This window comes from Pedobacter sp. GW821-FHT01D05, assembly GCF_059422505.1.
Genome location: NZ_JBWKXA010000005.1, coordinates 57,672 through 288,357, shown reverse-complemented (window position 1 = coordinate 288,357; position 230,686 = coordinate 57,672). Strand labels below are relative to the sequence as shown.

Sequence of the window (230,686 nt, the reverse complement as noted above, 5' to 3'; positions counted from 1 at the left end):
GAAAGTACAATGGATTAAAGGCGAGTTTAATAAAACATTTAGTACGGCGATAGACAATAAAAAAGAGCCTAGAGAATAGCACTATTATTGTTATCACAGGAGATCGTCATTTCGAGCGGACCCCGAGCTATCGGGTGCAAAGCAGTCGAATCCATGGTCTGTGTCTCACAGACCATCTTTGTTTTCTTTCCATAGGAAATTCTCATGAGCTTGTCATCCTCAACGGAGTCGAAGGATCTTCTTGCAATTAACTAAAGATGATGAAGAATAGTTTACTTCACACTTATCCGTTCCACTACTGGTTTACCAGTCGATTCTTCAGTGCCTTCCACTTCCGCATATTTTACATTCGGAAGCCAGAAACTGCCACCCTGAATCCTGATAAACAATCGTGTAACCCTGATTATCCGGTTGTTTATGGTTACCGAAACGCGATAGCTTTTATCACTATACCTTTGTAGGTAAAATGGTAATTTTTTATGCGATACAAACCTAAATTCATACTTGTCAGCCCCCAGTTCCTTCGTATCGATGCCATATGCAAACTTACGTTGGATATAGCCCAAGTCTTTTTTCTGTCCTTTTTCACCATAGCGGATCCAATAAACCTGAATAGGATCATTAGCATTGATGCTGCCATTTTCTTTTAGGTTTAACGCATAAATCAGGGTGTTGGTATTCGGATCGCGTTGAAGATAAAAAAGCATGTGATCTACATTTTTAGGCGTAGGAAAACTGATAGGGGATGGATCTTTCGATTGTGCCCATGTTTGGGGTGAAAACAGGAAGAAGGTTAATACTATAATGAAGAAGGTTTTGAATATAATGGGTAGTCTAGGTGGTGTTGGATACATTTTAAGCTTGTTATTTAAAAGAGCGTTTAGGCAAAGGATTAGAATAATTTTTAAGTATCGGTTTTGGCTTGATCATGCGGGGTTTCTTTATTGACCTCATTTAGCTGCTCATTATAAAGCCGGTCTGATTCGGCCTTACAATGTTCGTAATCATCTAATTTTTCGCAAGATGTGTTTCCGTGGATCTCGAAAAAATCCCTGATGGATGGATAATCAAAATAAACTGACATATTATTAAATTTAGGTTACCAATTTTGGAAGGGATAGCCATTGATCGTTCGCCGAAAACAGTAAAGGGATCTGTTTTCAAACTCATCTTTTCTGCCATTGCAGAAGGAATTAGCACCTTGTTAATCAACAGGTTGCTTAGACATCAAAGGGCCATTCCCTACGTCTTTCTTGATAAGTATTAGACGTCATGGACGGAATCGAACCGCCGTACTAGGTTTTGCAGACCTTTACCTAACCACTCGGCCACATGACTATATGATCTTTTCAAGTAGCTTTAGATTCACTTTTTGAAGAAGACTCAGCAAAAGTAAAAATTAATTACTATAAATTCTATAGAAATAGTAGTTTTTTTTATGAAATTTGTGATTGTTTAACTTGTTTTGTTGTTTAATTTGTTGATTTTTAGTTGTTTGTGTCTGTGAGATAAATTGCAGATAGATCCTGAAACAAATCCGATAGCTATCGGATCAGGATGGCGATCGCATTCTCAAAATTTGTCATCCTGAGTGCAACGAAGGATCTTACAGTTGACTTTATATTCTTAAATAATTAAAGATTCTTCACTACATTTAGAATGACAAACGCCCTGCTTAAATCAATAATTGTAAATTATTTAGCTGTAAATCAGTTATTTATGAATAAAGTCTATAAAATCTATAGGAATACTTGTTTAAATTGAACGAAGTTTATACTTTTACAAAAAAATAATAGTTCACTAGCAAATTTACGTTCAATATGAAACTCCGCAGACAACCTCAGCCATATTCCCTGATCAATTATTCGGATCAGTATAACTGCTGTTGCCGCTAATATAAACTAAGATACAGATCACCTGCTAAAGGTTTTCATTCAGATATTCTTATTTAAAAATCCTGGTACCCCGGGGCCTTTTGATAGAATATTATGGTGGTCATGTATTTCAGTCAATAAGTTGCCGGGGTATCAGGAACGGCCTAACTAATCACCACCACTAGTTTAGGTTAGTACTCTAATTAATTCACCACCATTAATTAGTTGATTTATACAGAAGAAGGGAGAGTCAGTACTCGTTGAACTTCTAGCAACTTTCCATAGGAAAAAGTGCTCAAACTGATCTAGCAATAGATTATAAATTAACCAATAACAAGTAAACTCACTGTTTCTCGTTAGGATTTCGTTAAAGAATTGCAACTGTAAACGGTTTGTAGCCGTGCTATATGGTTTTAGGTAGGCTAGTGTTAATACGCATCATTAACATCATCAAAGATATATAAAGAAATTCCTGGTTCATAACAGGTTTATATTTGGTTAGAAAAAGGGGCATGTCTGGATAGAATGCCCCTTTGTTTTAGCGGTTGGTGTCCCACCGACCGATATAAAATGGTAAACGATGGTACTCGTTGCAACGAGGATCAGTGAAATCTGCATTTGCAGTGCAGGATGAAGATTTTATGGCGATAATCGCCTTTCTCATGCATCCCCGTTACAAATGGGGGCGATATTAGGATATTTGATCATTTTTTCAACCATAACACATTTAATGGAATATAAGCTCAAATGGCCTTATATTTCTTAAATGGTAACAATTTGAAATTGGAGCTGTCATCCTGAACATAGTGAATGATCTTTCCTTCAAAATTGACCCTGAAATAAATTCAGGGTGACGATCGCATTGAGAAAACTCTACCCCAATTTCCTTCCCGTATTAATCACATTAACGCCGTTAAAACGGGTAGTGGCACTTCCATGTGAAACGGCACTTGCTTGCCCTGGCTGACCTTTTCCATCCGAAAATGTCCCGCCCAACCTGTAGTCGCTTTTATCGCAGCGTTGTACACAGGAGTTCCAAAATTCTTGTGTATTGGCTTGGTAGGCAGCATCTTTAAACATGCCTGCAATTTTGCCATCCTTAATTTCGTAGGCCAGCTGTGCGCTGAATTGGAAATTATAACGCTGTTGATCGATAGAATACGAGTTACGGCCAAACATATAAATACCTTTCTCTACATTTTTAACCATATCGGCAGCACTTAGGGCTGCATTTCCAGGGGCTAATGAAACATTTGGCATCCTTTGGAACTGAATACTGTCCCAGCTATCTGCATAACAACAACCCTGTGATTCTTTTAAACCTAAAATATGTGCCTGATCTCTTATGGTTTGGTAATTCACCAAAATCCCATCTTTAATAATATCCCATTGGCCACATTTTACACCTTCATCATCATAACCCACGGCGCCTAATGAACCCACTTCCAGTTTATCGCCAGTAATGTTTACCTCTTTACTCCCGAAGTTGAATTTTTTGCTTTCCCATTTATCCAGCGTTAAGAAACTGGTTCCTGCATAATTCGCCTCATAACCTAAAACGCGGTCTAACTCTGTAGGGTGACCGACAGATTCGTGAATGGTTAGGAATAGGTGAGAAGGATCTAAAACCAGGTCGTATTTGCCAGGGGCAATGGGTTTGGCTTTCAGTTTTTCATCAACATGTACTGCGGCTTCACGTACGTCTTCCAAAATATCGTAACGCTTTTTGTACATCGTAACTGGCCCACCTTTAATTTTTTCTTCGTCTTTTGTTTTCAGGTATTCAAAGCCCATACCCATTGGTGCACTTAAGGCATTTCTGGTTTCGAACTTACCACTGGCTGCATCTGTTTTGGTTAGGGTAAAGGTTGGCCATATCCTGTGGATATCCTGATCGATATAAGAACCATCGGTTGACGCAAAATATTTCTGCTCATTGATCATAAACAGGTTAGAGCTGATGTATTTTGCACCGCCTTTCATGGCCTCACTATTTACCTTTAAAAGCAAATCAACTTTGTCTGCGATGGGTACCTCAAAGGCATTGATTTCGATAGGTGTTTTCCAGCTTACTTCCCCATATCCTTTTTGTGCCGCCAATTGAACAGGTTCTTCCATGAGTTTAGAATTTCCTTTGGCAATAGCTACAGCAGCTTCTGCAGCTTTGGCGATGCTGGCATTGTCCATGTTGTTGGTTGCTGCAAAACCCCAGCTTCCGTTGGCAATCACACGCACACCTAAACCATATGATTCTGAATTGGAAATGTTTTCTACCCTTGTTTCTCTAGTAGCCACTACCTGATTTAAATACCGTCCTATACGTACATCGGCATAAGTTGCACCTTTGCTTTTTGCAGCGTTGAGGGCAACATCGGCCATTTTTTTCTTTAGGGCAATATCAACAGGCGTTAAAGATTCTTCAACAGAAATAATTTTGCCAAAGGCAGGTATATTGGGCATCATGCTGGCACCAAGGCCAACACCTGTCATGTATAAAAAATCTCTTCTTCTCAATTTTTTGATTTTTATTAATAAAAAAAGGGTCGTCATCTCGACTGGAATGGAGAGATCTATCTAGGCAGATCTCTCGACTTCGCTGCACTTCGCTCGAGATGACGATTGAATGATGCCCTTCGACTCCGCTCAGGGTGACCTTCGGAGGGAATAGGTGTTAAATATATTATTCTTAAAAAAGATCGTCATTTCGACTGTAGCTGCCGATTTTTCATCGGTAGCGAAATGGAGAAATCTATTTAAAGAGGTTACCATTGTCTTACACTTCAGTCGAGATGACGATTCAATTAAATCGCATCCGATAGTGAAGTAAAGGTAAAATCGCGGATTTTCATTGGAGGAATCAATCCACTCCCTGTTCTCACCGGCTTACCTAAAGCCTCTACATTGTTGAGCATAATTACCGGACTTTCGTTGAACCTGAAATTCTTGATCGGGAATTTAATCTCACCATTTTCGATGTAAAAAGTGCCGTCGCGCGTTAAACCAGTGAGTAATAATGTTTGAGGATCTACCGAACGGATGTACCAGAAACGGGTAACCAATATGCCTTTTTCAGTACTTTTGATAAGATCTTCCAATGATTGTGTTCCACCTTCGATGATCATGCTGCGGCTAAAAGGAAGCGGTTGAACATTTTTTTGTGCAGCCCAATATCTTGAATAAGACAGGTTTTTAACTACTCCTTTTTCAACCCATTGTGTTCTTTTTACCGGTAAACCTTCGCCCGTGAATGTTGAAGACGGGATTTCAGTATTCATTGGATCAGAGTAGATATTTACGTTTTCTGAGAACAATTGCTCTCCTAAACGGGTACCACCACCCTTTTTGCTCATAAAGCTCCGGCCTTCATCAGCACTTCTGGCATCAAAACCCCTGAACATATTACCGATAATATCACTGGCTGCAAGTGGTTCTAAAATAACAGTATATTTTCCTGGTTCGATGGCTTTTGCACCTGCAGAGCCATTGGCTTTACTTGCTGCAATTTTGCTAAGTGCCAGGGTATCCATTTTGTCGAGATCATTAAAGCCTTGCTCAACGTAGCCCGATCCCGTTCCTTGTTTGTTTCTAACGGTTACCGAAAAAGAAACATCGGTACCTTTATTGTAGGCAAATAAACCTTTAGAGTTCATGATCGCGTTAAAACGGGTTGAGTTTTCCAAGAAACCGGCTGCATCTAAACCAGCTGCCTTTGATACACTTAAACTTTTTCCTACCATTTCGGCTCTGGTATCAGGCGTCATGGCGGCAGTTTTAGCATTATATGTATTCGATTCCGCAAAAGTCTGTGGACCTAATGGAGGCATAAATTCAGGGTTTTCCGGTGCCAGCATGGCCAGTTCTTCTGCTCTTTTTACCACCTTTTGTAAGGAAGCATCATCAAATTCATTTATCGTTGCCGAACCCGTTTTTTTACCAAAAGTGGAGCTAACCCCTAAACTCATGGTACTGATCTGCCCTGCGGTAGAAACCGCATTGCGGGCATAACGGATGTTCCCACCATCAGAACCGTTTAAACCTACTTCGCAGAAATCGGCTTTCGAATAACCGATTACTTTTTTTAATATCGCCTGGGCTTCTTCTTTACTTAATATGGCCATAATTATATTTTTCTTGCTGTATTGATAACATTAACTCCATTAAACCGGGTAGTGGCACTGCCATGCGATACGGCACTGCTTTGAGAAGGCTGCCCTTTTCCATCATTAAATGAACCTCCTAAACGGTAATCACTTTCATCGCAGATGGCATTACACGAATTCCAGAATTCCTGTGTATTGGCCTGGTAAGCTACATCGTTCAGCATACCTGCAATTTTACCATCCTTAATTTCGTAGAATATCTGTCCGCCGAACTGGAAATTGTAACGTTGCTGATCGATAGAAAAACTTCCATCGCCAATGATGTAAATGCCTTTTTCAACATTTTTGATCATATCATCAACACTCAGTTTTTCTTTACCTGGCTGCAGCGATACATTTGGCATACGCTGAAACTGAACATCATCCCAGCCTTGCGAATAACAGCAACCATTTGATTCTGTTAAGCCGATAATATGTGCCTGATCGCGGATGGCCTGATAGCTTGTGAGTATCCCATTCTTGATCAGATCCCACTTTTTGCATTTTACGCCTTCATCATCGTAGCCAACAGCACCTAACGAACCTACCTGGGTTTTATCGGCCACAATATTTACTTTATCACTGCCAAATTTGAAATTTTTTGATTCCCATTTATCTAAAGTAAGGAAACTGGTGCCTGCGTAATTGGCTTCGTAGCCTAAAACACGGTCTAATTCCGTCGGGTGGCCAACAGATTCATGTATGGTTAGCCAAAGGTGTGAGGGATCTAAAACCAGATCGTATTTACCTGGCTCAACCGATTTTGCTTTTACTTTTTCTGTTGCTACACGGGCTGCTTCTTTTACATCTTCCAGCATGTCGTAACGGCCTTTATAGCGGGTTACAACACCGGTAACCTTATCTTCCGGACGGGCATGCATATATTCATAACCCTTTCCTGAAGGCGCACTTAGGGCATTACGCGTTTTAAATTTACCCGATTCGCGGTCAACTTTGGTTACGTTAAAAGTTGGGTAAATGCGGTGAACATCCTGATCGATGTAAGAACCGTCAGTAGAAGCAAAATATTTTTGTTCATTAACTGCGAAAATAACAGAATTTACAAAATTGGCTCCATTTTGCATGGCCACGTCGTTTACATTCAAAAGCAGGTCTACTTTCTCCTTAACCGGAACTTCGAAGGCATTAATTTCGATTGATGTTTTCCAGCTTACCTCACCGTAACCTTTTTGCGGAGCCAGTTGAACTGGTTCGCCCTGTATTTTAGCATTGGCTTTTGCAACGGCAACCGCTTGTTCGGCTGCTTTGGCAATGGCATCTTTGGTTACATTGTTTGTTGCCGCGAAGCCCCAACATCCGTTAGCTAAAACACGGATACCTACACCATAGGATTCGGTATTGGCTACGCCTTGAACACGTTTTTCGCGGGTGGCTACAAACTGGTTTAAATAACGCCCGATGCGGATATCTGCGTAAGTGGCACCTTTAGATTTTGCCGCATTTAGTGCAACATCAGCAAGTTCCTTTTTAATTTTTACATCAACTCCGTCTAAGGCCTGTAAAGGGTCTATGGGAGTTCCGAATGCAGAAAGGTCGGGAAGGAGTAGGGCACCCATACCCATTCCGGATAAGTAGAGGAAGTCTTTTCTTTTCAATTGTTTGAATTTAGTTAGTTTACGCTTTCAATATAGCCAATTATGAGGCTAAAACTGGAAATCGATTATAACATTTTAGTTTCAAAGCTGAAAAAGGAGCTGTTTTTTGTGAAAAGGTGTTTTTAGTAAAGTTAATTTCGTCATTTCGACTGAAGCTGCTGATTTTTCATCAGTAGCGAAATGGAGAAATCTGTTTTGAGAGGTTTTATTATTAGATCTCTCCATTTCGCTTTGCTTCAGTCGAGATGACGAATCGATTTTAAAAAGCCAATATCCTCGATTCGTACCATAAAAAGCCAGCAGCAAGCAGAAACCCTGCAAAAAACCACCAGAGTGATACTTCTTCCTCTAGAATGGTATCTGTTAACTTGTTTTTGGCTTCCGTAGTATTCAGGTTTTTGATAAACTGATGGGTTCCATCAAGCTTTTGTTGGTTTTTGAGTGCTTTCCAATCGGTTTTTTTGTAAATATATACTGGCTCAACGGCTTGATTTACTTCTAAATTAGCCCAGCCTGATTTTTGAGGCCAGTAGAAAGCATCCCATTGGAAAAGAAGCTCCATGTTTTGCCGTGGACTAAGTAAAATACTATCGATTTTTAATTGTGGGACCCTGTCTGATGCTGCCAGATCTGCAATAATCCTCGTTTTTTGGTGAATAACGGGGAATTGAGGAATGATGTTTACAGACTGAATATCATTTCTTTTTCTCGCTGCATTGGCCAAAAGTTTAGACCAATAGGTTGCATAATCAGTTTTTTGCCCTGAAAGTAACCAATTGTAGGTGGCGGAAAGTGTAGAGACTAATACTTTGCCATAACCGCTGATGCTGCTATTGACAACTATTTTACCGCTGGCATCGGCAACAATGGGCTGATCAGTTTGATTAGCCCTTAAAAATACAGCTTGTTCAAGTGGTAAGGGATTAAATTTATGATGATCTTCTATCACGATTAAATTTAATGGGTTGCCTTTTAAAACAGGAGATTCAAAACGGCCAAATTTACCACTGAGTGTTGTCAAAGCTTTTGTATTTGCAGCCCTGATCAATAATCCCATTCCATTATTAACCGCAAGATTTATTGATGACCTTTCACTTGGGCTGATGGCCGTTAATTCTTCTTCATCAATGATCAGGATATCGAATTTTTTTAAGGATGATGTATTGATCTGATTAAGGTTGATGCTATCTATGTTAAGGAAATCGAAAGCAAATTTATTTTTACTGATCTGAGTTCTAAAAGCCAATGGATATTGATTTTCGTAAAGCCAATTTTTTAAAAATTTATATTCGAAGTCGGGAAAAGAGGCTAAAATCAGCACTTTCATCGGCGCTTGGTCGCCCACTTGTACCGGAACAGGTTCTTTAGCCACCGTATCCTTTTTCTGTAGCGCAATTAATTCGTAAATGGCTTTTCCTATTTGTTTAGGATTCGTTTTAAATGAAAAAGATTTATTCGATTTTGCCTCGATAACGATCGAATCTACTGCTTTACCTAAACCTTTGAACAAAAGTTTAACCGTTTCGCTCCCTGAGTTTTGATAAGTTCCCTGAACCTGAAGTGGTTCGCTGGTTTTTAATTTGGCTGGCCAGTTGGCAGAAATGATCCCGCCAGGATTTGCCGAAGGATGAAAAGTAATCTGGTATCCTTTGAGCTGCTCCAATTCGGTTGCATTTAAACCGTAACCATAAATATTCAGTTTTCGGATATTGGGATTGGATTTTAAGAAATAGGAGAGATCTGGAAGATTTATAGCCTTCGTATTTTTTAACCCTATCGGGGAGAGCGCATATTTTTTCCCCTTTAGTTTTGCAATAGAATCGAGATTTGCACCATCGGTGAGTAAAATAATTTCATCAGGATTTTGTTTTACATGTGATTTGTATCTAATCGGTACAATTAATAGAATAAAACAGCCCACGGCAACGATATTCGCTAAAATTCGCCATACTAATCTAGCCCGATTTGTTCGGTTTACCTCTTTGTAGAGAAAAAAGGCCATTAACAATACCCCAAGCAGAATAGCGATGTATTTAAATTCCATATCTATTTGCCGGTTTTGTTGAGGTTATTAAAATAGTTTTGGTACAAGGCCGAGGCTGGACTAGCGCTTTGTGTCTGCGGTTTTGCTGTTTCGGTATTGATCATTTTTTGTATAGCCTGTTGAACCTGATCAATCTCTTTAAGCATCAATTTATTTCCTGTACTTAGCTTTCTTAAACTGGTTAGGGCAATTAAATAGGTCGAAGGATTGTCGGCTGCGGCACCGATCATATATTTTTCTGTTTCGCTTAGTAAAAAGCGATCTTGATCACTGAATTTTTTATCTGTTTTTCTGCTTTCTAATATTGCAAGCGCTATTTTTAGCGAGGCTGTCCTTTTTTCTTTTTGCTCGAAGGACATTTTTTGCACAGGCTGCGTGATTTTATCTAGCTCGCCACTTAAACGTTTCTCGGGTTTTAACGCTGCCGTTTTTACGGTGGTTTTGGCTACATAAGCCCGCGATTTCTGTTGTAGATCTTTCAGTAATCTGAGCGCTTTATATTCGTAGGGTAATGCTTCCTGGGGTTTATAGGTTCTTAAACGGAGTTCTGCATTCCACATTTCAGTTAAAACGGCCTTTAGCTGTGCTTTCATTTCTGGTTCGAAGAAGGTGGCATCTTCTGCGATATCATGTTTGTGCGCATATTTGTCCATAATGGTGCTCACATCACCAAACTTCTCCTCTCCACCCTTATGTTCCGCATGCTCATCGTGGTCATCATGATCACCGCCGATTTCAGTTTCATTTTCTTCTCCCAAAAACTGTCCGTAACGCAACCGCAACAGCTTCTGGTCGATACCCAGATCGTTGCTTCGGGTTTTAAAAGTTGCAAGAGGCAATGTCGATTGTTCTTTCAACAGTTTCTCGGTATCGATAATAATCTGTCTTTCGCTCCTGAAATATTCTGGAACCAGGTTAACGCCATTGGTCATTCCTGCTAAACTCATTAATTCTGTAGTATCTACAATCGAAACAAAATAAACATCCGAACGGCTCGATTGACCGTGGTTATCCATCGCTTTGATGAAAAAGTAAAGTTCATCGCCTGGTTTCATGCCAAGGCTTTTTAAATCAATCAGTTTACTTAGCGTGAGGTTCTTTTTGTTGTCAAACCTTGTATTAAACAATAGTTTTTTCTCGGTGAAACTCACACCTTCACCTTTACCACTGGCCATGGTTGCCGATATATAGGCGTCGTTGATGCCATAGTCATCTGTAAGTGATACGTTCAGGTTAATCTTTTGCGGCTGACCGATATCAATAGTAGTGTGCTGTTTGGGTTGTGTAATTTTAATCGTAACGGGTAAATCAGGAATGAGCTCGATCTGGTACAGATCTGATTTTTTGCCATCCAAGTCCAGTTGGTAAAAGCCTGATTTGTTGACGGTTTTGCTATAGTTCCATTGTGTATGTGATGCATTTAAGGCTTTTAACGAAACAATTTCGTTGTCGTTAAAGATGATTTTCAGGTTTTTAGTACCAATGTTCGTTTCGATTTTCCAGTCGATTCTGGCACCTGTTTCGGCAGCAATTGTAAACTGTTTTTGTTTACGTTCTCCTTTTCCGGTATAGGCTGGCGGAATAATGGTGGCGCTGAAATCGGAAATTTCTGCCGGAATATTTTCTTTAACCTTAGGAACAGATGTTTTGGTTTCCTGAATAGGTAGACCGTCTTTTTTGGTCTGAGGGATTTTGGTTATTCCAAAACTGATCAATAAAGCTGCAAGTAATATTACCAAGCCTAAATATAATTTCTTCACAGGTTCTTTTGGCTGCGACAGGTTGGGGATTATATTTTCGATTTTGCTGCGTTGCAATTGTTGCAACATCGATAATTCAGCCTGATTTTGCAGTAGGAGATCGGCACTTTCTTCCAGTTCGGGATATTGGTTGTTTACAAAACGCGAAACATCCTGATCGGTGGTTTTCCAAATGGGTTTTATGGATAAGAAAATGCCCAGAATAACAGGAAAAATAACTGCAGAAAGCCATGGAGAAAAATGCAGCAGGTAAACGCCAATAACCGATAAAACCAAAGCAATGGCCAAAGCAATTGCAACGGTGCTAATCAGATAATAGCTAACCCACTTTATCCTTAAGTTACGGATCCAATTTTGTCCTTCAGTTTTTAACATAATTCGGTTTTTTTCTGAATGATAAAATACGTTCGGCGGTAAAAATCAATAAAGCTGCTATCCAGAATGTAATTCCAAGCGACTCGTTTTGGGTGGTTTTTGTGGCTTCTGTTTTAGAAATCTCGGTAACTTCTTTTTGCTGAACTGATAATCTCCGCTGATCGGCAGGGTTGTCTTCAAAGCCAAAGTCTGTTGAATTTTTTGCGCCGATCACAATCGGCATCAATGCTTTTACAAATGCACCATCCCAAACCAGTTCGTTCCACTGCGGGTTAAAGCGGCTATAAAAATGGAATGTATTTAGATTGTTTACCTTTTCGTTTGCTAAGATTGCATTTCCGAAACCATCGGTCCAAATTTTTTCGGATTGATTGTTCGAAACAATCCTTTTATTCAATTTAATTTGGCGCCCATAAATGTTTATAGTAGATGGTGTAGTAACTACTTTCCCTTTTTCATATTGAAATAGGGTTCCATTCTGTGCAATTAATGATCTGAAGGCTGATGTAACCGCATCATCTGCTAACCAAAAGCCGATGTCTACCTTCGCAGAAGCAGGGTTAATAATTATTTTTCGCTTCGTAAAGCTCCCAATAGCCTTTAATGCAGCAATGACGTATTTGCCATCTGCAATTCCAGAAGCTTCATGTATGGCGATGTTTATTGGTGCATCGCCTCCTGAATTTAAAGCTTTATAAGTAGTATTGGATGGATTCGATTTTGCTTCATATTTCTTTCCTGCATATCCGGCAATCCAGCTGCTAAGCGTATCGGTTTGGTTTAGCGGAATGTACTTTAGTTTATAGCCAAGGGTTGGCAGTGCATTGCCAAAACGGTTTAAGCGCCGATCGGCAAAAAGATAAACTTCAGCTCCCGGTAGAACAATTTGATTAGCCGCATTCAGCAAAGCTGTATAATTTAGGCTATTGGCCTGTGTTGTTCGATTATCAGCGGTATCTTTTAAGGTTAACGGCGTAAAACCCACATTAAAATCATGGATTTCGTAACCTTTTTTGAGCAATGAATCAATCGTCTTTTTATTCGAAATGAAAACCTGTTGAAAAGTTGCTTTGTCAATCAAAATCCATCCTTTTTTACTATTGCCTGAAGTATTTTTTTTTAAGTAAGGCTGTGCCAGAAGAAACACCAGTAGTACCAAAAGCAAGCAGCGTAGCAACAATAATAGCCAGTCGTTAATTTTAAAGCTTTTTGAGCTTGCCCTCGAGCTTTCGCCAAGCAGTGCAATGCTACCAATCTTAAGGGTTTTGCCCTGTTTGACATTCCATAAGTGGATAATGAGCGGAATAATTAATCCTGCCAGCGCCAGTAAACCTATGGGATATAAAAATTGCACGGTTTAAATTCTAAGTTTACTTCTTTGTTTTAAAAAATCTCTTAAAGCCTGATCTAAAGGCTCGTCCGTACAAATGGTTCGGTAGAAAATTCTTCTGTCGAGCATTTTAACTCTGGTTTCTTCTAAATAAGAAGCTAGTTTACTTTTATAGTCCTGTCTGGCTTTTTCCTGATCAATCTGAACGGTTTCCCCTGTTTCCAGGTCTTCGAAAGTGTTATAACCTTTAAAATCAAGATCCTGTTCGTTTCTTGATAATAGGTGAAAAACTACAATTTCGTGTCGAAGCGTATTTAAAGTGTCCAACAATTTAATAATCTCTTCATCGCTTTGATAAAGATCTGTCACGAAAATGAGCAGTTCACGTTTTTGGGCACCAGCAAATAATTCTTTATAATGAATGGGTTTGGTGAATTTTCCTTTAGGATTAATCTGCTCCAACTGGTAAAACAACCTGGCCAAATGCTGGTAATCCTGCTTTGGGGCCATAGAAAAGATCTCCGAATCTTTCAGTACATATAAACCAATGGCATCGCCCTGTAAATTTGCAAGATAGGCCAGTGAGGCACCAAGATATTTTGCATAATCTATTTTGGTAAAATCGCCGTCACGATGGTTCATCGAGGCACTGGCATCTACTAATATGCGCACGGCAATATTGGTTTCCACTTCCGATTCGCGTATGTAATAACGATCGGAGCGGGCAAACATTTTCCAATCGAGCGAGCGAAGGTCATCGCCAGGCTGGTAACTTCTATATTGACTAAACTCCAATCCCGGTCCCTTTACGGTACTTTTATTAATGCCGTTCATAAAACCGTCAATCGTCATTTTAGCCGATAAGGAGAGGTCTTTAATGGCCATCAATATTTTCGGATCGAGCAGTTTTTGCATTAAATATTCGCTTTTGGTTTCGAAATCGCTTTAATCAATTCGTCGGTTACTTTGTCTGATGAAACATTTTCAGCCTCGGCTTTAAAGTTCATTAATACCCGGTGTCGCAATACCGGATAAGCCATGGCCTGTAAATCCTCCATGATCACAGCATACCTGCCTTTAAATAAGGCTCTTGCTTTTGCTGTTAAAATCAATGCCTGCCCGGCTCTTGGGCCTGCGCCCCAACGTACCCATTCTTTTACAAAATTTACAGTCGTAGTATCAGGGCGTGTGGCGCGGATGATTTCACTTACATAAGTAATTAAATCATCGCTGATGCTTACTTCGCGGGTAATGGCCTGCAGTTCTTTGATTTCTTCTGCACCGATAATCGGGTTGATCACCGCTTTTTTACTTCCGGTGGTGCTGCTTAAAATCTGTTTTTCTTCGGCTGCCGTTGGGTAACCGATTTTGATGTACAAAAGAAAACGGTCTAATTGTGCTTCTGGCAAGGGGTAGGTTCCGGCCTGTTCAATCGGGTTTTGTGTAGCCAGAATAAAAAATGGCCGGTCTAAAGGATAAGTTTGTCCGCCATAAGTTACTTCAAATTCCTGCATGGCCTCTAATAGTGCCGATTGGGTTTTTGGAGGCGTTCTGTTCACCTCATCTGCCAGGATAATGTTGGCAAACAATGGGCCTTTGTTAAATTTAAAAAAACGTTTTCCCGTTACATGGTCTTCTTCCAGTATTTCGGTGCCCACAATATCGGTAGGCATTAAATCGGGGGTAAACTGGATTCTCCTAAAAGAAAGATCTAAAGCCTGCGACATGGTCCTTACCATTAAAGTTTTTGCTAAACCTGGTACACCTTCCAGTAAACAATGTCCGCCAGCCATTAAAGCAATCAGCATTTCCTCAATGATCACATCCTGACCCACAATTACTTTTTGTATTTCGCTTTTTAAAAGGGAGATCTTATCGATCAATATTTTTAGGTTGCTTTCTGAACGCTCCAAAACGGTTGATTTTTTAGTATAACGATATTGTGCTTCAATATAGGGCATATTGATAGATAGTTTTAGCCCAATGGAAAAGAATATCAAAAAATTTACACGATAATTAGGATAAAAAAGCAGAATAATAAAAAATGGAGGTAATTTTAGGGTGATGCAGAGAGCTAAATTTACATTTGCGAGATTAAAATATAATTCGGGCGATTGGGATACCGATCAGCGCATGCCATCCAACCTCTTAAATTCTCTTCTCGAGTATACAACCATTCCTTTGGATGAAGAAGAGAAAATTGTAGAGCTGAGCAGCCGCGATTTATTTAAATATCCTTTCTGTTATTTAAGTGGGCATAAACTCGTTCAATTTAGTCAGCAGGAAGCTGTAAATTTTAAAACCTATGTGCATAACGGCGGTTTCGTTTTTGTGGATGACTGCAACCATGATATTGATGGTTTATTTGCCCGCTCGTTCGAAACACAGATGAGCAACCTTTTTGGTTCTCAGGCTTTGAAGAAAATCCCTAATAACCATGGTATCTACAACGCTTTCTTCAAGTTTGAGAAAGGCCCGCCAACCACTTCTTTCGAGTTAAACGGCTGGGGTGATGATCTGGTGCACGATTACCTGAAAGCGATTACCATTAACAATAGGATAGGGGTATTGTACAGCAATAAAGATTACGGCTGCGAGTGGGATTACGATTTTAGGAACAAACGTTTTTTAGCTGAAGACAATACCAAGTTCGGGGTAAATATTATCCTTTACGCCATGGGGATCAACAGTTAACAGTTGACAATTTCCATTTGGCTGTTTTTTCGTGCTGTCAGATGTTGCCACTTGACAGGTTTATGCGATTCATTAATTAAATCCGGAAGCAGCAGATGGTAACGTCTGCCGCCACGCTTAATTGAACCAATACACCTACAGTGCATACGCGGTTTCGGCCTTCGATTGATTCAGCACCAAAAAACTCTGGATATTTCCTACATAAGCCAGTGCGCCTATATTGTCTCTCAGGAAATTGTTGTAAGAAACCATATCGGGCATGGCTACCTTGAGCATAAAATCGAAATGTCCGGTAAGGTGATAACATTCCATCACTTCAGGGTATTTTTCCATTTCGGCCTTAAACGCCCTTACAATATCTTCTGAATGTATGGTAAGTTGAATGTGAGGAAAGGCGATAAAATGCGACCTCAGTTTATCGATGTCTACAATGGCAACTGTTGATTTGATATAGCCATTTGACCGCAGTTTTTTAATGCGATCTACAATGTGGGTCATGCTTTTTCTAAGCTTTCCCGAAACTTCTTTATAGGTTAATAATCCATCACGTTGTAAAAGATTTAGGATTTCGATATCAGTCTGATCAACTTTTTGAGGTTGCATGTAAATACTTAGTGTATAATTGTTTCTTTTTTGTTCGCTTTTGTGCAGCCTAAAAATAGTTAAAATAAGGTATATTTATATAATTTATTGTCGTTATTTAAAAACATACTTAGTGTATAAATTACAATAATAGTGAAAATTATGGAGTGCAAATAAAAATTATATTCTGCCAGCTTATTTTTCTGGTATACTAAACCAAATTTTAGGATGTTTAGTGTTCCATAAAAAATAATTTTTACCAAAAAATTAAGTTGTTGCGGTATAATTTGCTTAACTACTGATCTTTACGCTATAATTAATTTAACCGCATATTATTTTTCTCATGCATAAAAAACACAATTTCGGTGCCGGCCCGTGCATATTGCCGTCATCTGTAATGGAACAAGCTGCTCAGGCCGTAATCAATTGGGGAGGGATGGGTTTATCTATTTTAGAAGTTTCTCATCGATCACCAGAATTTGAAGATGTAGTACTTAAAACCCAGCTTTTGGTGCGCGAGTTATTATCTGTTCCCGATCATTATGCTGTACTTTTTTTGCAGGGTGGGGCCAGTACACAATTTGCTATGGTTCCGATGAATTTTTTGAGTGAAGGGAAAAAAGCCGCTTATCTTGATACCGGTTATTTTGCACAAAAAGCCATTAAAGAGGCCAAATTGTTTGGCGAAGTAGAACTAGTTGCATCTTCGAAAGATAAAGATTATGCTTATATCCCAGTTGATTTTAATAACGATAAACAAGCTGCATACCTACATTGTACTTCAAATAATACGATTGAGGGGACAGAAATATTCGATTTTTCTACTGCCGGTGCGCCGTTGATATGCGATATGTCATCAGATATTTTTTCCAGAAAAATTAACATCACCGATTTTGATCTTATTTATGCAGGTGCCCAAAAGAATATGGGCCCAGCAGGAATGACGCTGGTTATCGCTAAAAATGAATTTCTTGATCAGGCAAAAAAAGAAATCCCATCAATGTTGGATTATCGGGTATTCCGCGATAATATGAGCATGTACAATACACCACCGGTTTTTTCTATTTATGTGGCCATGCTTAATTTATTGTGGCTGAAAGATCAGGGTGGTGTTAATGGAATAGAACAAAAAAATATAGAAAAGGCAAAATTATTATATGCTGAAATAGATCGGAATCCGCTTTTTTATGGTACAGCCGATGTTAAGCACCGCTCTCGAATGAACGTTACTTTCTTAGCCATTAATAAAGAAGTAGAAACTGAGTTCTTAAAATTTGCGGCAGATCAGGGGATTGTAGGCATAAAAGGCTATAGAACTGTTGGTGGATTTAGGGCCTCACTTTACAATGCACTCCCATTATCGAGTGTTGAAGTATTGGTAAATGCCATGACCAGTTTTGAAAAAATATACAGTGATAAAACAGTTCTTGAACTCGGATAATCAGTTAAACGATGATAAAAATCTCTCCATTAAAGGCATTACAGCCAGGTAAAGACATCTTTGATCTGATGATTTCTGATCAGGTACACGGTAAGGTGCACAAAAATGAGCAGCTTTCGTTTGAAGACTTGCTTAATCTGTTCGGATGTCCTTTGGATGATCGGCCTGCTATTTATGTTTATGAGTTCCGTAGCGAATTTGGTGTAATGAGGGGCATTTGGGCCGCTACCGATCTTTCTCAAACACCAGTTGATGCAATTAAAAGGCACGAAGAAACGGTATCGTCGAAAGTAGAATCGCTTAAAATAGACCGTAAAAATAAAGCAACGCAAAAATCGCCAATCTTATTGGTCTATAAAAAAGACAAAGCCTTAGATGCGCTTATTGATTTTGTGGTACATACGCGTAAACCTTTGGCAAGTGAATGGTCGCAGATGGAACATTTTCTTTATCAGGTATTGGAAGAAGATGTTATTGAAAAATTTGTTACGGAATTTATGAAACTTGATACGGTTTACCTTGCCGATGGTCATCATCGTTTGGAAGCAGCCTGTTCGCTACAGAAAAACACGTCTCAGCAAATCAGTTCGCTTTTTGTTTCTGCCGATGTAATTTCTATAGGTGCCTTTCATAGAGTGGTTTCGGGGGCAGATATTTCTTATTCACTGTTGATGGAAAAACTGAAAGCATATTATTATATCTCAAAAATCCCCAATAACAAAGCTTATAAACCCGATCAGAAAAATAGGTTAGGCCTTTGTTTTAAAGGCGAATGGTATCAATTGGATTTAAATCAGGCTTCTATGGCATTGTCAGCAGTGCCTGATACAGTGATTTTACAAGATAAAATCCTCTCAGCTGCGCTTGGTATCAATAACCCTAAGGAAGACGGAAGATTAACTTGTTTTCCAGATTGCAAGTGGTCTCAATTTCTTGCAGCGCTGAATCAGGATGAAACGTCAATTGGTTTTTCTCTTTTTCCGATGACAGCGGATGCATTTATAACTGCTGCAGAAATGGGTGAGTTTTTGCCGCCCAAATCTACATGGATAGAACCCAAGATCCCGCAGGGGTTTATGGCGAGTAGCCCGGTGGCCATAACGGCGAAAGGAGAACCTGTAAGGGTAAATTAGTAGTTAAATCTCTAAAACAAACGATATGTTCGATCTCGATTTAGAAAGTATAGCGCAGATAGGGGCTACCTTTCTGATCATTGCTTTCTTTTTAGTGGCTTTGTACAAAAAGCGCCTTAAGGTAAACAAGAAAAAAAATGATGGAGAGCAAGATTACCTGCATTGGCTCTAACCTGTTATATTGATTTTAACGGCGGCACGGTATTTTTTTTGTTGCGGTAAATCAATTTAGCTTTACGTTGAGTAAGTTTTGCAGTTAATTATACCCATAGCAGTTGATTATAGCAATTTGATTATGGTTAAATTTTATACTTTTGGGTTATTGATATTTACAATTTAACCCGATATATTTTATGAAAATGCTTTTTAGAGTTTGCACACTTTCTATTTTAATCTGCTCATCTGTTCTGGCAAGTGCACAAACCGTTACCTTAGATTATTTTTTTAATCGCGAAACCCGAAAGAATAAAGCGGGGGAGGTAGAGCGTTTTCATTATTTATGGGGCAAAAGCGATTATGGAAATTTCTTTATTTTAGGGAATATCTTTAAGAAACAAGGCTTTAAGTTAGACTCTTTAGAAACGGCTCCAACTGCAGCCAAGCTCAAAGGAACTGATGTATATATAATTGTAGATCCTGACCGGCCAAAAGAAAACCCAAAACCAAATTATATACAGGCGGCAGATATTACTGAAATTTCTGCATGGGTAAAACAAGGAGGCGTATTGGTGATGTTTGCTAATGATAGTGCAAACGTAGAATTGCCTCACTTTAATAAACTAGCCAATGTATTTGGTATGCACTTTAGCAATGAAATGCAAAATCATGTTATTGATGATAAACATTTTGAAGACGGTGCTATTTCTACCAAAAATAACCCTGTATTTAAAACTGCACAAAAAATATTTATGAAAGATGTTTGCGCTATTGAAACCAAGAATAGTGCAAAACCAGTTTTAAAAAATGCAGCTAATGCAACAGTAATCGCCTCGGCTAAATATGGTAAAGGAACCGTAATTGCTATTGCCGACCCATGGTTGTATGACGAATATGTTAACGGACGTTTACCAAAAGAAATGGGTTTCGAAAATGATAAAGCGGCTGCTGATGTAGTGGCGTGGTTAAAAAAACTGTCGAAAAAATAACGGCATTAAAGTTTATCTAGTTTAAGATAACCCAAATGAATTTCATCTTCAGGTAGATCGCCTGAAGATGTTTTTATTTCGATATGGTATTTTTGTTTCGATTCTTCGCTTAAAATATCTTCAATTTTATAAATATCGTCTACATCAATGCCATACTTTTCATCGATGTGGGCATTGGCACCTTTTATTGAATTGGTTTTAAAAAATGCCGTTTTCTTGGCCTCCTGTATCGCCTTGGCCCGTTCACGATGCACAGATAAAACAATATAATGTTGTTCGTATAATTGGTTGGATTGGTAACCACCAAGGTTAATGAAAAACAATTTATCAGTAGAATTGGGCGTTTTACTATCTCTTAATTTAATGTTGATTTCATAATTGTCGACCTTCTTCACTTCCCGCCAGCCGTCTATATGGATACTGCTTCCTGCTTCGGGCCAAAATGCTTTAATTTCGGGAACAAGTGCTTTAAGCGAATGGGCAATGCCGAAGAAATAATCGTGCTGTTCTACATTTCTTTTCGGTGCTTTCGATCCTAATAAAAGCATATATAATTTTGGTTGCGGTGTATCCATATTTAATTTGTTGACTTTTCTTTTAACAGTAATAAGCAGAATTGGTTCTTAATATTTGTGATTTTCTCTTAACTACAAAGGGCACGGAGAGGAAGGCACAGAGATTAAAGGGTTGAACAATCTTCCTGTAATATGATCTCTGAATTCGATTTAAAAAAGATTCTTCGCTGCGCTGCCAATGACAGATTCTAAAAACCGGTCGTCATCTCGACGGGAGCAACGCGCAGTGGAGAAATCTTTTTACTATATTAAAAGATCTCTCCACTGCGGTCGAGATGACGATTTATCTTAATCTATCATCCCAACTCCTTTATTTTTTTCTAAAACTGACCCCTCAGGATGACAAATTAAAATGATTAACAGTGCATCTGTCTTTCCGTGGCAAAAAAACAAAACAATTTCCCTTTTTTAAGATTGTATGAATTATAAATGGATACTAAAACAGCAAAACAAAGAATTGCCATTATTGGTGGTGGGCCGAGCGGTCTTTTTATGTATAAAAGATTAACAGAATCAAAAGCGGCCAATTTTGAGATAGACATTTTCGAGCGTAAAGATTATTTAGGTGCGGGTATGCCTTATAGTGCCGAAGGTGCTAATGTAGAACATATCACCAATGTATCAGATAATGAAATTCCGATCATTTTTAATTCTATAGAAGATTGGGTTAAAATAGCACCTAAAGCGGTTTTAAAAAAGTTTAACATCAACGAAGCGAAATTTAATGAATATAAAGTATTGCCCAGATTGTTTTTTGGAGAATACTTATCTGCGCAGTTTAATCTGCTTAAAGATGCAGCGGCGAAAAAAGGGATAAAAACCAATGTACATTTAAAATGTGTGGTAGAGGATATTATCGATTCTTCTAAAGATAATCAAGTGACTGTGTGCGTTAAAGATCATCACAAGGCCTATTTCGATCATATTATTATCTGTACTGGGCACAATTGGCCTAAAAAATATGAGGGCAGGATTCCCAATTATTTTGATTCTCCATACCCACCTAAAAAAATAGCATTAAAACTTAACCACGCTGTTGGTATCATGGGATCATCGTTAACTGCTATTGATGCCTTAAGAACACTGGCCAGACAAAATGGTAAGTTTGAAGACAATGAGGACGGAACCTATCGTTATCATTTAGAAAGCAAAGGCTTTAAAATTGTAATGCACTCCCGTAGCGGTTTGTTACCCGCTATTCGTTTTCATCTGGAAGATTCTCATTTAGGAAAGGAAGAAACGCTAAGCAAAGCCGAAATTCAGGCGAGCATAGCTGAAAACGGAGGCTTTTTACCCTTGGATTTTGTATTCGAAAAGAATTTTAAAGAGATGTTTATCGAAAAAGATCCGGCATTTTATAAGCAGATCAAAAACATGAATCTCGAGGAATTTGTAGCGGCCATGATGGGCTATAGAGAAAAAATGGAACCATTTGATCTCTTTAAGAAAGAATACGATGAAGCCGAAAAATCTATAGAAAAGCGAAAATCTATTTATTGGAAAGAAGCTTTAGCCGTTTTAAGCTTTGCCATGAATTATCCTGCCAAATACCTTTCTGCTGAAGATATGGAGCGGCTCCAAAAGGTATTAATGCCCTTAATTTCTATTGTAATTGCATTTGTACCCCAAAGCTCGTGCAGAGAATTATTGGCACTGAACGAGGCTGGTGTGTTAAGCATTGTTGCTGTTGGAGATGATGCAGAACTTAAACCCTTAGAAACAGGTGGTGCGGATTATCATTACACGGTAGATGAAAAGAAGGTTACTGTTCACTTCGATACTTTTATCGATTGTGTTGGCCAACCACACCTTTCTTTCGATGATTTTCCGTTTAAAAGTTTAATCAAGAATGGAACAGTTAGTCCAGCCATGTTGCAGTTCGAGTCTGCTGATAATGGAAAAGAAGAAATGAAGCATAATGATTTAGTGATAAAGAAAGGTAATACTTACTTTTTAACTGTTCCTGGCATTACCATCAACGATCATTTTCAGGTGGTTAATGAAGCGGGACAGGCGAATGAAAGAATTTATATTATGGCTGTTCCGTACATTGGGGGATACAACCCCGATTATTCTGGAATCGATTTCTGTGAAGCCGCATCTGAGGCGGTGTTGAAGCATGTTTTAAGGGAGAATAACTTTAGTTAATAAGATTCTCTATATATAAAATGTTGTTTCATGTATTTTGATTACACGAATACTGCAGCAAAGTAAGCTTAACTTGTGAAGTAAATTAGTGTGTTTATAGAAAAATATGGCTAGTAAAACGGTTTATGATTTGCTTTTTACAGGATTATAAACAATTGTTTTTTTGAAAGTTAGTCTATTATGCTGGTGTTTGGTTTATTTCGTGATTCAGAACAGAAATTACTTAAAAATAATATGTTTGATTTAATTGTTTTTAAAAGAAAAAATTGCCTAACGTAGTATTGGACCCTGTTTTGGGTGAAAAAACAAACGTTTGCGCTTAATTTGTGTTATGTCTTTTTTGAATTACAAAATTTGCAAAAATGGTATCGCATATTTGGGTTTAAGCCAACCTGAATATGATTCTATAGCCATAATTTTAGGCGCTAACCAAACTATCATTTAAAGCTTTTTCCTTAACAGTTATTCGTTATTAGAATATCGTTTAATAAAAATATAAAAATTAGTTAATTTATAGCACTTCCCAAAGCGTGCAACGGTTTAAAGCTTTACTTCTCACGCATTTTTTAAGCAAACGTTTGCGTTAAGAAAAAAAAAAAAACACCTTTCTTAATATATACCTTGCATTAACAAATCATAACTAGCCGATATTTTATTTTACTATTACGAGCAAAAAAGAATCTTGTCAACTAGCAAGAAAACAAAGAATAAATAAAATAACCAAAGAACCTCTAACCAAGGTATATAACAAACAAGCAAACAAAAACTAATCATTCTTATGCAAGTTAGGTTGCATTAAGAATTAATATTAATCAATTCTAAACCATATCCGATGATCAAAAATTTTACTTTTTGTCTTAAGGCATTGCTTTGCCCAAAATCTCAAATCGAGATAGTTTCTTAACTATATTTTACCAATCGAGTTTCTTCTTTAAACACTTAAACTTTTAATTAAACTAATAAAATGGTTAAAATTTATACAAGCGTTTGTATTGCCTTGTTTTTATCTGTTTTTGGATCGCAATCTTTATATGCCCACGGGGCATGGCTTAAAACGGCTAATGGTGGTTATTTTGTTTTTCAGCAAGATACAACTAAAGTTAAAAAAGATTCGTCCGCTTATTCCATTAAAACCGATACAATTGGTCAAATGGTTAAAGCACTACAGAAATTTAAAACAGTACGCGATACGATCAACATTCGTTCTTCAACACCTGTTCCGAATTTATCGTTACAGCAAATTATTAAAGGTAATTTGACTGGAGTGTATGTGCAGGAGCCAAATGGTGAACCCGGAACCGAGCAAAGCATTATTGTACAAGGTGCATCAGGTGTATTGTTTACTAAAAAGGATATTTATGCATTGCAGCCGGCAGTATACTTAAACGGTGTTCCACTGGTTCAAGATAATCCTTTTGCTTTTGACGTACAGAAATACGATTTTAATAGGATTGGCCCTGCTACTAATTTACTTTCACAGATCAGTATAGATAATATACAGTCTATCTCAGTAATTAAAGATCCGTTTGAATTGGCTAAACTTGGACCAAATGCGGCAAATGGTGCTATTTATATTACTACCAAAAATGCGAGGGCAGCTGGACTAAGAGATATTAGTACAAATGCCTATTTTGGGTTTGTTACCGCACCAAAAGTAAATACTGTTAACGGTGTTTATGAAAATAACTTCAGAAAACCGTTTTACCAGAAATATGCAACTGCAGAAAATTATGCAGGTTATGCCTCTTACTTAAGAGACTCAACCAATACTGCATATTATGGTCCATCAAACTGGAATGATTTGTACTATCAGAATACGCCAACCTTTTCTGCCGATTTAGGTATTACAGGTGGTGGTGATCGGGCAAACTTTAGATTTTTTGGTTCGGGCACCAAAAATGCTGGTAATGCCGATGATACCAATATCAATAAATACAATTTGTTTTTTGGTATTAATATGGCCCCATTTAAATGGCTTACTGTTTCAAGTAGTGTAAATGCGGCCCGTTTAGATCGGACCAGAAACAAAAGCTTGCGCGATCGTTTTGCTGAAACCAGGTATATCCCGGATTTAACTAGTCCGTTATCTCCTAATTCTTCTATTTATGGAAGCTTTCTGGATGAGAATAATAAAAATGTAGATAATAACCGCAATACCATTTTAAATGGCAATCTGATATTAAGTGCCAGGGTTAATAAGTTTGTTATTTCATCTAGTCTGATTTTTGATTATAACGAAGGGATCAGGGATTACTTTACACCTTCTACTTTAATGGATGGTGTAAGTTACGTTTCAAATTATTTTGGTTATAGCCAACGTTTATTGCAGAGTAATACCATTTCGTATAAATATGAAATTAACAAAGCAAATACAGTTGATTTTGAAATAGGAGAGAGCTTTCAGGGCGATACTTACAAATATAATTATGCCAGAGCATATAATGGCCCCAATGATTATGTAAAACTAAACTTTGTGGATGGCCGTGAAAAAATTAATGGTGCAGATAATCCTGATTACCTAAATACTTTAGCCAGAGGCGATTTCTACGTTTTTAGATACATCGATAAAGAAAGAAATAATTTAATGTCTTTTTATGGTTCTGCCAAGTATAGCTATAAAAACCTGTTAAATGTAAGTGCCTTGCTAAGAAGAGATGGAGCATCAAACGGCCAGCCTGATAGCAGATGGGTTACTACGCCAGCTTTTAATGCCACTTTTAATTTAAAAGAACAGTTTTTAAAGAACAATACTTTTTTTGATAACCTACATCTTAGTGCCGGATGGGGTAGAAACCTGAGGATTTTTCTTGATGACAGATATGCTGCCGGCCCTCAGTACCGCTCAGAAAACGGATGGTTTGAAGAACCAACAATCCCTGGTTATGGTGGTAGGTTAGGAATTAACAGGCCATATGAGAGTGGATTTATCGGATATGGTATCAGCTTACCTTATTCTGATCGTACTAACATCACCGTGGATGGATCTTTCTTGAAAAATAGAATCAATGCAGCAATTTCATTATACAATCGAAACGATAACAATAATATTATTGGGGTTCCTGTTCCTTTTGAAACGGGTTATAGTGTTAACTACCAATCAGGATTGGACATTAATAATAAAGGTTTAGAATTGATGTTGAATGGTGTGATTATTAGCAAACCAAAAGGATTAAACTGGAATACAACGTTAAACCTTAATTACAATAAAAATGAAGTTAAAGCATTACCTGATGGTTTAACAGCGGTAATTAGCGGAGATAATAAATTGGCCGTTGGTAAACCCGTTGGGAGTTTTTGGTTATATAGTAATAATGGAATTTACAATACCAATGCCGATATACCAGCTGGCAGAACTTTTAATGGTATCCCGATGAAAGCTGGAGATCCAAATTGGGCAGATTACAATGGCGACAACCGCATAGATAATAAGGACAAGGTTTTAACCGGAGATAGGTTACCGAAATTTTTAGGGGGTTGGAACAATACATTGGCTTACAAAAACTTCGATCTTAATTTCAATTTCATATTTGCACTGGGGCAGAAAGCAATTAACCAATATGAAGCTACCCGTTATGGTTTTATCAACCGCGAAGCTGGTAACGACATCAACTCGGTAAAAGAGGTTTCTTCTTGGCAGATATTCGATAACGAGAAAACATACCCCATTTATAACCCATGGAGTGATGTTGATGCTTACCGTGCAGATCAGGATTTATTCTTAGAAGATGCATCATACCTTAAGCTAAGGTCGGTAACACTTGGTTACGATTTTGGTAAAACAGCAATCTTTAAACAATCAGGAAAAACTGTTAGAAGAGCATATTTATATGCAACAGCTATGAACCTGTTTACCATTACTAAATTTTCGGGTGTAGATCCTGAGTTGGTGAACTACAATGGGTATTATGATGGTGCCAACTTAACCATCCCAAGAACATTTGTATTGGGCTTTAAATTGGATTTATAAAATAATTATACAATTAATATGAATTATATAATGAACAAAGAAAATAGGTTTTGCAAAACTGCTATCGCAATTTTTGTATTACTGATCGGCTTGGGTAACTTTTCTTGTAAAAAAATAGATGATGTACAATCTACAAGATTATCTACAGAAGAAACGAACTGGAAAACCTTAGAAGATGCAAAAGCCAACCTTTTATCTGTTTATGGCCTGCTTCGTTCTGCAACCGTGGCGGATAACGGACATTGGTTAATGGGCGATTTAAGACAGGGCGATTTTACCATTACTACACGTGCAGATTTAAAGGCCATTGTAAATGGGCAGCTTAATGCCTCATATCCGGTAATTAACAGGATTACCAACTGGAGAAGGTTTTATGCAGCGATAAATTCTGCAAGTCTTTTTGTAGAACGCGCTAAAGAGATTAAACAATTAGACCCACGTTATACCCAGTTAAACCTTGATGTAGATGTAGCGCAAGCCAGAATGTTAAGAGCCTTTGCTTATTTTTACATGAGCAGAATTTGGGGCGATGTGCCTTTGCTAACTTCCTCTCATGATGGTGAGTTTATAAAACTTGGCAGAACTCCGCAACAAAAAGTTTTAGCATTTGCAACCAATGAGTTGTTGGCAGCAGCTAAGGTGGTACCTTTTCGGTATGGTGGTACCGATCCTATTATGCCAGGTTTATATTATGGTGCTAACTGGCCATCATGGAATGGTATTGTTTTTACCCGCTTATCTGCATATATACTTTTAGCACATATCGCTGCTTGGCAGGGTAATTATATCGATGCAGCCATCTATTCGAAATTCGTTTTAGATAATCAATCTACCCAATATTTTGTAGATGGTGCCAACCCGTTGGATTATATTGATATGAATGCACTAACGGAAAATCAGAACAACTATAGTCCGTTTGCATACAAAAGGGCAAACTTGATGGTTGGTTTTCCTTTCGAAGCGGGCAACGGTTTATCAACCGCTAACGGACACTTAGAGCAATTAACATTGGCTTCGCCGTTTATTCCAAAATCACAGCCAGAAATGTTTGTGTCAAAGGACAGTATTATTCGCGCCTTTAATGCCCCAAATGATCTTCGTTTTGGCGTTGATCCTGTAACGAACTTATACAGGACAAATTATTTCTATGGTTTTGAATCTGAGCGCCCGATTTTTAATAAAGTAAAAGTTATCTATCCATCTAATACTTCGGGTAATGTAACCTTATTCAGTTCGTCGATGGTGTTTAGCCGAATGGAGGAAATTACCTTATTAAGAGCTGAGGCGCTAGCTGTTTTAGGTTTAAGAGATGAGGCACTTAACGCATTGAATAGGGCTTGTGCACTAAGGGGTTTCAGCTTTACAACAGCTACACCAGATTTGGTTGCGGCAATTTTTCAGGAGCGGAGGAGAGAATTAATGGGCGAGGGTTGGAGATGGTATGATATTATAAGATATAATAGAATTAAAAACCCTCAAACTGTTTTTGCCACTAAAAACGGTACGCCGATGACATTTAAGCAGTTTGAAAATGCTGGTGGTATTTACTGGCCGGTATCACAAGATGTAATTAATGCAAATTCATCAATTACTCAAAATCCATATTGGCAATAACCTACCTAACTAGTTATAAAATGAAAAATTTATCATACAATAGAATTACATTTTTTCTCTTGGGGCTTATTTGCTTGTGCTTTACCGCCTGCAAAAAAGATGATTCGCCTTATCATGATTATGTAAATACACAGCAGACTTTTAATGGTTCTGCCATGGATTACCTCAAGGCACAGCCTAAAGGTACATTCGATTCTTTGCTCTTGGTTTTAGACCGTTATCCTTTTTTGAAAGATTCGCTAACGAACCAAAAAGTAACACTTTTTGCGCCGGTGAACAAAAATTTTGAAGCCGCTGAGAAGTATTTAAACATGGTACGTAAAAACCAGGGTAAGAAACCAGTCTATTTGTCAAATGCAGATCCTAACGAATTGGGGTATATGCTTTGTAAATACATCATCAGAGGAGACAGAACTACCGATGCCTACATCAACAATGTAGATGGTATGTTATTGAAAAACATTGTAATCGACTACCAGATGCACATTAAATATGTGAAACTGAGCTCTGCAGGTTATATTGGCGGTGGGCCAGCAACATTAAATTTTAGTGATACTTATGGTTCCATTTTTACTACCTATTGGGTAACAACTACAACCAATGCAGTTAATGTTAAAACCAATAATGCCATTATCAATATACTCACACCAATACACAACTTTGGTTTTGATGAATTCACCAACAGATTGAACAATTAAAAAGTGATGATGAAAAAAAATATAAATCTAGTGCGAATATTCTTAACCATTTTAATTAGTGGCATAGTCTTATCGTCATGCAAAAAGAATTTACCTGAAGAGCGTTTGTCCATAGCCAACGATTCTCAGTACATACAATACTTATATCAACCTGTTCTTGGTAGAAATACCCTGTTTGCCAATAATTTCCAATATGGAAATTCGAGCAGGCCATTAGATTTTAAGATTGTAAATATGCGCAGTTTTACTGGAGAGCCGGCACCAGAACTAACTAATAATTACCCTGTGTTAGTTTGGAAAACGGCTTATGATGGTACAGAGAAATCGCTAAATGAGATCAATGCAAAACGAGTGGTAGAAAACCATCCGTTATTTGAGGTAAGACCCCATTCAGGAGAATTTTTAATGTGGGCAGCGGCTAACTCTAACATGATAAAAGCACAACCAGATTCTGGTTATGTTTTCGATGTAGAAATGTCTAACTCGGGGGGAAGAAAGTATTATCAGAATTTTCGTCTGCGCCCACTACGCGAAAGACCTTACGAGCCATCTAATTTAGATCCTGTTACAGGTCAGGGCACCTCGGTTTCTGTGAACCCTACCAGTGTAAATATTACGGGCGAACGCGGTCAGCCTTTGAATACCAGAGATGATGTTCAGGTATTATTCAAAAAGGCTGGTAATGGTAATAGTATCACATTCAAATTTGTAGATACCCTATCCAATCCTATTAATCCAGATAAGTTTGCCACAACCGATTGGGCAAATCTCGTACATGGTTTTAACATGGTTAAGGATGCCACCAAGGTGAAGTATGATGTTGCATACCCTATACCCTTAAGTACGTACCCAACCAAATACACCACACTTTCCGGAGATCAGGCCCGAATAGTTTTCAGGTTTAACAGGCAGGCTTTTGGTAACGTGCTTCAACAATGCTACCTGGCATTCAATTTTAATATTTACGAGAAGGGAGACTGGGAGATAACTTTCTGGTTTAAGCGGGACAAACCAAAATTTGATAATGATTAATGGAACAGTATAAACTAAAACAAAACATATTTCCGATGAAGTATTTTTACACCATAGTTATTTTATTGATTTTTGGTTTCCAAAATTTAGCTATTGCCCAACAACGTATTGTTGTAACCGGAGTAGTTATAGATGGATCATCAAAATCAAAAGAAACAATACCCGGCGTTAGTGTTACCAGTGGAGGAAGTTCATTAGGTATTACAGACAATAATGGTAAATTCAGGGTAACAGTAGCTGGAAACTCTTCTTTAACATTTAGTTATGTGGGTTACGAATCTACTACCGTAAAAGTAAACAACCGAACCAATATTTCGGTTACTTTGGGTACTGATAACAAAACCTTGAAAGAGGTAACCGTTACAGCTGGTTACCAAACTAAAACGAAAACGTTAATGACGGGTTCTGCGGTAACCATATCTGGTAAGGACATTCAAGGACAGCCAGCAAGTGATGTGATGTCGCTATTACAAGGTAAGGTAGCTGGTTTAAATATCCAGAACAATACTGGTGCTCCAGGCTTTAGGGGTAACGTAACCATTCGTGGTATTTCGAATATTAACGTTTCTGGTTCTGGTAATGGATCATTTTTAACACCAACTTCTCCATTATTTGTAATAGACGGGGTACCAGTTGATGATAATACTGATTATTCTTATGGCTTTCAACAAGCAGGTCCTGGCGTTTCACCAGCCTCACAAATTCCACCAGAAGATATAGAAGATATTACAGTTTTAAAAGATGCAGCAGCTACGGCGCTTTATGGCTCAAGAGGTGCATATGGTGTAATTTTAATTACCACAAAGCGTGGTAATTCGAAAGTACCAGTGGTACGTTATAATGGCTCGGCATTTATGTCAACTGTTCCGCAATTGCGTTCGGTAATTGGCGGTAAGGGCGAGCGGTTGTTAAGAATCGATCAGATTTTGCGTTATGATACAACTTATAACCATGCTATCGATTTAATCAACTCTACTCCGTTTTTATCCGATAGTTTAAATGCTTATTACAATAACTCAACAGATTGGCAGTCTTATTTTTATCGCCAAACTTTTAACCAAACCCATAATTTAAATATTTCTGGGGGAGATGTGAAGTTTAACTATAAGGTAGCATTAGGCGCTTATGATGAAAAGGGTATTCAAGAAAATACTGGATACTCTCGTTATAATTTGAATATGAATATGAGTTATGCCCCAAGCCGAAAGTTTAAGCTAGAAGGGCAGTTGAACAACTCCATACAGAAGCAGCAAACGGGAAGTGGTAACGGACTCCAGAATTCGGGAGTCGCCAGTGGCGGAAGTTCGTCATCCTTGCTGCCCGCGCCCTCGCTATACTCTTCAGTTAATTCAGTGCTAGGGGCGCTAACTACGGATAATGATAATAAGGTATTAAATACTTCAGCACAATTAAATGCAGAGTACGAGATTGTACCAAATCTGAAATTGGGTTCATATTTAAACTATACTGCAAAATCGAGTACGAAGGATAACTTTTCTCCGGCGGCACTAAATTCAAACCAGGCAGAATATTATACTTACAATGATCGGGCTACTACCTTGTATAACCGTAATCAACTTTCGTATGTATACTCATTAAAAGAAGCTGGTGAAGATGCACACAACTTTACTGTATTTGCCTTCTCAGAACTAAGAGCCTCATTCTTTAAATCTGATGCCATATTAAATGACAGGGTCGTAAACGATCAGCTGAGAGGCCCGTTAACCAATATGACAGATTATTTAACTTCTAAAGGTGGAACAATTGGATATACTGATTTAAGAACAATAGCCTTTGCTGGTGCATTTTCTTATAACTATAAACAAAAATATGTAATCGATTTGAACTACCGTGTGGACGGACTTTCTACCAATGGGCCGAACGCAGGTTACAAGAAAAATCCTGCTATAGCGGTAAAATGGAATTTTGACAGGGAAGAATTTTTAGGAACTCCAAGATGGTTAGATTATGGAGATTTCCGTTTAAGTTATGGTTCTAACATTACACCTAATGGAAGTATCTATCAGGCTTATGGTAAATATTCTGGAGGTAACCGTTATAATAACAGTAACACAGTAATATCCAACTTAGATTTCTTGCCAAATTTAAGCTTAGAGCCAACTAAGGCCACCACTTACAATGCAGGTTTTGATATCGGTATTTTTAATGGCAAATTCACCTTAGCTTTTGACACATATTATAAACAGACCGATAATATTTTCCAGGAAAAGGCACTTTCTACAGCTAATTCATTTAATCAGATTGCTTCTACAGAAATTAGTAACGTTAACTATGGCTGGGAGTTTCAGGCTACTAGCAGACCATTAAATGCAACTAGCCCTTTTAAATTGACTTTAAGCGCAAACTTAGCGATTAACAGAGAGATACTTGCGGCCTTACCTGATGGGTTAAGGGAGAAAATTCGCTTTGATACAGATTTAGGACAAGATATTTATTACCGTTTGGGTATTAACTCTTTGTCTAACTATTTGTATAATACGAAAGGTGTTTACAGTACAAATGCTCAGGTTCCTGTAGACCCACTTACCGGTTTGCCTTATCGTGTCGGTTCAAACGGTCTTTTGAACTATTTCCGGGCAGGCGATCCAATATTTACCGATTTAGATGGTAACTATGTTTTAAACGAGTACGATAGGGTTATTGCAGGAAATTCACAACCTCAAATTACTGGAGGGTTTTTCACATTGGTTCAATACAAAAACTGGAGTTTAGAGGTTAATACTTCATTTACCTTACAAAGAGATATTTTAAACAACAGTTTGGCATCGCAATTTGCACGTTTCGGCAATCCAAACCTTTTGGGCAATCTGGTGCCGTTATCTGAGTACAGTTACTGGGCATCGGCTGGCGATATGGCTACTTATGGTAACCCATTGGATTTTGTTAGAGCGCAATACCTGGGCCCATTCAGGTATAACCAAACCTTGTTCCAGGAAGACGGATCGTACTTTAAATTAAACTCTGTAAAGGTATACTATATGTTTAATCAAAAATTCACGCAACGCTTTGGGATGAACAGGGTAAGCATTAATGCTACGGCTTCTAACCTAGGTTTTATTACGCGTTACAGAGGGCCAAATCCAGAAAACGTAACTGCTTTAGGTAGAGATGATTCTGGAGGTTATCCTGCCTCTAAACAATTTGCATTGGGCTTAAATATTGAATTTTAAATCGGACATGATGAAAGCGAAAAATATAAAATATTTACTGGTTGCTACCTTACTATTATTCGTAGCGCCTGGATGTAAGAAATTTCTTAACGTTGAACCTATAGATGCACTCTCTGGAAACAATTTTTGGCAGACCAGAAACGACGTTGAAGGATTTACCAACGGAATTTATTCTAGATTAAGAGATAAAATAGGTTTTAGTGTAATAATGCCTGCACTTGAAGTGAGAGGGAACTTTGTAAAAGTTGTTGGTACAATTGATAATAGTGGGAATAACGTGTTTAACAATTTAATTGTTAATAATTTAAAATCTCCAATAACTGGTTCAACAACATACGACGGTAGATTAAGAGCTATTATGGATTGGAAGGCCTGGTACGATATTATTGCCGCGAGCAATATATTGTATTACGAAGTAGATAATGTTCCTTCATCCGCCTTGTCAGATGCAGACAGAAAAAGATACAAGGCAGAAGCCGTATTTACACGTAATTTAAGTTACATGTTTATCTGTAAATTATTTGGTGATGCCATTTACTATACAGAAGCTTACAATAGCAAAGCACTACCGCGTACGCCACAGGTAGAAGTAATGAAAAAGTGTATTGCAGATATGAATGCTGCAAAAAATGATCTTCCAGAAGCTTATACCGATGCATCGTTAATTGGATTGAGACCTACAAAAGCCAGTGCAGTTGCGCTGTTAATGCATTTAAACATGTGGGCAGCAGCTTGGGATACCGGAGATAAAACTGGGTATTATAAATCGGTTTTAGCACTGGGAGAAGAGATGGCTGGCTATAAAAATTATTCATTGTTGCCAATTACTGTTGAAAATACCCAAAAGATTTTTAAAGGCCGCTCTAGCGAAAACTTATTTGGTGTTTTGCAGGATTATAATTACGGTGAAACATTCTCAACCTTTTCTAATTATTCTTATTTCTTTTCTCATTTTCCAATTCGTGGCGGTATAACTAAAACCACCAGTTTTATGGCCTATGATAAAGATTACATCAACAAACTTTTTCCTGCTGGTACACCTGATGCCAGGGTATCCGTATGGTTTGAAAACTATAATGCTGATAACAACACTTTCCAGTTTAAGAAATACATTAATGTATATGCAACCGGATCGGGTGCAAGTTTGAGTATAAACAGTGATGATAGTGCGGTGATTTTTCGATTACCTGACGTTTTGTTACTTGCCGCAGAAGCTGCTGCAGAACTTGCTGATGATGCTCTTGCACGTACCTATGCCAATCAGGTAAGAGCTGCTGCCGCAGCACCGGCACTTACCACAAGTGGTGAAGAATTGAAAAACGACATTTATAAGGAACGCTGTAGAGAATTAATTGGCGAAGGACAATTCTTTTTTGATCTGGTACGTACAAAAAGAGCCGTAAACACGGAATATTCAAAGGCAGTAATCAGTGTTGGTAATTTTAACAATGGCGCATGGACCTGGCCTTTAATCATTAGTGGCACTGAGCGTTCTGCTAATCCATATTTAGTAGGTAATAATTTTTGGAATTAAGACGATGAAAAAACAAAACAAAAATAAAGCATTTTTACTGGTATTGATCGGTACTGTGCTCATGTTTGCGAGTTGCAAAAAATACTATTTCGATACTGGTGTGCATGATCCAAAATACAATGGAAGTGTATTACAGTATATGAAAGACAAAAAGCCCTTTTTCGATAGCACACTTACTGTTGTAAACCTTGCTGGTTTAACTGAAGTGCTGGATAAAGAAAATGTAACCTTTTTTGCGCCACCCAGTGGCTCTGTTTTCAAAAGTATTAAAAGACTTAACCAGTATTTAAGAAGTAATGGTAAAGATACCGTATCGAAACTTAGCCAAATAAAACCAGAGGTATGGAGAAACACCCTTTCTCAATATATTTTTAAAGGTGCTAACTTGTTAAAGGATTATCCACAAAGAGATACGCTTTCTTATCTTGCATATCCAGGTCAAAATTATACTTCTTATGGGGGACGTATAATGAATGTTGGTGCAATTTTTAGCGATGCAGGTGGTGTTAGTTATGCTGGTTACCGTCAGTTATTCCTCGCTTATATACCAGATCTGTCAAATCCACAAGTGGCCTTGCAGAATAATCCTGTTGCTACTTCAGATATACAGACTACAAATGGTGTATTGCATGTACTAACAAAAATTAAGCATAATCTTGGCTTTAATACCGATACGTTTATAGATCAGGTAGTTGCAGCTGGCATATTACCACCTACACCATAGCTAATTATTTATTAATTTAAATTAACAGATAAATGTTAACAAACATAAAATATAGAACAGGCATATTGGTAGCAATGGTGGTTTGCCTTGCTGGCCTAATGGTTTCTTGCGAAAAAAGTAAGGGACTGGCTGATGATCCATACGCTGGAGGAAAACAGGTTTTAGGGATTACTTTTATCTCTAAAACTACCGACCCTGATATTGTAAATGCAGGAACAACTTTAAATCTTCAGGTTAAAGGCTTAATGAAATATAAAGATAATTTTAAGCTGTACGTAAATGAGATCGAAGCTGAAGTGCTAAATTATACTGATAGTACCATTCAATTTAAGGTGCCACTAACGGCCAGTACTGGAAGTGTTTGGATTACTTCTCAAGGTCAAAGCTTTTTTGGACCAATTGTTAAGGTTGGGGGGAAAGTGGCTGTAGATCCTACTTTTAAAATTATAAATGGGGCCGGAACTGTTGCTGCCGCTGGTATAACAACAGTTTTTGATGCCGAAAAACTACCTTCAGGAAGGTTTTGGCTTGGCGGCGGATTTACAAGTTTTGAACAAAGGGGTACGCTACTATCTCCTAATGGTGGCATAGCTCAAATAGATGCTGATGGTGGGTACATTACCTCAGATATTAATTTTGGGAAAGGTGTAATGGGAGGACTTGGAATTATTACTTCGATCAATAGAATATCGAGTGGTTCACAGAACGGCAAATTTATTATAGCAGGTAGCTTTTCTTCTTTTAACTCTTGGCGTCTAAACAGACAAACCCTTAACAATATTACCAGGTTAAATGCTAATGGTACTTTAGATACCGTTAAAACTGCCGATAAAGATGCCTTTGGTAATTCTTTAGTGCCCATTGTTAATCCTAAACCCGGAGAAACCTGGAAAAATGGCGATACTGTTGCCGCATTTAATGCCGGGGTAGATGGTTATGTGAAAAAAACCTTTGTTTTTGGAGAGCAGATTTATATTGTCGGTAATTTCCAGAACTTTAAAAGGATATACTATCCAAATTCCAGTTATGATGAGAAAGTTTATGATGTAACCCGGATGAAACAGATTGTGCGTGTAAATGCCGATGGATCGATGGATTCTACTTTTCATTATAATAAAAACACACGCCAAAGTGCTGCTGCAGGAAACGGTGGTATTTTCGATGCTACGATGCAGAGCGATGGTAAACTTATTTTAGTAGGAGGTTTTAGCTCCTTTAACGGGGTAACTGCCAACCGGATTGTTCGCTTAAATTTAGATGGTTCTGTTGATCAGGGCTTTAGCGTAGGTAGTGGCGCTGATGGAGACATTTATTCTATAAGATATAATAGTGTAACCGATAAAATTGTGGTGTGTGGTAATTTTACCACTTTCAATGGAAAAGCATCTCCTGGTATTGCCTTGTTAAATTCTAACGGATCGGTAGTAAGTACATTTATTGGTGCCGCTATTACTGGTGGTATAGCAACTTTCGCAGGCCAGCTCAATAGTGGTAAAATAATAGTTTCCGGTTCATTCAATAGATATGGTGATTACCTGCGTCAGGGCTTTATGATTTTAGAACCTAATGGCCAGCTGGCTGTAGGCTATAATAATACCGGAGGTTTTCAGGGTAGAGTATATGATATGATTGAAACGCCAATATCAAATGGTTCGCAGGTGATTTTGGTAGGTGATATTACCAGGTTTAATTCCATATTGCCACGTAACGTACTTAGATTAATCATTTCTAATTAACTGTACACTTTAATTATATAGATATGAAAAAAAATATAATATCAGTTTTTAATGTAAAAACTATAGGTACTGCACTCGTTTTGGGCTTTGTTTTACTCCAATCGGCCTGCAATAAAAATTTTGATAGTGTACTTCCTAAATCGTTCAGAAATGATACGCTTGGTTTAGGTACCAATGCTAAAAAAGTATTGTACATTATATTGGATGGGGTAAAAGGTTCGGTTGTTAGCAGCCTGGCACCAAGTAACCTGACACAAATTACTACAAATTCGATTTATTCTTATGATGGCGTAGCCGATTACCAGAGAAATGTAATAACTAACGCGGCATCCTGGACTACCATGCTTACGGGAGTAGATTATACTAAACATAATGTTACCACAGAGGCTTTCACAGGTTTAAATTTGCAACCAACCCCAACATTATTTAGCGGAATTAAATCAACTATCCCAACTGCCAGAACAGTTTCTTTCGGTGCAACAGCTGCATTTAACGATAACCTGGCAACTGATGCAACCGTTAAACAAACCCTGTCTGATGATGCAGCTGTTAAAACTGCAGTTATTACTGAATTAACAACTAGCAATCCATCATTATTGGTAGCGCAATTTCACAGCGCTGAAACTGCTGGTGCGGCTAATGGATATACTGCATCTACTGCAGCATATACTACAGCCATTAATACATTAGATAGTTATGTTGGAGAGATCCTGGCAGCTTTAAGGGCGAGAAAAACTTATGCCCAGGAAAATTGGTTAGTGGTAATCGCATCTAATAAAGGAGGAGGCCCTACTTCGGGTGGTGGTGCAGGTTCAAACATCTATGCCGACGATTCCCGTAATACTTTTGTGGCTTTTTATAACCCTAAATTTAAACCGAATCCTGTAACAAAACCCGATGTAAGTAACCTGCCTTATGCAGGAATTGGCCCGAAGTTTAATGCAACCAATGGTGCTGTACAAAGCGATCCTAATTTTTTAAATTTAGGTACAAATGTTGAGGCTACTATCCGTTTTAACATCCGTTGGGATGGAAGTGCGGGAAATTCGGGCTACTGTGCAATTCTCCAAAAAAGAGGCCTTACTAGTGGAATAACCGGAGGTGTACCGGGTTGGGCCTTTATAAAAGACGATGGTGGCATTATTACTTTTAATGCGAGCTTCACTGGGACTACTGGTAACAGCCAGACAAAAGGGCCGGCATCTCAAAAGATAGATGACGGGAAATGGCACTCCGTTGCAGTAAGGTTCTTTAACAATGGTACTACCCATACAGCCAGTATGTTTGTTGATGGTATAGCTGCGCAAACCGCTAATTTACCCCTAAATGCAGGTAGTGGAAATTTAAATACCACAGCGCCTCTACAGTTTGGAAAATATACTAGTGTAGATTGTTTTATTACCGAATTTGCGGTTTACAATGTAGCTATTCCAAATGCCGATATCATAGCGGCAAGTAAAAAAACACCATTAACTGCGATATCAGATCCATATTACAATAATTTAATAGCCTATTTTAGAGGTAACGAAGGTGTTGGAAATGTAATAAATGATGTGACTGGAAAAGCACCTCAAATGAATTTAGTAGGGACACCTAATTGGACTAATTTTGCTGATATTTCACCAAATCTGTCTCCGGCAATATCCGAAGCAGCTTTTAAAGCTGTGCCTAATGGCGTTGATATTCCGGTACTAATCTACAATTGGATGAATATTTCCATCCCAGCCCAATGGAGTTTGATGGGTAAATTTTATAACCCTTCAGTTACTTTACAAACAAACTAATTAAATATTAGAAATATGAAACTCAATCATTTCACAATATTATGCGCCGTTGCCTTAGTGTTAGGCGTAACAGCTTGTAAAAAATACGGTTACAACATTCCGGATGGTTACCCTGACGATTCTCAGAATGTTGTTGAAGGCAAGATTGATACCAATATGAAGGTGATCGATAAGTCTATGTATGCAAAAGCGAGGGTATTTCCAGGCTTAGTAGATCAATCGGAACCGCGTGTACAAAATGCTAAATTTACCTTAGATTTAAACTTTACCGATCAAACAGCTGAGAATCTACGTATATCAGTTGCTCCAGAGCCGCAGTACAGCACTGGTTATTACGCTGCTCCAGGTGAACTGGTTAAAATAGAGGTTCCGGCAGGTATTGAAGGTTTAACTGTTCAGGTTGGTGGCCATACCGATAACCTTGCAGGTAAAAGCCCATTATTGCGCGACCCAGTTATTTATATGCGTCAGCAACTTTATGCAGGCGCAAACTATGTCCGTAATTTATATGGTGGTACCATTTATATCCGTGCAGGCAGAGCCTATCCAAACCCTGTAGAGTTTACCATAACCAATGCTTGTGTTTCTCCTGATTTTATTCTAGGCCAAACAGTAGATGCAGACTGGGTAAATAAAGTAAAAGCTTCTCAGGTACCTTGGCTAGAGTTACGTAGCAAAAGGGTGATTTTCCTGGTGCCAAGAGATAAAATTATAGCTACATTTTCATCATCCGAGCCTTATACTAACCCAACTGTTGCTTTGGGCAAATGGAACGATGTATTCGATCTTGATTACAACGCCTGGATGGGATTATCAGATAATGCAGCAGATGCAAGAGATAAAAGCCCGCAGGGACCCTGGAGAGGGATATTGGATATTCAGTTATCAGCAGGTTATGGCCACAGTGGTTTCCCTTTTGTAGGTTTGAACGATAGTGAGTGGTTTAAAGGTTTTACAAGTCTGAAAAACATTACGACCAGTAATGGTATGTGGGGGTCTTACCATGAGTTCGGCCACAATTGTCAACAGGGAAGAGTTTGGAGCTGGAGCACTTTAGGCGAAACAACCAATAACTTATTTAGCTTTAAAGTAGCCAACAGAATTGGTGCCGATTATAATATTTTGCACCCTTCAGTTTCAAGTGGTTTTCCTCAGGCCATAACCTATGCTTCTGGTACAGGTGCAAAAAATTTCGATACCGATGGTGCAATGAACGATCCGTTCAAACGAATGACACCTTTTGTGCAGATTTTTGAGAAATATGGCTATGGTGCCATGACTCACTTGTATACTGAAGCAAGACATGCGGCGCGTTTAAACTCTAGCGATATTACCATGCATAACTTTGTATACGAAAAATTATCTGACTATACTCAAACTGATTTAGCCCCATTTTTTGATGCCTGGGGAATTAATTATAGCGATGCTGTAGCGGTTAAAATGTCTAATAAATATCCTTTGTTGACGAAACAGCTCTGGACTTATAATCCTTTAAATAAAACAGGAGGAACTGGTACTATTACTTATACTACCACTGTTGTATCAGCAAGTTCTCCTGCACAAGAGGGATCAATTGCTGCTTTGGTAGATAATAATTTAACTACTTACTATCATTCTCAGTATTCAAGCCCAACACCTGCACAATCATACCCTTTTACCTTCATATTTAATGCAGGTGCCAATATTCCTATTAAGGGTATGTATTTTAATGGCAGAGCCGGTACCAATAGGGCCGGAGATGCTAAAGAGGTAGAGATTTTTAGCAGTAGAGATAATATTAATTACACCAGCATTGGTACTACCACTTTACCAAATACTGCCAATAGGTTCGAATATATATTTCCCAATGGAAATATAAATGCCAAATTTTTCAAAGTAATTGTTAAAAACGGATATACCACTAATCCTTATGTGGTATTTGCTGAAATGAATTTAATAAAGCCATAATTTAAGAGATCATGAGATTAGATAATAAAATTTTTAAAGTCCTTTCATTGGGCCTTCTAAGCGTCTTAATTTATTCTGGCTGTAAAAAGTACGATAACCCGCCACCAGTATACGAAGACCTAAAAAGATCAACAGGTTTACAGCGTAAGGTATTAATTATCAGTATTGATGGATTAACTGGGTCTGAGTTGCAAGCCGTAGCACCTACTAATATTACCGAATTACAAAAAAACTCAAAGTACACCTATAATACCTTAAAAACAGCATCTGATGCTGCAGGTTGGGTTTCTTTGCTAACAGGCACAGGTTTTTCAAAACACCAAATCAGTGGCGATAATTTCGAACGGGTTGCAGATCCAAATGGAGATGATCATGCGCCGATTGTATCTTACCGTAATGTATTTGATTATGTAACACAGTACAAAGCGGTTAAAACAGCCTTAGTTACACCTTGGGCTAATTTGCGCAATTATATGCGTAATGCCGATTTTTCTCCAGTGGTAACCACCGACCTTGCGGTTAAAGACAGCACGATAAGCATCTTGAATAGCCAAACAAATTTAGGTACAATGGCGGTTAATTTAAGAGAAGTAGAGGCTGCCGGAGCTAACGGTGGATACCTCGCCACTAATGCGAATTACAAAAATGCCATAATAAAGGCTGATGAATATGTTGGTAATATTATGACTGCACTGAAAGCCAGAAAAAATTATTCAAATGAAGATTGGCTTGTCATTATAACCAGCAATCACGGTGGTAGTAGCGACAACCCTACTAATGGTTTTACATTAGTGTATAATCCTGCATTTAAACCTTATGAACTAAAGAAAACAGGTTTTAACCCAGTTTTATTCAACAATGCTACTGGAAGAGCTACTTTAACTAATGACAATAACCTTTACGATGCTGGCGAAACAAAAAGTTTTACGGTGCAGATGGATGTGAAATTTAATTCAGTTCCAAGTGGCTACTCGAGCTTTTTTAGTAAGAGTACTAATCTAAGTGGTCAGTCAATTACAGGTTGGCAGTGGGCACTTTATCCTGGAGGCAAGTGGGTAATTACTACTGGAGGAACTTTGAATGGAGGTGGCGGAAAACAAGATGTATCATCGACAGATTCTCCCGGAACAGATTGGCATACCTTAACCATGACGGTTGAATACATCAATTCAACAACAAGAAACTTAATTATGTACATAGATGATAAGCGTCAAAATGCAACCGCATTAAATATTACTGGCAGAAAAAGTTTAAGCACAACAGAAGGATTTAGAGTAGGCCATAGAACTGGTGATAATGATACGCCTACATCTTTTTATGGTGCTAATTTAGCTTATTTTAATTCAGCTTTAAGTGAGGCAACTATTAAAAGCAATTTAGGCTTAAAAGATATTACCAAACATACTAATTACGCAAATCTAATTGGTTTTTGGCCAATGGATGAGGGTGCAGAGGGTAGTTTCTTTAATAAGGCTCCTGGTGGTTATAATATGGCCCTTTCAGGTTTGTATAGTTGGGCAAATTTAGGGGCTTTGTATCCTCCTGGTACAGCTGTAGAACCTGTAACATCAACATTATCCATTCCATCAACAGTGAGTGACGTTTCTGCACTTACTTTATATTGGATGAAAATAAATATTCTTTCTGATTTTGGTTTTGATGGTAAAACTTACCTTAAAAACTTTGAAATAGAATTTTTAAAATAGTAGTTAGTTTTGTTAGTGAGCCCCTTGCCGCCTTACGGAGGCAAAGGGTTTTTTCTGTTTTAGGGGGTAACTATATGCAGTAAACTTCATCTTAGCCCGTAGAACTTAATTTACTTAACTGCTTAATGGTGAAAAATTGCTGCTAACTACCCCAACATAAAAATTGTAATTCAATTTGCTTACAAATTAACTCCTCGGTAACATATTTAAAACTCAAACGTTTGCGCTAAAACATTTTCATCATTATCAGTTAATCATCAGTAATTTGGAGCAACAAACAAAATTATACACACAGCATGAAGCGAAAATTAACCATTTTATTAACATCATTATTTATTGCCGGGCAAATCAGCGCACAAGAGCTGCCCTCCGAACTGCAAACCCCCGAAGTGGTTTCGGTAAACCGTTTGCCTATGCGGGCATCGGCTTTTGCATTCGAAAACCAGGATTTGGCAACTAAAAGAGCTAAAGAAAAATCAGCATATTTTTTATCATTAAATGGTAGCTGGAAGTTTAACTGGGTAAAGGATCCGCGCAAAAGACCTACAGATTTTTATAAGGTAGATTTTGATGATAAAGGCTGGGATAATTTTAAAGTACCTGCCAACTGGGAAGTGAATGGTTACGGGCTTCCAATTTATGTAAACCAGCCTTACGAATTTGCTGGCCGACAATTAACCGGAGCCAGAATGAATCCTCCATTTGATATTCCTGCTGATAATAATCCGGTAGGTTCGTACCGGAAGAAAATCAATATACCGGCTAACTGGAGCGGCAGACAGGTGTTTATTAACCTGGGCGCTGTTAAATCAGCTTTTTATATCTGGGTAAATGGTAAAAAAGTAGGTTATAGCGAAGATAGTAAACTGGCTGCGGAGTTCGATATTACCAAATATGTTAAACCTGGAGAAAATACTATTGCATTACAGGTATACAGATGGAGTGATGGTACCTATTTAGAATGCCAGGATATGTGGCGCATATCGGGAATAGAGCGTGAGGTTTATTTATATTCTACGCCAAAATTAGATATCCGCGATTTCAAAGTTATTGGAAATTTGGATGCCACTTACACCCATGGATTGCTAAATATAGATTTAGCGGTAGAAAATTATAAAATCGATCAGCGCACCAACCACAGCCGCCCAGATAGTTTTTACGTAGCACTTGATTTAGTTGATGCCAAAGGAACTCATGTTTGGAAAGATGCCACCACAATCCAAAAAGTGCTGGGCAATTATAAAACCAGTCTTTCTTTTAAAACACAGATCAGTAATGTAAAAAACTGGTCGGCAGAAATTCCTTATTTATATACGCTTTACATCACTTTAAAAGATAAAGACAATAAAATAATTGAGGTAATTCCACAGCGCGTGGGCTTCCGTTCGGTAGAAATTAAAGGGAGCGATTTATTGGTTAATGGTAAACGTGTATTTTTAAAAGGAGTAAACAGACACGAACACAATGCCACGCAGGGCCATACTTTAACCCATGCCGATATGGAGAAAGATATGGAAATGATGAAGAAACTGAATGTGAATGCAGTTCGTCATTCTCATTATCCGCCAGATCCTTATTGGATGGAACTTTGCGATGAATATGGTTTGTACGTAATAGACGAAGCCAATATCGAATCGCATGGTCGTTATTACAGTTTGGAAACTACTTTTGCCAACGATAAACAATGGCGTATTCCTCATCTTGAGCGCATTACCAGAATGTACGAGCGTGATAAAAACCATGCATCAGTAATTACCTGGTCGTTAGGTAACGAAGCCGGTAATGGTGTTAACTTTTACGAGGCTTATCAATGGCTTAAAGGAAAAGATTTCCGTCCGGTACAGTACGAAAGGGCAGAGAGCGATTTCAATACCGATATGATTGTTCCGCAATATCCTTCTCCAAATTATCTGCCACGTTATTCGAAACAGGATAAAGAAACACGCCCGTTTATCATGAGCGAGTATGCCCACATTATGGGTAACAGTTTGGGTAATTTTAAAGAATATTGGGATGCCATTGAGAACAACCCCAAACTGCAGGGCGGTTTTGTTTGGGAGTGGATAGATCAGGCGATTGATACCGTTAAAAATGGTAAACGCATCATGGCTTATGGTGGCGATTTTCCGCTAAGTGGCCCGGTTGACGAAAACTTTAGCGATAACGATTTTTGCGTAAAGGGTGTGGTTACCGCCTACCGCGGCATGACGCCAATGGCCGTAGAATTGAAAAAAGTACATCAATATATTAAAACTACTTTTAACGGCACCAACCAGATCAATATAAACAACAGCTATTTCTTTAAAGATATTAGCAACGTACAATTAAACTGGGAATTGGTTGAAGATGGAAAAGTGATTCAAAGTGGTGTGGTAAGTAACCTGAATATTGGTCCGCGCCAAACACAGCTATTAAGCATACCATTTAAAACGAATTATGCTGCAGGCAAGGAATATTTCTTAAATGTGCATTACCGCTTAAAAACAGCTGAACCATTTTTAGAAAAAGGTTATGAAATTGCTTACGAGCAGATCGCATTGGCGGGAGCGCCTAAGGCCAATGTTTATACCAACAACAAGAAAACTTTAAAAGTTGAGCAAACAGCAGAAAAAGCAGTAGTTAAAGGAAGCGATTTTACCATTACTTTCGATTTAACTAAAGGAATGTTAATAAGCTATATTTCTAAAGGGCAAGAATTATTGGCTTCAGGTTTACAACCAGGCTTTTACCGTGCACCAACCGACAATGATATTGGTGCAGGTTTAAATACCAAATTACGTATGTGGCGTAATGTTTATCAGGATAACAGTACAAGTAACATTAAATCAACTGTAAATTCAACCGCTGATGGCTTTACCCTAACCGTTAAATCGTCCCTACTTAAAGGTGATGCAGAAACCACACAAGAATTTAATGTATTAACCGATGGAACAGTTAAAGTGAATAACCAGTTTAAAGCCGTAACAGGCAACTACAAAAGTTTAATGCGTATTGGTAACGATCTGCAGCTGAAAAATGATTACAGCAATATCCAATGGTATGGTCGTGGACCAGGTGAAAATTATGTAGATAGAAAAACAGCATCATTAATTGGAATTTATAAATCAACAGTTGCTGATCAGTATTTTCCTTATGCACGTCCACAAGAAAGTGGTAATAAAACCGACGTACGTTGGGTAACTTTTACCAATAAAGCTGGTAAAGGTTTACGCTTCGAATTTGCAGATCAGTTATTGAGTTTTAATGCGTTGCCATATTCGGTAGAAGATTTAGATCCGGAGGCTGAGAAAAAACAATATCACTCTGGCGAATTGGTAAAACGCAACCAGATTTATATACACATGGATATGCAGCAATTAGGTGTTCAAGGGATCGATAGTTGGGGCGCTATGCCATTAATCCAATACCAAATCCCGTTTAAAGATTACCAGTACAGCTATTATATCAAACCGATTAAATAAGCTGTCAAAGGCTATTAAAAAAATATAGGCGACTCGTCATTCCCAACTTGATTGGGAATCTTAAACCAAAAGCATTAAGATTCCCACCTTCGTGAGAATGACGACCGTTCTTTTTTAATCAAACTAACATTACCTAACCAAAATAAAATGAAACTTATCAAAATCTGCTTTAGCTTGTTGCTGTTTTCTCAACTTAGCTTTGCACAAGAATCAAAACTAGCTGCTACACCTCCAATGGGCTGGATGAGCTGGAATATTATGTCCGAAAACCCGAACGAAAAAGATATTAAAGAAATGGCCGATGCAATGGTTGCCAGTGGAATGGTGAAAGCAGGTTATCAGTATATTTTTTTAGATGACTGTTGGCAAGGTGGCCGCGATAATAAAAACAAAATCATTGCCGACCCAAAGAAATTTCCTTCAGGCATTAAAGCCCTGGCCGATTACCTGCACAGCAAAGGAATGAAATTGGGTATTTATTCTGATGCTGCCCCTTTAACCTGTGCTGGTTATACCGCAAGTTTAAACTTCGAAGATCAGGATGCCAAAACTTTTGCTTCGTGGGGAATCGATTATTTAAAATACGACTATTGCAATGCTCCAGAGGATGTTGAAACTGCTAAAGCCCGTTATGGTAAAATAGCCCAGGCGCTTCGCAAATCGGGTAGAGATATTGTATTGGGAATCTGCGAATGGGGTCCACGAGAACCCTGGAACTGGGGTGCAGAGGTTGGTGGACAAAGCTGGCGTACTACTTACGATATCAGAGACAAGTGGAATGATGTAGAAGGTAAAGGTGGAGTAGGTATTTATAACGTTGTTGATAAAACAGCCGCATTGGCAAGTTTTTCTGGTCCAGGTAAATGGAACGACGGAGATATGTTAGTGGCAGGCTTACACGGTACAAAAGGTCCTTCGTCGGCTTTTAATGGCAATGGTTGTACCCAAGCTGAATATCAAAGCCAAATGAGTTTGTACAGTATGCTTAATTCGCCATTATATGCAAGTTGCGATATCCGTAAAATGGATAATGAGGCAAAGACCATTTTTACAAACGAAGAAATAATTGCATTAAACCAGGATGTTTTGGGAAAACAGGCCGAAAGAAAAATCAAAACCGATATCTGGGATGTTTTTGTTCGCCCTTTGGCCAATGGCGATTTCGCCATAGCGATTTTGAATAAATCGGTATCTGCCCAAAATGCAAAAATAAACTTTGCCGAGTTAGGGCTGACCAATAAATACGAAATCAGGGATTTATGGAAACATAAATTAATTGGCAAAAATAACAAGTGGAATGGTAAAGTAACTGCTCACGAAACGAAGGTTTTCCGCCTAAAAAAAATATAACACCTAAATAACAACAAACCAAACACAAATGAAATCATTATTATCTCTTGCATTAGTAGCTACTGGCTTAACCTCCTTTGCTCAAGATGCAGTAAAAGACCCCGCAACAATTGTCATTACACCACAGCACACACTTTCAAAAAACGACACGGTTTTTAGAAAGGCCATTGCCAAATGGAGCGATGAAACCTTAAAAAGTAGCGATTATAAGCGTATCAAAGCCCAACCTTCAGCTGAGGTTTTTCCAGGAACAGTAAAGACAGGTTTTCAGTTTGTAAATAAAACGGTCAGCATCGAGCATAAAAAAATGGCCGATAGCTTAGTCTCAATTGTATCTACCCTAGGTTACTCTGGTTACGATAACGCGACCATGTACAGTACAGGTTTATATGCGAAAGCTGGTGAGTACATTGAGATCGATGTACCCAAAAACACCAATGTAAACGAACTTGAAGTGCAGATCGGTGCGCATAGTGATCGCTTAAACTATTGGGTAGCAGGCAAGGAAGATTGGCGCAGGATGCCCATTATCACCAAAAAACAGCAATTGGTAATTGGTAAAAACAGATTAGCATCACCTTTCGGTGGATTGATTTACATTAATATTAAACCTAAGGCCGAAAGTAGAAAAATTGATTTCAAAATCAGCCATGCTGTTGCAGCTCCACTTTTTGTATTGGGCAAAAGCACGCAAAGCGATTGGGAGAGTCAATTAAAAAACAATAAAGCACCTTGGGGCGAAATGGCCACTGAAAATGTAATTTTGACCTTACCTGATAGTGTATTGCAAACCATCAAAAATCCTGAAGAAGTATTAAAGCTATGGGATTTAGTTGTACTTGGAGAGCTGGATCTGGCCAATATGCCAGCACCGTTTTATAGGGCCCAACGGATGGTGCCAGATGAACATATTGGCGGAGGGTATATGCACAGTGGCTATCCGATCATGATCCACCATTCACCATCGAGAAAAATGCTCTCGAACGAAATTATGGCCAACCCTGAGTTATTGATGAAACCAAGTAAGGGAGGTGCAAATTGGGGCTTTTTTCACGAAATTGGTCACAATATGCAAAACTTGAACTGGGTTTTTGGTGGCACTACCGAGGTGAGCAATAACTTCTTTTCAATTTATATGTTCGATAGGTTAATGGGCGGACGGGATGATTCGCATACAGGAGTATCAAGTGCAAATACGCAAAAAATGATGAAAAAATATTTTGCCGAAGGTGCGGGTTATGAAAAATGGAAAAGTGATGCCTTTTTAGGATTGATCATGTTCCGCCAGATGCAGGAAGGCTTTGGCTGGGAAAGTTTTAAAGCGTTTTTTAAAGAATACCAAAAAATCGGACCAAGCATAGGCAGGTTAAACGATCAGCAAAAACGCGATTTATGGGTAAAAACGTATTCTAATGTGGTGAAAAGAAATTTAGCCCCGTTTTTTAATACCTGGGGTGTAGGCATAAGTGAAGAAACACAGAAAGAACTGAGCGTGCTTCGTACATGGAAGCCTTATAATTTTCCACCAGTAAACTAACTGTAAGCCATTTTTAATTAACTCAAACTAAATTGTAATGGCAGTAAGTAGAAAAATTGCTTTAAACACAAACGAACAAAGTGGAAATCAACTTCATATTTATGAGGTTAACCCGATTATTTTTTATTCTGGTGAAGCAGACGAACTCAATATCGAGCTTTTAGAATTCAATCATGGCGAACTGATCATTAAATCGCTGTCAACCGCCATTTTAAAAGTGAAAGCGTTGACAATGGAAGACAAAGCATTTACCATTAAATGGAAACAGAACGCTAAAGGTTTAAGAATTACCCTCCCTGATGGACTGATTAATGATGAAACCAGAGAAAAGTGCACGTTAAAAATTAAGTTTTAAACTTTCCAGACTTCCGAAGTTTAATCGAAATTTGGCGGTAAAACTCCGGAAGTCTTTGGTTTTTAAACCGCATAGGTCTTAAGGGATGTAGCGTTTCTGTCTTATTTTGCGTTTTAGTTTAAATTAAACAAATGAAACGGACGGTATTTATTTTAACTTCAATTGTGCTGGTAATGAGTTTGATATGGGCTTGTACTGATCGCAATGAACCCATGCAGGATGTTGATCAGGCGGAATTAGAAAGGCTTTATAAGGACATTGAAAAATCGGCTCAGCAATTTACCTGTGAAAATGCCGGCGAATGGAAATTCACCGCTATCGGAGCTAAAGCCTGCGGAGGCGCATCAGCTTATATTGCTTATTCTGTAAAAATAGATGAAAGTACTTTTCTGAAAAAGGTTGAACAATTTACCAAACTACAAGCCGATTACAATCAAAAATATGGTGTATATTCTGATTGTGCATTGGTAATACAGCCGAAAGGGGTAACCTGCGATAATGGGAAACCTAAATTTACGTATTAAGATTAAATGCTGCGTCGGATATTTCTGTTCTGACGTTACAATATTTATAACCACTTATTTTAATTGTCTCGTAGCGCATTTTCGAAGTATTCGGAAATGCGCGTTTTTAAGGTAACAACAGTAGTTCCCTTGTGCTCAGGATCAGTTTTGCCATCCACTACAGTTTGGGTCATGTCAATAAAATTTTGGCTGGCATCTGGTGTGAAACCCATTTTTCGCAAGGTTGTGTTCCATTCCTTCGGTGGAATTTGTTTTGCTTTAACCTCTTTATTTAATACTTTTTCAAAAGCTGCAGCTACATCGTCAGAACTTAGTTTTTCGGGTCCAACAATTTCATAGATTTTAGATTGACTATCTTCAATTAAAACATCAGCTACAAATGAAGCTACATCCATCGGTGAGGCCATCCGTAAAGTTAAGTCGGTAGGGTAAAAAGTAGGTAGTATTCCGTTCTTTTTAACTTCGGGCAGCTGAGCTAACCAATTGCTGTAATAATATGCAGGACGAATAAAAATCTGGGGAATGATCAGATCTGTAAAAGCATGTTCTAGCATGTACGACATTAATAAATTACCTGTTCCTTTATTATATTGCGCACCAATTGAAGATAATCCGACAACTTTTTTAATTGAAGACTGGTTAATGGCTTTATTGTAATTTTGGAGAATAGTTTTTGTTTCACCTAACACATCTTCTGTTTTTCCAGTTTCAGGTGTTAAAGCAAAAAGGGTATCACCACCTTTAAAAGCTTCGATTAATGAATTTAAATCCATAACATCGGCAATAGCTACTTCGGCACCTTTTTCTTTAATTAATGAAGCTTTATCGGGATGATGAACAACTGCTTTAACGTTTAGTTTTTTAGCCAATAAATGATCTACAATCGCTGAACCAACCTGCCCGGAAGCACCTAAAATTACGTACATAACAAGATAATTTAGTTACGAGCGTTTTCTTAATCAACAAGAAAAAAGAGGCTTAGTTTGTATTTTTTGAATTTGTTATTATTTGATGTGTTCTTTTATAAATACCTGAGGGTTGTAAAACCGTTCGTTCAGTTGTTTATTATTAAAAGTTAGCCAGCTTGCACAGCCATAATCATCAAATTTTTTTCTGATTTCTAAATGAAGATGATGATAATCGCCACCATATTTTTTACTTTCCTGAGGGGTGAATAACCTGGCCAATTTGGTGTTTTGATCAACATTTTGGCCATTGCTTACATACACTTCTTTAAGATGTTTGTAAGTAGTAAACATGGTTAGTCCACTAGGTAGTTTATGCCTTACAACAATTGTGCGTTGGTTTTCGCCCAAATGCACAGAGCAGACTACTCCATTGGCCATGGCGTAAACATTAACCAGTTTTGCTTTAGGCTGTGTCGGGTTAATATCAATAGCTGTGTGGATATGCCCTTTAACATAACTATCTCTATGATCGCCAAAAATGCTGATGATTTTGATGTTATTTATTTTTTTACGGTTAGCTACATCAAAAGGAAGAAACCAGTTGTCGGCTGTTTTTGCTGGAGCAGTATCGGTATAATAAGGTTTCCAGCGATCGCGATCTTTTTCAATCGTAGGGGTTTCGAATAAAAGTGTCGATAAAAAGATAAATACTAATGTTTTCATGCTAAAGATTTATAAAGCAAGATAATGATTTTATCGGTATAAACTATTTTTATAGTTTAAAAAGAGTTGTCAACTTTTATAGGCTTTCGTTAGAAAGTTGACAACTCTGATTTATTTTTTTTCCGTGGTGTCAGACGTTACCATCTGACACTATCGAAATAATTTTAGAATCGTAATTTATTAGCGTTTATTAACCTAACAGTCAGATGGTAACATCTGACTGCACATTAAAACTATCGCTGTTAGCGAGCGCATTAAGATTGCTTTTCCGAAGGTCGGGACAGGCTGTCGGCTAAAAAGGCCTTCTGGCAATTGACGATTTATCTTTTCGTGGTGTCAGATGTTGCCATCTGACACTATTTTATTTTTGGTAAACATTTTGATTTGTCGAAAGTCAGATGGTAACATCTGACTGCACCTTTGGAAAGCGAACTAAGCCAAAACGTCTTCTTTCAAAGCCTCTGCTGCTGGATTAACCAGGGTACCAATTAGCTCTGGAACCGGAACATCAGTGCTTTCGCTATAACCGTGGGTTAACAACCTTACCCGATTAATGCATACCCTGATAAATTCTGGCACAAACAGATCAAATTTCTGGAATTTAGGAGCCAATTCTGGATTTTCCTGTTGAAATTCTAAAATCACATCTGCCACCTGACGCCAGAATTGTTTTTCATCCAAGCCCACATAACTATGGAAAATGTTACTGAGGTATCTGCAAACGGCATCAAATATCCCTGAAAGGATAAATAAAGGCGCCAGCTCATCATTAATTTCCCTTAAAACATCTACCAGATCATTCGGTAATTTTGCTTTCGATTCTTCTGTTAGTACAATTTCTTCCACAAAATCTTTAATAATAATGCGCTCGGGTACGCCGTTTTTCATCACCAAAATGGTGTTTTCGCCATGCGGACTAAAGAAAAAGGCATGTTTATAAAAAATCCTTAACACTGGCTTTAAATAAGCAGACAGATAGGCATTTAACCAGCTTTCAGCATCCAGGCCAGATTTTTCGATTAACGCCTGTACCATACTTTTACCATTGTCATCTACATAAAGCAGACTCGCCATGGTCATGATGTTTTCACCTTCTAACAGATAATTTTCAGCACTTTCGCGCCAAATGGCCCCTAAAAATTCCTGATATTGATATGGAGAATCCGGAATTTCAATGTATTGTGGGTGGGTATAGGCTACTGTTGCCACTTCGCCCAAAAGCACCACACGTGTCTGTTTTAAATACTCATCGCCTTGAAGCATGTCTTTTGCCCATTGCGTCACTTTCGGTGCAATAGCCAGTTTTTTAGGCGATAAGCCCCTGAAAATCGAGGTATTTAGGATCGAAATAGCCGTTTTTACATAATGTTTTTTAGGCTCACTTACATTAAAGAAAGTACGGATGCTGTTTTGACACATGTATTCATCATTGCCTAAACCAACAGGTACAATTAAATTATGGGCAATATCGTGTGCCAGTTGTAATACGATTTTATTGTTCCACTGCCACTCGTGTACTGGGATAAAAAAATAATCTTCAGGTGGTAACTGTTGTTGGATTAATACCTGATTAAAATCGTAAACCTGCTTTAAGCTGAGTTCTTCATTATAAAAAGAAAATGGAGAAATACTTTCGATACTTTTAAATTCTGCTCTTGTTTTATGTACCGCTAACCAAGCCAATTGTGTTCTTTGAGCAGCTTCTGGAGCATATTTACCTTGATCGCTATGGTTAAAACCGATACGTCCTTTGTTGATGGTGGCCCAGGGATGCCCATCCATTTGATGTTCGATGGTTTGGTAATCAGCATTGGCTAATTCATCAGCGGTTAACCTGCCTTTTTGATGAATGTAAGCATCGGCATATAAGGTATTTAGGGTTTCTTCAACAAAATGTGCCAAAGTAAATGGTTTAATGCCAAAAGTTTGCTGTAGTTCGGTATAAAAAGCAGGTGCATTGTTCACGGCTACACTTTCACCATTTACAAATTTTTTGACGCTCTGTTTATCGATATGCAGGTAATCTAAAGCACGTTGCTGACCTGAAAAAGTATAATAAATCTCATCAGAATCGGTAGTGAGGCGGAAATCAGAATTTCCTTGTTCATCTGTATTGATCAGCATTGGTTCGGCTAATTTTTCGTGCATCAACTCTACGATCGATTTTGCGATGTAGTTGCGGTTTACTTTATCCCAGATTTCTTTATTTAAGGGTTTTATGTGATTGAAGTTGTTGTAATTCATAGTATTAATTTTTTATTTGTGTTATTTCAGAGTTGATTGTGATCTCTGTGAAATACTGTCATGTTGGGCCTGTCGAAACACATTCAAAAGTATTTAACTAAGTTCTTCGACAAGCTCTGGATGACAAATCTTTGGTTTGGTCTGGATTTTAAATCCCGACCAACATGTTCAATTTAATCTTCAGATAATTGCAGCGCTGCGTTAGATAATTCATTTTCCTGTATTTCATCTGCTATGCTAAACTGCTGGAAAGCAATCCGTTTTTCTACATTATAGATTTCGAAGCCTAAAATGGCATTGATAATGGATGCATTGCGATAGGCACCCATGCCCAGATCAGGTGTTACGAAACCGTGGGTATGCAGTTCAGCATTTTGAACAAAGATTTCGTTTCCGTTTACATCAATAGCATAGTTGCGGTGTACCTGAAAAAGCCCATCGGCATTACGTGCGACACGGTCGTTTATCCCTGATAAGAAACCAGGCTCATTATATTTGTAACCGGTTGCCAATACCACAAAATCAGTATCAACGGCAAAATCTTTTTCGCTTTCGATATGAAAAAAATCAAGCTCGTATGTGCCGTCTGTTTTTACCGTTAAATTGTTCAGTTGACAGTTGGGCATCAATTCAGCATTAATTTTTTCTCCATCAACACTCAATTCGTAAAGTTTATCGAAAATCTGGTTGATCAGTTCGAAGTTTATGCCTTTAAACAGTGAATTTTGTTTTCCTAAAAGCTGTTTGCGTTTGGCATCACTCAGATTATAAAAGTGGTCTACATATTCTGGAGAAGTAAGCTCAAGTGTCAACTTAGAATACTCCATCGGGAAAAAGCGATCAGGTCGGGTAAACCATTTTAATTTTAAACCATTCTCCGTTTCAGGCAATAAATCGTAGAAAATTTCGGCTGCACTCTGTCCAGAGCCAATTATCGATACCTTTTTTTGCTCTAGTAAAGTAGATTTAAACTTTAAATACGCTGAAGAGTGTATCGCGTTTTTATGAACGGGTGTAATAAAGCTGGGGACTTTTGGGGCTGTTCCTGTTCCGAGTACGATTTTCTTGGTGAAAATAGTTTCGCTTGCTTGCGTTACCTGATCAACTTTTTCTACCTGATAAACACCATCAATATAATTTACACTGGTTACTTTCTGTCCGAAATGGCAGTTTTGCAGGTGATTAATCGCCCATTTGCAATAAGCATTATATTCCTTTCGTAATACAAAAAAATCTTCCCTGATATAGAATTTATACAGGCGGTCTGTTTGTTTAAGATAGTTTAAAAAGCTGTACGGACTGGTTGGATCGGCCATGGTAACCAGATCGGCCATAAAGGGAACCTGTAGGGTGGCATCGCTTAACATCATGCCGGGGTGCCAGTTAAATTCGCTCGCCTGATCTAAAAATAAAGTTGTTAAGCTACTAATAGGGGCACATAGTGCCGCTAAACCCAGGTTGAATGGACCTATACCGATCCCTACAATGTCGTATATTTTTTGATTCTGCATTTAAATTTCCTCCGTTTCAAATTCTGATGATTTAGCCATGGCATATGCCTTCGCCTCAGGGAATTTTTCCCAATACCATTGGCGGTGACAGAAGGTAAGATTGGCCATTTTGTAAGGCATCTGGATCACTTTTTCTAATTTAAATCCTAGTCTGGTTACAAAAATGTGCATCGCGCGACTTTCAACAGCTGCTTCGCCAATGCATTTACCTACTTCGGGCTGTTCAAAAATGAAATCCATTAAGGCCTGACCGGTTTCGAAGCTGAACTTTTTATCTTTATCTGTTGGTGCAATCAGTAAATGCGCACCATAATCGGTCGTTAAAGCTTCGTAGCAGGCACCTACACCATCGCGCATAGGCCAGTAGGGCTCTATGGTAAATGTGGGTTCGCCATTTATTTCGCCGATAAAACTGTGCGATGAATCGTTTGGTAATAAAGTTCTATAGAATAGCTCTAAACCCCTAATCGGTCCATCCATCTTCCAAATGGGTTTGGCATGTTCCTGGTTAAACCAATCATGAACCATTTCCAGATCGCGGTCGATATTAAACGGACGGATATTGATTGTTACATTTTCTTTAGGGAAAAACCTGCTGTAGAGCACCTCTTTGGTTTTCGGTTTGATCAGGTTTTCGGAGAAGAAATATTTAGATAAAGGATTCGGAAATTCACGGTAAATAGCCGGATTATCGATAGGTGCACTGGCCTCGTCGATATTACATAAATTGGTAAGAAGGTTACCTTTTACCTCCCAACTGCGGCGGTTAATAATGTAATCTACCAGGCCTGTTGTATCGCTGTTTTCGAACTGTTTAAACTCCAGGTAAACGAGATCGATCAAGGTTTTTTCGTCGGCCAAATTGTTGCTGGCGATGGCATTTAAAACACCTAATATGTTATTGATGAGTAAGTAATAGGTGAGTTTAGGGATAATGTATTTGTTCGGTACAATCGAACCACTTTCTGCAGCAATGCCAGGCAATACCTTTTCTAATATCTCGGCTTTGGCATCACTAAAGAAAAAGCCCTGATTATCCCTAAAATAAAGTTTTGCGGGATAATAATCATTATCCAGTTCTACCATCACATTTTGCTGGTGGAACTCAAAAGCCATCCCAAAATTATTGTAAAGCCCAACAATCGGTGCAACACAAAGGTGCAGGTATTGTTTAAACCAGTTAACAGCAGTGTGCGCAACCGTTTTGTTTTTGCTGATCGCTGCTTCTTCAATGATGTTTACAATTCTTGGTTTTTGGCCTAACAAAGCATCCTGACAAAGTGCGGCTAACAAGGTTACATTTTTTTCGGCCCCTTCTCCCTTAAAAGGATTGTGCCTGATACTGATGTTGAAACCATCAATGGTTTCGCCTTTATAATTTACGGTGATAAATGCAGGGTCGGTAATGAATTCAATTTCAGGGAATTCAGCTTTGGCCGCTTTGCCGTATTCGGTTTTTAGAAGTTTACTTACATCATAGCCACGGTGAAGCTCTCTAACTAGGTTTACCCTTTGCGAGTTGGTTATTTTTACGTGTAACGAAAATTTAAGCATCCAATCGCTCGATGCATGGTAAACTGTCCTTACCGAAGATGTTGGTGTATATAATTCTCCAAAATGCCCGAGATAAAATAAGAGCTTTTCTTCCTGCATCGCTTTTACGCTAGGGAGGGTAAGCAGGTATTCGGCCTCCCATGGGTGCATGGGTACCACCTTATGGCCAGGGTGTTGATCGATTAAATGAATGATTTCAGCATGGTTACTATCTAACAATTCAATTCTGAAAAGATCGGTCATGTCAAAACCTTCCGCATTTTTCTCCACAATATTTTCGGCAGAAATTAGGAAATAGGCCAGCTGGAAACGACCCTGTGTTTCTGGTGAATATTTAAAAAGCTCTTCTTTACCGTTAAAGCCAGATCTCCCTTTAGGAAGAGGATGTGCATTGTGACCTAAAAACAAGGATTGCTCAGCCTCAATAAAATTCATTTTAACAAAATTTGCAGGCCTGCCATTCTGTTTGAAGAACGATAAAAATGCTTCAAGATTTTCTACACTGTTGGCTAAACGTTGTTTTACCAGGTTGGCATCAACATTCGGAAATTCTTCAGCACTGAACTGGATGGCCAGTTCCATAAACCTGTAAATGTTAATCGGACTGATTGCATCTGTAGCAACATTACGTTCGATTATAGGGAAATTAAACACATGCCTGCCACTATCAGCATAAAATTTTAAAGGTGCATATACTTCGAAACCAATGTCCGTAAAATCGAACCGGATACGCAGGCGATCGGTAGTGTCAACCAAATAATTGGCTAAAGCCTCATCATATTTAGGTATACCTAGATAACGGCTCCAGTTGTTGAATTCTCTGCAATAACTGTTTAAAAGTGCATTAAAATTAGTTTCTTCTGAAATCTGCTGAAGCCTGATTGAGTCTAACGTATTCGTTTCCATGTTTTTTAATGATTTTAATAATGTTTTCAATATCGCTGATGGTAGTAAGCGGGTTTAGTAGTGTAAATTTGAGGTAGAATTGATGGTTAATCTTGGTGCCGGCAACTAAAGCCTTCCCTTGATTAAACATGGCTTTTTTGATGTACTGGTTCATGGCACAGACATCTAGCTGCACATTTTTTGGACGATAACGGAACACCAGGGCGCTGATGTCTGATTCGTTCATCAGCTCAAAATCATTGTCTGCGTGCAAGAGATCGGCAATTTTGGCTGCGGTTTCGATAATGGTATCAAAATAACCACCCAATTTGTTCCTACCCATCATCCGTAGTGTAAACCATAGCTTTAAAGCATCAAAGCGTCGGGTGGTTTGTATTGATTTGTTTACCTGATTGGGTAAGCCATCCTCATCATGATCTTTTGGATTTAAATAATCGGCATGGTGCGTAATCAGGTTGAAAAAGTTTTTGTCGCGTACGAGGAAACCGCTGCTGCTTACCGGCTGGAAGAAAGATTTATGGTAATCGACCGTAACCGAGTGGGCCATTTCGATACCGTTCAACAAACTGCGGTATTTATCCGTTAGCAGTAGGCCACAACCATAAGCGGCATCGATGTGGAACCAGGTGTTGTATTTTTTGCTGATAGAAGCAAGTTCTTTCAGTGGATCAACATTTCCGAAATCGGTAGTTCCCGCTGTACCTACAATGGCAATAGGAATGTTGCCCTGATTAATTTCCCGCTTAATGGCATCTTCCAGTAAAACGGTATTCATTCTAAAGCTGCGGTCCGTTTTGATCTTGATTACCGATTTTTCGCCCAAACCTAAAAGGGAAGCATTTTTCTGAATACTGAAGTGCGCTTTTTCGGAAACAAAAATCCTGAAACGAGCCGCTTCCCGGGGCAATCCCTCTACTTTAATGTTGTGGTTTAGTGCCGTGATGGAATAATAATCGCGGGCCAATAACAGCCCCATTAAATTGCTCTGGGTGCCACCGCTGGTAAAAATACCGTCTGCTTTTTTGCTGTAACCAATCTGGTCGCAAGTCCATTCGATCAGCTTTTGTTCAATTAATGTACCCCCGGCACTTTGGTCCCAGGTATCGATTGAAGAATTGATGGCCGAAATCATGACCTCGGCAGCTACCGCTGGAATCACGATAGGGCAGTTTAAGTGTGCAATATAGGCAGGATGGTGAAAGGCAACCGCATGGCTGGTGTAAAGCTGTTCAACTTCTTTAAGCAAAGCATCGTAATTGTCGTGCGTTTTTTCAAATTCAATCGAATCAAACAGCGGTCTTAATTCCGACGGCGATACACCACTAAAAGGCTGTTGATTGTTGTTGAGGAATTTTTTTACCGCCTGGGTAACTTTTCCTACTGCATGCAGGTACTCTGCTTCATTTTCGTGGTGAAAGATTTCCTTGGTCGGACTTTCCGTAAGGAAATCAATAAGTTCATGTTTTTCGAGGTCTGATGTGAACATTAGTTTTTCAATTTTTCAAAGGATTAGGGTTTAAAAGGCAATAAAATTACAGGGGCATAACACGCTATATTTTTCAAATAACATTTGGTTTTGAGCGGTTCAAATAGGTGAGCGGTTTCAACAGTAATTCTAGTTGCTAAGGTATATTTTTATTTAGATTGATTAAAAATAATAATTAAAATATTTTTAACACATTGTTAGTAAGTTGTTTAATTGCTAATACTTAACCGTTTTAGTATAACGTTGAATAAAAAAATAAAATATTTATTTGGATTTAATCTAAATAAATGATTGCTTTGCGCAAAAAAAAAGTCATACCATTAATGAAACCAAATAATTAAAAATGAAAAATCTATACTTAATAGCGATCTTGATCTGTGGATTTATCTTAACTGGTAGAGCACAAACTGTTACCGGGAAGGTAATTGGAGAAACCGCGCCGCTTGCGGGGGCAAATATTAAAGTTGAAGGCAAAAATGCTTCGGCTACAACAGCTGCCGATGGTAGCTTTGAATTGAAATTAACCGAAGGTGCTTACAAATTGCAGGTAAGTTATGTAGGCTATACGACCATACTGCAAAAAGTGAGCTTGGCTAAAGATCAGACCGTTAATCTGACCCTTTATTTAAGTCCAACGTCGAATATGCAAGAAGTTGTGGTGGTTTCATCGCGTAAACCGACCAAAATTAGCGAGATACCGGGTACCGTTTGGGTAGTAGACGGTGCGAAAATTCAGGAACAGGCAAGGGCAGGAATACCACTTAAACAAACCTTAGCACAATTGATCCCGAGTTTGGATGCCGGGCCGGAAGGACGTACCAATTACGGACAGAACCAGCGTGGCAGAGATGCATTGGTGATGATTGATGGTGTATCGTTAAACAGTACACGTGGTGTAAGCCGTCAGTTCGAATCGATAGATCCTTTCAACATCGAGCGTATCGAGGTTTTATCTGGAGCAAGTGCAGTTTATGGCGGTGGTGCAACAGGTGGTATTATCAACATCATTACTAAAAAAGGACAGGACAGTCAACCAAGTTTTACTACGCAAGTTGGTGTACGTAGTGGTTTAAAAGAAAAAAGTGATCATGATGTACGTGTAGCACAGGCTATTTCTGGTGGGAGCAAAGATTGGAACGGACGCATTGGTATGGCTTTCCAAAAAAACAATGCAGCTTATGGTGCAGATGGAAAACAGATTTTTACCGATATTACACAAACCGATTTACAGTATAACCAATCGTTCGATTTTTTCGGAAGTACTGAATTTAAATTGACTGAGTATCAAAAACTATCCGTGAATGCTCAATATTACAATTCGGGTTACCGTGGCGATAAAGACCTTTTCTTAGGCGCAAATTATGGTGGATTATTATCAAATCCTGCACTTTTAGAAATGAGAAATGGATACTCATCAGATGTTGATCCAAAAACAAGCAGGGCCAATATCAATGTCAATTATCAGGCTAGCGATATTTTGGGCGGGCAAACACTTTATGTACAGGCGGCAGCAAGAAACGAACAATTTAGCTTTCACCCATTCCCAGGGCAAGCGGCAATACCACAAAGACTTTACAGTGGTTCATCCATCCAAAATACAAATTACAGTGCTTTAAAACTGGTATTAAACAAAGACTGGAACAGATTGAACCTTACTTATGGTATTGATGCAGATAACGAAAACTTTAACGCACAGCAAGCCCTGTTCGATAGGACAAAAGCCTTTGCATCTGGTGGTTTAAACAATAGCACAATAGCCACTATTGCCCGCTATCCTAATTTCAGGGTAAATGGTTTATCAGGCTTTTTACAGGCACAGGTTAAAGTAACCGATTTTTTAAGCCTGTCGGGAGGTGTGCGTCAGCAACGTATGTTTGTTAAAGTTGGCGATTTTGTAGGCACCACTGCTTCTGTACCTTTAGCTTATGGTGTAGGCAGAACAGCTACGGCTATTGCTGGTGGTGAAAACCATTACGATGTAAACTTGCTAAACGGTGGTTTGGTATTTAAAATTAATGCAGCTCAACAAGCATGGCTTAATTTCTCGCAAGGCTTTAACTTGGCAGATCCGGCAAAATATTACGGACAGGGCAGTTACACCTTGGTAGGTACCAACTATAATTTAGGTAGTTCGATCAATGTTGGAAGTTCTCCTTTAACCGGTATCAAGACAGAACAGTACGAAGCAGGTTACCGTTACCGCACGGGTGTTTTTAATGCGCAGGTAGCTGGTTTTTATGCCTTATCTGATAAAAATGTAAAAACCAATAGCACATTTAATATCGAAGTTTTCGATGAAAATGTAAGGAATTTAGGAGTTGAAGGTTCACTATCATTAAATCTGAAAAATGGTTTCGAAGCTGGTGTAAATGGTTTGTACATTAAAACACAGAAACAAAATGCTGATGGTACCTGGTCATTACAGGATGTAACTGTTGCAAGTCCATCAAAAATTGCGGGTTATCTGGGGTATAACGGAAAAGTTTTTGGAATAAAGGCACAGGCTTTCCACTCATTTGATTCGAAAGGTTATGCTGCAGTCGGAAATGTGGTGGTGCAAAATGAATTAAAAGGCTTCACCACTGTTGATTTATTGGGTTCGGTGAAATTATTTACCGGAAGTTTATCATTTGGTGTACAAAACCTGTTGAACAAAAATTACCAAACCATTTGGAGCCAACGTTCGGTATTGTTGTATCAAGCTTTGGCAAAACCAGAAACCTTTTATTATGCAGGCCGCGGCCGTACGTATAATTTAACTTATACGCTTAATTACTAAGCTAAATTTATCGGTCGTCATCTCGACTGGAGCGTAGCGGAATGGAGAGATCTATCTTAATAGATTTCTCGGCTTCGTTGCACTTCGCTCGAAATGACGACCTTTTTAAGGAAATTATTAGTAATGGCGATTTCCTTACTTCTTCTTCAATTCTATCACCGTAATTTCCGGCCAGATCCCAATCCGGCCCGAAAAGCCCAGAAAGCCAAAGCCTCTGTTTACGTTCAGGTATCTTCCGTTTTCGGTTTTAATGCCCGCCCAATGTTTATAACGGTATTTTACCGGACTCCACTTAATCCCAAATGCTTCGATGCCAAACTGCATACCGTGTGTATGACCAGCCAATGAAAGTTGGATTTTTGAAGGATAATTTTTTACCTGCGCATCCCAATGCGAAGGATCGTGCGATAACAGGATTTTAAAATCGTTAACTGAAGTATTCTGAAGCGCTTTGTTTAAGTCTCCACGTTCTCCAAAACCAATCCCCCAATTTTCTATTCCGGCGAGTATAATTTTATCGCCGTTTTTATGCAATTCTACATGTTCATCCAATAAAAGTTTAAAACCAAGTTCTTGATGGTAAGCTTTTAACTGATTCAGATTCTGTATTTTATCTGCTTCCGTAGGCCATTTAATATAATCGCCATAATCATGGTTACCCAGAACAGAAAATTGTCCGAAAGGGGCTTTAATCTGCGAAAAATGTCCAATATAGGGCACAATCTCAGAAGAAGCATTATTCACCAAATCTCCGGTAAAAACAAACAGATCGTTCTTTTGGGCATTAATCATATCAATGCCTTTTTGTACCGCTTTAGGGTTCGTAAAACTTCCGGCATGTACATCCGAGATCTGTGTTAGGGTAAAACCATCAAAACTGGCAGGCAGATCATCAAAATATAAAGTGTGTTTAATTACGCGGTAAGCATATTTCCCTTGCGTAATGCCATAAGCGAATAAGGCGATGGTTAAACAGAACATTACAAATGCAAAATCGACCCAGTAATTACTACGGCCCAAAATGTGAAAACCTTCGGGTTGGAAATTGGTCGACAAACCTAACAGCAAGCGGTAAACATCACCGAGCAGGAGGAAAAAAGCGAACACGAGTTCTGCGACAAAGATAATCAGAAAAGCATGACTGATGATCTGGAAAAACCTGTTCATGCCCTGAATCCGCATTTGCTGTATGGCATATAGCAAAGCAAAAGTTAGCCCCACAATAAAAACCCAGAAAATAGGACTAAGCCAGGTAGACTGATTAATGGTACCCAGGCCAGACAAAACATAAGCATTAAGGGCAAAAAATATGATTGCAACTATGATGAGCGGCAATAGATTGAGTTTTCTTTTCATTGTTAAAATCTGTAAATCAGAATATGGGGTAAAAACAGAATTTAAACGCTGGTAATTAGCTACTGTTACGGTTACTGGTTATTTTTACGCTGGTTTGATTAAAGCATTATCGTTATTATGCCTTATATTTATAAATATCATAGTATGTTGAATTAAAATCAACTTCCTGTTGCGTATTTTATAATTTACTTTCTTTTATTAGCTTTGTGCGAATATGCTGTCCAAAAAAACAAAGTATGCCATTAAAGCGCTTGTTGCGCTTGGTAAAAATTTAGATAAACCACCAATGCAGATTTCGAAAATTGCAGAGGAGGAGCATATCCCGAAAAAATTCCTGGAGCAAATTCTGCTCGATCTGCGCAACGCTGGCTTTTTATACAGTAAAAAAGGTGCAGGCGGTGGTTATAGCCTAAACAAAAAACCTGAGGAGATTTTATTGGTACATGTAATGCGTGTAACGGATGGGCCTATTGCCATGGTTCCCTGTGCAAGTTTAAACTTTTATCACAAATGTGACGAATGTGTAGATGAGAAAACATGCGGAATCAGAAGTGCCTTTATCGATGTTAGAGATGCTACCCTTAAGGTTTTAACCGAAACCAGTATTGCTGACGTAATCGGTAGAGAGGATAATCTGAAAATCGGTATCGTTAATTTATAATATTCATTTTCACGAAGCCCAATCCGTCATGCTGACCTTGTTTCGGCATCTATTAGGACATGTCTTAAACCTCGCAAGTTTTAAAATATTAATCCCAAATTCATTCATTGAGTTTGGGATTTTTTTTGGAAATGAAAGTTCGGTTTTTCATAGGGGTTTTCAGTCCCGCTTTCCGTTGTAGTGCCAGCGTGAAGCCGGCAGCTACCACTGCAATCGGGTTTATTTAACAGCGATAGTAGCACGATCGGGAGTCCAGACCTCGCAGGTTTTCGAAACCTGCGAGGTCTTGTTTCCGCGTTAGGGATTGTAAGGGTTCAGTACCGATTAAGTATCGGCCCAAATCAGTTGGCAGTTAGCAGTTTTAAGCTAATAATTAAAGAATTTAAGTTATAGATTTCTCCATTTCGCTACGCTCCAGTCGAAATGACGTTTTATTTATGTAAATTTTTTCATAATAAATTACGACTATTCCTATATACTTTATATATTTGGCATATGAATTTCAATTTTATACCTAACAAATTAATCGCTATGCAAATAATGTGTTGTTGTAAAACGCAGTAATAGGAGCCTACAGATAATTTTAAGTATAAAATATGGAATGCTTCTCGGTAATAGGGAAGCATTTTTTGAATAAAGCTAACAACACATATGCAAAGTTTCAGAACAGAACTCGAAAATCCGATTGTCGAGCAGGACATTATCGATTTAGAGAATAAGATTAAAGCTTTTAGAGATGGAACCATCCACGACGAAAAGTTTAGAAGCCTCCGTTTAGCACGCGGTGTTTACGGTCAAAGACAACCTGGCGTACAAATGGTGCGTATTAAATTGCCTTTTGGTAAGGTAACTTTTAAACAGTTGTTACGTATTGCAGATATTGCTGATGAGTATGGAAGTGGAAATTTACACTTAACTACCCGTCAGGATATTCAGATTCACTATGTGAGTTTAGACCGTACTCCAGAACTTTGGGCTAAATTAGAACAGGATGATATTACGCTCCGCGAGGCTTGTGGAAATACGGTACGTAACGTAACGGCTTCTCCAAATGCTGGAATCGATGCTGAAGAACCTTTTGATGTTTCGCCTTATGCGCAGGCGGTATTTGCTTACTTTTTGCGTAACCCGATCTGTCAGGAAATGGGAAGAAAGATTAAAATTTCATTTTCTTCGAGCGATAGAGATACTGCGTTTAGCTACATTCACGATTTAGGCTTTATTCCTAAAATTAACGAAAATGGCGAACGTGGATTTAAAGTTTTGTTTGCAGGTGGTTTAGGAGCACAACCATTTTTGGCCAATGCAGTACACGAATTTTTGCCTGAAGATCAATTGATTCCTTTTACAGAATCTGTTCTTCGTGTGTTCGACCGTTATGGCGAACGTACCAACCGTAATAAAGCACGTTTAAAATACCTGGTTCAAAAATTAGGTTTAGAAGAAGTTTTACGTTTGGTTGCCGAAGAGCGTATTGCCAACAAAGTAAAAACGTTTAAAATAGATATTAATACTGTACCCCAGCCAACTTTGCCATTAGCGCAAGAATACCCTGCGGTAGAAATATTAAACGAAGCCCATTACAAACATTGGTTAGCCACTAACGTAATTGAGCAAAAACAAGCCGGATTTTATGGCGTTTATGTAAAAGTTCAGGTAGGGGATATCAAAACTGATAAAGCAAGGGCTTTTGTTGATGCCATCAGGTTGTATGTGGCTGATGAAATCAGGATTACCCAAAACCAGGGCTTGTTGTTAAAGTTTGTCCGCAAAGAAGCATTACCTTCCTTATATGCGGCTTTAAATAAAATTGGTTTTACTACAGCAGGTTTTGATAGTTTGGCTGATATTACCACTTGTCCTGGTACCGATACCTGTAATCTGGGTATTTCGAACTCAATGACCTTGGCCGAAGTTTTGGAAGAGGTAATTTATACCGATTTCCCTGAGTTTATCTATGAGAAAAACATCAAGATCAAAATCAGTGGATGTATGAACTCTTGCGGTCAGCATGGTTTGGCTGAGATTGGTTTCCATGGAAGTTCGGTAAAAGCTGAAGGAAAAGTTGTTCCGGCAGTTCAAGTGATGTTGGGCGGTGGTACTGTAGGTAATGGTGTGGGTAGAGTAGCAGAACGTGTAATTAAAGTACCTTCTAAACGTGCAACAAGTGTTTTACATTTCATCTTGAATGATTTTAAAGCCAATAACCTGGAGGATGAGAACTTCCATCAATATTATGATAGAAAAGGTAAAGATCATTTCTATCAGTTGTTAAAACCGCTGGCTGATTTAACTAACCTTAAAACAGAAGAATTTGTAGATTGGGGACATGTAGAAGAGTTTGTGACAGCAATTGGTGTAGGTGAGTGTGCCGGCGTAGTGATCGATTTAGTTGCTACTTTATTGTTAGAAGCTGATGAAAAATTTGATTGGGCAAAGCAAAACCTGGATAAAGGTGCTTATGCCGATGCCATTTATCACACTTACAGCACTTTCGTAAGCGCTGCAAAATCTTTACTGTTAGATAAAGGCGTAAACAGCAGCACACAGGTAGGTGTAATCCGCGAATTTGATAACCATTATGTAGAAACTGGAGAATTTAATTTATCGACCAATTTCTCTGACCTGGTGTTACAGATCAATAAAAATGAACCAACAGCTGAGTTTGCTCAGAAATATTTCGAAGAAGCAAAACAATTTTTAAATCAGATTAAAGCGAAAAGGAGCTTAGTAAACGCATAACATGGGAGAGCAGAGATTAAACGTGGAATCAAGGATAACCCTTTTAGGTGCAGGTCCTGGAGATCCTGATTTATTGACATTGAAAGGGGTTAAAGCGTTGCAAACTGCAGATGTGGTTTTGTACGATGCCTTAACTAACGAAGCTTTATTGGAGCATGCTCCGGCAGAAGCCATTAAAGTTTATGTAGGAAAACGTTCAGGTGAGCATTCTTATCCTCAGGATACCATTAATAAATTAATGATTGATTACGCTTTAAATTATGGTCATGTAGTGCGTTTGAAAGGTGGTGATCCATTTGTTTTTGGCAGAGGTTACGAAGAATTGGATTATGCAGCTTCATACAGCATTCCGGTGAGTGTTATCCCTGGTATTTCGAGTTCTATTGGTGTACCAGGCTTGCAGCAGATTCCGGTTACACACCGTGGTATGAGCGAAAGCTTTTGGGTAATTACCGGAACAACCACTTCGGGAGAAGTTTCGGCTGATATTTACCAGGCTGCAAATTCTAATGCAACTGTTGTCGTACTTATGGGGCTTAAAAAATTACCTAAAATTGTAGAGATTTTTAAAGCTGCAGGTAAACACCATTTACCAACCGCAGTGGTTCAGAACGGATCTGCAGAAGATGAAAGATTAGTTGTTGGCGTGGTTGAAACTATAGAAAGTTTAGTACAGCAAGAAAATATTAAAGCACCTGCTTTATTAATTTTTGGAGAAGTTGTATCATTACATCCATCATTTAAGAAATTAATTAAACAATATGCAAGTATTGCCTAACCAACCTGATAATGCAGCATCTTTTTCTGAAGAAGAAAAAGGTAACCAGCTCTTTCCAGTTTTTGTAAAGCTGAACAAGCTGCGTACATTATTAATTGGTGCAGGAAATATTGGGCTCGAGAAATTAACGGCGATCGTGAATAATAGCCATAGTGCTACCATTACGATTGTTGCAGAGCTAGTATCGCCAGAAGTTTATGCGCTTATCGCAAATTATCCGCTGATAAAAGTTAAACAGAAAAGTTTTGATGTAGATGATCTGAATGACATTGATATTGTTTTCGCGGCAACCAATAACAATATTTTAAATGAAGAGATCAGAAAGGTGACGCATGAGCGTGGCCTGTTGATCAACGTGGCTGATAAGCCAGAACTTTGCGATTTCTACTTGGGATCAATTGTTCAAAAAGGTGATTTAAAGATTGCCATTTCTACAAACGGCAAATCGCCAACTATTGCCAAACGTTTAAAGCAGATTTTAAACGAAGGTTTGCCTGCCGAACTTGATGAAACGCTACAGAATATGAGTGCTTTGCGTCAGACTTTAAATGGCGATTTTTCGGCAAAGGTTAAAAAATTGAATAAGGTTACCCAAAGTTTAATTAACCCTAAAAAAAGTTTTGCCGAGCAAAATATTAAATGGTTAATCTGGGCCGCCTCAGTTTTACTAATTGGTGCTATCGGGTTTTCTTTGTGGAATACCGAGCCAGAATTTCAGGCTTTCCTGATCAATATTGATCCTTTATTCTATTGGTTTTTAGGTGCCGGGTTTTTATTCGCATTAATTGACGGAGCAATTGGCATGTCGTATGGTGTTACTACTGCATCGTTCTCATTAGCGATGGGTTTACCTCCTGCATCGGCAAGTATGGCCATTCATATTTCTGAGGTAATGAGCAACGGAATTGCAGGTTGGATGCATTACCGTATGGGTAACGTAAACTGGAAATTATTCAAAATTTTAATCCTTCCTGCTATAATCGGTGCTGTTTTAGGTGCCTATATCCTTTCTTCGTTAGAACATTATAGTGCTTATGTGAAGCCTATTGTGGCGGTTTACACCTTGTTTTTAGGCGGAATCATTTTAATGAAAGCTTTCAATGTGAAAAGAAAAAAAGCCGATCAAAAAATTAAAAAAATTGGTTTATTGGGCTTTGTTGGTGGTTTTATCGATGCAGCCTTTGGTGGTGGCTGGGGCTCGATCGTGTTATCGAGCTTAATTGCAGGCGGGCGTCACCCATTATTTTCTTTAGGTACCGTAAAAATCAGCCGCTTTTTTATAGCCACCTTAAGTTCCCTTACATTTTTTACCATGTTAGGTGGCAAACACTGGGAAGCCGTTGTAGGTTTAATTATCGGTAGTGCAATTGCATCACCAATAGCTGCAAAAGTATCGAATAAAATTTCTGCGAAAACCATTATGGTTGCCGTGGGGATTATTGTAATGATTGTAAGTTTGCGCAGTGTAATTATGTTTATTTTAAAATTAATATAGTGATGGAGAACCTAGAGGAGATAAAAGCAGCACTGGCAGGTTTAAGTACAATTGATAAACTGAAATTTTTAGCAGATAAATATGCCGGCCATATTATATTTTCGACCAGTTTTGGCTGGGAAGATCAGGCGATTACACATTTAATTTTTTCAAATAATATTCCGATCAAGGTTTTTACTTTAGAAACCGGACGTCTGTTTCCAGAAACCTATTACGTTTGGAACCGCACCTTAGAAATTTATAATAAACCCATTCATGCCTATTATCCGCAAAATGAGCTGTTGCAGGATATGGTGAATACAAAAGGCCCGAGCAGCTTCTACGAGTCGGTAGAGAATAGGAAAGAGTGCTGTTATATCCGTAAAATCGAACCTTTAAAAAGAGCATTAAAAGGTAATGAAATCTGGATAACAGGAATCAGAGCCGATCAAAGTGCCAACCGTGAAGATATGCACGATTTAGAATGGGACGAAGGCAATCAATTGGTTAAATTCCACCCTATTTTCGATTGGACTTTAGATGATGTGAAAACCTACATTAAAGAAAATAATATTGTTTACAATACCTTGCATGATAAAGGTTTTCCGAGTATTGGTTGCGCCCCATGTACAAGAGCAGTACAGCCAGGCGAAGATTTTAGGGCCGGTAGATGGTGGTGGGAAGACCAGAGTAAAAAAGAATGCGGCTTGCATGCTACTTAAGGTATAAGGCTGAAGGCTAAAAGGTAGAAGGTTTATATTCCTTATTGGATGAAACGTTGGAATATCCCAACACTCAAACCTTCCAAACATTTTTAACAACAACGACAACAACAAATATAACAAGTTGAATAATTGAGCAATTTAACATTCAATCATTCAACATTTAAACATTCCAACAATTGAAATGAGTACATATAATTTTGATTATTTAGATGAACTAGAGGCCGAAGCCATTCACATTTTACGTGAAGTAGCAGGTCAGTTTGAAAAACCAGCCTTGTTATTTTCGGGTGGAAAAGATTCAATTACTTTAGTTCGTTTGGCAGAAAAAGCTTTCCGTCCGGGGAAATTTCCTTTTCCTTTGGTACATATTGATACAGGCCATAATTTTGAAGAAACCATCACTTACCGCGACCAGATGGTAGAGCGGATTGGCGAGAAATTAATCATTGGATCAGTACAAGAATCAATAGATCAAGGTAAAGTTGTAGAGCAAACAGGCAAAAATGCCAGTAGAAATGCTTTGCAAACCGTAACCTTACTCGATACCATTGCAAAATACCAGTTTGATGCCTGCATCGGCGGAGCGCGTAGAGATGAAGAAAAAGCAAGGGCTAAAGAACGTATTTTCTCTGTTCGTGATGAATTTGGCCAATGGGATCCAAAACGCCAACGTCCTGAACTTTGGAACATTTACAACGGTAAAATCCATAAAGGAGAAAATATCCGTGTATTCCCGATCAGTAACTGGACAGAATTAGATGTTTGGAATTATATCCGCAGAGAGAAAATAGATCTTCCAAGTATTTATTTCTCGCACGAACGTGATTGTATCACCAGAAATGGTCAGCTGATGGCTGCATCACCTTTTTTAAATATGGATGATGAAGATGTGGTAGAACGCAAACAGGTGCGTTTCCGTACTGTGGGCGATATGTCATGTACTGCTGCGGTAGAATCGGATGCGACTTTGATTGATGATATTATTTCTGAAATCAGCGCTTCGAAAATTTCAGAGCGTGGTGCCCGTATGGATGATAAAGTTTCTGAAGCCGCAATGGAAGACAGAAAAAAGGGGGGATATTTTTAAAGGAGTATTAAGATTAAAAGTATCGAGTAGCAAGATTAATAACCGTCTTGATACTTGATACCAATTACTTAATACTAATGTCTTAATACTACAATAAAATGAACATATTAAAATTTTTCACAGCAGGCAGTGTAGATGATGGTAAAAGCACCTTAATCGGCCGTTTGTTATACGATACAGATTCTATTTTAGCTGATCAATTAGAAGCTTTACAGAGCTCTAACCGCAAAAATGATGACGGAACAATAGATTTAGCCATTTTAACCGATGGTTTAAGGGCAGAGCGCGAGCAAGGTATTACCATTGATGTAGCTTATAAATACTTTCAGACCGAAAAACGTAAATTTATTATTGCCGACACACCTGGCCACATTCAATATACAAGAAATATGGTTACAGGTGCTTCTACAGCCAACCTCGCCATTATCTTAATCGACGCCCGTAACGGCGTGGTAGAACAGACCATCCGTCACTCCTATATAGTTTCCTTATTGGGCATTAAACATGTAGTGGTTTGTATCAACAAAATGGATATGGTTGACTATAGCGAAACCGTTTATAGCGCAATTATAGAAAAATACAAAGTTTTGGCTCAGCAATTAAAGCTTGCCGATGTAACCTATATTCCGGTTAGTGCCTTAAAAGGCGATAACATCGTGCAAAATTCAGGTAACATGGATTGGTATGAAGGAGAGAGTTTGTTACATTTCTTAGAGAAGGTAGATACCGACAATTTAGATAAATCGCAATTGGCCCGTATGCCGGTGCAGTGGGTAATACGTCCACAAACAGAAGCATTGCACGATTACCGCGGTTATGCAGGTAGGGTATTAAGTGGTACCTTTAACTTAAATGATAAAGTTACCGTATTGCCTAGTGGTGCGAGTTCTACAGTTGAAAAAATTGAATTTTTTGATCAGACACCAGATGCAGCTCACGCTGGCCAGTCGGTGATTATTCACTTGAAAGATGATGTAGATATTAGCCGTGGCGATACCATTGTAAATGCTTCGGCATTACCACAGGAATCGAAGCTGATTGAAGCGGATCTTTGCTGGATGGATGGCCGTGCATTAGATACTTCTATCATGTACAATATTCAGCACAACAGTAAAATCACCCGTTGTAAAATCAGCGAGATTCTGCATAAGGTTGATATCAATACACTTGAAAAACATGCTGCTGACGAATTTAAATTGAACGATATTGGCCGTGTGATTATTAAAACAGCTGATGCTTTGGCATTTGATTTATATGATGATAACCGGGCAAACGGTTCAGCAATTTTGGTCGATACACGTACAAATTTAACCGTTGGCGCCTTAATGTTCAGGGCAGCAGTAGAATAAATTGTAAAATGGATAATGGAAATTGATCAATGACCAATAGTGAAAGCTTCAAGGAATATAGATAAAATCTTAATCTTCTTAATTCCTTAATGGTGGAAAATGGATGATGAAAATTGTGAAACGATGAGATCTTTATTTCAGCTTATTGATCCGGAAATCATACAATCCTGAAAATCTTACAGTAGAGAACCACAACCAAATATAATAATGAAGACTTTAGTTTTTAATCTAAAGTGAAAGCAATTTCAGCGGGGCGCCAAATAGGTTAGCCCCGTTTTTCGTTTGACGATTTTTTAAACATTTTAAATATAGACGCTTTAAATTTTTTATATCTTAGTTTAAGTCCCTCAGATAATTTTCCGAATAAACCAAAAACTATGCACGCTGGAAAGAAATATACCTTTTTTGAATTTATTGTATGGACCCGACGGGATATTTACCGTTTAACCGTTCTTGCCATTATCCCTACTGTACTTTATCATTTTTGTAAGTTCACCTTTCTCTCCATTTCATGGGTTCCGGTAGCACTTTTAGGTACCGCTGTTTCCTTTATTATTAGTTTTAAAAACAATGCCAGTTATTCGCGGCTTTGGGAAGCCAGGCAGATTTATGGCGGAATTATAAATGCGAGCCGTGCCTTTGGGGTAATGGTACGCGATTATCTAGCAGCTCAGGATAAAACAACAGATGTTCAGATCATTTTTTACCGTCATTTTGCCTGGTTAACCGCCCTTCGGTTTCAGTTAAGAGAGCCAAGGGCATGGGAAAACGCGAACGACCCCCGCAATATTGAGTACGCCAGATTGTACCATGTTTCCGAAAAAACTGATAAGTTAGAGGATACACTATCAAAATATCTTTCAGCAGATGAATTGAAGTACATTTTAAGCAAGAAGAATAAGGCCACCCAATTAATGGCTTTGCAATCGAGCCACATTAATAAATTGGCATCTGCCGGAAACTTATCCGATTTACAATTACAATCCTTGCAAAACTCAGTTACCAGTTTTTACGATAACCAGGGTAAAGCCGAAAGAATTAAAAACTTTCCATATCCGCGCCATTTTTCATCGATAGCCACCATTATGTTAAACCTGTTTGTGTTTTTGGTGCCCTATGGTCTTTTAAATGAATTTAACAAATTAGGCAATGGTACTTTGATTGAGGGTTATTCCATTTGGTTAAACGTTCCGTTTGCGATTTTACTCACCTGGGTTTTTAACTCTTTGGATATTGTTGGCGAAAGTTCTACAAATCCTTTTGAGGGAAGCGCCAATGATGTACCCATTACCAATATCTCGCGGACAATAGAAATCGACATGAGGGATATGCTTGATGAAACTGACCTGCCTCCTGTGCTAACACCAGAAAATAGTATACTGATGTAAATTTCCATTATGGAAATGATGGAAAATAGTCATCGTATTTATATATTGATTAGAAGACAATAAATCACAGTTACCATGAAAAGAAATATCCTTTACCTTGTTTTGGCTGCAATCCCATTTGCTTATGCCTGTACCCAAAATAATAAAACAGCTACTGGCGCTAAAACTAAAACCGATTCTTTGGTTAATGAGAACTGTTATGCAGCAGGTTTTGAGAAAGACAGTGCAGCCATGAATGTGAAAATACTGGCCTCAGGTAAAGTTACTGGTTCATTATTGGTTAATTATGCCGATAAACCGCATAATAATGGTACCATAAACGGAAAATTTAATGGCGATACCTTATTGGTAGATTACCGCTTTAAAACTGGCGAAGATACTGTAAAAGTTTACACCAATCCATTGGCTTTTTTAAAGAAAGATGGAAAACTAATTATGGGGGTAGGACAAATAGAAACCACACTTGGTAGATCTTATTTTGTTAAAGGGAAACCCATTAATTTTGAAGCAGGCAAGTTTGTTTTTCAAGAGCTGGATTGTAAGTAAAACTAGATTTTTTGAGATAAAATGAAATCTTTAAGCTTAAAAATTTTCGTCAGCATAGTGGTTATTTTGATTTTCATTAAAGTAATCTATTCCTTCAATATTGATTATAAACGAGGACTTCACTTTGACCATACTATAGGAAATATAATAATAACGATTTTGGCCGTATTGGTTTTTATAGCCTTGTTTAAATGGTTTAAAAAGTAAGAATTATTTGTACCACTACTGGTCTTAGCGTCTCGCTAAGACCATGTTCGTTTTGCCACGAGGCACAGCACACATAGAATCTCCAATCAGTTGGTCATCCTGTCCAAAGGACTCCTGTGGAGAGCGGAGTCGAAGGATTTTTTGATTAGATCCTATGTGTCAGAATAAAGATTCTCCACCGCGTTCAGGAAGATATGTCCCTCATTAACCCTAAAATCCCCTAAATCAACACCCGCTAAAAAGCTAAATAAAATTATTTTAAAATAAATTACTACAATTCCCATAGGCTTTATATATTTGTATTATTAACAAACGTATAACAAGCTTAAATTATCTGTTATGATTTTGAATAAAGTAGAAAAAGCGAACATTGAACCAAGAATTACTTTAATAGGTGCAGGTCCTGGCGACCCGGATTTATTTAGTTTAAAAGGTGTTAAGGCATTAAAAACAGCTGATGTTGTTTTATATGATGCAAATGTGAACGAGGCTTTATTGTGTCATGCGCCAGATGGTATTCCGAAAGTTTACGTGGGCAAACGTTCAGATGATGAATCGTTTTCTCAGGATGCGGTAAACAAATTGATTGTTGATTACGCTTTAAACTACGGTCACGTGGTACGTTTAAAAAGCGGCGATCCGTTTTTCTTTGCAAAAGGGTACGAAGAAATAGATGCTGCAGAATCTTACAGTATTCCTACCGAAATTATTCCGGGCATTTCGAGTGCAACCGGTGCGCCAAGTTTGCAAAAGATCCCGATGATTTATAAAGATTTGAGTGAAAGTTTTTGGGCAGTAACCGGAACAAATTCAAAAGGTGAAATTTCTGAAGATTTGTACATCGCAGCAAAAACCAAAGCAACTATAGTTGTTTTAAACGGAATTGAAAAAGTAAAAGAAATTGCTGCAATATTTCAGGGGGAAAATAAAAACCTTTTGCCAGTAGCGGTAATTCAAAATGGTTCTACACCAGAAGAAAAAATTGCAGTGGGTATTGTTGATACGATTGCTGAAATTGTTGAAGATAAAAGAATAACGGCCCCAGCTTTATTAGTTTTTGGAGATGTAGTATCATTACACCCACAGTTTCAGCCAATCCGCGATTTTTACGAAATTATCGCTGAAGAGTACTAGATATTTTTAAACCAAAAATATATTTGTTTTGTTGTTAAAAACCGCTTATGGATTTAAGCGGTTTTTTTACATTTGGTAGAAGCAGTCCTTTGTTTTTAAGCCTGATTGGAGCGGAAAGCCCGGAACAAAGTGAGGACTTGTAGCGGAAAGCAGGACTGTAGCCTGCCACAAAGAACTAAACCATTCACTTTCAAAAAGCGCTGCGTATATCTGCGAAATCAGCGGGAAACCATTGGCAGAATTCTCCCGCAGATTTAAGATGATTACCGCTGATGGAATTTGAACTGTTGATTGGAACCAACTTTGTTTTTAAGCCTGATCCGATAGCTATCGGATGAAGCGGAAGCCCGGAGCGTAGTGAGGACTTATAACGTAAAGCAGGTCTGCAGTCCGCCACAAAGAACTGAACATTCACTTACTAATGAAAAACTAAAGTAAATTTATACAAATTGGATCTCTCCGTTTCGCTTTGCTCCAGTCGAGATGACGATTTTTCCCTTAAAATAATCAACTAAAAATATAATTTTCATTATTTGCAAAACTCAAAACAATTAGTAACTTACTTAGGTTATCTACACCAAATATTTGATGGAAATTATACATATAAGCGCCGAGTGTTACCCAGTTGCAAAGGTTGGTGGTTTAGCCGATGTAGTAGGGGCCTTACCAAAATATCAAAATAAATTAGGCCACATTGCCAAGGTGGTTGTTCCTGCGTACGATACCAAATTTATCCGCGAAAGCGAATTTGAAGTAACTTACGATGCATGGGCAAACTATGGTAATCACCACTTTCAGTACCGCATTTTAAAAGAAAGAACCAATAAATTGGGCTTTGATTTATACGTGATCCATATTCAGGGCTTAACGGACCGCCCAAATGTATATGGTTATAGCGATGATACAGAAAGATTTGTGGCTTTCCAGATTGCTACGCTTGATTGGATTGTACAGTGGGAGCATCGTCCGGATGTACTTCATTGCCACGATCACCATACCGGTTTAATTCCGTTTATGGTTTCAAATTGCATAAAATATAAAGCAATTAGCAGTGTCCCGACGGTTTTAACTATTCATAATGCACAATACCAAGGTCAGTTTGGGTGGGATAAATTATATTACATACCCGCATTCGATTTATGGAAAGGTGGTTTACTGGGCTGGGAAGATGCCATTAATCCTTTAGCATCGGCCATTAAATGTGCATGGAAAGTAACAACGGTTTCGCCAAGTTACCTGGACGAAATGATGAACAATGCCCGTGGCTTGGAAAGTTTGTTGAGACAAGAGCGTTGGAAATCGGTAGGAATATTAAACGGAATTGATAGCGAGGTTTGGGATCCGGAAACAGACCCGATGCTGAGCAAAGGTTACAATTTAAAAACAGTTGAAGCTGGTAAACTGGCAAACAAAACAGCACTCTGCGATGTTTTTCAATTAGATCCATCTAAACCCCTGTTTACTTTTATTGGTAGATTGGTTGATGAAAAAGGTGCCGATTTATTGCCAGATATTTTTTACACAGCTTTACAACAGCATGGCGACAATATCAATATCCTGGTTTTAGGATCAGGCGATAACTGGGTAGAGGGCCGTTTAAATCAATTAAAAGACATTTTTACTGGTAAGTACAATGCCTATATTGGTTATAATGAGCAGGTTTCGCACGAAATGTATGCTGGTGCAGACTTTCTGATCATGCCATCGAGAGTGGAGCCCTGTGGTTTAAATCAGCTTTATGCATTAAGGTACGGAACTGTTCCCATTGTGCGCAGGATTGGTGGATTGAAGGATACTGTAATTGATATTGGCGACGGAGGTTTTGGAATTTGCCATGATCAAACGAGTATTTGGGATGTTACCCATGCCATTAACCGTGCTGTTGAGTTATATAACGATAAGAAGACTTTTAAAGCAGTAAGAAAAACAATGATGAAAATAGACCATTCGTGGGATAACGCAGCATTAAATTATATAGAATTATACCAAATATTAAAATAAGCTTAAAGATGACTGACAAAGTTTTAGGCGTTATCCTTGGCGGTGGCCAGGGCTCTAGATTATCGCCGCTAACACAAACACGTTCTAAACCGGCAGTTCCAATTGCTGGTAAATACCGATTGGTAGATATTCCGATTTCGAATTGCTTAAATTCTGGAATTCATCGAATGTTTGTGTTAACCCAGTTTAATTCGGCATCCCTAAACAAACACATTAAAAACACCTATCACTTTAGCCATTTTAGTACGGCCTTTGTTGATATTTTGGCTGCTGAACAAACTGTACAAAACTCAGGTTGGTTCCAAGGTACAGCAGATGCCGTTCGTCAGTGTATGCATCACATTGTTTCGCACGAATTCGATTACATCTTAATTTTATCCGGAGATCAATTGTACCAGATGGATTTTAAAGATATGATCGAGAAACATATCGAAGCCAATGCAGAAATTACCATTGCCACTATTCCGGTAACGGCAAAAGATGCAACCGATTTTGGTATTTTAAAGGCCGATGAGGAAAACATGATCACCTCTTTTATCGAAAAGCCTAAAACGGGTTTAGAAGACTGGGTTTCGGACACTGGTGAAGAAATGCAGGGTGAGGGACGTAATTTCTTAGCTTCGATGGGTATTTACGTTTTCAACCGCGAATACCTGATCAATATTTTAAATGAGAATGAAGAGGAAAAAGATTTCGGCAAAGAGATTTTGCCAAGAGCAATTTCTCAGAGCAGGGTTTTAAGTTACCAGTATGAAGGTTATTGGACTGATATTGGAAATATTTCATCTTTCTTTGAAGCCAATTTAGGCCTAACAGATGAAATTCCTAAATTTAATATGTTCGATAGTAACCATGCTATTTTTACCAGGGCACGGATGCTGCCTCCTTCAAAAATTTCGGGTACCACTTTGGATAAAACAATTATTGCCGAAGGCTGTATCATTCAGGCGAGCAAAGTAGAACATGCTGTTTTGGGAATCAGATCAAGGATTGGAAAGGATACGGTTATTACGAATGCTTACATTATGGGCAGCGATAGGTACCAAACCTTAGAAGAGATACAGGATGAAACGGGCAAAGGAAATTCTTTAATAGGGATCGGCGATCGTTGTTTTATTAATAATGCCATCATCGATAAAAACTGTCGCATTGGCAATGATGTAAAAATTAATGGCGGCGATCATTTGGAAGATGGGGACTTTGAGCTTTATGCCGTTAAAGATGGTATCGTGGTAATTAAAAAAGGTGCTGTTGTGCCTAGTGGAACAGTAATTTAGAAAAAATACGAATTTTCATAAAGCCAGTTTGGAGTAATCTAAACTGGCTTTTTTGTTTTTAGATTTCACAGGTTTAATCCATACGTCACCCTGAATTTATTTCAGGGTCTATCGTGCAAGGAAGATGCTGAAATGAATTCAGCATGACGTTTTGGTAGAAAATAAATTGAAAAATATTTACACAATCTCTTTTTGACATTTCTTCCTAACATTTTTCCGATCGGCTTGTTAGTAAATAAACAAAATTATATTCTATGGCCGAACAGCACCTTTATCAAACAGGAATTATAGGAAATTGCGCTTTCATTGCACATGTAAACAAAAACACTGATATATCTTGGCTTTGCTGGCCCCGTTTTGATAGCCCTTTTGTATTTGGCAGTTTATTGGATAAGAAAAAAGGTGGTGAATTTTCAATTCTACCTCAGGGTGAGTTCAGTTCTAATCAATATTACATCGAGAATACCAATGTTTTAAGAACAGAGATCACTGCCGAAGACGGGAAATACCGGATTACCGATTTTGCACCACGATTTCACCTATACGATCGCTATTTTAAACCGTTAATGCTCATCAGAAAGATCGAACCTTTGGAAGGTAACCCACGTATTACCATCAAATGCGAGCCGGTTTGCGATTATGGTAAAGGTAAAATGAAATCGAGCAGGGGCAGTAATCACATTGATTATCTAGGCTGCGATGAAAACATCCGTTTAAGCACCAATGTATCGCTTACCTATATTTTTGACGAGAAAGCATTTGTACTAAATGAGGCTAAATACCTTATTATGACTTATGGCCAAAATTTAGAGGCCCCGGTAGTAAGCACCGCCGAAAATTTTTTGCGTGAAACCATCGCCTATTGGCGATTGTGGATTAAACATTCATCAATCGCTGGTTTTTACCAACCTTTTGTAATCCGATCGGCCCTAGTGCTGAAAATCCATCAATATGAAGATACGGGGGCAATTATAGCAGCCAGTACAACTAGTTTACCAGAATCGCCCGGCAGTACCCGAAACTGGGATTATAGATATTGCTGGTTAAGAGATTCGCACTATGTATTAACTTCACTTAACCATATTGGTCATTTTGAAGAAATGGAGAAGTATTTTAATTACCTTTCTGATATTTCACACGCAGAAGATACACGCTATCAACCCTTGTACGGTATTGCAGGAGAAAGGGAAATTACCGAGCATACGTTAAGTCATTTGGAAGGTTATAAAGGCGAGCAGCCCATTAGAATAGGAAATCAGGCCTATGAACACATTCAGAATGATATTTACGGTCAGGTTTTAATTTCGATGTTGCCACTTTATACCGACCACCGTTTTGTTTTTTCCGAACGTAGCGATTCGGTAAGGTGGATTGAAAGCGTGCTTTCTAAAATTGAGCGCACAATCGATGAAAAGGATGCCGGAATTTGGGAATTCAGGAATATTGCCAACGTACATTGTTACAGTAACCTATTTCAATGGGCAGGCGCACAGGCTGCTTTAAAAATGGCTAAAACGATTGGTAACGAGGATTTTGAGCAGCGTGCAAAGGTTTTAATCGATAAGGCTGCGGCACATATAGAGGCCTGCTACGATCCAGAAAGAAAAGTGTACACCAATGCTGTAGGAAGCACACATTTAGATGCCAGTACGCTACAGTTGATCATGATGAATTACTTGGATCCGGCCTCAGATCGGGCGAAAGATCATTTAATAGCTTTAGAAAAGGAGTTGAAAACGGAAGATGGACTATTTTACCGTTACTTACATGCTGACGACTTTGGTAAACCAAAAACAACATTTTTAATCTGTGCCTTTTGGTATGTGGAAGCTTTGGCCTGTGTTGGCCGGACCGATGAAGCGATTAAAGAATTTGAGAATATTATTAAATATTGTAATCACCTTTTGCTGTTCAGTGAGGATGTTGATGCTAAAACGGGTAGCCAATGGGGTAATTTCCCACAAGCGTATAGCCACGTGGGTTTAATGAATGCGGCTTATCGTATTGCAATTAAACTGGATAGACCGATATTTTTGTAAGGTGATAAGTGGATTACAAGTCCAAAGTTCATAGCATTGGTCGGGATTGCAAATCCCGACCAACTAGTTGTTCTTTTAGCTATTTAAATTATGAATCGTCACCCTGAATTCATTTCAGGGTCCATCCTGCGGGAAGATGCTGAAATAAATTCAGCATGATGACTTGAGTTGGGAAAGGGCAGCTAAAAATTGATTATTTTTCAATCAGTTGTCTTTTCACCAGCCGAAATATTAAATAATTAACTCCGCCCTACAAACGCCTCTTTTACTAAACTCCAAAGCAGTTTTCGCACTTCATTAAAATCATTTAGGTAATATTTTGCTTCCGAAATGTTGTTGCCAACTTTAATGGTGAAAGCATCATCTGGTAATGCCCTAAAAATATCTTCATCAGTATGGTCATCACCAAGGGCCAAAATAAAATCAGGGTGTTTATCGTAAAGCCAGTTTAAAGCAGCTTTTCCTTTATTCACTTCCATATTCTTAAATTCTATCACTTTATTGCCAGGCATGAGTTGCAAACCTTTATCGGCAGCTAAAATTTTCATATGGCTGATAATTTCATTTGCCCTTAAATCGCCAAGTCCTTCTTCTGCTTTGCGGTAGTGCCAAACCAGAGAGTAACTTTTCTCCTCAATAAATGATCCTGGAGTGCGGTCTGTATAAGTTTCTAATAGCGTTTTTATTTCTTGTTTCCACTGGTCGGTTAAAAGTGGCAGGCTGTTCCATTTATCTCCGTTCGATTTTTGCCAGGCACCATGTTCTGCAATCAGATCTACCTTTAGGTGTCCAAACCACTTTTCGAGGGTTTCGTTCCTTCTCCCACTAATAATCACAACTTTATTTGCCTTATCAAGGGTTAGGTTTTCAATTAAATCATACAATTCGGCATCTGGCGAAGCGTCGTCAATATTTCCGGTAAAATCTACAAGGGTACCATCATAATCTAAAAATAGCACACGATTTTGTGTTTGCGCATATTTAGCTACAATCACTTCATTAATAGCATTTACTGCATGTTTTGTTAATAACGATTTTTGAGAATCTTTCACTTCGTTTAATCTTAAAATAAAATTGTTAACCCAATGTTTAACATTGAATTTTTGTACAATTGCACGCATGGCTTTCATACGTATTTGTTGTTCTGAAGGCAACATTTTCAGCGCTGCTACAATAGCCTCCATAATATCACCAATGTTATTAGGATTTACGATTATGGCATCAGTTAATTCTTTGGAAGCTCCCGCCATTTCGCTTAAAATTAATACACCATCATTACCGTTCCTGCTGGCCACATATTCCTTACTTACCAGGTTCATTCCATCGCGCATAGGCGTAACCAAACAGATATCTGCTGTGGAGTAAAGGGCTGATAGCACTTCAATAGGGAAGGAGCGATAAAAATAATTTACCGGAATCCAGTTCATTGAACGGTACCTCGCATTTAAATTTCCAACAAACTGATCAATCTGATCTCTGAGTTCGCTATATTTTGGAACGGTGTCCCGAGAGGGCACAACGATCATAAAAAGCTCGATTTTGCCGATGTATTCAGGATGGTGCTGGAGCAGTAATTCTAAAGCCTTTAATCTTTCTAATATGCCTTTGCTGTAATCGAGCCGATCTATAGACAAGATTACTTTCATATCTTCTTTACCTGCTCTGAAATAGTCGATCTCTTGTTGCACCCGATCAGTTGCTGGTAAACCTGAAAATTTATCGAAATCAATTCCCATTGGAAAAGCTTCCACAACAATTTGCCTTTCGTTGCTATTGAGTATGTTTGATGATGAATTTACAGGGAGCAAGCGTGTTGCCGTGCTAATAAAATGGCGAACATCGTCATAGGTATGAAAACCGATTAAATCGGCACCAATTAAGCCGTTCAATAGTTCTTCGCGCCAGGGGATTAAACGGAATATTTCGTAGGATGGGAAAGGAATATGCTGGAAAAAACCGATGGTAGCATTTGGCAGTTTTTCTCTTAAAATACCCGGCAAAAGCAGCAACTGATAGTCTTGGATCCAAATTTTATCTTTTCTGTTGAGGACTTGCATAGCACTTTTTGCAAATTTCTCATTAACCGATCGGTAGCAGTCCCAGTAACTTTGTTCGTAATGCGCATAAGTAACAAGGTAGTGAAATACTGGCCATAATATTTCGTTTGAAAAGCCTTCGTAATATAGATTAATTTCGCCTTGAGTAAGGTAAACTGGATAAAGGTTTAATGCGGCAAGTTTTTGAGTAATTTCTTCCTGACGTTCTTCCGGTACTTCTATACCGGGCCAGCCGATCCAAATGGAATTGCCTGATTTATAAACGTCTCCTAATCCTGTGGCAAGGCCGCCCTCGCTCGGAATAAGGGTGTATTCGTTGTTTTCTTCGATGATTTTAACGGGTAGTCTGTTCGATATTATAACTGTCTTCATGCTTGTATTTGATGTATCCACATTATTAAAAGCATATCAAAACTGTTTTGTTTGATTTTTTAGGTCGAAAAAACATTCAAATGATTAAACGTAATTAAATACCAAAGAAAAAGTGGCGCCATTATCAGGCATTGAAACAACTTCTATGCTGCCTCTATGCATTTTCATAATGTTGCGGCTAATCGTTAATCCTATTCCAGATCCATTTTTCCTGGTGGTGTAAAATGGAACAAAAATCTTTTCGAGATTACTGGCATCGATGCCTTTCCCGTTATCGGTAACATCAATGTATAGCTTGGTGTTTTCCAACCGGTAATTTACATTGATGTGCGGGTGTTCTCTGTTCTCTACAGCGTAAATACTATTGGTAATGAGGTTGATCAGCACTTGTTCAATTAATTTCAGGTCGAGCTGAATGGTGATTTTTGAAGAGGTTTGTTCTACATCCAATACCACATTTTTAACTTTGGCAAATGGCTGCATCAATACCTTAATGTGTTTCAGTATTTCACCAATGGTATGCGATTCGAGGTTTGGTGTAGGCAGCTCGGCAATTAGCCGATAATCCTTTACAAAATCTAATAGACCAGAAGATCTTCTTTGTATGGTTTGCAGGGCCGTTTTCAGATCGTCCATTTCATCTTCTGTGAGGTTCTTTTTATCGGTTACCATCCGGTTGATCGTATCCGATAATGAACTTATAGGGGTAATTGAGTTTAAGATCTCGTGGGAGATTACACCAATTAACCTATTCCATGCTTCCGTTTCTTTTTGCTCAATCTCATCTTTAATGTTTTGGAAACTGATAATGGTGTAATTATTCCCATAAAGATTTAATGGAATAACTTCGGTAGATAATTGAATCAGTTTATCCTGGATTTTCAATTCCAGAAACCTTTTCCCCCCAGTTAAGATCTGCTCTATTTCTGTTGCAAAGGTTGGGAGGTGTTGCTTTACCCTGTGCCAATACTTATACGCTGGAATACCTAAAAGATTTGAAGCGGCCTGATTAAAAAATGCAACCTCTTCATGCTCTTTCTGAATGGTATTATTTACCACGATTACACCAACGGGAACCTGCTCCAAAATGGTTTTAATCAATTGAAACATGGCTTCTTGTTCCAATCTGATCTGTTTATGAACCTGTAAAATATCGCTGAAGGATTCGTATAGCTCAGGGAAACTGCCTTTAGTTACTTTGTTTTTAAAATTTAGGGTATGATCTCTCGTTTTAACGGCTAAAACGAAACGGTTAATATCTGATCTGATCTGATTGATATAATAATAAAGGGAAATAATCGTACCCAATAAAATTAAAGCTACGCCGATGATGGTAAACCAAAGCTGGGTGTTTTTAATCAGGTAAAATAAGAGATAGCCCAGCAGATTGATCATCAGCAGGCGAAATATTAAACGGAAAGTAAAACGTTGGTAAAACATGTTTTAGGGTTGAAGGTAAAGGGTTAAAAGGTGGAGGGTTTAAGGTGATGCGGAAATTTTAACCTTTCGCCCTCAGCCTTCCTGCCTTCAACCTTTCTTAGATTCCAAATTTCTCAATTCTTCTGTACAGTGCAGCTCTGGTTAAACCGAGTTCTGCCGCGGCTTTTGATATATTTCCTTTGTGTTTGTCAATTGCTTTCTGCACCATCATTTTTTCCATATCCTCAAGCGCCATTTCATCTGGTATAGCGTTGTTCTGTGCGTAGCGCTGCGGACTTAACTGCAAATCTTCTTCTGCAATATCAGCACCGTCGCTCATAATAACCGCTCTTTCTAAAACGTGCTGTAACTCGCGCACGTTTCCCGGCCATTTATACTGTAAAAGTGCTTCTTGGGCCTTATTACTCAATTTTCGGATGTCTTTATGGTATTTCGAGCTAAAAACCTGCATAAAATGATTGGCCAGGAGTAGAATATCTGTTCCACGTTTACGTAAGGCTGGTAGCAAAAGCTCGACAGTGTTAATGCGGAACAATAAATCTTGTCTAAATGTATTTTTAGCTACCATTTCATTCAGGGGCATATTGGTAGCGGTTATTAAGCGGACATTCACCTTCCGCGCTTTACTTTCACCTAAACGGGTAACTGTACGGTTTTGCAAAACGCTTAAGAGTTTAGCCTGAAGCGGTAATGTTAAATTTCCAATCTCGTCTAAAAAGATCGTTCCTCCATCGGCCAGCTCAAAGCGACCTGGTTTATCTTCTTTGGCATCTGTAAAGGCACCCTTAGCATAACCGAATAATTCGCTTTCAAATAAATTTTCGTTTAACGAGCCTAAATCGACATGCATAAACACCTGGTTTTTCCTTTGCGAATTACCATGTATTTCATAAGCAAAAACCTGTTTTCCTGTTCCATTTTCGCCCAGAATAAGCACATTAGCATCAGTAGGGGCTACTTTTAAGAGCGTATGCTGTAAATGCTTTATTTCATCTGCCTGCCCAACAATATTCTCGAAACCTCGGGTAAGGTCTTTTTGGAGCGATGAATGTATTTTTTCTAATTTCTTTACCTTTTTGGTCGATTCGCGGAGTTTAGATGCCGAAGAAATGGTGGCAAATAACTTTTCATTTTCCCAGGGCTTAAGAATAAAATCGGTAGCTCCTTTTTTAATCGCCTTTACTGCCAGTTCAACATTACCAAAAGCAGTCATTAATATGACTACATAATCTTTATCAACCGATAAAATATGTTCTAGCCAATAAAGACCTTCACGGCCATCACTGGCTCCTTTTTGGTAGTTCATATCCAGCAAGATGATATCAATTTCATTTTTGCTCAATAAAACATTGATCTCTTTAGGCGATTTACATGTTATTACCTGCTTTACCTGCTGCTTTAAAAACAAACGGGCACTAAGCAGAATATCGTCGTCATCATCGATAATTAAAACTGTGGCGTCAAGCATAATCTCTCGCTATTAAAGTTAGTATATATTTATTCTTTTGCCGTCCCTCGCTTTCAAGAGAGGGATGAAGGGGTGAGGCAAAAATACCAAAACTGTCCGCTCCCGCACATCAACTGTCCGATAATGAACATATAAAAAATAAGATAACTATTAATTTGTTGATTATTAGTGTTTTAAATGTGTTTTATGCTTTTGGCATAAGCTTGGTTATTGATGAAACCAAACCGTACAACCGAACACATGGATAAGAAAATAGAGAAAAAAAGATTTAGCACTAAAACCCTTTTAATAATAGGTGGAGCAATTGCTTTTGCAGCGGTTGTAATTTATGGCTATACTTTATCCCTCAAAAAAGTTTACAGCGCAGATGCCGATAAATTAACCATCAGCAAAGTAGAATATGGTGATTTTGAAGATGTAGTGTTATTAAATGCCAGCGTAGTTCCATTAACTTCGGTAATCGTAAGTTCATCAGAAGGTGGAACAGTTGCCGAAATTTTTACTGAAAATGGTGCTTCGGTAGTTAAAGGAACCCCATTATTGAGAATTTCCAACTCAAATGCCATGTTGAGTTATACCTCAAGTCAAACAGCAGCAACCGAGCAGATTAACCAATTGCGGAAATCGCGGTTGGATTTAGAGCAAAACCAAAGGGTGTTAAATCAGGATGTTTTAGATGTAGAAAATAGCTTAAGAACAGCAACCCGTCAGTATAGATTAGATAGCTCACTATTTGCTAAAAAAGTAATCACACTACAGGAATTTAATAAATCGAATCAGGATTACGAATATTACCAGGGTAAATTGAAGATTGTGCGTCAAGCGATTAAACAAGAAAACCAAAGCAGAAAGATGCAGTTGGCTCAGATCGATCAATCGATGGGGCAAATGAACGAAAGTTTGGAGATGATCCGTAAGAACATCGAAAATATGACCATTAAAGCGCCTGTATCTGGTAAGCTGTCTTCTTACGATCCAGTTATCGGAAAATCTTATAACTCTAACGAAATGATTGGAAAGATTGACGTACTGCAAGGTTATAAACTTCAGGCAGGAGTTGACGAATATTATATCAATCGGGTAAAAGAAGGACAAACCGCTAACTGTGAGTTTAATGGTAAAACTTATAATTTAACCGTGAGTAAAGTAATCCCTGAAGTTACAGCTGGTCAGTTTCAGGTTGAAATGGTTTTTAAGGGGGCTGCACCTGAAGGTTTACGTCGCGGATTATCGTTACAAACAAAATTAACCTTGTCTGACAATAGTAAATCGCTGCTTCTTGCCCAGGGACAGTTTTTTCAGAGTACAGGCGGCTCTTGGGTATTTGTAGTAAATAATGGTAAAGCCACCAAGAAAAACGTTAAAATCGGGCGAAAAAATTATTTGTACTATGAAATATTGGATGGTTTGCAGAAAGGCGACGAAGTAATTACTTCATCTTACGATCAGTTTAACCAGTACGATCAGGTGGAGATCAATAAATAAGTTTGGAGTTTGTTGAAAAAGGACTAAACAATTAGAAATAAAATAACACTCAGGTCTTGATACCTGATACTGAATACTTGATACTAGAACAACTAGAATTATGATTAAAATAGAAAATCTGGAAAAAGTTTACAAAACTGAGGAGATAGAAACCACTGCACTTAATGGTATTAATCTCCATGTTGCAGCAGGAGAATTTGTTTCCATTATGGGGCCATCGGGCTGTGGGAAATCTACCCTGTTAAATGTAATGGGTTTATTGGATAAGCCCGAAAGCGGAAGTTATAAGTTTATCGATACCGAGCTTTTAACGCTTAACGATAGAGAACGGTCTAATTTCCGTAAAAGAAATATGGGATTCGTTTTCCAGAATTTTAATCTGATTGATGAATTAACTGTTTTCGAAAACATTGAGCTACCACTAATTTATAACAAAATTCCTGCTGGAGAACGCAAGAAACTGGTAAATGAAATTATCGAAAGAATGAATATTGTAAACCGTAGCGGTCACTTTCCTCAACAGTTATCAGGCGGACAGCAGCAACGGGTAGCAGTGGCAAGGGCTTTGGTTACCAAACCGAAGTTGGTTTTGGCCGATGAGCCTACCGGAAACCTGGATAGCTCGCACGGTAATGAAGTAATGGAGTTGCTTTGCGAACTGAATGAAACCGGTACTACCATCGTGATGGTAACCCACTCCAGTCACGATGCCAGTTTTTCGAACAGAATCATCAACCTGAAAGATGGTCACGTGATTTCTGAAAAGATCAATAAAAGCAGAAACGAAGAACTAATATAAGGTTAAAGGCTGAAGGTTTAGAGGTGGAAGGTTATTTATCGTAACCTTTAACCCTGCACCTTCCTACCTTCAACCTCTAAAAAGATTTTAGTTTAGTTAATGATAGCCGCCCAGTAATCTTCCCGGATGGGGAGATTAGGGAGTGGCATAAGAAAGGTAAAAGGTAAAGCGTATGGTTTATGCGCCCTAGACCTTAAGCCTTACACCTCAAACCCTAAACCTCAAAAATATGTTCAAATTAAACTTAAAAATCGCTTTGCGAAACCTCTGGAAAAACAAGGGATTCTCTTTGATCAACATTGGGGGGTTAGCCATTGGCTTGGCCAGTTGCATGATTTTGCTATTGTATGTGAACTACGAATGGAGCTACGATAAGCAATTTAACAACAGCGATAAAACTTATGTAGTTTATCAAAATATGAAGGCAAGTGGTAAAACTTTTAGCTGGGCATGGACACCAAATGTGATGGCTAAAGAAGTGCAAGAAAAAATCCCTGGCGTTAAATATGCTTCTCACACTACTTATCCGAGGAAACAATTAATTACCGTTGGTGATAATAAAATAAATAGCACTGCAATATTTGCCGACCAAAATTTTATTAAAATATTGGATTATAAATTTCTTGAAGGTAATTCAGCAAAAGTTTTAAAAGATGTAAATACCATCATCCTTACCAAATCTTTTGCAACAAAATTATTTGGAAATGAAGATCCTATTAATAAAATGGTAAAGCTGGAAAATCAGGAAGTATTAAAAGTGGAAGCCGTAATAGAAGATGCACCTGCAAATAGTAGCTTAGCTTTTGAGTGCATCATGCCCTGGGCATTGTTCGAAAAACGGGAAGCCTGGGTGAAGGAAGTCAATTGGGGAAATAATATGTGTTTAACGCTTGTTCAATTACAGGATAATAACTTTTTCTCTGCGGCAAATGGTTTAATGCATGGTATCTACAAGCGGAATCAAAAAGATAATTTGTCGGTGGCTTTATTACATCCTTTAACCAAATGGCATTTATATGATGAATTTGTAAACGGTAAATCGGTAGGAGGTAAAATAGACCAACTTAAAATATTTTTATTGCTGGCCTTTTGCATATTGCTAATTGCCTGTGTAAATTTTATGAATTTATCTACGGCACGCTCAGAGCGTAGGGCAAAAGAAGTTGGCGTTCGTAAGGCAATCGGATCAACGCGTAGATCGTTAATTAATCAGTTTTTTTTAGAATCTCTGCTCATCACATTTATTGCCACAGTTTTAGCTTTTATTTTAATTGAGGTTAGTTTGCCATATTTTAATAGTTTGTTAGATATTAAATTAACAATCGATTATTATAATGGCCCATTTTGGTTAACATTATTGGGTTTAATGATTTTAACCGGATTTATTGCGGGTAGTTATCCAGCGTTGTATCTATCTTCTTTTGAGCCTATAAAAGTTTTAAAAGGTTTCACACTTAAAGCAGATTCATCCGCTTCGGTGAGGAAAGTATTAGTGGTTGGCCAATTCGTTTTTGCTGCAAGTTTAATTATTTGTACAGCAGTAATTTATCAGCAACTTAATTATGTTAAAAATAAGCCTATTGGTTACGATAAGTCCAATTTAATTCAAATAGCAGTAGTCGGTAAAATGAATGATGCTGTTAAATTAGAATTGCTTAAAACGCAACTATTAGAATCAGGCGCTGCAAGCGGTGTTACTTTTTTTAGTACAGATTTTACTGAAGGTGGAGATAATACTACAGGTGTAAACTGGGAAGGTAAAAACCCGAACGAGGCTATTTCTTTTAACCATAGATCAATAGGATATGATTTTGTAGAAACTATTGGAACGAGGATGGTTAATGGTAGGGAGTTTTCTGCGAAATTTCCTAATGATACAAGCAGTGTATTGCTAAATGAAGCGGCCGTGAAAATGATGGGATTAAAGAATCCGATCGGTAAGGTTATTACTTTCTGGGATAAAAAACTAACTACAGTTGGGATAGTAAAAGATTTTGTGGTAGAAAGTGCTTATCAAAGAGTGGCCCCAATGATTTTTAGAGTAAATCAAAGGGAAGACGCGAGGGTTATCATTGTACGGTTAAATCCAAATCAAAACATCAGTTCATCACTGGCTAAAATTGATGATTTAGTAAAGCAAATGGAACCAAATTATCCTGTTAACCGCAAATTTGTGAACGAATCTTTTGAAGTGAAATTTAAAAATGAAAAACTTTTAGGTTCACTCTCAAACTGGTTTGGTGGTTTCGCAATTTTCATTTCTTGTTTAGGATTATTAGGTCTGGCGCTTTTTATGGCAGAGCAACGCAAAAAGGAAATCAGTATCCGTAAGGTTTTAGGTGCCAGTACCGGCAATATCCTCGTGTTGTTAAATAAAGATTTTATAAAATTGGTGGCCATTGCCAATCTTATAGCGTTCCCGTTAGCCTATATTATTGTAAATAAATGGCTTTCAGCCTTCGAGTATCGCATCTCTATATCTGCATTGCCGTTTATTGTGGCTATTGCTTTATCTGTAGTCATTGCCATACTTACGGTTAGCGTCCAGTCCGTTAAAGTGGCCAAAGCAAATCCTATTGATGCGTTAAAATATGAATAAAGGAGGGAAGGCAGAAGGTTTTAAGGTAGAAGGCTAAAGCGCCCAAAGCCTTCCATCCTTTAACCTTCCAACCCTCAACCTTAAAACTATGTTTAGACTTAACTTAAAAATCGCTTTGCGAAACCTTTGGAGAAATAAAGGATTTACCTTGATTAATTTGGGCGGATTGGCCATTGGCTTGGCCAGCTGTATGGTTTTGTTGCTTTATGTTGCTTACGAGTACGGTTATGATAAACAATTTACCGATTATGATAAAACCTACCTGGTTTATAATAATCAGAAAACAGCAAAAGAAACTTTCAGCTTTCTTGCGGTGCCGGGTTTAATGGAAAACGAGGTACGTTCTAAAGTTTCGGGTGTTTCAAAGGTTGGTCGATTATCTTATCCTGAATATAAAATGCTTTCTTATCATCAGAATAACTTTAAGAAAAGTGCCGTATTTGCTGATCCAGACTTTTTAAAAATGTTTGATTACAAGGTTTTGAAAGGTAATCCAAATACTTTTTTAAAAAATCCTGATGGCGTAATTTTAAGCGAAACCCTAGCGAAAAACCTTTTTGGTAATGAAGATCCTTTAAATAAGGTTGTAAAACTCGAAAATAATCTGAGTTTAAAAGTAGAGGGTGTAGTTGAAGACAGACCGAAAAACAGTAGCCTGGAAATAGATTACCTAATGTCGTGGAAATTATACGAAACATTAAATCCCTGGACAAAAACCAGTGGCTGGACTTCTAATTACTGCGTGTTATTTGTTCAGTTGCAAGATAATTCTTTTTTCGAACAAGCTAACAATCAAATGCATGGTATGATTAAGGCCAATGACAAAAATTCGAATGGAGAACCTTTTCTGCATCCACTATCTAAATGGCATTTATATGAAAAATTCGAAAATGGCAAAAATGTAGGCGGTAGGATAGACCAGTTAAAGATATTTTTTCTTTTAGCTTTCTGTATTCTATTGATTGCATGCGTTAATTTTATGAATCTTTCTACAGCAAAATCAGAAAAAAGAGCCCGTGAAGTCGGCGTCCGTAAAGCCATTGGTTCGTCTAGGAATAATCTGGTTAGCCAGTTTATGTTCGAATCGATTTTACTTACCACACTAAGTATGCTGGTTGCTTTTGTGTTAATAGAGGTAAGTTTGCCATATTTCAATAACCTGTTGCGAATCTCGTTGGAAATAGATTATGCAGATTGGAAATTCTGGGCTGTATTTTTAGGGCTCGCATTATTAACCGGCATTATTGCAGGCAGTTATCCAGCTTTTTACCTTTCATCATTCGACCCGGTTAAAGTATTAAAAGGATTTAAGCTTTCTGGTGGCTCATCGTTATCTATTCGTAAGTATTTAGTTGTTTTTCAGTTTGTATTTGCTGCATGTTTGATTGTTTGTACAGCGGTTATCTATCAGCAACTGAACTTTATAAAGAATAAACCGATCGGTTATAACATCGGTAATCTTGTTCAGATCTCTGCTGAGGGCGAATTGGCCAACCCAGGTAAACGTAATATTCTAAAAGATGAAATTCTAAAATCTGGTGCTGCAACTGCAGTTACAGAATACAGTCAATCGTTAACCGCTGGCGGTAATAATACGTACGCAGTAAGCTGGCCTGGTAAAGATGAGAATGAAAAAATACTGGTAAACTATAGATTTACAACGGTTGATCTGACTAAAACCACAGGAATGGAAATTCTTGCTGGTCGCGATTTTTCGAAAGACCGGGTAGATACTGCAAATGTTTTAGTTAATGAGGCTTTAGTTAAAGTGATGGGTATGAAAAACCCTGTTGGTAAAGTGATTAGCTGGGACCAACCCTTAACCATTGTTGGGGTAGTGAAGGATTATGTAATGGAGTCGCCTTATCAAAGTCCGAAACCGTTAATTATTGCACAAAATAAGCAGGCTACAAGTACAATAATTATGAGATTAAATGATCAAAGCAATGTTACCTCATCTATTAATAAAATAAATGAAATTGTAAAGAGACTGAATCCTGCATTTCCAGCTGAAGTTAAATTTGTGAATGAAAATTTCGAATCGAAGTTCCAAAATGAAAAGCTTTTAGGCACATTATCAAACTGGTTCGGTGGTTTTGCCATTTTTATCTCCTGCCTGGGTTTACTTGGTTTAGCCTTATTTATGGCAGAACAACGTAAAAAAGAAATCAGTATCCGCAAAGTTTTGGGCGCCAGTACAGCCAACATCCTTACTTTGCTCAACAAAGATTTCATCAAACTGGTTGCAATAGCCAATGTAATTGCATTTCCATTGGCCTACATTATTATTAACAAATGGCTTTCCGGATACGAATACCGTATTTCTGTTTCTGCCTTACCATTTATAGCCGCAATTAGTCTTTCGGTAATCATTGCTATACTCACTGTAAGTATTCAATCGGTTAAAGTGGCAAAGGCAAACCCGGTAGATGCTTTAAAATACGAATAACGGCGTAAGGTTTATACGTCAAAACCCTAAACCTTATGCCCTAAACCTTACACCTTATGTTTAGATTAAACTTAAAAATTGCACTACGTAACCTTTGGCGAAACAAGGTAAGCTCGTTTATTAACGTAATTGGGCTGGCCATTGGTTTGGCTGCCTGTTTAATGCTGCTCTTGTATGTTACCTACGAATGGAACTTTGATAAGCAGGCTAAAGAATCGGCTAACGTTTTTACCACAATGACCAATATTCCGGGCGACAACGGTAAGATTTTAGTAACATTTGAAGGCTCAACCACTGCTTTCGGTCCGATAATTAAACAAAGTTTGCCCGAACTGAGGTATATGGCGAGGATGGACTATGGAGGCAGGAATTTAATAGCTAACGGACAAAATGCATTCAAGCGTCAATCTAAATTCGCAGAGCCTGATATCTTAAAAATGTACGATTATGAATTTACTTATGGCAATGCAGGAACAGCTTTAAATAATCCAAATTCTGTTATTTTAACGGAATCTACCGCTAAAATACTGTTTGGAACTACTGATGTGTTAAATAAATCGGTGCGTTTTAAAGATCGTTTAGATTTGAATATAACCGGGGTAATTAAAGATCAACCTGATAATAGCTCTAATAAATTTGATTATTTAATGCCTTGGTCCTTATACGAAACAATTGATCAAAGTGCTAAAGATTTAAACTGGAGCAATTATAGTTTTGTAACGCTGGTGATGTTAAAAAGTGGAGCAAATTTAGATTTGGTTAACCAAAAAATCAATCAGATAGAGAAAAAAAATAATACAAATAATCAGCAATCGCAGGTATTGTTCCCTTTGGCTAAGCTACATTTATATGGCAAGTTCGAAGATGGCAAAAGTATCGGTGGCGCAATAGAACAGATTTATTTATTCGTTGGCTTAGCTTTTGGCATCCTGTTGATCGCCTGCATCAATTTTATGAACATGGCTACAGCCAAATCCGAAAAACGTGCAAAAGAAGTAGGCATAAAAAAGACTATTGGTGCCAACCGTAGTTCGCTGATTGTACAGTTCTTAACAGAATCGATGATGCTAACTTTTATTGCAGTGATCGTTTCGATTGCTATCCTCGAGATCTTTTTGCCAACCTTTAACAATCTCTTGAATATTAAACTGAACATATCTTATTTCAATAGCAGCAGCTGGGTGGGGATTTTGGGCATTGTTTTCACTACAGGCCTAATCGCTGGGAGTTATCCTGCATTTTACCTGTCTTCTTTTAACCCGATCCAGACGCTTAAAAGAAAAATTAAATCTGGTGGTTTCTTTTCAGTTAGTTTAAGGCAGGTATTGGTGGTGGCGCAATTCTGTTTTGCCATTATCCTGATCATTTCTACGCTGGTTATCTACAAACAGATTCAGTATATTAAAAACAGGCCGGTAGGATTTGATGTAAACGCTTTAGTAGAAATGCCGCAGGATGGCGAACTGAAAACAAAATATGAACTGCTGCGCACCGAACTGCTAAAATCAGGTGCGGTTACTTCGATGTTCCAATCATCCGTTAGCTTATCGCATCATGGACGTAACTTTGCAGGTATCGAATGGGATGGAATGTTGAAAGCTACAAACAACCAATTGTTTAACCAGGTAATAACGACCTACGATTTTATTAAAACCAATGGTATTAAATTAACCAGCGGGAGAGACTTTTCAGAAAACTTCGCTTCAGATACCAGCGCTGTGATGGTGAGCACTTCGGCCGTTAAAGTTTTTGGCTACAAAAATCCTGTAGGCAAAACAATTACCATTTTCGGCGATAAATTCAATATCATAGGTGTTTTTGATGATTATGTTTGGGATTCGCCCTACAAATCCAATAATCCAATGGTTGTATTCTTCGATAAGAAGCAAACCGGGAACATTACGATGCGCTTGAATGAAAATAACAACTTTCAAAGTAATATCGAAACCATTGGCAGGATCACAAAGGCATTAAATCCAGCTTATCCTCTTGAAATTAATTTTTTAAACAACGTATACGCTGAAAAATACAATGCAGAAAAAACTTTGGGCATCCTTTCAAACCTTTTCGGTGGACTGGCCATATTTGTTTCCTGCCTTGGACTTTTTGGTCTGGTGGCCTATAGTGCAGAGCAGCGAACAAAGGAATTTGGTGTACGCAAAGTATTAGGTGCCTCATTATTTAATTTGATGCAATTGCTGTCGCTCTCTTTTGTGAAGATGATCGTTGTTTCTATCGTTATCGCTATTCCTTTGAGTTATTTCATGATGAATAAATGGCTGATGAAGTTCGAATTCCATACCGAAATTTCATGGTGGATTATGCCGATAGCAGGATTTGGGACTTTGCTAATGGCATTGATCACTGTAAGTTTTCAGGCTTATAAAACTGCAAATGCCAATCCTGTTGATGCGCTCAAATATGAATAATCCAGTTGGCAGTTTTCAGTTAGCAATACAACAATTAACCAATTTAACCATTTATACAGTTAACCCATCATGTTCAGATTAAACCTAAAAATAGCACTACGTAACCTTTGGAAAAACAAAGGCTTTACATTAATTAATGTGGGCGGCTTAGCGATCGGAATGGCCTGTTGTTTAATGTTACTCTTGTACGTTAACTACGAATGGAGCTTCGATAAACAATATAAAAATGCTGATAAAGTATATTTTGCCGCATTAAATTTAAAGTTTAATGGCAAGCTGGCAACTACAATGGCCGTTCCGAATAAACTGGCCAAAGCAGGGGTTTCAGAATTGCCAGGCATTAAAAGTGCAGCCCGCATTTCGATGAACAATGGCCAGAAATTATATAGCCATAACCGAAATAATTTTAAATTAATAGGCATTAATGTAGATCCTGATTTTTTAAAAATCCTTCAACAGAAATTTATCTACGGCGATCCGGGCACTGCTTTATCCGAGCCTAATAATATATTGATAAGCGAATCGACAGCAAAAAAATTATTTGGCGACCAGAACCCAATAGGGCAAAGTATTAAATACGATAACAGGGTAAACTTAAAAGTTAGCGCCGTAATACAAGATTTGCCGAAAAATCAAAGCATGCAGTTTGATGTTTTACAGCCATGGGCTTTTTTTGAGCAGGAAAACCCTTCTGAAAAAGAAAATGGATGGGGAACAATTACCTGTTTAACCTTATTTCAGCTTAAAGATAATGCTTCTTTGGCGGCCACAAACGCAGCACTAAAACACTTCATCGTAAACAAAGAACCCGATTTAAAAGAAATGACCTACGAACCTTTTCTTTTTCCTTTAAGCAAATTTCACTTATATGATGATTTTGACAATGGGAAATCGGTGGGGGGTAAAATTGATCAGTTGCGATTATTTGTTTTTCTGGCCATCTGTGTATTATTTATCGCCTGTATCAATTACATGAATCTATCAACGGCTAAGTCGGAGAAACGTGCCCGTGAGGTAGGAGTAAGAAAGGCTTTAGGTTCTACCAGAAATACAATAATGGGCCAATTTATAATCGAATCGCTTTTGTTATCGTTTTTAGCCATGTTAATTGCCTTTACATTGCTTGAAGTTTCCTTGCCTTACTTTAATAACCTGCTCGATATCTCGATCAAAATTAATTACAATACTTATCAATTTTGGAGCGTGTTACTTGCTATGATATTGGTAACTGGTTTGCTTGCTGGTAGTTATCCTGCATTTTACCTTTCGTCTTTTATCCCTGTAAAGGTATTAAAAGGCTTTAAAGGTTCAACGGGCTCATTATCAATCCGCAAAACACTGGTAGTGGTGCAGTTTAGCCTATCTATCTGCATGATTATTTCGGCGATCGTAATTTACAGCCAAATTCAGCACCTTAAAAATAAACCCTTAGGCTTTGATCAAACTGCGCTGGCACAGATCGATTTAGAAGGAGAATGGACAAAGCCAGAAAAATTGCAAACTTTTAAAAATGAATTAGAAAGGGCAGGTGCTACAATTGCAGCAACGGAATATGCAAGTTCATTTACTGCTGGTGGCTCAATTACTGGCGACATTCAGTGGCCAGGCAAGCCTAAAAATGATGTATCGATTATTAATTATAGAAGTACAGGTTTCGATTTTGCCAAAACAACTGGCGTAAAGATTCTTGCAGGGCGAGATTTTGATCCTAAATTTTCAGCAGATACAGCTACATCTCTGCTCCTCAACCAAACCGCTGTTAAAATAATGGGACTAAAAAATCCTGTGGGTACCATTATCCATTGGGGCGATAATCCTCCACTTAAAGTAGTGGGCGTGGTGCAAGATTATTCTAACGAATCGCTCGCTTCGAAAATACAGCCAACAGTTTATTACTATAATATCAGAACCAGTCGTGTTTTATTGCTTAAACTGAATCCTAAACAGTCACTTTCTACATCGATTGAAGCCATAAAATCGGTAAGTCAGCGGTTAAACCCTGCTTATCCGATTGAAGTGAAACTGGTTAGCCAGGGTATGGCTGAAAAACTTCGGAGCGAAAGGCTGCTCAGTGTACTTTCCAATATTTTTGGAGGATTTGCCATTTTTATTTCCTGCTTAGGTTTATTGGGGTTAGCGTTATATACGGCTGAGCAACGCAGCAAAGAAATCAGTATCCGCAAGGTACTGGGGGCCAATCTTTCTGATATTCTGGTCCTTTTGAACAAAGATTTTATGAAACTGGTAGTCATATCCAATGTGATCGCTATTCCGGTTGCTTATATTCTTGTTGCTAAATGGCTTGAGAAATATGATTATAAAATTGCCATCAATCCATGGCCATTTTTGCTTGCCCTTTTAACCTCGGTAGTTATTGCCATTTTAACAGTGAGCCTGCAAACCTTTAAAGTGGCCAAAGCAAACGCTGTTGATGCACTTAAATATGAATAAGGTCGGGAAGCTAGAAGGTAATAAGGCTGAAGGTTTAAACACCTGGCCCATCAACCTTCCAACCTTTCAACCTTCAACCTTAAAGCTATGTTCAGATTAAACTTAAAAATTGCACTGCGCAACCTTTGGAGAAACAAAGTAATTACATCCATAAATATAGGTGGATTGGCTATTGCCCTGGCTGCTTTTATTTTGGTAACCATGTACTTTACCTATGAAACAGGTTTTGATAGGAAAAATCCTAATTATAATGATATTTATATAGTAGGGAGACAGTTGCCCGATTTTAAAACCAATAATACTGCCCCGCCATTAGCCAAGGCCATTAAAGCAGAAATGCCGGAAGTACTTTCAGTTGGTACCATGAAAATGAGCTTTTTTGAATTTCCGGTTTACAGCGATCACGGTGTTGTTTTTTTAAGTAAATGCCTGTATCTCGATTATGATGCTGCAAAAATGTTTAACATCAAACCTAGCAATGGTTTAATTAAACCAGAAAGTACAACCGAAAATCTGTTTTACCTGAGCAACGAAAATTATAAAACGCTTTTCCCTCACCATAAAGATAATAAGCCTGAAATGATTGGAATCGGCAGTAAATCTTCAGGTATAACCGGCAAACTGAGCGGAAGTATTTTTGCAGACTTCCATTCTAATATTACGTTCGATGCCATTTCGTTGGTAAAAGAAATGGGTTTGGGAGAAAACTATGGTTATAATAACTATAACACTTATATTCAGGTAAAACCGGGCACAGATATCCAGGCACTTGAAGCTAAAATTAATACCCTTTATAAAAGGGAGATGCTTAAAGATGGAGAAGATCCCAATAACGAGACTTTTAAAGCAACAAAAGCCTTTCTCGATCCTTTAAAAAACCTACACCTTAAACCAAAGGCTGGTACCGATGCCAACTATAAAGTGCTAATGGCTTTATCTGTTTTAGGGATTTTGATTTTGGTAATTGCTTGTATCAACTTTACCAATCTGAGCATAGCGCAGGCAACCAAACGGGCAAAAGAGGTAGGTGTTAAAAAAGTGATGGGTGCTTATCGCTTTCAGCTTGCCTTTCAGTTTTTAACAGAAATTTTAATCCAGTGTTTAGCAGCGACGATATTAGGACTGATTATGGCCGAAATCATCTTGCCAAAATTTAATAACCTGTTCGTGGTCAATTTATCCATTTGGGTAGCCAATAGTGCCTTATTCTGGCAATTGCCGCTTATATTAATTTTTATTACCCTAATTGCCGGCATTTATCCCGCAATGGTTTTATCAGGTTTTAAACCTGCCCTTGTTTTAAAGGGCAATTTTCAAACCAGCAAACAAAGCTATTGGTTGCGCAATAGCTTATTGGTGTTTCAGTTTAGCATAGCTGTAATTTTTATTATCGGTTTACTTATTATCAATTCCCAGCTGAAATACATGCGTACCCAGGATGTTGGTTTCAAACCCGAACAAGTAGTGTACATTAAAAACCTGGCATATTTCGCCTCGCCAAGCAAATTCGATCCGATAAGGGATAAAATGGCCAAGATTCCGGGGGTGAAATCGGTTACCGTTGCAAATGCCTTGCCAGATGGTTCTGATGGCGGGAAAAATAAATATACTGTAGATGGAAAAGAACAAAGTTTAAGTTTTACTGATGTAGATTTTGATTATTTCGAAACGTTAGATATTAAGCTTAAAGAAGGCAGAACATTCTCCAGGCAATTTAAAACCGATACTGCAAATTCTGCTATACTTAATGAAGCGGCAGTAGCAAAGTATGGATTAACCAAGCCTATAGGTAAAACTATAAAAGGCTGCCAGAATAAAGAATATAAGATTGTAGGCGTGATAAAAGATTTTAAAGCACTTGGATTTGAGAAGGCAGTAGAGCCTGCCATTTACACGATAAATGATCCCTGCGGAAATCCTAAAACAGAAATTATGCTAAAAATAGAAGAAAACAGGATGCCTGAAGTGCTCAGTACCTTAAAATCGCAATGGCCAGAAATTAACAAGTTGGACGGAGATAATTTCCGTTACCAATTTCTGGATGAAATGTATGGTAAACTCTTTAAAAAACAAGAACAGCTGCAATCGGTATTTTTTGCTGCTGCAATGCTCACCATTTTTATTGCCATACTGGGTTTATTTGCCTTTGCAAAATACATTACCACTGGTAGAATGAAGGAAATTGCAGTAAGGAAAATTCTTGGTGCAAGTCATTTACAGATTTTCAAGCTCATTAATAGCTCATTCTTTGTTATGGTGCTTATAGCCAATATTATTTCCTGGCCATTGGCATACATATTAACCAGAAAGTGGCTCGAAACCTTTGCCTATCGCATCGATCTGCCACTTTTTCCTTTTTTAATCAGTGCAGCCCTAACGATTTTGTTAACCATTATAACCGTAAGCATCCAGGCAAACAGTGCCGTAAAAGCAAACCCTGTTGATGCACTTAAATATGAATAAGACCTGCGAGTGGCGTTTGGCGATTTTCGCTAACCCCCAAACGCTTTACGCTAAACCTCACTCAACATGTTTAAACTTAACTTAAAAATCGCCTGGCGAAATCTTTGGAAAAATAAGGGCTACACGCTTATCAATATTCTTGGTTTATCAATTGGGATGGCAAGTTGTATTTTGATATTTATTTTTATCCGTTTTCAACTCAGTTTTGATGAAGGTTATAAAAATGCAGATCGGATTTATAGGGTAGTTACGGATTGGAAGTACAATGCTTTCGATGATTTCTCTGCAGGAGTACCCATACCTTTTACAGCAGCAGCGAGAAATGAGATCGCTGGGATAGAAAAGATTGGTGCAATTGCCAAATTAGAAGATATTATACACATTAAGGATAATTCAGGCAGGGAAATTTTAAAAAGTCAGGAAAACTTGTATTTCGCCGAACCCGATTTTTTTGATGTAATTTATATCAACTGGAAGTACGGCAAACCGGCAGAAGCTTTAAAAGCCCCTAATAGCGTTGCCCTATCTGAGGCGATGGCCATTAAGTATTTTGGCAGCATACAAAATGCAATTGGTAAAAGTATTACCATGGGGACCAAAACACAGCTAAGTGTTACTGGAGTATTTCAGGATATGCCGCAGAACAGCAGCTTTCCTTTAAAAATAGTGATCACTTACCAAAATTTATATGATTATTACGGTAACCGCGACTGTTGGGATTGTATCAATTCGAGTTTAAGTAGTTATGTGTTGCTTAAAGAAGGACTGAGCAAATCAGATCTTGATGGAGCAATGGCAAAATTCAATAAAAAATATTATGCAGATAAGAAAATTGAGGGCAATCAGGTCAACAGGCTTCAGCCATTAAAAGAGATTCATTTTGATGATCGTTATGATAATTTTGTAAATGCAACAATTGCCAGGAGCCAGATTTATGGACTTGCCATTATCGGATTGTTTTTAATTTGTACGGCTTGTATCAATTTTATTAATTTAAATACAGCACAGGCTGTCAACCGATCTAAAGAGGTTGGTGTGAGGAAAGTAATGGGGGGCAAGCGCAAGCAGCTTATTGTACAGTTTTTAACCGAAACCGTTGTACTGGTTTTAATCGCACTTTTAATTGCCTGTATCATCAGTGAGTTGGCTATACCCGCTATGCAGAACCTATTTAAAAATCAGATCAGCTTTAGTTTGTTCGGTCACCCGGTTATTTTTGTGTTTATGATTCTGCTGGTTGCATTTGTAGGCTTTTTGGCCGGCTTTTATCCGGCAATGATCATATCAGGTTTTAATCCGGCGTTGGCTATAAAAAATAAAGTTACCCTTAACAACAACGGTCTAAGCCTGCGTAAAATTTTGGTGGTGGTGCAGTTTGCAATTACTGTTATACTCATTATCGGTACCATTGTAATTGTAAATCAAATGGACTACCTTCAGCAGAAACCGTTGGGTTTTAATTCATCCACAGTGGTAATGGTGGGGATGCCAGGAGACCAGGTGAGTAAAGAGAAGCGGAGTGTTTTTAAAGAAAGGATTTTAAAAATACCCGGTGTAGAACTGTTGAGCTACTGCCAGTCGCCACCCTTATCCCAAGATATAAATTCGACCAATTTTACTTTTAATGGAGCGAAAAATAAAGATTTCGAGGTAAGAACCTGTAAGGTCGATGAAAATTATTTTAAACTTTTCGATTTAAAAATTATTGCCGGAAAAGTTTTTATGAAGAGCGATACGGCCAATGGTTATGTGGTTAACGAAACATTTTTGAAAAAAGTAGGCATAACGAAGCCCGAAAATGCCCTTGGTAAAATGATCAATGCCACAGGTATTAATATTCCGATTGTAGGAGTGGTAAAGGACTACAATGATAAATCGTTAAAAGAGAAAATATCCGGTCTGGCTATTTCTGCCGATAAAAATCAATATTGGCAAGCTGCAATAAAGTTAGAGGGCAAACAGCTTGTATCTTCCATGAACCAGATAGAAACCTTGTGGAACAGTACGTTCCCGAATAATATTTATAATGCAGATTTTGTTGATGACCGGATAAAGGGCTATTATGAAAGTGAACACGTCATGGGGGTATTATTTAAAGTGTTTGCCAGCGTAATCATTTTCATCTCTTTTATAGGCTTGTTTGGCCTGATTTCATTTGTGGCTATGCAACGCACCAGGGAGGTAGCCATCCGGAAAGTTTTGGGCGCATCTACCTTACAGCTGGTTAAAATGCTGAATGGCTCTTTTTTATTGATGGTGTTTGTTGCAAATGTAGTAGCATGGCCATTAGCCTATCTTTTTGTGAGTAAATGGCTTTCTGGTTTTGCCTATCGGATAGATATGAGCGTTTGGCCTTTTGCTATGGCTATGGTGATATCAATGCTGATTACTCTAATAACAGTAAGCTTTCGATCTTATAAAGCCGCGAATGCAAATACTATTGATGCACTTAAATATGAATAAAGGTGCAAGGTTTAAGGTTGAGTGCGTAAGACTAAAGCGCCCAGACCTTAAACCCTACACCCTAAACCTTACACTTTATGTTTAAACTCAACCTAAAAATCGCACTGCGTAATCTATTTAGAAACAAAGTTTATGCAGCTATAAACATTGGTGGTTTGGCTATTGGCTTAACCTCTTGTTTGTTATTAATGTTATATGCTACTTATGAATGGGGCTACGATAAGCAGTTTAAAAACTCACCTCATATTTATCAGGCCATGATCAATTTAAATGATCAGAAAGGCCAAGTAATTAGAACCATTGATCAATCGCAGAATGTGATGTTAGGCGCCCTTAAAGAGGAGTTCCCTGATGTGATGTATGGTGCCAGGGCTACAGGTGTTTATAAAAGGTTGGTTGCTAACGGCGAAGAAAATTTAAAGCTAGATAGCAGGTATGTTGATCCTGATTTTTTACGGTTATTTAACTATGATTTCATAAGTGGAAACCCAGAGAAAGCATTAAACGATCCGAATTCTATTGTACTAACCGAAACGGCAGCAAAAAGGATATTTGGTAAAACCGATATACTGAATCAAAAAGTGCGTTTTGAAAACCAGGTTGATTTAAAAGTTACCGCAGTAATAAAAGACCTTCCAACCAATGTTACCTATGGTTTCGAATCGTTAACAACATGGTCTTTATATGAAAATTTAAATCAATGGCCGAAAAAACCAAATTGGGGAAGCCACGATTATTATACTTTATTAAAACTAAATGAACATACCGATGTTGCCGCCTTTAATGCAAAATTAAAGGGTTTTATAGGTAATCATTTTTCGGCAGCTAAAGAAGATGTATTTATTTATCCGTTAACAAAATTACACTTGTACGGAACCTTTTTAAATGGCAAAAGTATTGGCGGCAATATTTCCCAGGTGCAACTATTTGTTGGCTTATCCATAGGTATCCTCCTTATTGCCTGTATTAATTTTATGAATTTGGCAACGGCCAGCACACAGGGTAGGGCAAAAGAAATTGGTGTTAAAAAAACAATGGGCGCATCCAGAACAGATCTGATTTTTCAGTTTATGTTAGAGTCGTTTATTTTAACATTAATCAGTATCCTGCTTAGCATTATTATCCTCGAATTTAGCCTGCCTATATTTAATCGGTTATTGGGGATTGAAATTGTTTTTGATTATTTAAACCCAATTAATTGGATACTGATTTTTGGTGTTCTGATTGTAACTGGTTTTATATCAGGAAGCTATCCTTCATTTTATCTTTCCGGATTTAACGTTATACAATCGCTCAAAAAAACTTTAAATTTTAAGAGCGGATACAGTTTAACCTTCAGACAGGTTTTGGTAGTTGTTCAATTTAGCTTTTCGATCGTGTTAATTGCAGCAACTATAACCATTTACAAACAGATTCAGTTTATTAAAAATACACCTCTAGGCTACAGATCAATCGGGTTATTAGAAATTCCTCATGAAGGATTATTGTATGAAAAATTCAATCTATTAAAAACAAGGCTGTTATCTAGCGGAGCTGTGGTTGGCGTAATACAATCATCAGGCAGTATTTCGAATAAAAACAGCAGCATCAGAGGTTTAGGTTGGGATGGAATGACAGAAAGTGACAAAATGGTAGATTTCGATCAAATTTACACCACTTACGATTTTATCAAAACGACAAATATTAAATTGTTAGCTGGGAGAGATTTTAATCAAAAATTTGCATCGGATACAGCTGCTTTACTATTAAGTAAAAAAGCTGTTGAAGTAATGCATTTAAAAAATCCAATTGGCGCCAGGATTTTATATCAAGGTGCTCAGCGGAATGTAGTGGGGGTTTTTGAAAATATAGTTTGGGGAGATCCCAGTAAGGTGGCGGCACCGATGGTTATTGCCTATGCAGATATCAGCGATGTAATTACGATGCGGTTAAATCCTGTTAAAAGCTTAAACGAGAGTGTTGGTGTAATTGATAAGCTGGTAAAAGAAATAAACCCAAATTTTCCTGTCGAGATAAAATTTATTGATAGCTTAAATGAAATTAAATTAAAGAATGAGAAGATTTTAGGCACTTTGGCCAATCTGTTTGGTTGTTTAGCCATTTTTGTGTCCTGCTTGGGTTTATTTGGTCTTTCATCTTTTAGTACCTCACAAAGAATAAAAGAAGTAAGTATTCGTAAAATCCTGGGTGCTTCAATTACAGAACTAATGACCTTACTCTCATTAAATTTTATAAAATTAATATTTATAGCAATTGTAATATCTCTTCCAATTGCATACTATATTATGCACGGTTGGTTGCAACATTTCGAATTAAGAACATCTTTAAGTTTATGGATGTTTGTATTAACTGCGATACTTACGTTGTTGATTTCCATTTTAACAATTACCTGGCAAACCTACCGTGCTGCAAAAATAAATGCTGTTGAGGCCTTAAAATACGAATAAAACCTGCGTACAGTGTTTGGTGCTCAGCGATAATCTCCGCCAACCGCCAAGCACTTTTCGCTAAACCCTAAAAAATATGATACAACTTAATAACATCGAAAAATATTACGCAAACAAAGGCATTAAAAACTACGTGTTGCGTTTGGTTACCACAACAATTAAACAAGGAGAATTTGTTTCCATTATGGGCCCATCAGGTGCAGGGAAATCTACTTTGCTCAATATAATTGGCATGCTTGAAGAACCAACTTATGGTTCGTATGAGTTTTTGGGCGAGGATGTAACTTCGTTAAATGAACGTAAACGCATTGAACTTTACCGAAATCACATCGGTTTTGTTTTTCAGGCCTACCACTTAATTGATGAAATGACCGTTTACGAAAATATTGAAGCCCCATTACTATACAAAAAAGTAGGTAGCGCCGAACGGGCAAGTAGAATTGCCGACCTGTTAGACCGTTTTAATATGGTGGCAAAAAAAGATTTATTCCCAAATCAACTTTCAGGCGGACAGCAGCAATTGGTTGGTATAGCAAGAGCATTGGCCGCTCAACCATCTATAATTCTGGCCGATGAGCCAACGGGTAACCTGCAATCGGCACAGGCAGAGGAAATTATGATGCTATTTAAAAAGTTAAACCAGGAAGAGGGAATTACGATTATTCAGGTTACACACTCCGAAAAAAATGCGCAATATGGGAATAGGATCTTGCATATTGCCGATGGTGTAGTAAAAGAAGATGTGGCGGTAGGTTAAACCAATTTATTAAATTAAGCTTTTGTTTAGAGAGATAAACACAGTCTTTAATCTTTCAACTGTGTTTATCTAACTAAACATTATTTTAATTGGTGGAATGTATATAGTTTTTATACCGTTACTAATCTTGGTGAAAAACTTCTTCCATATTGCTCCAGCTTTCGCCTTTAGCAGCCGCATCGGGCAATGGGATCTGAGTTGGTGCGGTTTCTTTCCACCAACGCTGCGTAGTGGTATCAGCAGCCATTTTTTTCATATCAGCGGCAAAATCGTTTCCGGTATACTCGAAATAGCTGAAAAGATATGGTTTGCCCTCAATTTCTTTTAAATAAATGGAATAATTATGGATGTTGCATGCTGTTATTTTCTTTAATACCCCTGGCCACACTGCGGCATGTAACTTTTTGTAATAGTCCATCTTTTCGGGCTTCAAACCTGTAATACTGCCATAACGTAACACTTTGTTCGCTGCATTCAGTGATTTCGCTTCTTTTTTAAAAGGTGGATTACAGGCGCTAAACATTAGTACAAAAGCTAAGGCCAACAAATAAATTGTTTTTAAATTTTTCATGAGCATATAATTTGTTTTTTTATAGATTCTTGCCTACTGGCAAAGTATCGGTTTATTCAATAACCGGAATGTTTTCGGCGTTTCCGTTTAATTCTAGTACAACAATATAATCTGATTGGTTGGCCTGGTTGCCGGGAAGTTGTAACGAAATGCCATCTTTTTGCTCCATATTAATGGTTTGGTTATTTAACAGGTAAGCTTTTTTAGCTTTTAAACCTGGGATAGGCTTTAAACTCAACCTGGTCAGATTGGTGTTTAATATATGTACGTAAATTTTATTCCCTTTTCTGGTCGTTGCGTAATCATTGTTCGGTTGGTATGGGCCTCCTTTTGTGCCATAAACGGCTTCGCCATTGGTTTTTAACCAATCGCCGATTTCTTTTAAGCGTTCTATTTGGCGGACCTCAATTCTGCCATCTGGCATAGGGCCTACATTTAATAAAAGATTGCCATTACCACCTGCTGTTTTCGAAATAATTTCGAGGCATTGTTTTAGCGGTTTCATTTTATCGTTTGGTTTCCAGGCCCATTGGTTGCAAATAGTAAAACAGCTTTCCCAGGGCATAAACATATTTAATTTGCCTACTACCTGTTCGGGCGTGTCGTAATCGCCAATCATTTTAGAAGTATCAATGTTTTTATTTTCCATTGCTGCAAATTCTTTTCCCAAGCGGTTATTGGTAATTACATCGGGCTTTAGCTGTTTTAGATATGCATATAAATCTTTACCCATTTCGTCTGTCCAGGGTTTTTCCCATTGTCCGTCAAACCAGAGCATATAAGGATCATATTTGGTAATGAGTTCCTTTAACTGGTTTTTCATATAAAGCACATATCGGCTCATGTTTGATTTTGGATCAATTGTTTGATTTTTTGGAGAATGAATCGGGTAATCTGGATGGTGCCAGTCTAATACCGAATAATAAATACAGAATTTAATCCCCTGTTTTTTACAGGCTTCGTTTAATGCACCAACAATGTCTTTTTTATAAGGTGTATTGGTAATATTGAAATCAGTAAATGCAGTTGGCCATAAGCAGAACCCATCATGATGACGTGCCGTAATGGTCAGATATTTCATTCCGGCATCTTTTGCTGTTTTTACAATGGTGTCGGCATCAAATAGAACAGGGTTGAATTCTTTATAGAGATTGTCGTAATCTTCCGTCGGCACCTGATCGCCACGGCTCCAGCCAATCTCGGTGCCACGTAAACTTACCGGCCCCCAATGAATAAACATACCAAACCGTTTATCCATAAAATCGTTCATTACCGAAGCATTTGTTTTGGTTTGCGCATTAACATTGAAAAAAGTAATTAGTGCAACGAAGAGCGAGAGAAATCTTTTCATATTCATATCAATTTTATTTAAAGTAGACGTATAAAACGCTCATTATCAATAATAAAAGCGCCGACAGAAATTTGTAGTTGCCTATCCCGCTCCAACCTTTACTTTTAAGGGGTTCCCAAATAGAACTCCAATACAAGGTTTCACTTTGAGCCGTGTGTTTTACAGGGTAGATATAAGAAAATACTACTTGTATCAATACACAGATGCAGAACAGGTAAAAGGCCATCATCATGAAAGGGATTTTACCGATTATAGTTTCTGTACCATATAATTTGTTTACCACAAAAACACCCGCCCCAATAATAGAACCGAGCAGCAAAGTATATTGCGCCCCCTTTGCCGATGCTTTTTTCCAAAATACCCCTAATAAGAACACACAGGTAATAGGAGGGGCAATATGTGCGATTACATCATTTATGCCTTCGAAAAGACTTTGATAGCTATTTAATAATGGCAACAGGCCTATTGAAACGGCTAAGGCTATACCTGCCGACCAGCGACCTACATTAACTAATTTTTTATCGCTGGTTTCAGGCTTAAATCTTTTGTACAAATCATAACTGCTTAAGGTGGCGATAGAATTTAATGCACCTGCAATTTGACTCATTAATCCTGATAATAATGCGGCTACCAAAATGCCCACCAGTCCTTTAGGCAAAAGTTGGGTAATCATTAAAGTATAAATGCCTTTGGTATTTAACAACTTTTCGCCATTGGCGCCGATAGTTTGCAAACTAGATAAATCCATCGTGCCTGATTTATACAAGATATAGGCAAACAAACCTGGTAATACGAAAATAAACACAGGCAAAATTTTGATAAAACCGCAGAATAAAGCGCCTACGCGGGCATGGTTTTCATCTTTTGCGCCTAAAACACGTTGCACTATGGTTTGGTCGGCACACCAGTACCAAATACCCAAAACCGGATACCCTAAAAATACAGCTATCCAGCTCATTCCACTCTTATCGCCAATCGGGCGTATCATACTGAGTTTATCCATGGCATTTTCTTTTTGCAGTATAGCCGTCATATGATCCCAGCCACCAACTTTATTCCACGCAAAAACTGTAATGATAATGGCTCCGGTAATCAACACCAAACTCTGTATGGTTTCGGTAACTACCACGGCCCTTAAGCCGCCAATAATGGTGTATAATCCGGTTAGCAAAGCAATTACCACTATACTTACATACATATTGATACCGAATAGCGTTTCGAGTACAATACCGCCAGCTAAAAAAGAAAAGGCAATGTGGATAATGATGGCCGATAGGATAGAGATGAATGCCAGCCAGTCTCTGCAGGCCCGGTTATACCTCCGTTCTAAAAAATCGGGTAAAGTAGAAATGCCCGAACGGATATAGAAAGGAATAAATAACAAGGCCAAAAGAATAAGGGTAAATGCCGCCATCCATTCAAAATTGCCATTTAAAAGCCCGCTGTCAAATCCGCTCTGTGCCAAACTTACCAAATGAAGACACGAGATGTTTGTTGCAAATAATGCCAGGCCAATCATGGGCCATTTAAGCGATTTGCCTGCCAAAAAGTATTCTCCACTGCTGGTTTCATCGTTTTTCTTTTTTCGTGTTCCGGTCCATAAGCCTATGGTTACAATAAAAAGTATATAGGCAATGGTAATTAAGATATCGGTTGTACTGATCATATTTGGTTAGATTTTGGGTTATTTTAAATCACAGCTGCTTCCCGTTTCTTGTGGAGTGATGTAAACTCCGTTTTCAATTTTAATCGGATTTTTAAAGTGTTGTTTTAAATGGGGGATATGTTCCAGAAATAAAGCTTCGTGCCCTATAGCAATATGATTAAACAGTACCAGGTGCTGATGTAACTGCCCCATGTCGCCAACGTGTGGCACAACTGGCACGCCAAATTTTTTGCACAATAAACTAATCGTAATGAATTCGCTAACACCGCCTACACGTACTGCATCTACCTGCGCAAAACCTGTACAGCCAGTTTGCAGGTAGTTTTTAAAAATAATGCGGTTGGGTACATGTTCTCCCAGGGCCAATTTAATAGGCGCAATTTCTTTAGCCAATGTCTGGTGTGCCAGTATATCATCCGGGTGGGTAGGTTCTTCCACCCAGAAAGGATTCATATTTTTAAGCTCATTACATATGGAAATGGCTTGTGGCAGCGTCCATTGCTGGTTGGCATCTAACATTACTTTTGAGCTTTCTCCGGCAACTTCACGTACAATATTTGCCCTTCTGATGTCACGTTTAGGATCGGCAGATCCGACTTTGAGCTTCATTGCGGTAAAACCATTGGCAATAGCTTTTTTGCAGTTCTCGCGTACCTTTTCATCGTCGTAATTAAACCAGCCTACAGAAGTATCATATCCTGGATAACCGATATCAAGAATACCTTCCCTCGATTTTTTGAAATCGGTTTGACTTTGCAGCATGGCAATTGCCTCTTCTTTGGTGAGTACATCTTCCAGATAGGAGAGATCGAGCGTATTCACAATTTCTTCGGGACTTAAATCGATTAATAGTTTCCAAAGTGGTACGCCGCGTTTTTTTGCCCATAAATCGTAACAGGCATTGGTTACAGAAGCTAATCCTAAATGTACAACACCTTTGTGTGGCCCTAACCACCTAAATTGCTGTTCGTTTGATAAGGTGCGAAAAGTCTGCCCAAAATCGCTCATCAGTTCTTCGATATCTTTTCCCTTTAAGGTATTGGCATAAAATTGAGCAGCATTGCAGACCAGATCGTTACCAGCGCCAAGGGTAAAGGCTAAGCCTGTTCCTGTTATGCCGTTTTCGTTGGTTAAATTGGTCACCGCATAAGCGTATTGAGGATCTTTATGTATAGCATCGCTGCCTGCACCGGTTGATAGTTCAAATCGTTTGTCGCTAATTTCTATTTTGTTTATCATGTTAATAATCTGGATTATATGGTGGTTCTGTATCCTAGTTCGGCTCCGCCGCTTACCGGTAAAATAGTTCCGGTTATAAATCTGGCAGCGTCGCTGAGTAAGAATAAGCAGGCATCTGCAATTACATCGCCAGCCGGCATGCTGCCCAAGGGTTGAAGTTTATCTAAGTAATGTTGTATTTGTGCTTTATTGGGCTGTTCTTTGCTCCATGATTGCAAGGTTGGGGTATTAATCGCTGCGGGCGAAACAGCATTAACGCGTATTTTGTATGGCGCATAATCTAAAGCCATGGCTTTCGTTAATGCATTAATTGCGCCTTTTGTGGCTACATAGGCGGCATGGTTGTCTTGCCCAATGGTGCCTACCATCGAGCTGGTATTTAAAATACAACCCTTTGTTTTTTTAAGATGTTCGATGCCATGGCGGGTGGTATATAAAATGCTTTTTAAGTTTACATTCATCAACAGATCCCACTCAGCATCTGTAGTCTGATCGAGCGTTTTTGAAGGATGCGCTATCCCTGCATTGTTATGTATAGCATCTATAGCACCAAATTTTTCGATGATCGTTTTAAAAGCATCTGTTACATCATTTTCGTTAACCAGGTTGCAGGCTATGGCTATTTTTTGCGCTGTTCCGAGTTCATTGAGTTTGTTTTCGGCTATTGGGTTTTTATCAAGGATACAGACAGTAGCACCAGCTTTTGAATAGGCCTTTGCACATTCCCAGCCAATGCCATCGGCACCTCCTGTTAGTACAATAATTTTATGATGAAGCATTTTAATTAATTTGGTTAGTATTCGTAATAGCTAATTTATTAAGGAAAAAAGAAATTAACTGAGGCATAATTCGCTAATAATGGTGTTATATTAGCCTTTTTATTGAAATTATTTGTATTAATTGGTAATTTAAGATGTAAATTGTAGATTAGTTTTTCATAACCAAATAGCCATCATAACTGATGGTAAAGAAAATAGTCTGTATCAAATGAAACCGATTTTTGCCAAAATACTCGACGGAAAAGTAAATGATGTTTATGGCATAAAGATTGTAAACGCGCCATACTTTTCTACCGAATTCCATTTTCACGAAGAATGCCAGCTCACCTATAATGTTGAGAGTGAAGGGCGGCGCATGATCGGTGATAGTATTGAAGATTTTAACAACGAAGACATGATTTTTGTAGGTGCTAATCTGCCTCATGTATGGCACAATAGCCAGCAGTATTTTAGCGATTCGATACCAAATAGCCATGCACATTCGATTTCGCTTTTTCTCCATCCCGAAAAAATACTGGATATTTTTCATGAGCCGGAGAATATACAGAAGCTTAAACATTTTTTTCAGCTGGCTAAACGTGGAATGAAATTTAACCTTTCGGCCAGAAAAGAAATAAAACCTTTGTTGTTAAAAATTGCTCAGGCAACAGAAGAAATAACGCGGTTAATAGGGGTGCTCGAAATTTTAAACCTGCTTTGCCAGAACAGAGATTATGTGTTACTGGCGAGCCCGGGCTATACCAATAACTATCAGTTAAAAGATAATGATAGGATGGACAAAATTTTGAAATATGTTTTTGACAATTTTAATAAAGAGATATTGTTGGTAGATGCTGCCGAGATGACCAATATGAATAAACAGGCTTTTTGCAGATACTTTAAGAACCGTACACAGAAAACTTTTGTAACTTTTGTTAATGAAGTAAGAATTGGCCATGCCTGCAAATTAATTGCCGAAAGTGATCTTCAGATAAGTGAAATGGCTTATGTATGTGGTTTTAACAGCCTTTCTAATTTTAACAAATTTTTTAAACTGGCAAAAGGCGTTACGCCAAAGGAATATAAAAAAATGTTAATTGCAGATTGATGCGGTAAAAATACGGAATGAAAAATGTTTTTTTAAAAGCCCGACTTAAACGGACTAATCTTGACTAAATCCTATATTTGCAACATGCAAAAGTCCTTTATCGATCAAATGGGCAGGGAAATTTTCATCAATTTTCCACCTAAACGGATTATTTCTGTTGTGCCTTCGCAAACAGAACTGTTATTTGATTTGGGATTGGACAAGGAAATTATCGGATTAACCAAATTTTGCATCCATCCGATAGAAAAATTTGCAGAAAGAACCAAGGTTGGTGGAACAAAAAAGCTTAACATCGATTTAATCAAAGATTTAAAACCCGATTTGATTATTGGGAACAAAGAAGAGAATACGCAAAGTGATATTGAAGAGCTTGCGGCAGACTTTCCGGTTTGGATGAGCGATATTTTTACTTTGGATGATGCCATGAAGACCATTGGGCAGATAGGGGAGCTTGTAGATCGCGAGCCAGAAGCTAGTTACCTTAACCATTTAATTTCTGCTGGATTTAATGATCTGAAAACACTTGCCCTTCAACAGCATATTGATAAAAAGGTAGCCTACCTCATCTGGCGTAAACCCTACATGGCTGCTGGGAAAAATACGTTTATCAATGATATTCTGCTGATCAATGGTATGACGAATGTGATTACGCAAGAACGTTATCCATCGGTTACACTAGCAGAACTGGGAGCTTTAAACTGCGAACTGATTCTACTGTCGTCAGAGCCTTATCCCTTTGGCGAAAAACATATTGAAGAAATACAAGCTGCCGTTCCTGAAGCAAAAATTATATTGGTAGATGGAGAAATGTTTAGCTGGTATGGAAGTAGATTGGTTAAAGCCGTTCAATACTTTTTCGAGTTTCAGAAGCAAATTATTAGCTTTTAAAAGCAAATTTTTATAATTTGTAGCATAACGTTAAAACATCCCGTTATAATACCATTACATCACAACAAATCATAAACCAATGAAAAAAATATTAATATTATCGCTATTCGTAGCCGTAATTTCTGGTTGCAGTTCAATGAAAAACGGAGGAAACTCCACTACAGTTACTGCAAGTGGAACAATTGAAAAATTAGGCATGACTACGTTTCAATACGGTACGCATTTATTAAAAGCCGACAATAAAACTTATGCCTTAAAAAGTGCAAGCATAAATCTAGATACCTATTTAGATAAGAAGGTTACCATAAAGGGAAAAAAGGTTTCTGGTTATCCATTAGAAGGCGGGCCTGAATTTATCGATGTAACACTAGTGAAATTTTGATACTCTAGTTAAGGCAATAGCGTCATTCCCGTGAAAACCTCTCGTGTGGACACATTTTTCTTTGACTGGATTTGTTAGCTGCCTTGTCTAAGGCGATCGTCATGCTGAACTTGTTTCAGCATCTTTTTTGCTATTAAAAACATTCTGGTCCAAAAAGAACTACCGTTTACGCACAAGTATTGATTTTTGCCGCTCTTTGCCGCGGAGGCATGGTAGTTTTTCGCAGATCAAGTTGTTTTCATTTGTGCTCAAGAATGCTGGCGCATTTTGGAGCGCCAAAGTACCCAAAGCGCTTTGTCAATCCGGCAAGGTGGCTTCCCACTGCCCATGGCTCATCAAAAAAACAGCGGCACTTCCTTTTGTGTTCAATACCTTTTTAAAAGTTAGGAATCATGATTATTGAACACAAAACCACTGCATTTAAGGTTTAGTGGTGCTATTTCTTCTATTCTGCAACTGTTTTTTTGATTTTTCTGCCACTTGGGATTGACGACGTTCTTCGGCAAAGCCTGAACTTTATTAACGTTGGCTAGCAAAATGCATAAAAAACCCAAATCAAAACATGTGTCCACACGACAGGTAAAAAACGGGAATCCTAAAGCTTCACCCATAATTCATTAACTTTCTAATGCATTAAGATTGCCAGTCAGGCTGGCAATGAAGGACAGTGTTTAGGGGACTGCAAAGATGTATGCACGACCATTGAGCTTAATTTTGTTTCTTCACAAAGTATTGCAAAGATTTGATTATTCAATTTAGTTTCTATCTTTGCAATCCTTAAAACATCCTATCTGCGGAAGTGGCGTAATTGGTAGCCGCACCAGACTTAGGATCTGGCGCTTCACGGCGTGGGGGTTCGAGTCCCTTCTTCCGCACAACAAGATCAACCGTTCCGATTTAATATCAGAACGGTTTTTTTATGGCATAGGTAATTAATTTTGCAATTAGTGTTACTGCTCAGCTATTTTTAACCACAGACGAACACGGATGGTGCATTTGTTATAGATTCAATTATATAATTAATTGGTTTTCTTTCTATACACTGCAAAAAATAGCTAAAAGAAGATTTCCTGGCCGTCCCAGCGGGACGATTCCACGATAGCCAGTTGTAAAATTGGCGTTTTCGTTCCGTAGGAACGTTTGGTGTTTTAACCATTAATTCTTCACCTATCCTTGCCACCTAAACCTGATCGCAGTGGTTCCGATTTTTCATCGGAAAGAACGGAGAGCAGGGCTGCATTAGCCCAAACGCTACCGAGCTTGCTTTCCAAAAAAATAAATGCTTAATTTATGCTGAAAACAAAGGCTAAGTTTCATTACTCGTTAATCCTGCTTTAAGTTACAAGTCTTCGTGGTTTGTGTCCCTACAGACCATCAAAAAAACTTCTAATAGCCCTGTTATTAAAATTTTTCTCCTTAAAAATTAAAGAGTTAGCGGTTTTTGATCGAAATAATCAATAAAATATTGCCGATGCCTTTTGATTATTCAATCTTGTTTCTATCTTTGCAGTCCTTACAACATCCTAACTGCGGAAGTGGCGTAATTGGTAGCCGCACCAGACTTAGGATCTGGCGCTTCACGGCGTGGGGGTTCGAGTCCCTTCTTCCGCACAACAAGATAAAGGCCGTTCCGATTTAAAAATCGGAACGGTTTTGTTTTTAAAAACATTGATTAATAAAAATTGATGTGCTGTTTTAATTGAAGCGATATGTGCTGTTTGTCTCAAATCTCATATCTCGACACTCAAATCTAATCGCACATCTCAATACTCATATCTCAGAAAAAATGAATATTACACAGGAAAAAACCGGCAACTTAAATGCTGTTGTAAAAATCAAAATCGCACCTGCTGATTACACTGGAAAAGTAGAGAAAGCCATTAAAGATCAAGCTAAAAAAGCACAATTACCTGGTTTCCGTAAAGGAATGGTTCCTGCTGCCCATATTAAAAAGATGTATGGCAAAAGTATCTTGGTAGAAGAGGTTAACAACTTGTTGAACGATACTTTATCTAACTATATCGCCGAGCAAAAATTAGAAATTTTAGGTCAACCACTTCCTAAAATGGATGATGAGCGTGAATTTAAATGGGATAATACAGATGATTTCGAGTTTGATTATGAGTTAGGTTTAGCGCCTGCTTTTGATGTAAATCTTTCATCTAAAGATAAATTTACCGAATACGTAATTAAAGCTGATAAAGAAACTTTAGAAAGCCGTATCAAAAATATCCGTCGTAGTTATGGTAAAATGACCAATCCTGAGGTTTCTGCTGATGATGATGTACTTTACACCGAATTAACTCAGGTAGCTGCAGATGGCACTGCTGTTGAAGGCGGTATTACCAGTACAGCAACTGTTCGTTTAGATCAGATTAAAGATAAAAAAATCCTTAAATCGTTAATTGGTTTAAAGAAAGATGATGAAGTAACCATCGACATCCAAAAAGCATTAGAAGATGCTGCAGTAATTGCAAAAGCTTTAAATATTTCGGAAGAAGAAGCTGCTGGGTTAAAAGCAAACTTTAAACTTCATGTTAAAAACGTTAACCGTTTAGAAGAGTCAGATTTAAACCAAGAGTTTTTTGATAAATTATTTGGAGAAGGTACTGTAACTGACGAAGCTGGTTTCAGAGCAAAAATTACTGAAGAAGTAGAAGGTATGTTTAAACAAGATGCTGAGCGTAAATTATCAAATGATATTTATGAGGCACTTTTAACTAAACACAACTTCGAACTGCCTGATGAATTTTTACGTCGCTGGTTAAAAGCTACAAACGAAAAACTAACCGACGAAGAGTTGGCAGAAGGTTATGATGATTTCGCTAAAAACCTTAAATGGACTTTAATCGAAAACAAAATCATTAAAGATAACAGTATCGAAATTAAATATGAGGATGTAGTTCAGGCAGCAAAGGCTAAATTAGATGCACAGTTTAGGATGTACAGCCCAAGCCCACTTCCTGAGGATCAATTGGCTCAATATGCCGTTCAGTTTTTACAGGAAAAAGAAAATGCAAACCGTGTTTTCGAAGAAGTAAAAGCATTAAAAACTTTCGAACAAATCAAATCTGTTGTTACTTTAGAGCAAAAAGATATTGATTACGATAAGTTTATTGCGCTGGATAAAAAAGCATAGGGCAGAGTGCCTCGTGATTTTAATGTCATAATATAAAATCTTATTTTGTCTTATGGCAAAATTTAGATTTCAAGACTTGCTAATTTGGCAGAGAGCTATAATTGTAGGTAATAAGTTAATTGACATTTCTGAGAAATTAGAAGAAATAAAAAAGTATAGATTTGCAGAGCAGCTTCGCGGAGCTGCTCTTAGCGTATCTAATAATATTGCAGAAGGTTCGGGATCTAATTCTACACCTGATTTTAGGAGGTTTTTGAACTTTGCGCATCGATCTGTTTTTGAGAATGCTAATATCCTTTTGGTTTTGAATTTAAGGCTACTGATTTCTGACAAGGATTTGGCAGATTTATTAGAAGATTTAGATATTTTAGCAAGGATGATTTCTAGCTTCTCTAAAAGTTTGAAATAACAAGCGTGCTATATTGTCATGGATTTTGATGTGGTATACTCTTTGTCTAAACCAGTACATAATTGAAATATTATTTATATTTTGGTTTTTTATTATTCACGAAACTATGGGGAACAGGAAATTAAAACTCTATGCCCTCTGCTAAAAAACTCATACAATGAACATAGATTCACAAGAATTCAGAAAATTTGCCGTTAAACATCAGGGGATTGGCGGTTTACATGTAGATAAATTTATTGCTCAGGCTAATCTGAACCCTAAGAGCATGACACCGTATATTATTGAAGAACGCCAGTTGAATGTAGCACAAATGGATGTTTTCTCGAGGTTAATGATGGACCGTATTATCTTTTTAGGTGATGCGATTTACGATCAGAATGCCAATATTATTCAGGCTCAGTTGTTGTTTTTGCAATCAACAGATGCTGATAGAGATATTCAGATCTACATTAACTCGCCAGGTGGCTCAGTTTATGCAGGTTTAGGTATTTATGATACCATGCAATATATACAACCAGATGTAGCTACAATTTGTACAGGTATGGCCGCATCAATGGGGGCAGTTTTATTGGTAGCAGGCGCAAAAGGAAAACGTGCTGCATTACCTCACTCAAGAGTAATGATTCACCAACCTTCGGGAGGCGCACAAGGTGTAGCATCTGATATGGAGATCAACTTGAGAGAGATGTTGAAATTGAAAAAAGAATTATACGATATTATTTCAGAGCACTCTGGGCAAACATATGATTGGGTAGAGAAAGCTTCAGATCGCGATTACTGGATGACAGCTGACGAGGCAAAAGGATTTGGTATGGTTGATGAAGTGTTATCGAGAAACGCAAAAAAAGATGGCGAAACAAAATAAAGAATCCCGTTGTTCATTCTGCCATTCTGGCAAGCATGAAACGTTAATGTTGATTGAAGGTATGGATGCGTTTATCTGCGATAAATGTGTAACCCAGGCCAATCAATTGCTTGCGCAAGAATTAGGGACCAAAGGGACAAAAAATATTCAAGAGGCGATAAACTTATTAAAGCCTCTTGAAATTAAACAGCATCTTGATCAGTATGTTATTGGTCAGGATGATGCTAAAAAGGTATTATCCGTTGCCGTTTACAATCACTACAAACGTTTAAATCAAAAGGTTGATAAAGACGAGATTGAGATCGAAAAATCAAATATCATGTTAGTGGGCGAAACCGGTACCGGTAAAACACTTTTGGCCAAAACCATTGCTAAAATTTTGCATGTGCCATTCTGTATCTGCGATGCAACTGTTTTAACAGAAGCAGGTTATGTAGGTGAAGATGTTGAAAGTATTTTAACGCGCTTGCTCCAGGCTGCTGATTATGATGTAACGGCTGCCGAACGCGGTATCGTTTACATTGATGAGGTAGATAAAGTAGCGCGTAAAAGTGATAACCCTTCCATTACACGTGATGTATCGGGAGAAGGTGTTCAGCAGGCTTTATTGAAAATTTTAGAGGGTACAGTTGTAAACGTTCCACCTCAGGGCGGACGTAAGCACCCAGATCAGAAAATGATCCCGGTAAACACGAATAATATTCTATTTATCTGTGGTGGGGCATTTGATGGTATTGAACGTAAAATAGCCAACCGTTTACGTACGCAGGCTGTAGGTTATAAAGTAAAGAAAGATGAGACAGTTTTAGATCTTAAAAATCTTTATAAGTATATTACACCTCAGGATTTGAAATCTTTTGGATTAATTCCAGAATTAATTGGTCGTATACCGGTTCTTTCTCACTTAAACCCATTGGATAAAGAATCTTTAAGAAACATTTTAACCGCACCTAAAAACTCATTGATCAAGCAATATGTGAAGCTTTTTGCCTACGAAGACGTAAAGCTTGTTTTTGATGAAGATGTTTTAAATTTTATTGTAGATAAAGCAATGGAATATAAACTGGGCGCACGTGGTTTAAGATCGATCTGTGAAGCGATTATGTTGGATGCGATGTTCGATACACCAACGCAGACGGATGTCAAGGAACTGCACATCAGTCTCGATTACGCGATAGAGAAATTTGAAAAGGCCGACTTTAAAAAGTTACAGGCCGCTTAAAAATTCAATCCTCTCGCGAAAGCGGGGGGATTTTTTTTTAATACAATATTGTTAACGCTAAGCGCCAGGCGCTATGCTCAAAACTAAAGAATATGAACGAAGAAAAAGACGTAAAAAAAGACGATGAAATAGTAGAGAAATCGAAAAAAGTAAAAGAGGTAGAAACTCCCGTTAAATCAGGATTAAAATCGAAAGATGAAATTGTTAAAAATTGGCTGCCACGTTATACCGGCAGGCCCTTAGATCAATTTGGCGATTATATTCTGTTAACAAACTTCAGTAAATATGTAACCATGTTTTCCGAATGGAACGATAATGCACCGGTTATGGGGTTAGATAAACCTATGCAAAGCGTTACGGCAAATGGCATTACCATTATCAACTTTGGCATGGGGAGCCCATTAGCAGCAACAATGATGGACTTATTAACCGCCATTAAGCCTAAAGCCGTTTTATTTTTAGGTAAATGTGGTGGTTTGAAGAAAAAAAACCAGTTGGGCGATTTAATTTTACCCATTGCTGCAATCAGGGGAGAAGGTACTTCAAATGATTACCTTCCGGCAGAAGTACCTGCCTTGCCAGCTTTCGCCTTACAAAAAGCGATTTCGACAACGATACGCGATCATGGCAGAGATTATTGGACCGGAACCTGTTATACCACCAACCGCAGGGTTTGGGAGCACGACAAAGAGTTTAAAAAGTATTTGAAAACTTTAAGGGCAATGGCTGTAGATATGGAAACTGCTACAATTTTTACTACGGCCTTTGCAAACAAAATTCCAGCTGGCGCATTGTTGTTAGTTTCCGATCAGCCGATGATTCCTGAAGGTGTTAAAACGGCAGAAAGCGATAGCAGCGTAACCGAAAAATATGTAGAAACGCATTTAAGAATTGGTATTGATTCGTTGAAACAGTTAATTAATAACGGATTGACGGTGAAACATTTGTTGTTTTAACCTGCGATAACAAGATCCTGAACTTGTTTTATTAGTCGTTATTATTGTTTTAAAGGCCTAATAGCTACTTCGTGGTCAGAATCTTTAGTTTGAGGTACTTTTTAAGATAGATGCAGAAATAAATTCAGCATGACGCAGAGAAGAATTATTTTAACGATGTTTCGTCATCCTGAACTTGTTTCAGGATCCTTAATAAGCTCAATTAGCATAAATAGTATAAACAAAAAAAGATCGGCCAATAGCCGATCTTTTTTTGTTTATATGAATTCAAATCTCCTATCCTAAATAAGATTTTAAGATTTTACTTCTTGATGTATGACGTAAACGCTGTAAGGCTTTATCCTTAATCTGACGAACACGTTCACGGGTTAAATTAAATTTCTCGCCAATTTCTTCCAGAGAAAGGGGGTGGTTAGAACCTAAGCCGAAGAACAAAACGATAATTTCTCTTTCTCTTTCGGTTAACGTAGATAAAGAACGTTTAATTTCTTCTGATAAAGATTCATTAATCAATGAGCTATCTGTATTTGGTTCGTGGTTTTCCAATACATCTAATAATGTATTTTCTTCACCTTGAACAAAAGGAGCATCCATTGATACGTGGCGGCCCGAATTACTAAGTGTGTCCGAAATTTTATCCACTGTTGTTTCTAAAATATCGGCAAGTTCTTCAGGAGAAGGCTCACGTTCGTATTCTTGCTCTAATTTAGAGAAAGCTTTACTGATTTTGCTTAACGAGCCTACCTGGTTTAAAGGTAAACGTACAATACGGCTTTGCTCGGCAATGGCCTGCAGAATAGATTGACGAATCCACCAAACGGCATAAGAAATAAATTTGAAACCTTTGGTCTCATCAAAACGTTTTGCCGCTTTAATTAAACCCAGGTTACCTTCATTGATTAAATCGCCTAAGGTTAAGCCCTGATTTTGATATTGTTTTGCAACAGATACAACGAAACGCAAGTTGGTCTTAGTCAATCGCTCTAATGCAGCCTGATCGCCCTCACGAATCTTCCTTGCTAAAATTACTTCCTCTTCTGCTGTTATTAAATCTACTTTGCCAATTTCGTGTAGGTATTTATCTAATGACTGACTTTCACGGTTGGTAATGGATTGCGTTATCTTGAGTTGTCTCATTTATACGAATTGTGTGCTCTTTAATTATTGAGTGTGCAAAGTTACGAAATTGTATAGCAATCCGAAAGGATAAAATGCTGAAAATGTTACTGTTTGCACAAGTTTTTTACAGTTTTACTTACAGCAAAAATCATTCCAAACAAAATTCTGCCATTGTATGTCTGAATAACTGCATTATGATTGTTTTTCGAATATTATTTATTGTAAATCGATAAATATATTTTGAATTATAATAATTTATTATTTATGTTTGTACGATAAATGATTGAATAAATATGACGTTTCTTAATTTTTCAACTATTTAAAGTAAAAAACAAAAGCCATTCTTATTAGGTGTTTTCGACTATGTAATTTTTGTCAGGTTGCATGTATAAAAATCAAAACAAGAAATCGGCTTACATATTTAAACAGTAAATTAAATCTCAGGTATTACATTTTAAACTGGTATGTAATTATGGAAATTAAAATAACAACCAATCAGATTTTGAAAGTATTACAGGTACTTTCCTGGATAATTTTTATGGGGCTATGTGTCGAAGCCGGTGGGGTAATTGTTAATACAATTATTACAACGTTTATAAACCCGCAGGGTGTGAGGAACTTTTGGAACGGAGCAGATTATTTGTCAAGTGTTTACGAATTTGATCAGGGGTATTTCCTGGTCATTACACTCCTTATGATTATTGTTGCTGTGTTAAAAACAATCATGTTCTATCTAATTGTGAAACTGTTTATTGATAAAAAACTCAGTATTTCTCAGCCTTTCAGTATAGAATTGAAGCATTTTATTTTGATACAGGTTTTTTTAGCGCTTGGAATAGGTTTTTTTGCCCGTTTAGGCTATAAGTATACGGTTTGGCTTACAGAACATGGCGTTATGGCCGCTAATCTCCAATCGTTAAATATGGATGGAGCTGATGTGTGGTTTTTTATGGCTATTGTGCTTTTTATAATTGTACAGGTTGTAAACAGAGGGATAGAAATTCAACAAGAAAACGATTTAACGATATAGTATGAACAAAATTTTAAGCGTTTTTAAGTACGCTGGTTTTAGCTTGGTTTTTATAGCGATAATATCTGTTGCCAACCACATAATTTCGGCCGTTAGTAATTTTAATAACGGATTACTTTCGATTAGTTTGATTGAGAACGATGTAAGACAAGAGGTGAAAATAGTTAATGACGCTAAATTTATCAACAGTCACTTAGGTGTATACGAATTTAAGCCTACTTTAATGGAAGCTATTATTTTATCAGAAAGAGGGATTGATAATATTGGGCCAAATGTAGTTTTTTATCTGATTTTAGGAGCCGCTATTATTGTTGTTGCATATGTTAAGCCTAAATCAGTCGAAAATTTAACTGAGAACAGACTATGGCAGCTTGTGGCTGCCGGTGGAATTCTGTTTCTTTCTTTGAAATTTTTAACTAAGTTTTTGATTGATGAGTATATAGGGAATTTAACTCATAATGCATTTAAATATTATTATCCAGCTGATGGATCTTTTAATCTTAATATATTATCGCTCATAGCAATACTCAGTGTGATTTATGAGTTGCTTTCTTATTCCAGAAAGCTTAAAGCAGAAAACGATTTAACCATTTAGGTTAACCGAAACATTCCTAACTTTAGCGATTCAAAATGCCCATAATAATCAACTTAGATGTAATGCTTGCCAGGCGTAAAATGTCGTTAACTGAATTAAGTGAGCGGGTGGGGATTACGATGTCTAATTTGTCGATACTTAAAACAGGTAAGGCCAAAGCAATCCGCTTTGAAACACTGGAGGCGATTTGTGGCGTGCTGGATTGCCAGCCCGGAGATATTTTGGAATTCCGCGCAGATTAACTTCCGAAGTACGACGGACTCATGTTAAATAAACCTGATCGAACGGAAATACTTTTTGTTGCCAGGCCTTCGACTCCGCTCAGACTGACAATCACAAAAAGACTGTTTGATAGCATGGCTTTCGTAACCGAAAAGAATTGAACCCCTCATTTTCAAAATAACACCAGGTAACAATGTTAAAAATAGAGGGCTGCTGTAATAATAGTTTAAAGAAACACCCCGTGCTGCGGACACGCCTCTAAAAGAGGGGAATAAAAAAAACCTTCCAGTTTTCACTGAAAGGTTTGTACAATATGATTAAATGCTTTAAGCTTATTACGCTTGTTCAGCCAATACTTTAGTTACTAAATCAGCTGCTTCTTTTAAAGCGATTGCTGAGTAAACCTGAAGGCCAGACTCATCAATTAATTTTTTAGCCTCTTCTGCGTTGGTACCTTGTAAGCGGCAGATAATTGGCACTGGAATGTTACCGATTTCTTTATAAGCATCAATTACACCTTGGGCAACACGGTCGCAACGTACAATACCACCAAAAATGTTGATCAAAATTGCTTTAACGTTAGGGTCTTTCAAAATGATGTTGAAAGCCGCTTTAACGGTTTGTGCATTAGCAGTTCCGCCAACGTCTAAGAAGTTAGCAGGCTCACCACCGGCCAGTTTAATAATATCCATGGTAGCCATAGCTAAACCAGCACCGTTAACCATACAACCTACGTTACCATCGAGGTTAACGAAATTTAGGTTAGATGCACTTGCTTCAACTTCCATCGGATCTTCTTCCGTAACATCGCGCATTGCTGCATAATCAGGGTGACGGAATAAACCGTTTTCATCCAGATTTACTTTAGCATCAACTGCAATTACTTTATCATCAGAAGTTTTTAATACCGGGTTGATTTCGAACATTGAAGAATCGGTTGCTTCGTAAGCTTTGTATAAAGCAGTTACAAACTTAACCATCTCTTTAAAAGCATTACCGCTTACACCTAAGTTGAAAGCAATTTTACGTGCCTGGAAACCTTGCAAACCAACTTTAGGATCGATTTCTTCTTTGAAAATTAAGTGTGGCGTGTGCTCTGCAACTTCTTCGATATCCATACCGCCTTCGGTACTGTACATGATAATATTACGGCCTTTTGCACGGTCTAACAATACAGAGATGTAGAATTCTTTGGTTTCAGAAGCACCTGGATAATAAACATCCTGAGCTACCAAAATCTTATTCACCAATTTACCTTCAGGGCCGGTTTGAGGAGTAACCAATTGCATACCAATAATATCGGTTGCACGTTGTTTAACTTCTTCCAGGTTTTTGGCTAGTTTAACGCCACCACCTTTACCGCGACCACCAGCGTGGATTTGCGCTTTAATTACAACCCAGTCAGAATTGTAATCTATTTTCAGTTGCTTAGCAGCCTCAACAGCTTGCTCAGGAGTATCGGCAACTATTCCTTCTTGAACGTTAACACCGAAACTTTTTAATATTTGTTTACCCTGGTATTCGTGAATATTCATCTGTTTATATTTTTGTCTTTATCTGTCAGATGGAGCCTATTACAATTAAAATATTATTTTAATCGCATCGGGTTCATTTGCTACAAAATTTGCCCAAAGCTACAATTTCAAACCCTTTAAACAAATAGCAATCGCCGATTTTTTCAGAAAATGAACGTTTTATGTTAATCGGGAAATTAGTGCCTTTAATGGGCACTGTTTTATGGTGTCCGCTGATTTCGCAGATATGTGCAGAGATTTTTTATTTGAAAGTGAAGGCCAGGTTCTCCGTGGCGGCTGGCGGCCCTGCTTTCCGCTATAAGTCCTCACTACGCTCCGGGCTTACCGCTGCTATCAGGCTTAAAAACAAAGTTAGTTCCTGTCAAATGCAAAAAAAAATATTTCAGCTGCGCTAATTATCTTAAATCTGTGTGAACAAAACGGTTAATAGTGTCCGTTAACTTCCTGCAAAAGGTGTTCCGAATATACCAACAGCTAATTCTGCCCAGATAAGGAATAAGGCCAGTAAAATAACAACGAGTATTATTGTTCTCAGGGTGCCTGTTTTTAAGTTTCTGATTACAAGTTCAATAGCTAAACCTGTACTTGTTAATAATATGCCAGCAATTATAAAATCGGATAGTGTCCAGTCCACTTCATTAGTAAACTGCATGGCTATTAAAGGAATAGCTAATATTGATGCTATTACGCTTAAAATGATGGTAATTCTTAATTTGCCTGAATTTAATGTTTCTTGATTTTTCATGATTTTATATTTTAATATACGTTTTAAATGGATAATTAAATAATTTTTTAGTTGCCCTGATGCACTTCGCATCAGGGAGCTAAGGGTTGAGCGGTTAATTATAAAATGATTTGCAAAACGGCTTTAACTTTCTTGATTTGCCCGTGCAATTGGAATAAGTATTTGTGTCTCCTTAAAATTGCCGTTTTCTACTTAATTCTGCTATTGAAAGAGATTGGCCATTTTTTATTAAAACAACTAAATTGAAATGATCAAGATATCTTATGCCGTTGTTTCGAATGTTTCTTAAATCTATTTTTAACTTGCATTTAAGCTTACTTATCTCAATATAGGGGGCAACAATCAGTATATGATCTAGATCTAAATTTTCAATCTTGGTGAAATCAATACTTTGTGCTGAAACAATCTGATCGATTATGCAATGGCTTAGTGTTTTGCTAGAACTCAATTGATAGAGATAATTCCAGCCGAACAGTCCAACGATCAAAATGATAAGAAATGCTTTTGCTTTCATGATTTCTGACGCTATTATTTTTTACTTACACCAAAATATTCTGCCGCATTCCAATCTTGTAAATTCCACGATGACCAGCCCGATTTCTCGTAACGTTCTTTAAAATAGCCAATCCGTTGGTCTAATTTTCTCATTAGCGCTTCTTCAGACTGATCTACTTTGGCAATCTCTGAATCGTTATTGGTAGTAGGATGGATTTTTGACCGGTTTTTATCTAAGAAAGGAAGCGTTTTTTCGGATAGAGAAATTAAATAATAAGGATCGATAGCAACAGCATCTACATGCTTTATATTGTATTTAACGATGAAAACATCCCAATTAATGGTGCTAAAAGCAAGTAGTAAGGCAAACCAGATGTTTCCGTTTACTTTAAATAGGTAAAATATGGTTTTCTGCTTAGCTACCTTTAAATAAACAGTGGCCAAACCAATGATACAGAGAATGGCAAATACCAATACACCGATTCTTTTATGTGTTAAACCATGAAATTCGATATAATAACCATCGCGGATCAATACCGAGATGATCAGGATAAAATTTTGAATCATCCAGGTAAAGGCAAGTGCCCTTAACGTTTTGCTTTTACGGTAAAAATTTAGATTCCCCCTAAAAAAGTAAAGGATTACAGCCATGGCCATTACAATACTAAAGATCAATGTATTGGTGCCCTGGTGTAGCGCTCCAGAGAAATTTCCCGAAGGTTTATAGCCAAACCAAAGCGTGGTAATATCGATCACATTTAATAACAGCAATAAGAGGTTAAGGGCAACAAAGGAAATTACCCCAATAATATATTCGGTTTTTAAAGCCATTTTCCTTGTTAAGAGGTTGCCGCTAAATGTTTCTACAATGTGGTACCAAATCGTTTTTTGACCTAATTTCCTCCTAATCCTTACTAATTGTTCCTTGCATTTCAGTTCTGCTTTTTCTAAACTTTTATCAAAAAAAGCGAGTAATAAACCTCCGGTTAAGGCTAATCCAAAGCAGAAATGTATGATGCGTTCGATACTTAAATCTTTGAAAAAGAAATGGAGGATATCTTCAAAAAACTGACCAATATGAGTTAATACACTTTCGGCATAATGTGCAAAAACATCATTGGCTGCAGAATATAAACATGCAAAAAAGATTACGGCAATAACAGGAATAAAAATGTACTTAATTAATTTGAAAACAGGTTTCAGGTTAAAATTGCCTATGCTTATTTTACTCAAATTTTGCACCGCATTAAAAGGAACCGTAATCATTTGTAAAATACTGGCAAGAAAAGCAGTAAAAATTGTTCTGATCTGCTGGTTATGACTAAAACCGATAAATAATAGCAAACTGATGTAATAGGTGGCAACAGATAAATCAGAGTTGTTAACCACTACCAGCACTGCTGCTAAAAGATGTGCTAAACCGTAAATTTTTAGTTTGGCACTTTTAACTACATCTGGGTTAATAAAGGTAGTAGCCAATAAGTAAATGCTGTAGATGAGCAAATTGAGCGCTAATCTTTCCTTCCAAAAGAGAAAAGTAAACAGTAGGCCACCCAGCAGAACAGAGAGTGATAAGAGGTTGGATCTATTTTTCATCATGATATGATAATGGTTTATAAATTTTAAGTTTATATTTTTTAAAAGTGCTTTGAATTTCAAAGTATATAATCAAAAAAAATGATCTATAGTTTTTTGATCATTTTTTCAAGTGCATCTAAATGTGCTTTAAAGGCCTGTTTGCCCAAAGGCGTAATGGCGTAGGTGGTACTGGTTTTTCTGCCGATAAAACCTTTGTGTACCTTGATAAATTCTGCCTGCTCTAATGTATTCAGGTGTGAGGCCAGGTTTCCATCTGTTAATTCGAGCATCTGTTTCAGGTCGTTAAAGCCAACTTCATCGTTTACCACCAGGATAGACATTACGCCTAACCTGATCCGGCTATCGAATATTTTATTTAAATCTGCTATCGGGTTTTTCATCCTTACTGACCTCTCTCATATTTAAAATACATTAAAAGACCATAAACAATGTGCAATATACCAAAGCCAAAAGCCCAAAAAATTAAGCCGTAACCTACGTAAAACATGCAGATTAATCCAAGTATTACTTCGCAAAGCCCCAGGTAGCGGATGTCGCTGTAGGTATATTTACTGGCATTAATAAGCGCCAAACCATAAAAAATTAAACAGCTTGGTGCAACAATAGCATAAGTGTTCGGATGGTTAATCAATAAAGCAATAATAAATAAACCTCCAGCAACCAATGGAACAAATAAATTAATTAAAAGTGATTTAGAGGTTTTATCCCAGATTGGAAGATTGTTTTTCTGACTTTTTCTATAGGTAAATAAAATGCCGCCGGCCAATGCGATCACCAAAACAAAAATACCAAGTTTTATAAGGTTAAATTCCAGGTCCATTTCTCCGCCAACACCGTAAGCGTAGCCACGTTTGTCGATGAACTTATTAATTTCGTCATTGGCAAAATAAGCCCCAATTAAAGCGATAACGCCTGCAAAAACACCAGATAAACCGCTCAAAGAAATAAATCTCGATGACCTGTCCATCATTTGTCTGATATCTTTTAAGGCATTTAATTGTTCTTCTTGAGTGCTCATTTTAAAAGTGCTTTGTTTTTCAAAGTTAAGTAGAAAATTGATATATGCAAATCTTTTTTTGTTTTTAATTGGTTGATACTAATGGCCAGATAGCTCATGGTTAGATAGTTCATAGCCTGGGTGTGTAAGAAACGCATTTAATGAATTACCAATAATGAATTTCCAATGGATTATCGCCTGTTGAACTATCGCTAAAGAACTACTCAGATTAGGAACTAATTAATTTGTAATAATCAATGGACTAAAATCTGGTACACTATTGGCTAATGAACAATTAGACTATTAACCAATAAACCATTGACGATGAACTATTGAACTAACCAACCATTTTACTAAATTTGAAGCATGCTAAAAGCCACTGGAATAAGAAAATCGTACGGAAATCTACAAATTTTAAAAGGCGTAAATTTTGAAGTGCAAAAAGGGGAGATTGTAAGTATTATTGGCCCATCTGGTGCAGGTAAAAGTACTTTATTGCATATTTTAGGAACATTGGATAAACCCGATGCCGGGTCTGTAGAACTAAAAGGTACTATTGTTAATAAATTGAATGGCGATCTGTTGAGTACTTTTAGAAATCAGAACATCGGTTTTGTATTTCAGTTTCATCATTTGCTGCCAGAATTTAGTGCCATTGAAAATATCTGCATTCCGGCTTTCATCGCCAAAACCAATAAAAAACAGGCCGAAAGCAGGGCATTTGAACTGTTAGATCTGTTTGGGTTAAAAGACAGGGCACAGCATAAGCCCAATCAACTCTCTGGCGGTGAGCAGCAACGTATAGCCATTGCAAGAGCGCTGATCAATAATCCTTCAATTATATTGGCCGATGAACCCTCAGGGAATTTAGACTCTGAAAATGCAGCCGGATTACATCAGCTGTTTGTAAGTTTGCGCGATAATTTCCATCAAACCTTTGTAATTGTTACGCACAATGAACACCTTGCAAAAACCAGCGACCGTGTGGTAAGTATGAAGGATGGCTTAATTGTATAAGATCATGATCTGCCCTAACTAGGCATTTGATCATTCACTCATTCTATCAATCACTAATTTATTCATTCAATCATTATACTTTGAAAATACTGATAACAGGAGGCAACAATGCCAAGGCTTTAAAACTGATGAAAGCGTTTCCCCGTCATTTTGTTTTACTTGCCGATTATGGCGATGTTCCAGGAATTGTAACTGAAAATTATGCCTTTTCATCCTTAGGTGTATTAAATAAAGACAGTATCGCTCATATTCTATTAAATTTTTGCATTACCGAGGCCATAGATTGTATTATCCCTTTGCACGATTTTGAACTAGAGCCACTGGCCAAATCTGCTGTGCTTTTTGGTGAGTATGGTATTCAGGTACTATTACCTGATGCAGATGTAATTGCTGACTATACAACGGAAGAAAAGGTTGCTTATCAAAATTTTGCGGTATTTATTCACGGCGATCAGATTTTTTCAACCGGAGAGGGGGCTCTGCCTACAAATGTATCTCCTAAATTAAACGGGGTATTTGGTTATAACGATGCTGATGATTTAAAACTTTTTACAATTTAATATGGATGCTTATCAACATGTTAAGGACAAGCAGATCGTAATTTTTGAATTGGACGATGTGTTATTTCCGGAGAAAGATTATTTGCTACAGGTTTATTATCTGTTTGCTCAGTTTATAGAATATACCGAGCAGAAAAGTGCGCAGCCTATTATAGAATTTATGCGTGCAACGTACGAAAGTAATGGTACTGAAAAGCTTTTTGAGAAAACAGCAGATCAGTTTGCCATTGATATGAAGTATAAGCATAATTTTGATCTTCTACATCAGAATGCCCGTTTACCTTTAAAACTTTTGCTTTATAAAAATATGCTCGGGTTTATGCAGGAACTTGTGGTAGACCGCAAACAAATATTTATTGTAACTATCGGCAACCTTGAGCAACAACTCAATAAAATTAGGCAAACAGAGTGGAATGGGCTAGAGCAATATCTTACCGTATACTTTGCAGAGGAGCTAGGCTTAACCAAAGCAGAAATTTTTCAGAACATATTAAACAACAGTAATTTATCCGCTAACCAAGCGTTAGTTGTTGGTGCAAATAAATTTGATGAGCAACAATCTAAATTAATTAATTTGCCGTATATTGTGTCACTAGAAATTTACAAATAAATATGCTTAGAAAATTTATTTCGCAAAATGCATTTTTATATGCTTTGCTTATTGTGGTTGGATTTACAGTATCGTGTAAAAAATCAAATAATGCCCCAGATGGAGAGGGTGCACCACAAGGTACGCCAGGAACCCGGGCAGAGTTAACTAAAGATTCGATTTACCTGTATGCACAGCAAACGTATTATTGGAATGTTGGGATGCCGAGTTATTCTGCCTTTAATCCAAGACAGTATAATTCAAACAATGCGGTTTTAGCTGCTTTAAAAGCATTGCCCAGTACCGGAGGAAAAGATAAATATTCATTTATCGATGATGGTACTGTAGCTGGAGAATTAGGTGGCGTGGCTGGAGATTTTGGTTTCTCGGTATTTTTTGCCAGCGCGAATGATCTAAGGATTAAATATGTATATGCAACATCACCTGCAGGTGTTCAAGGCTTAAAAAGAGGTTATCAAATTACTAAAATTAATGGTAGCACAGATATTAATACCACTGATGCAAGGATTGATTATGTAGTGAATGCTATTTTTGGTACGAACCCAACGGTTTCAATGACGGTTTTAAAACCGGATGGGACTACTCAGGATGTAACAATAACCAAAGCAAGTTATAATATCAATCCTGTACTTTTTACCAAAACTTACACTGTAGGAGCGAAAAAGGTGGGATATATTGTTTTTAATAGTTTTACCACCAATTCAACTGATTTTCTGGATGCAGCATTTAAAAATTTTTCGACAGATGCAATTACTGAACTTGTTGTCGATTTACGTTATAATGGAGGAGGTTCGGTTGCTACATCAGAAGCCTTTACTAATTTGATTGCACCAATCGCTCAAAATGGTAAAGTGATGTACACCACTTACTGGACACAGACAATGCAGGATAATCAAGCCACTATTCTTCAGAACCAGAAGTTTTACGCTAAAGGTAATGATGGTGTAACACGGATGTACTCTTATTTTGATTATTCTTACAAACCTACGGTTGCTGCCGGAAACCAGGAGGTTTTTGCCAAACGTGGTGTATTGAATAGTTTAACCAGGGTTTACTTTATTGTAACCGGTAGTACAGCATCGGCAAGCGAGTTGTTAATTAACAACCTAAAACCTGTAATCGATGTTAAACTAATTGGCAAGAAAACTTATGGCAAACCAGTTGGTTTTTTCTCCATCCGTATAGATAAAAACGACTTATATATTCCCCAGTTTGAAACCAAAAATCAATTAAATCAAGGCGGTTACTTTGATGGAATGGCAGTTGATAAAGATATTTTTGATGATGTAACCAAAGATTTTGGAGATCCAACGGAAAAGCTATTGGCACAGGCTTTATACTATTCAGCCAATGGAGGTTTCTCTTCTTTCCTTAAAGATAATATCATCAGCAGTACCTCACCGCTATCTAAAACGCAGGTTGAAGATCTTTCTGGCAAGATGGATCATGAATTTAAAGGGATGGTTGAAACTAGAAAGCTGAGGTTTAAATAATTAACTAAACTTTATACTTAAAAGGCCAGTTTTGTATCTCAAATCTGGCCTTTTTTACGTGATTATTGCATTATTTGAGAAAATAAGTATTGTTTTTTTTATAAAAAATTGATAAGCTTGTTTAACATTAATCGTTAAAGAGATACCATGCCAATAGAAATTGTAGAAAAGGAACATATCAGTTATTTAAATATCATCAATGCAAAAGAAGATCACACTACTGAATTAAAAACAAAACTTGATGAGGCACAACGGCTGGGTAATGAGTTTAAATCAAAAGCCGTTATTACTTTTAATACTACCATTGGTCCAAAACGAGTTGATACTACAGTTTGGGCTGTTACAGAAAAATATATACAGCTAAAGAATAATATTCACATTCCGTTAAAAAGTTTAATCGATATTGATTTTTAAGCTTGCTTTAAGGAAATAAATCATCCCGCATTTATTTAACCTTATCAGATCATGAGCATGCTCCATAAAATTGCTTTAACATTTATTAAATCTATAGGGCCGGTAACGGCCAAAAATCTTCTTGCCTATTGTGGAAACGCCGAAAATATATTTTCTGCGAGCAGAAAGCAGCTTTTGCAGATTCCGGGTATTGGAGAGAAAACAATTGAAGCCATTCGTAGTACCGATGCTTTGGTAAGGGCCAGGCAAGAATTGGATTTTATCGAAAAACATGGAATCGAGGTATTGTTTTTCGCTGATGAAAAATATCCTAAAAGGTTAAAGAACTGCATCGATTCGCCCATACTGCTTTACGCCAAGGGTACGGTTGATTTTAACCACCAGCGTATCATCAGCATCGTTGGAACCCGTAATGCAACAAGCTACGGAAAAAATCTCTGTAAGGAATTGTGCGAAGTTTTAGCACCGTACAATGTTTTGATCGTGAGTGGCCTGGCCTATGGTATTGATATAACGGCCCATAAAGAATGTTTGGTAAATAATATTCCTACCGTTGGTGTGCTTGGTCACGGTTTAGATCGAATGTATCCAAAAATTCATAAAACGATTGCTCAAAAAATGGTTTTGAATGGAAGCCTGCTCACCGAATTCCCAATCCTAACCAATCCGGATCGGCCTAATTTTCCACAAAGAAACCGGATTATTGCAGGGATTGCAGATGCTACCATTGTAGTTGAAGCATCAATAAAGGGAGGCGCCTTAATTACCGCAGAAATCGCAAATTCTTACAATAAAGATGTGTATGCTTTTCCGGGCAGAACAAATGATGTTTTTTCGGAAGGCTGTAATTTCCTGATCAAAACCAATAGAGCCGGATTAATAAATAACGCTCATGATCTGATTTATTACCTGGGTTGGGATGATGAGGTGAGAGAAAAGAAAAAGGAAGCGCAAACCACGCTACACCTTAGTCTTACCCCTAACGAACAGCGGGTTGTTGATGTATTGCAAAACGGCCAGCTTTCTATAGATGAACTTTGCATTCAATTGAATATTCAGCAGAGTAAACTGGCAATTGTAATCCTTACCTTAGAGATGCAGGGGATTATTGTTTCGCTACCAGGGAAAATTTACAAGTTGGGGTAGTGAAGACTAGATATTAGATTTCTCCATTCCGTTTCACTACAGTCGAAATGACGAATCCACTTTCGAAATTGCATTCTGCCCAATAATCAATCTATAATGCCTATCATAATTATAGATTATGGAATTTAATTCTTTTAATTTGTTGTTTTCAAAATTATATTTCAAATAAAATATAGTTTATAAAATACTTAATGCCATTGCTTAATTTTGCAATATGTGGTACAATAATATTTTGGAAACCATTGGCAATACGCCATTGGTAAAATTAAATACGATAACAAAAGGAATACCGGGAACAATTCTGGCGAAAATAGAGACTACTAATCCAGGCAACTCAATTAAAGACCGTATGGCGGTTAAAATGATTGAAGATGCCGAGAAAAGTGGTAAACTAAAACCAGGTGGAACAATTATAGAAGGAACATCCGGAAATACAGGTATGGGCCTGGCTATGGCGGCCATTATTAAAGGTTATAAATGTATTTTTACCACTACAGATAAACAATCGAAAGAAAAAGTTGATGCTTTACGTGCCTTTGGTGCGGAAGTAATCGTTTGTCCTACAAATGTTGAGCCTGAAGACCCCCGTTCTTATTATTCTGTTTCTTCGCGTTTAGAACGAGAGGTGCCAAATTCATGGAAACCTAATCAGTATGATAACTTAGCCAACTCACAGGCTCATTATGAGCAAACTGGTCCTGAGATATGGGAGCAGACAGAAGGTAAAATTACACACCTAGTGGTTGGCGTAGGTACTGGTGGAACCATTTCCGGAACGGGAAAATATTTAAAAGAAAAGAATCCAAATATTAAAATCTGGGGAATCGATACCTATGGCTCAGTTTTCAAGAAATATAAAGAAACAGGCATATTTGATAAGGACGAAATTTATCCATACATCACCGAAGGTATTGGCGAAGATTTCCTTCCGGCAAACGTAAATTTTGATGTAATCGACTTATTTGAAAAGGTTACGGATAAAGATGCTGCTTTAATGACACGCGATATTGCACGTAAGGAAGGTATTTTTGTAGGTAACTCTGCTGGTGCTGCCATTGGCGGATTAATTCAGTTAAAAGATAAACTAAAGCCTGAAGATGTTGTTGTTGTTATTTTTCACGATCACGGTAGCCGTTATATGGGTAAAATGTATAATGAAGATTGGTTGCGCGAACGCGGATTTTTACAGGATGAAAAATTAACCGCTAAATCTATCCTGGCTAAAAAAGAAAGCACAGAGATTGTAACACTTGATGCACAAAAATCTGTACTTGAGGCCATCAATACCATTAAATCGATGAATATCTCTCAGATTCCGGTAACACAACAAGGAATGATTGTGGGTAAAATCGCCGAAAGTGATATTTTAAGTGCATTACTTGAAAATCCAGGCTTAAAATCGGCACCGATTTCAGAAATTATGACGGCTACTTTCCCTTTTGTTGATTTGAACACCTCAATTGATAAAATTTCTTCATTGATCAATAAAGAAAACTCGGCTGTATTGGTAGAAGATGAATCTGGAAAGATCGAAATTATTACACAATACGATATTATTAATGCGATATCGGGGTAAAATTCATTTCGGTTTGTGATGACACAAACCGCGGCATCTGCAATATCGGGGTAATGATGTAAGATAGATGATGGATTAGTTCCTGCGATCGTCCTCCTGAACTTGTTTCAGGATCTTCATATCATGACGATTCCCCTTAAAAAGTGACCAAAATAAAAACGTCCTGGTAATTATTACCCGGACGTTTTTCTTTATGCTATTTTCGCTTTGGGTTTTACCTTAAACCCTCCACCTCTAAACCTTCTACCTTAGTGGCTCGGTGCATCAGCATTTACACGCTTAATCTGCGCGCCTAAGGCACGTAAACGGGTGTCGATGTCCTGATAGCCACGTTCAATCTGTTCGATGTTATAAATGGTCGATTTGCCTTCAGCAGATAAAGCTGCAATTAATAGTGAAACGCCAGCCCTAATGTCAGGAGAAGTCATGCTGATTCCACGAAGTTTATATTTTTTGTCAATACCATTAACGGTTGCGCGGTGTGGATCGCATAAGATGATTTGAGCCCCCATATCGATCAGTTTATCCACGAAGAACAAACGGCTTTCAAACATTTTTTGGTGGATTAAAACGTTTCCTTTTGCCTGTGTAGCCACAACCAGAACGATACTCAATAAATCAGGCGTAAAACCTGGCCAGGGAGAATCGGCAATCGTTAAAATCGAACCATCAATAAATGTATCAATTTCGTAATGTTTTTGAGAAGGAACGTAAATATCATCGCCTCGGCGCTCTAATTTAATGCCCAGTTTTTTGAAAACCTCTGGTATTACACCCAGTTCATCGTAACAAACATTTTTAATGGTAATTTCCGACTCTGTCATTGCAGCCATACCGATAAAAGAGCCAATCTCGATCATATCCGGCAACATTCTGTGCTCAGTTCCACCTAATACGCTAACACCTTCAATCGTTAACAAGTTAGAACCAATGCCCGATATTTTTGCCCCCATGCGGTTAAGCATTTTACAAAGTTGCTGTAAATAGGGTTCGCAGGCCGCATTGTATATCGTAGTAGTGCCTTTTGCTAAAACAGCCGCCATTACAATGTTTGCGGTTCCGGTTACCGATGCTTCATCTAATAAAATGTAAGCACCCTTTAAATTGGTTGCATCTACATTAAAGAAAGCTTTTTTGCTGTCGTAAACAAATTTTGCACCTAATTTTTCGAAACCTATAAAGTGTGTGTCCAGTCTTCTACGACCGATTTTATCACCGCCCGGTTTCGGGATTGCCGCTTTACCAAAACGTGCCAACAATGGCCCAACAATCATAATCGAACCACGTAAGCCACCACCTTTAGCTTTAAAAGTATCAGATTCAAAGAAATTCAAATCAATATTTTTAGCTTCAAAGGTATAAGTGTCTTTATTGATGCGCTCAACGGTAACGCCTAAATCGCCAAGTAACTCAATCAGCTTGTTAACATCCTTAATGTCGGGAATATTACTGATGGTCACTTTCTTTTCAGTAAGCAATACAGCCGATAAAATCTGTAAAGCCTCGTTTTTGGCTCCCTGAGGGGTAATTTCGCCTTTTAATTTAATTCCGCCTGTTATTTCAAATGCGTTCATATATTTTTAGTATCAAGTACAAAGTATCAGGTATCAAGATTGGGCGGATTTTTAACCTTCCGCCTTATTCCTTTAACCTTCAACCTTAATATTTAGGTTTATTGTTGTTGTTGCGTTGACGGTTATTGTTGTTGTTATTTTGACGGTTTTTTCCGTTGTTATTATTATTGCTTCTACCCCTGTTATTGTTGTTGTTATTACTTTGGCGAGGGTTTTGTGCTCTAAATTCTACCTTGGCCAGGTTAACACCTTCATCAAGTGATAACAATCCGCCAGAAAGGTACTTTAAGTCCTTAATAATGGTATCATCACTCACATTATCTTTATTCCAGGTAACATAAGCCATTTTCATAAAATTAGCGATGCTTTGAACCATTGCCTTTTTAATTTCGGCATTTTCTTCGCGCATGGCTTTTTCGATCAGATTCTCAACGGTTTTACCATAGTGTTTATAGGTAATTCTTTGTTGAGGATAGGCCAGTGGCGCTGGTTTAATGTAAGCATTTTCGATTAATGGCTTTGGGTATGGGCTATCTACATCAATCTGGTAGCCAGAAATAATGTGCAGGTGATCCCAAAGTTTATGCTTAAAATCGGCAACATCACGTAAATGTGGTTGTAAAAAACCCATCAGGTCGATAACCGCCTGGGCATATTTATTACGTTCTTCAATGGTTGGTAATTCGCAGATATACTTTACCATATTTTGAACGTTACGGCCATATTCCGATAAAATTAAATGGCTACGCGTAGTATTATAGTCAAAACTCATGTTCAGATAAATTAATGGATAAATTTTCTGGCGATACGAATTATGAAATAACCAGAAGAGTTTAGGTTATGAATTCACCGAAATGTCTATTGCCAGATTTTCGTTTTATATAGTCAAAGTTAATAAAATTATTCGATTTGTGATATGCTTATCTAAATTGTGATAATTAAGTGGGCGATTTTTTTTTAAAATGTTCCTTCAGTAGTACTTGGCTTCTTCAGTCCCGTTATTCGCTATAGCCCCGATAAAGGATCAGGGGCTGCCGCTGCTACCGGGTTTATTTAACTGTGGGTTGTGCTTGTCGGGAAAAGCCTTTCCAGCGCCAATGAGCTAAAGCCGTGTTAAGTATTTATGCAGTTGGCTGAAGCCAAACCGTAATGAATTTAAGCCTTAATGATCTTAATCCCTTAATGGTAAAAGCCTTAAACTTCATCACTATTTTTCGGGTAATCAAAAAATACCAGTTCTCCTGTTCCTTTGCTTACCATTTGCCACGAATCAAAAGGAAAAGAAATTAACACCATGCCGGCAGTTGGAATGTTGTAAATATCGGCGTCGCATAATTCGTTCGCAAAATCTGTAAAACCTGGGTTATGACCAAACATCACTACATGGTCTGCGCCATTATTTAATCCGTTAAGCACTTTAAGCAGGGCGCGGGTATTGGCTTCGTAAATAGATTCTTCAAATTGGATATGGTCTATATTGTAGGCTTCTGCAAAGTATTTAGCTGTAGATTTGGCTCTTTTCGCCGGACTACTTACAATCAGATCTAATTTGAAGCCTTTATTAATCAGTCTTTCTGCCATTTCCGGTGCATTTTCTTTGCCACGTTTGTTTAGTGGCCGGTCGAAATCTTTTAAATCTAAATTTCCCCAATCCGATTTACCGTGACGGACCAAAAGTAATTGCTTAGCCATTTAATTTCTCTTTAATTTTATCTACAATTGTTTCAGGCTTAATTAAGTCTATACAGTTTTCAACACCGCAAAGGCAGGGTTTGTTTCCATAAATAGAATTGGGCCTGTTAGGGTGATCAATCTGGATACAGTCGCTTTCCAATTGCCCGTAGCCCAAAAAGCCAGCATATGGATGTGTTGGTCCCCAAATAGACACAACGGGTATACCAGCAAGTGATGCCATGTGCATGCCGGATGAATCCATACTTAACATCAAATCCAAGTTTGAAATAATGGCAAGTTCTTCAGTTAAGTTAAAATTACCGATTAAATTATGAGCTCTTTTATGCGTTTCAGCCCATTTTCCGGCTATTTCCTGTTCCTTTTTACCACCACCAAATATGAAAAGTTCATACCCCAGTCTGCTTAATGAGGCAATTACCGCTTCCATTTTTTCTAAAGCATATACTTTATAAACATGTTGTGCAAAAGGGGAGATGCCTATTTTTTTTGTTGCTTTATTGGCAAATAAATCTTGTGCATTTGCCGGGATTTCCTGAGGAGATTTAGCTAATTTATGACTTAGCTTAACACTAAATCCCAATTCGCGGAAAACATCAGCATAACGCTCTACCGTTTGACGGAGGGGCTTGAAAACTTTGTTATTGCTACGTGTTAATCTCTTTTTCTCAGCTCTTCCTTTATCTATCCGCCTAATTTTTGTTCCGGTTAAACGAAAGAACGTAGAAATTGCCCTGCTCCTTAAATTATCGTGTAAATCGGCTATTGCATTTGGTTTATAGCTGCGGAGTTCTTGATAGAGTTTGTATAAACCATCAATTCCCTTATGAACGGTTTTAGGCTCAATAGGGTGGAAGATCAGGTTTGGAATGCCATCAAAAAATGGCTTAAAGGCAGGTCTGCTCACCATAACGATTTCTGCAGATGGATGCTGCTCTGAAAATTCGTGTAAAACAGAGGCTACCATGGCTACATCGCCCATTGCCGAAAAGCGTAAAACGATAATTTTTTGGGTTGCAGCCATAATGTTTTACCACGAAGGCACAAAGAGCATCAAGGCATTCTTTGTGTTCTTCGTGTCTTGGTGGTTGATTAATTTATGCTTTATTATACAATACCGGATTTAAACTCGGGTCGTTATACATTTTCATTTGTTTATATACTTTCATGTATTTTTTGCCTGCCTCAATATCTGCCAATAACTCATCAATACTGGTTGAAAGATCTTCGCGTTGCGATAACAGTACATTTAATTTCGTCTGGCATTGTGCACGATGCTCAACGGAGGCACTTTCGCGTTCGGCCTCTTCCTGCATATGGTAAATTTTTAGTGCCAGGATAGAAAGCCTGTCTATCGCCCATGCAGGACTTTCTGTATTGATTTTAGCATCTGGTAAAGCTGAAATTCCCTGATAAAGATTTAAGAAATAACCATCAATAAACTCAACCATATCGGTACGTACCTGGTTTTGAGCGTCAATACGTCTTTTCCAGCTCAAACCTTCAACAGGATCAATCTGAGGGTTACGCACCACATCTTCCATGTGCCATTGTGCCGTATCGATCCAGTTTTTAACGTAAAAGAGATGCTCTAAACTTTCGGCATCGTACGGGTTTTCAACCGGATGGTCAATATCATCAAACTTATGGTAGTCTGTAATTACTTGATTAAATATGCGGTTGGCAATTTCACTTATCATGTGGCAAAGATATTAAATAGATTGATTTTTTCCTGCCGGGTTGATTACACAGATTTTAAGATTACACAGATTTATTTGTGAGATTTAAAACAAGACAGCTTAGGGCCTGTTTCCCTAAACCCTAAACCCTAAACCCTAAACCCTAAACCCTTCTACTATTAAAATACGCTGTTATCTCCTCCAATGTAAAAGCATTTAAACACTTGTCGGCACTTAAACCACCTTTGCGGGCAACTAGTATTCCATAATGCATATCGTTGAAACCTTCGGTTCTGTGAGCATCTGGATTTACAGAAAGCAATACGCCTTTTTCTAAAGCGTAACGGTGCCAGCGCCAGTCTAAATCCAAACGTAAGGGATTCGCATTAATTTCGATCACCACTTTGTTTGCTGCACAGGCATCGATAATCTTTTTATAATCTATCGGATATCCGGCCCTACTTAACAATAAGCGGCCTGTCGGGTGTCCTAAAATAGTAGTGTATGGATTTTCAATAGCTTTAAGTAAACGTGCAGTTGCCTTGGCTTCGTCCATGCGTAAATTGCTGTGTACAGAAGCCACTACAAAATCGAATGTTTTTAAAATATCATCCGAATAATCCAATGAACCATCACTTAAAATGTCGCTCTCAATACCTTTGAAGATTTTAAAGGGAGCGAGTTTTTTATTTAGCTCATCTATTTCCTGGTGTTGACCAAAAACACGTTGCTCGTTTAAACCTTTCGCATAAACAGCGGTTTTAGAGTGATCGCATATTCCTAAATACTGAAGATTTAAGTTTTCTTTGCAATATACAGCCATTTGCTCCAGGGTATGTACGCCATCGCTCCAGGTAGAGTGGTTGTGTAAACTACCCTTTAAATCTTCATATTGGATTAAGGTAGGGAGTTTATCTGCTTTCGCCAGTTCAATTTCATCAAAATCTTCGCGAAGCTCGGGCTCGATAAAAGATAAACCTGCTTTGCTGTAAATTTCTTCCTCACTTGTAAAAGGACCATTACCTGCTAATGCTAAAACCTGCTCCACATGTTCGGTATTTCCTGTGCGTTTGAACCATTGTAAATAAAATTCAGCTTTTTCAACTGCATAAATTTTTATTCTGAAGCCAGCTTCAGTAGTGCAGATGAAAGAATTTTCCGCTTCAATCAGCGAGAGTGCTTCGAAAGCAGGCAAGTTTTGTTTAAGGGCATCAATTTGTTCAGCACCGATCACAATTTCCAGTTCATCGATAATCTCACAGGCGCGGCGGTACTGACCGGCGAAGCCCAAAATGGCACTGTTGTCAATTTTTCCAGTCCAATCAGCAAGCTGTGTAAATAAAGTTTTGGCAAAACCTTCAACCTGCGCGTATAAAAACCGTCCGTTGGCTGCGAGCTTAAATTCGATCGCATTCTTAATTTCTTCCTGGGTTTTTAAACCAAAGCCCTTGGCTTCAATCAAGCGGTTTTCGTTACAGGCATAATACAATTCACCTATACTTTCTATACCTAAGGTACGCCAGATAATGAATATTTTTTTCGGTCCGATGCCCTTTATGGCCAGCATTTCTACCACACCTTGGGGCGTTTTCTCTAGAATTTCGTTAAGTTCTTTTAATTCTCCGGTTTGGAGAAGTTCAATGATTTTGGAAGCCAGTCCCTTACCGATACCTTCAATTTTATCTAGTTCCGCTAAAGGTTTGTCTTTTAAAGCAAAGGGTAATTTATCTACCTTAAAATAGGCATTTGCAACAGATTTAATTTTGAAAGGATTTTCTTCGTGCAGTTCCATGAGCTGCGATAAGAGGCGTAGGGTGCGGGCGATGGTCTTATTTTCCATAAGGGGTAAAATTAGGAAATAATGCCTCAAATCCTCCCTGTGCTCATAAAATTAAAACACAAATTTATTAAAGTATTGTTTAACAATCATGAAATCTATAAAATTCGCCCTCTTGGGATTAAGTATGAGTGTAGCCGCTTGTCAATCTGCCAGTAAAACAGATCAAAATACCGATTCGGTAAGTAATTTAGCATCAACACCAATGCAAAGTGTTGATGAGCGCTTCCTGGTTGTAGCTGGTCGGTCGATTGGTGAAATTAACCTTGGAGAGGATATGGAAGAGGTAGGAAAAAAATTAGGCAGACCAAATTCCGGTGATGCCGCAATGGGAAAAGCCTGGGGGATTTGGTACAGTGACGATTCTACCGCTAAACGCCGCAACGAAATTGCGGTATATTCTTCTTATCGGGATACCAGTATGCGTGTAAAAGATGTAAAGCAGATTAGAGTTACCTCCAATAAGTTTAAAACAAAGGATGGCCTGGCAACTGGCAGCACTTTGGAAGATGTGAAATCGAAGTTTCCAACCATTGAAAAACTTTCTGCCTATTTAAATGAAGATAAAGATACCGTTGCGGTTTACGATGCCAAAAAAGACGGAATTGGCTTTGAATTTTTAAAAGGGAAAAGTATTGCCCTAACGGTTCATCAGGTGAATATTCCGGTTAACGCTACCTATCTTACTTTGCATCCTGAGTGGAAGGTGATAGAGTAAGAAAGACGTGAGATCGGAGATTTTAGATGAATAATTTTATATAAACCTCGCAGGTTTTTAAACAGCTTCAGCCTTCAAAACCTGCGAGGTTTAATTATTACTTAATTACTGCCTCGAATGGCATTCTGGCCTGAATGCCAGAGCTTGCAATTACCTTTTTCATTTGTTGGTAAAGCATGTAGTTATCGCCAAGTTCCTGTTTGGTGTAATAGGTTTTAATCTTGTCTGTACCCTCATCCATTAACGATTTCCATGGATCAATTACATCTGGATATTCTACAACCCTGTAATTATTTAATTTAGCTTTTTTAGCGGCTGCCTTAATGGCATCGTTAAAACTTCCTATTCTATCGGCCAAACCGATTTGAACAGCATCTGTACCGATCCAAACGTGGCCACCACCAATGCTATCGATATATGCTTTGCTTTTCTTTCTTCCATCGGCCACACGGCTCACAAAACCGCTGTAAATTCGGTTTAGTTCATTTTGGATAATGAATCTTTCTCCTGCAGTCATAGGGCGGTTAGTGGCCATAATATCTGCATATTTACCGGTTTTAACGCCATCAAATGTAATTCCCAGTTTGTTGGTCATTAAATTTTGGAAGTTCGGGATAATACCGAATACACCGATAGAACCTGTAATGGTATTCGGCTGCACAAAAATGCTATCAGCAGCGCAACCAATGTAATAACCGCCTGATGCGGCAACATCACCAAACGAAGCAATAACTGGTTTTTCTTTTCTGGTTAATACCACTTCTCTCCAGATCACATCCGAAGCAAGTGCGCTACCTCCGGGAGAGTTTACACGTAAAACCACTGCTTTAATGTTATCATCTAAACGTGCTTTTCTAATAGCTCTGGAAATACGTTCCGAACCAATCTGGTTGTCAGAACCTTCGCCGCCATTAATTTCGCCATTGGCATAAATTACGGCAATTTTATCTTTTCCTTCGCCTGTATCAGTATTGTTTTTGGCGTAATCGTTAATACTTACAGCACGGATATTTTCACCCCTTGTTCTTCCGGATAAGCCTTTTAATTCCTCTAAAATCTGATCCTTATACTTTAAAGCATCGATCATTTTAAAGTTTACCGCATCTTGTGGCTGTTGTACTTTGTAATTATCGGCAATGTTATAAAGACTATCTTTTTGGATATTTCTGCTTTGTGCAATGTCAGTTAAGAAAGTATTGTATAAACCACCAACATAAGCCGTAACCTGTTTGCGGTTATAATCGCTCATTTTATCCAAAATAAAAGGCTCAACCGCACTTTTGTAATTCCCCACGCGGATAACCTGCATTTCTACCCCAACTTTTTCTAAAGTTCCTTTAAAGAAGGTCAGTTCCGAGCTAAATCCTTTAAATTCTAGTGCGCCTTCGGGATTTAAATATACCTTATCAGCCACAGAAGCTAAATAATAAGCCCCTTGAGTATACACTTCGCTGTAGGCGATAATTTTTTTATGGGATTTTTTGAAATCGATCAACGCATTCCTAACCTCGCGCAAAGTTGCAAAACCCGCGTTCGGACTGCTCACATTCAGGTAAATACATTTGATATTATCATCTGTTTTGGCTTTTTGTACTGCTTTTAAGAAATCGTTTAAGCCAATCCCATCTTTTTCTTCACTACCAACAATTGGCAGGTTGCCGAACGGATTTTTTGGGGTACGTTCTGTAATGGCCTGGTCTAAATTTAGGAATAGTACCGAATTGTTAGACACAACAACGGTTTTGTCGCTATCAATAGAAGATATTAAACCCACAACAACTACGAAGCAGATCACAAATACAATTACTATTGATAAGAAAAAGCCCAGCATAGAGGCAAATAAATACTTAAAGAATTCTCTCATTTAAATGTTTTAATTTTGTGTTGTAAAGATATAAAAATACATGATGCTTAATAAAGCTTTAGAGTACAACACGGCTTATTTGTTACTGGGTGGAAATTTAGGCGATAGGGAGGCGAATTTGAAAAAAGCCATCGAACTATTGAACGATAAAATTGGTCATGTGATTGCTGTTTCGGCACTTTATGAAACTGCTGCATGGGGAAAAACCGATCAGCCTGCTTTTTTGAATCAGGCAGTAGGTTTGCAGACTAATTTAAGTGCCCTGGCCGTTTTAGATCTTGCATTAAGTATCGAACAGGAATTGGGCAGGGTAAGAAAAGATAAATGGGGAGAACGTTTAATTGATATAGATCTAGTTCTTTTTGGAGATGAAATTATCAATATTCCGGATAAACTTCAGGTGCCTCATCCCCATATGCAGGATAGAAAATTTGTAATGGAGCCTTTGGCTGAGATTGCACCAGAGGTTATGCATCCACTATTGGGAGAAACGATGCTCGATATTTGGAGAAATATTAAAGATCCGCTTGAGGTTAAAAAGATTTAATGTATCAAGTTTGTAATGTATGCAGAGGCGACCAAGGCTTATATTAGGATCGCCCAGCTCGTATCTTTACCAATACTATTAAGACTTTTAAAGCTTATAAAACGAAAAAAGGGCCCTTCGACTACACTACCATTGACAGACTTTAATAAAAAGCGTCGTCATCTCGACTGAAGCGCAGCGAAACGGAGAGATCTAATCTAGGCAGATTTAGCTTCGCTGAACCTTCGGGTTCTCGACTGCGTTGTACTCCGCTCGAAATGACGAAAGCTTGAGGGAGTTATCTCCTTAAACTTCTGCGTCATTTATATTGATTTTTATAAAATAAATTATCTCTCAGCATTATTATTTGGAATTGCTCCTTTAAAATGCAGAAAAGATAAAGCAATATACAGTACCAGTACAAAAGGAATTGCTGCAAATTTTAGAAAAGCAATTAATATTGCCGACAGGATGAGGAAGATAAATTTGATTTTATTTTTCGCCCAGCTTAAATCGCTGAATTTTAAAGAGAATATTTTTATTTCGCTCACCAGTAAAAAACTTGTAATTGCTGTAATGGCAATCAGTAAAATGCTAGAAGCAATAAGCTGAGGATAATCGTTTGCAATAAAAGGCAGAGAACAGATAAACAAAGTATTCATAGGCGTATTCAAACCAATAAAATCTTCTGTTTGCCTGGTATCGTTGTTAAATTTGGACAGTCTAAGTGCCGAAAAAATAGTAATGATAAATCCAAGATAAGGGAGGTATTCAGATGAATAATCGCTTGCCTTTAATAAGTGAAACATGATTACCCCCGGTAAGAGCCCAAAACTTACCATATCTGCCAAAGAATCAAGATCTTTTCCAATTGCCGATTTCACATTTAACAAACGCGCAACCATACCATCAAAAAAATCGAAAATTCCAGAGAAAATAACGAAATAGGCTGCGGTTTCCAGATTGCCTTTAAATGCAAAAACGATTCCAATACAACCTGAAAAAAGGTTTGCACAGGTAATCGCATTAGGGAAATGTTTTTTCATACGGTTGGAAGGCTGGAGGGTTGGAAGGTTGGAAGGTCGCTGGGAAAACCCTTATACCCTCAACCTTCCAGCCCTTAACCTTAATTTAGCTGTTCATCGAAATTAAGAACTCTTCGTTACTTTTTGTTCCTTTTATTTGAGATTGAACAAATTCCATAGCCTCTTGACTGTTCATATCGGCAAGGTGGTTACGTAAAATCCATACGCGTTGCAAAATATCTCTATCTAACAATAAATCATCGCGACGGGTACTTGAAGCCGTAATATCAATTGCAGGGAAGATACGTTTATTAGATAATTTACGGTCTAATTGTAACTCCATGTTACCTGTTCCTTTAAATTCTTCGAAGATCACTTCATCCATTTTAGAACCTGTATCGGTTAATGCGGTAGCTAAAATAGTTAACGAACCACCATTTTCGATGTTACGTGCCGCACCGAAGAAACGTTTTGGCTTGTGTAATGCGTTTGCATCAACACCACCAGATAATATCTTACCTGATGCCGGTGCTGTTGTATTATAAGCTCTGGCCAAACGTGTAATCGAATCTAAAAGGATTACCACATCATGCCCGCTTTCTACCAAACGTTTCGATTTCTCTAAAACAATATTGGCAATTTTAACGTGGCGCTCAGCTGGCTCATCAAAAGTAGAGGCAATTACCTCTGCTCTTACACTACGGGCCATATCAGTAACCTCTTCCGGACGCTCATCAATTAATAAGATAATTAAATAAACTTCCGGGTGGTTTTTAGCAATCGCGTTGGCAACCTCTTTTAATAAATTGGTTTTACCTGTTTTTGGCTGTGCTACAATTAAACCACGTTGTCCTTTACCAATTGGTGTAAATAAATCCATAATACGGGTAGAGTAATTGCTGTTATCCGTAAATAAATTTAATTTTTCTGTTGGAAAAAGTGGAGTGAGGTAATCGAAAGGAACACGGTCGCGAACCTCAGCCGGAATTCTGCCGTTAATGGTTTCTACGCGAACCAGTGGGAAATATTTTTCGCCTTCTTTTGGCGGACGGATGCTACCTTTTACAGTATCACCGGTTTTCAAACCAAAAAGTTTTATCTGAGACTGAGATACATAAATATCATCAGGAGAAGTTAAATAGTTGTAATCTGCAGAGCGCAAGAAACCGTAACCATCAGGCATAATTTCTAAAACACCTTCATTTGTAATTACGTTGTCGAAATCTAGGTTAGAGTAACTGTTTTCGTTTTTGTGGTGATTGCCACCGCCCGGTTGTTTTTGCTGGCGGTTTTCGTCGCGCTGCGGTTTTTCCTGCTTTTCTTTAGGCTCTTGTTTTTGTTTCGGTGCCGCCGGAAGTACTTCTGCACTTTCTTCTATTAAAGCTGAGATAGGTTTTACACTTTCTTCAGATTCAATAATTCTGTCTGGTTGTCTTTCTGGCTGTTGTTGATGTTGAGGCTCATCAAATAACGTTACAGCATCTCTTCTTCTTTCAATTGGCGCTGCAGGCTCATCTTTCGTTAACCTTGCTCTTTTTTTAACAGGCTTGTCGGCTGTTGTAGCTGGCTTTTCAGCAGCCACTGTAGAAGCGGCGGCTGCAGCTGCGGCAACTTTTGGTGCTTTTACAGCTTTGGTTTTAGGTGCAGGAGTAGCTGCAATAGGTTCGATTTCGCTATAAGGGTCTGCACCGGCTTTAGCAGCATTTATAATTTCTTGTTGGTGTAAAAGTACTTCAACAAGGTCGATTTTTCTTAGGGAGTCGGCACCTTCAATGCCATAGCTTTTTGCTAGCTCACGTAATTCTGTTGTGAGCTTATCATTTAATTCTGTTTTACTAAACATTCTAAATATATATGTTTCAAGAAATTTTTCATTTGTTTATAACGGATGTTTTCTGTTATAAATCTACACAGGCTTAAATATATTTGTGTTAGTGTAGGCCTGGCAGTTTCATTGTGTATAAATTCTTAAGGCTATAAAACATTAAATGAGTTCATTATGGAAAATGCTCAAATTGTTTCATAATTGTTTACAAGCTGAATAAAAAGCAAAATGTGCTTTTAAAAAATGGTAACAAAAAACAAGTCTTGATAAATTTTTCTGGGATATTCAGATAAACGGTTGAGAAATTATGGTGCAATTGTATGTATTTGAAACGTAATCTGCAAGCAAAAGTTTAAAATGTTTATAAAAATAATTAATGTGAGCATTATTTTGTCGCTCAGAAAACTTAAAAATCTTCATATTTGCAGCAAATAAGCCCATATATGACCAAGCAACAACTTTTCGAGCAGATACAAAAAAAACGTTCATTTTTATGTGTCGGATTAGATTCTTCGTTAGATAAGATACCAAAACACTTATTGAAGTATGAAAATCCGATTCTGGAATTCAATAAACAGATTATTGATGCCACAAAAGATTTGTGTGTAGCTTATAAGCCGAATACTGCTTTTTATGAGTGTTATGGAAAAAAGGGATGGGAAACTTTGATCGAAACCTGGAAATATATTCCGCAGGATATTTTTTCTATTGCCGATGCCAAACGCGGCGATATTGGCAATACTTCTGCCATGTATGCCGAAACGTTTTTCAATGCCACATCATCAGATATGAGTTTCGATTCAGTTACCGTAGCACCTTATATGGGTAGCGATTCGGTAACACCTTTTTTAACTTTTAAAGATAAATGGGTAATTCTTCTGGCTTTAACCTCGAATGCCGGCCATGCCGATTTTCAATTGCAGGAAATTGGCGAAGATAAACTTTTCGAAAAAGTACTTAAAACATCGCAAACGTGGGCTACAGATGAACAGATGATGTATGTGGTAGGCGCAACCCGTGGCGCCGCTTTTGGTGATGTACGTAAATTAGCACCGAATCACTTTCTTTTAGTGCCGGGTGTTGGCGCACAGGGAGGAGATTTAAATGAAGTGTGCAAGTATGGCCTAAATTCACAATGCGGATTGCTGATTAATTCTTCGAGAGGAATTATCTATGCCAGTCAGGGAGAAGATTTTGCAGAAAAGGCCAGGGAAGAGGCGTTAAAACTTCAAAAAGAAATGGAGCAGATTTTGCTTAAAGCAGAACTAATTTAATTTAAACCAAACTTCGCTTCAACGTCATGCTGAACTTGTTTTATTAGTAGTTTTTATAGCTTTAAAGGTCTAATAGCTACTTCGTGGTCAGCATCTTTTTTTTGCTTGTAAGACCCTGAAATAAATTCAGGGTGACGTCGCGCGTAATTAAAAGCTCGAAATTTAAACTTATAAGTTAGTTATAGCCAAATAAATTCATTATCTTCAAGAATGAATTTTCCAGAAGATTTTCTTCATTATGTATGGCAATTCAGGTCGTTTGATTATAGCGGGCTGCAAACCACTGCTGGAGAAAACCTGAAAATTATCAATCCAGGCTTGTTGAACAAAAATGCCGGGCCGGATTTTTTTAACGCGAAAATTGAATTTGACAATGCCACATGGGCGGGTAATGTAGAAATTCACCTCAGGTCGTCAGATTGGTTAAAACACAATCATCAGATTAATCCCGGCTACGAAAATGTAATATTACATGTTGTTTATGAGCATGATGCGGAAATAAAAAGAATAGACAATACTGTTTTGCCCGTTTTGGAATTAAAACACCGGATCTCTACCGATCTCATCAGAAAATATGAAAACCTGTTTCTTACCTTAACTGATTTTCCCTGCATTGCACAGATTGGAACAGTAGATCAATTAATTGTCGATTCTTTTTTATCAAGAACCTTAATAGAGCGTTTCGAGCAAAAAACAAATGCTGTTACTGAAACCTTAAACGAATTAAATGGGAATTGGGATGAGACTTTCTACCGTTTCATGGCGCGTAATTTTGGCTTTAAAATAAATGCCCTGCCTTTTGAGTTGTTTGCCAAAGCCGTTTCGCAGCACATTTATGCCAAGCACAAAAATAACCCAAACCAAATTGAGGCGCTGGTTTTTGGTGCCGCTGGTTTTTTAAACGATCAGTTTGAAGAGGAGTACCCTAAAAAACTAAAGGCCGAATTTCAGTTTCTTCGAAAGAAATACAATATTAAACCTATAGAAGTTTCGATGTGGAAATTTATGCGCATGAGGCCGCAAAACTTTCCTACGATCAGACTGGCACAATTTGCAGCGTTAATTGTAAAAGCAAATCATCTTTTTTCTAAAATTATGGAGATCAGAGATATTGCTCAATTACATGCTTTATTTGAAAATTTACCGGTAAACGATTACTGGAAAACACATTATCATTTTAAAAAAGAAACCGCTGGTGTAAATACGCAAATTGGAAAAACATCCGTTGATAATGTTTTGCTAAATACCGTGGCTTTGTTTTTATTCGCATATGGTAAATACACGGGTACACAATACTATATTAGCAGGGCGATAAAATTGTTGGAACGTTTGCCAGCCGAGCAAAATGCCATTACAGATAAATTCACCGGGGCAGGAGTGAAGATGGATCATGCGTTTGCTTCGCAAGGAATTTTGCAGCTGAAAAAGCAATACTGCGATGAGAAAAAATGTCTATCTTGTGGTATTGGAATAAAAATTTTAAAGCAAGCCTAACCAGATGCTGATTTCAAACAAAACTTTCTACCTTATAATCTGTTTTTAAATTATGGAATTTCCACACGAGCTAAAAGAACTATATCCTAATCAGATTATCGAGGTTAGGGGTAATGCCGATGCCTTAACTGTTATTTTAAACAAAGATGTCGATATCCATAAATTTAAGGCAGAACTGATCAAAAAGTTTTCCGGACTGGAAGAACAACAAACGCTTTTTATTAAACACGAGGATAAACAGGATTTCGAAAAATTGGTTTTGCAATAATTGAGATCGGATATGCTATTGAAAATTTAACCGATTATTATTGCTAAATTAGAGTTTGGAAATCAAATTATGATTTCGGTTTCCAATGATTTTATCTTGTGGTATTGTTATTAAGATTTTTAAAATAAGCTTAAAATGTTCCAAAGAATTATAACCTATTTTGAACAACAGAGTTTTGGTGTTTCTACTTATTTGGCTAACAAGTTGAATATGAGCACAGCGAAAGTCCGTTTGTTTTTTATTTATTCGTCTTTTTTGGCGGTAGGTTTTCCAATATTGTTCTATTTTTTGGCGGCTGTTGTGCTCGATATCAGGACGTATATGAAAAGAATGCGGTTAAGGATTTGGGAATAGCTCAGTTTTCAGTTGGCAGTATCCAATTTGCAGTTAACTGTAAGAGTTTGTAGGATATGAACTGAAAACTGTTCAACAGGCAATTAATAATATCCAGTTTGCAATTGATTAAACTGAGAACTTCCAACTGAAAACTGTCTAGTCATCGTCTCTTAAAATTTCGGCTATTTCGTTAAAGCCTTTTTCTGCGGCTAAATCTGCAGGCAGTTTTCCACCTTCCATGCGTAAAGAAACTTCTGCTCCGTGTTCCAGTAGTACAATAATCAATTCTATGTTTCCAAGTTGTGCAGCGGTGTGTAAAGGCGCCAATCCTGCCTTCTGGCAAACATTCGGATATGCGCCCGCATCTAACAGCATTTTAGTAATATTGAAATTATTAGCGGCAACTGCCGAGTGGATCGGAAATACATTAAATCCATTTTTTGATGGGAGGTTAACGTCTGCACCTTTTAAAACTAAAAAACGGGCCAGATCTTCATGGCCGAAATAACAGGCTAAACCTAATGGCGTAAATCCATCATCCGAAAATTCGTTAATACTATTAGGACTTTGAAATATCAATTGCGATGCCGCATCAAATTTGCCCACTGCACACGCTTCGAATAAGGTTAGGTCGTCTACAAATTCAGCAATTAAATCAGCAATTTCCTGTTTTTTATAATAGCAGGCCAATAACAGTGGCGAGATGTGATGAGAAGTATCAACATTTGCCAATTTTGGATTTTCAACTAAAATTTCCTTTACTGCCTGTAAATTTCCAGCTTCAATTTGTTCTTCGAGTTGCGCTATACCCATAATATTGTTTCAAAAATCGCTTTAAATTAACAAAAATTAAGAAATTGTAAACTTTATTGCTTAAATATATATAGTGTAAGGCAATCTACCAAGACCTCAGAGGTCAAAAAAAACATGATGTCTAAAAAAAAAGAGCTGCTGGTTGAAAATTGCCAACTGAAAGCTGTTAACTCATTAGGGCGTTACCCAAGCTGCGCAAGGGGCGGGCTTTGCAGGGCTGCGCTTCGCTCCGGTACCGATGAAGGATCGGTACTGAACCCTTACAATCCCTAACGCAAAACCCACAGGTCTAATTAGCAACTAATCTTAAAGCCTAAGCATTACAGATCCGTATTAAATAAACCTGATAGAACGATCCCGACGTAAAGAAGTCGGGAGAAGTGATAGCGGGACTGTTATAACCGAAGTGCACAGAACCCTGCTTTTCAAAATAATACGGAGCACCTAAGTCACCTAGTATTTCAGACCTTCTAGGTTTAAAAAACGATAAGGTTTTGCGAATAAAAAATCCCGTTTAACCTCTCCAGGCAAAACGGGATAAAACCTAAAACAAAATCCGTTTCATTTGACAAAACGTAACAACTTGTGTGTTGTTAAAATAATAGACAATAATTTCTGTTTAAGGTTTAATGCCCGATGAATATTTTTATTTAATTTAAGGCAGATTATAAAACCAATAGACAGGGGTGCAAATTTAGCGCTTCTTGAAAATGGTGAGTGGTATGATAAAAGTCCTAACAGCAATGCTTACAATTTGTGATTATTTTTTTTGTTAGGCTTTCGTTAATGCTGCGCAGTTTTATCTAAGTTTGTTCAATATTAAATTATTTAGGATAGAAAATGTCGGTAAGGGGTAACCAGTTTAAAACCAATACATTCAGAGATAAAGGTGCAGAAAGTGCACCCGGCAGATCATCATCAGGTCGGCAGCCGAAAGAAAAAAGAGATTTTTTGCCAAGCTTCGATCTGGCAGATGGCCGCGCAGTTAAAATTGCAGGTCTGTTTTTTGTGATATTGTCACTTTACTTTTTAATTGCTTTTACCTCGTATTTATTTACCTGGCAAGATGACCAGAGTTATGTAATCGATGCAAATGGTGGTTGGGGCAATCTTTTTAAAACAACAGAAGAACTAAAAGAAGCTGGTGTTTCTATACCGGTAGTTCAAAACTGGTTAGGTAAGTTTGGCGCTTTGTTATCGCACCAGTTTATTTACGAATGGTTCGGTATTGCATCTTTCTTGTTCGTTTTGGCCTTTTTTATTATCGGCTACCGTTTATTATTTAAAGTTAAAATCCTTTCCATCTCGAAAACATTGGGTTATAGCTTTTTCTTTTTATTGTTTATATCCCTAACCTTAGGTTTTGCACATAGCTTCTGGTCAGAATCGCCACATTATTTAGAAGGCGAGTTTGGTTATTGGAGCAATAAATTATTAGGTGCCCAAATTGGTGCAGCTGGGGTGGCGGGACTAATTGCTTTTGCCGGATTAACCATTTTAATCATCGCTTATAACATTGATTTTAAATTTCCTGAACGTAAAGAGAAAGAAGTTTACCTGGACAACGAAACGCCAGATTATGTGAATGATATTAGAGAGCAGGCCGTAAAGAACAAAACTTTCGACGAACCTTCAGCGCCCATTGAATTTCCGGTACGTGATAAACCAGTAAGTAACGAACGTAAACAACAAAATGTGGTATTACAGCCAAGCCGTTTCGAAGAAAAAGAAGAGGAAGAAACTGTAGCACCTGTTGTATTGTCTCCATTGGCTACTAATCTGCCACTTGCTACTGCTGCGGCAACAACACTTCCATTAACGGTAGAACCACCAATTGAAACCGAGAAGGAACCTGCTTTTACGATCGAAAAAACCGAAGAAGAAAAAAAATCGGATGATCTGGTTGAACAGTTTGGTAATTATGATGAAAAACTAGATTTATCGGGCTATAAGTATCCAACAATAGATTTGCTCGAAAATTATGGCACCAATAAAATTTCGGTAAATGCCGAAGAACTGGAAGCCAATAAAAATAAAATTGTAGAAACCCTTAATCATTACAACATAGAAATTGATAAGATTAAGGCAACCATTGGTCCAACGGTTACCCTTTACGAAATTATTCCGGCCCCTGGGGTAAGGATTTCGAAAATTAAAAACCTGGAAGATGACATTGCGCTTTCGTTGGCAGCTTTAGGGATCCGCATTATCGCGCCAATGCCGGGCAAGGGTACAATTGGTATTGAGGTACCTAACCAACACCCAGAAATGGTGCCGATGCGCAGCATTCTAAATACTGAAAAATGGAGCCAAACCACCATGGATTTGCCTATTGCATTGGGTAAAACCATTAGCAATGAGGTTTTTATAGCCGATTTGGCTAAAATGCCCCACTTATTGGTGGCAGGGGCAACTGGTCAGGGTAAATCGGTTGGTATTAACGCCATTCTGGTTTCGCTGTTGTTTAAAAAACACCCTGCGCAACTGAAATTTGTACTGGTCGATCCGAAAAAAGTAGAGTTAACCTTATTCAATAGAATTGAAAGACACTTTTTAGCTAAACTACCGGGAGAGGCCGATGCCATTATTACCGATACCAAAAAAGTTGTAAATACTTTAAATTCACTTTGTATCGAAATGGATCAGCGTTACGATTTACTGAAAGATGCACAGGTTAGGAATTTAAAAGAATACAACGATAAGTTTGTTAAACGCAAGCTTAATCCAAATAACGGTCACCGCTTTTTACCATTCATTGTTTTAGTGGTAGATGAGTTTGCCGATTTAATGATGACTGCGGGTAAAGAGGTAGAGGCGCCTATTGCACGTTTGGCACAGTTGGCCAGGGCAATTGGTATTCACCTGGTTCTGGCTACGCAGCGCCCATCGGTAAATATTATTACAGGTACCATTAAAGCCAATTTCCCGGCCAGGTTAGCCTTTAGGGTATTGTCGAAAATCGACTCAAGAACCATTTTGGACAGTGGTGGCGCCGATCAGTTAATTGGCCGTGGTGATATGCTTTTATCTACAGGTAGCGACTTAATCAGGCTACAGTGTGCTTTCGTTGATACACCTGAGGTAGACCGGATTTCGGAGTATATTGGTAACCAACGCGGTTATGCCGATGCTTATCAACTGCCAGAATATATAGATGAAGCTGGGGAGGGCAGTAAAGCCGATTTTGATCCTAATGAACGTGATAAGTTCTTTGAAGATGCCGCCAGACTGATTGTGATGCATCAACAGGGTTCTACCTCATTAATACAGCGTAAATTAAAATTAGGTTACAACAGGGCCGGAAGAATTATTGATCAATTGGAAGCTGCGGGAATCGTTGGTCCCTTTGAAGGAAGTAAGGCGCGCGAAGTTTTATACCCTGACGAGTATTCTTTGGAACAGTTCTTGAATAGTATGAATGACAAAGATTAGATTAAACCAATACCGAAAAATCTACTCTAACGTTTCAAAGGAAAAATTTAAAAAAGAAAAGATGAAGAAATTAATTTCAGCATTAATGGTTGTAGTTGCTTTTACAACTTCAACTTATGCTCAAACTGATGCGAAAGCTAAAGCCATTTTAGCTGAGGTGAGTAAAAAATACAAATCGTATAATATTGTAAAAACAGATTTTACCTTCACTTTGGATAATCCAAAGGCAAAAGTAAAAGAAACCCAACAAGGTACTTTGTATGTTAAAGCCAATTCTAATAAGTATAAAGTGGCTATGACCAATCAAGAGTTGTTTAGCGATGGTAAAAGCCAATGGACTTATTTGAAAAAAGACAAAGAGGTGCAGGTAAGCAATGTAGATAACAGTGGCGATGCCATTAATCCTGCAAAGATTTTTACGGTTTATGAAAAAGGATTTAAATATGTTTACACAGGTGAAGAAAAAGCAGGTGCCAAAACTTACCAAATGATTGATTTAACACCTGTTGATGCTAAAAAATCGATTTTTAAAGTACGTTTAAGTATTGATAAAGCAGCTAAACAAATTGCCAACGTGGTGTTGTTCGATAAAAACGGAAACAAATACACTTACAATGTGAAAACTTTTTCGCCTAATGTAAATGTACCGGAAACTACTTTTGCTTTCGATGCCAAAAAATATCCTGGTGTTGAAGTGGTAGATTTAAGATAATTGTCATTTCCGCCTGGGCGGGATGAAACCTGGAGGTTCAGTTGGAAACAACTGAACCTTTTTTGTTTTATTGAAATCAGATTTTTAGGTGTATCATAGGCCATATATTGTCTTTTTTGAAAAGCATTTGCAGTAATTCTTAGGTGGCAACAGTCCCGCCATTCGCTATGGCACCGATTTAAATTCTGCTATATAGAGCACATCTTTTTTGAGAATAGTTTAGGCATCATGCTAACTTGCTTTAATAACACACAGGTTTTACCGAAGAACGCCGTCAATCCCAAGAGCCAGGGAAATCAAAAAAACAGGTGCAGTTCAGGTAAATTGGCACTAATAAACCTAAAACCCAGTGGTTTTGTGTTCAAGAGCCATGATTTAAAATTTAAAAAATATTGAACACAAACCCCGAAGGGCTCAATCAGACCAAAGAAAACACAAACAAAACTGATTAAACGAAGTGCCGCTGTTTTTTTGATGGGCGTAGGATTGTGCAAAGGGCTCATTGCTGGATTGACAAAGCGCTTTGGGTACTTTGGCGCTCCAAAGTATCATGCCCCCGCGGCAAAGAGCGGGAAAATGAACTTTGCTTGTTAAGTAGTCAAGATAAGTAATGGCAGGAAAGATGCTGAAACAAGTTCAGCATGACGATCGCTTTAGTAAGTGTACTTGATAGGACATTGTTCAGGATGGAAATGAACATAGTGGTTGATAAATTTTTCATCATGTGTTTATGAATGCTGCGCAGATTTATCTAAGTTTGTTTCCAATGTCATTGCCACTAACAAACCATACCTTAGAGAAATTAGAAACCCTGCTTTTTGCTATGGGCTATAAGGTTCGTTATGAGAAAGGGAATTTTAAAACCGGTTCTTGCCTGCTCGAGCACAATAAGGTTATTGTGGTAAATAAATTTTCAAATCTGGAAGGAAAAATTGCTGCATTGGTAACTTTGGTTAAGCAAACCAATACAGACGAAAACCTGTTAGAAGAAAAACAGCGCCAATTCTACCTATCCTTACAGCAAACCGAATTATTTTAATGAAGATACAACTCCAGCATTACAGTTATAGAAAGGAAAGTTTAAGCAGATGAAAGTTACTTTTTTAGGTACTGGTACATCACAAGGCGTTCCTGTAATTGCTTGTAATTGCGAAGTTTGTTTATCTGCCGATAAAAGAGATAACCGCTTACGGACTTCGATATTAATCGAAACAGCTGATAAAACCATCGTGGTAGATAGCGGGCCTGATTTCCGGTACCAGCTTTTACGCGAAAAGGTAAAAGATCTGGATGCGGTGTTGTTTACCCACGAACACAAGGATCACATTGCCGGTTTAGATGATATCAGGCCGTTTAATTACCTGCTGCATAAGGTAATTGATGTTTATGCGACAGACAGGGTTCAAGCGGCTTTAAAAAGAGAGTTCTATTACATTTTTGCTGAAACCAAATACCATGGTTTGCCGCAGATTAATTTGCACACCGTAACCAATGGCGAAAATTTTAAAATTGGCGAAACCACCATTATTCCTTTTGAAGTGATGCACCATTTGTTGCCCATTACAGGGTACAGAATTGGCGATTTTACGTACATCACGGATGCCAAAACCATATCAGAGCAAAGTTTCGAAAAAATTAAGGGAACAAAAATACTGGTATTGAATGCCTTACAAAAAGAACCACATATTTCTCATTTTACTTTAGGTGAGGCCATTGCCTTTGCGGAAAGGGTAGGTGCGGAAACTACTTATCTTACACACATCAGTCATAATTTGGGTAAACATGCCGATGTAGAAAAGAATTTACCTGAGCATATCCATCTGGCTTACGATGGACTATCTTTTGAATGTTAAAATCGTATAGTATAGCGGTTAATTCCGCTACTATTAAAAAATAAAAGTGCCACAATAGGTACTCATTGATATTTCCGTTCTGTCATCTGAAATAAAAGCTATCCACGTGTGAAATGTCTTTCCTTTATAAAAGGAAGGAATTTCCAGGCTTTCCCTTTCTTTTGACCGCCTGGCGCCCCCTGTTTCATAGATGGCCGTTTTGTTCTCCACATCATAAACCATTAACATCACCTGGTCATGTTTCCTGGTGTGATCGCCATTGGAATTATCCGACCAGCTGAAATGCACACCAATATCATCCTGTTCAAGTTTAACGTCTGTTGCACCGCTAATATTTCCAAAGGTCAAACGCAGGGCTCCGTAGTCGATTTCGCCAGCTGCATTTTGTGCGTTTAACATGTTATAAGATTTTGCAGCGTTATGTGCAGTCATCATTCGCTTTTTCGATTCCATGTTAAAACCAATTCTCACAAAATCGACAATCGGACTTAAAAAGGTTTGCATCATTGTAAAACGGGACCTGCAGGCCTTTTGATCTGCGCTACCTATTTTGTTTTTGACCGATTTTCTGCGCTTGCTTCTGATTATCCATTTCCCATTTAGGTAATAGCCAGTTACGGCACCTACTGTTCCGGTAAATCCACCGTTAATTCCATTTTCTATCTTTCCCATAATTGCGTTAGTTTATGTATACAACAAAATAGCAAATTGCTGATTAGTAAACAAATAATTTGTATTTGCTTCTGATTTACGTCGGATTTTATTCGGGTATAATTGTCATAAGTGCGACGAAACCCCGACTTAAGTGCGACGAAAGTCCGTCTAAAAAGTCACACTGATATATTTGTCTTATACGGTTTCTATAGTAAGTCGTGTTACTGTTTATAATTGAATTTGTGTTACTGTATATGGTTTATCATGTTAAGATTTGCTTTCCGGAATTTCGGTTCAAAAAATATTTTGTGAATGTTGCAGCGCAAGATGGTTAATTTATATATTTGCAACAATTCAAACCCAGGTGGCGATCCCGATAGCTATCGGGATGTAGACGCCTTCGGGAATGATTTAATAGTAAATACCCAGGTGGCGAAATTGGTAGACGCACCAGCTTGAGGGGCTGGCGCCCGTACGGGTGTGGGAGTTCGAATCTCCTCTTGGGTACAAAGAGTTTGGTTTTTACCAAACTCTTTTTCGTTATATGGCATCAGTTTATATTCTTTTTTCAAAAAAATTGAACCGTTTTTATACTGGTAGTTGTTTAGATTTATCCCAACGATTAGATGAACATTTACAAGGGGTTTATACTGATAGTTTTACCAGTAAAGCTACCGACTGGGAACTTTTTGTGAGAGTTCGATCCGATAGCTATCAGATCTCCTCTTGGGTACTAACCGGACTTTGAACTATTTCAAGTCCGGTTTTTTTATGCCAAATCATTGTTTTCAATTACTCTCGCCTTGTTCAAAGTATTTATGGTAATGGTTCAATCTGGTAAGAGGGGAGGCGGAGATTAGTTTAGAAATAATTTTTCACAGCTATCCTTTAGCTTGGTTTTTTCTATTATGGAGATACACTTCTGTAATTACATATTGCCTTTTTTGATAGTTCCACTGCAGCACCATCATTTTTAACCCCCTCTTCAACGACTGATTTTGCCTACTCAACGAAATTTCTGTGATCTTTATCAGATTCTTACTGACCTTTAAATATGAATTAAGAGCAATACAGCTTAAAATTAGAAATTTTAAAAGATGAAAACCAATATAGGAATTACCGAAAAAAACACAGATGCAGTTGCTGTGGAATTGGCAAAATTATTAGCCGACGAGTTTTTACTTTACACCAAAACAAGAAATGCACACTGGAATGTAACTGGTGATAACTTCCATGCCAATCATATTTTTTTTGAGGCTCAGTACAAACAGCTGGATGAACTAATTGACAGTGTTGCTGAGCGCATGCGAAAAATTGGCCATTATGCACCTGCAACAATGAAAAGTTATTTAGAAATTACGCATCTTGCTGAATACAGCGAAAGAACAAATGATGGTTTAGGTTTTATGAAAGATCTTTTAAAAGACCACGAAAGTATTATTGAGTTTTTACGTGGAAATATTATCCCCTTTGCAGAAAAATACAAAGATTATGGTTCAAGCGATTTCATTACAGGCCTAATGGAAACTCATGAAGAAATGGCCTGGATGATCCGTTCTTATTTTAGGTAATTTAAATCCTGTAGCGTCAAATTAAAAATAGAGTAATTATATTTGATGTAAATCATAAATAACTATCTCTATGAAAGCTTTAATCGTTGATGACAATGATATCGCCAGAACCACCTTGGCACATTTGGCAAAAAAAATCCCAAATCTTATCATTGTAAATGATTATGCAAATGCAATAGAGGCTTATCATCATTTACAGACAAATCAAATAGATCTGATATTTCTGGATATCGAAATGCCAGAGATGAATGGGATTGAACTTACAAAAAGCCTGTCAGGCAAGGATATCATTATCATTTTTACCTCATCCAAAAAGGAATATGCGTTAGAAGCTTTTGAACTAAATATCGCAGACTATATCCTCAAACCATTTACCCCTGCCAGATTCTTACAAGCGGTGAGTAAAGCCCAGGCAATATTTGATAGTAGAAAGGAGAATGTGAGGTATGAGAAAGATGAGTTTTTGTTCGTAAGAGATGCTAATATTACCAGGCGATTGAAACTGGATGATATTTTTTACGCCGAAGCAATGGGTGACTACGTGAAGTTTTACACCAAAGAAAGGATGTTTGCGATTCATGGCACCATGAAGTCTGCAGAAGAGCGTCTGTTAAAGGATAATTTTATCAGAGTTCATCGCTCGTACATTGTGGCCGTTAGTAAAATCGATACACTTCAGGATGGTGGAATCATCATCAATGGAAAGTTTATCCCTGTTGCCGATGCTTACCGAAAAGCACTTAATACCAGAATGAATGTTTTCTAAGCAATAACTAATGATGCCTTTTTAAGCTCTACTGTATGATAAGTTTGATTTCAAACATTCATAATTATCAACTTATATTTTAATTTATGATTAACATTTCAACAGTTATGGGCAATAAGCGCTTCGCTTATTTGATTATGCTTACGTTCATTGCCGATTCAATATTGTTAATTTCTTTGCAGATCAATTCAGCCAACAATACCAGGGAATTGATAAAAAATAACAATACACTTTTACACGAGTTGCGTTCCAGTAACCACTTGAGGGAAATCGATCGTGATATTTTGGGGGTGGAAAGTAGGATAAGGGCATCTATCGCTACTAATGATACTTCACATCTTGAAGGAATCGATCAAAAAATTAATCAGATCGAAAGCTTTCTGGATTCTCTTTCGAGAGATAATGCCGATGTTAACGAAGAAAAATTAATACATCGGCTAAGTGTACTTTCACTGGATAAAAAGGTTGTAAAAGAGACACTTTTGCGGCGCTACCTTACTTTGGGAAATATGGATGATCAAAGTTCCATCGCTAATCCCCGTGCAAGAACAATTTCCAACGAAATTACTTCCATTACGGCTAAAATTTATAGAAGTAGGCAATTGCATATGATTGAGCTGAGTAAAAGGAGTGAGGAAATGGGGGAAAAGTCAAGTAAGTATGATATTTACTTGTTGATTTTAATTGTTTTGAGTGGTGCAGTCATAGGTTTTCATATTATCCGTCAGTTTCGCAGACAACATTTATTAATCATGGAATTGGATGTGGCTGAAAAGAAAGCATCAGTGGCTGCACAGACAAAAGAAAATTTCCTGGCTAATATGAGTCACGAAATTAGAACACCATTAAGCGGTATTCTAGGTTTTACCAATCTATTGCTGAAAAGACCTTTGGATGCCACTTCTACAGCATTTGTATCCTCAATTCAACGGTCTGGAGAAAATTTAATGGCCATTATTAATGACATACTTGACCTTTCAAAAATTGAAGCTGGAATGATGCGCATCACACCGGGAATTTTCAGTATCAATGGATTAATAAATTCTGTGGAAACACTTTTTTTGGAACGTGTAAAAGAAAAGGGCTTAACCATATCCAGCAAAGTTGACGCATCCATTCCAGATACTTTAACCGGTGACGCCACCAGACTTACACAGGTTTTGGTTAACCTGATTGGTAACGCCATCAAATTTACACAGCAGGGAAAAATCAACATTGAAGTTTATAAAAAAGAACAGATAGAGAACAAAGTAACCCTTGGCTTCAAGATTTCTGATACAGGAATAGGGATTGATAAAGGAAAATTAAACGAAGTTTTTGAAAGATTTAACCAGGGTGAAGATTCCGTTACCCGAAATTACGGTGGAACCGGGCTCGGTTTATCAATCGTGAAAAATTTAATACAGTTGCAAAATGGAAATATTGAAGTTACCAGTGAACAGGGAATAGGAACTACCTTCCATTTTTACATTCCCTATGTTATTTCTCAAGACCAAATTAGTTCATCAGCGGCTGTGGATACAGCTTATTTTAAAGACAGATCAAATGTTCCTTTGCGTGTCCTTGTGGTTGATGATAATGCTATCAATCAAAGTTTAATGGAACATTTGTTACTGCAGTGGAACATCGATTTTGATATCGTATCCAATGGTTTAGAGGCCATTGAACAGCTTAGCCATCAAAAGTATGAGTTGGTGTTGATGGATATCCAAATGCCACAAATGGATGGCTATACGGCAGCTCAACAGATTCGTGAAGTCCTGAAATTAGATATTCCCATTATAGCCATGACGGCACATGCAATGGCGGGCGAAAGAGAAAAATGCTTGAGTAGGGGGATGAACGAATACATCTCCAAACCTATAAAAGAAGAAGAACTTTTTAAACTGATAGCTAATTTTGGATTGCAGGAGCTAGACCAAACAAAAGTAGCAGTTGAAGAAACTGCTTCCCGCTTTCAATTCTTAGACCTAAATTATATGCGGTCTATTAGCGATGGCGATATTACATTTGAAAAAACAGTTACCCAGCAGTTTATTGATCACATTCCAAATCATTTGCAACAGCTTATAGCTGCATATCAAAAAAATGATTTTGCAACCGTAAAACTGAGGGCCCACGATTTTAAAACCAGTATTGCCATGATGGGATTACTAAACTTGTTAGAAGAGAAATTAGATATACTTGAAATGGTTTCTGAATCCAATGCAACTACAGAACTGGTTATAAAAGAGTTGGAAAATACGCTGATTCATGCAACTGCCGAAGCAAGAATATTCTTGGAACAATTTTAAAAAAATAGTATTGCCTCATTGATGATTATAAACTAGTTGAAAAAGAGGTTGTTAATTTTATTAAATAGCTTTTTTTAATCCATTAAAATTTATCAGTACATGGAGAATACAGGTGCGTCAGTAGTAATTACCCACCATATTTTGGCGGGTAAACAAAAAGAATATGAAAAATGGTTAGATGAAATCGTACCCATTTCTAAACATTCGGAAGGTTTTATCGATTTACAGATCGTAAGGCCGATTCCTAAGTTGACATTTGTTTATACAGTTATTATCCGCTTTGATACCATCGATCATCTTAAGCGCTGGATGGAATCTCCAGAACGGAAAAGACTGATTGAAAAAGCGAATCCTTTTTTCAGAAAAAATGATCGGTATCAGATAAAATCCGGTTTGGATTTTCTTTTCAACGCGGAAAATGAGGATAACAAATCACCTGCTCGATGGAAACAGTTTCTTGCTACCTGGTCAGCCATTTATCCTTTATCACTCGTCATTCCAATTTTACTGTTTCCACTTTTAAGATGGGTAAACATTCCGGTAAATCACTATTTTGATGCTTTAGTTGGTTCGGGATGTATTGTATTATTGATGGTTTATGTGGTAATGCCAAATTATACCAAGCTGATTAAAAAGTGGCTGTATAAATGATGGGATTTAAATATTCCCTTAGGTTATTTCATGTTGGAGTTTAGAAAATCACTGTAAAATTGCAGTGATTTTTTTATGGGTTATAATAGGATAAAAACGCCGGGAGTTAACCGTGGATGCCAAAATTCAGGTTTATTAGCCAGTTGGATTTCATTTCAAACCATTGATCATTTTTGGCTTTTACCTCTCCATGTGTTTTTTTTGCATATTTAACGACATTTTTTGCCTGTTCATCGAAGAGTAAATTCATTTTAAATGGGTTGGTGGTAGCTTTATATCATCAAATTAAAAGAATTAAAACCCAAACATTATGGAAATTTTGCAAACACCAGAAAATGCATTGTCTCACTCTACAGTTACGGCGATCATCAATGCACCTATCGAAAAAGTTAACATCGCAGATTGGTTATTAAACCTTCCTGATGCTGAATATCAGCGATGCTCAACCCAACATATCGGCGCAGCCATTTCTTCAACTTATGATGGCGAACCGGTATCATTAAATGTAGAAACAATTGGTGATGCGCTGATGGTGCAGCATTATGTCGCTGTAGAGCACCGTCCGGATTACTGCAGAATGTTATCAGTATCAGATTCTATCACAAAAGGAGGTCGCACCAAAGTTCAGGTTCTATGGGAACTGAAGGCTACAAAAATTGATGATAACACTACCTTGTATACGAACGAAATTCACGCAACGGCAACACCGGAAATGTTTGAATACTTGAAAGAACACAATGTGAATCTAGCTGATGCCGCAGCTTCCAGACAAGCTGCTTCTGACGCCCACAACCACGAAGAAACACCCAACTTTGCAAAAAGTATCGAAAATAAAGCGTTGACAGGAAAATACAATCAACCTTTCTAATTCAAAACATAATGAGCGTATTCCGGTACGCTCATTTTATTTAAAATTATGGAATCACTGTTTAATAAAATTATAGGAACCTGGGCTTTGGTTGAGTTCATCGAAGTTCCTGTCACTGGCGGTGAGATGACCCATCCTATGGGCAAAAATCCGAAAGGACTGATTCTGTATAATCCTGACGGTTATATGTCGGCACAAATTATGGATACTCACCGTGTAAATTTTCATCAGGAACGTTGGACCAATGCTACGCCGGAAGAATATACACAGGAAGCTTCAACCTATCTTGCGTATTCAGGACCGTTCAAAACGGATGATGAAAAACAGATAGTGAGCCACGGGATGTATATTTCGCTTTTTCCCAACTGGACGGGGCAAACGCAAAACCGGATTGTCCATTTTAAAGATAGTTTTTTGCATCTTGAAAGTGAGAAACCCTTCAACAGTAATTGTCAATTGGTGATTCACAAATTAACGTGGAAAAGGGTTTAAAATAATTTGAAATTAAAATAGAAAAAAAATGAAAGTAGTAGTTATTACAAAGTATGGCGCTCCTGAAGTACTGAAATTACAAGAATACCCAATTCCGGAAATATCCGGAGACAAAGTCTTAATCGAAGTAAAATCAGCCGGACTCAACCGTTCCGATGTTTTACAACGTGAAGGAAATTATCCAACTCCTGCGGATGTTGCTACAGAAATCCCAGGATTGGAAGTTTCCGGGATCATTGTAAAATGTGGCCCTAATGTCGTTGATTTTGCAGTTGGAGACAGAGTTTGCGCACTTCTGGCAGGTGGCGGCTATTCGGAATATGTGAGTGTGCGTGAAGGACAATGTTTGCCAATTCCTGCTGATCTAAGCTTTGCTGAGGCGGCAAGTTTACCGGAAACAATATTTACGGTCTGGTCTAATGTGTTTCAAAGAGGAAATCTTCAACCCGGGGAAACCCTTTTGCTCCACGGTGGAAATAGTGGGATTGGAATTACAGGTATTCAAATAGCTAAAGCTTTGGGCTCAAAAGTGATTGTCACCGTTGGCTCTGATGAAAAAGGACAGAAATGTCTTGAACTCGGTGCCGATTCTTACATTAATTACAGAACTCAGAATTTTGAAACCGAACTTCAGAATGAAGGTATAGATGTTATTCTGGATATGATTGGTGGCGATTATTTAAGCAAAAATATAAATATCCTGAATCCGGAAGGCAGATTGATTCATATTAACGCTGTCGATGGCAGCCGGGTCGATCTTGATATCTGGAAAGTGATGACAAAACGCCTGACCATCACAGGAAGTACACTAAGAAGCAGAACATATGAATTCAAAAAAAAATTAGCAAAAGAGATCCAGAAAAATGTCTGGCCTTTGATTGAATCTAAACGGTTCAGACCTGTTATTTTTAAAACATTCGCTTTTTCAGAGGCTGCAGAAGCGCATCGATTGCTTGAAGACGGGTCGCATACAGGCAAAATTATTCTTGTGAGATAGCACAAAATTAAATTAATAAACGATGAAAAGAGATGCTGTATTCTATTCATCGCTGATTATGGCTTTCAGTGCAGGTTTTATCGATACAAGTACCTTTACGGTTGCATATGGATTATTCTCTGCCCATATTATAGGAAACTTTATGGTTTTGCCTATAAATTATCCAATCCTCAGCAGCGTGACTTTATCAATCTTACCAGCTTTCCGTTTTCATACTAGCTGTCATCTTAACCGGAAAAATAGACAGCCTTTATAAAAATGAAAAAGGAATATTTACATTAATCGGTATATTTATTTAAATCACCTTGATTTTTGATGCCTGATTAAATGATTCCTTTTCTTTCTTAATCCTCGATTATAGGCTCAATAAGCAATAAATAGCGATTTAAATGTTCAAAATATTCCTGCTGATCGGTACAGCCGTACTTTGGACTATTTAAAGTCGGGTTTTTTTATACCAAATCATTGTTTTCAGTTACTCTCGCCTTGTTCTAACTATTGGCAGAATTAGGCTATATTTACTTACAAACTGTTAGTTGTTACTTAAAGGTTATGGACTAACACTATTAAGTTTTATGGAGAAGATCAGTAAACAAGGGAGTTACCGAAGAATGTAATAAGGTGCTCAATGCGGTTTCAGATGTATTATATGCCGTTGGCGGTAAATGGAAACTGATGATCATTATAGCTATGGCCTGGTGAAATAATAGGTTTACAAATACTGTAGAAGCAGCGTCCCTGAAGAGGGATAAGAACATTACAGAGCTTATGTAATTGTTATCAGGTATTGATCGACAAATCATATCTCTTTAAACGCAGTTCTGTCCGTTCCAACTTCATATTTGTCCCCTTCCCGTGAGCATTGAAAATTCAACATCTATAAATTGTTTACTTTTGGTTGATGGCGACAAAACTACCCATAAGAAGATTGTTGAGACTGAACCTGTTACTGGCAGTAATTGTCAGTAGCATTGTTTATCTGGCACTGTTGCAGGGTAAGAACCAGGACCATGCCTTTCTATTTGCGATAATGAGTGTAATTACGATAGCGTTCATTGGTTGTGCAAATATCCTGATATTATTGTCGCTGACAAGGACAAATTTAAAACCTGAGAAATTCAAATTCTTCAGGTACCTGATCAGTTATCCCGTAAGTGTAGCGGTCTACCTACTGATTTTCCCGATCTTTGCCAGCCTGTCTGGTGAAAGTGCGTGGTCCTACCTGGAAATACCGACGCTGTTGACCTTTACCATTTCGGGATGTATGATCAATACGCTGATCATTATCCTGCATGACCTGGTGCTGTTGCAAAATGAAAAATCCAAGGCGGAGCTGGAGCTTTCCCGGGCCAAAACGGCCCATGCTGAAGCTGCAGTCTTACTGCTCAGGCAGCAGATCCATCCACATTTCCTGTTCAATGCGCTAAACATCCTCAAGTCATTGTATAAGATGGATACAAAGCTTGGTGACACCTATATGGTGCATCTGGCTAACTTTCTCAGGGCTTCAATTTCTGATACGGATGCTGAGGTTGCCGCCCTCGAAGATGAACTGAAACTACTTGATGATTACCTGGAAATGCAGAAAATCCGTTTTGGATCGGCGCTTAACTGTACCGTCAACGTCACCCGGGAAAATGAAAAGTCCTTCTTTCTTCCCTCGTTTTCACTACAGCCGCTTTTGGAGAATGCCATCAAGCACAATGAGCTCACCGAGGAACTTCCCCTGCGGGTTGAAATCTACGTTGAGCATAACCATATCTGGACCACCAATAACCTGCAACCAAAAAAAAATAGTGAACCATCGACCAACAGTGGTCTTGCCAACCTCGCAGAGCGCTATAAACTACTCTCTGGTGATGAAATTGTGATCAATGTTGCGGACGGGAAGTTTTCGGTAGGTATAAAATTATTAACGAATGAATATAGTAATCATTGAAGATGAGCGCCTGGTAGCAGAAGACCTCAAAAGCAGTATCCTACAGTTGATAAATTGCCCGGTTAGCATTACGTTGCTGCGCTCGGTCAGGGAGTCCATCGCCTATTTCAAGGGCAGCCCAAAGGTGGATATGATCTTCAGCGATATACAGCTCGGTGACGGGCTGAGCTTTGAGATCTTTTCCAGCATTTCCCCAATAGCGCCTATTATTTTCTGTACGGCCTACGACCAGTACGCCATGGAAGCCTTTACCGCCAATGGAATAGACTATATCCTCAAGCCCTTTACGCTGGAAACACTCGAACGGGCACTGAACAAATATGGCCAGCTGAAGCATCAGTTTTCTGCCAGCGGCAACCAGAACTACGACAAACTGATGGAACTGCTGGCCGGCCGGGACAAACAGGAAGTTTCTTCCATTTTGGTCTATTATCAGGATAAGATCATGCCCGTTAGGGTCAGCGAGATTGCCATTTTCTATCTGGAAAACGACCTTACCTGCCTGGTCACCTTTGGCGGAAAAACCTATTACCCCAACAAAAGCCTGGATGAACTGGAAAGGATCGTGGGAAAGGCCTTTTTCAGGGCAAACCGGCAAAGTCTGGTGTCGCGTAGCGTGGTAAAAGACGTATCCAGTTTTTTTTCCAGGAAACTCTCACTTAACCTCACCATACCGTTCGAACACAAGATAACTGTAAGTAAGGTAAAAACCCCGGTCTTTCTGGAGTGGCTGTCCAAAGCCGATTAGGCTTCAACGGTAAATCCTTTCATTTTCCTATATGTTCTTTCGCGGCCCATTTTGTCCGCTTTGTGCAGTTTTTCCATGATACCAGTTTCCATACAGGCCATCTTTGCTGAACAAATCATCAGTAATGAAGAAAAAGAATATCCTTTTTTGGCTCTGTATGCTCCCGCTGTCCCTGCTCGCCCAGCAACGCTGGACGTTGGAGGAATGTATTGCCTATGGCCTGAAAAACAACAGGACTACGCAGGTTTACCTCAATGAAAAGAAAATTGCAGATGCCAAGGCAAGGGAAGCATTGGCTGCCCACCTGCCAACCGTTAGCCTAACGGGTGCGCTGGACGATAACCTCAAAGTGCAGGAAACTATTATCCCTGCCGGTGTTTTTGGCCCTACAGATACCAGGGTGGCCTTTACAAAGAAATTCAGCACCAACCTGACCACACAGCTAGACCAGACCCTGTTCGACCTCTCGCTGATTAAGGGGCTAAAAGCCAATACCTACAGTAGACAACAGGCCGATCTGAATATCATCAAGAACGAAGAGACCATCATCTTCAACATCGGCACGGCCTATCATCAGATCTTTGTCTATCAGCAGCAGCTTGATTTTCTAAAGGCCAACAGGGAAACCTATAGCCAGCAAATGGAAATCAGCAGGCTCCAGGTCAGGAAAGGTATTTTGCTGCAAAAAGAACTCGATAAGATTACCGTAGACTACAATAATGCTGTTTCACAAACGGTACTTGCAGAAAGCAACCTTGCTCTTTCCCAGAACCAGCTCAAATTTGAGATGGGCTTTCCCTTTGAACAGCAACTTGAACTGGATCCTGCAGGGCCGGTCGCATCGCCAAGCCTTCCGCCCCTGACAAATATTTCAGTGGAAGCCATAACCGATTATCGTATTTCGCAAACCGATGCCAAGCTATTGGAAATAGACGAAAAAAGAATAAAGGCAGGCATCTATCCCAAGCTGACCGCCTATGTAAGATATGGTGGTGTAGGATTTGGCGATCAGCTTGGCCAGTCAGTTTCTTCCATTTCCGATTTTTCGGTCATCGGCCTTAAACTTAATTTCCCCATCCTTGATTTCTTCAAACGAAATGCACAATATAACCAGGCCAGATACAAGCGCATCAATGCACAGGAAAACCTGAAGATCGATGAAAGCAGGTACCAGCTCGACTATCAGAATGCACGTACCAAGGTAACAAAGGAGTTTACCAATGTAGACAATAATAAGCGGAACATTAGCCTTGCGCAGTCGGTGCTCGATGTTACCGGCCTGCAGTACAGTAAGGGCACGGTTGACCTGAACGAATGGCTCAAGGCCCAACAATCGCTAAAAGAAGCCCAGAACAACTATCTGGATTCGCTATACAATTACCTATTGGCAAAAATTGAACTGGATAAGGCCTCCGGCACATTAAGGACATCATACGCTACCCAAAAATAAACCAGCAATGAAAACAAAATACATACTAATAGCAGTTGCCGTAATCCTGATCGGTATTGTGGTCTATCGGCTCACTGTCAATAAAAAAGAGATCAACAGCAAAAAGAACAAGGTGGCCGCTGCGCCGATCAGTATTCCTGTTAAAGTAGCAACTGCCCTGGAGCAGCAATTGGAAGTGAACATTAACAAGACCGGCACGCTTGCTCCTTTCAAAGAGGTAAAGGTGATGTCAGTTACCGCGGGCAATATCCAGTCGCTGCGCTTCCGACTTGGGGATCAGGTGAGCAAGGGGCAGGTACTCGCCGTTACCGACGATCGCCTGCTGAGGCTTGAACTGCAAAAAAATGAATCGGCAGCCGCGAAGCTAAAAGGCGACCTGGCTACCTATACCGAACTTTTAAACGGGAAAGCAGCAACACAGGAAAAGGTAAACCAAGTAAGACAGGACTACCTGGATGCCAAGAACCTGGCCGATCAGGCACGCAAAAACCTGGCCGATGCGGTGATCAGGGCACCTACTTCGGGCACCATCTCGATCAAGTCTGTTGAGGAAGGCCTATTCGTGCCAGCCGGAACAGAGATTGCCACCATTATCGACCTTTCACAAACCAAGGTACTGGTAAACCTTACCGAGAGTGAAGTGTACAAGGTGAGCAAGGGGCAGGAGATAAAAATCACTACAGATGTGTATCCGGGAAAGGCCTTTCAAGGCACCGTGACCTTTATAAGTCCGCAGGCAGACAAAACCAATAACTACCCCTTAGAACTCATGGTTGCGAACGGCTCCAATGCGGTGCTCCGTTCTGGTACCTTTGTTTACGCCGATTTTTCCAGAAAGACAACGCAGAAGATCCTGGTGATACCAAGGGAAGCACTTACTGAGGGTGTAAAAAATGCAACGGTATATGTGGTGTCCGGTAATACGGCAAAATTAAGACAGATACAGACCGGAAGCGAAATGGGTAATCTGATCCAGGTCATCTCTGGTATCAGTGCGGGCGAGGTTGTAGTGACCTCGGGGCAGATCAACCTCAAAGAAGGAAGTAAAATAAGCATTTCAAAATAAAAAAGCGGTAAATGTCAATCTCAGAAATTGCCGTTAAACGGCCACTATTAATCATCGTTATCTTTACCGTGCTCATCTTGTTCGGTATCATGAGCTATTTTAAGCTCAACTATAACCTGTTGCCCAAAATTGAAGTGGCAACAGTTTCGGTGAGTACCGTCTATCCCGGTGCATCAGCGGCAGAGGTAGAAACTGCCGTGACCAGGAAACTCGAAGATGCATTTTCTTCGGTAGAAGGACTGGACAAGATCGGCTCCACTTCCCAGGAAGGGATTTCACAGATCTCGGTATCGCTTAAAAGTGGTACAGACCTGGATGAGGCAGAACGTGCCATTCAGCGCAAGGCAGACCAGATACAGAACGAACTGCCCGATGATGCAGAACGTCCGCTGGTCAACAAGGTCAACCTGGAAGAGGCGCCGGTGGTTAGGGCTGGGGTAACTTCCAACATGGCGCCGCGTACACTTTATGATATGGTAGACAAGCAATTGCTTCCGATACTGCAGAATATTGCAGGCGTTGGACAGGTAAATATAGTCGGAGGTGACGAGCGACAGATCCAGGTCAATATTGATCAGGATAAACTTAAGGCCTACGGATTGGGCATTGATCAGGTAACCGATGCGGTAAACAACGCCAATCAGTCATTCCCCGCAGGAAAGATCGAAACCCGCGAGCAGCAGCTTTCCATTCAGTACGACGCCAATGTGACCTCAATCGAGCAGCTCCGTGAACTTGTGATCAGGCAGCGGCCAAATGAAGGGAACGTATACCTTAAGGATGTGGCCGAGGTGGTCGATGCCACGGCCAGGACAACAGCGATTAATCATATCAACGGCATTCCCGCCATCGGGATCCAAATTATCAAGCAGTCTGATGCCAATGCGGTAAAGGTAAGTGAAGGCGTACGGAAAAGTTTTGCGGCCATCGAAAAACAGTATGCCTCCGGTAACCTGAAATTTACTATTTCTACCGATCAATCTACCTATACCCTAGAATCGGCAGATGCCGTAATCTTTGATATGGGACTTGCCATCGTGATCGTGGCCATCGTAATGCTGGCCTTCCTGCATAGTTTCCGCAGTTCGATGTTTGTGATGGTGGCCTTGCCCTCTTCTATTATCCCCACCTTTATTGCCATGTACTTTCTTGGATTTTCACTGAACCTCATGTCGCTCATGGCCTTATCGCTGGTGGTCGGGATTTTGGTAGATGACTCGATTGTGGTACTTGAAAATATCTACAGGCACCTGGAAATGGGGTCTGACAAACGCAAGGCGGCACTTGACGGGCGTAGCGAAATCGGATTTACGGCCCTTGCCATTACCTTGGTCGATGTGGTGGTTTTCCTTCCGCTGGCATTTGCGGGCGGCATCATCGGTTCGATATTGAGCGAGTTCTCGCTTGTTGTAGTGATTTCTACGCTGATGAGCCTTTTTGTGTCCTTTACGATTACGCCAATGCTGGCCAGCCGTTTTGGAAAGATAGCGGAACTCAACCCAGAAACAGTATGGGGAAGACTGAACATAGGATTCGAGAAGCTGATCGATAAACTGAAGGACGCCTACTCCCAGATGCTGGAAACGGTACTGCGAAAAAAAAGGTGGCTTTTATCGGGCGTAATCCTGCTAATTGTAGGTTCGCTGATGCTGGTGGCGAAGGGCTTTATCGGCGCTGCCTTTATCCCTTCCGGAGACCAGGGAGAACTGATCCTAAAAATGGAACTTGCACCATCTTCGAGCATTTACCAGACCAATATGACCGTGAAGGAGGCAGAAAAGATCATTATGGCAAAGCCTGAGGTGGAGCGGGTGTTTTCCAGCATCGGTTTTGTTACCGGAGGCGTAGCAGGTACGGGCAACAATGCCAATCTTGCAGAGCTAACGGTTACCTTAAAGGGGCTTAAAGAAAGAACTACCAGTTCTGAAGACTTTGCGGTAAAAATAGAAGCCGAGCTTACAGCGTCCATACCCGGCATCAAGGTTACCGCATCGCCCACGTCTATTTCAGGTAGCGGCGCACAGATCCCAATACAGATCGCCATCAAGGGAACGGATCTGGCAGCGGTAAGAAAAGTTGCCGACCAGTACAGGGCAATGGTGGCCACTGTTCCCGGTACCCAATTCGTTCAGCTTTCTGTTAAAGATCAAAAGCAGCAGATAGAGGTAAAGTTAAACCGGGAGAAAATGACCTTACTTGGCCTGAACGCAAGTCAGGTAGGTGGCGCACTGCAGAATGCCTTCAGTGGAAACGACCGGGGCAAGTTCAAGCAATCGGGAAATGAATACGATATCCTGATAGGGCTTGACCAGTACAGCCGCTCAGATATCAATAATGTGAGAAATCTTTCCTTTACCAATACCGATGGGGAGAGTTTTGTGCTGAGCCAGTTTGCCCAGGTAAGCGGCGGAATGGGAGAAAGTATGCTGCAGCGAAGTGACAGGTTGAACTCAATTACGGTAAATGCCAATGTGGCCGGCCGCCCTGTGGGTACCGTTGCCTCGGATATTATGGAAAAGGCAAAAGAACTTAAAATTCCGCAGGGAATTACCATAGAATACCTTGGTGATGTTAAAAACCAGGGAGATGCATTCGGCAGTCTGGGGATCGCACTCATTGTGGCGATATTGTTGGTCTATCTGGTCATGGTAGCACTTTACGAAAGTCTGATCTACCCGTTTGTGGTGCTCTTTTCCATACCGGTGGCCTTGATTGGCGCATTATTGGCCTTGGCTTTGTCATTGGAAACCCTGAATATCTTTTCCATTATCGGGATGGTGATGTTATTGGGACTGGTTTCAAAAAATGCCATTCTGATCGTAGATTTTACCAATCACCTTAAGGGCGATGGGCGCAGCATAAAGGATGCTTTGATCGAGGCAGGGAAAGAAAGGCTCCGGCCCATATTAATGACCACACTTGCCATGATACTGGGCATGTTGCCCATTGCACTGGCCAGCGGCCCGGGAGCTGAAATAAAGAATGGCATGGCGTGGGTGATCATCGGCGGGCTAACGAGTTCAATGGTACTGACCCTTTTTGTGGTACCTGCGATGTATCTGATCATCGAAAACCTTAAATCAAGGTTCAGTAAAAAATCGGCAGAAAACGACATCAATCTGAAATTGGATGTCGCAACCGTTAAATAAAAATCACATGAAAAAATCAATAGTTCCTTTTACGTTTCTATTGCTAGCCGCTAACTTTTGTTATGCGCAGAACAGACAGGCGCTGAGCAAAAGTGCACAGGATTCCCTGGGTAGGATCCAGCTTGAAAAAGCTGCCATCACCAATCCCATACTAAGGCAGGTTACGGTTTCTACAGATGTGATCGGAAGTGGAGATATCAGCAGTGAGCTCATGGGCAACCCGCTTTTTAAGGGAAAGACAAGTACCCTTCGGACCACCATTGTGCTGAACCTGCCTGTTGCCTCCTGGGGCAAAAATTCCCTTTCGGTTTCAGGAACCTTTTTTCAGCAGCAGCTTAAGGTCACAGATGTGCAAAGCTTCAGTCCGGGTATGGGCAATGAAGACATTACCTTTAATAAGGGAACCGTTGGTTTAACGGCCTCTTTTTCCAGAAGGGATTCCATTTTTGGGCGTCCTGTGTACTATATGGCCAATGCAACGGGGGTAACCAACGAGTTTTCTAAGGTCAAAAGAATCAGCTTTTTAGGGACTGCGGTGATACCGTTAAAGCAAACGGCAAAAACAAGGCTCTCGGCCGGACTTGTCGTTAACATCGACCCTTCGCTAAAAATTCCGGCTTTTCTGATTTTCAGCTATTGGCATAAATTTGACAACCAGTTGGAGCTTAACCTAAATCTTCCAAGCGGCGCAGGGCTGAGAAGGGCGTTTTCCGATCGTTTCTGGACCACTTTTGGCACAACACTTGGCGGATCATTGGCATTTTTCGACATCAAAAGCGCCAGCTTACCCAATGATGCCAATTATACAACCATTGATCTAAAAACGGGGATAGGTGCTGAATGCCGGATTGGCAAAAAGATGATCTTCGGAATAAACGGCGGGATATTGACGCCGCTTAGCGCAAGGGCATTTGACAGGAAGGAAACTTCGAGCGAATATTTCCTGGGTAACAAATTGGCAAACGTTCCTTACGTGAATTTCAGCTTTTCGCTACTGCCTTTTTTGCGTAAAGGATAACAGCTGTATTGCCTTCGTCCGAATTAATATTGGTCAATTGAAAGATGCCCTAAATTCTAATGGGGAAACATTCATTTTAGTCTTAAACAGTTTATTGAACGATTGCGGATGCTCGAAACCTAACTGGTAGGCAATCTCGCTTACAGTAAGATTTGTAGTCGATAACGCTTCTTTCGCCTTGTCGATGAGTTTGTTATGGATATGCTGTTGGGTACTCTGCCCCGTGGCAATTCTCAACATATCGCTCAAATAGTTGGGAGATATATTGAGTTTGTCGGCAAAAAACTGAACGGTAGGGAGGCCAGATTCCATCAATTGGTCACTTTTGAAGTATTCGTCCAACAAGGTTTCGATTTTTGTCAGCAAATCATTGTTGGCCGTTTTCCGGGTAATAAATTGCCTGTTATAAAAGCGGTTGGAATAATTGAGCAATAGCTCGATCTGGGAAACCATTACATCCTGGCTGAATTGGTCTATAGAGTGGTTGTATTCCTTTTCAATATTCTTGAATATCTCGCCGATCATTTCCTCTTCTGACTCCGATAGATGCAGAGCTTCATTTACCGCGTATGAGAAGAACCCGTAATTTTTGATGTTTTTTGCGATCGGGTAGTTTCTGATCAAGTCGGGATGAAACACCAATAGCCATCCATCTGGTTGTGTGCTCCCGTTTTGGGTTCCTGAGGCAATTTGTCCCGGTTCCATAAATGCCAGAACCCCTTCATCAAAATCATAATAATTTTGGCCATAGTTGAACTTGCAATCTGCGTTATGTTTTATCGAAACCATGTAGAAGTTCAGTATTGCCTTTGTCGAGCTTTCTATTGCATCGTACTGGATATCTTTGTAGCTGATTAGGCTTACTAAAGGGTGTTTTGGTTTTGGCAGCCGCATGAGTTTGTGCAGTTCCGAAACGGAATTGATTTTAATAAATTTATTTTCCATTGAAGTCATACTTGATCTGGGTCAATTGTTCAGAAACCTTCCAGAGTTTTTCAGCTAATCCCTTATCATAGGACTTGTCGCTTGACTTAACCAATTCAGGGTATCCGCGCATTTCGTTCATTTTAGTTGGTCCAAAGTATTCACCACCGGCTAAACCTTTATCAGTGGCAGCCCTTAATATGGGCAATGTACCCATTTCAACGCTTTGTGCAAGTAAGTTCGTAATTATTGCCTGAACAAAAAAACCGGTATGCCTAACAAGGTTTGTCTTGGTATAGCCCGGGTGGGCAGCGACAACGGTTACGTCAATTTTGTTTGCTTTTAGTTGTCGGTCCAGTTCATAGGCAAATAAAAGGTTGGCAAGTTTACTTTGCGTATAGGCTACATATTTATTATAGGTTTTATCGAAATTCAGGTCATCAAAATGGATATCGGGCTTGCCCATTTTTGCCTTGTGCTGTCCGCTCGACTGGATTGCTATACGGGAATTTGGTGTATTTTTTAAGATATCCAAAAGGAGGCCGGTTAACAAGAAATGCCCAAGGTGATTTGTTCCGAACTGAACTTCAAATTTTTGCCTGGTGAGTTCCCTTTTTGCCGGAAACATCACACCTGCATTATTGATGAGTACATCAAGTTGCTGATATTTATCATGAAACTGCTGAGAAAATTGATGTATTGAAACGAAGTCGGACAGGTCCAGTTGCATCAAATCCAACTTTGCATCAGGGTTTTCTTTTTTGATCATGGAAATTGCTTCGTTACCGCTTTTCAGGTTACGGGCGGTCATAATTACATGGGCACCTTTACTGCTTAATATCCTGGATGCTTCCAGTCCAAGTCCGCTGTTTGCTCCTGTAATGAGAATTGATTTTCCTTGCTGAGAAGGGATGGCGTCTGCCGTCCAATTTGTTGTTGTCAATTTTTTATGTATTTAAGTATAGTACAAAGGTCAATAATCTTTTATCCGGCATCGTAGCCAATTCTCTGTATGTTGTATCCTAATCAAGGTTTTATCAGTTTGTTATAATACTGAACAACATTCGTAAGGAACGACAAGTTATAAAAACGGCAGCACCGAAAATGTAAAGTTCACGAACGGTGCGGTGGTAATCTTGTTATTTAAAAAGTAATCGTTGGCGTTATCACCAACTTTAAATTCACGGGCCCGGAGGGGGGGTATGACACCCGCGTTAACGCCAAAAATAAACTTCTTTGCAAACCGGTATTCCATACCGGGACCGGTTTTCAGATCCAGTGTAGTGTAGTTTCCGCCCTCCGGAAAATCAGGGCCGTTATGCTTAAAAAAGGCAATTGAGCCGGTAATGCTGGTGCCGAAATTTACCCAAAGCTTTGGTGATATTGTTTTTCGGATCGCAAGCTCACGTGGCAGGTTAACATTAAGTTCGAAATCGTTTTCAAACTTTTGCCAGTATGTAATAACCGGAACAACGGGAGCATTAACGGAAGGATCGATATTAATCAGTAAACCTAAACTGAGCCTTGTTTTGGGTGTCTGTTTAAAGGTGAATATCATACCACCAAGGTAACTCATTTTTTGTACAGAACTGCTTTCTCCGGTTAGGCCCGAAACACTGGCAAGGTAAACGACCTGATGACCAAAAAGTGAATCAAGACGGGTAAAACTGCCGGTAAAACCTACAGTGAGCTTGTTTATAGTTCGCCCTTCCAAATGGCCCAACCCTGTTTGATAAGGTGTAACTTCGCTCAAATGAAAGCGCTGCTGAAAAGCGCTGAAGGTAGTTGATATGCTGTTCTTTCCCCACGATGTTACCGGTACTGTGAAAATAGCGGTGGTACGAATTTGGCTTAGTTTAGCATCAAATAGTTTGTTACCGCGTAGTTCGCTTTTTATGTTGGTTGGAGCAATGAGGTCGGTTGATACCACGATTTGTCGTAGTGTTGGATTCCTTATGGCGGCCTCCGTCATATATACCCTCTTGATAGAATCCATCATATGCTTACGGTAATCATCGGCGTTTGTTTGTGCTTGGCTAACACCTGCCGTTGTTGTCAGCAGCACAGTACACCGGTTAAGTATTTTCATAAATAAAATTTGATTGAGTTAAAAGTGGGTGGGTGATCGGAACCAATAGCTGTGACGCTCAATCCATTGGTTTATCGAGTTCTGAACCGCACTGTCTGTTTATTTGGGTTGCACCTAATACTTGCCGGAGAGGTAGACGATCCCGGTTACCTGATCATCTGCTTGCCATTGGAATTCCGATCAGCTCGGGTGCTGTTTACAATACTCCGAAGCTTTGCGCTCTGCTTGTCGATGGCCTGCGGGCCGTTGCCGGTGAGCAGCCGCACAGAGGGCTCGTAGGCCAGTCTCGGGGCGGCCATGTTGAGAGAGGTACTGAGCTTGAAGCCAGCTTCCTTAATGGCCTTGTCGACGAAGTAGGCGGTTCGGGTCTTCTTGCCCGGAACGTGGGGGTAGAGAAACCGCAGTGCGAACAGCTCGCCGATTTTTGGAACCGTCGAGATGGAAGCGGCTAGGAATGGGTTTTCGCTAACTAAGTAGGGTTGACCCTGTGCGTCGATGCGTTGCCGGGTGGAGGTTACGCCTACGGGCGCATGGCAGATCAGCGAGATGACCACACCATTCTCCCTGGCTAGATGGAGGGTTTCGCCGAGCCATGGGTTATCCCGGAAATCGACCATAGGAGCGTGACCGCCGGGAGCGTGGATGAAGTCAAAGTCGGCGAAGGTGAACGAGTCGTTGGGGTCCCGGTGACGCTGAACGAGTTCCTGGAGCGAGTGGAAGTTGCCTACAGGTAGCTTTTCGAGACGTCGTATCAGTTCGGTGCGGTACTCGGTAAGTTCTTTCTCGCTGTTGGGCAATAGTTCAGAGACCGGTATCTGGCCCAGGTGACGCTCCAGCAGCTGGACTTCCTGCTCGCGCCGGGCGACCAACTTCGGGTGGCGCTTCCGGAAACTGTTGACCTCGTACGAGCGGCGGCACTGTTGCATACGGAGGGCAATGGTTTTGGTGCCTGTCTTCTCAATCGATTGAATGGCCAGTGCCATGCCGTTAATGTCCAGCTGGGGAGCCCTGCCGTCAGTAGTGGCAAAAGTGAATTCGTAGTCGTTTTCGAATTCCTTGAGTACCTGGGCCAGTTCAACCAGAAAGAACCCGATAGAGATGGATTTGACCTCGGCTGGCTCGACCAGCGGCAGCTCACGGCCGGACGAAATGATGATCAGTGCGCGGCGCTTGGGTAGAGCCTGTTCCTTCCCGGTGCTTTCAGCGGGGGTGGTTTGCCCATAAATGGCAGTGTGTGCTATCATAAGAAGTAATGTGAATAATGTTCTCCTCGGGTATTTCAGTAAGGTCAGGCCGCCCCTGTTACTAAGTGTGCCCGTTTTGAGAATTGTTTTTCCTTGCTGTGGGGGGATGTCGTCCGCCGTCCAATTTTTTATCGCCACTTTCTTGTTTTTTTGAGTATGGTACAAAGGTCAATATCTCCTGACCGGTGATCGTAGCCAATTCTCTGCATGTTGTATCCTAATCAAGGTTTTCCCGTTTGTTCAGGGTAGCACTGAGGGCCAGCGTGGCTATATAAAGCGAAAACACCAAAACCTATAGATATGGGTTTTGGTGTTTCAGCATTAAAATATGTATTTCTGCTATTTAAGGCCAAATTGCGATTTTATACCACCTATGAATGTCGAGTCATCGTATTGCTTACGATTTTCAACAAGCATTCTGGCATCCTCTCCCGCTGTATACCGTAACTGGCCTGTTCCATCTGTTGCCGCTCTAAGGATCACTTCGGCAACCACGCTTGCAGGTGAAGCATTTTCGGCCATTGTGGGCATTGCCCCCATTAGGGAATTAACGAGATCTTGGTATTCGGCTATATTTCCATCGTTATTAAAAACTAAAGACCTGCCTGAAAAATCTGTTGCAATCATACCTGGCTCAACAATTTTTACCTTTCCTCCAAATTGCTCCACTTCAAAACTGAGAGACTCTGAAATACCTTCGACGGCAAATTTTGTTCCGTGGTACAATGAACCCATAGGGAAGGTCATTCTGCCTCCGATAGAAGAGATGTTGATTATTATGCCCTTTTTGTTCTGTCTAAAGTGGGGCAAAACGGTCCTTGTAACATCTAAAAGTCCGATAACATTGGTGTTGAATTGTCTCAAAACCTGGTCTCTGCTAAATGCCTCTAATGGTCCGTATGCACCATAACCAGCATTGTTGAGCAATACGTCAATGCTTCCAAATTTTTGGACACCTTCAGTAAATGCATTTTGGATAGAATCCAAATCTAAAACATCAAGTTTGGTAACCAGGACATTTTCTAATTGCTTCAACTCTGATTCGTTTTCAGGATTTCTCATTGTAGCGATTACATTCCAGCCCTCAGATTGAAATAACTTTGCAGTTTCTTTCCCAATGCCACTGCTTGCACCCGTAATTAAAATTGTTTTTCCCTGCTGTGAAGGAATATTGTCTGCTTTCAAATTAGTTGTTGCCATTTTTTTATGATTTTAATTATGGCACAAAGATCAATAGACTTTGATTTTTCATCGTAGCCGAATCTCTGTATGTTGTATCCAGACCAAGGTTTTTGGTATGCATACTCTGGACTGTCATTTTTCAGCTTTACGAGTAGTTGATAAAGTCTTCGTCACACTAGAATACTAAGATATTTATATCGTTTTCTATATAACTTATAAATTCATGAGCAGATTCAATTGAAGATACATCCTTTCCAAAGAATAATCCTTAACTACAATTTTTCACATTTGCCAAATTTTGTGTTCTATTATAATCTGGTCAAGGTGACCAAATATAAAATCACTTGATTTTTGAAACCTGATTAAATGAATCCTTTTCTTTCTTAATCCTCGATTATAGGCTCGATAAGCAATAAATATCGATTTAAATAGTCAAAGTATTCCTGCTGATCGGTACAGCCGTACTTTGATTTGTTCAAAGTGCGGTTTTTTAATGTCAAATCAGCTTTCTATGCTATCTCAGCATGTTAAAAGTATTTCTTTTAAAGGTTTTTACAACTACGGGGGGAGAAGATTATGTTTAAACATTTCTTATTCAAAGATAGCAGGTGCAGAATATTGCATTATAAACTTCTCGTTTATAATAGGTTATAGTTAGACGACTACCAAAGGATGGTTGTAGCGCTCAACTAAAAATCAGTCATTCATCCTGAATTCACTGACCCTGAAATTGGATACATATGTCTGTAAAATGGATACTTTTACCAGTCCGTGTTCGCCGAATTTTGTGTCACAATCAAAATTAAAAAAATGAATACACAAAAAGTATGGTTTATCACAGGTGCATCCAAAGGGATGGGGCTTGAAACTGCCAAACTCGTATTGGCAAACGGCGACAAATTGGTAGCTACTTCACGGAATGTTAACGAACTCATGAGCAGCCTCGGCGAAGCTAGCGAAAACTTTCTTCCTCTGGCATTAGATATTACTAACGACGGAGCCGTTAGCGATGCCATATTCAAAAGCATTGTGCATTTTGGAAGGTTAGACGTGGTAATAAACAATGCCGGCTATTATCTGGTGGGTAGCTTGGAAGAAATTTCTGAAGAAGAATTTCGTAAAACGCAGGAGGTTAATGTTTTTGGAACAGTGAACATTATTCGTCATGTGCTACCGTACCTCCGAAAACAGCAATCTGGACACATCATTAACATTGCTTCAAATATGGGTTACATGGGTTACGCCAATACCGGAAGTTACAATGCGGCCAAATTTGCTGTTGTAGGTCTTTCAGAAGCATTGGCACAAGAAGTCAAACCCTTTGACATTAAGGTTACTGTGGTAGCTCCAGGTATGTTCCGTACTAATTTCATGTCTGATCATACGCTGGTTGTGGCCAAAAAAAATGTGATCGGTTACGGTAAAAAAGAGCATGCAGCTATGTTGAGCAGTTTTAACGGACACCAACCAGGCGATCCGAAAAAACTGGCACAAGCACTGAATGCAATTGTAAAAGCAGAAGAACCTCCCGTTCACCTTGTACTTGGACCAGACAGCTATAGCTCTATCCTGGAACACCGGAATAAGGAGCAAGCTGAAATGGAACAATGGAAACACCTGTCACTTTCCACCAACTTCGATTAATTGATTAAATTTGAGGAAATGAAGAAGACAGATCAATCACCTTACCAGATCAGTTCGATTTCTGAACTGCACCGTTTATTTGCACTTTCAAAGCCCGATCATCCTTTGGTAAGTGTGATTGATTTTGCACTCCTGAGCTACAAACACAGTGATGTATGGAAGCATTTTACGAATGATTTCTACTGTATAGCCATAAAAACTGGTACAAACGGCAAATTCCGTTACGGGCAACAGGATTACGATTTTGAAGAAGGGATCATGACATTCACTAAACCAGGACAGGTGTTCTCGGTACGAGAAACAGATGGAAAACCGGTTAATGGCTACATGCTCGTATTTAAGCCAGCGCTCATCCAGAATTATCCCTTAGTGAAGCGTATTAAAGATTACGGTTTTTTCTCATATTCGGTTGCAGAGGCACTTCATTTATCGGTAAAAGAAGAAGAAGTTATTTTCTCCCTCCTGAAACAAATGCAGCAGGAGCTAAAAAACAGTATCGATCAATATAGCCAGGATGTAATGGTTTCGCATGTAGAGCTACTGCTTAGTTACTCAAATCGCTTTTACAACAGGCAGTTCATTACCAGAAAGGCTGTACATCACGATCTTTTAACAAGGTTAGAAGAAATCCTTACGGGCTATTTTGAAAACGATAAAAAGCCTGTGCTTACGCTTCCCAGTGTCAAAATACTTGCCGATGAGCTTAACCTTTCTGCCAATTACTTAAGTGATATGTTGCGTAGCCTCACCGGACAAAGCACCCTGCAGTATATCCACAATCATATCATCGAGGCAGCAAAAGTTTTACTTTCTACAACAAGCCTTAATATTAGCGAAATTGCTTACCGCTTTGGATTTGAGTATCCTCAGTCTTTTAATAAGTTATTTAAGAAAAAAACCATGCAAACTCCTTTGCAGTATCGGCAATCATTTAATTAATTCAGCCCATTTTTTTGGATAACCAGTTGAATTTTCTACTTTTGTATTGATCAATACAAAAATGATTATATCAATGAAAGGAAGACCTACATTATTTGAAAATACCGAGTTGGTGAGCAAAGCGCAACAGATTTTCTGGGAAAAAGGATATACGGCGACCTCGCTAAACGATTTGTTGACCGCTACCGGAGTAGGTTCCGGTAGCTTTTACAACAGCTTTAAAGGAGGGAAGAAGGAAGTTTTCAGCGCGGCAATTCAACAGCGGAGGGAAGCATTTAATGATTTCAGAAAAATACTGGAAAGAAGCGAGTTTCCGCTGGCCTTGATAAAAGACTTTTTCAGGAGTATAGCCAAAGCAAACCAAACAGATCATTTGAGGGGTTGTATCATAGCAAATACAGTTGTAGAAATGACTTTTATCGATGATGAGCTGGAGGCAGATGCCATTCGAATACTAAAAGATGTTGAGCAGATGTTTGTGAACGCAATTGAAAGAGAAAGGGAATTCGGTCACCTGCAAAACCCATTATCATCGCAAGTTTTGGGTAGATACCTGATCACTTTCTGGTGTGGCCTTAATACCCTCAGAAGAATTTATCCTGATGAAAAAGTACTCGCAGCGCAGGTAGAAATGCAGCTGGATATTATAAGTTAAATTTTTTTGACTAATTATGTATTGATCGATACAAAAATAAAAATAAGATGGATTTAAAATTAAAAGGAAAAAGGGCGTTTATCAGTGGGGCGACACAGGGAATTGGATTTGCTATTGCGCAGCAATTATTGGCAGAAGAGGCTGAGGTCATTATAAACGGTCGTGAAGAAACAAAAATGAATGCTGCAGTTGCGGCGTTACAAAAACAATTTCCAAATGCGATTGTATCAGGGATCGCAGCTGATTTTTCTGTTAAAGCACAGATAGAAGCCCTGTTAAGTCAATTAAATGATATCGATATTCTGATTAACAATGTCGGGATTTTTGACCTGAAAGATTTTGCGCAAACTACCGATAACGATTGGTATCACATGTTTGAGATCAATGTCATGAGCAGCGTAAGATTATCAAGGGCATTATTGCCGAAGATGCTCAGCAAGAACAGGGGAAGGATCATTTTTATCAGCAGTGAGTCGGGTGTTAATGTTCCTGATAATATGATACACTACGGAATGACCAAAGCCGCAATGATGTCTGTGAGCAATGGCTTATCAAAATTAACCAAAGGCACAGAGGTTACGGTAAATACTATTTTAGGCGGGCCGACTTATTCTGATGGCGTAGCTAAAACCGTTGAACATATTGCAGGTATGCAAAATATGAGTGTGGAGCAGTTAAAAACGGGTATTATGCAGCAAACTAACCCTCATTCGCTATTAGGACGCTTTATTGACCCGGCAGAAATTGCCAACCTGGCTGCCTATCTTTCCAGTCCGTTGTCGTTAGCTACAAATGGAGCTAGCTTGAGGGCTGACGGTGGTGTTTTGAAGACGCTTTGATCTTGTTTTCAATAGTTAATTCAAATAAAGTATTAGTTTTATTATGTGAACCTTGAGGTGATATAAACTTCAATATAAACCAAAACTACAATCTCTCATATTTGCCAATTTTTTGTGCTATAATAGTCTTGTCAGGGTATACATGTTCTGACAAGACTTTGTTTTATAGAAAAACTAAATGAAATTTTTCCGTTCCAAATCCTCAATTATAGGTTCTATGAGCAATAAAAAGCGATTTAAATATTCAAAGTATTCCTGCTGATCGGTATCGGAAGTCAAAATAAAGAGTGCAACTGCCTGATAATTAGTTTTTTGTACTCTTTATTTTTATCGAATTTTATCTTTGGATACAAAAATAGATGTTTAATTAATTGATAATCAATTGTCTGCTTACAATCCTATTTTAAACCAGGTGGATTATCGATAAGCGATGCAAGTTTTCTAAAGCTATAATGAAACGCATAAGGGTCATCGGGTGCATTAAACTTTCCACCATCTCTTTGGGTAGGTTTAGATGCACTAAGCACTATGGTATTGCTGTAGTTTGGGTCTTCTATTATTTTAAAAGTATAGGTTACTTTTTCTAATTTATGATTAAGTGCTTTTATATATTTGCCCCATTCTAAAGAGCTTGCCTTCTTTTCCCAAAATCCTCCTCTTCCATTTTTTGGTGTAATGGTTAGCGCATTGCCTTTTAAAATATAAGTGCCCGTTTCGTAGCTAAAAAGGATATCCTTTGTTTTAGTAATCCACTGCTTATTTCTATATATGTAAGTGCCATCCTTGTTAAAAGTATATTCCTTTCTAAGGTAACCTGCTGTGTATTGGGGCACACCATTAAAACTTCTTCCTGCACTTTCTAAACTATAATCTGTCCAAAGCCCAACAATAGCAGAGGCATTATTTTCTGCGCTTGGTATGGTAGAAATATTTGCTGTGCTAATAGTTAGCGAACCAAGCAGCGATTGATATTCTTTGAGATAAGGCATTGCTGTAGCATTGCACACTATTGCCATACAAATTTTTTGATTACTGTACACGGTAAGTATAGTCGCTACATTAGTGCCATTATATTGCCAAATACCTCTGCCACTAATTATAGACCAGCCATGCGTAAGCTTAGGTTCGGTTTTTTCTACTGACGAAATGCTTTTGCCATTTGATATCAGTTCGTTCCAATCTTTATCAAAATCGATTTTTATATCGCCTTCGCTATTTCTGTGTTTATAAATGCCTATTTGTCCCCAGCTGCCACCATCCACACGCGAGTAAGAAATGTTGCCAGCATTTTGCTTTGATGTCCAGTCCTTTGGTGGGGTATAGGTAACAATGTCGAAAGTCTCTTGTTGAGCAAAAGTGCTTATTGCATTTATTGTGAATAGCATTAAACAGAGTTTCCTTTTCATCTTTACATAAATAAATTAGGTTTTTGAAACAGGTGAATTAATGGGTTACATTGCCTTAAATTTTCGTTCTGTAGTATTGTTGTTTTCGTTCAATTCATGAATGTCTTTGATATTGTCTATTTCAATTTTGTACATGTACTCTTGAAAGCTTTTCAGTAAACTTCTCTGTCTACTGCCTTCTAGTACGATATAGCTATTTATTTCTTGTCCAGGTGTGAGCACAGCATGAGGTTGCAGTACTTTTACATCAGTGCTTAAACACTCGGCCCTTAATTCGGTACACCATACTGATCCAAGTAACCGCAAGCCATTAACGTTAACATTTAGCGCAGCAGTGCCTATGTTTTTTACTTTGTAATATATTTTATGATGAAACTCTTCTGCAGAGATGCTGGTAATTTCTACGGTAAGATCCGGAAATGCTGTAGTAGAAAGAAGGGGTCCAGCCAAGGTACTTGTTAAAGTTTCCATTATATCTGTATAACCAATAATGGGGGCAGTAGCAAGATTATTGCTTTCATTGTGTTCTGCAACGCTATTGGTTTCGTCGGCTTTTAGCTGGTAGGTATAGGCTGTATTTTTAATTAACTTTTTTGTTGGGGTAAACCCTATTTTAAATTGTATTTCGGTCCCAGGTTCCAGTGAGCCTTGATCTACCAATTTAGTGCCACCACCAGCTTGTATAAATTGGCCGTTAGCAGATACAATACTGCCCTGCATGGTAATATTACTTAGATCTACATTGGCTGCACCAGTGTTTTTTAAAGTACAATTGATGTGATAATTACCTTTGTCGTGTTCGATACTGCTAATGCTTACCTGCAAATCTGGTAAGGCAATTTGTCTCGTTACTAAAGGTCGGTTTATGTTTACCATCGTTTTTTGCTGAGCATTTATACTGGTAAAAAGCAATAGAAATAACGATAGTAGGCTTGTTAATTTTTTCATTTGAATAAATTGTTTTTAAGTGGTAATGAAGCTTCGATAAGCTCTTATTCATCTCTGTTTGTAAGCGGCGGCTTATCGGGGTTTATAAGATTATCGATTAAGTTGCATAATGATATAAAGTTAATTCGCTGTTAACTGGGTTGCTATCCTGTAAAAAGGGGATTTTTTAATGTTGTTTTACCAAAGCTTTTATGGTGTTGTTGTTATCAGTAAGCACCAATATTCGTCCGCCTTTTATAGCCTCAAACTGGCAATTAAATGTTTCTAACTGACCTTTAAAACGGTTGGTAAAAGTGATCTTCCAATCTTTAACTTCGTACTTGCCATTATATTTTTGCGTAGAGAAACCCATGTTGCCAACTTGGCCCGACGCACCCGAATGCTGACTGCTGTAATGGTTTGCCTCTAAAAAGTTAAATTCGTCTGAAGTGGCAGTTGCTGTACTACCTGCGTAACGGCCACTGCTTACATAATAATAAGAGAGTGATGCAAAATCTGACGATGACCATTTGCCGGCAAGATCTGTGTCAGCCACCGCAAATTTGTTACGCCATTGCATCTTGGCAAGTTTATCCCAAGATTTGCTCTGTTCAAGGTAATCCCAACTGGAGGTGTTAATGTAATTATTGCCAAATTCGTTTTCAAAATCAGTTTTACTATTGGTAACTACTTCCAAATACCGTCCGTTTCCCTGTTGGTAATGTTTTTTATAGAATACAATGAAAACATTTTTGCCAGTTTGTTTTTCAACCCCATTGGCCGTTAGAAAAGTAATGGATGGCGAGCCCTGCAGGCCTCTTTGCTGAAAGTTGGTGATGTTTTGATATCGCGGTGCTATCAATGCATTCCAGGCATGCTCATCGCCTTTAAGTTTATCAAAATTATGCTCATCTGCCTGTTGGTTAGGATAATGGATAAAAATGCGTGTACCAGGTTTGGTAACCTCAACCCAGTCTGTTTTGCTGGCGCTTATCCAGCCGTCATCAAAATTGGTAGTATCATATTTAAATTGCCCATTTACAGTATGGTATGTTTGATTTGGACTTATTTCATTTCTTTCGATGGGTTGAAACGTTTGCAATAAATGCTGAAAATCTTGCAGATATGGCAATGCGGTTGAATTACACATGGCACTTAAATATACTTTCCCGTTACTAAACGTAGTGAGGATGGTAGATACATTAGCGCCATTGTACTTCCAAATGCCGCTTCTGCTAATTACAACCCAATTGTTTAGCGTATCTGGTTTAGCTTTTTCTTCATTTTCTACAGCTTTTAAGCCCAATACTAATCCGTTCCATTCCTTTTCGTTATCGGTTTCGGCATCTCCCGTGCTTACAGCACTTTTGTAAATCACGATTTGCCCCCAGCTATTGCCATCAATTTTTGAGTAGACCAAATGGTTGTCGGTAAGTTCTTTTTTCCAGTTTTTTGGTGTCGTATAAGAGACGATATCGAAGGTTTCGTTTTGCCCACATGCCTGCATTGTAAACAATAAGCAGATCATAAAAAATGAGATATGTTTCATAGTGGATTATAATTTCTTGATATGAATATTGCTGATGTAGAACTGATTTTTTTCGTTCACGTAAAAATTGAGATCCTTTAAGACCATGCTGGGTGAAAAAGCTGTGTTGCATTCGTACACCTTGCTGTTGTTGCACCTGATCAATATGCTTTCCCCTTTTTTTTGTAGGCTCACGGTAGCTTGATTAACTGGCTTGCTGCCAGTGAAACCGGACAGAGAATAATAGTTGGAGACCTTACAGGTTGTCAATCCGTTAATCATTATCCAGCCAGCGGCATCTGACCGGTTCATATCACCTGGTGACACATTTAAGATGATATTTTTTTCTCCGGCATTGCCTGAAAACTTTAGCTGCACGTCAATTCCTGGTGTGCCCCATGGCACATCGCCCTTTTGCACCAGAAGATCATAGCTTAGCTCAAAATCTCCATTTATATTTTGCGGAAAATTTTTCGGAGCTGCATTTCTTTTCAACCTTAACCACTTGCCTTCAGCCTTATCTAGTGTAGCTACTACTGGTTGTTCGCCAGAAACTTCGCTTCGTTGGGTTTTCCAGTCTTGCGATGAGGAGCCAACAGCTGTACTGGAAAAATCTTCAAAGAACAATACAGTTTTATCAGCAGCATTTTTCTTTGCTGCGGCAGAAAGTTCTGACGCCGCCGAGGCTCGCTGCTCCTTTTCTTTAAAGGCTAATCCAAGCGGTTGATATGGCTCAATCACTTTATCCTTTCCAAAAAAATAACGATATACGTAGTCATAATTAAAACGGTTGACAAAATTATCCATCAGTTGCACAGCACCGCCATATCCCGCATTAATAGGTCCATCCAGCTTGAACACGAGCCATTGCGGACCGCTGGTAGCGCAATCTTCTTTTACTCCTTTTTTTAACCGAAGCAATGGGTAATTTGTAGAGGAAGAAACTGCTTTTCCCCATCGGTCAAGGTTTTGAGTGTTTTTTTCGGTTTGTATCCAGTTAGGTAATTTTCCACTGCTACCGATATTGGCTAAATCAATGATATCTATCTGTCGTTCAATAGTATTAAAATATACGAATTTATTTTCCTGTTGCTTTAGCTGTTCTTTTAATACCTGCATTCCTTTTTTTGCGTTTTCCAGGTAGTTTTCATAAATCAGCTTTCGGTTTACTGCAAATTGATGTAGCTTGGGAAACTGACTTTCTAATTGCCGTAAAAGTTCAGCTACCGTAACTTGCTCAAAAGGAAGTGGCTGCCTGTTCCTCGTCATAATTACCACGTAAGATAATTGGTTGCCTACCGGGAACAGATAATGACGATAAGGTTGCAGGTTCGGGCTGCCTGTAAAATTTCTATAAGCAGTCATTTCATCGAGCCAGTCTTTTTCATATTCCCCTTTTTGTCCAACGGTATAATCAGGCATGGTACAATAATAGTCGGTAGGAGTAGAAAGCACAATTATCTGTTTGGTAATCAATTCTACGTTGTTCGCCATGATGTCAAGCCGGGTATAACAATGGTTTCCTGGTGTTGGAAAGAATTTATGTGTGCTTGTTTTAGATAAGCATAGATGAAACTTAGCCAGCGCCCCATAGGAATTGGGGAGTGCGAAGCGGTTGTCTTTTTCAGCCTCATCTGCGCCATAATATTTTGTGCCTTTGTATTTAGAAGCAGAGGGCCTAAACAGGTCCAGTTTGAGCTCGCCTAATAGTCCGATAGGTGTATAGGTTTGTTGCAACCAAGTACCAATTTTTCTGCCCATATCAGTTTGGTTCACAGGATAGCTCCAGCCATTTTCAGTAATGGGTTTCGCGGGTTCGTTTTTTAGGGGATTTAACCATCCGATTTCAATATGTTCAAAATCCTTTTTATCGTACATTCCGCGACTGTCAACCTGCTGGGCATTGGCGAAAGAAAAAGTAAACAGGGCAACAAGCAAAGCTTTAGTTTTCATATTCCTATTTTGTTTAATGATTGATGTTTTACCACTGCCTGATGATGATTCCTTTGGCGATACCGGTACCAGTTACCGAGCCATGACCACTGATAAGGCTGATTTGTTTCTGTATTCCGGCTTCTAATTCCTGTTTGCCTATGCCCGCTTTTACGGTTGCAGAGGAGGTGGCCGTAAAATCGCCTACGCCTGCTTTTTTACTCATTTCCAACTCGAACTCCTGTTTTACGGTAAGTTCGCCGCTAATGGGTTCCTCATCCACACCAGCCGAGCCTTCCACACTTGCATTTGCGGTTCCTTTCCAGTCTTTCATCTCATTATTTTCATCCAGTTCATAGGTAAAATCGCTGCCAATGGCTCCTTTAATTTCCAGTGGACCAAGCTTTCCTTTGGCGCTTGCGCCCGATTTTATTTTTACTGTGCTGCCAATGTAATTGTTACCCAGGTGTTTGAAGATGATTGCATTATCATTAAATTCAATGGTCATGCTGCTATGGCTGCAATTAAACTTGTACGTTACATAGCCTAAGTCAATTTCAGCCTTGTAATTACAGGCCACATCATCAAACTCTGCCAGTTTACCTGGTTTTGCTTCTGCTTTCTCTTCACAGTCTGCATAGGCGTTTTTATAATCCTGCATATCCAAAGGTTGAAGCTCCCTATTTTTCTGCAGCCAGAACAGTTGAAATTGCAGTTCAATTATTTTGAAGGAATGAATATCCAAACTGGTATACTGTGCCCAGTACGCAAAGTCATTGGCATAATGTTTAAAAAGCGTGAGGGCCTCTTCATCATATTCTTTCTTCCTGGTGTTCAACTCTTTCAACATCGCATTGATGGCGTCCCGATGTGCTGTGCAGGGAGCTTCTGGCGGAGGTATTTTTTTGTTTTTTCTAATCGCGGTAAGGTCAGTTTGAAGTTTCATATAGCTTTCGGTAAGCTTTTTCATTTTTGCAGCGTAATATTTTTCTAACTGCTGCACTTGTAAGCCAGCTTTGCGGGCGTGCAATGGCTCCATATTTATTGGAGTGGCCACACCTGTGTTAATAGTTTGTTGAATTGCGCCCATTACTTTACCTGTCGTTGTAGATATGTATTTTGCATACAATGCTGTTTCATCTGCCAGCTCTTTTTCTGCTTTTGCAATGGCTGTTGCTATACCATTGTTAAATTGCTCCCACATAGGCAACAACGCATTTATTTCTGCAATACTATTAGGGTAGTCTGGGCGTTTGGTGTTGCCTAGCCCCAACGGATCGGAGCTGGGTTTGAACGGAACTCTTAAGTTGATGCTGCTTATCTTTTCTCCCAACTTTGCCAGCTTCTCTTCTTTTTCCCTTGTGTAAGCATGTTTAATAGACTTCTTGACAAGTTCTGCAGCTTTTTTTGTATTGCCTTTGCTTTCTTCAATGGCTGCCTGCGTTAAGGTTGCCTGCGGGTGATGTACGTATACATCAGTAACACTATCCAAGTAGTTTTCTGCTTTTTGCAGTTCGCCCAGTCCAAACCATGCCTGCCCAAGATTGTTCATGACGGTGGTGTTTTTAGGAAAGCTTTTATGAAGATATTCTAAGATTGGGATAGCTAAGTGCTCGCCATTTAACATCGTAAGTGCTGCAGTATAATTACTCAGTGCATTATACTGTGCTGGATAATCGGTACATACTTTACCAAGCAGATAAACAGCTAATTCCGGGTGGCCGCTCGCCCAAAACGCACTGGCCATTGCATCGGCGTCTTCGCCATTTTTTGTTTTTGCTTTAATTTTACTATACACCTTATCAGCCAGCATAACTGTATTTGCTTCTAAAGCAGCGCTAAGTTTTGTCTGTATCGCTTTTACATATGCAGAAATCCGAGCAGCGTTTACGCCCTTTGCAATTGCTGCAATTCTAACCCCATCCTTTTTTGGTACGATAAGCTTATCATCTTCCCACGCTTTGGCAAGTTTCTTGTCTGATATGGCAGGCATATTTTTAACCGCCTTGTTCATATCGGGCATTTTAATACCTAGGCTATCCATCATCTTTTTATCTTCAGGGCTCATCTCTTTCATCATCTCATCCATCATGCCCTTTGCTTCTTTCATTGCGGCTTCCATTTCTTTTTTGGTTGGCGGCTTTTCTTTGCCCGACTTTTTTTGTGCAACAAGTAATGCAGGCAGTAATAAAAAGACCATGAGCAGTATGGACCTAACTATTTTACAATTTTTCATACTCATATGTCGTTGATTTTCTAAGCCTTATTGGGGTCTTTTTTGGTAGTACTGTCCTGTACTATTGGTTTTTCAGTTTCCGGAACGGATTTGTTCTGATTAGTTTTGTCTGAAGCGTTCTTTTTATCTTTTTTTCCTTTACCTATATCCTTCGCCATTTTTTCAATTTTTCGGGAGGAGCTGTCTACAACTTTATCTGTTGTTTTACTGATTGCCTTATCAACGGTGGCATTTATTTTCTTGTCTACTGTTGCGTTTACTTTCTCTTTTAGTTTTTTAAGAAATTGTGCTTGTACTGTAATACTTCCTGCAAGAAGCAGTATTGTCAGCATTAAATTTTTAGTTTTCATGTTGTAGGTTTTAGTTATTACGGATATGTTTTTCTCAAGGCTAATTTAGGTAGCAGTGTCAGCCGATCTTATCCTGTAAAAAGAGGATTTTTACAAAATGATTGAATTAGGGCTGACCAGGTTGTTTTCCTGGCGAAAGATATTTTGTAGCTTTAATAAAAATCCTGTAAAAAGGGGAGTACTATCAGGCTAACAATTCGGTTTATTTGTATCCATAACTAAAGCCATGTATCTAAAAAGAATTATTGCATTGATATGCTTTTTGTATGCCTTTAATTTAAATGCACAAACAAACGAAAAGGATAGTTTGCTAAAGTTACTTCGTGTTCATAGGCAAGATACAAACTGTGTTAAAACCTATTACAATTTGGCCAAATACTATGAGAAAAATAATCTGGATTCGGCCAGGCATTTTTTGAGACTCTTAGGTAACCTCGCCGAAAAATTATCATATGAACGAGGCCGCTATCTGTATCATGAACGTGTGGCCGTGGTATCGTTTACACAGGGGGCACACCATAAGGCATTAGAAGAGAGTCGAAAGGGTTTAATGATTGCACGGCATTTAAAACAACCAGGATTTGAAATAGCGATGCTCAATATGATGTCTATCTGTTATCAATATCTTGGCAGATATCAAGAGGAATTGGACTATGTTTTGCAGGCTCAGGCAAAAGCTGAAAAAGTAAAGGATACTGCCAAAATGGTTGGCCTATATATTAGTATTAGTAATGCCTATGCCGATCTTGGGCAACACCGAAAATCCCTGGATGCAGGATTGACGGGACTGCGTCTTAGGAAGCGGTACAATATTACTGCTGGCTATGTGAACCGACTATATGCAGGCATTGCCCAGGAATATGAAATACTGGGATTACCCGACAGTGCAATTTATTTTTATGACAAGGCGCTCAGTTCTTCAAAGCAGCTAAACGACCGCTTTGCCGAAGCAAGCATCTATAAGTACATTACTAATTTTTATTCTTCTTTAGGTAAGTATGATAAAATGCGGGAAATGGCTGCACATTCCCTTACGCTTGCCAAGGAAATGAATAGCCGTCAGCTACTAGCCACTGCTTATTACAACCTTGCTGCTGCCCATTACTATACCAGGGACAATAGGAAAGCCCTTGCTTATGTGAAGCAGGCACTTTCTATTGCCAAAGCCGATTCCATCAGGCATGAGATGCAGAACGGTTATCGCCTGCTCTCCTACATTTCCGCCACACAGGGCGACTTCATCACTTCATCGAATGCACAACGCAAGGCAGATTCACTTGAAAGAACCGCTTTGAATGAAGAAGTGGCTAAATCTGCAGCAGATCTCGAAAAAAAATACGAAACTGAAAAAAAGGACAGTCAGATCAGGCTGCAACAAGCGGCTATCCAACAAAAAAACACCTTAAATTATATACTAATTGGCGGTGCGCTTTTGTTGATCCTCATTTTCGCAATGGTATACCGCAACTACAAACACCGTCAAAAAATACAACAGCAACGCATTAACGAACTAGAAACTGAAAAGCAGCTTACTGCAACTGAGGCCGTATTAAAAGGAGAGGAGCAGGAAAGAACACGTTTGGCTAAAGATTTACACGATGGCCTGGGGGGTATGCTCTCAGGTTTAAAACACTCATTTGGACACATGCAGGGAAATTTAGTTATGACACCAGAAAATGCCATGGCATTTAATAGAAGTATGGATATGTTAGATAGTTCCATTAAAGAGATGCGCAGAATAGCTCATAATATGATGCCAGAAGCACTTGTTAAATTTGGTTTGGATACGGCTTTAAGAGATTTTTGTACAGATATAAATCTTACAGGCGCATTGCAGGTGGATTATCAATCTATTGGAATGGAAACGGCTAAACTTGATAACACAACTTCGATAACCATTTTTAGGATAGTACAAGAATTGCTTAATAACACTATTAAACACGCTTCGGCTGATACTGCCATTGTACAACTGGCCAAAAGCGATGACACCATAACAGTAACGGTAGAAGATGATGGCAAAGGATTTAACCCAGATCTATTAACCGAAACACACGGAATTGGTTGGGCCAATATGAAAAATAGGGTCGACTTTTTAAAGGGAAAAATAGATGTTAAAACTGAGCCCGATAAAGGCACGTCGGTATTAATCGAGTTCAAATTATGAATGGAGTAAGTGTGTTGATTGTAGATGATCATTACCTTGTAATTGAGGGCGTTCGTTCGTTACTGCAAAATGAAAAAAATATAGAATGGCAGGGGCATGCTACATCTAGGGAATCGTGCCTTGCCCTTTTGCAGCACCACCAACCTGATGTCATACTAATGGATATTAATTTAGGTAAAGAGAGTGGAATAGATCTTTGCAAAACGATCAAAGAAAAATACCCTGGCATACATATTTTAGGTTTGAGCACTTTTAACCAGCAAAGTTTTATTCAAAAAATAATTGAAAACGGTGCATCGGGCTATGTACTTAAAAATGCTACAAAAAACGAGTTATTAGAGGCCATATTTACGGTAAATGCAGGAAAAACTTATTTAAGTGGAGATGCATTTCAAATGCTTAGAACAAAGGAAAGTACTAAAATAATTCTAACCAGAAGAGAAAAGGAAGTGCTAGAACTTATCGCTAATGGTCTAACCAATAATGAAATTGCCATTAAACTTTTTGTTAGCGTAACTACAGTAGATACTCATCGAAAAAATCTACTTTCTAAATTTCACGCTCGTAATATTGCATCTTTGGTTAAAATGGCTGTGCAAATGGAACTAATCTAAAACCGATCAAAAAGCTAACTACCATTTTTGATGTATTCTTGCTAATGGTTCAGTCTTGTGATGGGGAATAGCAGTTAGCAATGCTGCAAAATATCTAAAGCTGTACTGCGGCATTGCTACGATTTTATGGACTCTGGAAGTTTAGCATTAACCGGTAATCTTAAGCGATTGGATTAAACCCTGCTGAAGAACAAGGTTAAAATTAAGAATGACCGGGCTACCTGGAAATGTTCCCGAAATCTCAGCTGTAAATACCGAACCCTTTTCATCTTCCTTATAACTAATCGGTTTTAAAGTAGCTTGATACTGTTGGTTCGAATTTTCAATCCATTTTTGAATTGCAGCTCTTCCGATATGGTTCTTTCCTTCGTCGAATACTTCGGCGTTTTCTGAGAAAAGTGAGGAATAAGCTACGGCATCATGGCTGTTTTGCGCTTCAATGAAGTCTGTTATAAAATTTGGTAAGTTCATGATATTTATTTTTAGATTAACTTATTGTTGTACAAATTTCGGTAGTACTGGCGTGGTGCACAAGTAGGGCATTACGATTCGGATAGGGAAAAATTTATCCGTATTGTTTCGTTAATGGCCTACATGTATCTTTGTTAGATGTATGAGAAAAAAACTTTTCCCAATTTAAACTGTGGTCTCGATTTAGTTGGAGAGGTGCTTTATGGCAAATGGAAAATACGCTTGTTGTGGTTTATCAACGAGGGTTATTTGCGCCCCAGCGAGCTGCAACGCAAAATACCAGATGCAAGTCGTAGGGTAATCAATATTCAGCTAAAGGAACTCGAGGACCATGAATTGGTTATCAGAACAATCTATCCGGTGATGCCACCAAAGGTAGAGTATTCGCTTACTGAGTTTGGCAAAACCCTGATACCTGTGATCGCCGCTATTGGAAATTGGGGAGATGCGTATCAGGACAGTTTGAAGCGTGTAATTCTGAAAGGATATCCGCAGTTGACCTGATTTTTTCTGAGTGAATATTAGCTAAATTATGCCCAGGTTGATTTCGGTCAGCGATTTAAACTTATTCCAAATGCAACCCAGGCTGGTATTGTTGTAATTTTAAACGGTGGGTATGGTGCCTCCATCAATTACAAATTCGGTTCCGGTAAGGTAACTTGCCCTTGGCGAAACAAGAAACCCAACCATTTCTGCCACATCTTCTGGCATGGCAGGTCGGCCGTATGGAATGCCGCCAAGTGCATCCATTACACTTTGTGTGGCCTGTTCTATCGAAATTGCTTTGCTCTGCGATATGCGTTCCATCATTCTCTTTGAGCTGTCTGTCATGATCCAGCCCGGAGAAACCGTTAAAACCCGAACTCCTTTTGGAGCAACTTCGTTAGAAAGTCCTTTGCTGTAATTGATCAGTCCGGCCTTTGCCGCCGCATAGGGGAGTGTGCTTTCATATAATGGAAGTTTGCCTTGAATAGATGCGATATGGATAATTACACCTGTTTTTTGTTTGATCATTTGCGGCAAAAATGCCCTGTCTAATCTTACTGGCGCTAAAAGATTGGTTTGCAATGTTTCTTCCCAGTGTTCATCGGTTAAATTAGCAAAACCACCTGCTGGAGTTTCCGAGCCACCAAGGCTATTGATCAGGATATCGAGCCTGCCAAATTTTGATAATACCGCTGTTACTACTTTTGCTGTTCCAGCAGACTTGCTCAGGTCTGCCGAAATAAAATGCAGCTTTTCATTGGGCGCTGCGGGCGGGTTTCTTGCAGTAATGATCACTTGTGCCCCGGCTGCCAGTAGCCTTTCGGCAATTGCTTTTCCGGCGCCTTTGGTACCGCCTGTTACCAGGGCAATCTTACCAGATAGTTCGTTGTTGAAATTAAATTCCCTTTCCATTGTATATATTTTTATACAAAATTCAGGTATACTATAGTTTCCTACAAGTACGGTATTACGATTCGGATAGCGTAAAATTTATCCCTATGCAATTGGTGTTTCCGTAATTGCTATAATTAAATGTTCCCGGGATATTTGCTTTGGTATTATTAAGTAAGCTAGGTGGAATAGGATAAAAGTCTAATCGTTCGTTGATAAGGGTTTAGAATAAGTGTCATAAATATCCTTTATGGGAAAAATGTACAATATTGTTGTCCGTTTGTCCATTCCCTGGGCCTGGCGTTCTCCCCATCTTTGTATTGTCAATAAACAAAAAATATTTCAAACATTAATTTTAAAAAAAATAACAATGAAAAATCTAATCTTAACCGCAAGTCTAATCATGACTTTATTAACAAGCCAATTCGCTTTTTCACAAAACAAAAGAGTCCCAGCTTCAGCCGGAAGGTCTGAATATATCGAAGTTGAGCCAGGTGTAAAACTTCACGTAACCGATCTTGGCGAAGGTAAACCAATTGTATTGATCCACGGATGGCCACTTAGCGATGAAATGTACCAATATCAGTATCAATATCTGGTAAGGAAAGGTTTCAGGGTAATCGGTATTACACTACGTGGTTTCGGTAAATCTGATAAACCTTATGGAAAGTACAATTTCGATGTTTTTTCCGATGACATTTATGCCGTTCTCCATACCTTAAAAATAGAGAATGCTGTATTGGGTGGTTTTTCTATGGGTGGTGCCGTTACCATTCATTATATAAACAAGTATAAATCTGCACATGTGAGCAAACTGGCACTATTTGCAGCAGCTGCTCCATCATGGAAACAACGTGCGGATTATAATTACGGAATATCTGAGGAAGGTGCTGCCGGACTGATCAAACAAACCATGACCAACAGGGAAGAGCTGATAGGTGGGTTAGGTGCAGCATTTGCGGCCAAAGGTACCACACTTCAAAAAAATACAGAGAAATGGCTTGAAAATATCAACTTATCTGCAAGTCCATATGTAGTTACCGAGTCTATCAGTGCCCTTGGCGATCTGGATTTGCGCCCAGTGCTTAAAAACATAACCATCCCTGTAGCCATATTTCAGGGTACAAAAGATCAACTGATTGATTTCGCCTTGGCTGAGCAATTGCATAAAGGCTTAAAAAACTCATACATCGTGAAATTTGAGAACAGCGGACACGCACTTTTTGTAGAAGAGATGGATAAATTCAACTCGGAGCTTGAGCAGTTTGCAAAAAAATAATCTATAAGATAAGATTACTTGCAGGTTTAAATGCCCGCAAGTAATTTTTGTTTTAACCAAATATTGAAATCGTTACCATTAATGGTAATTTTATTTTTTAATCCATTTTATTAACCCTTTCATGAAACAAAGCATTTTTGATGTAAACCTTAAAACCATCGGCATGGTAAATGTTGATTTAGAAAGTATTGAGGCCATCAATTCTGAAGCATACAAGTCCTATATCAAGGTGCTTTATCTTAATGAAGGATTTGAAATAAAAGTAGACTTTAACGTTTACCACACCACCAGTCCAACGCTGTTCTTTATCAGTCCAAATCAGGTGCTCAGTATCGAAAAACTTGGTGAGCAATCAGGTCGTCTAGTGTTCTATAACCGCGATTTCTATTGTATACAGTTGCATGATGAAGAAGTTGCCTGCGATGGGCTCCTGTTCAATAACATCAATAATATGCCAATGACGGTGATACCCCAGCAGGATGCCACATTTATTGAATACCTGTTTTCCAGGATAGAGGATGAATTTGAACTGAAAGATGGATCGCTGGAAGAAATGATCAGGACTTATCTTAAACAGCTTTTGATCAAGTCTACCCGACTATGGAAGGTGCAACACCTGGATGGGGTGATGGCGGCCAGACCGAACAATGATCTTGAGTTCTTCAGAAAGTTTACCCAATTGGTCGAAGCAAACTTTAAGGAAAAGCATAATGTTGCCGATTACGCCGATCTGCTGGTGATAGCCCCCAAAACCCTTACCCATAGGTTCAAGCGGCTTAAACTTCCCCAGCCGAACGAGATCATCAAAAACAGGATTATCCTGGAGGCAAAAAGATTGCTAGTACATACAGACAGAACGGCAAAGGAGATTGCCTATTCACTGGGTTATGACGATCCTGCCTATTTCAGCAGATTGTTTTTTATCAAGACTGGCGAGCCTCCATCTGGCTTCAGGTCTAAATACCTAAGTAAACACGAACCAAAACAGACTTAATCTTCAATGATCTTTTATGTCATCGAATAGAAGTAGAGCGCTTTTGCTAAACATTGCGGCAGCGCTAAAAGAAAAAATCAAATAATTTAACATGAAAACAAAGCTTATTGTATTGGTGGCCACCCTTATTTTAACATCGGTGAAAACCTTTGCCGGTTGGTACAATACTTATAATTACACGGGTTTAATCGACAGGTATCCGGTTACTTTATCTTTTCAGGTAAAAGAAGGCTATTTCGGTGAACCTGCAAAAAAACACTATAATGTTATTGGTGTCTATAAATACGATAAACTTAATCATCCTATTAGGCTTGAGGGCGTTTTTAACCAAAGTACCGAGGAGATTAAAATTTATGAAATTGGGGCTAATAACAGGGTTTCTGCCACTTTTCATCTTAATTTTTCACCTCAGCAGCTCACAGGTAGCTGGAGCCGCGGTAAAAGTAAACTGAAAGTAAACCTGCGGCTTGTAAACAGACTGAGTGATCTCTCAGATGAAGCGTTCGATAATACCCGGATCCTTCAGTTCCCGTCTTTGAAGGATTACTATTTTATGGGTGTTTATGCTAAAAAGAGCAAATCTACCGAAGCACACATGCGCGAATTAAAGATCATCAATAAGGAAACTAATAAAATCTTTCAGACCCTTAATTTTGACCATATCGAAACGCCCACAGGCAATGTCATGACCATCATTTATGATAACATTACGACAGGTAAAGGCAATGATTTTCTAATCTCCAATCAGATCGGCAGGGTTGGCGGATACCTTAACGTGAATTTTAACGTAAAGAACAAAAAGTTTATTCTAAATCCGGAACCAGTTGCAGAAGGGTTGTAAAGCACTAAAAAATGCTTCAAATCTGAAAACATTCTTCCTGATCAGTTTGCGGGTCTGATATTTTAGCTGATGAAAAGGAAAAAGGAATAAATAATGATGATTTGATTATCACTAATATAAATCAGGTATTTCAGGGCAATATTAACCCATCGGCTTCATCAGCAGTAAAAAGTGATTTAAATGTTAAAAGTATTCCTGTTGATCAGTATAGCTTTAACTTAGATATTAATCGAACTTTGAATTATCAAGTCTGATTTCTTTCCTTTAAAATACCGCCCATATGGTAAAAATAAAATTTGAAGGTAACTTAGAAATTAGTTTCAAAATCGAAATATTTATTTCTATATTGCCCGTGGATTTAAAAAATACCTTGCTTTTTCTGAATAAGAAAATGGTGATGTTTCGTCATCGATGAACTAATATTTGACACTCGGCACTACCTGCAATCTTTATGGGGAGAACACGTACTATACGTACGGTTTCGGTTCCATACTCCACGAGTTTAACCGTACGTATAGTACATGTTCTCTGGAGTTGATTGATATAGTCCTATGAAAATACGAAGGATTTTAAATTCGGGCCCTGTTTTATAAAAAAGACAGGGCTTTTTAACTAAATCAAGCTCCAAATGGCAGAAAAACTGAGCCGACAACAAATCTACGACCGTATTCGGGCTACCTCAAAAGAAAGTTATATCCTTGAAGAAATGCAGCGTCTTGGTTTTTGGGAATCTGCAGATACACCAAGTTTACCAGAAGTTTTAATTAAACGGGAACTTGTTGCAAACCAAGAGCTGAACAATCTTTTGGCGCAGGATCGGAAATACCAGAACCAAGAAGCCATGCTAAAAGAAATGCGTAAAGCACGCATGAAATTGGCAAAGGATAAACGAGCGTTAATCAAGCAAAAAAACAAACAAAAGAAGGATGATAAGGCCGCAAACTGGACGAATATTCAGCAACAGCAGATCATTTATTTGGGCGATGGAGTTTCAGGTGGCTTAAATCAAACGGAATCTGATGTAGAAACTTTACAGAAATTTAATCTGCCGGTTTTTAATCAGATTATCGATTTTGCATCAGCCATTGGTACAGATTTATCCGCTTTACGGTACTTGCTCTATCAAAGAAAAGTTTCCCGAATCAGTCATTACCACACTTTCGAAATTCCTAAAAAAACAGGTGGAAAAAGATTGATATCTGCACCAAAATCGAGGCTAAAAGCCTTGCAACTTTGGGTATTGGAGAAGATTTTAAACCGCATTGAAATTAATGATCACGTTCATGGTTTTATCAAAGAACGCTCCATAATCAGCAATGCGCAACCACACCTTGAAAAAGACATCGTTATTAATGTCGATTTAAAAGATTTCTTTCCAAGTATTAGTTACAAACGCGTAAAGGGTTTATTTCATAAATTAGGCTACTCAGAGCAACTTGCTACGGTGTTTGGCTTAATCTGTACCCACGCAGAAACGGAACATGTAGAAATGGATGGTGTATCTTATTATGTGCAAAAAGGAGATCGTGTGCTACCGCAAGGCTCTCCTGCCAGTCCAGCGATTAGCAATTTAATCGCTTTTAAACTTGATAAGAAAATTACAGGATTAGCATCAAAATTCAACTTTACTTATACCCGATATGCTGATGATTTAAGTTTTTCTACATCGAAAGAAAACGAAAAAAATATTGCCGGTTTATTGTTTTTTCTCAAAAAGATCATAGAATCTGAAGGTTTTACCATGCACCCTGCCAAAACGCATATTATGCGAAAAGGTAATCTGCAAAAGGTTACCGGCATTGTGGTAAACGAAAAATTAAATGTTCAGCGAGATCAGCTGCGCAAATTTAGAGCGCTTTTGCACCATATAGAATCGAATGGATGGAAAGACCAAAAATGGGGCAATGCTAAAAATTTGATTAATGCTGTGGAGGGTTACATCAATTTTGTGAAGATGGTAAATAAGAATAAGGCTGCCGCTTTTAAAGCTCAGCTCGAAAATATTGTTGCCAAACATGGTTATCCGGCTGTTGAGAAAGCGGTTGTGGAAGTTGAAATCGAAAGTATTGTAGCAGAAGTAGTGCCCGGAGTTAAATTGGAAACCCTCATAAAACCATCAAATGATGCCAAACAGTACGATTGGTGGAACATTCTTTAAACGTTTTGTATGAAACTCATTAAACAAAGTAAATTATTTTTTAAAGAAGGAAAATCTGATAAGGTTTATGAGATTGATCTTTGCGAGCTTTCTGCAAACGAATTCTTGGTGAATTTTAGATACGGTAGAAGAGGAAGTACGCTTAAAGAAGGAACTAAAACGCCTGCTGCATTACCTTTGGCCAATGCTGAAGTACTTTTTGCAGAATTGGAAAATGAAAAACGCAAAAAAGGTTATCAAACCGAAACGGAAGTATTTATGGAACTCCCATCCTTAGATGCCGTTGAACCCGATACTTTAAATGGTACAATTTTGCAACGCCTTCAAGATGCTGTGGTTGGTAGAAACAGTTTCAGAACTGAATGGAAAACTAGTCGGGTAATTTGGAAAGCAGGCATGTTAAACGTGCAGGAGGCTGTTCCGTTTATTATCAAGCTGGCAACAAGAGGGAATGAAATGCAAACTTACGCGGCCTTATATGCGTTAACAAAATTAAATGCGGTTACGGCCGAGCCACTGTTTATGGCTTTGGCCAATAACGTTAAACAAAAAAGTCATATCGTAAACGTTGCTTTTGAGGGGCTTTTAACGATTGCTAATGAGGCTGAAAAGCAAAAGATTACCAGTCAGTTATTAGAAAAGCTACCTGCAGAAATAAGATATGCTGTAGAAACAAACGATTTAGAATTACTTAAGGCCACTTTAGGTCAAAATATAAACGATAAAGAGGTAGAATGTTTCACCACACTTTATTTATTATGCAAAGTGCAGCCAACTTTGTTGCCGATACTTAATCAGGTATTAAAAATCTGCCCATACAAACCACCGTTTTTTAAACACCTGAGGGCAATTTATAAACTGGCGCAGTTAAGAAACGATGTAACAACTTTGGCTATTTTATTTTATGGTTTCGAGAAACAACCCGCCATGTTTAGGCGAACATATTCGCTTGATTCTCATTATAGGCAATATTTAACCGCTATAGACCTCACCGTTAGGGTAGGTGCAGAGCTTAAAAATAAAGATAGTAAGCTGGCGTTTTCGCAATACACTAAAACCTATTTTCAGAAAAATGCAGTCGAGTTTCTTAAAAATGCCGGAGCAACCAAAAATGCTTCAGCCTATTTAAAACTTGCTGTTAATATTTTACTGCAGTATAAAGAAACAGATTATTCTATTGCGGAAGAAAAGCCATTGAGCGAATACGGACGGTACAATTATAAAACGAAACAATATTCGTATCTAATTGTCAATTATCCTGAATGTTCTGAATCGCTACTGCTTTCTACCATCCTTTTTGGTAATGATCCGAAGCGCCAGTTGCAAGCTAATTTAAAGTTTATAATCAACAGCAGAACGGTAACCAGTCCTGATTACTATTACAATGCGGCCAATGTTAGAGCCGTAGCTGCCAGATCAAATACAGGTTTTAATAATGATAACGGTGTTTCAGTAATTGATGCGGCTAAGAATATTTTTAAAAGTTTATTTGGTAAGAAAAATGTAACACCACCACCTCTGCCAGTGGTTGAGCAAGATACTGCTCCAAAAACAGAGGTAAAAAGTGTATCGCGTTTGGAGCTGTATCCTGAGCTTTGGGATGCTATGCCTCAAGCTTATATACAATTGTTGATGCAAGCTGAGATGAATAGAATACATCTTTTTGCTTACGAAAGGTTAACGGCCCATCCACAATATGAAGAGATTATCCAGCGTTTTGACGAACGCTCGATTTTGCAACTGTTAAATAGTAGGTTCGATCTGCCAAATCAGTTCGGGTTTGAAATACTGAAAAACGAAGAAAACAAGCTTGCTCAAAACCCTGTTTTTGTGGCCGAAATATTGGCTTGCAATAGTAGCAACGCCAGGCTTTGGGCGCAAGAATTGGTTAGCCGAAATATCGTACTGTATTTTAATGATATTGAATTTTTGTTGATTGTGTTATTCAATGCACAAGCGGAAAGTAAAAGTTGGATCAATGAAACATTACAGAAAAATCTGTTTTCTGAGGATAGGATACAAGCTATTTTAGGTAAAGTGATTACCGAACTGCTTCATTTTGAAAATACAGACGGCAACAATCTTCAAGCTAAAAATGCTATTGATCGTTTAGGGTTATTTGCTGAAACGCAAATGGAAAAATTGAGCTGGAATATTGTTGAGCAGTTAATATCATCGGTATTAAATACCAATAAAATTTTGGCGACGAAAATATTACTGAATAAGGTTAAAAAGGTTTCTCCAACGGAAATCCCGATCTCTTTAACAAAATTGTTATTGCTTAGTGAATTTCCTGAAGTTCGCGATGGGGGCATTGAGTTACTAAATAAATACCCTGAGCATTTTATTGTTGAAAATATCCAATTGTTGCTCAGCCTGATTGATAGTGGCGATGAAAAAGTTTTAGAGGCTATATTTAAAATTATCGAGAAAATATCTGCTCACCAATCTGAAATTGGAAATGCCATTGTGCCACATTTTGTTTATGCTTTAATGCGTAAAGAGAAGTTTGAAGGTTCACACACGAAGTTAAGTGAATTTTTACTGCAAAATCTAAAACCATACTGGAGCAGTGGTTTACAGCCCAAAGATATTACAAAACTGATTCATGCACAATACCGGATTAGTCAGTTGGCAGGGTATGAAATTCTGAAAGCTTATGGTAACCCGGACCGGTTTTCTTTGCGACAGATTATTTCTTTTGGCAGTCATGAAATCCTTGCTATCCGCCAATGGAGCTGGAATTATTTCAAGCAACATGTATCACGGATCCGAGCGGAAAGAAATCAATCACTTTACCTGTTAGATTCAAAATGGGACGATACCAGGGCTTATGCATTTCATTTTTTTAAAACTGAGTTTACTGAAGCAGATTGGGATCCGGATACCTTAATTGGAATTGTAGATTCGATTAGACCAGATGTTGAAAGCTTTGGCAAGGAAATGATTACCCGGTTTTTCAATGCAGAACATGCCTTAGATTATTTAATAAAATTAAGCGAGCACCCAAGTGTAAATGTTCAGGCTTTTGTAAGTAACTACCTATCCATGTACGCTAAAGATAAACCTAATTTGCTGGGAGCGTTAACGTTTTACTTCCGTTCGGCACTTACCCGTGTTAACAAAGGTAGGGTAGCCAAAGATCGGATTTTTAACTTCCTACACCAGGAATCGATAAAGAATGTGGAAACTGCAATTTGGGCAATAAGTATTTTAGATGATGTTTCAGCACAATCAACCATTCAGGATAAAGCTGTTTGCATCGACATCTTAACAAAAATTAAAATGCAATATCCTGATTTGGATATGCATCTCATCATCAAAAACGAAGCGCATGTTATTCAATTATAAATATAGTGGAAACACTTCCATCAGTAATGATGCGAATGAAACGGCAATGCGTTTTGTGCCAGATGCACTGCGTGATCCAACTTTTTTTATTGGGAAATTAAATAAAAAGATCGCTTTTCGCGAGGCAATATCTGCGTTGCATGATGTAGTTGTTTCTGATCTTCGTTACAAACCGAAAGATAAAGCTGAATATAAAGCCTGGGCGGAAGAACAGGAGAAACTTTGGCTAGGCGAATATATGGCTGGGTTCCAAATAGAACAGGTGAGAAATCGCATCGAGGAAATTAGAAACGATTTAAAGCAGATTTATCGGGAAAAAGATCGGTTACTTGGGCCATTTAACAAAGCAAAGAGTCGATACTTCGATTACTTGTATAAAAATGATCGCGATGCATGGGTTGTTCTTGATCCGGTGATTACGGTTCATCCTGATGAGTTGTTTTTCGAATGTTTTAGTCAAGATGAATCCTCGTACGGTAAGCTAAGCTGTAACTATAATGTGTTTACAGAAATTAATGAATTTAAATGTGGCACAACAAATATCGATTATTCGGCAGAATTATATGGCGAATTCCAAAAAATAAGAGGCTATAAGGATACCTCATTTAAAATTGATCCGTCGGGATTTGAGGCAAAAACCACCAATGAAGAGGTTTATAAAGAAGTTAAAATAGATTTACCGGATTCGTGGGTGAGGGGCTTTTTGCAGGTAAGTGCGGCAATGACTTTGCCAGCAACCGCATTCGAACTGCATCCGATGGATATTTTTAGCCTTTGCCAATACTTACGCCGTTTTAAAGAAACTGCCGGCCCACGTGCGTTGCGGTTTATTTTAGAACCAGGTAAACCGGTACGCCTGGTTATCGAACCCTGGTATGAAACCTTAACTTTCCATCGCTCCATTTATACTGGTTCGGAGGAAAAGACAATCAGAATTTGGGGCAGAAGAAGACTGATGATTTTGGAACGTTTAATTCCGATTGCGAAAAGTTTTAAAGTAGTTTTATTAGGCTCTGGATTGCCTTCTTTTTTTATGGCCGATCTGGGCGATATGACTTTTACGCTCGGACTGTCAGGCTGGACAAATAACGATTGGAGCAGGGCAGGTAATTTCGATTTAATGGCACCTCGTGGAAATGTAGATATACTGACCAAACAACAGGTTTTTACTGCTTTAAAAGAAACCTGGTATGCATCGACAACAGAAATAACAACAAAAACAGGACTGAGCGCTGCTGTGGTTTCGTCGGCGTTAACGGCTTACACCCAGGCAGGACGCGTAATTTACGATCTGAAACAAGGTGTTTATCGCGTAAGAGAACTAAGCCAGGAACCGCTCGATTTTAGTGCTTTACGTTTTGGTAGCGAACAAGAAAGAATAGCGAACGAATTTATAACGAAAGATCATGTAAAAATTGCCACCAAAATTGAAGATGATGTACTTGAAATAAAAGGCAAAGTGAAAACTAAAAATGAAACTTTTAGTACCCAGGCATGGATTGATAAAGATCAGCGTTTAATTGAAGGTACTTGCGAATGCGCTTTTTATCTAAGCAATAAACTTAGAAAAGGACCTTGTGAACACATTTTGGCAACCAGAATGATGTTGCAGAACAATGCGGTTAAAGTTGCAGCTAACTAAAAAACAATCTGAGGAATTTCGATAAGCTGTCAATAGCGGATCCCTAAAAGCATGTACCGCTCATGCACATGCCCAATGTTGTTAAGTTAAGCGTTTTTAACCACAGATGCACACGGATTTTAATATCTGTGTGCATCTGTGGTTAAATTATTTTTGCTTGTGCCGAATGCCTAACTTAATAACATAAACCTAATATTTTTTCTCCTTCGATACCTTAAGCAGTGCAAATGGATTTGGCATTCTCCACTTAAGTTCAGCGATCAGCGTTGCTAAAAATATCATTCCGCCACCAATCAATAACCTTGATGTAATTTCTTCTCCCAAAATAAAGTGTGCGGCAAAGGCTCCGAAAATAGGTTCGAAAAGATAGATGATGGATACCCTTTCGGCGCTAATGTACTTTTGAGAAATATTCGAGATGGTGTACATGTATGCCGTTGAAAATAGCGCACAAAAAATTATTCCAATCCAAAATGTTTCCTGCTGAGGAATCCAGGTGGCGTTTCCCTGAATAAACGTTAATAAAAAAGTTAATATAGCACAAGTGGCAAACATAGGTACAATGGTAGGGATAATGTCGCCTGCCGTTGATTCCTTTTCGATCTGGATTAGATATATGGCGAAACAAAAAGCACCGATAATGGTATACAAATCGCCGGTTCCAATACTGAATTTATCGGTAACCGATATTACAAAAAGGCCGATTAAAGCTGTGAATGCCGCAATCCATATTTTTAGTGCCGCAGGTTTTCGATAAATAATAAGTTTAATCACCGGAATCATTACAACGGTTATTCCGGCTACAAATGAACATTGTGATGCTGAGGTATGCGTAATGCCCAATGTTTGCAAATAAATGCCAAGTACCAGTGGAACAGCTAAACTTGCGCCTGTTTTAATAGCTGCTGAATCGAGTTTTTTTACATATTTCCAAAAAATAACCGATAACACCATTGTGGCGAGTAAAAAGCGATAAAACAAAAACAGAACAGGCTGGTGCTGCCCGATAGCAAGTTTGGTAACAGAAAAGGAAATTCCCCAGAACGCCGTACCCAGTATCAATAAAATCAAAAAGAGGTTTCTTTTTTCCATTAGGATACTTTTAATTCGTTATCAACCAATGCTTTTTTCATCATTAAATCGGTTTGTTCATCATCTCCAAGCCTAAATTTATGCTTACCGAAAGGGGTAAAGCCATTTTTTTCGTAAAATCTTAATGCCCTGTAATTTTCTTCCCATACGCCCAGCCATACATAACTGGCTTGTAGTTCAAGCGCAATATCAATGGCTTTTTGATAAAGCAACTGGCCAACTTTTTGACCGTAAAATGCTTTCAAAAGGTAAATCCGCTCAATTTCAAGCGCATCAAGGTTTAGTTTTTCGGTTTGTGCCTGCCCAATATTGATCTTTAAATAGCCAATCGCTTTTCCTTCAAGCAGCGCGAAATAAAACTGAGAATCCTGATTACTCAGTTCAGTTTTTAGTTTTTCTTCCGAAAAGCCTTTTTCGAGGTAATCTTTCATGTTTTCCTCCGTGTTTACATCTGCGAAAGCTTCAGAAAATGTTGTTCTTCCAATCTCCTGTAATTTTTTGATATCAGCTGGTGTTGCCCTTTCGATTATGATCTGCTCCATGGCACGAATGTAAAAACTCTTTAAATGTAATAAAATGCTATTTTTTCATTTATTAATGCGTATTTTGCATTAATGGATCTTCAGCGAATCAAGTACTTTTTGGCCCTGGCAGAACAGCTTCATTATTGGAAAACGGCTGAAAAGGTAAATATTACGCAGTCGGCCCTAACCCGCCAAATTCAGTCGCTCGAAAATGAATTGGGTCTGCAGCTTTTTGAGCGTAATAAACGTAATGTGAAGCTCACCCCGGCAGGTAAATTCTTAAAAGAAAAATGGGAAGTAGAGTTAAGTGAGCTTGAATATATCCATCAGTTTGCCAAACAGATCCATTTAGGCGAGCGCGGAACCATTACGATTGCACATCCTGATTCTATATCGGCTTCTATCATGCCCGATATTTTGGCTAAGATAACACAGGCATTTCCACAGCTTCAAATTAAGTTGGTACAGGTTTTATACGAAAATCAGCTGGAATTTCTAAAGAACTATAAAATTGACCTCGCCATTACGAGGGATATTACCAGTGAGCAGGGTATTAAATCAAAAAAAATATACTCCGATCATCTGGCTTTGGTGGTTCCGTTAGCACATTCTTTTAAAAGATTTGAAGATTTATCTACGGAGCGTCTTAAAGTGCAGAAGTTTATTCTGCCTACCAAGGATGAGGGTAGTAGTTATAGTGAGATTATTCAGGCACTTTTCAAATCTTACGATTTTGTTCCCGATGTATTTCTACATTCCGAATTTGGATCTACGATTATTGCACTCGTTCGGAAAGGATTAGGAATAGCCATTTTGCCCGACTCTTATATGCACCATCAAAGCCCAGGCTTACGGTTTATTCCTTTACCTTTTGAAACCGATATATTGATTAACTGGCGGGCCGATGACCATAATCCCGTGCTTGCGAATATTCTAAAACTTGTTTTTGGCGGTTAAATAAGATTTACACTGTTTAATCAGGAACATTAAATCACAAATGATTGTTAATCAGTATTTAACTGCTTGCATATTTTCACCCAGCTAGGCCACAGCAGGGTATCCTCGTTCTACTTAAATCCGGCCTAACAAATTTTTCGGGTTCTACTGACCCAGCCAACCCACTGGCTTCTAAAGAAAACGGCGAAGCCCTCATGAATGCAGCTGAGAACTATAATACAAATGAATAAATTTTCAGCCGGTGTTTTTTTTTTTTCACTTGTTCCGTTTTTTTTAATTGTGTTCAAGCTAGCGCTGCTGGTCTTTTTGACACCAAAAAGAAAGAGCCAATCGGCGGCGGCGAGCCGAGGCAAGACTGTGACTAAGGCAAAAGAAATCAATTATACGCTATTCATTCCTGCCGATGCTTATTCAGTACCGATTTTCCGGCAAAGCATCGGCATCCATTGCTATCGGGTTTATAATGAAAGGTTTGTGCTAGGGATTTTGTGATTTTAGTGGCTTGATAACTTGCGAGCGTTTTAAGATTAACTTTGCTGAGCAATCGTGGTTTCCGCATGCGTCGCGTGAGCACATCTTTTGAGGTTAATTTTTATGCGTTTTGCTGGCTTCCTTAAATAACACATTGTTTTAACCGAAGAACGCCGTCAATCCCAAGGGCCGGAGAAATCAAAAAAACAGTTGTACGAAAGAGCAAATAGCACTGCCAAACCTAAAACGCAGTGGTTTTGTGTTCATATACCCTAATTTAAAGTTTAGGAAGTATTGAACACAAAACGAAGTGCCGCTGTTTTTTTGATGTGCACAGGATTGTGTAAGAGGCCCATTGCTGGATTGACAGAGCGCTTTGGGTACTTTGGCGCTCCAAAATGCGCCAGCATTCTTGAGCACTAATAAAAACAACTTGATCTGCGAAAAACTACCATGCCGCCGCGGCATAGAGCGGAATAACAAAATTTATTTCCAAACTATTGTTTATAGGGCACTTGAGTCTGTTAATAGCTGGAGATGCTGCCCGAAAATTCGGGACAGCATGACGCTCGCGTAAGGCAAGGGACAAAAACAAATTCAGATTTAAAAAGATGTTTCCACATGATGAGCCTTTCGGGAAAGCAATCTTTATTGAATTATCACTAGCATGAAAGATTGCTTCGTGCCTCGCAATGACGACCCTTCTACTGGAATCTTAAATGGTATCCGTATTAATACTATTTTCTATTCATTTTTAATCAAAAAAAACTTTTATAGCAGTATATAATTTACAATTTTTAAGCAAAAAAAGCATTCAGTTTAAATAACTTTGTTTTTCAATGAAAAAAATCGGGAAATCGATTTAGTTTGTTTTAAACCAAATAATTTAAAATGCTTTTAATTATCCTCAACATTATTTTTTGCATCTCGTTTTTAGGCTTTGCCTATGTAAATTTAAATGATAATGATGCTTTTCTCTGGGTGTCTATCTATTTAAGTGCCGCAATATGCTGCGGATTGGCTGCGGCGGGTAAATTTTATCCTTTCGCTTATCTTTTTTTAACTGCTTTCTATTTAATTTATGCCGTTATCCTATTTTTTGCAAAAGATGGTGTAAGAGATTGGATAATGAAATATAAGCGGCCAAGTTTGGTTGAAAGCATGCAGGCCACTAAACCTTATATCGAGCAAACGAGAGAATTTTTTGGTCTGTTGATTATTGCGGGGGCTTTGTTGATCAATTATTTTGTTTCAGCAGGTATCACCAGCTAATAGATTTAGATACTTTATGAAAGGTGACGATACGAAGGCTATCCAAAAAGCTTTATCAGCTATTATAAAAAGCAATGTAGGTGCAGATGGCCAAAATTGGTTGGAAAGTATAACACAATCTGCTGATCAAAGCAGTAAAATCAGCCAGGCATTTGTGATGGTGCCGCGCAAAACCGGAAAATCGCTTATTCAACTTAATGAAGAGCAAAAGCTTTTAATAGAAGAGGCAGAGATCGGTTATATTCGTAACTGGACCATCGATAGGCTTTGTCGAGTTTGGTTGCTGAGCACTTTAAATTCAGAAGACCAGGATAAACGCTACGCAACCATCGATCGTTTATTCCTGTCGGCAGAAATGAATGAGGCAGTGGCTTTATATTCAGCCTTGCCGTTTTTAGCTCATCCTGAAATTTGGGTAAAACGTTGTGCTGAAGGAATTAGGAGCAATATCGGATCGGTTTTGGAAGCGATAATGGAAAACAATCCCTATCCTTCAGAAAATCTGGATGAAGCTGCCTGGAACCAATTGGTGCTGAAAGCGTTTTTTACCGAAAAAAATATCGACCTTATTATTGGTTTAGATAAACGGGCTAATCTGGAACTTGCATTAACTTTGATTGATTATGCAAAAGAACGTTGGGCGGCCAAACGAAAGGTAAACCCACAGCTTTGGCGCCTGGTTAGTAAATTTATCAACGCCGAGATTTTTGAGACCCTTAAAGTAGGTTTACAGCATTACGACCAGATTGAACAACGCGCCATTGCACTTGCTATCGCACAGTCCGATTATCAGCCGGCAAAAGATTATATTAACACTTTTCCTGAACTTAAGTTGGCCCTCTCGGAAGGAAACTTAAACTGGGATTCATTTTAACCATTAGAAATTCAAAACAGAAATATATGTGTTGCAGTAGTTCAATTGAAAGAGATAAAGCACTGATGGGGGAGCCTGAAGCGTTCGATATCAGTGCGGTAAAGGGAATGAAATTCTTCGACCCACATGTTCACATGACTTCGAGAACAACAGACGATTATCAGGCGATGGCCGATGCAGGCGTTGTTGCTTTAATAGAACCCGCATTTTGGCTGGGGCAGCCACGAACCGGATTGGATAGTTTTAGAGATTATTACAGTAGCCTAATCGGTTGGGAACGCTTTCGCTCTTCTCAATTTGGAATTAAACATTATTGCACCATTGGCCTAAATTCAAGAGAAGCCAATAACGAAACTCTGGCAGAGCAGGTAATGGAAATATTGCCATTATTTATCTATAAAGAAGGTGTAGTTGGCGTAGGCGAGATCGGCTTCGACGACCAGACTGCTGCCGAAGAAAAATATTACAGATTACAACTTCAGCTTGCTAAAGAAGCAGGTTTACCTGTTCAGGTGCATACGCCACACCGCGATAAGAAAAGAGGTACACAACGCAGTATGGATATTGCCTTGGAGCATGGCCTTGATCCTTATAGCGTAATTATCGATCATAATAATGAAGAAACGGTAAAAGAGGTTTTAGATAGAGGCTTTTGGGCTGCTTTTACCATTTATCCGTTTACCAAGATGGGTAACGAGCGTATGGTAGAAATTGTAAAACAATATGGCGCTGAGCGTATTATGGTAAATTCTGCTGCCGATTGGGGTATCAGCGATCCTTTGGCTGTACCGAAAACGGCTGCTTTAATGAAAATGCGCGGTTTAAGCGATGAGGATATCGAGCTGGTTACTTACCGCAATGCGATTACTGCATTTGCACAGAGCGGACAGCTGGATGAAGCCGATTTCAATGCGCAAAAAAATGTAGACCTTACCGAGAAATTCGAAGGCAATACCATTTTGCGCGGCGGACAGCAGCCAAGAGCAGATAAATCATCTATCATCATTAGCTAAAATATTGAAAAAAATAATTGTCTATCTGCGCATGATGCGCCCTGCCAATATTGTTACTTCAGTAGCCGATATTTTAGCAGGAATTGCCATTTCTGGAGTTTTAAGTAATGGATTTTCCATTCCATGGTTATCTATTGTGTTTTTGGCCACATCAACAGCCTGTTTGTATGGAGGAGGAATCGTTTTTAACGATGTTTTTGATGCCGATCTGGATAAAATAGAACGTCCGGAGCGGGCCATTCCCAGTGGGCAGATCAGCTTAAAAAATGCAACCATTTTAGGTAGCCTGTTACTCTTGTGCGGTATTACATTAGCTGCATTAAATGGTTTAACATCGGGCTTATTGGCTCTTTTGGTAGCCGTTTTCGCTTTGCTTTATAATAAATTTGGTAAACACCATTCTTTTTTCGGCCCCTTGAATATGGGTTTATGCCGTGGCTTTAACTTACTATTGGGTTTGAGTATTGTGCCAGCAACGCTTTGCAGTCATTATTATTTGGCCATTATTCCGGTAATTTATATTTTCTCCATCACCATGACCAGCCGTGGCGAAGTGCACGGAGGCCATACTAAAAACTTATATTTGGCCGCCTTTCTGTATGCAATCGTGATCTGCGCTATTGCTTATTTTGCTTTTGTAAACGATAGGTTGCTGTGGTCGCTGCTGTTTCTGGTTCCATTTACCTTTATGATTTTTAGGCCACTATTAAAAGCAATAAAGGAACCTATCGGTAAAAATATTGGCGGGGCGGTAAAAGCTGGCGTAATTTCACTTATTTTGATGGATGCAGCTTGGGCGGTAACTTTCGATGCCCTTATTTTGGCTTTTATAATTGCAGCTTTATTGCCGTTATCTATGTGGCTTTCTAAATTATTCGCCGTTACTTAACCATCAAACACACATTCTCAAATTGACATGGAACATTTACATCAATCCTTTACGGTACAATATAATTATAATGTTTTCTTTACTTCATCGCTTTTTATGCCTGAAAACGAACTGTTAAACAGTTTTTTGGTTAACTTAAATCCGGCTGTTGCAGTAAAGAAAATCTTGTTTGTAATTGATGAAGGTGTAGCAAATGCACACAAAGAGCTTAATAACCAGATTAAAGCCTATTTTGCAAAATACCCTCAAACGCAACTGATTCAGGATATCCTGATCATACCAGGGGGCGAACAGGTGAAAAATGATACCAGATATTTTGATCAGGTGTTGGATGCCATCAATATTCATGGGATCGACAGGCATTCGTTTGTTGCTGCCATTGGTGGTGGCGCCGTACTCGATATGGTAGGCTATGCAGCTACGGTTGCGCACCGTGGGATCAAACACATCAGGATTCCAAGTACTGTGCTTTCGCAGAACGATTCGGGGGTAGGCGTGAAAAATGGAATTAATTATTTCAATAAAAAGAACTTTTTAGGCACTTTTTCACCGCCGGTTGCTGTTTTTAACGATGAGGTATTTTTAAGCACTTTATCTGATCGCGATTGGCGCTCCGGTATTGCCGAAGCAATTAAAGTGGCACTGATTAAAGACCGTGAGTTTTTTGAGTGGCTGGAAGCGAATGCTGCTGCGCTTGCACAACGGGATATAACAGCGATGAACTACCAGATCTGGAAATGCGCAAAACTCCATCTGGAGCATATCCGCAGTGCGGATCCTTTTGAAAACGGTTCGGCCCGACCATTGGATTTTGGCCACTGGAGCGCACACAAACTAGAATACCTGACAAATTTTGAAGTAAGACATGGTGAGGCCGTTGCCATGGGAATCGCTTTGGATACTGTATATTCTAATTTATCGGGCAAAATCGGTAATGAGGATGCACAAAGGGTAATCACGCTGATTCAGCAACTTGGTTTCGAATTAACGCATCCCTTGTTACAGGTTACCGAAGGCAATAGCCCAATTTTGCAGGGACTAGAAGAATTTAGGGAGCATCTTGGTGGAGAACTGACCATCACCTTGCTTACTGGCCTGGGCAGTGGAGAGGAAGTTCATGAAATTGATGCCGACATTTTAAAACAAGCTGCCGACATTTTAAATAACCAAACTGCTATTATTCAACATTAAGCTATGAAATTAACTTCCGGACATTTAACCTTCTGTACCAATATTTATGCAGGCGAAAACTGGATGGCACATTTTGCCGTGTTGAAAGATAGTTTTCCGGTATTGAAAGCGCAATTGTCGCCAGAGGCACCAATGGGTATAGGTTTGCGCCTTTCCAATCTCGCCAGTATCGAATTATTGGAAGAAAATCACCTGGAAATATTTAAGCAGTGGCTTGAGCAGGAAGGCGGATATGTTTTTACCATGAACGGATTTCCATATGGCGGTTTTCATCATACCAGGGTTAAAGATCAGGTTCATGCACCCGATTGGACGACGAGAGATCGCGTTGAATATACACTCCGTTTAGCAGAAATTCTTTCGCAGTTACTCCCTGAAGGTATGGATGGAGGCATTTCAACCTCGCCACTGAGCTACAAACCTTGGTTTAGGGATGCCTTGGAAAGAGAAAAAGCTACAGTTACTGCAAGTACACATGTTTTGGAAGTTGCCGGAGGTTTAGCGAAAATATATAGAAAAACAGATAAACTCATCCATCTCGATATCGAACCAGAACCCGATGGTTTTCTCGAATCAGGCCCCGAATTTATCAACTGGTTTGAAAACGAACTTTTACCGATTGGAAAAACCTATTTTGCAGCGCAATCAGACTTAAATGCGATCGATGTAGAAGATTTGATTAAAAAATATATCCGTTTGTGTTATGATGTTTGTCATTTTGCAATCGGTTATGAACCCCATACAGCCATCATCAATGAACTGCAGGAGAAAGGCATTCAGATTGGAAAAATCCAGATCAGTGCCGCACTGAAAGCCAAATTGCCGGCATCTGTTTCAGAAAGAACAGCCGTGTTGGATCAATTAGGCCGTTTTGATGAGCCTACTTATCTGCATCAGGTAATTGCACGAAAAAATGATGGCTCGCTGCTGCGTTACCCCGACCTTGCTGATGCACTGGCTGCGGGCGAAAATCCTGAAGTAGAAGAGTGGCGGGCACATTTTCATGTACCCATTTTTGTTGAAGATATGGGTTTGATCGAATCTACACAATCTGACATCATCGAGGTGTTGAACTTGCAAAAAAACAACCCTTTTACCGCTCATTTAGAAGTAGAAACCTATACCTGGGAAGTTTTGCCAACGGCATTAAAAGCCCCTCTGAACGATTCGATCATCAGAGAACTGGCTTGGGTTAAAAATTTATTAGAAAAATAGAACATGCATAAAACCGTTGTTATCGATATTGTAGCCTTATCTGCATCCGTAATTGGGGCGCATACACCATTTCTTCAGAAATATATTGCCGAAAACCATTTAACAACCATAGAACCTTTATTGCCGGCAGTTACAACAGCTGTGCAGTCGAGTTATCTTACAGGTAAATATCCTTCAGAAAATGGTATTGTAGGCAATGGATGGTACGATCATGCTGATGCTGAAATCAAATTCTGGAAACAGTCTAACAAACTGGTGAATGCCGAAAAAATATGGGATCAGGCAAAAAAGGAAGATCCGGATTTTACCTGTGCCAATATGTTCTGGTGGTACAACATGTACTCAACAGCTGATTTTTCGGTAACACCACGTCCAAATTACCTTGCTGATGGCCGTAAATTACCCGACTGTTATTCGCAGCCGGCTGAATTACGCGACCATTTACAGGCTAAACTGGGGCAATTCCCCTTGTTTCAGTTCTGGGGGCCTGGCGCAAATATTAAATCAACAAAATGGATTGCAGATGCTTCGATGGAAACTGAAAAACTGCACAATCCTACGCTTACCTTAATTTATTTGCCGCATTTAGATTATTGCCTGCAAAAGTTCGGGCCTGAACAGGATAAGATCAGTACAGAACTGAAAGAAATTGATCAGGTGGTAGAAGAATTGGTGCGTTTTTACGAAAGCAGGGGGGCACGCATCATTTTACTTTCCGAATATGGCATTGCGCCTGTAAATAAGCCAATCCACCTTAACCGTTTGTTCAGGGAAAACGGTTTAATTCAGATCCGCGAAGAAAGAGGACTGGAATTACTCGATCCCGGCGCTTCGAAAGCTTTTGTAGTAGCCGACCATCAGGTAGCACATGTTTATATCAACGATAAAAGTGTAACCGGGCAGGTAAAAGCCTTATTGAAAAATGTACCTGATATTGAATTGCTACTTGACAAGACAGAACAGGAGAAACACCATATTAATCACGAACGTTCTGGTGACCTGGTTCTTACCGCGAAAGAAAACAGCTGGTTTACCTATTATTTCTGGCTTGATGATGCTAAAGCTCCTGATTATGCCAGGGTGGTTGATATCCATAAAAAACCAGGCTACGATCCTGTAGAAATGTTCATGACCTCTAAATTAAGAGCAGGGTATAAACTTTTAAGGAAAAAAGCCGGCTTCCGTTATGTGATGGATGTAATTCCACTCGACGCTACTTTAGTTAAAGGATCGCATGGCAGCATTAATGTAGCCGATCAATTTAAACCTGTTCTGGTTACCTCGAAAGCGGTTGATAAAACCTTATATGCACCTGATGTTTATCAGGTGATATGGGATAGTTTAACCGTTTAGTGAGTATTAAGCCAATTTTAATGTCAAAAAAAATAATCATCCTTATCGTTTTTCTAGGATCATTCCTGGCGATTAATTTATTTATTTTCAAAGGGCATAAAAATGGCTTGATAAATAGCGCGTTCAAAGGCCGAATAGATAGTTTAGAAATCGGAGACAAAGGTATTCCCTCCGTATATGTTAACGGAGAACGGTTCCATTTAACTGTTTTAGGAAGAGAATTTAACAACACCGTTAAAAAAGGAGATTATATCTTGAAAAACCCTGGAGAATCAAAATACAAGATTGTTAGGAAGAATACCAATAGGGTTCTGAATTTCGAATTTTAAATTAGAAATAATTGGGAATATTCCATTGTCCGTGTTTCCATAGCCTGCTTTAAGTTTTTTGCGTCTGTAAGGATGTGGACTGAGGAATTAAATTTGTCAGGTTGAGCCTGTCGAAACCCCATGTAAGGCATTCAAAAACAGGCCCTTCGACAAGCTCAGGATGACATTCTATTTATGATACGAACTTTCTAATCTGTGGTCTTTGTTTCCACAGCCTGCTTTAAGTTTTTTGTGTTTCGGTCTGTGAGGACACAGACCGAGGATTTAGATTGTTCTTTGTTTCAGAGCGTTATCAACTTTCATAACCCGTTTGCTAGAAAGTTGACAACGCTGAACATCTTACAACAGTGCCCTATCCAAGTGTACATAACCACCATCCACATGGATCAGTTGGCCTGTAGTGTGACTCGATTTATCTGATAATAAGAATACAGCCATGCTGGCAATCTCATCCACGCTGGTCATTCTGTTCTCGAAAGGAATTTTATCGGTAATATTCTTCAATTTTTCATCACGGTCTTCAAAAGTGTTGATCCATTTCTCGTATAGCGGTGTCCAGGCTTCGGCCACAATAATCGCATTAACGCGGATGCTGGAAGGCAATAATTCTACTGCCCATTCGCGGGTAAGGGCATTACGGGCACCGTTCGATGCGGCATAACCAGATGTTCCGCCTTGTCCGGTTTCTGCAGTTTTGCTCCCAATATTTAATATCGAACCCTTGCTCTGTTTAAGTGCAGGTAAGGCATGTTTAGCCAAAAGGTAATAATGCACCACGTTTTTATGTAGCGATTCCATAAAACCTTCATAAGTTCCATTTTCGAGACCAACGCCATCGTTAACTCCTGCATTGTTCACTAAGCCATCTATTCTGCCGTATTTTGCTAATACTGCATCAACAATGGTTTTGCAACTTTCTGGTGCAGTGAGTTCTGCCGTAAAATAATCTGCTTTTAAGCCTAAATCTGTTATTTCCTGAAGCATTTTCAGGTTATCGCTTTCATTACGGCCAATAATGATGGGGAAAGCATTTTCAATGGCCAAAGCTTTCACAATTGCTGAGCCAATGCCTTTTGCGCCACCGCTCACCAGGATTATTTTGCCGTCTAAATTTAAATTCATATTTGGTTAATATTTTTGTTTTGTTATTAAAAGCACAGAGAACATAGCGGGGTATTTAGCCTTGCTTCTATAGGTTTCTCTCCCGAAAATTCGGGACTGCGCTTCAGTCGAAATGACGCATCGATTGTCCATCCTCCATGGAATTAAAGGCTCACACCTCTTTTCCAGGGGATAAAATCATCCTGATTAAGCTGTACGGCTTTAGGAATTTCTTCGCCGCTGGCTACTTTAATACAGTATTCCAATATATCTTCGCCCATTTCGTTAATGGTTTTTTCGCCATTAATTACTGCTCCTGTGTCGATATCGATAATATCGCTCATGCGTTTGGCCAGGATCGAGTTGGTAGCCACTTTAATGGTCGGGCAAACCGGATTTCCTGTTGGCGTGCCCAAACCAGTGGTAAATAAAATTAAGGTTGCTCCGGCAGCAGCTTTACCTGTGGTTGCTTCTACATCATTCCCAGGGGTGCATACCAAGCTTAAGCCAGGTTTAGTAGCGGGTTCTGTATAATCTAAAACATCTACAACAGGAGCGGAGCCGGCTTTACGTGCAGCACCCGCCGACTTAATCGCATCGGTAATTAAACCATCTTTAATATTGCCTGGAGAAGGATTCATGTAAAAGCCAGAACCAACTTTATGTGCCAGGTCATCGTATTCTGTCATTAAACGGATGAATTTTTCAGCCGTTGGACGGTCCACAGACCTGTCGATCATTTCCTGCTCTACGCCACAAAGCTCGGGGAACTCGGCCAATAAAACCTTGGCGCCTAAGGCTACCAGTAAATCGGCACAATAACCAACAGCCGGATTGGCTGAAATACCACTAAAACCATCACTACCACCACATTTTACACCCACACACATTTTGCTTAGCGGGGCTGCTGCACGTTCTTGTTTATTAATGAACATCAATCCTTCAAAAGTACTGCGGATTGAATTTTGGATCAATTGCTCTTCGCTTTGTGCTTTTTGCTGCTCGAAAATTAAAAGTGGTTTATCAAAATCAGGATCAAGTGCAAATAAGTCGCGTTTAAAATCTTCTACCTGCAAATGCTGACAGCCCAAACTTAAAACCGTTATACCGGCCACATTGGGGTGATGGGCATAGGCTGCCAATAATTTGCTTAAGGTATCAGCATCCTGACGTGTTCCCCCACAACCTCCGTTATGCGTGAGGAATTTAATTCCATCTACATTTTTAAAGGTGCGGCGGGCTTTATCTACTTTAGGTTCAAAACTAATGTTATTAATGTCTTCTCCGTTTTCAAAGGCCTGAACCAATTTGTGCGTGTAAGATTTATATTTATCATCTACCGCATACCCCAATTCACTATATAGCGATTCTTTAATAATATCCAGATTTCTGTTCTCGCAAAATACAGTCGGGATAAACAACCAGTAGTTAGCCGTACCCACTGCACCGTTTTTACGGTGATAACCATTAAAACTACGGTTGGCATATTTACTCACATCAGGCGCTTCCCATTGGTAATTAACATTGCGATAGGCAAATGGCTCTGCAGCATGTTTGGTGTTCTCTACATTCATCCGCATGCCAGCCTTTACATCAAATTGTACCTTTCCAACCAAAACGCCGTACATCATTACCTCATCACCTGCTTTCATGTCCTGCATAAAAAATTTATGCTTGGCAGGGATTTCATCAACAGTAACGTAGGTATTCCCTTCATGCACTATTTTGGTGTCTTTAGGTAAATCTTGTAACGCAACCAAAACATTATCAGCATTGTTAATCTTGATGACTAATTTTTTCATTGTTAATTTTATAATCTAAACTAATTTCTTTTTCAATGTGATTGGGTTTCCATCCTTTCCAGCCAAAGTAGAAAACCACTAAAAAGCATATAAATGGTACTAGATACCCATATTGTATATTGTGCGTGGCATCCGAAATCAAACCTAATATCGGTGGCAAAAAGGCACCACCAACAATAGACATCACAATTAACGATGAGCCCAGTTTTGTATCTTTACCCAAACCTGCTATGCCCAATGAGAATATGGTTGGGAACATGATCGACATAAAAAAGGCAACACCGATTAAAGCATAAACGGTAATCATGCCGCTTGCAAAAATAGATACAAGGGTAAGTACAGCACTAATTAATGCATAAAGCATCAAGAGTTTATGGGCGGCTACGTATCTCATGAAGAACGTTCCTGCGAACCGGCCAACCATAAAAGCTAAACCTGCGGCGCCAGCGTACCATTTCGCTGCATCCTGAGTGATACCGGCCGATGAGGTTACGAAACTGATGAATAAACTCAATACACAAACCTGTGCACCTACATAGAAAAACTGACCGATGATGGCCCAACGCAAATGGCTATGGCCCAATACATGTGCAAAACTGCTTTTTTCCTGGGCATTTTCTTCCTCTTTAATATCGGGCAGCTTAGTGAAAATAAATAATATAGCTACAACAATAATCAGGATACCCAAAATTAAATAAGGCGCTTTTACCGTCGATGCTTCTTCGAGCATATAGGCCTGTTTTTCTAAAGGCAACATTTTCGCTAATTGAGCATCGGTATATTTTACTTCTGTAAAAATAAATTTACCGCCAAGTACCGGTGCTAAAAATGCAGCTAAACCGTTAAAAGACTGAGAGAAATTTAAACGCTGGGTAGCCGTTTCTGGTGGTCCCAATACGGTAACATAAGGATTTGCTGCTGTTTCTAAAAAGGTTAAACCACAGGCGATAATAAAAAGTGCACCTAAGAAAAATATATATTGTGCCGTATTGGCTGCGGGTATAAATAATAAACAGCCGATGGCGAATAAAACTAAGCCTAAAATGATGCCACTTTTATAGCCATACTTGCGCATAATGTAGCCTGCAGGTAGCGCCAATAAAAAATAAGCGATAAAAACTGAAGAATCGACCAGGGTAGATTCGAAAACGTTTAGTTGAAAAGCTTTGCGTAAATGCGGAATTAATACAGGATCGAGATTGTGGACAAAGCCCCAGAAGAAAAAGAGGCTGGTGACTAAAATTAATGGAAATAAATATCCCTTACCATTTTTTGGTGTATCGGATACCTGAAAGTTCGTTGATGGAGTGTGGCTCATGTTTTGTTTGGTTATAATGGTTTAAGCAGGTTCTTTCTGGTTAGTTGTTGTATTACAAATTAAACCCTTAAGCACTAATAAAAATTTAACTTTATAATCTAATTATTAAATGATATTGGCTCAATTTTTTACATTGCAAAATAATTTTGCATATTAGATTGATTTTTTAAGATTTTATGAAACCGCATTTACTTAATGTATCTACTAATTCGGTAGATTCTTTTAGCGCCCGAAGAGACATTATGCCCGATATAAACAATCATTGGCATTACCACTCTGCATTAGAATTAATCTACGTTAAAAAAGGCAGGGGAACGCAGTTTATTGGCGATAGTATTAAAAATTTTAAGGATGGCGATGTTGTTCTGCTCGGAAGCAATTTGCCACACTACTGGCGATTTGACCCCGAATTTTTTGATGAAACCGCTGGTGAGCCGGTTGATGTTTATGCGATTCATTTTAAGGAAGATTTTTTGGGGAAGGATTTTCTCGATCTTCCCGAAAATCAGGAGATCAAAAAAGTCTTGCTTCAATCGCGACAGGGAATTCAGTTACTAGGAATTTCAAAAGAGAAAATTGCCGGTTTAATGCCACAGATTATTGAGGCTACAGGCACCATGAGGATTATAAGAATACTCGAGGTATTAACTGAAATAGCCAATTGTGAAGAAAAAAATATATTGGTTTCACTAGGGTTTAAGCCTAACTTTCTGAAGAACGAAAAAGATAGGATCCAATCTATTTATAACTATACCATCAGCAATTACAAAAATAAAATAGAACTCAAGGAAATTGCTGCGGTAGCTAAAATTAGCCCCAATTCATTCTGTAAATTCTTTAAAACTAAAAGCCGAAAAACTTATACACAGTTTCTGAACGAGATCAGGGTAGGGCAGGCCTGTAAATTATTGATTGAAAATGATCTGACCGTTAAAGAAATCTGCTACGACTGCGGCTTTTATAATTTTACCAGTTTCCATAAATATTTTAGAGAAATAACAGGTAAAACCCCGCTAAAATATCAACAAGCCTTTTCTAAGCAATAAGTATATTCTATGAAGTTTGTTTTTTTTTAAAAATATGTCTTCCTAATTATACAGTATTTGCCGTTTTATTTAAAATTTCTAATTAGTTTTGTCTAAACTAAATAGAAAGAGCTGAAGTTTTAACGACTTTTGTCTTTAATCGATTTTAAAAGACAAGAAATGTTAAAACTAATTTTCGATTTATAGGTTTATAGCTTAAGTTTGTATTTCTAACTGAATATTTTATGAGCAATATCTCTAATCCGAAACCGGTGAAAAAGGGCGATAGGATGGACAATGACCATAATAACCTTAATGAGTCTTATACCCCCGGTTCAAAACACAAATTTGAAGGATGGCCGATTTTATGGATATTGATCGCCATATTTTTAATCTCTGCAGTTTTATGGTATACAGGAGCCGCTCCTTACTTAATTAAGTGGATCGCCAATAAATAAATAGCTGTTTTTAGATCGTTTAGTTTGGTCACAACATTTCATTGTCTTTCTGTGAGAAAGTTCAATGTATTAGCTTAAAGGGAGACGTTAATTTTGATGACGGGAAAAGAACTGATTAAAATTTTTCATCATCACTGGGAATCTGCTCAGCGGAGAAATAGCAGTACAACATTAATCCAAAAGAAATAATATAAAATACAGCTGTGATTAAAAGGAATGTGCTCATATAAATAGTTATTTGGTTAGTGTAATTATAACGTTAAGTTATCTTAAATAATGTAGGACGATGCATTTATTTTATATTAATTATTAACATAATTTATTTTAGTGTTGAAAACTATTTATTTAGTTTTTGTGAGTGGTGGTGATTTGCTATTCTGCTGTTCCTCAGATATCTGCTACCTCACCTGAAATTTATCGCGGTATTGAGTGGGCGTCATCCCGACTGATTTTCTGAATACCTTCCTAAATGCTTTTGGATCATTGTAGCCAGAGTTATAAATTACCTCTGTCATTTGCTGGGCAGTTTGCTCTAATAACTTTTTAGCTGCTTCGATACGCGTTTGTTGAAGGTACTCAATAGGGGTAATACCAATCACCTGTTTAAAGCGACGCACAATATTTCTTCTACTGGAAGGAATATCTTTAATCATCTCTTCAATGGTGGCCACGTCCTGATAATTATTTTCAATTTTTTCCTGGGCAGAGGCAACAATATCATCATTGTGATGACGGATAGGCTGGAAGGTACTAAAGTACAATTGGTTTACACGGTCCATATCGATTGCAAAAATCTTCGCCACCTTAATGGCCATATCTTTGCCACAATGAAGCTGTAAAAGGTGCAATAATAAATGAAAAGTAGAGGTTGCTCCACCACTTGTAAATAATTTTCCATCCTGTGTTACTGTTTTATCAGCCTTTAAATGGACCAGGGGAAATGCCATAGAAAAGGCCGAGCAGGCATCAACATGTGTGGTTGCTGCTTTACCATCCAACAGTCCTGATGCTGCAAGTAAAAATGCACCAGTACAAAAAGTAGCAATTTCTGCACCTGCTGCATGTTGCTTGTTTAACCAGGGGATATAGTTTCGGTTTGCTGCGATGGAATCTTTAATATCGTTGGTTGCAAATGAAGGCACTAAAATAAGATCAAGATGCGCAGCTTTTTGTAAGGGCACACAAGGATGTTCACTAAAATTATAATTTTTATCCTCCAGTGTAATTAAACTAATGTTAAATGGGGTTTCGAGGCCATCTTTCCGATAAAATCCATTAACAGTATCAAATACATCTAAAATAGCCGCTATGCTTAATAATCTGAAATTTTGGGGCAGTAAAACACCTACTTGTATCATTTGGTTAAAAATTTAAGTATCGTAAATATATAAAAATTGTCTGAAATGCCCCTTAAGATTGACTTTTACGGCAACGGTGTTCGGCTAAATTAACAGGTAACTTTATTTCAGCTAATCAATTAATTAATAAACATATGAAAACCACCCCAGCGAGTAGCAGAATGTACGGCTTTATAGTATTGTACGAAATGCAGACAGATTTTTTAGTAAGGGCTTTAGATGGGATAGACCAAAAGGATGCGCAGAAAAGATTGGATACGAAAGCAAATCACATTGCCTGGATTACCGGGAGTGTGGTGCATAGCCGCTATTTTCTGGCCAAATCATTCGGTATCGATCTTCCATCCATAACCGACAATCTTTTTGCCGATAACAAAGGAATTGTGGATGATGCCACTTATCCATTGCTTGAAGATTTTATTAAAGATTGGGCAGCAATTTCTCCAAAGTTACAGGAAGCTTTAACCCAGGCTACTGACGAGAAACTGGAAGAGAAACTCAGCATCCCTGGAATGGAGATCACACTGTTTGAAATGATCAGCTTCAATAGTTATCGGGAAGCCAATTGCATCGGGCAGATTGCCTTATGGCGCAGGTTATTAAACTATCCCGGAATGAATTACATGTAAGTTATGGAAAAGATAATAAAAGAAGCCAGCGAAACTTTGTCGGCGTTAGAAAACACTTTATCGAAATTTGATACGGCGCAAATTAATGTTGTACCATTTAAAGGAAGCTGGACAGCCAGTCAACTGGCTGAACACATGATTTTGGCAAATTCTGGCTTTTTGCAAGTCATAAATGGCCCTGTAACCGAAACAGATAAGCCAGCCGATTTTATGGTAGCGCAAATTAGGAACGACTTTCTAAATTTCAACGTGAAGTACGATTCGCCTAAAGAAATTTATCCTGATGACAGGACATATAATCAATCTGAATTATTAAAAAGTTTAAAGCAGATCAGAGATGGGATTTCAACATCTATAACTGATTTGGATTTAACTAAGACCTGCAGCTCCTTTGAATTGCCCGGTTATGGTTTTCTAACCCGCTTAGAGGCTGTTTATTTTGTGATTTATCATACCCAACGACACGTACATCAGTTAAACAAAATTTACAGTGAGCTGGATAACAATTGATTTTTAATTAAATTTATGAGAAATAACAGGTTTAATCTACTAAATCCCTATATCGGCAAATGGAAAACAGAAGGTTTAACAAAATCAGGTGATATTATCAGTGGAACTGATACCTACGAGTGGGTTGATGGTGGTTTTTTCTTGATGCATCAGGTAGACATCACTTTTGGTGATAAAAAGATCCGATCGTTGGAAATTACCCATTATGATGATATGGACGACGTTTTTAGGTCGCAATCGTTCGATAATGAAGGCAATATTTCAATATCTACCCTTAAAATTTACGATGATATCATTTTGATATTTGCCGATACCGAAAGATTTAAAGGGAATTTTAAAGCCAATACCATAGAAGGAATGTGGGAGCAGTTTGATGGCAAAAATTGGGTACCATGGATGGATATCAAATTAACAAAACTTGCAGATGAGCAATAAAGAGCGCTTGCAGAAAGCCTGTCAGGTTGATGATTACATGGAAAAGCTCGAGCATCCTTTTAAACAGGAAGTGGAGCGGTTACGAAGCATCATACTGAATGCAAATCCTAAACTGCAGGAAAGAGTGAAATGGAATTCGCCAAGTTTTTATTTTGTAAAAGACTTAGCTGCTTTTAACCTTAGGGCCAGCGGATATGTGCAGATCATTTTTATTTTTTACGATGGAAATATGATCGAAGATTCATCTTTACTGCAGGGCGGTTGGAGAGATAGGCGGGAAGCAAGATTTTACAGCATGGATGATATTGAGGCTAAACAACCTGCGCTTGAGCAGTTTGTAAATAACTGGATTAAACTAATCGAAACAAATAATAATTAACTATCCCGAAGGGGAAAAACATTCAAACAATGGCTTTAGAAAAATGTTCTGGGGAGCACTATCGGTATGGCTACCGATATATTTGGCGTTCAATGGATGGTGAATTGCGATTATAATAAATAGTCGGAGCCGGGAGAAAGGAGTCGGAAGTGTAGCGCCCTTACTCCATGGTTTATCGTCTGTATGCTAATCGCAGGTGAGGTAATATAAATTGCAGGTATGGTAATATAAATCGCGGGTGCAATAATATAAATTGCGGGTGCGGTAATATAAATCGCGGGTGTGGTAATATAAATCGCGGGTGTGGTAATATAAATCGCGGGTGCAATAATATAAATCATGGGTAGGGTAATATAAAGATCATGGTTAATAAATTATGGCTATTGACCATAAAACCATCAACCAAAACAGCCTAACTTATTATCACACCCATCTATCAATGCCCAATGTACCAATGGCAGATGAACAATGACCAATAAACTATAAATAACTTTTATTATTTTTAAATATAGAAACCAAAAATTAAACCACTATGAAAATTGCAGTTATTATTGTACGCGTGCTTTTAGCCTCCATGTATCTTTTTGCTTCTGTAAGCTATTTTCTTAATTTAATGCCTAAGGCTCCGGAAATGACAGCGGCACAAACTAGTTTTATGACTGGCTTGATGGCATCTGTGTACCTTTTTCCGTTGATCAAAATAACCGAACTGGTTGGCGGTATACTATTGCTTATTGGCCGTACAGCACCATTAGCCGCACTCATAATTTTCCCGGTTACCTTAAACATTTTTCTTTACCATGCATTTTTAGGTCCGAAAGATTTACCAATGGTTGCAGTAAT

The 230,686-nt window shown here is 38.6% G+C and carries 186 protein-coding genes, 4 tRNA genes and 2 riboswitches (2 of these 192 only partly in view); of the genes, 124 read left to right on the top strand and 66 right to left on the bottom strand.

The window, feature by feature from the left end:
- Window positions 1-79: the 3' portion of a hypothetical protein gene (locus tag AC07VK_RS18635; RefSeq protein ID WP_492954730.1), read on the top strand. The gene continues 200 nt to the left of window position 1, outside the view; only the last 79 of its 279 coding nucleotides appear in the window; its start codon lies beyond the left edge, outside the window; the stop codon is at window positions 77-79.
- A gap of 193 nt (window positions 80-272) precedes the next feature.
- Here the strand turns inward: AC07VK_RS18635 and AC07VK_RS18630 are convergent, their stop codons facing one another.
- The 11 genes from AC07VK_RS18630 to AC07VK_RS18580 all read right to left on the bottom strand — a co-directional run bounded on the left by AC07VK_RS18630 (window position 273) and on the right by AC07VK_RS18580 (window position 15,099).
- Window positions 273-854, bottom strand: a complete 582-nt coding sequence (locus AC07VK_RS18630; protein ID WP_493053030.1) for a DUF4833 domain-containing protein — start codon at window positions 852-854, stop codon at window positions 273-275.
- A gap of 50 nt (window positions 855-904) precedes the next feature.
- Window positions 905-1,084 carry a hypothetical protein gene (locus tag AC07VK_RS18625; protein ID WP_492962385.1) on the bottom strand — a complete coding sequence of 60 codons (180 nt, stop codon included), beginning with the start codon at window positions 1,082-1,084 and terminating at the stop codon, window positions 905-907.
- A 79-nt stretch (window positions 1,085-1,163) separates the two neighbouring features.
- Window positions 1,164-1,263, bottom strand: a riboswitch (SAM riboswitch).
- Window positions 1,264-1,267: 4 nt separating this feature from the next.
- Window positions 1,268-1,338 (bottom strand) — tRNA-Cys (locus AC07VK_RS18620).
- A gap of 763 nt (window positions 1,339-2,101) precedes the next feature.
- Window positions 2,102-2,199, top strand: a riboswitch (SAM riboswitch).
- Between the two features lie 548 nt (window positions 2,200-2,747).
- Window positions 2,748-4,388 carry a TldD/PmbA family protein gene (locus AC07VK_RS18615; protein WP_492962383.1) on the bottom strand — a complete coding sequence of 547 codons (1,641 nt, stop codon included), beginning with the start codon at window positions 4,386-4,388 and terminating at the stop codon, window positions 2,748-2,750.
- A gap of 287 nt (window positions 4,389-4,675) precedes the next feature.
- Window positions 4,676-5,992 carry a TldD/PmbA family protein gene (locus AC07VK_RS18610; protein WP_057935209.1) on the bottom strand — a complete coding sequence of 439 codons (1,317 nt, stop codon included), beginning with the start codon at window positions 5,990-5,992 and terminating at the stop codon, window positions 4,676-4,678.
- Between the two features lie 2 nt (window positions 5,993-5,994).
- The gene (locus AC07VK_RS18605) at window positions 5,995-7,629 is read right to left on the bottom strand and encodes a TldD/PmbA family protein (RefSeq protein ID WP_492962380.1); all 1,635 of its coding nucleotides are present in this window, start codon (window positions 7,627-7,629) and stop codon (window positions 5,995-5,997) included.
- 259 nt (window positions 7,630-7,888) lie between these two features.
- Complete coding sequence (locus AC07VK_RS18600) at window positions 7,889-9,673, bottom strand: hypothetical protein (RefSeq protein ID WP_492962378.1); 1,785 nt, start codon at window positions 9,671-9,673, stop codon at window positions 7,889-7,891.
- Between the two features lie 2 nt (window positions 9,674-9,675).
- Complete coding sequence (locus AC07VK_RS18595; protein ID WP_492962376.1) at window positions 9,676-11,808, bottom strand: hypothetical protein; 2,133 nt, start codon at window positions 11,806-11,808, stop codon at window positions 9,676-9,678.
- Window positions 11,795-13,162, bottom strand: coding sequence for a BatA domain-containing protein (locus tag AC07VK_RS18590; protein ID WP_492962374.1), 1,368 nt, complete (start codon window positions 13,160-13,162; stop codon window positions 11,795-11,797). The genes AC07VK_RS18595 and AC07VK_RS18590 overlap by 14 nt, the downstream gene beginning before the upstream one ends.
- Window positions 13,163-13,165: 3 nt before the next feature.
- Window positions 13,166-14,053: a DUF58 domain-containing protein gene (locus tag AC07VK_RS18585; RefSeq protein WP_492962372.1), complete on the bottom strand. Its 888-nt coding sequence runs from the start codon at window positions 14,051-14,053 to the stop codon at window positions 13,166-13,168.
- Window positions 14,053-15,099: an AAA family ATPase gene (locus AC07VK_RS18580; protein ID WP_492954739.1), complete on the bottom strand. Its 1,047-nt coding sequence runs from the start codon at window positions 15,097-15,099 to the stop codon at window positions 14,053-14,055. Before AC07VK_RS18580 ends, AC07VK_RS18585 begins: the two co-directional genes overlap by 1 nt.
- A 103-nt stretch (window positions 15,100-15,202) precedes the next feature.
- On the opposite strand from AC07VK_RS18580, the gene AC07VK_RS18575 reads away from it, so the two are divergent.
- Window positions 15,203-15,832 carry a DUF4159 domain-containing protein gene (locus AC07VK_RS18575; protein WP_492954740.1) on the top strand — a complete coding sequence of 210 codons (630 nt, stop codon included), beginning with the start codon at window positions 15,203-15,205 and terminating at the stop codon, window positions 15,830-15,832.
- 135 nt (window positions 15,833-15,967) lie between these two features.
- On the opposite strand, the gene AC07VK_RS18570 is transcribed toward AC07VK_RS18575, so the two are convergent.
- Entirely contained in the window at window positions 15,968-16,435 is a 468-nt protein-coding gene (locus tag AC07VK_RS18570; RefSeq protein ID WP_057932837.1) for an Lrp/AsnC family transcriptional regulator, read from the bottom strand.
- Between the two features lie 322 nt (window positions 16,436-16,757).
- Here AC07VK_RS18570 and serC point away from each other — a divergent pair, with 322 nt between their 5' ends.
- The 4 genes from serC to AC07VK_RS18550 all read left to right on the top strand — a co-directional run bounded on the left by serC (window position 16,758) and on the right by AC07VK_RS18550 (window position 20,133).
- The gene (serC, locus tag AC07VK_RS18565; RefSeq protein WP_492962370.1) at window positions 16,758-17,855 is read left to right on the top strand and encodes a 3-phosphoserine/phosphohydroxythreonine transaminase; all 1,098 of its coding nucleotides are present in this window, start codon (window positions 16,758-16,760) and stop codon (window positions 17,853-17,855) included.
- 11 nt (window positions 17,856-17,866) lie between these two features.
- Window positions 17,867-18,988, top strand: coding sequence for a DUF1015 family protein (locus AC07VK_RS18560; RefSeq protein ID WP_492962368.1), 1,122 nt, complete (start codon window positions 17,867-17,869; stop codon window positions 18,986-18,988).
- Window positions 18,989-19,013: 25 nt separating this feature from the next.
- Window positions 19,014-19,160 (top strand): hypothetical protein, encoded by a 147-nt coding sequence (locus tag AC07VK_RS18555; RefSeq protein WP_165456383.1) that lies wholly within the window; start codon window positions 19,014-19,016, stop codon window positions 19,158-19,160.
- A gap of 181 nt (window positions 19,161-19,341) precedes the next feature.
- On the top strand, window positions 19,342-20,133 hold the full coding sequence (locus AC07VK_RS18550; protein WP_493008053.1) for a lacto-N-biose phosphorylase central domain-containing protein: 792 nt from the start codon (window positions 19,342-19,344) through the stop codon (window positions 20,131-20,133).
- Window positions 20,134-20,138: 5 nt separating this feature from the next.
- Here the strand turns inward: AC07VK_RS18550 and AC07VK_RS18545 are convergent, their stop codons facing one another.
- Window positions 20,139-20,708 (bottom strand): DUF1543 domain-containing protein, encoded by a 570-nt coding sequence (locus AC07VK_RS18545; protein WP_492962366.1) that lies wholly within the window; start codon window positions 20,706-20,708, stop codon window positions 20,139-20,141.
- A 429-nt stretch (window positions 20,709-21,137) separates the two neighbouring features.
- Here AC07VK_RS18545 and AC07VK_RS18540 point away from each other — a divergent pair, with 429 nt between their 5' ends.
- From AC07VK_RS18540 to AC07VK_RS18460, 17 genes are all read left to right on the top strand, one after another.
- Window positions 21,138-22,856, top strand: coding sequence for an FAD/NAD(P)-binding protein (locus AC07VK_RS18540; protein ID WP_492962364.1), 1,719 nt, complete (start codon window positions 21,138-21,140; stop codon window positions 22,854-22,856).
- Between the two features lie 964 nt (window positions 22,857-23,820).
- Window positions 23,821-26,823 (top strand): TonB-dependent receptor plug domain-containing protein, encoded by a 3,003-nt coding sequence (locus tag AC07VK_RS18535; RefSeq protein ID WP_492962362.1) that lies wholly within the window; start codon window positions 23,821-23,823, stop codon window positions 26,821-26,823.
- A 30-nt stretch (window positions 26,824-26,853) separates the two neighbouring features.
- Window positions 26,854-28,437 carry a RagB/SusD family nutrient uptake outer membrane protein gene (locus AC07VK_RS18530; protein WP_492956114.1) on the top strand — a complete coding sequence of 528 codons (1,584 nt, stop codon included), beginning with the start codon at window positions 26,854-26,856 and terminating at the stop codon, window positions 28,435-28,437.
- Window positions 28,438-28,457: 20 nt separating this feature from the next.
- Complete coding sequence (locus AC07VK_RS18525) at window positions 28,458-29,135, top strand: hypothetical protein (protein WP_492956113.1); 678 nt, start codon at window positions 28,458-28,460, stop codon at window positions 29,133-29,135.
- Window positions 29,136-29,141: 6 nt separating this feature from the next.
- Entirely contained in the window at window positions 29,142-30,167 is a 1,026-nt protein-coding gene (locus AC07VK_RS18520; RefSeq protein WP_492956112.1) for a DUF5007 domain-containing protein, read from the top strand.
- Window positions 30,168-30,202: 35 nt separating this feature from the next.
- Window positions 30,203-33,358 carry a SusC/RagA family TonB-linked outer membrane protein gene (locus AC07VK_RS18515; protein ID WP_493053029.1) on the top strand — a complete coding sequence of 1,052 codons (3,156 nt, stop codon included), beginning with the start codon at window positions 30,203-30,205 and terminating at the stop codon, window positions 33,356-33,358.
- A 7-nt stretch (window positions 33,359-33,365) separates the two neighbouring features.
- Complete coding sequence (locus AC07VK_RS18510) at window positions 33,366-34,892, top strand: RagB/SusD family nutrient uptake outer membrane protein (protein WP_492962359.1); 1,527 nt, start codon at window positions 33,366-33,368, stop codon at window positions 34,890-34,892.
- 4 nt (window positions 34,893-34,896) lie between these two features.
- Window positions 34,897-35,616 (top strand): fasciclin domain-containing protein, encoded by a 720-nt coding sequence (locus tag AC07VK_RS18505; RefSeq protein ID WP_492956109.1) that lies wholly within the window; start codon window positions 34,897-34,899, stop codon window positions 35,614-35,616.
- 32 nt (window positions 35,617-35,648) lie between these two features.
- Window positions 35,649-37,352 carry a DUF5008 domain-containing protein gene (locus AC07VK_RS18500; protein WP_492962357.1) on the top strand — a complete coding sequence of 568 codons (1,704 nt, stop codon included), beginning with the start codon at window positions 35,649-35,651 and terminating at the stop codon, window positions 37,350-37,352.
- A 23-nt stretch (window positions 37,353-37,375) separates the two neighbouring features.
- The gene (locus tag AC07VK_RS18495) at window positions 37,376-39,136 is read left to right on the top strand and encodes a LamG domain-containing protein (RefSeq protein ID WP_492962355.1); all 1,761 of its coding nucleotides are present in this window, start codon (window positions 37,376-37,378) and stop codon (window positions 39,134-39,136) included.
- A gap of 15 nt (window positions 39,137-39,151) precedes the next feature.
- The gene (locus tag AC07VK_RS18490) at window positions 39,152-41,083 is read left to right on the top strand and encodes a M60 family metallopeptidase (RefSeq protein WP_492962353.1); all 1,932 of its coding nucleotides are present in this window, start codon (window positions 39,152-39,154) and stop codon (window positions 41,081-41,083) included.
- Window positions 41,084-41,094: 11 nt separating this feature from the next.
- Window positions 41,095-42,789, top strand: coding sequence for an alkaline phosphatase family protein (locus tag AC07VK_RS18485; protein ID WP_492956105.1), 1,695 nt, complete (start codon window positions 41,095-41,097; stop codon window positions 42,787-42,789).
- A gap of 296 nt (window positions 42,790-43,085) precedes the next feature.
- The gene (gene lacZ / locus AC07VK_RS18480) at window positions 43,086-46,250 is read left to right on the top strand and encodes a beta-galactosidase, LacZ type (protein WP_492962351.1); all 3,165 of its coding nucleotides are present in this window, start codon (window positions 43,086-43,088) and stop codon (window positions 46,248-46,250) included.
- A 147-nt stretch (window positions 46,251-46,397) separates the two neighbouring features.
- On the top strand, window positions 46,398-47,600 hold the full coding sequence (locus tag AC07VK_RS18475) for a glycoside hydrolase family 27 protein (protein WP_492962349.1): 1,203 nt from the start codon (window positions 46,398-46,400) through the stop codon (window positions 47,598-47,600).
- A 28-nt stretch (window positions 47,601-47,628) separates the two neighbouring features.
- Window positions 47,629-49,137, top strand: a complete 1,509-nt coding sequence (locus AC07VK_RS18470) for a M60 family metallopeptidase (protein WP_492962347.1) — start codon at window positions 47,629-47,631, stop codon at window positions 49,135-49,137.
- A 37-nt stretch (window positions 49,138-49,174) separates the two neighbouring features.
- Complete coding sequence (locus tag AC07VK_RS18465; RefSeq protein WP_492962345.1) at window positions 49,175-49,492, top strand: hypothetical protein; 318 nt, start codon at window positions 49,175-49,177, stop codon at window positions 49,490-49,492.
- Window positions 49,493-49,623: 131 nt separating this feature from the next.
- Window positions 49,624-50,016, top strand: a complete 393-nt coding sequence (locus tag AC07VK_RS18460) for a hypothetical protein (RefSeq protein WP_492962343.1) — start codon at window positions 49,624-49,626, stop codon at window positions 50,014-50,016.
- A gap of 59 nt (window positions 50,017-50,075) precedes the next feature.
- On the opposite strand, the gene AC07VK_RS18455 is transcribed toward AC07VK_RS18460, so the two are convergent.
- From AC07VK_RS18455 to AC07VK_RS18430, 6 genes are all read right to left on the bottom strand, one after another.
- Window positions 50,076-50,942, bottom strand: a complete 867-nt coding sequence (locus tag AC07VK_RS18455) for an NmrA family NAD(P)-binding protein (protein WP_492962341.1) — start codon at window positions 50,940-50,942, stop codon at window positions 50,076-50,078.
- A gap of 78 nt (window positions 50,943-51,020) precedes the next feature.
- A complete protein-coding gene (locus AC07VK_RS18450; protein WP_492962339.1) occupies window positions 51,021-51,647 on the bottom strand; it encodes a M23 family metallopeptidase in 627 nt (208 codons plus the stop codon).
- Between the two features lie 432 nt (window positions 51,648-52,079).
- Complete coding sequence (locus AC07VK_RS18445; protein WP_492962337.1) at window positions 52,080-53,891, bottom strand: IucA/IucC family protein; 1,812 nt, start codon at window positions 53,889-53,891, stop codon at window positions 52,080-52,082.
- A gap of 173 nt (window positions 53,892-54,064) precedes the next feature.
- Window positions 54,065-55,402 carry a lysine N(6)-hydroxylase/L-ornithine N(5)-oxygenase family protein gene (locus tag AC07VK_RS18440; RefSeq protein WP_492962335.1) on the bottom strand — a complete coding sequence of 446 codons (1,338 nt, stop codon included), beginning with the start codon at window positions 55,400-55,402 and terminating at the stop codon, window positions 54,065-54,067.
- Entirely contained in the window at window positions 55,403-57,862 is a 2,460-nt protein-coding gene (locus tag AC07VK_RS18435; protein ID WP_492962333.1) for a GNAT family N-acetyltransferase, read from the bottom strand.
- Window positions 57,807-59,348, bottom strand: a complete 1,542-nt coding sequence (locus tag AC07VK_RS18430; RefSeq protein WP_492956095.1) for a pyridoxal phosphate-dependent decarboxylase family protein — start codon at window positions 59,346-59,348, stop codon at window positions 57,807-57,809. The genes AC07VK_RS18435 and AC07VK_RS18430 overlap by 56 nt, the downstream gene beginning before the upstream one ends.
- Window positions 59,349-59,691: 343 nt before the next feature.
- Here AC07VK_RS18430 and AC07VK_RS18425 point away from each other — a divergent pair, with 343 nt between their 5' ends.
- Complete coding sequence (locus AC07VK_RS18425; RefSeq protein WP_492962331.1) at window positions 59,692-62,127, top strand: TonB-dependent receptor; 2,436 nt, start codon at window positions 59,692-59,694, stop codon at window positions 62,125-62,127.
- Between the two features lie 135 nt (window positions 62,128-62,262).
- Here the strand turns inward: AC07VK_RS18425 and AC07VK_RS18420 are convergent, their stop codons facing one another.
- The gene (locus tag AC07VK_RS18420) at window positions 62,263-63,483 is read right to left on the bottom strand and encodes a metallophosphoesterase (RefSeq protein WP_492962329.1); all 1,221 of its coding nucleotides are present in this window, start codon (window positions 63,481-63,483) and stop codon (window positions 62,263-62,265) included.
- Window positions 63,484-63,697: 214 nt separating this feature from the next.
- On the opposite strand from AC07VK_RS18420, the gene AC07VK_RS18415 reads away from it, so the two are divergent.
- The 13 genes from AC07VK_RS18415 to AC07VK_RS18355 all read left to right on the top strand — a co-directional run bounded on the left by AC07VK_RS18415 (window position 63,698) and on the right by AC07VK_RS18355 (window position 80,891).
- Window positions 63,698-64,144 carry an RrF2 family transcriptional regulator gene (locus AC07VK_RS18415; RefSeq protein WP_029275042.1) on the top strand — a complete coding sequence of 149 codons (447 nt, stop codon included), beginning with the start codon at window positions 63,698-63,700 and terminating at the stop codon, window positions 64,142-64,144.
- A gap of 651 nt (window positions 64,145-64,795) precedes the next feature.
- The gene (locus AC07VK_RS18410; protein WP_492962327.1) at window positions 64,796-66,886 is read left to right on the top strand and encodes a ferredoxin-like domain-containing protein; all 2,091 of its coding nucleotides are present in this window, start codon (window positions 64,796-64,798) and stop codon (window positions 66,884-66,886) included.
- Between the two features lies 1 nt (window position 66,887).
- Complete coding sequence (gene cobA, locus AC07VK_RS18405) at window positions 66,888-67,664, top strand: uroporphyrinogen-III C-methyltransferase (protein WP_492962325.1); 777 nt, start codon at window positions 66,888-66,890, stop codon at window positions 67,662-67,664.
- Complete coding sequence (locus AC07VK_RS18400; RefSeq protein WP_492956091.1) at window positions 67,648-69,159, top strand: TSUP family transporter; 1,512 nt, start codon at window positions 67,648-67,650, stop codon at window positions 69,157-69,159. Before cobA (AC07VK_RS18405) ends, AC07VK_RS18400 begins: the two co-directional genes overlap by 17 nt.
- 2 nt (window positions 69,160-69,161) lie before the next feature.
- Window positions 69,162-69,860 (top strand): phosphoadenylyl-sulfate reductase, encoded by a 699-nt coding sequence (locus AC07VK_RS18395; RefSeq protein ID WP_492962323.1) that lies wholly within the window; start codon window positions 69,162-69,164, stop codon window positions 69,858-69,860.
- A 184-nt stretch (window positions 69,861-70,044) separates the two neighbouring features.
- Window positions 70,045-70,950, top strand: coding sequence for a sulfate adenylyltransferase subunit CysD (cysD, locus tag AC07VK_RS18390; protein ID WP_057932867.1), 906 nt, complete (start codon window positions 70,045-70,047; stop codon window positions 70,948-70,950).
- A 98-nt stretch (window positions 70,951-71,048) separates the two neighbouring features.
- Window positions 71,049-72,299, top strand: a complete 1,251-nt coding sequence (locus AC07VK_RS18385; protein WP_492956088.1) for a sulfate adenylyltransferase subunit 1 — start codon at window positions 71,049-71,051, stop codon at window positions 72,297-72,299.
- Window positions 72,300-72,676: 377 nt separating this feature from the next.
- Window positions 72,677-73,687 (top strand): bestrophin family protein, encoded by a 1,011-nt coding sequence (locus AC07VK_RS18380; RefSeq protein WP_492962321.1) that lies wholly within the window; start codon window positions 72,677-72,679, stop codon window positions 73,685-73,687.
- Window positions 73,688-73,762: 75 nt separating this feature from the next.
- Complete coding sequence (locus tag AC07VK_RS18375; protein WP_492962319.1) at window positions 73,763-74,233, top strand: hypothetical protein; 471 nt, start codon at window positions 73,763-73,765, stop codon at window positions 74,231-74,233.
- A gap of 546 nt (window positions 74,234-74,779) precedes the next feature.
- A complete protein-coding gene (cobA, locus tag AC07VK_RS18370) occupies window positions 74,780-75,574 on the top strand; it encodes a uroporphyrinogen-III C-methyltransferase (RefSeq protein ID WP_057932870.1) in 795 nt (264 codons plus the stop codon).
- Between the two features lie 588 nt (window positions 75,575-76,162).
- Complete coding sequence (locus AC07VK_RS18365; protein WP_492962317.1) at window positions 76,163-77,575, top strand: glycogen synthase; 1,413 nt, start codon at window positions 76,163-76,165, stop codon at window positions 77,573-77,575.
- An 8-nt stretch (window positions 77,576-77,583) separates the two neighbouring features.
- Complete coding sequence (locus AC07VK_RS18360; RefSeq protein WP_492962315.1) at window positions 77,584-78,852, top strand: glucose-1-phosphate adenylyltransferase; 1,269 nt, start codon at window positions 77,584-77,586, stop codon at window positions 78,850-78,852.
- Between the two features lie 254 nt (window positions 78,853-79,106).
- The gene (locus AC07VK_RS18355; RefSeq protein WP_492955080.1) at window positions 79,107-80,891 is read left to right on the top strand and encodes a glycoside hydrolase family 15 protein; all 1,785 of its coding nucleotides are present in this window, start codon (window positions 79,107-79,109) and stop codon (window positions 80,889-80,891) included.
- 239 nt (window positions 80,892-81,130) lie between these two features.
- Here AC07VK_RS18355 and AC07VK_RS18350 read toward each other — a convergent pair whose 3' ends face one another.
- From AC07VK_RS18350 to AC07VK_RS18340, 3 genes are all read right to left on the bottom strand, one after another.
- Window positions 81,131-83,320 carry a bifunctional alpha,alpha-trehalose-phosphate synthase (UDP-forming)/trehalose-phosphatase gene (locus AC07VK_RS18350; RefSeq protein WP_492962313.1) on the bottom strand — a complete coding sequence of 730 codons (2,190 nt, stop codon included), beginning with the start codon at window positions 83,318-83,320 and terminating at the stop codon, window positions 81,131-81,133.
- A gap of 84 nt (window positions 83,321-83,404) precedes the next feature.
- On the bottom strand, window positions 83,405-84,760 hold the full coding sequence (locus AC07VK_RS18345) for a sensor histidine kinase (RefSeq protein WP_492955082.1): 1,356 nt from the start codon (window positions 84,758-84,760) through the stop codon (window positions 83,405-83,407).
- 97 nt (window positions 84,761-84,857) lie between these two features.
- Window positions 84,858-86,228, bottom strand: a complete 1,371-nt coding sequence (locus AC07VK_RS18340; protein WP_492955083.1) for a sigma-54-dependent transcriptional regulator — start codon at window positions 86,226-86,228, stop codon at window positions 84,858-84,860.
- Window positions 86,229-86,468: 240 nt separating this feature from the next.
- Here AC07VK_RS18340 and AC07VK_RS18335 point away from each other — a divergent pair, with 240 nt between their 5' ends.
- The 10 genes from AC07VK_RS18335 (at window position 86,469) to AC07VK_RS18290 (ending at window position 106,570) form a co-directional block, all read left to right on the top strand.
- Window positions 86,469-87,713 carry an efflux RND transporter periplasmic adaptor subunit gene (locus AC07VK_RS18335; RefSeq protein ID WP_492955084.1) on the top strand — a complete coding sequence of 415 codons (1,245 nt, stop codon included), beginning with the start codon at window positions 86,469-86,471 and terminating at the stop codon, window positions 87,711-87,713.
- A 100-nt stretch (window positions 87,714-87,813) separates the two neighbouring features.
- Window positions 87,814-88,512 carry an ABC transporter ATP-binding protein gene (locus AC07VK_RS18330; protein WP_492955085.1) on the top strand — a complete coding sequence of 233 codons (699 nt, stop codon included), beginning with the start codon at window positions 87,814-87,816 and terminating at the stop codon, window positions 88,510-88,512.
- Between the two features lie 229 nt (window positions 88,513-88,741).
- Window positions 88,742-91,111, top strand: coding sequence for an ABC transporter permease (locus AC07VK_RS18325; protein WP_492955086.1), 2,370 nt, complete (start codon window positions 88,742-88,744; stop codon window positions 91,109-91,111).
- 88 nt (window positions 91,112-91,199) lie between these two features.
- A complete protein-coding gene (locus AC07VK_RS18320; RefSeq protein ID WP_492962311.1) occupies window positions 91,200-93,560 on the top strand; it encodes an ABC transporter permease in 2,361 nt (786 codons plus the stop codon).
- A 56-nt stretch (window positions 93,561-93,616) separates the two neighbouring features.
- Entirely contained in the window at window positions 93,617-95,989 is a 2,373-nt protein-coding gene (locus AC07VK_RS18315) for an ABC transporter permease (protein ID WP_492962309.1), read from the top strand.
- Window positions 95,990-96,058: 69 nt separating this feature from the next.
- A complete protein-coding gene (locus tag AC07VK_RS18310; protein ID WP_492962307.1) occupies window positions 96,059-98,440 on the top strand; it encodes an ABC transporter permease in 2,382 nt (793 codons plus the stop codon).
- A gap of 87 nt (window positions 98,441-98,527) precedes the next feature.
- The gene (locus AC07VK_RS18305; RefSeq protein WP_492962305.1) at window positions 98,528-100,903 is read left to right on the top strand and encodes an ABC transporter permease; all 2,376 of its coding nucleotides are present in this window, start codon (window positions 98,528-98,530) and stop codon (window positions 100,901-100,903) included.
- A 66-nt stretch (window positions 100,904-100,969) separates the two neighbouring features.
- Window positions 100,970-103,366, top strand: coding sequence for an ABC transporter permease (locus tag AC07VK_RS18300; RefSeq protein WP_492962304.1), 2,397 nt, complete (start codon window positions 100,970-100,972; stop codon window positions 103,364-103,366).
- A 77-nt stretch (window positions 103,367-103,443) separates the two neighbouring features.
- Window positions 103,444-105,813, top strand: a complete 2,370-nt coding sequence (locus AC07VK_RS18295) for an ABC transporter permease (protein WP_492962302.1) — start codon at window positions 103,444-103,446, stop codon at window positions 105,811-105,813.
- 76 nt (window positions 105,814-105,889) lie between these two features.
- Window positions 105,890-106,570 carry an ABC transporter ATP-binding protein gene (locus AC07VK_RS18290; protein WP_492955093.1) on the top strand — a complete coding sequence of 227 codons (681 nt, stop codon included), beginning with the start codon at window positions 105,890-105,892 and terminating at the stop codon, window positions 106,568-106,570.
- Window positions 106,571-106,691: 121 nt separating this feature from the next.
- Here AC07VK_RS18290 and AC07VK_RS18285 read toward each other — a convergent pair whose 3' ends face one another.
- From AC07VK_RS18285 to AC07VK_RS18265, 5 genes are read right to left on the bottom strand one after another with little or no spacing between them, the layout of a single operon-like run.
- A complete protein-coding gene (locus AC07VK_RS18285; RefSeq protein ID WP_492962300.1) occupies window positions 106,692-107,141 on the bottom strand; it encodes an L-rhamnose mutarotase in 450 nt (149 codons plus the stop codon).
- 52 nt (window positions 107,142-107,193) lie between these two features.
- Complete coding sequence (locus AC07VK_RS18280) at window positions 107,194-108,492, bottom strand: alpha-L-fucosidase (RefSeq protein WP_492962298.1); 1,299 nt, start codon at window positions 108,490-108,492, stop codon at window positions 107,194-107,196.
- 13 nt (window positions 108,493-108,505) lie between these two features.
- The gene (locus AC07VK_RS18275; RefSeq protein WP_492962296.1) at window positions 108,506-110,158 is read right to left on the bottom strand and encodes a sodium:solute symporter; all 1,653 of its coding nucleotides are present in this window, start codon (window positions 110,156-110,158) and stop codon (window positions 108,506-108,508) included.
- A gap of 18 nt (window positions 110,159-110,176) precedes the next feature.
- Window positions 110,177-111,397 (bottom strand): enolase C-terminal domain-like protein, encoded by a 1,221-nt coding sequence (locus tag AC07VK_RS18270; protein ID WP_492962294.1) that lies wholly within the window; start codon window positions 111,395-111,397, stop codon window positions 110,177-110,179.
- Between the two features lie 14 nt (window positions 111,398-111,411).
- The gene (locus tag AC07VK_RS18265; protein WP_492962292.1) at window positions 111,412-112,176 is read right to left on the bottom strand and encodes an SDR family NAD(P)-dependent oxidoreductase; all 765 of its coding nucleotides are present in this window, start codon (window positions 112,174-112,176) and stop codon (window positions 111,412-111,414) included.
- Between the two features lie 208 nt (window positions 112,177-112,384).
- Here AC07VK_RS18265 and AC07VK_RS18260 point away from each other — a divergent pair, with 208 nt between their 5' ends.
- From AC07VK_RS18260 to AC07VK_RS18215, 10 genes are all read left to right on the top strand, one after another.
- Window positions 112,385-113,263, top strand: a complete 879-nt coding sequence (locus AC07VK_RS18260) for a helix-turn-helix domain-containing protein (protein WP_492962290.1) — start codon at window positions 112,385-112,387, stop codon at window positions 113,261-113,263.
- An 84-nt stretch (window positions 113,264-113,347) separates the two neighbouring features.
- A complete protein-coding gene (locus tag AC07VK_RS18255; RefSeq protein ID WP_492962288.1) occupies window positions 113,348-114,151 on the top strand; it encodes an ABC transporter substrate-binding protein in 804 nt (267 codons plus the stop codon).
- Window positions 114,152-114,230: 79 nt separating this feature from the next.
- A complete protein-coding gene (locus AC07VK_RS18250; RefSeq protein ID WP_492955101.1) occupies window positions 114,231-114,533 on the top strand; it encodes a hypothetical protein in 303 nt (100 codons plus the stop codon).
- Between the two features lie 793 nt (window positions 114,534-115,326).
- Window positions 115,327-115,408: transfer RNA gene (locus AC07VK_RS18245), tRNA-Leu, on the top strand.
- A 654-nt stretch (window positions 115,409-116,062) separates the two neighbouring features.
- A tRNA-Leu gene (locus tag AC07VK_RS18240) sits at window positions 116,063-116,144 on the top strand.
- Window positions 116,145-116,319: 175 nt separating this feature from the next.
- Window positions 116,320-117,672 (top strand): trigger factor, encoded by a 1,353-nt coding sequence (gene tig / locus AC07VK_RS18235; protein ID WP_492962286.1) that lies wholly within the window; start codon window positions 116,320-116,322, stop codon window positions 117,670-117,672.
- Window positions 117,673-117,724: 52 nt separating this feature from the next.
- Window positions 117,725-118,081: a four helix bundle protein gene (locus tag AC07VK_RS18230; RefSeq protein ID WP_492962284.1), complete on the top strand. Its 357-nt coding sequence runs from the start codon at window positions 117,725-117,727 to the stop codon at window positions 118,079-118,081.
- Between the two features lie 157 nt (window positions 118,082-118,238).
- Window positions 118,239-118,946, top strand: coding sequence for an ATP-dependent Clp endopeptidase proteolytic subunit ClpP (clpP, locus tag AC07VK_RS18225; RefSeq protein WP_057932889.1), 708 nt, complete (start codon window positions 118,239-118,241; stop codon window positions 118,944-118,946).
- Entirely contained in the window at window positions 118,930-120,168 is a 1,239-nt protein-coding gene (gene clpX, locus AC07VK_RS18220) for an ATP-dependent Clp protease ATP-binding subunit ClpX (RefSeq protein WP_492962282.1), read from the top strand. Before clpP ends, clpX begins: the two co-directional genes overlap by 17 nt.
- Window positions 120,169-120,260: 92 nt before the next feature.
- Window positions 120,261-121,124, top strand: coding sequence for an AMP nucleosidase (locus AC07VK_RS18215; protein WP_492962280.1), 864 nt, complete (start codon window positions 120,261-120,263; stop codon window positions 121,122-121,124).
- Window positions 121,125-121,400: 276 nt separating this feature from the next.
- On the opposite strand, the gene AC07VK_RS18210 is transcribed toward AC07VK_RS18215, so the two are convergent.
- Window positions 121,401-122,261, bottom strand: coding sequence for a sigma-70 family RNA polymerase sigma factor (locus AC07VK_RS18210; protein WP_010601359.1), 861 nt, complete (start codon window positions 122,259-122,261; stop codon window positions 121,401-121,403).
- 454 nt (window positions 122,262-122,715) lie between these two features.
- Here AC07VK_RS18210 and AC07VK_RS18205 point away from each other — a divergent pair, with 454 nt between their 5' ends.
- The 3 genes from AC07VK_RS18205 to AC07VK_RS18195 are packed head-to-tail and all read left to right on the top strand — an operon-like array spanning window position 122,716 to window position 124,110.
- A complete protein-coding gene (locus AC07VK_RS18205; RefSeq protein WP_492955104.1) occupies window positions 122,716-123,273 on the top strand; it encodes a hypothetical protein in 558 nt (185 codons plus the stop codon).
- 1 nt (window position 123,274) lies between these two features.
- A complete protein-coding gene (locus AC07VK_RS18200; RefSeq protein WP_492955105.1) occupies window positions 123,275-123,868 on the top strand; it encodes a hypothetical protein in 594 nt (197 codons plus the stop codon).
- A 35-nt stretch (window positions 123,869-123,903) separates the two neighbouring features.
- Entirely contained in the window at window positions 123,904-124,110 is a 207-nt protein-coding gene (locus tag AC07VK_RS18195; RefSeq protein ID WP_492955106.1) for a helix-turn-helix domain-containing protein, read from the top strand.
- A gap of 315 nt (window positions 124,111-124,425) precedes the next feature.
- On the opposite strand, the gene sucC is transcribed toward AC07VK_RS18195, so the two are convergent.
- From sucC to AC07VK_RS18165, 6 genes are all read right to left on the bottom strand, one after another.
- On the bottom strand, window positions 124,426-125,625 hold the full coding sequence (sucC, locus tag AC07VK_RS18190) for an ADP-forming succinate--CoA ligase subunit beta (RefSeq protein WP_492962278.1): 1,200 nt from the start codon (window positions 125,623-125,625) through the stop codon (window positions 124,426-124,428).
- Window positions 125,626-126,061: 436 nt separating this feature from the next.
- Complete coding sequence (locus tag AC07VK_RS18185) at window positions 126,062-126,370, bottom strand: hypothetical protein (protein ID WP_492962276.1); 309 nt, start codon at window positions 126,368-126,370, stop codon at window positions 126,062-126,064.
- 172 nt (window positions 126,371-126,542) lie between these two features.
- Window positions 126,543-126,884 carry a hypothetical protein gene (locus tag AC07VK_RS18180; protein WP_492962274.1) on the bottom strand — a complete coding sequence of 114 codons (342 nt, stop codon included), beginning with the start codon at window positions 126,882-126,884 and terminating at the stop codon, window positions 126,543-126,545.
- 14 nt (window positions 126,885-126,898) lie between these two features.
- A complete protein-coding gene (locus tag AC07VK_RS18175; RefSeq protein ID WP_492962272.1) occupies window positions 126,899-128,464 on the bottom strand; it encodes a DUF4153 domain-containing protein in 1,566 nt (521 codons plus the stop codon).
- Between the two features lie 83 nt (window positions 128,465-128,547).
- Window positions 128,548-128,844, bottom strand: a complete 297-nt coding sequence (locus AC07VK_RS18170) for a winged helix-turn-helix domain-containing protein (RefSeq protein WP_492955111.1) — start codon at window positions 128,842-128,844, stop codon at window positions 128,548-128,550.
- Window positions 128,845-128,846: 2 nt separating this feature from the next.
- Window positions 128,847-129,482 (bottom strand): hypothetical protein, encoded by a 636-nt coding sequence (locus tag AC07VK_RS18165; RefSeq protein WP_492962270.1) that lies wholly within the window; start codon window positions 129,480-129,482, stop codon window positions 128,847-128,849.
- A 345-nt stretch (window positions 129,483-129,827) separates the two neighbouring features.
- On the opposite strand from AC07VK_RS18165, the gene AC07VK_RS18160 reads away from it, so the two are divergent.
- The 7 genes from AC07VK_RS18160 (at window position 129,828) to AC07VK_RS18130 (ending at window position 136,277) form a co-directional block, all read left to right on the top strand.
- Window positions 129,828-130,478 carry an ABC transporter ATP-binding protein gene (locus tag AC07VK_RS18160; RefSeq protein ID WP_492962268.1) on the top strand — a complete coding sequence of 217 codons (651 nt, stop codon included), beginning with the start codon at window positions 129,828-129,830 and terminating at the stop codon, window positions 130,476-130,478.
- An 80-nt stretch (window positions 130,479-130,558) separates the two neighbouring features.
- The gene (locus tag AC07VK_RS18155; RefSeq protein WP_492962266.1) at window positions 130,559-131,038 is read left to right on the top strand and encodes a hypothetical protein; all 480 of its coding nucleotides are present in this window, start codon (window positions 130,559-130,561) and stop codon (window positions 131,036-131,038) included.
- Between the two features lies 1 nt (window position 131,039).
- Window positions 131,040-131,648, top strand: coding sequence for an HAD hydrolase-like protein (locus tag AC07VK_RS18150; protein ID WP_492962264.1), 609 nt, complete (start codon window positions 131,040-131,042; stop codon window positions 131,646-131,648).
- Between the two features lie 2 nt (window positions 131,649-131,650).
- Window positions 131,651-133,141 (top strand): S41 family peptidase, encoded by a 1,491-nt coding sequence (locus tag AC07VK_RS18145; RefSeq protein ID WP_492955116.1) that lies wholly within the window; start codon window positions 131,651-131,653, stop codon window positions 133,139-133,141.
- A 147-nt stretch (window positions 133,142-133,288) separates the two neighbouring features.
- A complete protein-coding gene (locus tag AC07VK_RS18140; protein WP_029277171.1) occupies window positions 133,289-133,555 on the top strand; it encodes a hypothetical protein in 267 nt (88 codons plus the stop codon).
- A 51-nt stretch (window positions 133,556-133,606) separates the two neighbouring features.
- Complete coding sequence (gene dprA, locus AC07VK_RS18135) at window positions 133,607-134,701, top strand: DNA-processing protein DprA (protein WP_492962262.1); 1,095 nt, start codon at window positions 133,607-133,609, stop codon at window positions 134,699-134,701.
- A gap of 214 nt (window positions 134,702-134,915) precedes the next feature.
- Window positions 134,916-136,277 carry a pyridoxal-phosphate dependent enzyme gene (locus tag AC07VK_RS18130; RefSeq protein WP_492962260.1) on the top strand — a complete coding sequence of 454 codons (1,362 nt, stop codon included), beginning with the start codon at window positions 134,916-134,918 and terminating at the stop codon, window positions 136,275-136,277.
- Between the two features lie 248 nt (window positions 136,278-136,525).
- On the opposite strand, the gene murA is transcribed toward AC07VK_RS18130, so the two are convergent.
- The 6 genes from murA to AC07VK_RS18100 all read right to left on the bottom strand — a co-directional run bounded on the left by murA (window position 136,526) and on the right by AC07VK_RS18100 (window position 143,062).
- Window positions 136,526-137,851: a UDP-N-acetylglucosamine 1-carboxyvinyltransferase gene (gene murA, locus AC07VK_RS18125; RefSeq protein WP_492962258.1), complete on the bottom strand. Its 1,326-nt coding sequence runs from the start codon at window positions 137,849-137,851 to the stop codon at window positions 136,526-136,528.
- Between the two features lie 85 nt (window positions 137,852-137,936).
- Complete coding sequence (locus AC07VK_RS18120; RefSeq protein WP_492962256.1) at window positions 137,937-138,623, bottom strand: DUF4290 domain-containing protein; 687 nt, start codon at window positions 138,621-138,623, stop codon at window positions 137,937-137,939.
- Between the two features lie 422 nt (window positions 138,624-139,045).
- Complete coding sequence (locus AC07VK_RS18115) at window positions 139,046-139,543, bottom strand: SixA phosphatase family protein (protein ID WP_057932908.1); 498 nt, start codon at window positions 139,541-139,543, stop codon at window positions 139,046-139,048.
- Window positions 139,536-140,567, bottom strand: coding sequence for a glycosyltransferase family 9 protein (locus AC07VK_RS18110; RefSeq protein WP_492962253.1), 1,032 nt, complete (start codon window positions 140,565-140,567; stop codon window positions 139,536-139,538). The genes AC07VK_RS18115 and AC07VK_RS18110 overlap by 8 nt, the downstream gene beginning before the upstream one ends.
- 73 nt (window positions 140,568-140,640) lie before the next feature.
- The gene (locus AC07VK_RS18105; RefSeq protein ID WP_057932910.1) at window positions 140,641-141,243 is read right to left on the bottom strand and encodes a DUF4254 domain-containing protein; all 603 of its coding nucleotides are present in this window, start codon (window positions 141,241-141,243) and stop codon (window positions 140,641-140,643) included.
- 142 nt (window positions 141,244-141,385) lie between these two features.
- Window positions 141,386-143,062 carry a helix-hairpin-helix domain-containing protein gene (locus tag AC07VK_RS18100; RefSeq protein WP_492962251.1) on the bottom strand — a complete coding sequence of 559 codons (1,677 nt, stop codon included), beginning with the start codon at window positions 143,060-143,062 and terminating at the stop codon, window positions 141,386-141,388.
- Window positions 143,063-143,150: 88 nt separating this feature from the next.
- Here AC07VK_RS18100 and AC07VK_RS18095 point away from each other — a divergent pair, with 88 nt between their 5' ends.
- Window positions 143,151-143,777: a hypothetical protein gene (locus AC07VK_RS18095; protein ID WP_492962249.1), complete on the top strand. Its 627-nt coding sequence runs from the start codon at window positions 143,151-143,153 to the stop codon at window positions 143,775-143,777.
- A 97-nt stretch (window positions 143,778-143,874) separates the two neighbouring features.
- On the opposite strand, the gene sppA is transcribed toward AC07VK_RS18095, so the two are convergent.
- The gene (sppA, locus tag AC07VK_RS18090; RefSeq protein WP_492955124.1) at window positions 143,875-145,641 is read right to left on the bottom strand and encodes a signal peptide peptidase SppA; all 1,767 of its coding nucleotides are present in this window, start codon (window positions 145,639-145,641) and stop codon (window positions 143,875-143,877) included.
- A 40-nt stretch (window positions 145,642-145,681) separates the two neighbouring features.
- Between sppA and folK the strand changes: the two genes are divergently transcribed.
- Window positions 145,682-146,188, top strand: coding sequence for a 2-amino-4-hydroxy-6-hydroxymethyldihydropteridine diphosphokinase (gene folK / locus AC07VK_RS18085; RefSeq protein WP_492962247.1), 507 nt, complete (start codon window positions 145,682-145,684; stop codon window positions 146,186-146,188).
- Between the two features lie 326 nt (window positions 146,189-146,514).
- Here folK and pssA read toward each other — a convergent pair whose 3' ends face one another.
- Window positions 146,515-147,213, bottom strand: a complete 699-nt coding sequence (gene pssA, locus AC07VK_RS18080; protein WP_492962245.1) for a CDP-diacylglycerol--serine O-phosphatidyltransferase — start codon at window positions 147,211-147,213, stop codon at window positions 146,515-146,517.
- Window positions 147,214-147,298: 85 nt separating this feature from the next.
- Window positions 147,299-149,035: a transcription termination factor Rho gene (rho, locus tag AC07VK_RS18075; protein ID WP_492955127.1), complete on the bottom strand. Its 1,737-nt coding sequence runs from the start codon at window positions 149,033-149,035 to the stop codon at window positions 147,299-147,301.
- A gap of 425 nt (window positions 149,036-149,460) precedes the next feature.
- Here rho and pyrF point away from each other — a divergent pair, with 425 nt between their 5' ends.
- The 4 genes from pyrF to AC07VK_RS18055 all read left to right on the top strand — a co-directional run bounded on the left by pyrF (window position 149,461) and on the right by AC07VK_RS18055 (window position 152,407).
- Entirely contained in the window at window positions 149,461-150,291 is an 831-nt protein-coding gene (gene pyrF / locus AC07VK_RS18070) for an orotidine-5'-phosphate decarboxylase (protein ID WP_492962243.1), read from the top strand.
- A gap of 210 nt (window positions 150,292-150,501) precedes the next feature.
- Entirely contained in the window at window positions 150,502-151,785 is a 1,284-nt protein-coding gene (locus AC07VK_RS18065) for a DUF2851 family protein (RefSeq protein ID WP_492962241.1), read from the top strand.
- Between the two features lie 52 nt (window positions 151,786-151,837).
- Entirely contained in the window at window positions 151,838-152,053 is a 216-nt protein-coding gene (locus AC07VK_RS18060) for a hypothetical protein (protein ID WP_492955130.1), read from the top strand.
- A 135-nt stretch (window positions 152,054-152,188) separates the two neighbouring features.
- A complete protein-coding gene (locus tag AC07VK_RS18055) occupies window positions 152,189-152,407 on the top strand; it encodes a PspC domain-containing protein (protein WP_029277136.1) in 219 nt (72 codons plus the stop codon).
- A gap of 138 nt (window positions 152,408-152,545) precedes the next feature.
- Here AC07VK_RS18055 and AC07VK_RS18050 read toward each other — a convergent pair whose 3' ends face one another.
- On the bottom strand, window positions 152,546-153,202 hold the full coding sequence (locus AC07VK_RS18050) for an ankyrin repeat domain-containing protein (RefSeq protein WP_492955131.1): 657 nt from the start codon (window positions 153,200-153,202) through the stop codon (window positions 152,546-152,548).
- Window positions 153,203-153,316: 114 nt separating this feature from the next.
- Here AC07VK_RS18050 and AC07VK_RS18045 point away from each other — a divergent pair, with 114 nt between their 5' ends.
- The 5 genes from AC07VK_RS18045 to AC07VK_RS18025 all read left to right on the top strand — a co-directional run bounded on the left by AC07VK_RS18045 (window position 153,317) and on the right by AC07VK_RS18025 (window position 159,199).
- Window positions 153,317-153,475, top strand: a complete 159-nt coding sequence (locus tag AC07VK_RS18045; RefSeq protein WP_492962239.1) for a hypothetical protein — start codon at window positions 153,317-153,319, stop codon at window positions 153,473-153,475.
- A 567-nt stretch (window positions 153,476-154,042) separates the two neighbouring features.
- Window positions 154,043-156,634, top strand: a complete 2,592-nt coding sequence (locus tag AC07VK_RS18040; RefSeq protein WP_492955133.1) for an FtsK/SpoIIIE family DNA translocase — start codon at window positions 154,043-154,045, stop codon at window positions 156,632-156,634.
- Window positions 156,635-156,695: 61 nt separating this feature from the next.
- On the top strand, window positions 156,696-157,346 hold the full coding sequence (gene lolA1, locus AC07VK_RS18035; RefSeq protein ID WP_057933023.1) for an outer membrane lipoprotein periplasmic chaperone LolA1: 651 nt from the start codon (window positions 156,696-156,698) through the stop codon (window positions 157,344-157,346).
- Window positions 157,347-158,112: 766 nt separating this feature from the next.
- Window positions 158,113-158,385, top strand: a complete 273-nt coding sequence (locus AC07VK_RS18030; RefSeq protein ID WP_131029079.1) for a hypothetical protein — start codon at window positions 158,113-158,115, stop codon at window positions 158,383-158,385.
- Window positions 158,386-158,434: 49 nt separating this feature from the next.
- Entirely contained in the window at window positions 158,435-159,199 is a 765-nt protein-coding gene (locus tag AC07VK_RS18025; protein WP_492962237.1) for an MBL fold metallo-hydrolase, read from the top strand.
- A gap of 33 nt (window positions 159,200-159,232) precedes the next feature.
- Here the strand turns inward: AC07VK_RS18025 and AC07VK_RS18020 are convergent, their stop codons facing one another.
- Window positions 159,233-159,871 (bottom strand): DUF6266 family protein, encoded by a 639-nt coding sequence (locus AC07VK_RS18020; RefSeq protein ID WP_492962235.1) that lies wholly within the window; start codon window positions 159,869-159,871, stop codon window positions 159,233-159,235.
- A gap of 405 nt (window positions 159,872-160,276) precedes the next feature.
- Between AC07VK_RS18020 and AC07VK_RS18015 the strand changes: the two genes are divergently transcribed.
- The 6 genes from AC07VK_RS18015 (at window position 160,277) to AC07VK_RS17990 (ending at window position 165,135) form a co-directional block, all read left to right on the top strand.
- Window positions 160,277-160,360: transfer RNA gene (locus tag AC07VK_RS18015), tRNA-Leu, on the top strand.
- A gap of 37 nt (window positions 160,361-160,397) precedes the next feature.
- Entirely contained in the window at window positions 160,398-160,601 is a 204-nt protein-coding gene (locus tag AC07VK_RS18010; protein WP_492962233.1) for a GIY-YIG nuclease family protein, read from the top strand.
- 349 nt (window positions 160,602-160,950) lie between these two features.
- Window positions 160,951-161,424 carry a Dps family protein gene (locus AC07VK_RS18005; protein WP_492962231.1) on the top strand — a complete coding sequence of 158 codons (474 nt, stop codon included), beginning with the start codon at window positions 160,951-160,953 and terminating at the stop codon, window positions 161,422-161,424.
- A 70-nt stretch (window positions 161,425-161,494) separates the two neighbouring features.
- On the top strand, window positions 161,495-162,190 hold the full coding sequence (locus AC07VK_RS18000) for a LytR/AlgR family response regulator transcription factor (protein WP_492962229.1): 696 nt from the start codon (window positions 161,495-161,497) through the stop codon (window positions 162,188-162,190).
- A gap of 260 nt (window positions 162,191-162,450) precedes the next feature.
- A complete protein-coding gene (locus AC07VK_RS17995; RefSeq protein ID WP_492962227.1) occupies window positions 162,451-164,484 on the top strand; it encodes an ATP-binding protein in 2,034 nt (677 codons plus the stop codon).
- Between the two features lie 99 nt (window positions 164,485-164,583).
- Window positions 164,584-165,135, top strand: a complete 552-nt coding sequence (locus AC07VK_RS17990; RefSeq protein WP_492962226.1) for an antibiotic biosynthesis monooxygenase — start codon at window positions 164,584-164,586, stop codon at window positions 165,133-165,135.
- Window positions 165,136-165,241: 106 nt separating this feature from the next.
- On the opposite strand, the gene AC07VK_RS17985 is transcribed toward AC07VK_RS17990, so the two are convergent.
- Window positions 165,242-165,385 (bottom strand): hypothetical protein, encoded by a 144-nt coding sequence (locus AC07VK_RS17985; protein ID WP_492962225.1) that lies wholly within the window; start codon window positions 165,383-165,385, stop codon window positions 165,242-165,244.
- 60 nt (window positions 165,386-165,445) lie between these two features.
- On the opposite strand from AC07VK_RS17985, the gene AC07VK_RS17980 reads away from it, so the two are divergent.
- The 10 genes from AC07VK_RS17980 to AC07VK_RS17935 all read left to right on the top strand — a co-directional run bounded on the left by AC07VK_RS17980 (window position 165,446) and on the right by AC07VK_RS17935 (window position 176,862).
- Complete coding sequence (locus AC07VK_RS17980; RefSeq protein ID WP_492962223.1) at window positions 165,446-166,003, top strand: hypothetical protein; 558 nt, start codon at window positions 165,446-165,448, stop codon at window positions 166,001-166,003.
- 48 nt (window positions 166,004-166,051) lie between these two features.
- Window positions 166,052-166,495 carry a lipocalin-like domain-containing protein gene (locus tag AC07VK_RS17975; RefSeq protein WP_492962221.1) on the top strand — a complete coding sequence of 148 codons (444 nt, stop codon included), beginning with the start codon at window positions 166,052-166,054 and terminating at the stop codon, window positions 166,493-166,495.
- Between the two features lie 28 nt (window positions 166,496-166,523).
- The gene (locus AC07VK_RS17970; RefSeq protein ID WP_492962219.1) at window positions 166,524-167,492 is read left to right on the top strand and encodes an NAD(P)H-quinone oxidoreductase; all 969 of its coding nucleotides are present in this window, start codon (window positions 166,524-166,526) and stop codon (window positions 167,490-167,492) included.
- A gap of 22 nt (window positions 167,493-167,514) precedes the next feature.
- The gene (locus AC07VK_RS17965; protein WP_492962217.1) at window positions 167,515-167,748 is read left to right on the top strand and encodes a hypothetical protein; all 234 of its coding nucleotides are present in this window, start codon (window positions 167,515-167,517) and stop codon (window positions 167,746-167,748) included.
- A 645-nt stretch (window positions 167,749-168,393) separates the two neighbouring features.
- Window positions 168,394-169,431 carry a sensor histidine kinase gene (locus AC07VK_RS17960; RefSeq protein ID WP_492962215.1) on the top strand — a complete coding sequence of 346 codons (1,038 nt, stop codon included), beginning with the start codon at window positions 168,394-168,396 and terminating at the stop codon, window positions 169,429-169,431.
- Window positions 169,412-170,179 carry a LytR/AlgR family response regulator transcription factor gene (locus AC07VK_RS17955; protein ID WP_492962213.1) on the top strand — a complete coding sequence of 256 codons (768 nt, stop codon included), beginning with the start codon at window positions 169,412-169,414 and terminating at the stop codon, window positions 170,177-170,179. The genes AC07VK_RS17960 and AC07VK_RS17955 overlap by 20 nt, the downstream gene beginning before the upstream one ends.
- Before the next feature lie 124 nt (window positions 170,180-170,303).
- The gene (locus AC07VK_RS17950; RefSeq protein ID WP_492962211.1) at window positions 170,304-171,629 is read left to right on the top strand and encodes a TolC family protein; all 1,326 of its coding nucleotides are present in this window, start codon (window positions 170,304-170,306) and stop codon (window positions 171,627-171,629) included.
- 7 nt (window positions 171,630-171,636) lie between these two features.
- Complete coding sequence (locus tag AC07VK_RS17945) at window positions 171,637-172,695, top strand: efflux RND transporter periplasmic adaptor subunit (protein WP_492962209.1); 1,059 nt, start codon at window positions 171,637-171,639, stop codon at window positions 172,693-172,695.
- Window positions 172,696-172,706: 11 nt separating this feature from the next.
- Window positions 172,707-175,844, top strand: coding sequence for an efflux RND transporter permease subunit (locus AC07VK_RS17940; RefSeq protein ID WP_492962207.1), 3,138 nt, complete (start codon window positions 172,707-172,709; stop codon window positions 175,842-175,844).
- Between the two features lie 7 nt (window positions 175,845-175,851).
- Window positions 175,852-176,862, top strand: coding sequence for a DUF6268 family outer membrane beta-barrel protein (locus AC07VK_RS17935; protein WP_492962205.1), 1,011 nt, complete (start codon window positions 175,852-175,854; stop codon window positions 176,860-176,862).
- Between the two features lie 33 nt (window positions 176,863-176,895).
- On the opposite strand, the gene AC07VK_RS17930 is transcribed toward AC07VK_RS17935, so the two are convergent.
- The 5 genes from AC07VK_RS17930 to AC07VK_RS17910 all read right to left on the bottom strand — a co-directional run bounded on the left by AC07VK_RS17930 (window position 176,896) and on the right by AC07VK_RS17910 (window position 182,319).
- Complete coding sequence (locus tag AC07VK_RS17930; RefSeq protein WP_492962203.1) at window positions 176,896-177,807, bottom strand: helix-turn-helix domain-containing protein; 912 nt, start codon at window positions 177,805-177,807, stop codon at window positions 176,896-176,898.
- On the bottom strand, window positions 177,797-178,729 hold the full coding sequence (locus AC07VK_RS17925; RefSeq protein ID WP_492962201.1) for an oxidoreductase: 933 nt from the start codon (window positions 178,727-178,729) through the stop codon (window positions 177,797-177,799). The genes AC07VK_RS17930 and AC07VK_RS17925 overlap by 11 nt, the downstream gene beginning before the upstream one ends.
- Before the next feature lie 138 nt (window positions 178,730-178,867).
- Window positions 178,868-179,875, bottom strand: a complete 1,008-nt coding sequence (locus AC07VK_RS17920; RefSeq protein WP_492962199.1) for a DUF6268 family outer membrane beta-barrel protein — start codon at window positions 179,873-179,875, stop codon at window positions 178,868-178,870.
- A 146-nt stretch (window positions 179,876-180,021) separates the two neighbouring features.
- Window positions 180,022-181,119, bottom strand: a complete 1,098-nt coding sequence (locus AC07VK_RS17915; RefSeq protein ID WP_492962197.1) for a type 1 glutamine amidotransferase family protein — start codon at window positions 181,117-181,119, stop codon at window positions 180,022-180,024.
- Between the two features lie 339 nt (window positions 181,120-181,458).
- The gene (locus tag AC07VK_RS17910; RefSeq protein WP_492962195.1) at window positions 181,459-182,319 is read right to left on the bottom strand and encodes an SDR family oxidoreductase; all 861 of its coding nucleotides are present in this window, start codon (window positions 182,317-182,319) and stop codon (window positions 181,459-181,461) included.
- Between the two features lie 792 nt (window positions 182,320-183,111).
- Between AC07VK_RS17910 and AC07VK_RS17905 the strand changes: the two genes are divergently transcribed.
- The 4 genes from AC07VK_RS17905 to AC07VK_RS17890 all read left to right on the top strand — a co-directional run bounded on the left by AC07VK_RS17905 (window position 183,112) and on the right by AC07VK_RS17890 (window position 186,378).
- A complete protein-coding gene (locus AC07VK_RS17905; protein ID WP_492962193.1) occupies window positions 183,112-183,945 on the top strand; it encodes an SDR family NAD(P)-dependent oxidoreductase in 834 nt (277 codons plus the stop codon).
- An 18-nt stretch (window positions 183,946-183,963) separates the two neighbouring features.
- On the top strand, window positions 183,964-184,884 hold the full coding sequence (locus AC07VK_RS17900; protein WP_492962191.1) for a helix-turn-helix domain-containing protein: 921 nt from the start codon (window positions 183,964-183,966) through the stop codon (window positions 184,882-184,884).
- A gap of 73 nt (window positions 184,885-184,957) precedes the next feature.
- Window positions 184,958-185,539 carry a TetR/AcrR family transcriptional regulator gene (locus AC07VK_RS17895; protein ID WP_492962189.1) on the top strand — a complete coding sequence of 194 codons (582 nt, stop codon included), beginning with the start codon at window positions 184,958-184,960 and terminating at the stop codon, window positions 185,537-185,539.
- Between the two features lie 47 nt (window positions 185,540-185,586).
- Window positions 185,587-186,378, top strand: a complete 792-nt coding sequence (locus tag AC07VK_RS17890; RefSeq protein WP_492962187.1) for an SDR family NAD(P)-dependent oxidoreductase — start codon at window positions 185,587-185,589, stop codon at window positions 186,376-186,378.
- Between the two features lie 398 nt (window positions 186,379-186,776).
- On the opposite strand, the gene AC07VK_RS17885 is transcribed toward AC07VK_RS17890, so the two are convergent.
- From AC07VK_RS17885 to AC07VK_RS17860, 6 genes are all read right to left on the bottom strand, one after another.
- Window positions 186,777-187,763 carry a hypothetical protein gene (locus AC07VK_RS17885; protein WP_492955157.1) on the bottom strand — a complete coding sequence of 329 codons (987 nt, stop codon included), beginning with the start codon at window positions 187,761-187,763 and terminating at the stop codon, window positions 186,777-186,779.
- A gap of 66 nt (window positions 187,764-187,829) precedes the next feature.
- Window positions 187,830-188,732: a CARDB domain-containing protein gene (locus AC07VK_RS17880; RefSeq protein ID WP_492962183.1), complete on the bottom strand. Its 903-nt coding sequence runs from the start codon at window positions 188,730-188,732 to the stop codon at window positions 187,830-187,832.
- 166 nt (window positions 188,733-188,898) lie between these two features.
- On the bottom strand, window positions 188,899-190,260 hold the full coding sequence (locus AC07VK_RS17875; protein WP_492962181.1) for a hypothetical protein: 1,362 nt from the start codon (window positions 190,258-190,260) through the stop codon (window positions 188,899-188,901).
- A 6-nt stretch (window positions 190,261-190,266) separates the two neighbouring features.
- Entirely contained in the window at window positions 190,267-192,192 is a 1,926-nt protein-coding gene (locus AC07VK_RS17870; protein ID WP_492962179.1) for a hypothetical protein, read from the bottom strand.
- A 28-nt stretch (window positions 192,193-192,220) separates the two neighbouring features.
- Entirely contained in the window at window positions 192,221-194,371 is a 2,151-nt protein-coding gene (locus tag AC07VK_RS17865; protein ID WP_492962177.1) for a tetratricopeptide repeat protein, read from the bottom strand.
- A gap of 56 nt (window positions 194,372-194,427) precedes the next feature.
- Window positions 194,428-194,757: a hypothetical protein gene (locus tag AC07VK_RS17860; protein ID WP_492962175.1), complete on the bottom strand. Its 330-nt coding sequence runs from the start codon at window positions 194,755-194,757 to the stop codon at window positions 194,428-194,430.
- 226 nt (window positions 194,758-194,983) lie between these two features.
- Here AC07VK_RS17860 and AC07VK_RS17855 point away from each other — a divergent pair, with 226 nt between their 5' ends.
- Entirely contained in the window at window positions 194,984-196,921 is a 1,938-nt protein-coding gene (locus AC07VK_RS17855) for a sensor histidine kinase (RefSeq protein ID WP_492962173.1), read from the top strand.
- Window positions 196,918-197,535 carry a response regulator gene (locus AC07VK_RS17850; RefSeq protein ID WP_492962171.1) on the top strand — a complete coding sequence of 206 codons (618 nt, stop codon included), beginning with the start codon at window positions 196,918-196,920 and terminating at the stop codon, window positions 197,533-197,535. The genes AC07VK_RS17855 and AC07VK_RS17850 overlap by 4 nt, the downstream gene beginning before the upstream one ends.
- A gap of 147 nt (window positions 197,536-197,682) precedes the next feature.
- Here the strand turns inward: AC07VK_RS17850 and AC07VK_RS17845 are convergent, their stop codons facing one another.
- A complete protein-coding gene (locus AC07VK_RS17845; RefSeq protein WP_492962169.1) occupies window positions 197,683-198,006 on the bottom strand; it encodes a nuclear transport factor 2-like protein in 324 nt (107 codons plus the stop codon).
- 138 nt (window positions 198,007-198,144) lie between these two features.
- On the opposite strand from AC07VK_RS17845, the gene AC07VK_RS17840 reads away from it, so the two are divergent.
- Window positions 198,145-198,510, top strand: coding sequence for a winged helix-turn-helix transcriptional regulator (locus tag AC07VK_RS17840; RefSeq protein WP_492962167.1), 366 nt, complete (start codon window positions 198,145-198,147; stop codon window positions 198,508-198,510).
- A 99-nt stretch (window positions 198,511-198,609) separates the two neighbouring features.
- On the opposite strand, the gene AC07VK_RS17835 is transcribed toward AC07VK_RS17840, so the two are convergent.
- The gene (locus tag AC07VK_RS17835; protein WP_492962165.1) at window positions 198,610-199,404 is read right to left on the bottom strand and encodes an SDR family oxidoreductase; all 795 of its coding nucleotides are present in this window, start codon (window positions 199,402-199,404) and stop codon (window positions 198,610-198,612) included.
- Window positions 199,405-199,753: 349 nt separating this feature from the next.
- Here AC07VK_RS17835 and AC07VK_RS17830 point away from each other — a divergent pair, with 349 nt between their 5' ends.
- The 6 genes from AC07VK_RS17830 to AC07VK_RS17805 all read left to right on the top strand — a co-directional run bounded on the left by AC07VK_RS17830 (window position 199,754) and on the right by AC07VK_RS17805 (window position 209,648).
- Window positions 199,754-200,662, top strand: coding sequence for an alpha/beta fold hydrolase (locus tag AC07VK_RS17830; protein ID WP_492962164.1), 909 nt, complete (start codon window positions 199,754-199,756; stop codon window positions 200,660-200,662).
- Window positions 200,663-200,783: 121 nt separating this feature from the next.
- Entirely contained in the window at window positions 200,784-201,656 is an 873-nt protein-coding gene (locus AC07VK_RS17825) for a helix-turn-helix domain-containing protein (RefSeq protein WP_492962162.1), read from the top strand.
- A 91-nt stretch (window positions 201,657-201,747) separates the two neighbouring features.
- Window positions 201,748-202,497 (top strand): hypothetical protein, encoded by a 750-nt coding sequence (locus AC07VK_RS17820; RefSeq protein ID WP_492962160.1) that lies wholly within the window; start codon window positions 201,748-201,750, stop codon window positions 202,495-202,497.
- 628 nt (window positions 202,498-203,125) lie between these two features.
- Entirely contained in the window at window positions 203,126-204,655 is a 1,530-nt protein-coding gene (locus tag AC07VK_RS17815; protein ID WP_492962158.1) for a reverse transcriptase family protein, read from the top strand.
- Between the two features lie 9 nt (window positions 204,656-204,664).
- Window positions 204,665-208,006, top strand: coding sequence for a hypothetical protein (locus tag AC07VK_RS17810; RefSeq protein WP_492962156.1), 3,342 nt, complete (start codon window positions 204,665-204,667; stop codon window positions 208,004-208,006).
- Window positions 207,990-209,648 (top strand): hypothetical protein, encoded by a 1,659-nt coding sequence (locus AC07VK_RS17805; protein WP_492962154.1) that lies wholly within the window; start codon window positions 207,990-207,992, stop codon window positions 209,646-209,648. Before AC07VK_RS17810 ends, AC07VK_RS17805 begins: the two co-directional genes overlap by 17 nt.
- A gap of 189 nt (window positions 209,649-209,837) precedes the next feature.
- Here AC07VK_RS17805 and AC07VK_RS17800 read toward each other — a convergent pair whose 3' ends face one another.
- Together AC07VK_RS17800 and AC07VK_RS17795 are read right to left on the bottom strand one after the other, a co-directional pair.
- Window positions 209,838-210,740: a DMT family transporter gene (locus AC07VK_RS17800; protein ID WP_492962152.1), complete on the bottom strand. Its 903-nt coding sequence runs from the start codon at window positions 210,738-210,740 to the stop codon at window positions 209,838-209,840.
- A complete protein-coding gene (locus AC07VK_RS17795) occupies window positions 210,740-211,282 on the bottom strand; it encodes a GNAT family N-acetyltransferase (protein WP_492962150.1) in 543 nt (180 codons plus the stop codon). Before AC07VK_RS17795 ends, AC07VK_RS17800 begins: the two co-directional genes overlap by 1 nt.
- 72 nt (window positions 211,283-211,354) lie before the next feature.
- On the opposite strand from AC07VK_RS17795, the gene AC07VK_RS17790 reads away from it, so the two are divergent.
- From AC07VK_RS17790 to AC07VK_RS17745, 10 genes are all read left to right on the top strand, one after another.
- On the top strand, window positions 211,355-212,221 hold the full coding sequence (locus AC07VK_RS17790; protein ID WP_492962148.1) for a LysR family transcriptional regulator: 867 nt from the start codon (window positions 211,355-211,357) through the stop codon (window positions 212,219-212,221).
- Window positions 212,222-212,443: 222 nt separating this feature from the next.
- The gene (locus AC07VK_RS17785; protein ID WP_492962146.1) at window positions 212,444-212,713 is read left to right on the top strand and encodes a hypothetical protein; all 270 of its coding nucleotides are present in this window, start codon (window positions 212,444-212,446) and stop codon (window positions 212,711-212,713) included.
- A gap of 870 nt (window positions 212,714-213,583) precedes the next feature.
- On the top strand, window positions 213,584-213,964 hold the full coding sequence (locus AC07VK_RS17780) for a transmembrane 220 family protein (protein WP_492962144.1): 381 nt from the start codon (window positions 213,584-213,586) through the stop codon (window positions 213,962-213,964).
- A gap of 16 nt (window positions 213,965-213,980) precedes the next feature.
- Window positions 213,981-214,838, top strand: coding sequence for an EboA domain-containing protein (locus tag AC07VK_RS17775; protein ID WP_492962142.1), 858 nt, complete (start codon window positions 213,981-213,983; stop codon window positions 214,836-214,838).
- 26 nt (window positions 214,839-214,864) lie between these two features.
- A complete protein-coding gene (locus AC07VK_RS17770; protein ID WP_492962140.1) occupies window positions 214,865-215,851 on the top strand; it encodes a TatD family hydrolase in 987 nt (328 codons plus the stop codon).
- Window positions 215,852-215,855: 4 nt separating this feature from the next.
- Window positions 215,856-216,740: a UbiA-like protein EboC gene (gene eboC, locus AC07VK_RS17765; protein WP_492962138.1), complete on the top strand. Its 885-nt coding sequence runs from the start codon at window positions 215,856-215,858 to the stop codon at window positions 216,738-216,740.
- 21 nt (window positions 216,741-216,761) lie between these two features.
- The gene (locus AC07VK_RS17760) at window positions 216,762-217,931 is read left to right on the top strand and encodes a 3-dehydroquinate synthase (RefSeq protein ID WP_492962666.1); all 1,170 of its coding nucleotides are present in this window, start codon (window positions 216,762-216,764) and stop codon (window positions 217,929-217,931) included.
- 3 nt (window positions 217,932-217,934) lie between these two features.
- Window positions 217,935-219,146: a metabolite traffic protein EboE gene (gene eboE / locus AC07VK_RS17755; RefSeq protein WP_492962136.1), complete on the top strand. Its 1,212-nt coding sequence runs from the start codon at window positions 217,935-217,937 to the stop codon at window positions 219,144-219,146.
- Window positions 219,147-219,149: 3 nt separating this feature from the next.
- Window positions 219,150-220,499, top strand: coding sequence for an alkaline phosphatase family protein (locus AC07VK_RS17750; protein WP_492962134.1), 1,350 nt, complete (start codon window positions 219,150-219,152; stop codon window positions 220,497-220,499).
- 20 nt (window positions 220,500-220,519) lie between these two features.
- Window positions 220,520-220,828, top strand: a complete 309-nt coding sequence (locus AC07VK_RS17745) for a hypothetical protein (RefSeq protein ID WP_492955184.1) — start codon at window positions 220,520-220,522, stop codon at window positions 220,826-220,828.
- A 339-nt stretch (window positions 220,829-221,167) separates the two neighbouring features.
- Here AC07VK_RS17745 and AC07VK_RS17740 read toward each other — a convergent pair whose 3' ends face one another.
- From AC07VK_RS17740 to fucP, 3 genes are all read right to left on the bottom strand, one after another.
- Entirely contained in the window at window positions 221,168-221,950 is a 783-nt protein-coding gene (locus tag AC07VK_RS17740; RefSeq protein ID WP_492962132.1) for an L-fucose dehydrogenase, read from the bottom strand.
- 143 nt (window positions 221,951-222,093) lie between these two features.
- Complete coding sequence (locus tag AC07VK_RS17735) at window positions 222,094-223,731, bottom strand: UxaA family hydrolase (RefSeq protein WP_492962130.1); 1,638 nt, start codon at window positions 223,729-223,731, stop codon at window positions 222,094-222,096.
- On the bottom strand, window positions 223,706-225,049 hold the full coding sequence (gene fucP / locus AC07VK_RS17730) for an L-fucose:H+ symporter permease (RefSeq protein ID WP_492962128.1): 1,344 nt from the start codon (window positions 225,047-225,049) through the stop codon (window positions 223,706-223,708). Before fucP ends, AC07VK_RS17735 begins: the two co-directional genes overlap by 26 nt.
- A 176-nt stretch (window positions 225,050-225,225) precedes the next feature.
- Here fucP and AC07VK_RS17725 point away from each other — a divergent pair, with 176 nt between their 5' ends.
- Window positions 225,226-226,095, top strand: a complete 870-nt coding sequence (locus tag AC07VK_RS17725) for an AraC family transcriptional regulator (protein ID WP_492962126.1) — start codon at window positions 225,226-225,228, stop codon at window positions 226,093-226,095.
- Window positions 226,096-226,319: 224 nt separating this feature from the next.
- Complete coding sequence (locus tag AC07VK_RS17720; RefSeq protein WP_057932979.1) at window positions 226,320-226,532, top strand: hypothetical protein; 213 nt, start codon at window positions 226,320-226,322, stop codon at window positions 226,530-226,532.
- A 398-nt stretch (window positions 226,533-226,930) separates the two neighbouring features.
- On the opposite strand, the gene AC07VK_RS17715 is transcribed toward AC07VK_RS17720, so the two are convergent.
- Window positions 226,931-227,890 (bottom strand): GlxA family transcriptional regulator, encoded by a 960-nt coding sequence (locus tag AC07VK_RS17715; protein WP_492955189.1) that lies wholly within the window; start codon window positions 227,888-227,890, stop codon window positions 226,931-226,933.
- A 134-nt stretch (window positions 227,891-228,024) separates the two neighbouring features.
- Here AC07VK_RS17715 and AC07VK_RS17710 point away from each other — a divergent pair, with 134 nt between their 5' ends.
- The 5 genes from AC07VK_RS17710 to AC07VK_RS17690 all read left to right on the top strand — a co-directional run.
- Entirely contained in the window at window positions 228,025-228,519 is a 495-nt protein-coding gene (locus AC07VK_RS17710) for a DinB family protein (protein ID WP_492962124.1), read from the top strand.
- A 3-nt stretch (window positions 228,520-228,522) separates the two neighbouring features.
- Complete coding sequence (locus tag AC07VK_RS17705; protein WP_492962122.1) at window positions 228,523-229,029, top strand: DinB family protein; 507 nt, start codon at window positions 228,523-228,525, stop codon at window positions 229,027-229,029.
- 15 nt (window positions 229,030-229,044) lie between these two features.
- Window positions 229,045-229,464 carry a hypothetical protein gene (locus tag AC07VK_RS17700; RefSeq protein WP_492962120.1) on the top strand — a complete coding sequence of 140 codons (420 nt, stop codon included), beginning with the start codon at window positions 229,045-229,047 and terminating at the stop codon, window positions 229,462-229,464.
- Window positions 229,454-229,843 (top strand): DUF1801 domain-containing protein, encoded by a 390-nt coding sequence (locus AC07VK_RS17695; RefSeq protein ID WP_492962118.1) that lies wholly within the window; start codon window positions 229,454-229,456, stop codon window positions 229,841-229,843. Before AC07VK_RS17700 ends, AC07VK_RS17695 begins: the two co-directional genes overlap by 11 nt.
- A 532-nt stretch (window positions 229,844-230,375) precedes the next feature.
- On the top strand, window positions 230,376-230,686 hold the 5' portion of the coding sequence (locus AC07VK_RS17690) for a DoxX family membrane protein (RefSeq protein ID WP_492962116.1). 67 nt of this gene lie beyond the right edge of the window; 311 of the gene's 378 nt are visible here — the first part of the coding sequence; the start codon lies at window positions 230,376-230,378; its stop codon lies beyond the right edge, outside the window.

What these genes read in the sequence shown, in the direction of transcription:
- AC07VK_RS18630 (WP_493053030.1), bottom strand. Translation starts at nt 854, where the DNA reads ATGTATCCAACACCACCTAGACTACCCATTATATTCAAAACCTTCTTC.
- AC07VK_RS18625 (WP_492962385.1), bottom strand. Translation starts at nt 1,084, where the DNA reads ATGTCAGTTTATTTTGATTATCCATCCATCAGGGATTTTTTCGAGATC.
- AC07VK_RS18610 (WP_057935209.1), bottom strand. Translation starts at nt 5,992, where the DNA reads ATGGCCATATTAAGTAAAGAAGAAGCCCAGGCGATATTAAAAAAAGTA.
- AC07VK_RS18600 (WP_492962378.1), bottom strand. Translation starts at nt 9,673, where the DNA reads ATGGAATTTAAATACATCGCTATTCTGCTTGGGGTATTGTTAATGGCC.
- AC07VK_RS18595 (WP_492962376.1), bottom strand. Translation starts at nt 11,808, where the DNA reads ATGTTAAAAACTGAAGGACAAAATTGGATCCGTAACTTAAGGATAAAG.
- AC07VK_RS18585 (WP_492962372.1), bottom strand. Translation starts at nt 14,053, where the DNA reads ATGCAAAAACTGCTCGATCCGAAAATATTGATGGCCATTAAAGACCTC.
- AC07VK_RS18580 (WP_492954739.1), bottom strand. Translation starts at nt 15,099, where the DNA reads ATGCCCTATATTGAAGCACAATATCGTTATACTAAAAAATCAACCGTT.
- AC07VK_RS18575 (WP_492954740.1), top strand. Translation starts at nt 15,203, where the DNA reads ATGCAGAGAGCTAAATTTACATTTGCGAGATTAAAATATAATTCGGGC.
- AC07VK_RS18570 (WP_057932837.1), bottom strand. Translation starts at nt 16,435, where the DNA reads ATGCAACCTCAAAAAGTTGATCAGACTGATATCGAAATCCTAAATCTT.
- serC (WP_492962370.1), top strand. Translation starts at nt 16,758, where the DNA reads ATGCATAAAAAACACAATTTCGGTGCCGGCCCGTGCATATTGCCGTCA.
- AC07VK_RS18560 (WP_492962368.1), top strand. Translation starts at nt 17,867, where the DNA reads ATGATAAAAATCTCTCCATTAAAGGCATTACAGCCAGGTAAAGACATC.
- AC07VK_RS18555 (WP_165456383.1), top strand. Translation starts at nt 19,014, where the DNA reads ATGTTCGATCTCGATTTAGAAAGTATAGCGCAGATAGGGGCTACCTTT.
- AC07VK_RS18550 (WP_493008053.1), top strand. Translation starts at nt 19,342, where the DNA reads ATGAAAATGCTTTTTAGAGTTTGCACACTTTCTATTTTAATCTGCTCA.
- AC07VK_RS18545 (WP_492962366.1), bottom strand. Translation starts at nt 20,708, where the DNA reads ATGGATACACCGCAACCAAAATTATATATGCTTTTATTAGGATCGAAA.
- AC07VK_RS18540 (WP_492962364.1), top strand. Translation starts at nt 21,138, where the DNA reads ATGGATACTAAAACAGCAAAACAAAGAATTGCCATTATTGGTGGTGGG.
- AC07VK_RS18535 (WP_492962362.1), top strand. Translation starts at nt 23,821, where the DNA reads ATGGTTAAAATTTATACAAGCGTTTGTATTGCCTTGTTTTTATCTGTT.
- AC07VK_RS18530 (WP_492956114.1), top strand. Translation starts at nt 26,854, where the DNA reads ATGAACAAAGAAAATAGGTTTTGCAAAACTGCTATCGCAATTTTTGTA.
- AC07VK_RS18525 (WP_492956113.1), top strand. Translation starts at nt 28,458, where the DNA reads ATGAAAAATTTATCATACAATAGAATTACATTTTTTCTCTTGGGGCTT.
- AC07VK_RS18520 (WP_492956112.1), top strand. Translation starts at nt 29,142, where the DNA reads ATGATGAAAAAAAATATAAATCTAGTGCGAATATTCTTAACCATTTTA.
- AC07VK_RS18515 (WP_493053029.1), top strand. Translation starts at nt 30,203, where the DNA reads ATGAAGTATTTTTACACCATAGTTATTTTATTGATTTTTGGTTTCCAA.
- AC07VK_RS18510 (WP_492962359.1), top strand. Translation starts at nt 33,366, where the DNA reads ATGATGAAAGCGAAAAATATAAAATATTTACTGGTTGCTACCTTACTA.
- AC07VK_RS18505 (WP_492956109.1), top strand. Translation starts at nt 34,897, where the DNA reads ATGAAAAAACAAAACAAAAATAAAGCATTTTTACTGGTATTGATCGGT.
- AC07VK_RS18500 (WP_492962357.1), top strand. Translation starts at nt 35,649, where the DNA reads ATGTTAACAAACATAAAATATAGAACAGGCATATTGGTAGCAATGGTG.
- AC07VK_RS18495 (WP_492962355.1), top strand. Translation starts at nt 37,376, where the DNA reads ATGAAAAAAAATATAATATCAGTTTTTAATGTAAAAACTATAGGTACT.
- AC07VK_RS18490 (WP_492962353.1), top strand. Translation starts at nt 39,152, where the DNA reads ATGAAACTCAATCATTTCACAATATTATGCGCCGTTGCCTTAGTGTTA.
- AC07VK_RS18485 (WP_492956105.1), top strand. Translation starts at nt 41,095, where the DNA reads ATGAGATTAGATAATAAAATTTTTAAAGTCCTTTCATTGGGCCTTCTA.
- lacZ (WP_492962351.1), top strand. Translation starts at nt 43,086, where the DNA reads ATGAAGCGAAAATTAACCATTTTATTAACATCATTATTTATTGCCGGG.
- AC07VK_RS18475 (WP_492962349.1), top strand. Translation starts at nt 46,398, where the DNA reads ATGAAACTTATCAAAATCTGCTTTAGCTTGTTGCTGTTTTCTCAACTT.
- AC07VK_RS18470 (WP_492962347.1), top strand. Translation starts at nt 47,629, where the DNA reads ATGAAATCATTATTATCTCTTGCATTAGTAGCTACTGGCTTAACCTCC.
- AC07VK_RS18465 (WP_492962345.1), top strand. Translation starts at nt 49,175, where the DNA reads ATGGCAGTAAGTAGAAAAATTGCTTTAAACACAAACGAACAAAGTGGA.
- AC07VK_RS18460 (WP_492962343.1), top strand. Translation starts at nt 49,624, where the DNA reads ATGAAACGGACGGTATTTATTTTAACTTCAATTGTGCTGGTAATGAGT.
- AC07VK_RS18455 (WP_492962341.1), bottom strand. Translation starts at nt 50,942, where the DNA reads ATGTACGTAATTTTAGGTGCTTCCGGGCAGGTTGGTTCAGCGATTGTA.
- AC07VK_RS18450 (WP_492962339.1), bottom strand. Translation starts at nt 51,647, where the DNA reads ATGAAAACATTAGTATTTATCTTTTTATCGACACTTTTATTCGAAACC.
- AC07VK_RS18445 (WP_492962337.1), bottom strand. Translation starts at nt 53,891, where the DNA reads ATGAATTACAACAACTTCAATCACATAAAACCCTTAAATAAAGAAATC.
- AC07VK_RS18440 (WP_492962335.1), bottom strand. Translation starts at nt 55,402, where the DNA reads ATGCAGAATCAAAAAATATACGACATTGTAGGGATCGGTATAGGTCCA.
- AC07VK_RS18435 (WP_492962333.1), bottom strand. Translation starts at nt 57,862, where the DNA reads ATGGAAACGAATACGTTAGACTCAATCAGGCTTCAGCAGATTTCAGAA.
- AC07VK_RS18430 (WP_492956095.1), bottom strand. Translation starts at nt 59,348, where the DNA reads ATGTTCACATCAGACCTCGAAAAACATGAACTTATTGATTTCCTTACG.
- AC07VK_RS18425 (WP_492962331.1), top strand. Translation starts at nt 59,692, where the DNA reads ATGAAAAATCTATACTTAATAGCGATCTTGATCTGTGGATTTATCTTA.
- AC07VK_RS18420 (WP_492962329.1), bottom strand. Translation starts at nt 63,483, where the DNA reads ATGAAAAGAAAACTCAATCTATTGCCGCTCATCATAGTTGCAATCATA.
- AC07VK_RS18415 (WP_029275042.1), top strand. Translation starts at nt 63,698, where the DNA reads ATGCTGTCCAAAAAAACAAAGTATGCCATTAAAGCGCTTGTTGCGCTT.
- AC07VK_RS18410 (WP_492962327.1), top strand. Translation starts at nt 64,796, where the DNA reads ATGCAAAGTTTCAGAACAGAACTCGAAAATCCGATTGTCGAGCAGGAC.
- cobA (WP_492962325.1), top strand. Translation starts at nt 66,888, where the DNA reads ATGGGAGAGCAGAGATTAAACGTGGAATCAAGGATAACCCTTTTAGGT.
- AC07VK_RS18400 (WP_492956091.1), top strand. Translation starts at nt 67,648, where the DNA reads ATGCAAGTATTGCCTAACCAACCTGATAATGCAGCATCTTTTTCTGAA.
- AC07VK_RS18395 (WP_492962323.1), top strand. Translation starts at nt 69,162, where the DNA reads ATGGAGAACCTAGAGGAGATAAAAGCAGCACTGGCAGGTTTAAGTACA.
- cysD (WP_057932867.1), top strand. Translation starts at nt 70,045, where the DNA reads ATGAGTACATATAATTTTGATTATTTAGATGAACTAGAGGCCGAAGCC.
- AC07VK_RS18385 (WP_492956088.1), top strand. Translation starts at nt 71,049, where the DNA reads ATGAACATATTAAAATTTTTCACAGCAGGCAGTGTAGATGATGGTAAA.
- AC07VK_RS18380 (WP_492962321.1), top strand. Translation starts at nt 72,677, where the DNA reads ATGCACGCTGGAAAGAAATATACCTTTTTTGAATTTATTGTATGGACC.
- AC07VK_RS18375 (WP_492962319.1), top strand. Translation starts at nt 73,763, where the DNA reads ATGAAAAGAAATATCCTTTACCTTGTTTTGGCTGCAATCCCATTTGCT.
- cobA (WP_057932870.1), top strand. Translation starts at nt 74,780, where the DNA reads ATGATTTTGAATAAAGTAGAAAAAGCGAACATTGAACCAAGAATTACT.
- AC07VK_RS18365 (WP_492962317.1), top strand. Translation starts at nt 76,163, where the DNA reads ATGGAAATTATACATATAAGCGCCGAGTGTTACCCAGTTGCAAAGGTT.
- AC07VK_RS18360 (WP_492962315.1), top strand. Translation starts at nt 77,584, where the DNA reads ATGACTGACAAAGTTTTAGGCGTTATCCTTGGCGGTGGCCAGGGCTCT.
- AC07VK_RS18355 (WP_492955080.1), top strand. Translation starts at nt 79,107, where the DNA reads ATGGCCGAACAGCACCTTTATCAAACAGGAATTATAGGAAATTGCGCT.
- AC07VK_RS18350 (WP_492962313.1), bottom strand. Translation starts at nt 83,320, where the DNA reads ATGAAGACAGTTATAATATCGAACAGACTACCCGTTAAAATCATCGAA.
- AC07VK_RS18345 (WP_492955082.1), bottom strand. Translation starts at nt 84,760, where the DNA reads ATGTTTTACCAACGTTTTACTTTCCGTTTAATATTTCGCCTGCTGATG.
- AC07VK_RS18340 (WP_492955083.1), bottom strand. Translation starts at nt 86,228, where the DNA reads ATGCTTGACGCCACAGTTTTAATTATCGATGATGACGACGATATTCTG.
- AC07VK_RS18335 (WP_492955084.1), top strand. Translation starts at nt 86,469, where the DNA reads ATGGATAAGAAAATAGAGAAAAAAAGATTTAGCACTAAAACCCTTTTA.
- AC07VK_RS18330 (WP_492955085.1), top strand. Translation starts at nt 87,814, where the DNA reads ATGATTAAAATAGAAAATCTGGAAAAAGTTTACAAAACTGAGGAGATA.
- AC07VK_RS18325 (WP_492955086.1), top strand. Translation starts at nt 88,742, where the DNA reads ATGTTCAAATTAAACTTAAAAATCGCTTTGCGAAACCTCTGGAAAAAC.
- AC07VK_RS18320 (WP_492962311.1), top strand. Translation starts at nt 91,200, where the DNA reads ATGTTTAGACTTAACTTAAAAATCGCTTTGCGAAACCTTTGGAGAAAT.
- AC07VK_RS18315 (WP_492962309.1), top strand. Translation starts at nt 93,617, where the DNA reads ATGTTTAGATTAAACTTAAAAATTGCACTACGTAACCTTTGGCGAAAC.
- AC07VK_RS18310 (WP_492962307.1), top strand. Translation starts at nt 96,059, where the DNA reads ATGTTCAGATTAAACCTAAAAATAGCACTACGTAACCTTTGGAAAAAC.
- AC07VK_RS18305 (WP_492962305.1), top strand. Translation starts at nt 98,528, where the DNA reads ATGTTCAGATTAAACTTAAAAATTGCACTGCGCAACCTTTGGAGAAAC.
- AC07VK_RS18300 (WP_492962304.1), top strand. Translation starts at nt 100,970, where the DNA reads ATGTTTAAACTTAACTTAAAAATCGCCTGGCGAAATCTTTGGAAAAAT.
- AC07VK_RS18295 (WP_492962302.1), top strand. Translation starts at nt 103,444, where the DNA reads ATGTTTAAACTCAACCTAAAAATCGCACTGCGTAATCTATTTAGAAAC.
- AC07VK_RS18290 (WP_492955093.1), top strand. Translation starts at nt 105,890, where the DNA reads ATGATACAACTTAATAACATCGAAAAATATTACGCAAACAAAGGCATT.
- AC07VK_RS18285 (WP_492962300.1), bottom strand. Translation starts at nt 107,141, where the DNA reads ATGAAAAATTTAAAAACAATTTATTTGTTGGCCTTAGCTTTTGTACTA.
- AC07VK_RS18280 (WP_492962298.1), bottom strand. Translation starts at nt 108,492, where the DNA reads ATGAAAAGATTTCTCTCGCTCTTCGTTGCACTAATTACTTTTTTCAAT.
- AC07VK_RS18275 (WP_492962296.1), bottom strand. Translation starts at nt 110,158, where the DNA reads ATGATCAGTACAACCGATATCTTAATTACCATTGCCTATATACTTTTT.
- AC07VK_RS18270 (WP_492962294.1), bottom strand. Translation starts at nt 111,397, where the DNA reads ATGATAAACAAAATAGAAATTAGCGACAAACGATTTGAACTATCAACC.
- AC07VK_RS18265 (WP_492962292.1), bottom strand. Translation starts at nt 112,176, where the DNA reads ATGCTTCATCATAAAATTATTGTACTAACAGGAGGTGCCGATGGCATT.
- AC07VK_RS18260 (WP_492962290.1), top strand. Translation starts at nt 112,385, where the DNA reads ATGAAACCGATTTTTGCCAAAATACTCGACGGAAAAGTAAATGATGTT.
- AC07VK_RS18255 (WP_492962288.1), top strand. Translation starts at nt 113,348, where the DNA reads ATGCAAAAGTCCTTTATCGATCAAATGGGCAGGGAAATTTTCATCAAT.
- AC07VK_RS18250 (WP_492955101.1), top strand. Translation starts at nt 114,231, where the DNA reads ATGAAAAAAATATTAATATTATCGCTATTCGTAGCCGTAATTTCTGGT.
- tig (WP_492962286.1), top strand. Translation starts at nt 116,320, where the DNA reads ATGAATATTACACAGGAAAAAACCGGCAACTTAAATGCTGTTGTAAAA.
- AC07VK_RS18230 (WP_492962284.1), top strand. Translation starts at nt 117,725, where the DNA reads ATGGCAAAATTTAGATTTCAAGACTTGCTAATTTGGCAGAGAGCTATA.
- clpP (WP_057932889.1), top strand. Translation starts at nt 118,239, where the DNA reads ATGAACATAGATTCACAAGAATTCAGAAAATTTGCCGTTAAACATCAG.
- clpX (WP_492962282.1), top strand. Translation starts at nt 118,930, where the DNA reads ATGGCGAAACAAAATAAAGAATCCCGTTGTTCATTCTGCCATTCTGGC.
- AC07VK_RS18215 (WP_492962280.1), top strand. Translation starts at nt 120,261, where the DNA reads ATGAACGAAGAAAAAGACGTAAAAAAAGACGATGAAATAGTAGAGAAA.
- AC07VK_RS18210 (WP_010601359.1), bottom strand. Translation starts at nt 122,261, where the DNA reads ATGAGACAACTCAAGATAACGCAATCCATTACCAACCGTGAAAGTCAG.
- AC07VK_RS18205 (WP_492955104.1), top strand. Translation starts at nt 122,716, where the DNA reads ATGGAAATTAAAATAACAACCAATCAGATTTTGAAAGTATTACAGGTA.
- AC07VK_RS18200 (WP_492955105.1), top strand. Translation starts at nt 123,275, where the DNA reads ATGAACAAAATTTTAAGCGTTTTTAAGTACGCTGGTTTTAGCTTGGTT.
- AC07VK_RS18195 (WP_492955106.1), top strand. Translation starts at nt 123,904, where the DNA reads ATGCCCATAATAATCAACTTAGATGTAATGCTTGCCAGGCGTAAAATG.
- sucC (WP_492962278.1), bottom strand. Translation starts at nt 125,625, where the DNA reads ATGAATATTCACGAATACCAGGGTAAACAAATATTAAAAAGTTTCGGT.
- AC07VK_RS18185 (WP_492962276.1), bottom strand. Translation starts at nt 126,370, where the DNA reads ATGAAAAATCAAGAAACATTAAATTCAGGCAAATTAAGAATTACCATC.
- AC07VK_RS18180 (WP_492962274.1), bottom strand. Translation starts at nt 126,884, where the DNA reads ATGAAAGCAAAAGCATTTCTTATCATTTTGATCGTTGGACTGTTCGGC.
- AC07VK_RS18175 (WP_492962272.1), bottom strand. Translation starts at nt 128,464, where the DNA reads ATGATGAAAAATAGATCCAACCTCTTATCACTCTCTGTTCTGCTGGGT.
- AC07VK_RS18170 (WP_492955111.1), bottom strand. Translation starts at nt 128,844, where the DNA reads ATGAAAAACCCGATAGCAGATTTAAATAAAATATTCGATAGCCGGATC.
- AC07VK_RS18165 (WP_492962270.1), bottom strand. Translation starts at nt 129,482, where the DNA reads ATGAGCACTCAAGAAGAACAATTAAATGCCTTAAAAGATATCAGACAA.
- AC07VK_RS18160 (WP_492962268.1), top strand. Translation starts at nt 129,828, where the DNA reads ATGCTAAAAGCCACTGGAATAAGAAAATCGTACGGAAATCTACAAATT.
- AC07VK_RS18150 (WP_492962264.1), top strand. Translation starts at nt 131,040, where the DNA reads ATGGATGCTTATCAACATGTTAAGGACAAGCAGATCGTAATTTTTGAA.
- AC07VK_RS18145 (WP_492955116.1), top strand. Translation starts at nt 131,651, where the DNA reads ATGCTTAGAAAATTTATTTCGCAAAATGCATTTTTATATGCTTTGCTT.
- AC07VK_RS18140 (WP_029277171.1), top strand. Translation starts at nt 133,289, where the DNA reads ATGCCAATAGAAATTGTAGAAAAGGAACATATCAGTTATTTAAATATC.
- dprA (WP_492962262.1), top strand. Translation starts at nt 133,607, where the DNA reads ATGAGCATGCTCCATAAAATTGCTTTAACATTTATTAAATCTATAGGG.
- AC07VK_RS18130 (WP_492962260.1), top strand. Translation starts at nt 134,916, where the DNA reads ATGTGGTACAATAATATTTTGGAAACCATTGGCAATACGCCATTGGTA.
- murA (WP_492962258.1), bottom strand. Translation starts at nt 137,851, where the DNA reads ATGAACGCATTTGAAATAACAGGCGGAATTAAATTAAAAGGCGAAATT.
- AC07VK_RS18120 (WP_492962256.1), bottom strand. Translation starts at nt 138,623, where the DNA reads ATGAGTTTTGACTATAATACTACGCGTAGCCATTTAATTTTATCGGAA.
- AC07VK_RS18115 (WP_057932908.1), bottom strand. Translation starts at nt 139,543, where the DNA reads ATGGCTAAGCAATTACTTTTGGTCCGTCACGGTAAATCGGATTGGGGA.
- AC07VK_RS18110 (WP_492962253.1), bottom strand. Translation starts at nt 140,567, where the DNA reads ATGGCTGCAACCCAAAAAATTATCGTTTTACGCTTTTCGGCAATGGGC.
- AC07VK_RS18105 (WP_057932910.1), bottom strand. Translation starts at nt 141,243, where the DNA reads ATGATAAGTGAAATTGCCAACCGCATATTTAATCAAGTAATTACAGAC.
- AC07VK_RS18100 (WP_492962251.1), bottom strand. Translation starts at nt 143,062, where the DNA reads ATGGAAAATAAGACCATCGCCCGCACCCTACGCCTCTTATCGCAGCTC.
- AC07VK_RS18095 (WP_492962249.1), top strand. Translation starts at nt 143,151, where the DNA reads ATGAAATCTATAAAATTCGCCCTCTTGGGATTAAGTATGAGTGTAGCC.
- sppA (WP_492955124.1), bottom strand. Translation starts at nt 145,641, where the DNA reads ATGAGAGAATTCTTTAAGTATTTATTTGCCTCTATGCTGGGCTTTTTC.
- folK (WP_492962247.1), top strand. Translation starts at nt 145,682, where the DNA reads ATGATGCTTAATAAAGCTTTAGAGTACAACACGGCTTATTTGTTACTG.
- pssA (WP_492962245.1), bottom strand. Translation starts at nt 147,213, where the DNA reads ATGAAAAAACATTTCCCTAATGCGATTACCTGTGCAAACCTTTTTTCA.
- rho (WP_492955127.1), bottom strand. Translation starts at nt 149,035, where the DNA reads ATGTTTAGTAAAACAGAATTAAATGATAAGCTCACAACAGAATTACGT.
- pyrF (WP_492962243.1), top strand. Translation starts at nt 149,461, where the DNA reads ATGACCAAGCAACAACTTTTCGAGCAGATACAAAAAAAACGTTCATTT.
- AC07VK_RS18065 (WP_492962241.1), top strand. Translation starts at nt 150,502, where the DNA reads ATGAATTTTCCAGAAGATTTTCTTCATTATGTATGGCAATTCAGGTCG.
- AC07VK_RS18060 (WP_492955130.1), top strand. Translation starts at nt 151,838, where the DNA reads ATGGAATTTCCACACGAGCTAAAAGAACTATATCCTAATCAGATTATC.
- AC07VK_RS18055 (WP_029277136.1), top strand. Translation starts at nt 152,189, where the DNA reads ATGTTCCAAAGAATTATAACCTATTTTGAACAACAGAGTTTTGGTGTT.
- AC07VK_RS18050 (WP_492955131.1), bottom strand. Translation starts at nt 153,202, where the DNA reads ATGGGTATAGCGCAACTCGAAGAACAAATTGAAGCTGGAAATTTACAG.
- AC07VK_RS18045 (WP_492962239.1), top strand. Translation starts at nt 153,317, where the DNA reads ATGATGTCTAAAAAAAAAGAGCTGCTGGTTGAAAATTGCCAACTGAAA.
- AC07VK_RS18040 (WP_492955133.1), top strand. Translation starts at nt 154,043, where the DNA reads ATGTCGGTAAGGGGTAACCAGTTTAAAACCAATACATTCAGAGATAAA.
- lolA1 (WP_057933023.1), top strand. Translation starts at nt 156,696, where the DNA reads ATGAAGAAATTAATTTCAGCATTAATGGTTGTAGTTGCTTTTACAACT.
- AC07VK_RS18030 (WP_131029079.1), top strand. Translation starts at nt 158,113, where the DNA reads ATGTCATTGCCACTAACAAACCATACCTTAGAGAAATTAGAAACCCTG.
- AC07VK_RS18025 (WP_492962237.1), top strand. Translation starts at nt 158,435, where the DNA reads ATGAAAGTTACTTTTTTAGGTACTGGTACATCACAAGGCGTTCCTGTA.
- AC07VK_RS18020 (WP_492962235.1), bottom strand. Translation starts at nt 159,871, where the DNA reads ATGGGAAAGATAGAAAATGGAATTAACGGTGGATTTACCGGAACAGTA.
- AC07VK_RS18010 (WP_492962233.1), top strand. Translation starts at nt 160,398, where the DNA reads ATGGCATCAGTTTATATTCTTTTTTCAAAAAAATTGAACCGTTTTTAT.
- AC07VK_RS18005 (WP_492962231.1), top strand. Translation starts at nt 160,951, where the DNA reads ATGAAAACCAATATAGGAATTACCGAAAAAAACACAGATGCAGTTGCT.
- AC07VK_RS18000 (WP_492962229.1), top strand. Translation starts at nt 161,495, where the DNA reads ATGAAAGCTTTAATCGTTGATGACAATGATATCGCCAGAACCACCTTG.
- AC07VK_RS17990 (WP_492962226.1), top strand. Translation starts at nt 164,584, where the DNA reads ATGGAGAATACAGGTGCGTCAGTAGTAATTACCCACCATATTTTGGCG.
- AC07VK_RS17985 (WP_492962225.1), bottom strand. Translation starts at nt 165,385, where the DNA reads ATGAATTTACTCTTCGATGAACAGGCAAAAAATGTCGTTAAATATGCA.
- AC07VK_RS17980 (WP_492962223.1), top strand. Translation starts at nt 165,446, where the DNA reads ATGGAAATTTTGCAAACACCAGAAAATGCATTGTCTCACTCTACAGTT.
- AC07VK_RS17975 (WP_492962221.1), top strand. Translation starts at nt 166,052, where the DNA reads ATGGAATCACTGTTTAATAAAATTATAGGAACCTGGGCTTTGGTTGAG.
- AC07VK_RS17970 (WP_492962219.1), top strand. Translation starts at nt 166,524, where the DNA reads ATGAAAGTAGTAGTTATTACAAAGTATGGCGCTCCTGAAGTACTGAAA.
- AC07VK_RS17965 (WP_492962217.1), top strand. Translation starts at nt 167,515, where the DNA reads ATGAAAAGAGATGCTGTATTCTATTCATCGCTGATTATGGCTTTCAGT.
- AC07VK_RS17960 (WP_492962215.1), top strand. Translation starts at nt 168,394, where the DNA reads ATGGCGACAAAACTACCCATAAGAAGATTGTTGAGACTGAACCTGTTA.
- AC07VK_RS17955 (WP_492962213.1), top strand. Translation starts at nt 169,412, where the DNA reads ATGAATATAGTAATCATTGAAGATGAGCGCCTGGTAGCAGAAGACCTC.
- AC07VK_RS17950 (WP_492962211.1), top strand. Translation starts at nt 170,304, where the DNA reads ATGAAGAAAAAGAATATCCTTTTTTGGCTCTGTATGCTCCCGCTGTCC.
- AC07VK_RS17945 (WP_492962209.1), top strand. Translation starts at nt 171,637, where the DNA reads ATGAAAACAAAATACATACTAATAGCAGTTGCCGTAATCCTGATCGGT.
- AC07VK_RS17940 (WP_492962207.1), top strand. Translation starts at nt 172,707, where the DNA reads ATGTCAATCTCAGAAATTGCCGTTAAACGGCCACTATTAATCATCGTT.
- AC07VK_RS17935 (WP_492962205.1), top strand. Translation starts at nt 175,852, where the DNA reads ATGAAAAAATCAATAGTTCCTTTTACGTTTCTATTGCTAGCCGCTAAC.
- AC07VK_RS17930 (WP_492962203.1), bottom strand. Translation starts at nt 177,807, where the DNA reads ATGGAAAATAAATTTATTAAAATCAATTCCGTTTCGGAACTGCACAAA.
- AC07VK_RS17920 (WP_492962199.1), bottom strand. Translation starts at nt 179,875, where the DNA reads ATGAAAATACTTAACCGGTGTACTGTGCTGCTGACAACAACGGCAGGT.
- AC07VK_RS17915 (WP_492962197.1), bottom strand. Translation starts at nt 181,119, where the DNA reads ATGATAGCACACACTGCCATTTATGGGCAAACCACCCCCGCTGAAAGC.
- AC07VK_RS17910 (WP_492962195.1), bottom strand. Translation starts at nt 182,319, where the DNA reads ATGGCAACAACTAATTTGAAAGCAGACAATATTCCTTCACAGCAGGGA.
- AC07VK_RS17905 (WP_492962193.1), top strand. Translation starts at nt 183,112, where the DNA reads ATGAATACACAAAAAGTATGGTTTATCACAGGTGCATCCAAAGGGATG.
- AC07VK_RS17900 (WP_492962191.1), top strand. Translation starts at nt 183,964, where the DNA reads ATGAAGAAGACAGATCAATCACCTTACCAGATCAGTTCGATTTCTGAA.
- AC07VK_RS17895 (WP_492962189.1), top strand. Translation starts at nt 184,958, where the DNA reads ATGAAAGGAAGACCTACATTATTTGAAAATACCGAGTTGGTGAGCAAA.
- AC07VK_RS17890 (WP_492962187.1), top strand. Translation starts at nt 185,587, where the DNA reads ATGGATTTAAAATTAAAAGGAAAAAGGGCGTTTATCAGTGGGGCGACA.
- AC07VK_RS17885 (WP_492955157.1), bottom strand. Translation starts at nt 187,763, where the DNA reads ATGCTATTCACAATAAATGCAATAAGCACTTTTGCTCAACAAGAGACT.
- AC07VK_RS17880 (WP_492962183.1), bottom strand. Translation starts at nt 188,732, where the DNA reads ATGAAAAAATTAACAAGCCTACTATCGTTATTTCTATTGCTTTTTACC.
- AC07VK_RS17875 (WP_492962181.1), bottom strand. Translation starts at nt 190,260, where the DNA reads ATGAAACATATCTCATTTTTTATGATCTGCTTATTGTTTACAATGCAG.
- AC07VK_RS17870 (WP_492962179.1), bottom strand. Translation starts at nt 192,192, where the DNA reads ATGAAAACTAAAGCTTTGCTTGTTGCCCTGTTTACTTTTTCTTTCGCC.
- AC07VK_RS17865 (WP_492962177.1), bottom strand. Translation starts at nt 194,371, where the DNA reads ATGGTCTTTTTATTACTGCCTGCATTACTTGTTGCACAAAAAAAGTCG.
- AC07VK_RS17860 (WP_492962175.1), bottom strand. Translation starts at nt 194,757, where the DNA reads ATGAAAACTAAAAATTTAATGCTGACAATACTGCTTCTTGCAGGAAGT.
- AC07VK_RS17855 (WP_492962173.1), top strand. Translation starts at nt 194,984, where the DNA reads ATGTATCTAAAAAGAATTATTGCATTGATATGCTTTTTGTATGCCTTT.
- AC07VK_RS17850 (WP_492962171.1), top strand. Translation starts at nt 196,918, where the DNA reads ATGAATGGAGTAAGTGTGTTGATTGTAGATGATCATTACCTTGTAATT.
- AC07VK_RS17845 (WP_492962169.1), bottom strand. Translation starts at nt 198,006, where the DNA reads ATGAACTTACCAAATTTTATAACAGACTTCATTGAAGCGCAAAACAGC.
- AC07VK_RS17840 (WP_492962167.1), top strand. Translation starts at nt 198,145, where the DNA reads ATGTATGAGAAAAAAACTTTTCCCAATTTAAACTGTGGTCTCGATTTA.
- AC07VK_RS17835 (WP_492962165.1), bottom strand. Translation starts at nt 199,404, where the DNA reads ATGGAAAGGGAATTTAATTTCAACAACGAACTATCTGGTAAGATTGCC.
- AC07VK_RS17830 (WP_492962164.1), top strand. Translation starts at nt 199,754, where the DNA reads ATGAAAAATCTAATCTTAACCGCAAGTCTAATCATGACTTTATTAACA.
- AC07VK_RS17825 (WP_492962162.1), top strand. Translation starts at nt 200,784, where the DNA reads ATGAAACAAAGCATTTTTGATGTAAACCTTAAAACCATCGGCATGGTA.
- AC07VK_RS17820 (WP_492962160.1), top strand. Translation starts at nt 201,748, where the DNA reads ATGAAAACAAAGCTTATTGTATTGGTGGCCACCCTTATTTTAACATCG.
- AC07VK_RS17815 (WP_492962158.1), top strand. Translation starts at nt 203,126, where the DNA reads ATGGCAGAAAAACTGAGCCGACAACAAATCTACGACCGTATTCGGGCT.
- AC07VK_RS17810 (WP_492962156.1), top strand. Translation starts at nt 204,665, where the DNA reads ATGAAACTCATTAAACAAAGTAAATTATTTTTTAAAGAAGGAAAATCT.
- AC07VK_RS17805 (WP_492962154.1), top strand. Translation starts at nt 207,990, where the DNA reads ATGTTATTCAATTATAAATATAGTGGAAACACTTCCATCAGTAATGAT.
- AC07VK_RS17800 (WP_492962152.1), bottom strand. Translation starts at nt 210,740, where the DNA reads ATGGAAAAAAGAAACCTCTTTTTGATTTTATTGATACTGGGTACGGCG.
- AC07VK_RS17795 (WP_492962150.1), bottom strand. Translation starts at nt 211,282, where the DNA reads ATGGAGCAGATCATAATCGAAAGGGCAACACCAGCTGATATCAAAAAA.
- AC07VK_RS17790 (WP_492962148.1), top strand. Translation starts at nt 211,355, where the DNA reads ATGGATCTTCAGCGAATCAAGTACTTTTTGGCCCTGGCAGAACAGCTT.
- AC07VK_RS17785 (WP_492962146.1), top strand. Translation starts at nt 212,444, where the DNA reads ATGAATAAATTTTCAGCCGGTGTTTTTTTTTTTTCACTTGTTCCGTTT.
- AC07VK_RS17780 (WP_492962144.1), top strand. Translation starts at nt 213,584, where the DNA reads ATGCTTTTAATTATCCTCAACATTATTTTTTGCATCTCGTTTTTAGGC.
- AC07VK_RS17775 (WP_492962142.1), top strand. Translation starts at nt 213,981, where the DNA reads ATGAAAGGTGACGATACGAAGGCTATCCAAAAAGCTTTATCAGCTATT.
- AC07VK_RS17770 (WP_492962140.1), top strand. Translation starts at nt 214,865, where the DNA reads ATGTGTTGCAGTAGTTCAATTGAAAGAGATAAAGCACTGATGGGGGAG.
- eboE (WP_492962136.1), top strand. Translation starts at nt 217,935, where the DNA reads ATGAAATTAACTTCCGGACATTTAACCTTCTGTACCAATATTTATGCA.
- AC07VK_RS17750 (WP_492962134.1), top strand. Translation starts at nt 219,150, where the DNA reads ATGCATAAAACCGTTGTTATCGATATTGTAGCCTTATCTGCATCCGTA.
- AC07VK_RS17745 (WP_492955184.1), top strand. Translation starts at nt 220,520, where the DNA reads ATGTCAAAAAAAATAATCATCCTTATCGTTTTTCTAGGATCATTCCTG.
- AC07VK_RS17740 (WP_492962132.1), bottom strand. Translation starts at nt 221,950, where the DNA reads ATGAATTTAAATTTAGACGGCAAAATAATCCTGGTGAGCGGTGGCGCA.
- AC07VK_RS17735 (WP_492962130.1), bottom strand. Translation starts at nt 223,731, where the DNA reads ATGAAAAAATTAGTCATCAAGATTAACAATGCTGATAATGTTTTGGTT.
- fucP (WP_492962128.1), bottom strand. Translation starts at nt 225,049, where the DNA reads ATGAGCCACACTCCATCAACGAACTTTCAGGTATCCGATACACCAAAA.
- AC07VK_RS17725 (WP_492962126.1), top strand. Translation starts at nt 225,226, where the DNA reads ATGAAACCGCATTTACTTAATGTATCTACTAATTCGGTAGATTCTTTT.
- AC07VK_RS17720 (WP_057932979.1), top strand. Translation starts at nt 226,320, where the DNA reads ATGAGCAATATCTCTAATCCGAAACCGGTGAAAAAGGGCGATAGGATG.
- AC07VK_RS17715 (WP_492955189.1), bottom strand. Translation starts at nt 227,890, where the DNA reads ATGATACAAGTAGGTGTTTTACTGCCCCAAAATTTCAGATTATTAAGC.
- AC07VK_RS17710 (WP_492962124.1), top strand. Translation starts at nt 228,025, where the DNA reads ATGAAAACCACCCCAGCGAGTAGCAGAATGTACGGCTTTATAGTATTG.
- AC07VK_RS17705 (WP_492962122.1), top strand. Translation starts at nt 228,523, where the DNA reads ATGGAAAAGATAATAAAAGAAGCCAGCGAAACTTTGTCGGCGTTAGAA.
- AC07VK_RS17700 (WP_492962120.1), top strand. Translation starts at nt 229,045, where the DNA reads ATGAGAAATAACAGGTTTAATCTACTAAATCCCTATATCGGCAAATGG.
- AC07VK_RS17695 (WP_492962118.1), top strand. Translation starts at nt 229,454, where the DNA reads ATGAGCAATAAAGAGCGCTTGCAGAAAGCCTGTCAGGTTGATGATTAC.